The 230,686-nt window shown below is 35.7% G+C and carries 211 protein-coding genes, 3 tRNA genes and 2 pseudogenes (2 of these 216 only partly in view); 93 read left to right on the forward strand and 123 right to left on the reverse strand.

All coding sequences use genetic code 11. From position 1 onward, the window contains the following. Together AACZ49_RS01795 and AACZ49_RS01800 are read right to left on the reverse strand one after the other, a co-directional pair. A protein-coding gene (locus AACZ49_RS01795) for an ADP-ribosylglycohydrolase family protein (protein WP_339650969.1) crosses the window boundary here: on the reverse strand, positions 1-278 show its 5' portion. Its footprint begins 1,000 nt before the window's first position; 278 of the gene's 1,278 nt are visible here — the first part of the coding sequence; it begins with the start codon at positions 276-278; its stop codon lies beyond the left edge, outside the window. Continuing rightward, positions 275-1,246 carry a phosphotransferase gene (locus AACZ49_RS01800; RefSeq protein ID WP_339650971.1) on the reverse strand — a complete coding sequence of 324 codons (972 nt, stop codon included), beginning with the start codon at positions 1,244-1,246 and terminating at the stop codon, positions 275-277. The genes AACZ49_RS01795 and AACZ49_RS01800 overlap by 4 nt, the downstream gene beginning before the upstream one ends. Before the next feature lie 292 nt (positions 1,247-1,538). Between AACZ49_RS01800 and AACZ49_RS01805 the strand changes: the two genes are divergently transcribed. From AACZ49_RS01805 to AACZ49_RS01835, 7 genes are all read left to right on the forward strand, one after another. Further along, on the forward strand, positions 1,539-2,870 hold the full coding sequence (locus AACZ49_RS01805; RefSeq protein ID WP_339650973.1) for a site-specific integrase: 1,332 nt from the start codon (positions 1,539-1,541) through the stop codon (positions 2,868-2,870). A 7-nt stretch (positions 2,871-2,877) separates the two neighbouring features. After that, positions 2,878-3,222: a hypothetical protein gene (locus tag AACZ49_RS01810; RefSeq protein ID WP_339650974.1), complete on the forward strand. Its 345-nt coding sequence runs from the start codon at positions 2,878-2,880 to the stop codon at positions 3,220-3,222. A gap of 61 nt (positions 3,223-3,283) precedes the next feature. Beyond that, positions 3,284-3,967, forward strand: a complete 684-nt coding sequence (locus tag AACZ49_RS01815) for a hypothetical protein (RefSeq protein WP_339650977.1) — start codon at positions 3,284-3,286, stop codon at positions 3,965-3,967. Positions 3,968-4,070: 103 nt separating this feature from the next. Next, on the forward strand, positions 4,071-4,352 hold the full coding sequence (locus AACZ49_RS01820; RefSeq protein WP_339650980.1) for a helix-turn-helix domain-containing protein: 282 nt from the start codon (positions 4,071-4,073) through the stop codon (positions 4,350-4,352). 3 nt (positions 4,353-4,355) lie between these two features. Next, positions 4,356-4,820 carry a hypothetical protein gene (locus AACZ49_RS01825; protein ID WP_339650981.1) on the forward strand — a complete coding sequence of 155 codons (465 nt, stop codon included), beginning with the start codon at positions 4,356-4,358 and terminating at the stop codon, positions 4,818-4,820. Positions 4,821-4,870: 50 nt separating this feature from the next. Continuing rightward, positions 4,871-5,494, forward strand: coding sequence for a hypothetical protein (locus AACZ49_RS01830; RefSeq protein WP_339650983.1), 624 nt, complete (start codon positions 4,871-4,873; stop codon positions 5,492-5,494). 286 nt (positions 5,495-5,780) lie between these two features. Further along, a complete protein-coding gene (locus AACZ49_RS01835) occupies positions 5,781-6,062 on the forward strand; it encodes a hypothetical protein (protein ID WP_339650985.1) in 282 nt (93 codons plus the stop codon). Positions 6,063-6,161: 99 nt separating this feature from the next. Here AACZ49_RS01835 and AACZ49_RS01840 read toward each other — a convergent pair. Continuing rightward, positions 6,162-6,234, reverse strand: a tRNA-Phe gene (locus AACZ49_RS01840). A gap of 100 nt (positions 6,235-6,334) precedes the next feature. Between AACZ49_RS01840 and AACZ49_RS01845 the strand changes: the two genes are divergently transcribed. The 7 genes from AACZ49_RS01845 (at position 6,335) to AACZ49_RS01875 (ending at position 14,084) form a co-directional block, all read left to right on the forward strand. Beyond that, positions 6,335-7,063, forward strand: coding sequence for a type III pantothenate kinase (locus AACZ49_RS01845; RefSeq protein ID WP_339650988.1), 729 nt, complete (start codon positions 6,335-6,337; stop codon positions 7,061-7,063). Continuing rightward, on the forward strand, positions 7,064-8,350 hold the full coding sequence (locus AACZ49_RS01850) for a hypothetical protein (protein WP_339650991.1): 1,287 nt from the start codon (positions 7,064-7,066) through the stop codon (positions 8,348-8,350). 39 nt (positions 8,351-8,389) lie between these two features. Continuing rightward, positions 8,390-9,763: a hypothetical protein gene (locus AACZ49_RS01855; RefSeq protein WP_339650993.1), complete on the forward strand. Its 1,374-nt coding sequence runs from the start codon at positions 8,390-8,392 to the stop codon at positions 9,761-9,763. 5 nt (positions 9,764-9,768) lie between these two features. Continuing rightward, the gene (gene lptC, locus AACZ49_RS01860) at positions 9,769-10,371 is read left to right on the forward strand and encodes an LPS export ABC transporter periplasmic protein LptC (protein WP_339650995.1); all 603 of its coding nucleotides are present in this window, start codon (positions 9,769-9,771) and stop codon (positions 10,369-10,371) included. Beyond that, complete coding sequence (locus tag AACZ49_RS01865) at positions 10,364-10,570, forward strand: hypothetical protein (RefSeq protein WP_339650998.1); 207 nt, start codon at positions 10,364-10,366, stop codon at positions 10,568-10,570. Before lptC ends, AACZ49_RS01865 begins: the two co-directional genes overlap by 8 nt. Beyond that, complete coding sequence (locus tag AACZ49_RS01870) at positions 10,570-11,856, forward strand: hemolysin family protein (protein WP_339651000.1); 1,287 nt, start codon at positions 10,570-10,572, stop codon at positions 11,854-11,856. Before AACZ49_RS01865 ends, AACZ49_RS01870 begins: the two co-directional genes overlap by 1 nt. 110 nt (positions 11,857-11,966) lie before the next feature. After that, complete coding sequence (locus tag AACZ49_RS01875) at positions 11,967-14,084, forward strand: peptidylprolyl isomerase (protein WP_339651003.1); 2,118 nt, start codon at positions 11,967-11,969, stop codon at positions 14,082-14,084. Positions 14,085-14,136: 52 nt separating this feature from the next. Here the strand turns inward: AACZ49_RS01875 and AACZ49_RS01880 are convergent, their stop codons facing one another. Together AACZ49_RS01880 and AACZ49_RS01885 are read right to left on the reverse strand one after the other, a co-directional pair. Next, complete coding sequence (locus AACZ49_RS01880) at positions 14,137-15,048, reverse strand: GYDIA family GHMP kinase (RefSeq protein ID WP_339651006.1); 912 nt, start codon at positions 15,046-15,048, stop codon at positions 14,137-14,139. A gap of 10 nt (positions 15,049-15,058) precedes the next feature. Beyond that, positions 15,059-16,375 (reverse strand): hydroxymethylglutaryl-CoA reductase, degradative, encoded by a 1,317-nt coding sequence (locus AACZ49_RS01885; protein ID WP_339651008.1) that lies wholly within the window; start codon positions 16,373-16,375, stop codon positions 15,059-15,061. Positions 16,376-16,584: 209 nt separating this feature from the next. Here AACZ49_RS01885 and AACZ49_RS01890 point away from each other — a divergent pair, with 209 nt between their 5' ends. Together AACZ49_RS01890 and AACZ49_RS01895 are read left to right on the forward strand one after the other, a co-directional pair. Then, positions 16,585-18,750 (forward strand): S9 family peptidase, encoded by a 2,166-nt coding sequence (locus AACZ49_RS01890; RefSeq protein ID WP_339651010.1) that lies wholly within the window; start codon positions 16,585-16,587, stop codon positions 18,748-18,750. Between the two features lie 16 nt (positions 18,751-18,766). Beyond that, entirely contained in the window at positions 18,767-20,299 is a 1,533-nt protein-coding gene (locus AACZ49_RS01895; RefSeq protein WP_339651011.1) for an oligopeptide:H+ symporter, read from the forward strand. Positions 20,300-20,310: 11 nt separating this feature from the next. Here the strand turns inward: AACZ49_RS01895 and AACZ49_RS01900 are convergent, their stop codons facing one another. From AACZ49_RS01900 to surE, 5 genes are all read right to left on the reverse strand, one after another. Then, the gene (locus AACZ49_RS01900) at positions 20,311-22,326 is read right to left on the reverse strand and encodes a ComEC/Rec2 family competence protein (protein ID WP_339651014.1); all 2,016 of its coding nucleotides are present in this window, start codon (positions 22,324-22,326) and stop codon (positions 20,311-20,313) included. Position 22,327: 1 nt separating this feature from the next. Continuing rightward, positions 22,328-22,894 carry a C40 family peptidase gene (locus tag AACZ49_RS01905; RefSeq protein ID WP_339651016.1) on the reverse strand — a complete coding sequence of 189 codons (567 nt, stop codon included), beginning with the start codon at positions 22,892-22,894 and terminating at the stop codon, positions 22,328-22,330. 68 nt (positions 22,895-22,962) lie between these two features. Continuing rightward, positions 22,963-24,084 (reverse strand): lipid-A-disaccharide synthase, encoded by a 1,122-nt coding sequence (gene lpxB / locus AACZ49_RS01910; RefSeq protein WP_339651018.1) that lies wholly within the window; start codon positions 24,082-24,084, stop codon positions 22,963-22,965. Between the two features lies 1 nt (position 24,085). Beyond that, complete coding sequence (locus AACZ49_RS01915; protein ID WP_339651019.1) at positions 24,086-24,370, reverse strand: hypothetical protein; 285 nt, start codon at positions 24,368-24,370, stop codon at positions 24,086-24,088. Between the two features lie 35 nt (positions 24,371-24,405). Beyond that, on the reverse strand, positions 24,406-25,179 hold the full coding sequence (gene surE, locus AACZ49_RS01920; RefSeq protein ID WP_339651020.1) for a 5'/3'-nucleotidase SurE: 774 nt from the start codon (positions 25,177-25,179) through the stop codon (positions 24,406-24,408). 189 nt (positions 25,180-25,368) lie between these two features. Between surE and AACZ49_RS01925 the strand changes: the two genes are divergently transcribed. Continuing rightward, positions 25,369-27,558, forward strand: coding sequence for a carboxy terminal-processing peptidase (locus tag AACZ49_RS01925; RefSeq protein ID WP_339651022.1), 2,190 nt, complete (start codon positions 25,369-25,371; stop codon positions 27,556-27,558). A gap of 463 nt (positions 27,559-28,021) precedes the next feature. Here AACZ49_RS01925 and msrA read toward each other — a convergent pair whose 3' ends face one another. Continuing rightward, positions 28,022-28,564 (reverse strand): peptide-methionine (S)-S-oxide reductase MsrA, encoded by a 543-nt coding sequence (gene msrA / locus AACZ49_RS01930; protein ID WP_339651024.1) that lies wholly within the window; start codon positions 28,562-28,564, stop codon positions 28,022-28,024. Further along, positions 28,557-29,015, reverse strand: a complete 459-nt coding sequence (msrB, locus tag AACZ49_RS01935; protein WP_339651436.1) for a peptide-methionine (R)-S-oxide reductase MsrB — start codon at positions 29,013-29,015, stop codon at positions 28,557-28,559. The genes msrA and msrB overlap by 8 nt, the downstream gene beginning before the upstream one ends. A gap of 90 nt (positions 29,016-29,105) precedes the next feature. Between msrB and AACZ49_RS01940 the strand changes: the two genes are divergently transcribed. After that, entirely contained in the window at positions 29,106-29,918 is an 813-nt protein-coding gene (locus AACZ49_RS01940; protein WP_339651027.1) for a DNA/RNA non-specific endonuclease, read from the forward strand. On the opposite strand, the gene rodA is transcribed toward AACZ49_RS01940, so the two are convergent. The 8 genes from rodA to AACZ49_RS01980 form a co-directional block, all read right to left on the reverse strand. Further along, positions 29,915-31,198: a rod shape-determining protein RodA gene (rodA, locus tag AACZ49_RS01945; protein ID WP_339651028.1), complete on the reverse strand. Its 1,284-nt coding sequence runs from the start codon at positions 31,196-31,198 to the stop codon at positions 29,915-29,917. The two genes, AACZ49_RS01940 and rodA, sit on opposite strands and share 4 nt — an antisense overlap. After that, a complete protein-coding gene (gene mrdA, locus AACZ49_RS01950; RefSeq protein WP_339651029.1) occupies positions 31,188-33,062 on the reverse strand; it encodes a penicillin-binding protein 2 in 1,875 nt (624 codons plus the stop codon). Before mrdA ends, rodA begins: the two co-directional genes overlap by 11 nt. Then, entirely contained in the window at positions 33,059-33,568 is a 510-nt protein-coding gene (mreD, locus tag AACZ49_RS01955; protein WP_339651031.1) for a rod shape-determining protein MreD, read from the reverse strand. The genes mrdA and mreD overlap by 4 nt, the downstream gene beginning before the upstream one ends. Further along, the gene (gene mreC, locus AACZ49_RS01960; protein ID WP_339651033.1) at positions 33,558-34,382 is read right to left on the reverse strand and encodes a rod shape-determining protein MreC; all 825 of its coding nucleotides are present in this window, start codon (positions 34,380-34,382) and stop codon (positions 33,558-33,560) included. The genes mreD and mreC overlap by 11 nt, the downstream gene beginning before the upstream one ends. Before the next feature lie 150 nt (positions 34,383-34,532). Beyond that, positions 34,533-35,561, reverse strand: a complete 1,029-nt coding sequence (locus tag AACZ49_RS01965; RefSeq protein ID WP_339651035.1) for a rod shape-determining protein — start codon at positions 35,559-35,561, stop codon at positions 34,533-34,535. 57 nt (positions 35,562-35,618) lie between these two features. Continuing rightward, positions 35,619-37,151, reverse strand: coding sequence for a bifunctional phosphoribosylaminoimidazolecarboxamide formyltransferase/IMP cyclohydrolase (purH, locus tag AACZ49_RS01970; protein ID WP_339651037.1), 1,533 nt, complete (start codon positions 37,149-37,151; stop codon positions 35,619-35,621). Positions 37,152-37,243: 92 nt separating this feature from the next. Further along, the gene (locus AACZ49_RS01975) at positions 37,244-37,693 is read right to left on the reverse strand and encodes a GAF domain-containing protein (RefSeq protein ID WP_339651039.1); all 450 of its coding nucleotides are present in this window, start codon (positions 37,691-37,693) and stop codon (positions 37,244-37,246) included. Positions 37,694-38,429: 736 nt separating this feature from the next. Next, positions 38,430-38,627: a hypothetical protein gene (locus AACZ49_RS01980; protein WP_339651040.1), complete on the reverse strand. Its 198-nt coding sequence runs from the start codon at positions 38,625-38,627 to the stop codon at positions 38,430-38,432. 467 nt (positions 38,628-39,094) lie between these two features. On the opposite strand from AACZ49_RS01980, the gene AACZ49_RS01985 reads away from it, so the two are divergent. From AACZ49_RS01985 to AACZ49_RS02025, 9 genes are all read left to right on the forward strand, one after another. Further along, positions 39,095-39,454 carry a transposase family protein gene (locus AACZ49_RS01985; RefSeq protein ID WP_339651043.1) on the forward strand — a complete coding sequence of 120 codons (360 nt, stop codon included), beginning with the start codon at positions 39,095-39,097 and terminating at the stop codon, positions 39,452-39,454. A gap of 13 nt (positions 39,455-39,467) precedes the next feature. Further along, complete coding sequence (locus tag AACZ49_RS01990; protein WP_031442441.1) at positions 39,468-40,421, forward strand: transposase; 954 nt, start codon at positions 39,468-39,470, stop codon at positions 40,419-40,421. Between the two features lie 74 nt (positions 40,422-40,495). Next, complete coding sequence (locus tag AACZ49_RS01995; RefSeq protein WP_339651045.1) at positions 40,496-40,816, forward strand: hypothetical protein; 321 nt, start codon at positions 40,496-40,498, stop codon at positions 40,814-40,816. Between the two features lie 63 nt (positions 40,817-40,879). After that, positions 40,880-41,650 carry a hypothetical protein gene (locus tag AACZ49_RS02000; protein ID WP_339651047.1) on the forward strand — a complete coding sequence of 257 codons (771 nt, stop codon included), beginning with the start codon at positions 40,880-40,882 and terminating at the stop codon, positions 41,648-41,650. A gap of 22 nt (positions 41,651-41,672) precedes the next feature. Next, a complete protein-coding gene (locus AACZ49_RS02005) occupies positions 41,673-42,299 on the forward strand; it encodes a heavy-metal-associated domain-containing protein (RefSeq protein WP_339651049.1) in 627 nt (208 codons plus the stop codon). A 2-nt stretch (positions 42,300-42,301) separates the two neighbouring features. Beyond that, positions 42,302-43,135, forward strand: a complete 834-nt coding sequence (locus AACZ49_RS02010) for an NHL repeat-containing protein (RefSeq protein ID WP_339651051.1) — start codon at positions 42,302-42,304, stop codon at positions 43,133-43,135. Positions 43,136-43,213: 78 nt separating this feature from the next. Beyond that, on the forward strand, positions 43,214-45,706 hold the full coding sequence (locus AACZ49_RS02015) for a heavy metal translocating P-type ATPase (RefSeq protein WP_339651054.1): 2,493 nt from the start codon (positions 43,214-43,216) through the stop codon (positions 45,704-45,706). A gap of 20 nt (positions 45,707-45,726) precedes the next feature. After that, entirely contained in the window at positions 45,727-47,967 is a 2,241-nt protein-coding gene (locus tag AACZ49_RS02020) for a TonB-dependent receptor (RefSeq protein ID WP_339651056.1), read from the forward strand. Positions 47,968-47,985: 18 nt separating this feature from the next. Beyond that, a complete protein-coding gene (locus AACZ49_RS02025; protein WP_339651057.1) occupies positions 47,986-48,348 on the forward strand; it encodes a heavy-metal-associated domain-containing protein in 363 nt (120 codons plus the stop codon). Positions 48,349-48,456: 108 nt separating this feature from the next. On the opposite strand, the gene AACZ49_RS02030 is transcribed toward AACZ49_RS02025, so the two are convergent. The 8 genes from AACZ49_RS02030 to miaB form a co-directional block, all read right to left on the reverse strand. Further along, a complete protein-coding gene (locus AACZ49_RS02030; RefSeq protein ID WP_339651059.1) occupies positions 48,457-48,627 on the reverse strand; it encodes a hypothetical protein in 171 nt (56 codons plus the stop codon). A 141-nt stretch (positions 48,628-48,768) separates the two neighbouring features. Further along, positions 48,769-50,397 carry a chaperonin GroEL gene (gene groL, locus AACZ49_RS02035; protein ID WP_091620466.1) on the reverse strand — a complete coding sequence of 543 codons (1,629 nt, stop codon included), beginning with the start codon at positions 50,395-50,397 and terminating at the stop codon, positions 48,769-48,771. A gap of 118 nt (positions 50,398-50,515) precedes the next feature. Further along, positions 50,516-50,794: a co-chaperone GroES gene (locus AACZ49_RS02040; RefSeq protein ID WP_079514159.1), complete on the reverse strand. Its 279-nt coding sequence runs from the start codon at positions 50,792-50,794 to the stop codon at positions 50,516-50,518. A gap of 142 nt (positions 50,795-50,936) precedes the next feature. Further along, on the reverse strand, positions 50,937-51,296 hold the full coding sequence (secG, locus tag AACZ49_RS02045; protein ID WP_091620463.1) for a preprotein translocase subunit SecG: 360 nt from the start codon (positions 51,294-51,296) through the stop codon (positions 50,937-50,939). A gap of 6 nt (positions 51,297-51,302) precedes the next feature. Then, a complete protein-coding gene (locus tag AACZ49_RS02050; RefSeq protein ID WP_339651061.1) occupies positions 51,303-52,247 on the reverse strand; it encodes a hypothetical protein in 945 nt (314 codons plus the stop codon). A gap of 4 nt (positions 52,248-52,251) precedes the next feature. Beyond that, positions 52,252-52,773 (reverse strand): LptE family protein, encoded by a 522-nt coding sequence (locus AACZ49_RS02055; RefSeq protein ID WP_339651064.1) that lies wholly within the window; start codon positions 52,771-52,773, stop codon positions 52,252-52,254. A gap of 20 nt (positions 52,774-52,793) precedes the next feature. Continuing rightward, positions 52,794-54,080 (reverse strand): sigma-54 dependent transcriptional regulator, encoded by a 1,287-nt coding sequence (locus AACZ49_RS02060; protein WP_339651066.1) that lies wholly within the window; start codon positions 54,078-54,080, stop codon positions 52,794-52,796. A 19-nt stretch (positions 54,081-54,099) separates the two neighbouring features. Continuing rightward, entirely contained in the window at positions 54,100-55,545 is a 1,446-nt protein-coding gene (gene miaB / locus AACZ49_RS02065; protein ID WP_339651067.1) for a tRNA (N6-isopentenyl adenosine(37)-C2)-methylthiotransferase MiaB, read from the reverse strand. A 150-nt stretch (positions 55,546-55,695) separates the two neighbouring features. Here miaB and AACZ49_RS02070 point away from each other — a divergent pair, with 150 nt between their 5' ends. From AACZ49_RS02070 to AACZ49_RS02110, 9 genes are all read left to right on the forward strand, one after another. Beyond that, positions 55,696-56,424, forward strand: coding sequence for a hypothetical protein (locus tag AACZ49_RS02070; protein WP_339651069.1), 729 nt, complete (start codon positions 55,696-55,698; stop codon positions 56,422-56,424). A 74-nt stretch (positions 56,425-56,498) separates the two neighbouring features. Further along, positions 56,499-57,770, forward strand: coding sequence for a hypothetical protein (locus AACZ49_RS02075; protein WP_339651070.1), 1,272 nt, complete (start codon positions 56,499-56,501; stop codon positions 57,768-57,770). Positions 57,771-58,188: 418 nt separating this feature from the next. Next, positions 58,189-60,678, forward strand: a complete 2,490-nt coding sequence (gene topA, locus AACZ49_RS02080; RefSeq protein ID WP_339651072.1) for a type I DNA topoisomerase — start codon at positions 58,189-58,191, stop codon at positions 60,676-60,678. Positions 60,679-60,736: 58 nt separating this feature from the next. Beyond that, the gene (locus AACZ49_RS02085) at positions 60,737-61,894 is read left to right on the forward strand and encodes a formimidoylglutamase (RefSeq protein WP_339651074.1); all 1,158 of its coding nucleotides are present in this window, start codon (positions 60,737-60,739) and stop codon (positions 61,892-61,894) included. Positions 61,895-62,014: 120 nt separating this feature from the next. Continuing rightward, positions 62,015-63,379, forward strand: coding sequence for a gliding motility lipoprotein GldK (gldK, locus tag AACZ49_RS02090; RefSeq protein ID WP_339651077.1), 1,365 nt, complete (start codon positions 62,015-62,017; stop codon positions 63,377-63,379). A gap of 83 nt (positions 63,380-63,462) precedes the next feature. Then, on the forward strand, positions 63,463-64,119 hold the full coding sequence (gldL, locus tag AACZ49_RS02095; RefSeq protein ID WP_339651078.1) for a gliding motility protein GldL: 657 nt from the start codon (positions 63,463-63,465) through the stop codon (positions 64,117-64,119). Positions 64,120-64,176: 57 nt separating this feature from the next. Then, positions 64,177-65,736, forward strand: coding sequence for a gliding motility protein GldM (gene gldM, locus AACZ49_RS02100; RefSeq protein ID WP_339651080.1), 1,560 nt, complete (start codon positions 64,177-64,179; stop codon positions 65,734-65,736). 64 nt (positions 65,737-65,800) lie between these two features. Continuing rightward, positions 65,801-66,688 carry a gliding motility protein GldN gene (gene gldN, locus AACZ49_RS02105; RefSeq protein WP_339651082.1) on the forward strand — a complete coding sequence of 296 codons (888 nt, stop codon included), beginning with the start codon at positions 65,801-65,803 and terminating at the stop codon, positions 66,686-66,688. Between the two features lie 111 nt (positions 66,689-66,799). Further along, on the forward strand, positions 66,800-67,825 hold the full coding sequence (locus tag AACZ49_RS02110) for an FAD-binding oxidoreductase (protein WP_339651084.1): 1,026 nt from the start codon (positions 66,800-66,802) through the stop codon (positions 67,823-67,825). Positions 67,826-67,827: 2 nt separating this feature from the next. Here AACZ49_RS02110 and AACZ49_RS02115 read toward each other — a convergent pair whose 3' ends face one another. Further along, positions 67,828-68,217, reverse strand: a complete 390-nt coding sequence (locus tag AACZ49_RS02115; RefSeq protein WP_339651087.1) for a DUF983 domain-containing protein — start codon at positions 68,215-68,217, stop codon at positions 67,828-67,830. A gap of 135 nt (positions 68,218-68,352) precedes the next feature. On the opposite strand from AACZ49_RS02115, the gene AACZ49_RS02120 reads away from it, so the two are divergent. From AACZ49_RS02120 to AACZ49_RS02155, 8 genes are all read left to right on the forward strand, one after another. After that, entirely contained in the window at positions 68,353-70,263 is a 1,911-nt protein-coding gene (locus tag AACZ49_RS02120; RefSeq protein ID WP_339651442.1) for an ABC-F family ATP-binding cassette domain-containing protein, read from the forward strand. A 161-nt stretch (positions 70,264-70,424) separates the two neighbouring features. Further along, positions 70,425-71,300, forward strand: coding sequence for a hypothetical protein (locus AACZ49_RS02125; protein ID WP_339651089.1), 876 nt, complete (start codon positions 70,425-70,427; stop codon positions 71,298-71,300). Between the two features lie 214 nt (positions 71,301-71,514). Beyond that, positions 71,515-72,399, forward strand: coding sequence for a hypothetical protein (locus AACZ49_RS02130; protein WP_339651092.1), 885 nt, complete (start codon positions 71,515-71,517; stop codon positions 72,397-72,399). A gap of 435 nt (positions 72,400-72,834) precedes the next feature. Beyond that, positions 72,835-73,965 carry an HlyD family efflux transporter periplasmic adaptor subunit gene (locus tag AACZ49_RS02135; RefSeq protein WP_339651093.1) on the forward strand — a complete coding sequence of 377 codons (1,131 nt, stop codon included), beginning with the start codon at positions 72,835-72,837 and terminating at the stop codon, positions 73,963-73,965. Next, entirely contained in the window at positions 73,965-77,234 is a 3,270-nt protein-coding gene (locus AACZ49_RS02140) for an efflux RND transporter permease subunit (RefSeq protein ID WP_339651096.1), read from the forward strand. Before AACZ49_RS02135 ends, AACZ49_RS02140 begins: the two co-directional genes overlap by 1 nt. A gap of 19 nt (positions 77,235-77,253) precedes the next feature. Further along, positions 77,254-78,573, forward strand: coding sequence for a TolC family protein (locus tag AACZ49_RS02145; protein ID WP_339651099.1), 1,320 nt, complete (start codon positions 77,254-77,256; stop codon positions 78,571-78,573). 22 nt (positions 78,574-78,595) lie between these two features. Beyond that, positions 78,596-79,273 carry a hypothetical protein gene (locus tag AACZ49_RS02150; protein ID WP_339651102.1) on the forward strand — a complete coding sequence of 226 codons (678 nt, stop codon included), beginning with the start codon at positions 78,596-78,598 and terminating at the stop codon, positions 79,271-79,273. Positions 79,274-79,278: 5 nt separating this feature from the next. Then, on the forward strand, positions 79,279-79,461 hold the full coding sequence (locus tag AACZ49_RS02155) for a CPXCG motif-containing cysteine-rich protein (RefSeq protein WP_339651105.1): 183 nt from the start codon (positions 79,279-79,281) through the stop codon (positions 79,459-79,461). Here AACZ49_RS02155 and AACZ49_RS02160 read toward each other — a convergent pair whose 3' ends face one another. After that, positions 79,462-80,142, reverse strand: a complete 681-nt coding sequence (locus AACZ49_RS02160) for a head GIN domain-containing protein (RefSeq protein ID WP_339651107.1) — start codon at positions 80,140-80,142, stop codon at positions 79,462-79,464. Positions 80,143-80,315: 173 nt separating this feature from the next. On the opposite strand from AACZ49_RS02160, the gene AACZ49_RS02165 reads away from it, so the two are divergent. After that, a complete protein-coding gene (locus AACZ49_RS02165) occupies positions 80,316-82,631 on the forward strand; it encodes a hypothetical protein (protein WP_339651109.1) in 2,316 nt (771 codons plus the stop codon). A 23-nt stretch (positions 82,632-82,654) separates the two neighbouring features. On the opposite strand, the gene AACZ49_RS02170 is transcribed toward AACZ49_RS02165, so the two are convergent. Beyond that, a complete protein-coding gene (locus AACZ49_RS02170) occupies positions 82,655-83,149 on the reverse strand; it encodes a heme-binding domain-containing protein (protein WP_339651111.1) in 495 nt (164 codons plus the stop codon). Between the two features lie 216 nt (positions 83,150-83,365). Here AACZ49_RS02170 and AACZ49_RS02175 point away from each other — a divergent pair, with 216 nt between their 5' ends. From AACZ49_RS02175 to AACZ49_RS02185, 3 genes are all read left to right on the forward strand, one after another. Continuing rightward, positions 83,366-83,749 carry a hypothetical protein gene (locus AACZ49_RS02175; protein ID WP_339651113.1) on the forward strand — a complete coding sequence of 128 codons (384 nt, stop codon included), beginning with the start codon at positions 83,366-83,368 and terminating at the stop codon, positions 83,747-83,749. A 123-nt stretch (positions 83,750-83,872) separates the two neighbouring features. Then, complete coding sequence (locus AACZ49_RS02180) at positions 83,873-84,907, forward strand: histidine kinase (RefSeq protein WP_339651114.1); 1,035 nt, start codon at positions 83,873-83,875, stop codon at positions 84,905-84,907. After that, on the forward strand, positions 84,904-85,665 hold the full coding sequence (locus AACZ49_RS02185) for a LytTR family DNA-binding domain-containing protein (protein ID WP_339651117.1): 762 nt from the start codon (positions 84,904-84,906) through the stop codon (positions 85,663-85,665). The genes AACZ49_RS02180 and AACZ49_RS02185 overlap by 4 nt, the downstream gene beginning before the upstream one ends. Positions 85,666-85,875: 210 nt before the next feature. Here AACZ49_RS02185 and AACZ49_RS02190 read toward each other — a convergent pair whose 3' ends face one another. The 5 genes from AACZ49_RS02190 to AACZ49_RS02210 all read right to left on the reverse strand — a co-directional run bounded on the left by AACZ49_RS02190 (position 85,876) and on the right by AACZ49_RS02210 (position 89,749). Next, entirely contained in the window at positions 85,876-86,202 is a 327-nt protein-coding gene (locus AACZ49_RS02190) for a hypothetical protein (RefSeq protein ID WP_339651118.1), read from the reverse strand. A 247-nt stretch (positions 86,203-86,449) separates the two neighbouring features. Then, positions 86,450-86,827 carry a hypothetical protein gene (locus tag AACZ49_RS02195; protein WP_339651121.1) on the reverse strand — a complete coding sequence of 126 codons (378 nt, stop codon included), beginning with the start codon at positions 86,825-86,827 and terminating at the stop codon, positions 86,450-86,452. 256 nt (positions 86,828-87,083) lie between these two features. Further along, a complete protein-coding gene (locus tag AACZ49_RS02200; RefSeq protein WP_339651124.1) occupies positions 87,084-87,668 on the reverse strand; it encodes a hypothetical protein in 585 nt (194 codons plus the stop codon). Between the two features lie 43 nt (positions 87,669-87,711). Further along, the gene (locus tag AACZ49_RS02205; RefSeq protein WP_339651127.1) at positions 87,712-88,248 is read right to left on the reverse strand and encodes a hypothetical protein; all 537 of its coding nucleotides are present in this window, start codon (positions 88,246-88,248) and stop codon (positions 87,712-87,714) included. A gap of 262 nt (positions 88,249-88,510) precedes the next feature. Beyond that, positions 88,511-89,749: a DUF2130 domain-containing protein gene (locus tag AACZ49_RS02210; protein WP_339651129.1), complete on the reverse strand. Its 1,239-nt coding sequence runs from the start codon at positions 89,747-89,749 to the stop codon at positions 88,511-88,513. Between the two features lie 233 nt (positions 89,750-89,982). Here AACZ49_RS02210 and AACZ49_RS02215 point away from each other — a divergent pair, with 233 nt between their 5' ends. Next, a complete protein-coding gene (locus AACZ49_RS02215) occupies positions 89,983-90,117 on the forward strand; it encodes a hypothetical protein (protein WP_339651131.1) in 135 nt (44 codons plus the stop codon). 216 nt (positions 90,118-90,333) lie between these two features. On the opposite strand, the gene AACZ49_RS02220 is transcribed toward AACZ49_RS02215, so the two are convergent. The 8 genes from AACZ49_RS02220 to AACZ49_RS02255 form a co-directional block, all read right to left on the reverse strand. After that, on the reverse strand, positions 90,334-90,699 hold the full coding sequence (locus tag AACZ49_RS02220) for a DUF2200 domain-containing protein (protein ID WP_339651132.1): 366 nt from the start codon (positions 90,697-90,699) through the stop codon (positions 90,334-90,336). 25 nt (positions 90,700-90,724) lie between these two features. Continuing rightward, complete coding sequence (locus AACZ49_RS02225) at positions 90,725-91,009, reverse strand: hypothetical protein (protein ID WP_339651135.1); 285 nt, start codon at positions 91,007-91,009, stop codon at positions 90,725-90,727. A gap of 417 nt (positions 91,010-91,426) precedes the next feature. Continuing rightward, positions 91,427-92,215 carry a DUF1080 domain-containing protein gene (locus tag AACZ49_RS02230; protein ID WP_339651136.1) on the reverse strand — a complete coding sequence of 263 codons (789 nt, stop codon included), beginning with the start codon at positions 92,213-92,215 and terminating at the stop codon, positions 91,427-91,429. 324 nt (positions 92,216-92,539) lie between these two features. Next, entirely contained in the window at positions 92,540-94,834 is a 2,295-nt protein-coding gene (locus AACZ49_RS02235) for a glycoside hydrolase family 3 N-terminal domain-containing protein (RefSeq protein ID WP_339651138.1), read from the reverse strand. A gap of 10 nt (positions 94,835-94,844) precedes the next feature. Beyond that, a complete protein-coding gene (locus tag AACZ49_RS02240; protein WP_339651142.1) occupies positions 94,845-96,464 on the reverse strand; it encodes a carboxylesterase family protein in 1,620 nt (539 codons plus the stop codon). A 15-nt stretch (positions 96,465-96,479) separates the two neighbouring features. Continuing rightward, entirely contained in the window at positions 96,480-97,853 is a 1,374-nt protein-coding gene (locus AACZ49_RS02245) for a D-arabinono-1,4-lactone oxidase (RefSeq protein WP_339651145.1), read from the reverse strand. Between the two features lie 49 nt (positions 97,854-97,902). After that, complete coding sequence (locus tag AACZ49_RS02250; protein ID WP_339651445.1) at positions 97,903-98,727, reverse strand: sugar phosphate isomerase/epimerase; 825 nt, start codon at positions 98,725-98,727, stop codon at positions 97,903-97,905. A gap of 92 nt (positions 98,728-98,819) precedes the next feature. Continuing rightward, on the reverse strand, positions 98,820-99,518 hold the full coding sequence (locus AACZ49_RS02255; protein ID WP_339651148.1) for an NUDIX domain-containing protein: 699 nt from the start codon (positions 99,516-99,518) through the stop codon (positions 98,820-98,822). 840 nt (positions 99,519-100,358) lie between these two features. Between AACZ49_RS02255 and AACZ49_RS02260 the strand changes: the two genes are divergently transcribed. From AACZ49_RS02260 to AACZ49_RS02285, 6 genes are all read left to right on the forward strand, one after another. Further along, complete coding sequence (locus tag AACZ49_RS02260) at positions 100,359-101,645, forward strand: site-specific integrase (RefSeq protein WP_339651150.1); 1,287 nt, start codon at positions 100,359-100,361, stop codon at positions 101,643-101,645. A gap of 7 nt (positions 101,646-101,652) precedes the next feature. Beyond that, positions 101,653-102,420, forward strand: a complete 768-nt coding sequence (locus tag AACZ49_RS02265) for a hypothetical protein (protein WP_339651152.1) — start codon at positions 101,653-101,655, stop codon at positions 102,418-102,420. Positions 102,421-102,496: 76 nt separating this feature from the next. Next, positions 102,497-102,955 carry a helix-turn-helix domain-containing protein gene (locus tag AACZ49_RS02270; protein WP_339651155.1) on the forward strand — a complete coding sequence of 153 codons (459 nt, stop codon included), beginning with the start codon at positions 102,497-102,499 and terminating at the stop codon, positions 102,953-102,955. Beyond that, positions 102,955-104,085, forward strand: coding sequence for an AAA family ATPase (locus AACZ49_RS02275; RefSeq protein ID WP_339651158.1), 1,131 nt, complete (start codon positions 102,955-102,957; stop codon positions 104,083-104,085). Before AACZ49_RS02270 ends, AACZ49_RS02275 begins: the two co-directional genes overlap by 1 nt. Before the next feature lie 223 nt (positions 104,086-104,308). Beyond that, complete coding sequence (locus AACZ49_RS02280) at positions 104,309-105,628, forward strand: DUF6371 domain-containing protein (RefSeq protein ID WP_339651161.1); 1,320 nt, start codon at positions 104,309-104,311, stop codon at positions 105,626-105,628. 108 nt (positions 105,629-105,736) lie between these two features. Next, the gene (locus AACZ49_RS02285) at positions 105,737-105,997 is read left to right on the forward strand and encodes a hypothetical protein (protein ID WP_339651164.1); all 261 of its coding nucleotides are present in this window, start codon (positions 105,737-105,739) and stop codon (positions 105,995-105,997) included. A gap of 65 nt (positions 105,998-106,062) precedes the next feature. Here the strand turns inward: AACZ49_RS02285 and AACZ49_RS02290 are convergent, their stop codons facing one another. The 3 genes from AACZ49_RS02290 to AACZ49_RS02300 all read right to left on the reverse strand — a co-directional run bounded on the left by AACZ49_RS02290 (position 106,063) and on the right by AACZ49_RS02300 (position 107,120). After that, positions 106,063-106,365 (reverse strand): hypothetical protein, encoded by a 303-nt coding sequence (locus tag AACZ49_RS02290; protein ID WP_339651166.1) that lies wholly within the window; start codon positions 106,363-106,365, stop codon positions 106,063-106,065. A gap of 129 nt (positions 106,366-106,494) precedes the next feature. Continuing rightward, a tRNA-Arg gene (locus tag AACZ49_RS02295) sits at positions 106,495-106,568 on the reverse strand. Between the two features lie 105 nt (positions 106,569-106,673). Next, the gene (locus tag AACZ49_RS02300) at positions 106,674-107,120 is read right to left on the reverse strand and encodes a MarR family winged helix-turn-helix transcriptional regulator (RefSeq protein WP_339651168.1); all 447 of its coding nucleotides are present in this window, start codon (positions 107,118-107,120) and stop codon (positions 106,674-106,676) included. Between the two features lie 119 nt (positions 107,121-107,239). Here AACZ49_RS02300 and AACZ49_RS02305 point away from each other — a divergent pair, with 119 nt between their 5' ends. The 5 genes from AACZ49_RS02305 (at position 107,240) to AACZ49_RS02325 (ending at position 113,026) form a co-directional block, all read left to right on the forward strand. Further along, on the forward strand, positions 107,240-108,346 hold the full coding sequence (locus tag AACZ49_RS02305; protein ID WP_339651170.1) for a histidinol-phosphate transaminase: 1,107 nt from the start codon (positions 107,240-107,242) through the stop codon (positions 108,344-108,346). Between the two features lie 64 nt (positions 108,347-108,410). Next, a complete protein-coding gene (hppD, locus tag AACZ49_RS02310) occupies positions 108,411-109,541 on the forward strand; it encodes a 4-hydroxyphenylpyruvate dioxygenase (RefSeq protein WP_339651172.1) in 1,131 nt (376 codons plus the stop codon). 169 nt (positions 109,542-109,710) lie between these two features. Beyond that, entirely contained in the window at positions 109,711-110,865 is a 1,155-nt protein-coding gene (locus AACZ49_RS02315; RefSeq protein ID WP_339651174.1) for a homogentisate 1,2-dioxygenase, read from the forward strand. A 17-nt stretch (positions 110,866-110,882) separates the two neighbouring features. Next, positions 110,883-112,118 carry a fumarylacetoacetase gene (gene fahA, locus AACZ49_RS02320; RefSeq protein ID WP_339651176.1) on the forward strand — a complete coding sequence of 412 codons (1,236 nt, stop codon included), beginning with the start codon at positions 110,883-110,885 and terminating at the stop codon, positions 112,116-112,118. A 17-nt stretch (positions 112,119-112,135) separates the two neighbouring features. Beyond that, a complete protein-coding gene (locus AACZ49_RS02325; RefSeq protein WP_339651177.1) occupies positions 112,136-113,026 on the forward strand; it encodes a flavin reductase family protein in 891 nt (296 codons plus the stop codon). 52 nt (positions 113,027-113,078) lie between these two features. Here AACZ49_RS02325 and AACZ49_RS02330 read toward each other — a convergent pair whose 3' ends face one another. Together AACZ49_RS02330 and AACZ49_RS02335 are read right to left on the reverse strand one after the other, a co-directional pair. Further along, on the reverse strand, positions 113,079-113,951 hold the full coding sequence (locus tag AACZ49_RS02330; RefSeq protein ID WP_339651179.1) for a cation diffusion facilitator family transporter: 873 nt from the start codon (positions 113,949-113,951) through the stop codon (positions 113,079-113,081). Between the two features lie 80 nt (positions 113,952-114,031). Further along, complete coding sequence (locus tag AACZ49_RS02335; RefSeq protein ID WP_339651181.1) at positions 114,032-114,574, reverse strand: DUF4287 domain-containing protein; 543 nt, start codon at positions 114,572-114,574, stop codon at positions 114,032-114,034. Between the two features lie 269 nt (positions 114,575-114,843). Between AACZ49_RS02335 and AACZ49_RS02340 the strand changes: the two genes are divergently transcribed. The 3 genes from AACZ49_RS02340 to AACZ49_RS02350 are packed head-to-tail and all read left to right on the forward strand — an operon-like array spanning position 114,844 to position 121,634. After that, positions 114,844-118,167 carry a transglutaminase family protein gene (locus AACZ49_RS02340; protein WP_339651182.1) on the forward strand — a complete coding sequence of 1,108 codons (3,324 nt, stop codon included), beginning with the start codon at positions 114,844-114,846 and terminating at the stop codon, positions 118,165-118,167. Positions 118,168-118,179: 12 nt separating this feature from the next. Further along, positions 118,180-120,741 carry a circularly permuted type 2 ATP-grasp protein gene (locus AACZ49_RS02345; protein ID WP_339651183.1) on the forward strand — a complete coding sequence of 854 codons (2,562 nt, stop codon included), beginning with the start codon at positions 118,180-118,182 and terminating at the stop codon, positions 120,739-120,741. Positions 120,742-120,743: 2 nt separating this feature from the next. Continuing rightward, positions 120,744-121,634 carry a transglutaminase family protein gene (locus AACZ49_RS02350; protein WP_339651184.1) on the forward strand — a complete coding sequence of 297 codons (891 nt, stop codon included), beginning with the start codon at positions 120,744-120,746 and terminating at the stop codon, positions 121,632-121,634. 31 nt (positions 121,635-121,665) lie between these two features. Here the strand turns inward: AACZ49_RS02350 and madM are convergent, their stop codons facing one another. The 5 genes from madM to AACZ49_RS02375 all read right to left on the reverse strand — a co-directional run bounded on the left by madM (position 121,666) and on the right by AACZ49_RS02375 (position 126,255). Further along, entirely contained in the window at positions 121,666-122,412 is a 747-nt protein-coding gene (madM, locus tag AACZ49_RS02355) for a malonate transporter subunit MadM (protein WP_339651185.1), read from the reverse strand. Positions 122,413-122,414: 2 nt separating this feature from the next. Beyond that, complete coding sequence (madL, locus tag AACZ49_RS02360; RefSeq protein ID WP_339651187.1) at positions 122,415-122,789, reverse strand: malonate transporter subunit MadL; 375 nt, start codon at positions 122,787-122,789, stop codon at positions 122,415-122,417. 12 nt (positions 122,790-122,801) lie between these two features. Beyond that, the gene (locus tag AACZ49_RS02365) at positions 122,802-124,280 is read right to left on the reverse strand and encodes an acyl-CoA synthetase (protein ID WP_339651188.1); all 1,479 of its coding nucleotides are present in this window, start codon (positions 124,278-124,280) and stop codon (positions 122,802-122,804) included. A 144-nt stretch (positions 124,281-124,424) separates the two neighbouring features. Next, positions 124,425-125,093: a bifunctional 4-hydroxy-2-oxoglutarate aldolase/2-dehydro-3-deoxy-phosphogluconate aldolase gene (locus tag AACZ49_RS02370; protein WP_339651189.1), complete on the reverse strand. Its 669-nt coding sequence runs from the start codon at positions 125,091-125,093 to the stop codon at positions 124,425-124,427. A gap of 115 nt (positions 125,094-125,208) precedes the next feature. Then, entirely contained in the window at positions 125,209-126,255 is a 1,047-nt protein-coding gene (locus tag AACZ49_RS02375) for a sugar kinase (RefSeq protein ID WP_339651190.1), read from the reverse strand. Between the two features lie 150 nt (positions 126,256-126,405). Here AACZ49_RS02375 and AACZ49_RS02380 point away from each other — a divergent pair, with 150 nt between their 5' ends. From AACZ49_RS02380 to AACZ49_RS02390, 3 genes are all read left to right on the forward strand, one after another. Then, entirely contained in the window at positions 126,406-127,422 is a 1,017-nt protein-coding gene (locus tag AACZ49_RS02380; RefSeq protein WP_339651191.1) for a LacI family DNA-binding transcriptional regulator, read from the forward strand. 212 nt (positions 127,423-127,634) lie between these two features. After that, complete coding sequence (locus AACZ49_RS02385) at positions 127,635-129,437, forward strand: hypothetical protein (RefSeq protein WP_339651193.1); 1,803 nt, start codon at positions 127,635-127,637, stop codon at positions 129,435-129,437. A gap of 204 nt (positions 129,438-129,641) precedes the next feature. After that, the gene (locus tag AACZ49_RS02390; protein WP_339651195.1) at positions 129,642-129,803 is read left to right on the forward strand and encodes a hypothetical protein; all 162 of its coding nucleotides are present in this window, start codon (positions 129,642-129,644) and stop codon (positions 129,801-129,803) included. Between the two features lie 237 nt (positions 129,804-130,040). Here the strand turns inward: AACZ49_RS02390 and AACZ49_RS02395 are convergent, their stop codons facing one another. From AACZ49_RS02395 to AACZ49_RS02405, 3 genes are all read right to left on the reverse strand, one after another. Further along, a complete protein-coding gene (locus tag AACZ49_RS02395; RefSeq protein WP_339651197.1) occupies positions 130,041-131,582 on the reverse strand; it encodes a vanadium-dependent haloperoxidase in 1,542 nt (513 codons plus the stop codon). Beyond that, a complete protein-coding gene (locus tag AACZ49_RS02400; protein WP_339651199.1) occupies positions 131,572-132,564 on the reverse strand; it encodes a transporter in 993 nt (330 codons plus the stop codon). Before AACZ49_RS02400 ends, AACZ49_RS02395 begins: the two co-directional genes overlap by 11 nt. Positions 132,565-133,397: 833 nt before the next feature. After that, a complete protein-coding gene (locus AACZ49_RS02405; RefSeq protein WP_339651201.1) occupies positions 133,398-134,984 on the reverse strand; it encodes a choice-of-anchor I family protein in 1,587 nt (528 codons plus the stop codon). A 490-nt stretch (positions 134,985-135,474) separates the two neighbouring features. Between AACZ49_RS02405 and AACZ49_RS02410 the strand changes: the two are divergent. The 6 genes and pseudogenes from AACZ49_RS02410 (at position 135,475) to AACZ49_RS02435 (ending at position 141,387) form a co-directional block, all read left to right on the forward strand. Beyond that, a pseudogene (locus AACZ49_RS02410) lies at positions 135,475-136,711 on the forward strand (IS3 family transposase). A 309-nt stretch (positions 136,712-137,020) separates the two neighbouring features. Then, the gene (locus AACZ49_RS02415) at positions 137,021-138,355 is read left to right on the forward strand and encodes a phage integrase SAM-like domain-containing protein (protein ID WP_339651203.1); all 1,335 of its coding nucleotides are present in this window, start codon (positions 137,021-137,023) and stop codon (positions 138,353-138,355) included. Between the two features lie 188 nt (positions 138,356-138,543). Then, entirely contained in the window at positions 138,544-139,380 is an 837-nt protein-coding gene (locus AACZ49_RS02420) for an RteC domain-containing protein (protein WP_339651204.1), read from the forward strand. 320 nt (positions 139,381-139,700) lie between these two features. Next, entirely contained in the window at positions 139,701-139,985 is a 285-nt protein-coding gene (locus AACZ49_RS02425) for a helix-turn-helix domain-containing protein (RefSeq protein ID WP_339651205.1), read from the forward strand. A gap of 3 nt (positions 139,986-139,988) precedes the next feature. Next, positions 139,989-140,741, forward strand: coding sequence for a hypothetical protein (locus tag AACZ49_RS02430; RefSeq protein ID WP_339651206.1), 753 nt, complete (start codon positions 139,989-139,991; stop codon positions 140,739-140,741). Then, on the forward strand, positions 140,725-141,387 hold the full coding sequence (locus AACZ49_RS02435) for an ATPase (protein WP_339651208.1): 663 nt from the start codon (positions 140,725-140,727) through the stop codon (positions 141,385-141,387). The genes AACZ49_RS02430 and AACZ49_RS02435 overlap by 17 nt, the downstream gene beginning before the upstream one ends. Positions 141,388-141,451: 64 nt before the next feature. Here the strand turns inward: AACZ49_RS02435 and AACZ49_RS02440 are convergent, their stop codons facing one another. From AACZ49_RS02440 to AACZ49_RS02480, 9 genes are all read right to left on the reverse strand, one after another. Continuing rightward, complete coding sequence (locus AACZ49_RS02440) at positions 141,452-141,667, reverse strand: GDCCVxC domain-containing (seleno)protein (RefSeq protein WP_339651448.1); 216 nt, start codon at positions 141,665-141,667, stop codon at positions 141,452-141,454. Positions 141,668-141,672: 5 nt separating this feature from the next. After that, a complete protein-coding gene (locus tag AACZ49_RS02445) occupies positions 141,673-143,019 on the reverse strand; it encodes an NAD(P)/FAD-dependent oxidoreductase (protein WP_339651210.1) in 1,347 nt (448 codons plus the stop codon). Between the two features lie 28 nt (positions 143,020-143,047). Continuing rightward, complete coding sequence (gene merA / locus AACZ49_RS02450; RefSeq protein ID WP_339651212.1) at positions 143,048-144,751, reverse strand: mercury(II) reductase; 1,704 nt, start codon at positions 144,749-144,751, stop codon at positions 143,048-143,050. Between the two features lie 16 nt (positions 144,752-144,767). Next, entirely contained in the window at positions 144,768-145,142 is a 375-nt protein-coding gene (locus tag AACZ49_RS02455) for a YHS domain-containing protein (RefSeq protein WP_339651215.1), read from the reverse strand. A gap of 54 nt (positions 145,143-145,196) precedes the next feature. After that, positions 145,197-145,538 (reverse strand): heavy-metal-associated domain-containing protein, encoded by a 342-nt coding sequence (locus AACZ49_RS02460; RefSeq protein WP_339651217.1) that lies wholly within the window; start codon positions 145,536-145,538, stop codon positions 145,197-145,199. Positions 145,539-145,555: 17 nt separating this feature from the next. Beyond that, positions 145,556-146,533 carry a YncE family protein gene (locus tag AACZ49_RS02465; RefSeq protein ID WP_339651220.1) on the reverse strand — a complete coding sequence of 326 codons (978 nt, stop codon included), beginning with the start codon at positions 146,531-146,533 and terminating at the stop codon, positions 145,556-145,558. Positions 146,534-146,544: 11 nt separating this feature from the next. Further along, positions 146,545-147,141, reverse strand: a complete 597-nt coding sequence (gene merTP, locus AACZ49_RS02470; RefSeq protein ID WP_339651223.1) for a mercuric transport protein MerTP — start codon at positions 147,139-147,141, stop codon at positions 146,545-146,547. 11 nt (positions 147,142-147,152) lie between these two features. After that, positions 147,153-147,524, reverse strand: a complete 372-nt coding sequence (locus tag AACZ49_RS02475) for a metalloregulator ArsR/SmtB family transcription factor (RefSeq protein WP_047418859.1) — start codon at positions 147,522-147,524, stop codon at positions 147,153-147,155. A gap of 237 nt (positions 147,525-147,761) precedes the next feature. Then, a complete protein-coding gene (locus AACZ49_RS02480) occupies positions 147,762-148,391 on the reverse strand; it encodes an N-acetylmuramoyl-L-alanine amidase (RefSeq protein WP_339651450.1) in 630 nt (209 codons plus the stop codon). Positions 148,392-148,580: 189 nt separating this feature from the next. Between AACZ49_RS02480 and AACZ49_RS02485 the strand changes: the two genes are divergently transcribed. The 9 genes from AACZ49_RS02485 to AACZ49_RS02525 are packed head-to-tail and all read left to right on the forward strand — an operon-like array spanning position 148,581 to position 155,733. After that, the gene (locus tag AACZ49_RS02485; protein ID WP_008610937.1) at positions 148,581-148,868 is read left to right on the forward strand and encodes a hypothetical protein; all 288 of its coding nucleotides are present in this window, start codon (positions 148,581-148,583) and stop codon (positions 148,866-148,868) included. Next, complete coding sequence (locus tag AACZ49_RS02490; RefSeq protein ID WP_339651228.1) at positions 148,869-149,153, forward strand: hypothetical protein; 285 nt, start codon at positions 148,869-148,871, stop codon at positions 149,151-149,153. Beyond that, complete coding sequence (locus AACZ49_RS02495) at positions 149,140-151,542, forward strand: TraG family conjugative transposon ATPase (RefSeq protein WP_339651231.1); 2,403 nt, start codon at positions 149,140-149,142, stop codon at positions 151,540-151,542. The genes AACZ49_RS02490 and AACZ49_RS02495 overlap by 14 nt, the downstream gene beginning before the upstream one ends. 31 nt (positions 151,543-151,573) lie before the next feature. After that, the gene (locus AACZ49_RS02500) at positions 151,574-152,128 is read left to right on the forward strand and encodes a conjugal transfer protein (RefSeq protein ID WP_339651234.1); all 555 of its coding nucleotides are present in this window, start codon (positions 151,574-151,576) and stop codon (positions 152,126-152,128) included. Positions 152,129-152,130: 2 nt separating this feature from the next. Continuing rightward, positions 152,131-152,973, forward strand: a complete 843-nt coding sequence (locus AACZ49_RS02505) for a hypothetical protein (protein WP_339651237.1) — start codon at positions 152,131-152,133, stop codon at positions 152,971-152,973. Positions 152,974-152,993: 20 nt separating this feature from the next. Further along, positions 152,994-153,608 carry a conjugal transfer protein TraK gene (locus AACZ49_RS02510; protein ID WP_339651239.1) on the forward strand — a complete coding sequence of 205 codons (615 nt, stop codon included), beginning with the start codon at positions 152,994-152,996 and terminating at the stop codon, positions 153,606-153,608. Then, positions 153,598-154,527 carry a conjugative transposon protein TraM gene (gene traM, locus AACZ49_RS02515; protein ID WP_339651452.1) on the forward strand — a complete coding sequence of 310 codons (930 nt, stop codon included), beginning with the start codon at positions 153,598-153,600 and terminating at the stop codon, positions 154,525-154,527. The genes AACZ49_RS02510 and traM overlap by 11 nt, the downstream gene beginning before the upstream one ends. Continuing rightward, positions 154,524-155,354: a DUF4138 domain-containing protein gene (locus tag AACZ49_RS02520; RefSeq protein ID WP_339651242.1), complete on the forward strand. Its 831-nt coding sequence runs from the start codon at positions 154,524-154,526 to the stop codon at positions 155,352-155,354. Before traM ends, AACZ49_RS02520 begins: the two co-directional genes overlap by 4 nt. Positions 155,355-155,361: 7 nt before the next feature. Beyond that, complete coding sequence (locus AACZ49_RS02525; protein WP_034260987.1) at positions 155,362-155,733, forward strand: hypothetical protein; 372 nt, start codon at positions 155,362-155,364, stop codon at positions 155,731-155,733. Positions 155,734-155,740: 7 nt separating this feature from the next. On the opposite strand, the gene qatD is transcribed toward AACZ49_RS02525, so the two are convergent. The 46 genes and pseudogenes from qatD to AACZ49_RS02755 form a co-directional block, all read right to left on the reverse strand. Next, complete coding sequence (qatD, locus tag AACZ49_RS02530; protein WP_121666339.1) at positions 155,741-156,469, reverse strand: Qat anti-phage system TatD family nuclease QatD; 729 nt, start codon at positions 156,467-156,469, stop codon at positions 155,741-155,743. Next, entirely contained in the window at positions 156,466-157,839 is a 1,374-nt protein-coding gene (qatC, locus tag AACZ49_RS02535; protein WP_339651249.1) for a Qat anti-phage system QueC-like protein QatC, read from the reverse strand. Before qatC ends, qatD begins: the two co-directional genes overlap by 4 nt. Continuing rightward, positions 157,829-158,575 carry a hypothetical protein gene (locus tag AACZ49_RS02540; protein ID WP_339651250.1) on the reverse strand — a complete coding sequence of 249 codons (747 nt, stop codon included), beginning with the start codon at positions 158,573-158,575 and terminating at the stop codon, positions 157,829-157,831. Before AACZ49_RS02540 ends, qatC begins: the two co-directional genes overlap by 11 nt. Positions 158,576-158,577: 2 nt before the next feature. Further along, positions 158,578-160,443 (reverse strand): P-loop NTPase fold protein, encoded by a 1,866-nt coding sequence (locus AACZ49_RS02545; RefSeq protein WP_339651253.1) that lies wholly within the window; start codon positions 160,441-160,443, stop codon positions 158,578-158,580. A gap of 120 nt (positions 160,444-160,563) precedes the next feature. Next, positions 160,564-160,797: a winged helix-turn-helix transcriptional regulator gene (locus AACZ49_RS02550; RefSeq protein WP_339651256.1), complete on the reverse strand. Its 234-nt coding sequence runs from the start codon at positions 160,795-160,797 to the stop codon at positions 160,564-160,566. 75 nt (positions 160,798-160,872) lie between these two features. Then, entirely contained in the window at positions 160,873-162,957 is a 2,085-nt protein-coding gene (locus AACZ49_RS02555) for a DUF87 domain-containing protein (RefSeq protein WP_339651258.1), read from the reverse strand. Next, positions 162,957-164,228 (reverse strand): SIR2 family protein, encoded by a 1,272-nt coding sequence (locus AACZ49_RS02560; RefSeq protein WP_339651263.1) that lies wholly within the window; start codon positions 164,226-164,228, stop codon positions 162,957-162,959. The genes AACZ49_RS02555 and AACZ49_RS02560 overlap by 1 nt, the downstream gene beginning before the upstream one ends. A 57-nt stretch (positions 164,229-164,285) precedes the next feature. After that, positions 164,286-165,896: a class I SAM-dependent methyltransferase gene (locus tag AACZ49_RS02565; RefSeq protein ID WP_339651265.1), complete on the reverse strand. Its 1,611-nt coding sequence runs from the start codon at positions 165,894-165,896 to the stop codon at positions 164,286-164,288. Continuing rightward, positions 165,883-168,861, reverse strand: coding sequence for an N-6 DNA methylase (locus AACZ49_RS02570; protein ID WP_339651266.1), 2,979 nt, complete (start codon positions 168,859-168,861; stop codon positions 165,883-165,885). Before AACZ49_RS02570 ends, AACZ49_RS02565 begins: the two co-directional genes overlap by 14 nt. A 2-nt stretch (positions 168,862-168,863) precedes the next feature. Continuing rightward, positions 168,864-169,199 (reverse strand): helix-turn-helix transcriptional regulator, encoded by a 336-nt coding sequence (locus AACZ49_RS02575; protein ID WP_121666347.1) that lies wholly within the window; start codon positions 169,197-169,199, stop codon positions 168,864-168,866. Between the two features lie 280 nt (positions 169,200-169,479). After that, positions 169,480-171,060 (reverse strand): type IV secretory system conjugative DNA transfer family protein, encoded by a 1,581-nt coding sequence (locus AACZ49_RS02580; RefSeq protein ID WP_339651273.1) that lies wholly within the window; start codon positions 171,058-171,060, stop codon positions 169,480-169,482. A 2-nt stretch (positions 171,061-171,062) separates the two neighbouring features. Then, positions 171,063-172,094, reverse strand: coding sequence for a MobB family relaxase (gene mobB, locus AACZ49_RS02585; protein WP_339651275.1), 1,032 nt, complete (start codon positions 172,092-172,094; stop codon positions 171,063-171,065). 11 nt (positions 172,095-172,105) lie between these two features. Then, complete coding sequence (locus AACZ49_RS02590) at positions 172,106-172,486, reverse strand: BfmA/BtgA family mobilization protein (RefSeq protein ID WP_339651277.1); 381 nt, start codon at positions 172,484-172,486, stop codon at positions 172,106-172,108. A 430-nt stretch (positions 172,487-172,916) separates the two neighbouring features. Further along, on the reverse strand, positions 172,917-173,114 hold the full coding sequence (locus AACZ49_RS02595; protein WP_339651279.1) for a hypothetical protein: 198 nt from the start codon (positions 173,112-173,114) through the stop codon (positions 172,917-172,919). Positions 173,115-173,126: 12 nt separating this feature from the next. Then, positions 173,127-173,507: a DUF6876 family protein gene (locus tag AACZ49_RS02600; RefSeq protein WP_339651280.1), complete on the reverse strand. Its 381-nt coding sequence runs from the start codon at positions 173,505-173,507 to the stop codon at positions 173,127-173,129. A gap of 78 nt (positions 173,508-173,585) precedes the next feature. Beyond that, a complete protein-coding gene (gene ssb / locus AACZ49_RS02605) occupies positions 173,586-173,930 on the reverse strand; it encodes a single-stranded DNA-binding protein (protein ID WP_339651282.1) in 345 nt (114 codons plus the stop codon). Between the two features lie 955 nt (positions 173,931-174,885). Continuing rightward, on the reverse strand, positions 174,886-175,380 hold the full coding sequence (locus AACZ49_RS02610) for a VOC family protein (protein ID WP_339651283.1): 495 nt from the start codon (positions 175,378-175,380) through the stop codon (positions 174,886-174,888). A gap of 75 nt (positions 175,381-175,455) precedes the next feature. Beyond that, positions 175,456-176,271, reverse strand: a complete 816-nt coding sequence (locus AACZ49_RS02615; protein WP_339651284.1) for a helix-turn-helix domain-containing protein — start codon at positions 176,269-176,271, stop codon at positions 175,456-175,458. A gap of 604 nt (positions 176,272-176,875) precedes the next feature. After that, positions 176,876-177,124, reverse strand: a complete 249-nt coding sequence (locus AACZ49_RS02620; RefSeq protein ID WP_339651285.1) for a (2Fe-2S) ferredoxin domain-containing protein — start codon at positions 177,122-177,124, stop codon at positions 176,876-176,878. Positions 177,125-177,128: 4 nt separating this feature from the next. Continuing rightward, positions 177,129-178,361: an MFS transporter gene (locus AACZ49_RS02625; RefSeq protein WP_339651287.1), complete on the reverse strand. Its 1,233-nt coding sequence runs from the start codon at positions 178,359-178,361 to the stop codon at positions 177,129-177,131. A gap of 106 nt (positions 178,362-178,467) precedes the next feature. Further along, positions 178,468-179,100: a hypothetical protein gene (locus tag AACZ49_RS02630; protein ID WP_339651288.1), complete on the reverse strand. Its 633-nt coding sequence runs from the start codon at positions 179,098-179,100 to the stop codon at positions 178,468-178,470. 10 nt (positions 179,101-179,110) lie between these two features. Next, positions 179,111-179,800 (reverse strand): HupE/UreJ family protein, encoded by a 690-nt coding sequence (locus tag AACZ49_RS02635; RefSeq protein WP_339651289.1) that lies wholly within the window; start codon positions 179,798-179,800, stop codon positions 179,111-179,113. A gap of 53 nt (positions 179,801-179,853) precedes the next feature. After that, a complete protein-coding gene (locus tag AACZ49_RS02640; RefSeq protein WP_339651291.1) occupies positions 179,854-180,069 on the reverse strand; it encodes a hypothetical protein in 216 nt (71 codons plus the stop codon). A gap of 32 nt (positions 180,070-180,101) precedes the next feature. After that, positions 180,102-181,301: an efflux RND transporter periplasmic adaptor subunit gene (locus AACZ49_RS02645; RefSeq protein ID WP_339651293.1), complete on the reverse strand. Its 1,200-nt coding sequence runs from the start codon at positions 181,299-181,301 to the stop codon at positions 180,102-180,104. Positions 181,302-181,335: 34 nt separating this feature from the next. Beyond that, complete coding sequence (locus tag AACZ49_RS02650; protein WP_339651295.1) at positions 181,336-185,736, reverse strand: CusA/CzcA family heavy metal efflux RND transporter; 4,401 nt, start codon at positions 185,734-185,736, stop codon at positions 181,336-181,338. Positions 185,737-185,945: 209 nt separating this feature from the next. Continuing rightward, complete coding sequence (locus tag AACZ49_RS02655) at positions 185,946-186,383, reverse strand: hypothetical protein (RefSeq protein WP_339651297.1); 438 nt, start codon at positions 186,381-186,383, stop codon at positions 185,946-185,948. 126 nt (positions 186,384-186,509) lie between these two features. Beyond that, complete coding sequence (locus AACZ49_RS02660; protein ID WP_339651299.1) at positions 186,510-187,346, reverse strand: DUF932 domain-containing protein; 837 nt, start codon at positions 187,344-187,346, stop codon at positions 186,510-186,512. Between the two features lie 263 nt (positions 187,347-187,609). Next, positions 187,610-189,406 carry a ParB/RepB/Spo0J family partition protein gene (locus AACZ49_RS02665; RefSeq protein ID WP_339651302.1) on the reverse strand — a complete coding sequence of 599 codons (1,797 nt, stop codon included), beginning with the start codon at positions 189,404-189,406 and terminating at the stop codon, positions 187,610-187,612. Positions 189,407-190,138: 732 nt separating this feature from the next. Next, positions 190,139-192,097: a heavy metal translocating P-type ATPase gene (locus AACZ49_RS02670; protein WP_339651303.1), complete on the reverse strand. Its 1,959-nt coding sequence runs from the start codon at positions 192,095-192,097 to the stop codon at positions 190,139-190,141. A gap of 32 nt (positions 192,098-192,129) precedes the next feature. Then, a complete protein-coding gene (locus tag AACZ49_RS02675; RefSeq protein ID WP_339651306.1) occupies positions 192,130-192,672 on the reverse strand; it encodes a hypothetical protein in 543 nt (180 codons plus the stop codon). A 171-nt stretch (positions 192,673-192,843) separates the two neighbouring features. Continuing rightward, positions 192,844-193,110, reverse strand: a complete 267-nt coding sequence (locus AACZ49_RS02680; protein WP_339651308.1) for a hypothetical protein — start codon at positions 193,108-193,110, stop codon at positions 192,844-192,846. A 24-nt stretch (positions 193,111-193,134) separates the two neighbouring features. Further along, positions 193,135-193,494, reverse strand: coding sequence for an STAS/SEC14 domain-containing protein (locus AACZ49_RS02685; RefSeq protein WP_339651311.1), 360 nt, complete (start codon positions 193,492-193,494; stop codon positions 193,135-193,137). 23 nt (positions 193,495-193,517) lie between these two features. Further along, entirely contained in the window at positions 193,518-193,694 is a 177-nt protein-coding gene (locus AACZ49_RS02690) for a hypothetical protein (protein ID WP_339651314.1), read from the reverse strand. A 10-nt stretch (positions 193,695-193,704) separates the two neighbouring features. Then, entirely contained in the window at positions 193,705-195,021 is a 1,317-nt protein-coding gene (locus AACZ49_RS02695) for an amino acid permease (protein ID WP_339651317.1), read from the reverse strand. A gap of 84 nt (positions 195,022-195,105) precedes the next feature. Next, positions 195,106-195,540, reverse strand: coding sequence for a transcriptional repressor (locus AACZ49_RS02700; protein ID WP_339651319.1), 435 nt, complete (start codon positions 195,538-195,540; stop codon positions 195,106-195,108). A 45-nt stretch (positions 195,541-195,585) separates the two neighbouring features. Beyond that, positions 195,586-198,117 carry a heavy metal translocating P-type ATPase gene (locus AACZ49_RS02705; protein WP_339651321.1) on the reverse strand — a complete coding sequence of 844 codons (2,532 nt, stop codon included), beginning with the start codon at positions 198,115-198,117 and terminating at the stop codon, positions 195,586-195,588. After that, entirely contained in the window at positions 198,114-198,476 is a 363-nt protein-coding gene (locus AACZ49_RS02710; RefSeq protein WP_339651323.1) for an STAS/SEC14 domain-containing protein, read from the reverse strand. Before AACZ49_RS02710 ends, AACZ49_RS02705 begins: the two co-directional genes overlap by 4 nt. A 44-nt stretch (positions 198,477-198,520) precedes the next feature. Continuing rightward, on the reverse strand, positions 198,521-198,943 hold the full coding sequence (locus AACZ49_RS02715; protein WP_008992770.1) for a transcriptional repressor: 423 nt from the start codon (positions 198,941-198,943) through the stop codon (positions 198,521-198,523). A 144-nt stretch (positions 198,944-199,087) separates the two neighbouring features. Further along, the gene (locus AACZ49_RS02720) at positions 199,088-199,519 is read right to left on the reverse strand and encodes a DoxX family protein (protein WP_339651327.1); all 432 of its coding nucleotides are present in this window, start codon (positions 199,517-199,519) and stop codon (positions 199,088-199,090) included. A gap of 59 nt (positions 199,520-199,578) precedes the next feature. After that, positions 199,579-199,917 carry a P-II family nitrogen regulator gene (locus AACZ49_RS02725; protein ID WP_026753618.1) on the reverse strand — a complete coding sequence of 113 codons (339 nt, stop codon included), beginning with the start codon at positions 199,915-199,917 and terminating at the stop codon, positions 199,579-199,581. Between the two features lie 115 nt (positions 199,918-200,032). Continuing rightward, a complete protein-coding gene (locus tag AACZ49_RS02730; RefSeq protein WP_339651333.1) occupies positions 200,033-201,343 on the reverse strand; it encodes an efflux RND transporter periplasmic adaptor subunit in 1,311 nt (436 codons plus the stop codon). Continuing rightward, positions 201,312-205,712 (reverse strand): CusA/CzcA family heavy metal efflux RND transporter, encoded by a 4,401-nt coding sequence (locus tag AACZ49_RS02735; protein ID WP_339651335.1) that lies wholly within the window; start codon positions 205,710-205,712, stop codon positions 201,312-201,314. The genes AACZ49_RS02730 and AACZ49_RS02735 overlap by 32 nt, the downstream gene beginning before the upstream one ends. 117 nt (positions 205,713-205,829) lie before the next feature. After that, positions 205,830-206,225 carry a hypothetical protein gene (locus tag AACZ49_RS02740; RefSeq protein ID WP_339651337.1) on the reverse strand — a complete coding sequence of 132 codons (396 nt, stop codon included), beginning with the start codon at positions 206,223-206,225 and terminating at the stop codon, positions 205,830-205,832. 319 nt (positions 206,226-206,544) lie between these two features. Beyond that, positions 206,545-208,776, reverse strand: coding sequence for a TonB-dependent receptor (locus tag AACZ49_RS02745; RefSeq protein ID WP_339651340.1), 2,232 nt, complete (start codon positions 208,774-208,776; stop codon positions 206,545-206,547). A gap of 182 nt (positions 208,777-208,958) precedes the next feature. Further along, a pseudogene (locus AACZ49_RS02750) lies at positions 208,959-209,346 on the reverse strand (type IV secretory system conjugative DNA transfer family protein); the annotation flags it as partial. Between the two features lie 467 nt (positions 209,347-209,813). Further along, positions 209,814-209,886: transfer RNA gene (locus tag AACZ49_RS02755), tRNA-Met, on the reverse strand. Positions 209,887-210,080: 194 nt separating this feature from the next. On the opposite strand from AACZ49_RS02755, the gene AACZ49_RS02760 reads away from it, so the two are divergent. The 3 genes from AACZ49_RS02760 (at position 210,081) to der (ending at position 213,704) form a co-directional block, all read left to right on the forward strand. Further along, on the forward strand, positions 210,081-211,445 hold the full coding sequence (locus AACZ49_RS02760) for an alanine/glycine:cation symporter family protein (RefSeq protein ID WP_339651342.1): 1,365 nt from the start codon (positions 210,081-210,083) through the stop codon (positions 211,443-211,445). Beyond that, the gene (era, locus tag AACZ49_RS02765; RefSeq protein WP_339651344.1) at positions 211,432-212,316 is read left to right on the forward strand and encodes a GTPase Era; all 885 of its coding nucleotides are present in this window, start codon (positions 211,432-211,434) and stop codon (positions 212,314-212,316) included. The genes AACZ49_RS02760 and era overlap by 14 nt, the downstream gene beginning before the upstream one ends. An 83-nt stretch (positions 212,317-212,399) precedes the next feature. Further along, positions 212,400-213,704: a ribosome biogenesis GTPase Der gene (gene der / locus AACZ49_RS02770; protein ID WP_339651347.1), complete on the forward strand. Its 1,305-nt coding sequence runs from the start codon at positions 212,400-212,402 to the stop codon at positions 213,702-213,704. Positions 213,705-213,778: 74 nt separating this feature from the next. Here der and AACZ49_RS02775 read toward each other — a convergent pair whose 3' ends face one another. The 5 genes from AACZ49_RS02775 to AACZ49_RS02795 are packed head-to-tail and all read right to left on the reverse strand — an operon-like array spanning position 213,779 to position 216,912. Continuing rightward, a complete protein-coding gene (locus AACZ49_RS02775; RefSeq protein ID WP_339651349.1) occupies positions 213,779-214,570 on the reverse strand; it encodes a TPM domain-containing protein in 792 nt (263 codons plus the stop codon). After that, entirely contained in the window at positions 214,551-214,988 is a 438-nt protein-coding gene (locus AACZ49_RS02780; RefSeq protein ID WP_339651351.1) for a TPM domain-containing protein, read from the reverse strand. The genes AACZ49_RS02775 and AACZ49_RS02780 overlap by 20 nt, the downstream gene beginning before the upstream one ends. Before the next feature lie 7 nt (positions 214,989-214,995). Then, positions 214,996-215,595: a LemA family protein gene (locus AACZ49_RS02785; RefSeq protein WP_339651353.1), complete on the reverse strand. Its 600-nt coding sequence runs from the start codon at positions 215,593-215,595 to the stop codon at positions 214,996-214,998. 10 nt (positions 215,596-215,605) lie between these two features. Then, positions 215,606-215,935, reverse strand: a complete 330-nt coding sequence (locus AACZ49_RS02790; RefSeq protein ID WP_339651355.1) for a MerR family transcriptional regulator — start codon at positions 215,933-215,935, stop codon at positions 215,606-215,608. Continuing rightward, complete coding sequence (locus AACZ49_RS02795; RefSeq protein WP_339651357.1) at positions 215,935-216,912, reverse strand: M23 family metallopeptidase; 978 nt, start codon at positions 216,910-216,912, stop codon at positions 215,935-215,937. Before AACZ49_RS02795 ends, AACZ49_RS02790 begins: the two co-directional genes overlap by 1 nt. A 104-nt stretch (positions 216,913-217,016) precedes the next feature. On the opposite strand from AACZ49_RS02795, the gene alaS reads away from it, so the two are divergent. The 4 genes from alaS to AACZ49_RS02815 all read left to right on the forward strand — a co-directional run bounded on the left by alaS (position 217,017) and on the right by AACZ49_RS02815 (position 222,186). Next, complete coding sequence (gene alaS / locus AACZ49_RS02800) at positions 217,017-219,629, forward strand: alanine--tRNA ligase (RefSeq protein ID WP_339651360.1); 2,613 nt, start codon at positions 217,017-217,019, stop codon at positions 219,627-219,629. Positions 219,630-219,773: 144 nt separating this feature from the next. Next, complete coding sequence (locus AACZ49_RS02805) at positions 219,774-220,619, forward strand: tetratricopeptide repeat protein (RefSeq protein ID WP_339651362.1); 846 nt, start codon at positions 219,774-219,776, stop codon at positions 220,617-220,619. Next, a complete protein-coding gene (locus AACZ49_RS02810) occupies positions 220,616-221,575 on the forward strand; it encodes a GSCFA domain-containing protein (RefSeq protein WP_339651365.1) in 960 nt (319 codons plus the stop codon). The genes AACZ49_RS02805 and AACZ49_RS02810 overlap by 4 nt, the downstream gene beginning before the upstream one ends. Beyond that, the gene (locus AACZ49_RS02815) at positions 221,572-222,186 is read left to right on the forward strand and encodes a DUF4230 domain-containing protein (RefSeq protein WP_339651367.1); all 615 of its coding nucleotides are present in this window, start codon (positions 221,572-221,574) and stop codon (positions 222,184-222,186) included. The genes AACZ49_RS02810 and AACZ49_RS02815 overlap by 4 nt, the downstream gene beginning before the upstream one ends. Here AACZ49_RS02815 and AACZ49_RS02820 read toward each other — a convergent pair. Continuing rightward, a complete protein-coding gene (locus tag AACZ49_RS02820) occupies positions 222,176-223,939 on the reverse strand; it encodes an aromatic amino acid hydroxylase (protein WP_339651369.1) in 1,764 nt (587 codons plus the stop codon). The genes AACZ49_RS02815 and AACZ49_RS02820 overlap by 11 nt on opposite strands. Positions 223,940-223,952: 13 nt before the next feature. After that, positions 223,953-224,408 carry a DUF3291 domain-containing protein gene (locus AACZ49_RS02825; protein WP_339651372.1) on the reverse strand — a complete coding sequence of 152 codons (456 nt, stop codon included), beginning with the start codon at positions 224,406-224,408 and terminating at the stop codon, positions 223,953-223,955. A 147-nt stretch (positions 224,409-224,555) separates the two neighbouring features. Between AACZ49_RS02825 and AACZ49_RS02830 the strand changes: the two genes are divergently transcribed. Then, the gene (locus AACZ49_RS02830) at positions 224,556-225,023 is read left to right on the forward strand and encodes an Lrp/AsnC family transcriptional regulator (RefSeq protein ID WP_339651374.1); all 468 of its coding nucleotides are present in this window, start codon (positions 224,556-224,558) and stop codon (positions 225,021-225,023) included. 63 nt (positions 225,024-225,086) lie between these two features. On the opposite strand, the gene AACZ49_RS02835 is transcribed toward AACZ49_RS02830, so the two are convergent. Together AACZ49_RS02835 and AACZ49_RS02840 are read right to left on the reverse strand one after the other, a co-directional pair. After that, positions 225,087-225,656, reverse strand: coding sequence for a DUF4136 domain-containing protein (locus AACZ49_RS02835; RefSeq protein WP_339651375.1), 570 nt, complete (start codon positions 225,654-225,656; stop codon positions 225,087-225,089). Between the two features lie 77 nt (positions 225,657-225,733). After that, entirely contained in the window at positions 225,734-225,892 is a 159-nt protein-coding gene (locus AACZ49_RS02840) for a DUF5522 domain-containing protein (protein ID WP_339651377.1), read from the reverse strand. 195 nt (positions 225,893-226,087) lie between these two features. On the opposite strand from AACZ49_RS02840, the gene AACZ49_RS02845 reads away from it, so the two are divergent. Genes AACZ49_RS02845 through hemL form a run of 4 tightly spaced genes read left to right on the forward strand, consistent with a single transcriptional unit; the run spans position 226,088 to position 229,454 of the window. After that, complete coding sequence (locus AACZ49_RS02845; RefSeq protein WP_339651379.1) at positions 226,088-226,417, forward strand: hypothetical protein; 330 nt, start codon at positions 226,088-226,090, stop codon at positions 226,415-226,417. Between the two features lie 12 nt (positions 226,418-226,429). Next, positions 226,430-227,335, forward strand: coding sequence for a pyridoxal-phosphate dependent enzyme (locus AACZ49_RS02850; protein WP_339651381.1), 906 nt, complete (start codon positions 226,430-226,432; stop codon positions 227,333-227,335). Continuing rightward, entirely contained in the window at positions 227,332-228,168 is an 837-nt protein-coding gene (locus AACZ49_RS02855; RefSeq protein WP_339651383.1) for a glucosaminidase domain-containing protein, read from the forward strand. Before AACZ49_RS02850 ends, AACZ49_RS02855 begins: the two co-directional genes overlap by 4 nt. Before the next feature lie 5 nt (positions 228,169-228,173). Further along, entirely contained in the window at positions 228,174-229,454 is a 1,281-nt protein-coding gene (gene hemL / locus AACZ49_RS02860; RefSeq protein WP_339651386.1) for a glutamate-1-semialdehyde 2,1-aminomutase, read from the forward strand. Here hemL and AACZ49_RS02865 read toward each other — a convergent pair. Both AACZ49_RS02865 and AACZ49_RS02870 read right to left on the reverse strand, forming a co-directional pair. Next, a complete protein-coding gene (locus AACZ49_RS02865; RefSeq protein ID WP_339651388.1) occupies positions 229,451-229,825 on the reverse strand; it encodes a MauE/DoxX family redox-associated membrane protein in 375 nt (124 codons plus the stop codon). The genes hemL and AACZ49_RS02865 overlap by 4 nt on opposite strands. Before the next feature lie 44 nt (positions 229,826-229,869). Next, a protein-coding gene (locus AACZ49_RS02870; protein WP_339651390.1) for a vanadium-dependent haloperoxidase crosses the window boundary here: on the reverse strand, positions 229,870-230,686 show its 3' portion. 644 nt of this gene lie beyond the right edge of the window; only the last 817 of its 1,461 coding nucleotides appear in the window; its start codon lies off the right edge, out of view; its stop codon occupies positions 229,870-229,872.

Genomic DNA, 230,686 nt, shown 5'->3' on the forward strand with positions numbered 1-230,686 from the left:
TCGGGAGATTGTTCTCGTAGAGCAGGTGTTAATCTATTAATATATCCATAATTAAGCTGAATGTCCTTTCTGTGCCACATTTCTGTGGAAGCTCCCATGGCATCACCAATTGCCGAACCTACCAGAGCGCCTAAAACTTTGTTGTAATAAACAGAATCTTCTAATTGCAATTTATCATTTGCAAATGTGCTGATGGTAGGCGAAGGAATATCAAATTGGTCATTTTTATTTTTGCAGCCAACAATACAAATTAATATAAGTAGATATACATATTTCATGATAGTATCATGTTTTTACTCATGAGTAATAATTGTTCTTTTTCAGCAAGGGTTCTGCTTAATGGTAATTGGGCTAAACCTATTAATCTCCGCATAATTTCAATTCCGGAAATTTTTTTTAAAAGTTCTATATCTATGGATTTAGGATATATTTTTTGAATTTTTTCGATGTAAGTAGGGTCATGAGTGGCTATTATTAGATGTGCGGCCATAACTCCAATATCAAATTCTGCAAAACCCACGAATCCAAATTCAGGGTCGATTACATATATTTGATTTTCATCTGTCATCCAACTTCCAGGATAATAATCCCCATGCAATAAGGTATTACCCTTGGATAAATATTTTTCTCCAATAATTGATATTTGATTTTTCAATTGTTCATCCTGTTTATAGGATATTGAAAGTTCCTGTAATCCTTGTTGAATATTATCAAGGGAAAATCCATTGTCTTCCATAAACGGCAATGTAAAAATATGTTGATGGTTTAGTTTTCGCATCTCCATATTGTCGGGAAAATCTTTTGTAGCGGGTGTTTCATGTATTTCAGAGAGTAACGACACAAGCATTTCTAAGGTTTGATTTTCAATTTTTCCGTTGGAATACAAAAGACTCATATCCTTACAATTCCCTAGATCTTCTAAAACTAAAAGATGATTTTGGCTGTCAAAGAATATAATTGAAGGAATATTAGCATCGATGTTTCTATTTCGAATAGCAGTGTAAAATTGATGTTCAACTAAAATCCGATTCATTGGAGCTGGAATATCTTGATATTTTTGAACAAAAGGTCTGGATTGTTTTAAGATAATGGAACGCTGGTTTGTGGTAATACGAAGCACGACATTCATGTTGCCTTCCCCCGCTTTCTCAATTCGGTTGACTTGCTCTTTTTGCAGGAGAAGCCCCAAGGAATCAAGGTAGTATTGAGTCGTTTCCAAGGAAATATGTTCGTTAATCTGAATCAAAACCTATACTTTAGTATTATTTGAAAGATAGGTATTAAAAACAAAAAAATCCTTACTGTTAAGTAAGGATTTATTGTGGTGCCTCCAGAAACCAAACCCATCTAATTTTTTAAACTCATTTTTCTCCCTAAAATATGAAAAATTACCGTGTTTAAGTACTGTATTTATGGAATTTAATAAACACCTCTAGTAATTTAGAGTTAGTAGTAATTCAAAGAAATACGTAAAATGTCGGCACCATGTCGGCACTATTTATTTTTTTTATTAAATTTGATTGTTCAAAAGTTTCAATATGCCATCTTTAAAGTACTTCACTAAAGGGGAAAGTAACCCTACTACTATTTATATGCGTTTTGTGCATGGTAGAAAATACGATTTCAAAAAGTCCACTTCTTTACTGGTTAACCCTAAGTATTGGAATAATGATAAGGGTAAGGTTAAACACCTATCAGAGTTTACTGATAAACTAAACTTACAAAACAGCTTAGACGGTTTACGCTCTGAAATACTAGGTAGTTTCAACACTTCGTATGCCAATGGAGGTATAATCGATTCTGATTGGCTAAGTAGTGCGATTTATGCTTTTTTTGACCAAAACACCAATACAGATTTAAAATACCTAACGGATTACACAAATCATTTTATAGCCCGATTGCCCTATCGCATTCAAAAAAACGGAACAACGGGTGTTTCCATAGCCACGGCAAAACAGTACCAAACCACTCTAAATAAAATATTATCTTTTGAAAAGATAAAAGGGAAACGTTTCAAAATTGATGAGGTTAATTTAAAATTCCACAATGATTTTATTCAGTTTCTAAACAAAGGTCAGAAATTGAACCTCAACACCATAGGCAAATACTTAAAATGCCTTAAAACTATTTTAAAGAGCGCAAAACAATATGGAATAAAGACTAACCCTGAGTCTGAAAAGGATGGTTTTAGAAGTACCAACGAAAAAACCTATTTCGTAACGCTCAACGAAATTGAAATTGAAACTATTTTCAATCTCGACCTATCCAATAGACCATATTTAGATAATGCCCGTAATTGGTTGATTATTGGTGTTTGGACTGGTGCCCGTGTTAGTGATTTGTTGAATTTTACCATAGCGACTATAAACAACGGATTTATAGAGTACACCGCCCAAAAGACAAAGCAAAAAATAATGCTGCCTGTACATTGGCAGGTACAAAATATTATTGATTGCAATGATGGGAAATTACCACATAAGATATCAAACCAACGTTATAATGATTGGATAAAGGAGGTTTGCCAATTGGCCGGAATAGACCAAATGGAAAAGGGCTCTATTTACATTACCGATAAAAAGGAGAAAACCAAAAAAGTAAAAACACCTCAACGAAAAGTCGTAGGCGAATACCCTAAATGGAAGATGGTAAGTACTCACACCGCAAGGCGTTCTTTTGCAACCAATCATTATGGCAAACTGCCAACGCCTGTAATTATGTCTGCCACAGGCCATACTACAGAAAAAATGCTTCTTGCGTACATTGGTAAGACGGCCAAAGATAATGCCTTAGTCCTGCAGGATTTTTGGAAAAAAGAAAGTTTAAAATCTAGGAATGATGCTAGTATGAAATTAATAAAGAACGCTAAATAAATAATTTATGAATTTACTAGAAAAAATTCAGCTATTTCAAGAATTAAAGGAATTTTATAGCATTGAAGAACGTGCCATTATTATTAAAAGTTTTATAAATGATGCTAATGAAAATATAAATAAGCAAAAAAACGGACAAGTAGATTTTCTACAAAAAAACTCTTTGGCAACCGGTTGGAGCTTTTTTAAAGAATATTTCAAAGAACTGGGAAGGAAAGAGAACGGCATCCCTGTACATCGCAATAATCACGAATGCTTTAACTATCTAAATCAAAAATATTTTAAACTATTCGGAAAAGAAAAATATACAAATTATGATAGTTTTAGAAAATCGTACAATGGCAATTTTTAAAAAGTAAGTAGATGAAAAGACTAAAGACCTAACACTGTAAACACTTATTTTATTATCTACAATGATTAAGAAGTACACATTTCACGAATTACGGGAAATTGTCGATGAGGTAATTAGGATACCTGAGCGATTGGATGAAATGACAGTTGTTGAATTAAAAGAACTTCATTCTCATTTAGAACAAAGGAGATTTGATTTGTTGAAATTGGCTATTGAAATACTAAACGCAAATCCAGATTATAACTACCCAAACAATTGTGATTCTTTAGATTTTTGGAAGGCCCATACAACTCAATTTGGTCTTAGCGTGTCAGATTTGGAATACTGGGGGGCAATATTTCTTAAGAAAATTAATAAAGATTCTCAACCTATTAAATTCAATGCTGAGATATTTAAAAATGCGCCTAGTGAGCAATTCTTTAAATCCCTTTTTGATGATTGGTTAGTTGATAAAAAAACACCCCTTGTTGCAATTCATTATGTTTATCGTAGGATGTCAAATAAGAACCATGAAGACATTGATTCTAAGGACGGGAAATTGTCCGGCTTTACCATCCATTGTAATCAAACTAAATTTGCTGAATATTGGAATGATACTTATCGAAATAAACATCCTGAAAAAATTGGATTTAGTTTTAAAGAAAATGGAACTACAAGTATCAAAACATTTTCAGAAATAGCTAATGCCTCAAAAGATATTTTTAGTACTAAAATGAATGGCATTTTAATTGGATTCCAATACTAAGGGGCTAAATACCATTAAACACCCTAAAAACACCTTTTTTACCCCTCGTTAACAACTGCAGTTGCTCATAATCTTTGTCCTGAATTTAAAAACAGTTCAAAAGATGGATGCAATTACACAATTACACGGTACAACGCCCGAACAGCTAACCGAAACAATATTCAAGGGTATCGATGAGCGTTTAGAGGGGCTTAAAAAAGATTTTCAACCAAAGCAGCCTGAGGAATTTCTTAGTAGGAAAGAAACCGCAGCACTTTTAAAGATTAGCCTCGTTTGTTTGCATGATTGGTGCAACAAAAAATTATTAAAACCTCGAAAGTTTGGCAATCGAACCTATTTTCTTAGGTCTGAGATTAATCAAACAATGCTAAATTCTAACATCTAGGATATGGCAGGGTATAATAAAAACTATTCTAGGCACATCTATGTAATAGAAGATGAGAAAACGTCTTACAAGGGCTATAAATTAGAAAATATCTTTTTGCAAAATGTTGTTGATAAAAGCAATGCAATAGTACTGCCTGTATTTATCCGGATTGAGGTCAATAGGGGTTATAATAATTCTCGCAGTTGCGATAAATGGCTAAGGATACGTGATAATGAAACATGGGAAAACTCAACCCTAGTTACCGGATTGAGGAAAACTTGCGCAACTGAAATTTTTGAGGGTAATATTCCAAGGGTTGAAAACGGACAATATATTCCAGAGAGCCTAATTTTATTTCAATTTGCCAATAATAACAGAAACCTTGTGATTGATGTTTTTAAAGATTTCTATCTACATGATGCCTTTAAAAAACGGCAATTAATAAGAGCACATGAATATTATTACAGCAAAAAGGCAGCCGTTTAGAGCTGCCTTTATTTGTTCAAAAGTTTGACCACTAACGAAATAATGACCGTATGCAAGATAATAAAGTAATACCTATCAACGAAAGATACCGATACAATCTTTTCATTAATCAAAAGGCCATTTGGGATTTTCTGGTTAAGAATAAAACTCAACATCTTATCACTAAAGCAAGTCAAACACATTTACTTGGTTTTCTGGTGGCAATTTCCAAAGAGCGAAACGGAATTAAAACTTTGACCCATGAAAACGGATTTGAATATTTTCTAGTACAGGATAAAATTATTCTAGATAATCTGAAATTTTTAGGTGTTGGAACCAGGCAGTTAAAAAACCTTATTCGGAATTTGGAATTATCAAAGACAATAGATCGATGGAAAGTAAATGACAATTTACGTTACGTCCGTGTAAATCCTGAACTTATGGAGTTATGGCATATTAAAAACTGGTCAATGAATGCAAGTGGCTATATGTACAAACACCGGCCTACGTTATGGGAGGGGATAGTTAATGAATGGGAACCTATCCACGGCTCAGAAACTTTCAAAGAGATAATTGACCGGTGTAATAATGAAATCGATATGCAGCAAATTAAATACAATGATTATGATTCTATTTTTAAACTATTCCGTAACTACTTGAACAAATGGAAAAGTAAACCGCCAAAGTTTGGGTAAGATTAAACCGTAACGGTATGCAATGAATTACATAGGGGTGTGCAATGAATTACATAGGAGGTATGAAATATATTGCATTCAATAATATAAATAATTAAATAATAGAGAAAGAACAGCGAGATAATAAAAGTATCGCTCGTTTTTAATTTCAATTTCATTAAAAAACGAATAGGGGTATATGGTGTCTAATCACGAATAGTTAAACAATCGAAACATCGCCATCTAGTAAGGATTTTACTCGTAGTTGAATTTAGAGGGGGGGTATGTAATTGATTACACGGGTATTATGAAGAAAAAGAAATTTGAAAAAGTAGAATTTTGGAGGGAGCAACCTGATTGCTTTATCATTCCAAGTATTGATTATTCCCTTATTTGCGCCCAATTTGCGGAAATTGTTCTTGCTGCGAATGGTTATTATTTATCTGACGATATTTATCTATGTAGCAAGTCAAAATTGGTATTGGTTACTGAAACCATAAAAGATGAATCTAGTGTTGAGGTTAAAGATAGGATAATGCTTTTTTTACCAATCGAGATAATATCAAAATATCTATCCGAAAAAGGATAAGAACAGGCTGAAATTTTTTGTTGTCGGCACCATGTCGGCACAAACGTAAAACGCTCTAATCTACGTTGTTGTAAATTAGAGCGTTATAAAAATTACTTGTGGTGCCTCCAGGAATCGAACCAGGGACACATGGATTTTCAGTCCATTGCTCTACCAACTGAGCTAAGGCACCATGTCGCTATAAGCGGCTGCAAATATAATTTCAATTTTATGATTTACAAACTAAATCATAAAAAAAGCGAATTGTTTTTTTAATTTATAATCTTTGTGACATGAATTTGATCATTGATGCTGGCAATACAAGTGTAAAGTTGGCCATATTTAAAAAGTCGGAAATCATTCATTTAGAGTCTGTTGCTGCGCATGATTTTGTGGCGGCCGTAAAGATAATTTTCAAAAATTATCCGAATATTCAATCCGGAATAATTTCTAGTGTTGGGGCGCTTTCTAAGGAACAAATGAACGTTCTTGCTATTTTTTGTGAGGTGCATGAGGTTTCGAATGCCTCAAAAGTACCATTTAAGAACTCTTATGCCTCTCCTCAAACACTTGGAGTTGATCGTTTGGCTCTTGCAACAGCCGCTTTTTATTTTAATCCGCACAAGAATAATTTAATAATAGATGCAGGAACATGTATCACCTATGATATGTTGAATGATTTTGATGAATATTTGGGTGGTGCCATATCTCCCGGTGTGCAAATGAGATATAATGCTATGCATGATCAAACGGCCAAGTTGCCTATGTTGGAGAAAGAAGAACTCTTAGATTATATTGGAAATACTACTGAAAATTGTATGCACAGTGGGGTCGTAAATGGTGTAACTCTCGAAATTGACGGTGTCATTGACCTATATAAGAGACGTTTTGAAGATTTAACAATTATTTTAACAGGCGGTGATGCACTATTTTTGTCTAAACGATTAAAAAATACCATATTTGCGGATTCTAAATTTCTCCTGAAAGGGCTTAATTATTTGCTAGAATACAACAAGCACTAAATGATCAGAAAAATTGTAATTGCAATTGTATACATATCCACTATTGGTATGTACGCTCAAAATGGTACTGTTTCTCCCTATTCTTTTTTTGGAATCGGTGATTTAAAGAACGCCGGTACGGTAGAAAATCAAATGATGGGAGGTATAGGCATGTATGCCGATAGTATCCATCTTAACTTAAATAACCCTGCTGCTTACGGTAAATTAGGTTTAGAGGTAATGGATAAAGAGGGTCTTGTGACCTATACTGCCGGAGTTTCCAATAAACAATACCGACTAAAAAGCTATACGGAGGAAGAGAAAAGTTCTATAACCAGTTTAGATTATTTGGCTTTGGGCTTTAGTCTTGGTAAGGGTTTAGGAATGGGGTTTGGTATTATGCCGTATTCTTCTGTTGGGTATAATCTTATAAACGAACAAACGAATACGAGTGGTTCACTCACAAATGTTTACTCTGGCCAAGGCGGTTTAAACCGAGTTTTTTATTCCGTTGGTTATGAGGTTTTAAAAGATGTAAGTATTGGTGCTACAGTTAATTTTAACTATGGTAATTTAGAAAACGAGCGCTTACAACAAATAGATGGTATTCAATTTGGAACATTCGATAGACGAAGTTCTAGGGTAAATGGTTTCGATTTCAACTATGCCTTAAATTATACACCTACATTAAAAGGTAGATATAGGCTACATTCATCTATACGAGTAAACACTCAGGGTAATTTGGTGTCTACAAACGATAGGCAAATAGGCTCGTTTTCTGTGGCAACAGGAGGTAATATTGAAGAGATAGAAGTGAATTTACACTCCCAAAATTTAAAAAATACAGAATTAAAAATACCTACCACCTCTACTTTAGGTCTTGGTTATGGTGAAGATTATAAATGGTTTGTAGGTGCTGAGTATAGTTTTCAAGAAATGAGTTCTTTTGAAAATGTTTTTCTGGGGGCAGATAGTATACGTTATAATGATGCAAGTTCTATTGCACTTGGCGCATTTATTACTCCTGATCATGATTCATTTACAAGTTATTTAAAACGAGTGACTTACAGGGCAGGTTTGCGTTTAGATAAGACCGGAATGATAGTAAATGATGTTGATGTCAATAATTTTGGCATAACTTTTGGACTAGGCTTACCACTGGGTAGAAGTTTCTCTAATCTTAATTTAGGATTTGAATTGGGAAGAAGAGGAACAACTAGGGCGAATCTAATAGAAGAGAGCTATTTTAAATTTAATGTAGGGCTTTCATTAAACGATCGTTGGTTCCAGAAGAGAAAAATAAATTAATAAAAATTTAGTACATTAACCACTTTAAAAAGAGAAAAAATGAAATCGAAACTTTACTTCACGGCAATAATGTTCCTTGGGATGATGGGGGTAAGTAATGCACAGGCTCAGAACCCTGAATGTATGACGAATCTGTCTATCTTTTCTGAACATGCGAAAGTTAAAAATTATGATGCTGCTTATGAGCCATGGAAAATGGTTTATGAAACATGTCCTCAATTAAATAATGCAATTTATGTATATGGAGAACGTATCCTAAATAATAAATTGGAGAAAGCTTCAGGGGCTGATAAGGAGAAATTCGCTAATGACTTGATGGGTCTTTATGATAATAAAATGAAACATTTTGCTTCAAAGACTAGTATGGCTGAAACCATGGTCGATAAAGCATTGGTGAAGTATGATAATAAAATGGCTGATGATGCAGAGATGTATAATATGATGAGCGAGGCTTTTACGAAGGATCAAGAAAATTTCACAAATCCGAAAGCATTATACATCTATTTTTCTAGTTTGGTTGATGAGCATAAAGCTGGTAGAAGAGATTTACAAGAAGTTTTTGATGTATATGATGCGGTTACAGAGAAAATCGAATTAGAAAACGAAAAAATAACTGGTAAGATTTCTAAGTTATTGCCTAAAGAAGAAGCTGGCACACTTACATCTAAAGAGAAATCTCGTTTAAAGTCTTATAACTCTTATTCTGAGGTTTACGGGAAAATTGCTGGTAGTATCGATTCTAAATTAGGTCCTTTAGCAGATTGTAGTAACTTGATTCCGTTATATGAAAAGAGTTTCGAAGAAAAAAAGGGTGATGTTGTTTGGGTGAAAAGAGCTGTAGGCCTTATGTTTAATAAAGAATGTACTGATGATCCAATGTTTCAAAAATTATTTGAAGCTCAGTTAAAGCTAGATCCATCTGCTGATGCATATGTATATGGTGGTACTTTAAAAATGAAGAATGGTGATACTTCAGGTGCACTGGCTGATTTTGATAAAGCTTTATCTTTAGAGACCAACAATGATAAGAAATCTAAGATAGCGTATAAAGTTGCTGTGATAAATAAAAGAAAGGGTAGTAAGTCTACAGCACGCAGCTACGCTCAGAAAGCTATTGATGCCAATCCATCTAATGGTCGTGCTTATCTATTGATTGCTAACTTGTATGCTACTAGTGCAAATGATTGCGGTAGTACAACTTTCGAGAAAAGAGCGATCTATTGGAAAGCTGCAGATATGGCAAGACAAGCAGGTAGAGTGGATCCATCTTTAAGTGGTTCTGCAAGTCAAGCGGCAAATAGTTATCAGGCTAAGGCGCCAACTAAAGAAATGATCTTTAGTTCTGGTATGGCTGGTAAAACTGTGACCTTCTCTTGTTGGGCAGGTGGTAGTGTAAAGGTTCCATCGTTATAGTAAAAATGATTCAAATTTTCAATTATAGAAGCATTGCTATGGTATGTACCATGGCAATGCTTTTTTTATCTTGTACGGATAATTATAAAAGAGTGGGTGATGAGGCCGCTAAAAAAATCTATCCTAGAGGTATCGTTGAAGATTTTGTACTTACATATACTGAGTCTCCTGAAAAATTAGACTCTGAAGACGTAGGTACATCTAAGGTTCTTTCAATTTTATCGGGTCCGGTCCGTAATGATTTCGACCAGCTTTCATTTCCATATCAAACCTTTCCAGAGGGTTTGTTAGTGGAAATATTTAATGAAAAAAATGAAAAAACAACAATAGAAGCAGATTACGGAGTGTTGTATTCTGCAACTTCTATTGTAGATTTGCGTGGGAATGTGCAAATAAAAGGCGATGATGGTAAACGGCTAGAGACCTCTCAATTGTATTATGACCGTGCAAATGAATGGGCATTTACGCAAGAGAAGTTTACCTTTACAAATCCAGATGATGGTACGGTGATGGATGGTGAAGGTATGGATATTCAAAAAGACCTTCAGTTTTTGAATGCGCATAAAACCTATGGTCTAATGTTGATAAAAGAAGAAAAGGATGATTAATATTTTAAGGTATACCGAATACCTATATATTTTAGTAGCGGGTTTTTCAATATTTAGAATTTTCAACGATTGGAATTCGGATCGAAGTATGGCATATTTGTTCATATTTTTTGCTGTAGTTTCTATTGGTATGTTTTTGTTTAGAAGAAGCTACAGAAAAAAGTTTGAACAGCGTAAGCGAGATAATAATAAAGAATAGTGGGGACAGCTAGTATTATCATTGTTCTTTCGCTAGTTTTTTCTGCATTTTTCTCAGGTATGGAGATTGCTTTTATTTCTGCAAACAAGATACATATCGAAATTGAGAAAAAGCAAGGTGGTTTTTTGGCTATGGTACTTACACGGTTAACAAAAAAACCATCGAAGTTTATTGCAACTATGCTAATTGGTAACAATATAGCCCTAGTTATTTATGGTCTTTTTATGGGAGAAATTCTCATGAATTGGTTTACAGGCATGACCCCTGAAAATGCTGTTTTAAAGATTTTTATTACAGATTTTAGCCTTTTGACACAAACCTTGATTTCCACTTTTATAATTTTGATAACGGCAGAGTTTTTGCCGAAGGTGATGTTTCAGATTTACGCTAATAGCTTATTGAAATTATTGGCGATACCTGCGTTTATATTTTACGTGTTATTTTCATTTATTTCAGATTTCATAATCTGGATTTCAGATTTAATCTTAAAACATATTTTTCGCACTTCGGGAGATGAAGTGCAATTGGCCTTTAGTAAGTTAGAGTTAGGGGATTATATTACAGAGCAAATGGAAACGGTAGAGGCTGAAGATGAAATAGATACCGAGATACAGATTTTTCAAAATGCCCTAGAATTTGCAGCGGTTAAGGCTCGTGAGGTAATGGTTCCTAGAACTGAGATTGTAGCCGTTGAAATGCATGAAACTCCTAAAAATCTAGCTAAAATTTTTACAGAAACGGGATATTCTAAAATATTGATTTATAATGATACGGTAGATAATGTTATAGGTTATGTGCATTCTTATGAGCTTTTTAAAAAGCCTAAGACATTAAAAAGTATTTTACTTCCTGTGGAGTTTGTACCAGAAACAATGCTTATTCAAGATATACTAAATACATTAATGAAGAAGCGAAAAAGTATAGCAGTAGTCTTAGATGAATATGGTGGTACCTCTGGCTTAGTTACCGTTGAAGATATTGTCGAGGAGCTTTTCGGGGAAATTGAAGATGAACATGATACTACGGATTTGCGTGAAGAGCGCGTAGATGAGCGTCATTTTCTTTTTTCGGCTCGTTTAGAGGTAGATTATATAAATGAAAATTATAAGTTAGAGCTTCCGGTTTCAGATGAATTTGAAACGTTAGGAGGTCTTTTGGTACATACATTAGGGGAAATACCAGAAAAGGAAGTAGAGTTAACCATAGAACCTTATAAATTTATTGTTTTAGAGGTTTCGAACACAAAAATTGATTTAATATCCATAGAACTTTTAGAAGAACATTAACAGCACATCGACCAATAAATTAGGTGTCTTTTTAGTTTTTATTATTTCAATTAAAAATGGTAGTTTTGCCTCCCAATAACCACAAACGATTATTTTAAACCTTAATTAGAATGGCAGTATTAGAAAATATAAGGAAACGTACAACAGTGTTGATCTTGATTATAGGTTTGGCACTTTTTGCATTTGTTATTTCAGGTGTTTTTACCAGTAGCAATTTTGGAGGTGAAAAAGTAGGTTCGTCCATAGCCGAGATTAATGGTGAGGATATATCTATAGATGATTTTAGACAGGAGGTAGAGACAGCTTCTAGAAGAGTTGGGCCAACTGCTTCATCTATGCAGGTTGTTAACCAAGTTTGGGAGAACACCATTAGAAAAAATGTTTTAGGTGAGCAATTCGAAGATTTAGGTATCGGTATTGAGCAGGATCAGATTGTTGATTTTCTTCGTACTACTGGATATGCTCAAAATCCTGAATTTCAAAACCAAAATGGTCAGTTCGACCCTAATATCTTTAAGCAAACAGTAGCAGATTGGAAAGTTAATAACCCTGCACAATATGAAGCTTGGTTACAAACGGAGAATGAAATAATTCAATTGGCTAAAGAGCAGACTTACTTTAATATGGTAAAGGCTGGTGTTGGTGCAACGCTAAAAGAAGGGGAGCTAGACTATAAGTTGGCAAACGAGAAAATGGATATTAAATATGTAAGAATACCTTACTCTTCAATTCCAGATAGTACAATAACGGTAACTAAAAGTGAGATTGCTGATTATGTCAATGATCACAAAGAGGAATATAAGCAAGATCCAGCTAGAGATTTACAATATGTGTACTTTGAAGAAAAGCCATCTGAGACAGATGAGAATGAGATAAAAGGGGCTATTTCAAAACTTTTAGATGATACTATAGAGTATAACTCTCAAACAGATCGTAACGATACTATTAGAGGATTTAGAAATACTGAAGATGTATCTGTTTTTTTGGATAGAAATTCAGATACGAAGTTCGATACTATCTATAAGGCTAAGAAAAATTTACCTGCAAGTGTTGCGGATACTTTAATGAGCTTGAATGTGGGTCAAATTTATGGGCCTTATAAAGACGGTGGTTCATACAAGATTTCAAAGATGATAGGTAGAAGGTCTAACGGTTCCGTAAAAGCTAGTCATATTCTTTTGCAATATGCTGGTGCTACTAGAGCTAATCCTGATGTAACAAGAACAAAAGAAGAGGCGGAAGCTAAAGCAAAAGAATTACTAAAGGAAGCTAAAAAATCTGGAGTTGTATTTTCAGAATTGGCTAGAGATAATTCAGATGGTCCTTCAGCACCTCAAGGAGGTGATTTAGGGTATTTCCAAAGAGGGGTAATGGTTCCTGAATTCAACGATTTTGCATTTGATAATAATATAGGTACTATCGGTTTGGTAGAGACAGATTTCGGATTTCATGTTATTAAAATTGATGATAAGGAAGACGTGGTTCAGATAGCTACTGTTTCTAGAGAAATTGTTGCATCAGAACAAACAATAAACACTTTGTTTACTAAGGCGACAAAATTTGAAATGGAAACTACTGATGATGAAAGTTCTTTTTCGGCAATAGCTAAAAAAGAAGAATTTGTTGTTCGGCCAGTAAACAAAATCAAAGCTTTAGATGAAAACCTTCCTGGTTTAACGAATCAGAGAAATATTGTCCAGTGGGCTTTTAATGCAGATACTGAAGTTGGAGACGTAAAACGTTTCAATATCAATAATGGTTATGCAGTTGTTCAATTGACAGGTAGCTATGAAGAAGGTGTTATGAGTGCGGAAGATGCTTCGGTATTGGTTTTGCCTATTATTAGAAAAGAGCGTAAAGCAGCTAAGATTATTGCAGCAAATAAAGGGAAAGACATGAGTACTATGGCTTCAGATAATAGTGTTTCTATTTCCAATGCATCGGCACTAACGGTGAAGTCACCAACTATTCCTGGCGCAGGTAGCGAGCCGGTTGTTGTAGGTACAGCATATGGTATGGCTCAAGGAGCGACTTCAGGATTGATTGAAGGAAATACAGGGGTTTTTAAAATCGAAATTATTAAGAAGACAGAAGCTCCAAAACTAGATAATTACAGTGTTTATGCAAATCAATTAAAGACAAGTGCTGCAAGTCGTGTAAATACTTCGGTATATGACGCATTAAAAGATGCTGCGAAAATTGAAGATAAGAGAGCTACTTTTTACTAGTAGAAAACTATAAGTAGGTATAAAAAAGAGCATCCATTTTGGGTGCTCTTTTTTATAGTATCATTTCTTTGTAGGGCAGAATAGTTGAATACCCTTTGTTTTTGAAGTAAGTCATTTCAGATGCTGTTCCTGTAACTAAAACAAAGTCCCCTCCCCATGCTCCTAGGCTTTTAATGCTGCCCGAGTAATCTGAAAATAAGGTTTCTTTTACAGTAGGTATTTTTAGAGTTTCCGATATTGTTGCTTCATGTTTTGTTAAGAGTGCAGCAAATTTATTTAAATCATTACAATTTATAATTTTGTTTGTAATGGCATCAATTTTTGAGACTAAATCAGTTTTATCAAAATTTAGATTTCTGTAAGCAGCTATAGCATCTCTACTATTTTTCTTTTGGTTGAGATAAACAAAAAATAGGTGGTTAGTAAAATTGGGGTAAAAATGAATTTCACTCACAAATGGCGTATATTCATTTCTTCGAAATAGAATAGGTGTATTGTGGCGGGCACACGCAATATCATAACCACTGCCGCCAAATGTAGCAGCTAATAAACGGTAAGGATCCACGTTTGCCCATTGTGCAATATTGGCGATTAAGGTAGATGAGGAGCCAAGGCCCCAATCTCTAGGGAAAGTTAACTTTGCTTCTATTGAATTATAATCGGTTTTACTTGATAAGAAGGAGGGGTTTAACTGTTTTGCTTTCAATAAAATTTCTGCTAATCTTTTAGAGATTTCAGTATTTGAAGTGTGTATTGTTTTTAGTTCAATTATTGAAAATTGCGCACTAAACCAAATAGTACCGTTTTCATCTAAACTCTTCCAAGATAATATTTCAGAGTTTGATGTTTCTAATTTTAAATACTGTCCGAATTTGGTGGGTAAGGCCAACCCTTTAGCACCATCTAAAATGGCATACTCTGCAGTGAGTAGTAATTTTCCATTGCTATAGAGTTCCTTAGTCATTTTACAATACTTATTTCCTTAGTAAGTTTAGCTGTAGTTCAACTTCGTGATGAGTTATGGTATTCGTTTTAAAATGAGTAACTAATTTCCCTTTTTCAAGGTCTGAAGCTCCAAGCTGATTTAAGATGTTTAAGAGGTGCATTTTCATATGACCTTTTTGAATACCTGTTGTTATCAATGAGCTAACTGCTGCAAAATTCTGTGCAAGACCAGCAACGGCAATAATTTGCATAAGTTCTTCTGCAGAAGGATTTCGAAGTATTTCTAAATTTAACTTAACCAATGGGTGTAAGTTGGTTAATCCGCCAACAGTACCCAATGCCAATGGTAATTCAATCCAAAATTTGAAAATACCATCTTCTATTTCGGCATACGTTAGGCTGCTATATCGTCCATTTCTACATGCATAGGCATGAACACCTGCCTCAACAGCCCTAAAGTCATTACCGGTCGCTAAAACCACTGCATCGATTCCGTTCATGATGCCCTTGTTGTGTGTAACCGCACGGTAAGGTTCAATCTGGGCTATTTTAATGGCTTGTATTATTTTTTCTGCCGTATGTAGTGGAGATAAATCAGTGCTTAATTTTAGCTCTTCAACAGGGCAGCTAACCTGAGCACGTACCGTGCAATTAGGCACATAATTGGATAATATACTCATGATTACTTCAATGTTCTTTTCCTCGTCAGAAAATCCATTATAAGAAGTAGCTTCATTTTTCAAAGTTGAAGCAAATTGTTCTAAACAACTATTTATGAAATTTGCCCCCATAGCATCCTTGGTTTGAAAGGTAGCATGTAGTTGGTAATAGTTCTCTAGCTCAGTTGTCTTGTTTTTTAAGACGATATCACTGATACCACCACCTCTTTTTTGCATGCTAGTAGTTAGTGAGACACTTTCAGCAAGTAATTTCGGTTTTAAATAGGTAAAAAAACTACTAAGCTTTTCAAAATTTCCTTTAAATAAAAAGTGTACTTGACCTACTTTTTCGGTACCCAAAACTTCAGTTTTGAAACCACCTCTTTTTAGCCAAAACTTTGCTGCTTTGCTAGCTGCGGCAATAACAGAACTTTCCTCAATCGCCATAGGTATAGCATAAAGGTTGTCATTAATTAAGAAATTTGGAGCAATTCCTAATGGCAGGTACAAATTGGTGATCGTATTTTCTATAAATTCATCATGCAATTGCTGAATATTGGAATTCTGGTTCCAATACGTTTGCAGAATTTTTATTGATTGTTCTTTATTTTGTGTGTAATGCGAGGTTACCCAATCTATTTTATCTTCTTTCGTAAGTTTGGAAAAACCACTAATTGGCTCAGTCATTTAGGTATAACTTTCTTCTAAAGGTTGATATAACTTTACGGCATTTATATAAAAGGCCTTGTGTTTTTTTTGGAAGTAAATATAAGCATATTGGCACGAACCTTTATATGTGGATGAATGCGTTAAAAGCAGTTTCTTTTTCGATGTAAATTGTGGTTTTTTAAGGAAATTGTGGTAAACTTGAGAGATTTAACAAAATTCTAATTTTTATGCGAAAAACACACTTATTTACATTGATTGTAATTGCTTTCAACGTATTTACTTGGGCACAGGAGAAACAAATTGAGGTAACGGATATTTATCAAGGTACTTTTAGTACCGAAGGAATGGATGCTTTGCGCTCCATGAATAATGGCAAACAGTATACAGTTCTTAACATAAATAGAATAAATCAATCTTCAATGATTGATAAATACGACTATAAGACCTTAAACAAGGTTTCTACTATAGTATCATCTTCGGATTTAAACGATATTCCTAATTTTTCAGCATATAGTTTTAGTGCCGATGAAAAAAAGATATTATTGTCAACGGAGGTAGAACCTATATTTAGACGATCAACTTTAGGTGTTTTTTATGTGTATGATGTAGACACTAAAAAGGCAGTACGAATAAGCAATACTAAAATACAGGAGCCAACGCTTTCACCAGACGGAAAGCAGGTAGCCTATGTTAAGGATAATAACATTTACCTATTTAATATTGGAACTGGTGAGACCGAACAAGTGACCACGGACGGAGAAAAGAATAAAATAATAAATGGTGTTACCGATTGGGTTTATGAGGAAGAATTTGCATTTGTTCGTGCTTTTGAGTGGAATGCTGATGGAAGCAAAATAGCTTTTCTTCGTTTTGATGAAACCAATGTTCCAGAATTTTCTATGGATGTATATGGCACAGGATTATACCAACAGCCACATGTTTTTAAATATCCAAAAGCAGGAGAGAATAATTCTTTGGTGTCTTTACATCTGTTAGATATAGCTAGTGGTGAAATAGCTTCGGTGGACTTAAACGATGCTTATTATGTGCCTCGAATAAAGTGGAAGAATAATAAAGATATGTTGAGCGTGCAGACTTTGAACAGACATCAAAACCATTTAACCATGTATACGGTTAATGCTAAAACGAATAAAGTTTCGATTTTATTAGAAGAGAAAGATCAGGCCTATTTAGATATCACGGACAATTTAACTTTTTTAGAGGATGATAGTTTCATCTGGTCAAGTGAAAAAGATGGGTGGAATCATATTTATTTGTATAATGAAGATGGTAAATTGATGAACCAAATTACCAAAGGTGACTGGGAAGTGACCAATTATTATGGGTATGATCAGAATGAAGATAAGATTTACTATCAATCTACCGAAAATGGTTCTATAAACCGTGGCGTTTATAACATAAGCAGTGGTGGCGATGACAAGAAATCATTGGCAGTAACCAAAGGAACGAACAATGCTTCGTTCAGTACCGATTTTACGTATTTCATTAATACCTATTCCAGCGCAGAAATGCCTCCGATGTATACGTTACATCAAGCAATAAATGGAAAGAAGGTAAAAGATATTAAAGACAATAGTCAGTTATTACAGATATTAAATGGCTACGTCGTGAGTCCAAAAGAGTTCTCTACAATTTCCATAAATGACAATAATCTTAATATGTATATGATTAAGCCGAAAGATTTTGACCCATCAATGAAATACCCACTTTTAATGTATCAATATAGTGGTCCGGGCTCTCAGAATGTTTCCAATAGTTGGATGGGAACTAACGATTACTGGCACCAAATGTTAGTATCAGAAGGGTATGTTATTGCTTGTGTCGATGGTAGGGGAACTGGTTTTAAAGGGAGTGATTTTAAGAAGGTTACTTATATGAACCTAGTGAAGTATGAGACGGAAGACCAAATAGCGGCAGCAAAAAAGTTAAGCGAGTTAGCGTATATTGATGAAGATCGAACTGGTATTTGGGGATGGAGTTTTGGGGGCCACATGGCAACCAATTGTATTTTAAAGGGGAATGATGTTTTTGAAACTGCCATTGCAGTAGCACCAGTTACTTCTTGGCGTTTTTATGATACAATTTACACCGAACGATTTATGCGTACGCCAGCCGAAAACCCAAGTGGTTATGATGATAATTCTCCATTTAATTATCCTGAATTGTTAGAAGGTAATTACTTATTGATTCACGGTTCAGGTGATGATAATGTACATGTTCAAAATTCTATGCGTATGATAGAAGCATTGATTCAGGCAAACAAGCAATTCGATTGGGGAATCTATCCAGATAAAAACCATGGGATTTATGGTGGAAATACAAGAATTCACCTATTCAACAAAATGACCAATTTTATAAAAGAAAAATTATAATCAAACTAATTGAACTATGACTGAAAGCACTGAATTTTCAGGCCAAAAGCAGATTTTTGGGCACCCACAGGGTTTATTTTATTTATTTTTTGCAGAATTATGGGAGCGTTTTAGCTTCTACGGAATGCGTGCGCTGCTCACGCTTTACATGATAGATGTAATATTTCAGGCATTGGCAGAGAGAGATTATGCTACGGCTGCTGTTTATTCATCTTACGGTTCTTTAGTATATGCTTCTACAGTTATTGGAGGAAAATTATCGGATAAGATACTAGGGATGCGGAATTCTATTTTTTTAGGGGGTATACTAATGTCCATAGGTCATTTTGTTTTGGCAATTGAAGATGATATGGCCTTTTTTCTTGCCCTATCCTTAATCATAGTTGGTAATGGTTTTTTTAAACCAAATATTTCAACTTTCGTAGGAACATTATATGAAAAAGGGGATCCTAAAAAAGATTCTGGATTCACTATTTTTTACATGGGTATAAATATTGGTGGTTGGGTCGCACCTCTTTTGTGTGGCTGGTTAGCCGCTACATATGGTTGGCATTATGGATTTGGACTAGCGGGAATAGGTATGTTAACAGGATTGATTTTCTTTTGGAGCGGCATTAAGAAAAACGTATTTGGTAACAGAGGTTTACCTCCTAATGAGCATGTGTTGAACAAGAAGGTATTAGGTGTAAAACAGGGGGTTCTTGTGCCTGTACTTGCAGTACTTGCGGTTCCATTGATTGCATTGTTATTGGCCTCTTATAAAGCCATAGCTACAGACGGTATGTTTGCAGACCAAAATATTGTGAATGTAATTTTCACAGGTATTGGCATTGCTGTACTAGCGTACTTAGCTTATGAAATGTTCAAAGCAAACGTGACGGAGAGAAAAGAGCTTTTTGTAGCTGTATTACTTACTTTTTTTATGACGATATTTTGGGGGTTTCATGAATTATCTGGTAGCGTAATTACCTTGTTCGCAGCTCGTAATATTGATTTAGATGGCATAATGTCCGCCGCACAAACTAATTCATTGAACTCGATGTTCATTATTATATTGGCAATTCCAATTTCAATGATGTGGACTTGGTTGAGCAAAAAGAATTGGAATCCAAGAACACCGTATAAGTTTGGACTAGGTTTACTTTTTGCAGGTATTAGTTTTTATGTGCTTGCATTAAGTGGTGGTAGTGCAAATGAAAGCGGATTTGTTCCTTTTGCCTATCTATTATTAATGTATTTTTTATTGTCGGTAGGGGAGTTGTTTATGTCTCCAGTAGGTTTGTCTAAAATGACCGATTTAGCGCCTTTAAGGTTAATAGCTTTTATAATGGGAGTTTGGTTTTTGTCGTCGGCATTTGCTTTTCAAATAGTTGGTTTTATAGGTAAGCAACTAGCAATTGAGAGTACGGATAAAAACGTTGGTGGTTTTGAGACGTTAACCGTATACACAGATGGTTTTATGTTAATCGCCAAATACGCTTTAGGTGCAGGGGCAGTTGTTCTTTTGGCTTCTCCATTAATTAAGAAATTAATGGGTAAAGTTCACTAATAAATATATTTTTATTCAAAATAATAAGCTCCCTTTTCGCCAGTATAGTGAAAAGGGATTTTGCTTTTTAAACAGGTCATTCTCCAGCGGTCGATATAACTTCTGTAATTACTGCCATCAGCAATAATTTCTTTAGGGTTAATGCTATCTATGAGTCTCTCTAGATTAATTTTTGGTGATTGGGTCAATAGAATTTTCTCCTTTGATTCAATTTTAAAATAAATACCTGTACTATCTAAAACCAGTAGTGTTTCATTTTTCAAGGAGTAGCTATTCTTTAATGAATCGAATTGTGTTGATTCTATTCGTTCAGCTGTTTGATAATCTGAAATCAGATTGTTGGCCATTTCCGCCGAATTAGATAAGATGGATAAGTGTTTGCCGCTTCTATTGATTAAGATACTGTTTTTGGTTTGATGTAGAACAATGGCTTCCGTTGTTTTAGATGCTTCAACTTTTTTAAAAGAAGTATAGCTTTGAAAACAAAGTAAGCTAATCAAAAATAAAGCAATGCGTTTGTAGGTTACAAATTTGCAGGCCTCAATAAACAAAACAATCGTTATTAAGGACAAAATAAGTTGCCCGAAATCAAACGAAATAGAACTGAAAATAAAACTTTCTTGTTTCGCTATCCAGCCGATTAAATTATTCATTGCGTTTATTATTACATTGTAAAACCAAGCAAGTGGCGAGGGAAGCCAATTCAATAATGAAAGGAAAATCACTAAGATTCCCATACCTAAAATAATGCCTAAAGCAGGAACTATTATTAAATTGGAAATAAAGAATAATCCAGGAAATTGGTGAAAATAATAAAGACTTATTGGTAATACGCCCAATTGAGCAGCTATACTTACACAGAGAAGTTGCCAAAAATATCTTACGATCTTATTTTTTGGGAACCATAATTTTTTGAGCATTGGAAAAATCCATAGAATAGCGAATACGGCCGCGTAACTCATTTGAAAGCCAACCTGAAATAAAAAATTAGGGTTTATGAAAAGTAAAATGAATAATACCGATAAGGCTAGTATATTAAAGGAGTTGCTAGGTCTGTTTAAGTATAAGGCAAAGGCGACGAATGTGAACATTGTGGTGGCACGAATAATACTAGCGGATAAACCTGCAAGGAAAGCGAAGCCCCAAAGAAATACAACCGAAAATATTAAAATGATTGTTCTACCCTTTGGAATATGTTTCATCGGACTTAGCAAGAATTGAATTAAAAGCAATAGAACACCAATATGGAGGCCTGAAACGGCTAATATGTGTACAGCGCCTGCTTTTTGATAATTGATGTAAGTTTCCTCTGAAATATCTGAGCGCTGACCTAATAATAAAGCCTGTATAACGCCAAGTTCATCAGTACCGAAATTCTCTTTTTTAAGTTTATCAATAATATGATTTCTAGCTTTTGAAGCAATTCCAATAAATGTTGGTCTTGGGTTTTCTAAGGGTATAAATTGATTTGAACTAATTCTTAGCTGATGATAAATACCTAATCTTTCTAAATATTCTTTATAGTTAAACTGACGTGGATTTAAAGGGTCATTGATGGGTTGAACCTTCGAGAAGGTCAATAATTCATCATCAACTTGTAATGAGGTGAAAGTAGAATCGTTAGGTATGGTAATTAAAAGAATTCCGGTAACTTTTTTATTACCAATACTCTTGACCGTTGCAAAATAGCGATATGAATATTGATTGGATTTTAGTACTTCGTTGATTTTTAAAGTCCAAGCACCACCTTTTTGTGAAGTTATTTTGCTGTAATGGTTAGCACGATTTCTAGGTTGTGATGACGTGTATGAGTAGATGCCTAAGGAAATGAAGGCTAAGCCAGCAATAATGCCAAATAGTTTTCTGTTGGTTTTCTTTTCTAATATAAATACTACGGAAAGTAAAATAAAAAGGAAAATAGTAGCTGTAAGCAAATAAACCGGATTGAAAGAGAAAAAGTGACCTATTAAAATTCCAAGGATGAGGAGCAGCGTTAATTTTATAGGAATAAACGCTAAAAGTTTCATGCTATAAAATTCTTGTTGCCTTTACAAAAGCTTGGTTCCAGAATCCATCTCTCAAAGATGATACAGTTACTCCTCGAGAAGTAGATGCATGTATAAAGGTTATTTCATCATTATTAGTTCCGACGACCATACCAACATGGTTAATTCGTTTAGAGCCTCTACTTGTTTTGAAGAATAAAAGATCACCTTTTTCTACATTTTTCACAGTAACCCGATGACCTTCTTCGGCCATATGAAAAGAAGTTCTTGGTAGTTGAACATCGTGTTCGCCAAAAGACACGTATAATAAGCCGGAGCAATCCATGCCTTTTGTGGTAGTACCGCCAAACTTATAACGAACCCCAGAGAATGAGAGTGCTGTGTTAATGATTTGGTCCGCTTTGTTTAAGTTGTGATTTGTAACAGTTCTAGGTTCTAATAGTGTTTTTGGTTCTGTAACATTGCCTATTCTTTCATCATTGGCTGCAGCTACAGAAATTTTTCGTTCATTACTAGAACTACTAGTTATTTTGCTCGATCCGCAACTCGCTAAAAAACAGACTATAAAAAAGTATGGTAGTATACGCATAAATAGAAGGAGTAACCTTTTAGTACATGAACTATAAAATTATATAATTATTTTATATAATAGGAATGCTAATTAGTTTTAGTGTTTTCAATGATTAATGTAGCGGCTATTGCACTTGCTCCAGAACCACCCAATTTGGTAATAAGTTCATCGTAGGAAGCCAATTGTTCAACTCTTGTTTCTCCATCAAGAATTGAAGTTAATTCCTTTTTTAAATTCTTCTTCGTAAAATCATCTTGAATCAATTCTTTTACTACCTCTTTCCTCATTATTAAATTTACCAAAGAAATATATTCTAACGTAATGATACGTTTCGCGATTTGATAAGAAATCCAATTGGCTTTATAGCAAACTACTTGCGGTACTTTAAATAAGGCTGTTTCCAATGTGGCCGTACCACTAGTAACTAATGCGGCGGTTGAAATGGAAAGCAAATCATAAGTTTTATTTTGAATAAACTTAACATTGGCATCCCTTAGAAACGTAGTATAAAATTCTTTGTCTAAACTGGGTGCGCCGGCGATTACAAATTCATATTCCGAAAAATCACTAGTTAACGAAAGCATCGATGATAGCATTTTTTGAACTTCTTGCTTGCGGCTACCAGGTAAAAGTGCAATAATTGGTTTGTTTGAATCTATATTATTGGTCGAGCGAAAGGTGGCTTCATTTAATTCGGGTCTGTTCGATATAGCATCAAGTAAAGGGTGTCCAACGAAATTGACGGGAAAATTATGTTTCGTCTCATAAAACTCTTTCTCGAAAGGAAGAATAACATACATGTGATCTATCGTCGATTTTATTTTCTCGATTCTACCTTCGCGAGATGCCCATATTTGAGGAGAGATATAATAATTTGTACGGAAATTATGTTCTTTGGCCCATTTTGCGATTCTTAAATTAAATCCAGAATAATCAATAAATATAATAGCGTCCGGTTGAAAGGTTGCAATATCTTGTTTGCAGAATTTTATATTCTTAAAAATAGCGTTAAGGTTTAAAATCACTTCTAAAAAACCCATAAAGGCCAATTCTTTGTAGTGTTTAACCAAACTTCCGCCAGCTTGTTGCATTAGGTCGCCGCCCCAACATCGTATATCTGCATACTTATCTTTTTCTTTTAATGCTTTTATTAAATTAGATCCATGTAAGTCACCCGAAGCTTCTCCAGCAATGATGTAATACTTCATTTTAAAAGACTTTGTAGTAAAGAATTATAAAAGCGGTAATTATAGTGGCCAACAATACTCCTTTTGCTCTATTGTCTCTTTTTATTCGTAAAAATCCAAAGAAAGCGATTAGGTTTAAAACGGCTCCTAAGGCTAAAAGACTGCCAACATGTTCTTGTTCAACTGCAGCCTTATACGTTTCAGAGATGCTTAATTCTGAAAATAAGAGTATGTATAGCAAAGTACCTAGGGTGTTGGCTATAATGCCTACCAAGAGACCGATTAGAATTTCTTTTTTCGTGTTCATGTATGAATTTTAAACTTAAAAATTTAAGTTATGTATTATAGTTTCCAAGTATTCAGTTCTGAAATAACATGATGGGCGGTTAAATCGAAATGAGTGGGAACAACAGATATGTAGCCATTTGCTAATGCCCATTCATCGGTGTCTTCGCCTTTATCCAATAATTCAAATTCACCTGTTAACCAGTAATAATCTTTACCCATTGGGTTTGTTCGTTTATCGAATTTCTCTTTCCAATTTGCCTTCGCCTGTCTGCAAATTTTAATGCCTTTTATCTTATTTTTCTTAAGTTTAGGGATATTGACGTTTAAAACAGTGCCTTTAGGAATACCATTTTTTAAAGCTTCGGTTACAATAGTAAAAATGAAGTTTTGTGCTTGTGAAAAATCTGCTTCCCAAGTATAATCGCAAAGCGAAAAACCGATGGCAGGTATACCCTCAATACCAGCCTCTATCGCCGCACTCATGGTGCCTGAATAAATGACGTTTATTGAAGAATTAGAACCGTGATTTATGCCGCTAACGCATATATTTGGATTTTTGGGTAGTAGTTCTTGTAATGCTAATTTTACGCAGTCTGCTGGTGTGCCGCTACAGCTATATTCGTCAATACCTTCGCTATCTAAATCGATAGTTAGTTTTTTTGAGTATAGCGTACTGTCTAAGGTTATGGCATGGCCCATACCAGATTGCGGACTATCAGGGGCAACAACTACAACTTCTCCAATTGTTTTCATTATTGAAACTAGCATACGTAGTCCTGGAGCTGTAATTCCGTCATCGTTTGTAACTAAGATCAATGGTTTTCCCATAACATATACTTTCTACAGTAAAAATACGTTTTTATAAGTGATATGGCCGAAGCGTCGTTTAACAAAAAATTAATTCCTAGCTCCATTATTGGCATGGTTTTTTCTTTATCTTAGTTGTTTATGTAGTTTTATCGCTACAAATAATTCCTAAATTGAGAGATATTGAAGAAGAAGGTAAAAGATAATTTTATGAAGAGAAATTTAGCTTATGTACTGCTTTTAATGCTCGTTGCTGTTGCTTCGTGCAGTTTTACAAATAAGACGTTTGAAAACGATGATAAAGACAAATTGTTATTGGATTTAATTACGTATGTTTTAGAAAAAGGACATTACGAGCCAAAAGCACTCAATGATCAGTTTTCGGTAAATGTATTCGAAGATTTTATTGATGTGATTGACCCAACAAAAAGATATTTCATAGCATCTGATATTGCTGAATTTGAGAAGTATAAGTATCAAATTGATGATGAAATAAAAAATACGGATATCACTTTCTTCAATGTTGTGTATGAAAGATTGATGCAACGTATGGGTGATGCGAAGGAAATTTATAAAGATGTTTTAGCATCACCTTTTGATTATTCTGAAAACGAAAGTATCAGTATAAAATATGATGAAGAACCGTTTGCTGCGAATAGAGATGAGCTTAAAGAACGATGGAGAAAGCAATTGAAGTATGCTACTTTAGGAACATATGATTCTAAAATTGTTCATATGGAGAAAGAAGTGGTCGCAACCAAAAAGCATGAAAATGGCGAAACGGTTACGGAATTAAGTAATGTGAAATTAGATGATGGTCATGATCATAGTGCGCATACTCCTGAAGAAGCTGAAATAGAATCGAGAAAATCTACCGAAACTACATTAGATGAGTTTTTCGATTTTGTTAATGATTTGGAGCGTAAAGATTGGTTCGTGCAATATATTAATACTATTGTAGACGAATTTGACCCACACACATTTTATTTAGCACCAGAAGAAAAAGAAAAATTTGACACTAGTATGTCAGGTAAATTTGAGGGTATTGGAGCAAGACTTCAAAAGAAGTCAGAAGGAGCAAAAATTGTAGAGATTATTTCTGGTGGTCCTGTTTGGAGAGATCAACGACTAGAAGTTGGTGATGAAATTATAAAAGTAGGTCAAAACGGTCAAGAGCCTATTAATATTGTAGGTATGCGTTTAGACGATGCCATCAAATTGATAAAAGGTGCTCAAGGTACTATTGTAGATTTAACTGTTAGAAAAGTAGATGGTTCTTTAGATGTAGTTTCATTAACCAGAGATGTGGTTGAACTTGAAGAATCTTATGCTAAATCTGCCACCATTATTAGAGATAAAGAGAAATTCGGAATCATTAATCTACCTAAATTCTACGTTGATTTCAATGATTATAGTGAAAGAAATGCAGCTACTGATGTAGCTAAAGAAGTAGAGCGATTAAAAGAAGAGGGTGTTGAAGGTCTTATTTTAGATTTACGTGATAACGGTGGGGGATCATTGAAAACCGTTGTTGAAATGGCTGGGCTTTTCATAAAAGATGGGCCAATTGTTCAGGTTCAGTCTAAGGATAAGGGTAAAGATGTATATGATGATAAGGATGAAAGAATACAATGGGATGGTCCATTGGTAATTTTGGTCAACGAATTATCTGCATCGGCTTCTGAAATTTTAGCGGCTGCAATGCAAGATTACAAGAGAGCCATTGTTATTGGTAGCAAGCAGACTTTTGGTAAAGGAACCGTTCAAAATGTTATTCCATTAAATAATATGTTACGTAGTAATGAGCATGGAGATTTAGGAGCGATTAAAATTACTACGCAAAAGTTTTATAGAATTAATGGAGGTTCTACGCAATTAGAAGGTGTTAAAAGTGATATTGTAGTTCCAGACAAATATAGCTATATAGATTTAGGAGAAAGAGATCAATCTAATCCATTAGGATGGGATAAGATTTCTCCAGCCGATTATAAGCCATGGGATGGTTACATTAACTATGAGAAGACTATAGCTGATAGTGAGAAAAGAATGCAAACCAGTCAGCAAATTAAGTTGATTGAAGAAAATGCTAAGTGGTTAAAGGCTGAGCAAGATGAAACTGAAATCTCGCTTAATTTTGAAACCTATAAGGAAGAAAAAGAAAAAGATAAGGAACAATCTGATTACTTTAATACGCTCACAGATTATGATTCTAAATTAACTTTTAAATCTTTAGGTTATGAAGAGCAATTGTTTACTAAAGATTCGGTATTACGGGAAAAGAGAAACAGATGGCATAAAAATTTAGCAAAAGATGTTTATGTTGAAGAGGCTGTTAATGTATTAGAAGATTTGAAAATTAATAATATAAAGCAGGGAAAGCTAGCTAGTGTAAAGAATTAATTACACAATTATTATCATAAAAAAACCGCTTGTACATAGTACAAGCGGTTTTTTTTTATGTTTCTTCTTTTTAAAGGTATTTTGGTTTTGCGAATTGGGACAATTGATTATTTAATTCTCTTATTTTTATACTTTGAATTTAGGGGGCTAATAAAAGAATTATACAAATAACGGCAGGTGCAGCGTTGCCATCTTTTATAACTAAGTGCGAAATAGCTCCTAAAGAGTAATTCATAAAGAAACCGGCAAATGCCTATTCAAGTGACCAATTGGAATTATTGAACCATATTAGTAATAAGCCGATTGTTTGAAATAGACCTAATAATTGAATTAAGTAAATAGGATAGCCTAGTTTCAAAAAGGTCATTGAAACTGCTTCATAGTTTATAATTGAATTCAATATTGTCCCTAATACAGCTGTAGTCGAATCGATATTTTCGTTCTTTTAAATATAAAATGAAACTTAATTTAAAAGTTTATCGGCATGTAGCTTTCTAAGTTTTGCCAATTTAGGGTTGATTACAACCTGACAATAACCTTGTTGAGAATTATTCTTGTAATAATCTTGATGATATTCTTCAGCATCATAAAATACTCCATGAGGGCTTAATTCGGTGACTATAGATTTTTCATAAATAGCTGACATTTTTTTTAATACCATCTTAGCCTTTCTCTCTTGAATATTATTATAATAATATATAACAGAACGATACTGTGTACCTGCATCGGCTCCTTGTCGGTTTAAAGTAGTAGGGTCATGTGTTGTCATGAAAATAATTAGGATATCTTCATAAGAAATGATTGCAGGATCAAAAGTAATCTGTACCACTTCGGCATGTCCTGTAAGGCCAGAACAAATTTCTCTATATGTTGGTCTACCAGGTACATTGCCACCCGTATAACCAGAAACAACTTTTAGAATACCTTTCACTTCTTGAAAGACCGCTTCTGTACACCAAAAACATCCACCGCCTACAGTGGCAATTTCTAAATTAGTTTTAGCCATGTGATTCCTCTTTTTCTAATTGCATAGATTCAGAATTAATGCAGTAGCGCAACCCACTAGGTTCAGGTCCGTCTGGGAAAACATGGCCTAAATGGGCATCACAAGAATTGCACATAACCTCAACTCGTACCATTCCATAAGACACATCTTTATGGTATTTAATGGCGTTCTCTTTAATAGGTTGGGTAAAGCTTGGCCAACCAGTGCCAGATTCGAACTTTATGGTAGAATCAAATAAAGAAGTGCCACAACATACACATTCATATTTACCCGCCTCGTGGGCGCTACAAAGCGCACCGGAATGTGGAGCTTCGGTTCCTTTTTTACGAGTTATTCTAAACTGTTCGGGCGTTAAAATTTCTTTCCATTCCTGTTCGGTTTTTTCAACTCGCTTATCAGTTACGGGGTTACCGTTCACTGAAAAATGAATCACATCTTTCCAAGTTAGCATCATAATTTTCCTTTCGTTTATACTTTTTACACTCGGGTTATTGGTCGAGAAATTCCTTTATATATTACAAAATTACGGTAATTTTGGCGTATGGCATATCGTAGAAGAAATGGAGCTGTTTACAGTGTTTTAATTCTTGTTTGCGTAGTAGGTTTTTGGCTATTCGAGAATTTTTATACGCCTGCTACTTATTCAAATAATGATGATAGCTCGCGTGCAAATGAATTTCCAAAAGAACTTTTGCCATCATCAACTACAGGTGAAATTATTGACCATTTATATTTTTCATTATCCTATAATGAGCCTTTTGAACAGGCAGAATGGGTAGCATATGTGCTCGATAAAAAACACCTTACTTACGATGATAGAAAACGCCCATATTTTATAGAAGACCCTTTTGTTAAATCTAAATCTGCTGATTATATAAATTACAAAGGCTCGGGTTATGATCGTGGCCATTTGGTGCCTGCAGGAGACCGAAGGTTCTCTTTACAGGCATATAATGAAACATTTTATACAAGCAACATAAGTCCGCAGGATAGAGAGTTTAATGCAGGTATATGGAACGATTTAGAACAGCAAGCAAGGCGATGGGCAAAGAAGTATAGTCCATTGTATGTGATTACTGGTGGAGTGTTAGAAGAGGGCTTAGAGGAAATTGGGCAGGAAGATGTAGATGTACCTGACGTTTTTTATAAAATTATAGCCCGTAAAAATGGAAATCAAATAGAAACCATCTCTTTTTTAATACCTAATAAACCCCAATTTTCACCTCTTCGTAATTTCATTGTTTCGATTGATGATATAGAAAAAGAAACAGGAATTGACTTTTTTGCTGAATTGCCAGAAAATCAACAAGGTACTTTTGAAGATAGTAACAACACGACTGGATGGAAATTCTAAAAACTCTCCTTTAATCGATTCGTATCTAGTCTTAAGAAGATAAAGAGTAAAATCGTAAAGAACAATAATCCTGATCCTCCATAACTAAAAAAAGGTAGTGGAATACCTATAGTAGGTAATATGCCTATTACCATTCCTATATTAATAAAGTAGTGTATTAAAAGAATGGAAATAACGCCATAACCGTACATTCGGGCAAAAGCGTTCTTCTGTCGTTCTGCTAGAGAGATTAATCGTAAAAAGAGTACCGAAAATAGTATAATTACGGTAGAAGTTCCTAAAAAGCCCCATTCCTCTCCAACAGTACTAAAGATATAATCAGTATGTTGTTCGGGTACGAAATCACCTTTAGTTCTCGTTCCTTCTAAAAAACCTTTGCCAAAAAATCCGCCAGATTCTATTGCTTTTTCGGATTGGTAGGTATTGTATCCTATTGATTTTCTGATCTGTTCTAATTTGTCCGGGTCTTTTTCTAGTCGCAACCATAATCCAAAACGATCCCTGTGACGTTGTTCAAAAACATTATTAAAAACAAAATTCACGGATAAAGAAAAGAGAATAACAGCTATGGTTATTAAAGTTAAGGGTATAACCGGAATTTTAAGTGTTTTTCGCTTAAACCCAAATAATAGAATAATTAATAGTGCCAAGCCAATAATAAGCCAAATGGTACCGAACATTAAGGTAATGATGAAAATAAGAATAAGACTCACTACAATTGCCAAATAGAATAGGGGTAGACCTTCTCTGAATATGACAAAAATGAGTGCAAAAAATACAAGGGCACTACCAGGGTCAGGCTGTGGAATAATAAGTATAGCAGGGATAAGGATGATTAAGAGCGCGTAAAGCTGGTCTTTTCTTCTTTTAATATCGGTCTGTATGTCACTTAAATATTTGGCAAGCGCCAATGCAGTGGCAACTTTTGCTAATTCAGAGGGTTGTAAGTTGAAAAAGCCCAGATCATACCATGAGGTAGCGCCGGCTATCGTTTTGCCAAATACAAAAAGGCCCAATAGGGAGGCCATAGAAAGTAAGTATAATACACTAGAAAATCGTTCGTAAAAATTAACTTCAAGTGCAAGTATAATAACTATAGTGACCAGACTAACTCCAATAAAAAACAGTTGTTTGCCATAAAGAGTTCCGAAATCAAAAATAGAGCTGTGTTCGTTAGTAAATGTACTGGAGTATATGTTAATCCAACCAATAAGAACAAGTGCGAAATAAATAAAAACACTTAGCCAGTCAATACGTTTAAGGATATTTCTACCAGACACGCTCGTTTATTTTAAACTCTTCTCCACTGTAGGGTTTGGCATATTCTGCTTCCAACGTTTTTTCTAGCATTCTTTTTTCTAAATCTTTTCTAGTAATTTCGCCTTTCAAATATTTTTCAATCATTAGAGTTGCAATATGGCCAGCATATCTAGAACCGAAATAACCATTTTCGATATATACGGCTATAGCTATTTTAGGGTTATCTACCGGTGCAAAGGCCACGAAAACAGAATGATCTGTTAATTGCGTTCGTACACCATTTATTTTGGTAAAATTTTCAGCAGTACCTGTTTTTCCTGCAATTTCGATATCCGGTATTTGAAGCCAATATGCAGTACCTCCTTTTTTTCTATATACATCTGCCATACCTTGAACAACAGGTTCAAAGTGCTTAGGGTCTATAGTGGTATGTTTAGCTTCTGTAAATTTTGGTTCGGTAATATCTATATCTTCTATCTTCTTCAAGATATGAGGGGTAAAATAATGTCCTCTGTTTGCGATAGCTGCAGTCATATTAGCTAATTGAACGGGAGTAGCTAAAATTTCACCCTGACCAATAGAATTCGATATAATGTAAGAAGAACTCCAACTATTATCTCCATACCATTTGTCATAATATTCTTTACTTGGAATACGACCTTTTTGCCCGAATGGTAAATCGTAACCCAAATAATCACCTAAGCCAAAGCTTCGCATATGCTTTTCCCAAACATCCATAGCTTCATCCGTAGTGTCAAAATGTTCAAATATTTTACGAAAAGTACCTGCAAAATACGCGTTACATGACATGTAAATACCTTTATTCATATCTCGCATGCCACCACCGCAGTGACAACCTCTTTTTGTCTTACCAACATAAAATCCATGAAAACATTGAATAGTGCTTGATTCATCCATTACTCCTTCTTGTAATGCAATAAGTGCATTAAGGGTCTTGAAAGGTGATCCTGGGGGTTGTTGAGCGTGTATTGAGCGATCCCAAGTAGGGTTGGCTATGGTGTCATGGTATAGTTTCGTGTAATTCCTAGAACGTTCTCTGCCAACTAAAAGAGCAGGATCATATGTAGGTCCTGAAATCATAGAGAGAATTTCACCAGTAGAAGGCTCTAAGGCGACTATGCCACCTCTTTTTCCATTCATTAGTAGTTCACCATACTCTTGTAATGTTTTGTCGATAGTGATGCTAATTTGCTTTCCTTGTTCAGGTAAAGTGTCTATTGTTCCTTCTTTGTATGGACCAATATCTCTATTGAATCTATCTTTTTGAATGTACTGAACACCTTTTCTGCCTCTTAGCAAATCTTCATAATAGCGCTCAACTCCGGTTCTACCTTTTAATTCGCCTTGTACATAGTATTTATTCACCGCTAAATCACCTTCGTTTACTTCACTGATGTAGCCAAGAACATTAGCGGCACTATGGGTGTCGTAATAACGTAAAGACCTTTTTTGAATATAAAAACCCTTGTATTTGCGCATCTTCTCCTGTAGCATGGCATAATCTTGCTTAGAGAGTTGAGGTACTAGAACAGAAGGTAATCTTGGGGAATAAACTCTTGCTTTTCTGAGTTTATCAATGAATTCTTCTTTATCAATCCCTAATAGGCCACAAAATTCAAGAGTATCCAATGGTTTTACTTCTCTAGGAATAACCATTACATCATATGCAGGGTCATTACCAACTAATAGCTTGCCATTTCTATCATAAATATATCCACGTTCAGGATAATCATAAATTGCTTTTATAGCGGGATCCTCTAAAACGTGATCAGTAGAAAAGCTGAAAATTTGCAAATAGGATAGCCTTCCCAAAAACGTAATTGCGATAACAATGATAATAGATGATAAAAGAATTTTCCTCATTCTTTTTTACTGCTGAATAACGTGCTGAACAATATACATAATATCAACGTGGAGATACCGACCGTAAACGTTTTCTGTAAAATCAACAAGCTATTTGAAAAGCTGAAAATTTCTAACGAAAAGTATACCAAGTGATGTATTATAATCAATAACGCTAAAAATGTAAATTGTTGTGCCTTAGCGCTATTGTTTAATTTAAAACTTTGAAATTCATAGTTGACACCAAAAACAAAACGCATAATGGTTGGCCGTAAATAAGCTATAGTTGCTGTAGCAGCTGCATTTATGGCAAGTGTGTCAGAAAATATATCTACAAATAGTCCTAAGAGGAAGCAAAGTATTATAAAGGTAGTTCTATTTTGCTTTATTGGGTACCAATATAAAAATAGAATATATACTAGTGGATTTATATAGCCAAAGAAATTCAAATTGTTAAATACGAGTACCTGTACTAGAACCAATAGTATAAATCGGAGTACGTTGAAAAAGAAAGTACTATTGATCATTGGCTTTTGTTTCTGCTTCTAATTGCAACACTTCTTTACGGTTCAAATTCTTTATGATGTATATATTACCAATATTGGTCATGTCATTAAATAATTCTACATCGATAAAATAGAAGCTTTTAGAGTTGTCTAAGTCAAATCTTTTAATGGTTCCTATAGGAATGTTCTCTGGAAAAATACTACTCATCGCTCCAGTAACTATGGTATCGCCAATTGTTAAAGGTACAAGTCTAGGTATGTCAATAAGTTGAACTACATTGTAGTTTTGTGTATTGTCCCAAACCAGTGAGCCAAAATGATTCGAATTTTTGATTTTAGCATTGATATTCGATTTCTCGCTTAATATACTTTGTACGGTAGAAAAATTAGCTGAGGTGTTTTCAACAATTCCCAAGATTCCTTTATCGGTAATCACGCCCATATCTTGAAAAATGCTATCATTTTTACCTTTGTTAATGGTCACGTAATTGCGTTGGTCTGCATAGCTGTTGTTGATTACTCTGCCTCTAATTACTTCATAGTCAGCAGAAGCGGTGTCAATAGTTATGCCCGAAAGTTGAACGCTATTAAAAAGTTTATCTCTAAGTTTTTTATTTTCTTCTACTAGGCTGTTATTTTCTTCTCTTAAATTGAAGTACGATGTAATATTATCAGAAAATGAATAGATACTTCCAGTTATGTAATTGGAAGAATTTAAAAATTTGGACTGATGATAAGAATGTGATTGAAAGGTAAAAATAAGGGAAATCAATAACAGAAAGAGATATAGCAGGAAGGTTTTATATCTTATTAGAAAATTTATAATCTGTTGCATTCACCCCTAAATTTTTACTCGATAATCGAGATTTAAATGCTCCGAGGCTTGCCTCGAAATTCTATCGTTATTCTTTAATAATGGCTCTTGAACTTTCTCCTAGGTTGTTTACAATCATTTAATTAAGCTGTTCTTTAGAACGAACTTAAATTATTTAATCAATATGCTCTTATAGCGTTCTAGATTTTTCAATGCTATACCAGTACCTCGTACCACGGCACGTAATGGGTCTTCGGCAATATATACAGGCAAGTCTGTTTTTTGCGATAATCTTCTATCTAGACCACGTAACATAGAACCACCACCTGCAAGGTAAATACCCGTATTATAAATATCAGCAGCTAATTCTGGAGGTGTCTGGGATAATGTTTCCATTACAGCATCTTCAACTCGTAAAATAGATTTATCTAAAGCCTTTGCTATTTCTCTATAGGAGATTTGAACTTGTTTAGGCTTCCCTGTCAATAAATCACGTCCTTGAACTGATTTATCATCTGGTGGAGATTGTAATTCTTCGGTAGCAGAACCTATTTCAATTTTAATTGCTTCTGCGGTACTTTCACCAACATATAGGTTGTGTTGTGTACGCATGTAATAAATGATATCATTGGTGAATACATCACCCGCGATTTTTACCGATTTATCACAAACAATACCACCTAGAGCGATAACTGCAATTTCGGTAGTACCACCACCTATATCAACAATCATATTTCCTTTAGGCTGCATAATATCTAACCCAATACCGATAGCTGCGGCCATAGGCTCGTGAATAAGATACACTTCTTTACCGTTCACACGCTCTGCCGATTCTTTAACCGCGCGCATTTCTACTTCGGTAATACCAGAAGGTATACAGATAACCAATCTTAATGCAGGTGGAAACCATTTCTTCTTTAAAGCCGGGATGTTTTTAATAAACATCATCAACATTTTTTCAGAAGCATCAAAATCTGCAATTACACCATCTTTCAATGGCCTGATTGTCTTTATGTTTTCATGGGTTTTACCTTGCATCATGTTGGCTTCTTTACCAACGGCAATAATTTTTCCACTAATTCTATCTCTGGCAACTATGGATGGACTGTCTACAACCACTTTGTCATTATGAATAATAAGGGTGTTCGCTGTACCTAAATCTATAGCTATTTCCTCGGTCAAGAAGTCAAAAAATCCCATATGTGCTGTTTATATTTTAGATAAAAAGGGTGTATTTCATCGACAAAAGTAATGAATTTAATGCTTGAAATGACGCGTTCCAGTCATCACCATCGAAATTTTGTGTTCATTGCAATAATCAATACTTAATTGGTCTTTAATTGAGCCACCTGGTTGAATTACACTAGTAATGCCAGCTTTGTCCGCAATCTCTACACAATCTGGAAAAGGGAAGAAAGCATCACTTGCCATAACGGCACCTTTTAGGTCGAAATTAAAGGTTTGTGCCTTGTGAATAGCTTGGTTTAAAGCATCAACTCTACTGGTCTGGCCAGTGCCGCTAGCGCAAAGTTGTTTGTTCTTTGCAAGAACAATGGTATTTGATTTAGTATGCTTGCATAGTTTGGATGCAAATATTAAATCTTCAATTTCTTGTTCTGTGGGCTTAGTGGTTGTTGCCTTTATAAGGTCTGCAATGGTGTCGGTTTTATGATCCTTTTCTTGAAGAAGCATACCGTTTAAGCAAGTTCTTACTTGCATTTCTGGCATTTCAACATCATTCTGAATTAGAATAATTCTATTTTTCTTCCCTTTTAGAATTTCTAAAGCCTCAGTAGTATAACTTGGAGCGATTACTACTTCACAGAAAAGTTTATGTATTTCTTCAGCGGTAGCTTTATCAATTTCTTTGTTGCTTATAAGAACACCGCCAAATGCAGAAACAGGGTCGCCAGCCAAGGCATCTACGTAAGCTTGATGCAAGCTTTCTCTTTGAGCAAGACCACAAGCATTGTTATGTTTAAGTATTGCAAAAGTTGGTGCATCGTTTTTGAATTCTAACATTAGGTTGACTGCGGCATCAACATCTAGTAAGTTGTTATATGATAATTCCTTCCCATGTAATTTAGAGAACATGGCATCAAAATCTCCAAAAAAGAATCCTTTTTGATGAGGATTTTCACCGTATCGTAAAACCTTTCCCGTAATCTCACTTATTTTAAGGGAAGCTAGGTCGTGGTTTTGATTAAAGTAGTTGAAAATTGCAGTATCATAATGAGAAGAAACATTGAAAGATTTAGCGGCAAAACGCTTTCTGTCTTCTAAGCTGATATTTCCACTGTCAGCAGAAATAACTTCTAAGAAATCTGCATAATCTTCCATAGAAGAAACACAGGTGACATCTTTAAAGTTTTTGGCAGCAGCACGGATCAATGAAATTCCACCAATATCAATTTTTTCAATAATATCTTGTTCAGAAGCACCACTTGCCACCGTTTTTTCGAATGGATACAAATCAACGATAACGATATCTATTTGTGGAATTTCGAATTCAACCAATTGTGCAACATCACTTTCATTGTCCTGTCTGTTCAAAATACCACCAAATACTTTTGGGTGTAATGTCTTTACTCTTCCTCCAAGAATGGATGGGTAGCTCGTTACATCTTCTACTGGAACAACATCGATTCCTAAATCATTGATAAATTTTTCCGTACCACCGGTAGAATAAATAGTAATTCCTAATTCTTGAAATTTCTTTACGATAGGCTCTAACCCATCTTTATGAAATACTGAAATTAGGGCCGAAGATGCTTTTTTTACACTGCTCATTGTATGACGCTTAAATGTTTTTAATAAGCAAGCAAAAGTAATTTTTTTACTGCTATTAAATGAGCTAGTTTATCAACAAAAAGCTTAAAGTTTTAAAGAATTTTGGCAACTTCAAAATTTACAAATTCTAAAAAGCGCTCATCTGCCTTAGTAAATGGGTTTGGAGTGTTAGAATCTATATCGATTTGACCAATGTTTTCGCCATTTACAAATAATGGAACCACTATTTCGGCTTTCACTGATATGCTGCAAGCTATGTAGTTGTCTTGTGCCTGAACATCAGGTACAACAAAATTATGGTTGCTTTCGGCAACTTGACCACAAATGCCTTTTCCGTAAGGGATGATTGTATGGTCGGTTGGTGCGCCAGCGTATGAACCTAATTTTAATTCGCGTTTATCACCATTTTTAAAATAAAATCCTACCCAGTCATAATGTGGAACATGGACTTTTAAAAGCTCGCAGATATCTTGCATTTTGGCATCTGCGGTATTATTAGAATCAATTATAGATTTTATTTGTGGTCGTAGTGCGCTGAACATAATTTTTTTTTACAAAAATAAGCATTGTTGTTATTGCTTCATAAAAGCAAAAAAAACTAAACAAATAAAAAGGGGTGTCATTTAGACATCCCTTATAGAATGCAATTATATTTATTATAGTTGAATCTTAACATCAAATACGATAAAATCTAAATCGCCAGATAGTGAAATAGAATCGAATGTGGTAGCATCTAAGCTTGAAGAAGTAAAAAATATTTGGTTCAATGTTTCGGTATCTGAGTTTTCTTCATCTGCACTAGGCTGAAGACCTTCTATTGAAAAACTGAAAGATTCGTCATATTGTTTCGTAAAAGCGAATAAAACATTATCATCTGCTAAAACACCAGAAGCACCATAGTAATATCAGTTATCCCAAACGCTCTAAATTTACGTTCTAAGTTAACCTTTTAAACTGTTTCGTTTAGTAACGAAAAGAAAGTTTCTATGTTTCCATTTACATCAGGGTCGAACAATTTCACACTTGTGAAATCTCTAACTTCTCCTGCAGGGTTAGTGCCTGTTCCAACGGTTACGGTAATTTGACTTACTCCAAGAACTAGTCTTTTCGTAGTATTTTTAAAACCACCTTTCCCAGTTGTAGTTCAAAAGATATACACAATTTCACCGTTATCGATATTCGGCACAGGGAGTGAAAAGGTGAAGTCAATTGCCTTTTTTTATTGCTCCATCTAAATCAATAGAACCATCCGCTTTTAAAACTTTACTTAAATCATCACTAACCAAAATTAAAGGCGATAAAAGGAATTTCCCATTGTCCAAAAACATTTTGTGTAAAATACATTCTACATTGGGTAGTTGCGTCTGAAGTGAAAATAACTCTACCCGGAAAACTTGTGGCTACATCTCCGTTAGCTGAAGCTGTTGTTTGGTTACTTGAAGGATTGGCATCGCCAAATACCAGGGTTGCTACCACTAGTTCTTCGGTATCGCCTGTATTATTTGGAATATGGGTGTCAATAACGGAGCCATCATCTGATTTACAGCTGCTTACGACTAGGGCTATAGTGCATACTGGAAATTTGTTTTTTTAAGCTTAATTTTTTTTGTCATAATTATTTATTTGAGTACGATAGTTAAAAGTCGTTTGTAACTCATTCGTTTACCTTCAAATTGATTTTTTTTAACTTAAAAAAATTCAATATCGAATACTTGAAGGCCTGTTTCTTTAAATGAGATAGAATCAATAGATATGATGTATGTCAATATTTCGTTAAAGAAATGATCTATTGGATTTTGAATACTGATTATTCCGTAAATTTGTCTTGATGAAAAATTTGCTTCTTAAATTATTTTCTGTTTCAATGGCGTTGCTATGGATCAATCCCAAAAGTTGTGTGTGAATTGAAAATAGAATAAGATCTTTGCGGAAAAACGATCGCATTGGAATTATCATTGGACCTATTAAAGTTTATACTGCCAGAAGTATTAACGACCCATTTTGACCTAGTCTCCCATAATATGCAAGAGGTTGCGCTTCATTTATATTTTGAAGAAAAAAAAGATACCCCGAAAGAGGAAAAGCATCGCACTTTAATAGCCCATGGTTTTCACAAAGAGATCGTCGTCCAGGATTTTCCGTTAAGGGGAAAGTCAGTTTATCTCCATATTAAGCGCCGCCGTTGGCTGGACAAGGCCACTGGCCAAGCCGTGCAAAGAGATTGGGATCTAGTGGCACAGGGGACTCGTATGACCGTTGAGTTCGCTGCTTTTTTAAAAGTACTTGGTCAGTACCAAAGCTAATGACTGCCATACCATTGGCGGATTTTATGGGGTCAACGGCAAAAAACTACAGCGACAGTTTCGGGATTATTTAAGCGAGTTCAAACAATGGGAGGAGAGACCACATGCCAAGGAGTGGCTCATATTCCCAGAGAATATAGGACCTTATCTGTCCATTGACGAAACGGCACTCTCCAAGGGGGAACTCTACACCATAATTACCAACAAAAAGGCCAAGGGCAAAAAAGGTTCCATAGTGGCCATATTCGCCGGCACCAAGGTGGGACCGATCATTGAGCAGCTGCTAAAGATATCGGCCAAAAAAAGGGCCAAGGTCAAGGAAATTACCCTGGATATGGCCAACTCCATGAAGACCATCGCCAAACAATGCTTCCCAAAAGCAATACAGGTAACGGACAGGTTCCATGTACAGAAGCTGGCACTGGAGGCCCTTCAGGACATCCGCATCAAACATAGGTGGGACGCCATAGACCGGGAGAACCAACAGATAAAGCAGGCAAGGGCAAAGAACGGGACATTCGTCCCAAAAGAATTTAGCAATGGGGACACTAGAAAACAGCTCTTGGCCAGAAGTAGGTATCTCCTTTATAAATCGCCCAACAATTGGACACAAAACCAATCCGAAAGGAGCAAAATATTGTTCGCCCAATATCCGGATATAAAGGTGGCCTTCGACCTGGTACAGGGGCTCAGGAACATATTCAATACGGCAACTTCTATACAAACAGCATATACAAAGCTGGCACATTGGTACAAAGACGTAGAGAACACAGGCTTTAGGGCCTTCAATACTATTGCCAATACGATATCGCTCAATTATAGGTCGATCCTGAACTATTTTATAAACAGGAGTACAAATGCATCGGCGGAATCATTCAATGCAAAAATAAAAGCTTTTAGAGCGCAATTCAGAGGAGTCAAAAACGTAGAATTCTTCCTTTATAGATTGACCACAATATTTGCATAAACACAACAATTGTTCTTGATCCGTTGCTATTGTTGCTGTCCACAATTTCATGGACGGTTGAAAAGCATTTGTGCATGGGGCGAGTTATGGATATTGCTTTATTTGATCATGCGGAAGATTGTGGTATGGAAGCTGGTTTGGCTCTGTTGGATGAATCCTCTCAAATTACAAAACATTGTTGTGATAATGAATCTGTTACCATGCAAGGTCAAGATACTTTAAATCTTGATATTTTTCATTTTGATTTCTCTCATCAAGTATTTTTAATTTCATTCACAACCTCTTATCTAGGTTTATTTCAAGAAACGCCAGATAGGAATATAGCTTTTGATTTTTATCCGCCGCCTATTTTGGCAAAGGATTTGAACATTCTTCACCAGGTTTTCTTGATTTGATTTAAAACGTGTTTTACGCCGCTTTTTTGCGTTCATACATTTTGTAATCAAATCTAATTTTCAATGAAAAATAATATTTGGCTTTTAGCCGTTATCCTTTTAGGGATGCAATTTACAGAGGCCCAAGGACCTCCGATTACTGCCGATAAACCAATTATGTTGGGTGGTGGTAGTTTTACTGCAAAAACTTTAACAGAGATAAGACATACCGAAAGAGGTGATTTCACCTATGTTCCTCTAATGCTGCATTACCTGCCCACCTCTAATTCGTTGGTAGCGGTTCATTTACCGTATATAAACTATGATATCGAAAATGGACCAAGCGGTAGCAGTTTGGCAGATATTAAAATCATGGGGAAATATCAGTTCTTTAGGAAAGATGGTACTGGTAAGACCTTTAGAATGGTTGCCAAAACAGTACAGACGCTTCCTACAGGTAAGGAGTTGGATGTGATGGATTTAAGTACAGGTAAATATGCAGGATATTATGGTGTTGTTGCAGGTTACGAATCATTGAAATACGGTATTTCTAATGAACTTGGGTACAATTGGGTGCCCGATGGTGGTTTAGATGCATTGATACATAAAGTAGGTTTTGGGCTTCCGTTATTAAAACCACAGTATCCTAATAACCAAATTAATCTTTATTTTGAATATACCAACTTATGGTTGGTAGAGCGCGATTGGTATCAATTATTGTACGCACAAGGTATACAGTACGCACGAAAGAATGTAACGTTCGATCTTGCAGTACAAGTGCCTTTAGTAAATGATATGGATGCAGACCGTAAATTAAAGTATAGCCTGTTCTTAGGCTCGAGATATTCTTTTTAATAAAATTTTAAAATATATAATCATGAAAAAATCAATAATAGTATCGGCATTATTAATGCTAATGGTAGTTTTTAGTGCGGTGGCACAAGAAGGGAAAGATAAGTTTATGGTGCAAGTAGATGGATTAGGTTGTCCGTTTTGTGCATACGGACTTGAGAAGAAATTCAAGGAATTTAAAGGGATAAAAAATGTTAAGATTGATATCGAAACAGGTGACTTTAGTTTTTCCTATCCATCGGAAAAATCATTAACCCTTGCAGATGTTGAGAAGCAAGTTGAAAAGGCTGGATATACACCAATAACGGCAAAAGTAGAACGTGCCAATGGTAAGGTTGAAGAATCTTCAGCTATGACAATGATGAAAAAAACAGAAGGTACCGTGAGTAAGAATGTTATGGTAGCTGGAAACTGTGCAATGTGTGAAGCTAGAATTACCAAAGCTGCAGAATCTGTTAAAGGTGTTTCTGCCGTTTCTTGGGATAAGGATACTAAAATCATGAAGGTTTCATTCGATGCAGGTTTAACGTCTCTCGAGAAAATAGAAAAGGAAATAGCGGTTGCTGGTCATGACACTAAAAATCATCAAGCACATACCAATGATTATGGAAATTTACCTGCTTGTTGTAAGTACGAACGTTTAAGCTACTAATAATGAGAAAAAGTATTTTTTTAATAGTCGTTTTAGTTTTTGCATCGGCCTGTAAAGAAAAGGTAGCCGTTCCTAAAGAATGGGTGTTGTCTAAAACTATTCAGTTAGAAGGGGTGAATCCCATTGGTATAACCCAGGTAAATGGTTCAATATGGCTTTCGGATGGTGATCACAACCGTTTGGTGAAAATTGATGAAGAAGGTAAGATTAACGAAACAATAGATTCTCTAGACAGGCCAATGCATATTGATGCTATAAAGGAAACTATTTTTATTCCTGAATACGGAAAAGATGCCATTGAAACTGTTGATAAAAAAGGAAGGTTCATAATGCAGGTTTCTGATTCGTTAGATGCGCCAGCAGGAGTCTCCGTATTCGAAAATGAAAGAGCTATTGCGGATTTCTACAATAATCGTATTCTATATTTTGATGGTGTGAATTGGATTTCTTTCGGTAACGAAGGGAAGGCTGAAGGAGAGTTTTATTACCCTACAGATGTTCAAATTACAAAAGATAAAATTTGGGTAGCAGATGCCTATAACAATCGAGTACAAGCTTTTGATAAAAGTGGAGCATTCCTTCAAATAATCGGACAGGATCAAAAGATGAATGCTGCAACAGGAATTTTTGTTTCTGAAAATGAAGTGTTTGTAACTGATTTTGAAAATAATCGTGTTTTGGTTTTTGATAGGTCTGGTGTGCTGTTACAAGTTTTAAAGGACCAAATAGAAAAGCCTACTGATATGATGATAAAAGATGATATGCTGTATGTAATAAATTACAGGAATGGCAAACTCAATCTTTTTGATAAACAGCCGATAGTAGGAAAGGAGTAATAGCGGAAAATAAAATAATAGGTCTATCTGAATGTCTAATTAGGTGTCCAGATTTATATTCTAATTATAATGCGGCGTATGAAACATACATATACTATAGCTGGTATGACCTGTAATGGATGCAGAGCCCATGTTGAGAAAACATTAGCGAATGTTGAAGGTGTAACTAATGCTTCTGTAGATTTAGCTAAAGCTGAGGCTATTTTAGAAATGGATAAACATATTCCATTAAAATCGTTGCAAACCGCAATGCAGAAAGATGGTGGGCATTATTCTATACATGAATTAGGGTCGCATCATCATAAAGAGGTCAAGTCCAATAAAGTGGAAAGCGGAAATGGTGTTTTCTATTGTCCGATGCATTGCGAAGGTGATAAAACCTATTCCGGGCCCGGCGATTGCCCTATCTGTGGTATGGATTTGGTGGAAGAGGCGAGTGCCACTAGCCATAAAGGTCATGAGTATACATGTCCCATGCACCCAGAAGTGTTGCGAGATGAGGCTGGTGCTTGTCCTATTTGTGGTATGGATTTAGTGCCTAAACAAGCTGATGTTTCTACCGAGGAAAAAAGCTATTTTAAGCTTTTGAAAAAGTTTAAAATAACGGTCGCTTTTACCTTTCCTATATTCATTATTGCGATGTCTGAGATGATACCGAACAATCCACTTCAAAATATTCTGAGTTTAAAGTATTGGAACTGGGTACAGTTTGCACTTTCAATTCCAGTAGTATTTTATACGACTTGGATGTTTTTTGAGCGTGCTTACCGTTCCATAAAAACATGGAATTTAAACATGTTTACGTTGATTGGTATTGGGGCAGGAGTAGCTTGGTTTTTTAGTGTTTTCGCGATTTTGGTGCCCGATTTTTTTCCACCACAATTTAAAACTGATCAGGGCACGGTGCATGTGTATTTTGAAGCAGTTACGGTAATTTTAACCTTAGTTTTATTAGGGCAGTTATTAGAGGCTCGTGCACACAGCAAAACCAATTCAGCCGTAAAGGAGCTTTTGAAACTAGCTCCTAATAAAGCGATCCGTATTGTAAACGGAAATGAAGAAACGATTGCAATCGATAATATTTCAAAAGGCGACTTGTTACGTGTGAAACCAGGAGACAAGATTCCGGTTGACGGGGTTTTGACCGATGGTGAAAGTACGGTCGATGAATCTATGATTACGGGTGAACCAGTTCCGGTACAAAAGGTTGTTGGTGATAATGTGAGTTCAGGCACTATAAATGGCAAACGTTCTTTTGTAATGAAAGCAGAGAAGGTTGGGGCCGATACATTGCTCTCGCAAATTATTGATATGGTGAACAAGGCAAGTCGTAGTCAGGCACCCATTCAAAAATTGGCGGATAAAATCTCTAGCTACTTTGTTCCTGCAGTTGTCTTTATTTCTGTAATCACGTTTATTGTTTGGGTTGTTTTCGGTCCAGATCCTGCTTATGTATTTGCGTTGGTTAATGCCATTGCAGTGCTTATAATCGCTTGTCCGTGTGCTTTAGGGTTGGCTACCCCAATGTCGGTAATGGTGGGTGTAGGTAAAGGTGCGCAATCAGGAGTGTTGATTAAAAATGCCGAAGCTTTGGAGCGCATGGATAAAATCGATACACTAATTATAGATAAAACAGGAACCATTACCGAAGGAAAACCATCTGTAGAAAAAATAGGTAGTATTGCTGATTATGGCTCGAAAAAAGTGCTTCAATATATTGTATCCTTAAATCAATTTAGTGAACATCCTTTGGCAGATGCAACTGTAAAATATGGTAAAGCAGAAAAGGTTGCTATTTTGAAAGTTGATGATTTTGATTCGGTTACCGGTATGGGCGTCAAAGGAAAGATAAATGGAGGTTCCATTGCTTTGGGTAACGAAAAAATGATGTCAGAAGAGAATGCAACTGTTCCAAATGACCTGAAGTCTCAAGTAATATTTCATCAAGAACTGGGCAAAACAGTTTCTTATTTGGCAGTCGATAAAAATGTGGTGGGTTTTGTAGCGATCGGTGACAAAATTAAGCAGACCAGTAAAAAAGCAATTGAAGAACTTCAAAAAGCAGGTATAACGGTTGTCATGTTAACGGGTGATAATTACAATACAGCTAAAGCGGTAGCGAAAGAATTGAATTTAGCAGATTTTAAGGCAGGTATGCTACCACAAGATAAGCTGGCGGAAGTTGAGCGTTTACAGGCACAAGGTAAGAAAGTGGCTGTTGCCGGCGATGGTATTAACGATGCGCCGGCCTTGGCTAAAAGTGATGTTGGTATTGCGATGGGTACTGGTACTGATGTGGCAATCGAGAGTGCTTCAATAACGTTGGTGAAAGGCGATTTACATGGCATCGTAAAAGCCTATAAGCTTAGTCATGACGTAATGAAGAATATCAAACAAAATTTATTTTTCGCATTAATCTATAATACGGTAGGTATCCCCATTGCGACAGGAGTGTTGTTTCCATTTTTTGGGGTACTACTTTCTCCAATGATTGCAGCGCTGGCAATGAGCTTTAGTTCTGTATCGGTGATTGCTAACGCATTACGATTGCGAGCGGCTAAAATTGATTAATCAAATTGAGAAGTATTTAAATGAATAAATATATAGTAATATTAATTGTGGGTATGTTGCCGTTGCTTGGATTTTCACAAGGGAAAGTTGAAGGGGTAATTCTTGATGCTGAAGGTACTGATGCGTTAGGCCTTTCGGGGGCAAATGTCTATTGGCAAGATTCTCAAACGGGAGTAGTGACAGATTTTGATGGTAAATTTTCCATCCCATATCTAAAGGAATTCAATAGATTAATTATTAGTTATGTTGGGTTTGAGTCGGATACGCTGACTATAGATGAACCTAAAACTATACGTGTTAGCCTAAAATCATCAAATGAATTAGATGAGGTCGTGGTTCGACAAAAAAGAGATGACATACAGAAAACCTATTTTAGTCCGCAAAATGTAATAACGGTCAATAGTGCCGAACTATTAAAGGCAGCATGTTGTAATCTGGCAGAAAGTTTTGAGACGAATCCAGCGATAGATGTTAATCTCTCCGATGGTTTAACGGGTACAAAGCAAATTCAAATGCTGGGGTTAACTAGTCCGTATTTATTGATTACTCAAGAAAATATTCCAATGGTTCGTGGAGCATCTCAAGCCTATGGTCTAACCTTTACTCCTGGTACTTGGATAGAGAGTATTCAAATCACCAAAGGGGCAGGTAGTGTCGTCAATGGTTATGAGAGTATTTCGGGGCAGATAAATACCGAATTGGTAAAGCCATTAACCGATAATGCTGTTTTTGTAAATGGGTATGCTAATGAAAATGGGCGTTATGAAATGAATACTCATTTTAATAGAAAGCTCTCGGATAAGTTGAGCACCGGACTTTATATACACGGAAATATGCGAGCACAGAAAGAAGATAATAATGAAGACGGGTTTTTAGATGCTCCATTGGGTGATCAAATAAATGTGATGAACCGTTGGCAATATCAAGATGCTGAAAAAGGATGGGTGAGTTTTTTTAATGTTCGATTCTTGAACGATGAAAAACAAGTAGGGCAAGTAGATTTTGAACCTGTAACAGATAGGTTGACAAATAACTCATGGGGTAGTGAAATTAATACGCGCCGGTTCGATACTTCATTAAAACTGGGCTATGTTTTTCCAGAACTTCCTTTTCAAAGTTTTGGATTTCAAACTGCATATAGTCTACATAAGCAAGATTCTTATTTCGGGTTTAGAACATACGATATCAATCACGAAAGTATTTTTACGAGCCTACTTTTTAATTCTATAATCGGAGACACAAGAAATAAGTTTAAAACCGGAATTTCATTTGCATATGACGGGTATGATGAGGTAGTGACCACTACAGATTATTCACGAGAAGATACTTCGGTTGGTGCATTTATCGAATATAGCTATGAAAATCTAGAGAAGGTTAGCTTAACAGCTGGTCTTCGAGTAGATAACCATAATCGACTAGGAACTTTTGTGACGCCAAGATTTCATATACGTTACACGCCTTGGGAAATGGGAAGTTTACGGGGTTCTTTCGGTAGGGGTAAAAGAGCTGCCAATATTTTTGCCGAGAATCAGCAATTATTTGCATCTGCTAGAGAAATTAGTATATTGAATTTGGGTGGTAGTGTTTATGGTTTAGAACCTGAGGATGCTTGGAACTACGGGGTAAGTTTTTTACAGGGGTTTAATTTTCTTCATAAAAAGGGAGATGTATCTCTAGATTATTACGTGACCGATTTTAAAAATCAGATTGTAGTGGATTGGGAAAATCCGCAAGAAGTTTCGTTTTATAACTTAGATGGAGATAGCAGTGCTAAAAGTTTTCAGATAGAAATAAATTACGAGTTACTGCCTCGTTTGAGTTTTAGAACCGCATATAAATTCTATGATGTTTTGACAGATTATAAAGGTGGAAACTTGCAAAAACCATTACAAGCACAACATCGTTTTTTCGTTAATTTAGGATACGAAACTGAAGCTAAAGAAAATGGGTCTCAATGGAAATTCGATTATACCTTACATACTTTAGGAGAAATGAGATTGCCAGATACGAGCTCTAATTCAGCGCAATACCAATTAGGTGAGTATTCATCGCCATATAATCTCATGAATGCTCAAATAACAAAAGTATTTTCTAATACGTTTGAAGTGTATGTAGGAGGAGAAAACTTAACTGGAGAACAACAAAATAACCCAGTTTTAGGCGCAGATAACCCATTTGCTCCTAATTTTGATACTACCATTGTATATGCGCCAATAATGGGAAGAATGTTTTATGGCGGCTTTAGATTTAAAATTTTATAACACGTTAATTTTATAATTATGAAAACAATTATTTTGTCAATTGCGATGACGTTGATTGCTGTGGTAACCTATGCGCAAGATAAAAACAAAAAAATGACTTTTGATGTAAACGGTAAATGCGCAATGTGTAAACATCGTATTGAAGAGGCAGCATTAAATGTGAAGGGTGTTAAGTATGCAAATTGGGATATTCCTACTCATCAATTAGCTGTTATTATGGATGAGCGCAAAACAAATGCCATGAAAATTAAAACAGCCATTGTAGCCGTTGGTCATGATACCAAAGAATTGAAGGCGACAGATGAAGCTTATAATAGTGTACACCCATGTTGTTTGTATAGAGAAGACAATTCTGATGATGGGGAACATCATAAAATGTAGTCAAGATACCTGTGTTTATTGAGGTCATTTTAGCTGTAGTAAATTGACTAAAAATTTTTAGTTAATTTTTTGCCAACGAAATTATCACGAATCAAAATCTGAAATACATTAGCATAGATTTATCTTAAATTCTATACTAATGGCACAAGCAAAATCAGCAGGGAAACCAGCTGCAAAGCCTTCTCCAGCAAAAGCTGGTAAAAAGGCCGCTCCAAAGGCTGCTCCTAAGAAGAAGTAGTTGGGTATAAGCCTACGGGGTAGGCTTACCACTTTGGACATAAAAACCACCTTTTGTAAAAAGAAGGTGGTTTTTTTGTTGCTGGTATTAAGTACAAAAAAACCGCTCTTGAATGTTCAAGAGCGGTTTTAAATATGATTGATTTGGCAATCAAACCAATAATTGTCTAACCGAGCTACGGTTTACATCATTCCTGGCATACCGCCACCCATTGGTGGGCCAGCAGGGCTATCTTCTTTAATGTCTGTCAAAGCACATTCAGTAGTTAAGATCATACCAGCAACAGAAGCTGCATTTTCCAATGCGACTCTCGTTACTTTAGCAGGATCAATAATACCAGCTTTCATCATATCAACATATTTTTCAGATTTAGCATCATAACCATAATCGCCTTTACCTTCAAGTATTTTTGCGATTACTACAGAACCTTCGCCACCAGCGTTAGAAACAATAGTTCTTAAAGGAGCTTCGATTGCACGGGCAACAATTTGTAAACCAGTAGCTTCATCTTCGTTTTCGGTAGCGACTTTAGAAAGAACTGATTTTGCTCTAACCAATGCAACACCACCACCAGCAACAATACCTTCTTCAACTGCAGCTCTCGTTGCATGTAAAGCATCATCAACCCGGTCTTTTTTCTCTTTCATTTCAACTTCAGAGGCAGCACCAACATAAAGTACGGCAACACCACCAGCTAATTTAGCTAAACGCTCTTGAAGTTTTTCTTTATCATAATCAGATGTAGTAGTCTCAATTTGAGATTTAATCTGGTTAACTCTTGTTTTGATATCTTTTGCAACACCACCACCGTTTACAATTGTCGTGTTGTCTTTATCGATTTGTACTTTTTCACAAGTACCTAACATATCAAGCGTAGTATTGTCTAGCGAGAACCCTCTTTCTTCAGAGATAACGGTACCTCCAGTTAAGATGGCAATATCTTCTAACATTGCTTTTCTACGGTCACCAAAACCTGGAGCCTTAACAGCAGCAATTTTTAAGGAACCTCTTAATTTGTTTACTACCAAAGTTGCTAATGCTTCACCATCAACATCTTCAGCAATAATTAAAAGTGGTTTTCCTGATTGAGCAACAGGCTCTAATACAGGAAGCAAATCTTTCATTGAAGAAATCTTCTTGTCGAACAATAAGATGTAAGGGTTTTCTAATTGTGCTACCATCTTTTCTGAATCGGTAACAAAATATGGAGAAAGGTAGCCTCTGTCGAATTGCATACCTTCTACAACATCAACATACGTATCAGTTCCTTTAGCTTCTTCTACGGTAATTACACCTTCTTTACCAACTTTACCGAATGCTTGAGCGATTAATTCACCAATTGTTTCGTCATTGTTAGCTGAAATAGAAGCAACTTGCTTAATTTTTTCAGAAGAATCACCTACTTTTTTAGCTTGTTTTGCCAAATCTTTAACAATTGCTTCTACAGCCTTATCGATACCTCTTTTTAAGTCCATTGGGTTTGCACCTGCAGCAACGTTTTTCAAACCTTCTTTAACGATTGCTTGTGCTAGAACAGTTGCAGTAGTTGTACCGTCACCTGCCAAATCATTGGTTTTAGAGGCAACTTCTTTTACCATTTGTGCGCCCATGTTTTCTAATGGATCAGCTAATTCAATTTCTTTAGCAACGGTAACACCATCTTTAGTTACTTGTGGAGCACCAAATGATTTGCTGATAATTACGTTTCTACCCTTTGGGCCTAATGTTACTTTTACAGCATTTGCCAATGCATCAACGCCTCTTTTAAGACCGTCTCTTGCATCGATATCAAATCTTATATCTTTTGCCATTTTTAATTTAGTTTAGATTTTTGACCTTGAGCTATTCGCCTTGGTCAAGAAAATTATTAATTATTTTTTAGTGGTTTTGAACTTCGCAAATGGCTAAATGCCATAAGCTAAAGGCTATTTAGATAATAGCAAGGATATCACTTTCTCTCATCATTAAGTAATCTGAACCTTCTAGTTTCAATTCAGTTCCAGCATATTTACCATAAAGAACAGTATCGCCAACCTTAACGGTAACTTTGTCATCTTTTGTACCAGGACCTACCGCTACAACTTTACCTTTCTGTGGTTTCTCTTTTGCAGTATCAGGAATGTAAAGTCCGGACGCAGTTTTAGTTTCAGCTGCCATTGGCTCTATAAGAACTCGGTCTGCCAATGGTTTGATATTAACTTTAGCCATAATTATTAATTTTTAAATTGATTTTTAGTTTCGTGGGTATACAGATGCAGAAATTATGCCATTGCCTATTTCATGACAGATTGCAAACAAAAAATGCCAGCTTGTCATAAGCTGGCATTTGTGTAAGTTATGTTAAAATATTTTATAAACTATCTGAAGGTGTTGCTTCATTAGTTACGGGAGGTGTAACTTCTTCTGGTAAGGTCTCTGGAACCGTAGTTTCAATGTCATCACCTTGTAATAATTTAGAATCTGCATCACCAAAATTACCTTTAAGGGCGATGTTAGAAGCTAGAATTAAAACTATTAATAAGCCAGCTAAGGTCCATGTGCTCTTATCTAAAAAGTCACCTGTTTTTTTAACTCCACCTGCAACTTGCGTTCCTCCGCCACCAAAAGAAGAAGAAAGTCCGCCGCCTTTTGGATTTTGCACCATGATTACTAAAACTAATAATAAGCAAACGACGATGATAAGTATCAAGAATATTGAAAATGTACTCATTCTATATTATTTATTGTCTTTTTGAATTTTTTCTACTGCCCTAATTCGGTCTGCAAAGAAACTACTTTTTTCCGGATATTTCAAACTTAAAATTTTGAATGCTTGAATGGCCTTTTTATACTGTTTTTGCTCTAAATATACCCTGGCCAAAGTTTCGGTCATCAATTCATTTTTATTAATTTTCGACGAGCTCGAAATATCGATACTTGTATTTTTCTCTTCTGTAGGTACTATTTTAGGATTGTTGGCTATAAACCTATCGATTCGGTCAAATTTCTTTTTTTTAATTGCCTCTTCTTTTGGTGAGATCGTCCTTTTATTTTTTACGACTGTTTTCTTTTCTTCTGTTTTTTCAAGGATTTTTTCTTTTGGTATACTAGAAGCTAAATTCAACCATTCTGAAAAAGAATATTTTTCTTTGGCGTTAAAAGCCAATGGCTTTCCGATATCTAATGTTTCTTCCTCTTTAGAGACTTCTGGTTTTTTTGATTGAAAAAGTTCGGGATCTAAAATATGCTCAGCGTCGTTCTCATCTTGGGGTAGCGGCTTATCTTCAGATGCTACTATTAAAGCGGCAGGCTCCTCTTTTTTTTCTTGGGGTAGAGGTTTGTTCTCTAACCCTTCAATTACTGAAACCGATTCAACTTCTAAAACTTCCTCTTCTTCTAAAATCGCTGTGTCAGTTTTTTCATTTGAAGAATTATATTGTAAAAAATCTTTTGAGGTGATGAAATCAAATAGCACATCCCTATCTGTGGTAAAGGCTGCAGTGGTTTTAAGCGCCTTGTTGTATTTGTAGCTATTTAGATTTTTTAGACCTTTTAGGTGTAAAGCTCTAGCTGCCTGAAAATAGGGGTATTCAACTATAATGTCTTCTAGATGTTTGGTGTGAATGGGGTCTACCACTTTGGTAGGGTGTTCTAGAAAATATGTAAACTCCTTAACGTTCATTTGATTACCAATCTGCCAATGAGGCGTTGAAAATATCTTGTGTAAGTCTTTCGAATATTATTTCATGAGCCTCACTTTTAATAGAGGCCAACTGAGTGTCTGCAGGATAATCATAAAAGAATGAAAAACTCTGATCAAATGCTGCATCTTCCTTTAATCGATTGTAAAATCTAACTTTTACACGCATAGATAATCTGTTTTGGGCAGCAGTTTGATTTGCCGTTGCGGACATTGGTGAAATTTTATATTCAGTTATCTCACCTTCATACAGTAAGTCTGGATTGCCAGAGGTTACAAGGTCTAAGCTTGTTTGATTCAAAATTCTATCCTGCAATGCCAGTGTGAAATCTCGATCAACACCAGGTTCGAATGTTGAACCCGGACTTTGGGTAGCGTAATTCTGGAAATAATTAACCTGAAAAGTTTTGGCATCGCCAACATTGCCACCGGTAAAATTATAAACACCACAACCCATAAACATGATTATAGGTAGTATGAAAATTAATATTTTTTTAACGTATCCCATTGAAATGGAGTTCATTTTTGTTAAAGATCGTATTGTTTTATTTTACGGTAAAGTGTTCTTTCGGAAATCCCTAATTCTGAAGCAGCCGCTTTTCTTTTACCGCGATTACGCTCAAGTGATTTTTTTATCAGTTCCACTTCTTTCTCCTGTAAAGATAGGGTTTCTTCTTCTTGAATTTCTTCAGCAAAATGGTACTTATCCTCGTAAGAATCTTGAATGTATGATGCATCTTCCTGTTTAGATTCTGGTAAATGCAACAGTTTCATGTTAGACTCTTCTTGAGTTTCTTGTTCCATTTCAATATCTTCTTCATCTTCGTTTCCATAAATTTTACGAATTAGGTTTTCATTGTCTTTTTGAACTTTTTGTGAGTCATTGTTCTTCAAGAGTTCCATCGTTAATTTTTTGAGGTCGTTGAGGTCGCCCTTCATATCGAATAACACCTTGTAAAGAATCTCTCTTTCATTACTAAAATCACTATCGGATTTAGAATTCGATACTACTGCCGGCAAATTACTAGTTGTGTTATTTGGGAGGTAACCATTAAGCGTTGCTGCAGTTATTGCTCTGTTTTCCTCAAGTACAGAAATTTGCTCTGCTATATTTCGCAACTGACGGATGTTACCTGGCCATCTGTATTTTTTTAAAAGGGAGACAGCTTGGTCATCTAATCGAATCGTCGGCATTTTGTATTTCTGACTAAAATCGGAAGCAAATTTTCTAAAAAGTAAGTGAATATCCTCAGAACGCTCCCTCAATGGTGGAATATTAATTTCTACCGTACTTAAACGATAATATAGGTCTTCACGAAAACGTTCTTTTTTAATGGCCTCGAACATATTTACATTGGTAGCTGCCACAATACGCACATCTGTTTTTTGAACTTGAGAAGAGCCAACTTTTAAAAATTCACCATTTTCTAAAACCCTCAATAGTCGAACTTGTGTAGTTAAGGGTAATTCACCTACTTCATCTAAAAAAATGGTGCCACCATCAGCAACTTCAAAATAACCGCTTCTAGTTTGGGTAGCACCAGTAAATGCTCCTTTTTCATGACCAAAAAGCTCGCTGTCTATTGTGCCTTCTGGTATAGCACCGCAGTTTACGGCAATATATTTAGCATGCTTTCTATGGGATAAGGAATGGATAATTTTAGGTATGGCTTCTTTACCAACGCCACTTTCACCCGTTACCAAAACCGAAATATCGGTAGGAGCCACCTGCATGGCTTTTTCCAAAGCTCGATTAAGTTTTGGATCTTGTCCTATAATTTCAAAACGCTGTTTTATGTTTTGTATGCTTTCCATATTAAATGGTGCTATAAAATTAATTATTGTCTGAATATCCTAGGGCGATACCTTTTAAGGTTGCCGAAGTACAATCGTTTATTTGAACATTTACAAAATCACCAACTTTGTAATTTTCTTTAGGAAATACTACAACCGTGCTTTGAGAGTTTCTTCCCATCCATTCGTCTTCAGATTTTTTAGATGTTCCTTCGATTAAAACCTCTTGAACCTTTCCAACGTGCTTTTCTGTTCTAAACTGGCAGTGTTGGCGTTGTAAAGCTATGATTTCTGATAAACGTCTCTTCTTGGTTTTTTCAGGAACATCATCATCCATCTTTCTTCCGGCCAAGGTGCCCGGTCTTTCAGAATAAGCATACATATAGCCAAAATCATACTTCACATATTCCAATGCTTTTAAAGTAGCGGCATGGTCTTCTTCGGTCTCTGTTGGAAAACCACTGATGATATCTTGAGAGATGGAACAATCAGGAAGAATCTGTCTAATATTATCAATCAGTTCAAAATATTCTTCAATGGTATGTAGTCTGTTCATTTCCTTTAAAATGCGATTACTACCACTTTGTACGGGTAAATGAATATGGTTGCAGATATTTTTATGGTTGGCCATTGTTTCAATTACATCTAAAGTCATGTCTTGAGGATTAGATGTGGAAAACCTGATTCGCATTTTTGGATGCGCTAACGCAACCGTTTCTAGAAGTTTTGAAAAACTGGTAGCTGTAGCTTTCTGCATTTCAGATGCATTCTCATAATTTTTCTTGAGTCCGCCGCCATACCATAAATAGCTGTCTACATTTTGTCCTAGAAGTGTAATTTCTTTAAATCCTTTTCTCTCAAGTTCATTTACTTCTTTTAAAATTGACTGTGGGTCTCTGCTTCGTTCGCGACCTCTAGTAAATGGAACTACACAAAAGGTACACATGTTATCGCAACCTCTAGTAATTGAAACAAAGGCGGTAACGCCGTTTGTGTTTAGTCTTACAGGAGCAATATCTCCATAGGTTTCATCTTTAGATAAAATAACATTAACGGCATCTCTACCAGAATCGACTTCTTTAATTAGGTTGGGCAAATCTTTATAGGCATCTGGACCAACGACCATATCTACAATTTTTTCCTCGTCTAAGAGTTTGTCTTTCAAACGTTCTGCCATACAGCCCAATACTCCTACCTTTAAATGTGGTCTAGATTTTTTTACCTTATTATATTCGGTTAGCCGTTTTCGTATCGTCTGTTCGGCTTTATCTCTAATAGAGCATGTGTTTACAAGAATTAAATCGGCATCCTCTAAAGTTTGGGTTGTGTTAAAACCTTCGGTTGCTAATATGGATGCAACAATTTCACTATCTGCGAAATTCATGGCGCAGCCATAGCTCTCTATATATAAATTACGTTTGTTAGTCTCTTTTCCTTCAACCGCCAAAGTGGTGCCCTGCACATTTTCGTCTATGGTTTTCTCCATTTTGTGTAATACGTTGCAATAAAATATTTGGTTGGCAAAGATACTACTATAATCAAATATATGACAAGATGACATGATTTTTTAGGTAATGTTTGGGCTTTACCAGTAAATATTATTTAGTTTTATATTAAAATATAACCACCCTTAGTTATGAATTTAGAAACCATTACAGAACGTATAAAATCAAATGTAGATTTATCTTTTGGAGATATATTCAGTAAATCGTTTGATTTGTTTAAAAAAGTATGGCTGCAAGGCTTCATAATATTGTTGCTGACCTTCGTTACTATTCTGCCATTTTATATCATTCTTTATATACCAATGATAGCTGCTGGTATAACGGATCCAGAGGCTATTCAAAATAATGAGTTGCCGCTGATGGTCACTATGGCAATAGGTATTCTTACACCAGTAATTGCAATCGGTGTCTCAACCTTTGCTTTGGCTTTAAATGCAGCATTCTTAAAGATTTGTAGACAAAAAGATTTAGGTGAAGAATCGGGTGACGATTATTTCTATTTTTTTAAAGAAGGGCGTTTAGGGAAGGTTTTTATACTAGCACTGTATACCTTCGGATTAGCCATTCTCGGACTTCTTGCTTGTGGTATTGGTCTCATTTATGTAATGGTTCCTCTTTCATTAATACCAGCTTTCTTGGCTTTTTCAGAAGAACTTTCGCCATTAGAAATGGTAAAGGCAAGTTTTACGCTTGGAAATAAAAATTGGCTTGTTATTTTCGGATTGGTCTTGGTGACAGGTGTCGTGGCTGAATTAGGCTTTCTGTTATGCTGTGTAGGGGTGCTTTTTACCGCTATGCTAAGTAAAGTGCCTACCTATTATATGTATAAAGATGGTGTGGGTTTCAATGAGATGGAGTAGGTTTTATAAACAAGCCTACGCAACTAAAAGTTTTATTTCTCATCTATTGATCATAACCAGTTAAATTGCAAACCATGAGAAAGAATGTTTTTTTGTTGTTAAATATATTAGTATCAACCTTTATTTCCTGCGATGATGATGGGCCGTATGAAGACTATTTGGTAGCGCGACCTATTTTGCAAGATGCTATTTCGTTTAAGGCTGAAGCAGTAGATATCGTTGATCCTATACCAATTGTTTCATCTGGTAAAATTTACACTTATCAGAATTATATTTTTATAAATGATGTAAATCTAGGTTTTCACGTAATCAACAATCAAAATCCATCATCGCCTGAAAGTATTGCATTTATTAAGCTTGAGGGTAATTATGATGTTTCTATAAAAGACGATAAGTTATATGCTGATAGTTATGGTGACTTGGTTATTTTTGATATTTCAGATATAAATAATATTACACTATCAAATCGAATAGTTAATGCTATATATAACAATGATGTTTGGCTTTCAAATATCGAGTACCCTCAGGCTGATTTTTACGAATATGATGATATCGATTATGATAAGGATATTGTTGTTGGATGGGAAGTGAAAACAGAACGAAGGGCGGTTGCTGATTATGAAAAACGGTTTGACTGCATGGCATGTGATTTTGCATTTAATTCAATAGAAAGTGATAGCGGATCGCCACAACCCTCAACAGGGCAGGGTGGTTCCTTGGCTCGTTTTAAAATAATCGGTAATTATTTATATGTGGTAGACTACAGCGATATCAATATTTTTGATATTTCTAATCTAGAGGAACCCATAGTTTTAGATGATGTGCAAGTAGCTTGGGATATTGAAACCATATACAATCAAGGTGATATTCTATTTATAGGTGGTTCGCAAGGTATGTATATCTATGATATAAAAAATCCTGAAAAGCCTGAATTCATTTCAGAATTTAGACATGGTACGGCTTGCGATCCCGTGGTGGTTGATGGTAATTATGCTTATGTCACTCTAAAAGGTGGCGGATTTTGTGGAAATACAGAAAGTGGATTGTACGTGATAGATATTTCTAATTTGAAAAATCCGGAGTTAAAAGTTATTTATCCGATGAATGGCCCAAATGGTTTAGGAATTAAAGGCGATACACTTTTTATATGTGACGGTGAGGCGGGTTTAAAAGTATATAATAAGAGCGATGCGCCTAATATTTCTTTAATAAATACTTTTGAAGATATTATTGCATATGATGTAATACCGTTGACATCATCACTTCTAATGATCGGAGACAGAATCTTATATCAGTACGAATATATAGATAATGATATTCGACTCTTGAGTACTTTTGAATTATAAAGTTATAAGATGATTTAATAAAAAAGGAAGCTAATTTTAGCTTCCTTTTTTATTTGAGATTACGTTACTTAAGATTGTAAAATTTCATTCTAATAGATATAGATAAGGACACACTTTATGCGAAAATTTTCTATTCTTATTTTTAGGCTATTGTAATGATTGAAGAATGGGATTTGCAATTGCAGCTGCAATTGAATTTGAGAAGTAGTGTTTCAAAGTAAGAAGGGACTGTAAGTGACCATTACAATACAATCAAATAAATAAATAATCTGTATTTGAAACTAACTTAAGTGATTTTTTAAATTGTGGTGAAATAATGATTTGAAGTGCTTTCTTCTAATAAATTACAGGAAGAAATAGATGTTTCAAATTTTAAAGTTTAATTTTTAGTATACATTTGTAAGCATAAACAAGGTTGATGGCGAAAAATTTAGTAATTGTTGAGTCCCCTGCAAAGGCCAAAACTATAGAGAAGTTTTTGGGAAAAGATTTTAAGGTTGAATCGAGCTTTGGTCACATTGCTGATCTGCCTTCAAATGAGTTGGGAGTAGATGTCGAGAACGATTTCACCCCAAAGTATATAGTTGACAAGGATAAGCAGGTTCTGGTCAAAAAACTAAAGACGCTAGCTGATAAAGCGGAGACTATCTGGCTCGCGAGTGATGAGGATCGAGAGGGGGAAGCAATTTCTTGGCACTTGGCAGAAGAACTAGGTTTAAATAAGAAGAAGACAAAGCGTATAGTCTTTAACTCCGTTACAAAGGCAGCCATTCAAAAAGCAATTGAAAACCCTAGGGAAATCAATTTCAATTTGGTAAATGCCCAACAAGCAAGACGTGTTCTTGATCGTTTGGTTGGGTATCAACTATCTCCTGTTTTATGGAAAAAAATTAAGCCAGGTCTTTCTGCTGGGCGTGTTCAATCTGTAGCAGTTCGCCTTATTGTTGAGCGTGAACGAGATATTGAAAGTTTTGAGCCACAAGCATCTTTTAAGATTGCCGCTGAATTTCAAACTGAGGAAGGAAGTGTTTTTTCGGCCAAGTTGAATAAAACTTTCGATACGGAAAAAGAAGCCAAAGCCTTTTTAGAGAAAAATATATCTGCTGAGTTTTCAGTAAGTAAATTAGATAAAAAACCGGCTAAAAAGTCACCATCTGCACCATTTACAACCTCTACACTGCAACAAGAGGCTTCAAGAAAATTATATTTTTCTGTAGGTAGAACCATGCAAGTGGCACAACGATTATATGAAGCTGGTTTAATCACCTATATGAGAACGGATAGTGTAAACTTATCCAATGAAGCTTTGACGGCTGCAAAAGAGGCTATTGTTAAGAATTATGGTGAAAAATATAGTCATACTAGAAATTTCACAGGTAAATCTAAAGGAGCTCAAGAGGCGCATGAAGCTATTAGGCCTACTGAGATGACCAATCAATCTCCTTCGTTAGAGCGAGATCAATCTAAATTGTACGATTTAATTTGGAAACGTACAGTTGCATCGCAAATGAGCGATGCCCAACTAGAGCGTACCAATGTAAAAATTAAAACGAATAAGCATAAAGAAGAATTTACTGCAAACGGTGAGGTAATAAAATTTGATGGTTTCTTAAAAGTTTACATGGAAGGTGTAGATGATGAAGATGTGGCAGAAGAGCAAGAAGGAATGTTGCCTGCAATGAAAGAAGGAGAGTCTTTATTGAATAACTATATTTCAGCTACCGAGCGTTTTACCAGACCTCCTTACCGATTTACAGAAGCATCTTTGGTTAAAAAATTAGAAGAGTTAGGTATTGGTAGACCATCGACATATGCGCCTACTATTTCTACTATTCTTAATAGAGGTTATGTTGAAAAAGGTACTATTGAAGGTACTGAGCGTAAGTATCAACAATTAATCTTAGAATCAAATAAAATTAAGGAAAAGAATCTAACAGAAAATGTAGGTTCAGACAAAGGTAAAATGGTGCCTACTGATATTGGAATGATCGTTACCGATTTCTTGGTGACTAATTTCGCTAATATTTTAGACTATAACTTTACAGCTCAGGTTGAAGAGGATTTTGACGAAATAGCTTCCGGTGATGAAGATTGGAAGAAAATGATGAAAAATTTTTATAAGGATTTTCATCCAAATGTAGTAGATGTAGAAGAAAATGCGGATCGAGCCAGCGGGGAAAGAGTATTAGGGGTAGATCCTAAAAGTGGAAAGCAGGTCTCGGTACGTTTGGGAAGATTCGGTCCTATGGTACAAGTCGGAACTGTTGATGATGAAGAGAAACCAACTTTTGCAAGTTTGTTGCCAGAGCAGTCATTGAATACCATTACCTATGAAGAGGCTATGGACCTGTTTAAGTTACCAAGAAAACTGGGGGTTTATGAAGGAGAAGAGATTTTAGCGAATGTCGGTAGATTTGGACCTTACGTAAAATTTGGAGAAAAATTTATTTCAATGGATAAAGGGGAAAGTGCCTTTGAAATTGAAATGGATAGGGCAATTGAGTTAATTGTTGCAAAGCAGAAGGCCGATGCACCTGTTGCAATGTATGAAGAAAAAGAAGTGACTAAAGGAGTCGGTAGATTTGGGCCGTTCATTAAATGGAACGGAATGTTCATTAATGTCAATAAAAAGTATGACTATGATAATCTATCAAATGAGGATATCATTGAACTTATCGAAACCAAGAAACAAAAGGAAATAGATAAGGTCGTTCAAAACTGGGAAGAAGAAGGTATACGTATCGAAAAAGCACGATGGGGACGCCATAATATTCTAAAAGGCAAGATTAAGGTAGAATTGGCAAAGACTGTCGATGTAACCAAAATGTCATTGGAAGAAGCTCAGAAGTTGATAGAGAAAAAAACACCAAAGAAAAAGGTAAAAGCTAAACCTAAATCAAAAAAGTAATATATTTTTAGGTCGAAAGACCAGTATAATATGTTCATGATACCTAAACCACGTATAAATGGCCTTTGATTTTTTAGTTCCAGTGTCGGACAAAGTATTGGCCCATAATGAGTTACTGCCTAGTCAGTCTATTGGTAAAAACACCTATATCCATACTGAAAAGGACGGGTTGCCTGTTTTAGCCAATGCCACTGTGGCTCTTTTAGGTGTTAAGGAGTCTAGAAATGCCTATGAAAAAAAGCATGAGAAGTTAGATGTCTCTGGTATTCGATTACAATTCTACAAGCTGTTAATCGGTAATTGGAACGGTACCATAATAGATTTAGGTGATATAGAAGAAGGTGCTACGGTAGATGATACCTATTTTGTCGTAAAAGAAATAGTTGCAGGTTTGTTAGAGGAGAATATTGTCCCAATTATACTTGGTGCTACCCAGGATCTTACGTACCCTGCCTATAGAGCTTTTGATGGTATTAAGGATATGATCAATCTTGTTGCTGTAGATAGTCGATTCGATTTTGGTATCGAAGATGAAATTGTATCTTCTCATTCTTATATGAGTAAGATTATTACCGATAAACCCAATAATCTTTTTAATTTTTCAAATATTGGTTATCAAAGCTATTTCAACGCTCAAGAAGAAATAGATTTAATGGAGCGTTTATTTTTTGATGCATATCGACTTGGTGAAGTTGCGAATGATATTTCTTTGGCCGAACCTGTACTAAGAAATGCGCATATGGTAAGTTTAGATTTACGGTCTGTTAAAGCAAGTGAAATGTCATTTTCAGGCAATTTTTCGCCCAATGGTTTTGACGGTCGCGAAATATGTGCCATTGCGAGATATGCCGGTATAAGCGATAAGGTTTCTGTTTTTGGCTTGTATGAGATGGAAAACACCGCGCAGTCCCAGCAATTAATAGCACAAATAATATGGTATTTTATAGAAGGTATCAATTACAGAATTCAAGAATCTCCATACGCTAAAACTGAAGACTTTGTAAAGTACAATGTGCCTAGCGAAGATGAAGAATTAGTGTTCTACAAAAGTTTATTAACAGAAAGATGGTGGGTAGAAGTCCCATCAATTTTTACTTCACATACTAAAGGCCATACACCTGCGTTATTACCTTGCACCGAGAAGGATTATTTAGATGCCTGTAATCAAAGCATTCCTGAAAGGTGGTTTAAGGCTTATAAGAAAGGCTTTAATTAACAAGAATAATTTTAAAGCATTAAAGGCTTTTATACAATATTTTATATAAAACATAGTTTTAGATGTTAGAATAAATCATTGTATTCTGAGTTTAACCATAATCGAAATTTAACCTAAAGTATGAAGAAGCTATTGTTATCCTCTATAGCGTTTGTTTTTTTACTCACCAGTTGTGGGTCAAAGACTAAAGGAGAGCTAACCGGTGTCCAGGGAAAAAAGTGGTACCCGGAAAAACCATATGGAATGGAACTTATCCCAAGAGGTTCTTTCATTATGGGTAAGAGTGAAGAAGACCAGGCAAAATTATTGAACGCACCGACCAAAACGGTTACTGTACGTTCTTTTTACATGGACGACACAGAAATCACAAATAGTGAGTATCGTCAATTTGTAGAATGGGTAAAGGATTCTATCGTAAGAACCAATTTGGCAAGATTAGCAGATGATTTGGGTATTGGCCCTGAAGAAGGCGGTATTGGTGATTATGCATTTAAAGATGCAGATACCACTAGAGCATCTGTTTATGATAAGTATATGCTAGATAATTATTCTGGAATGGGCGAAACCGGTTACGAAGGTAGAGCTTTGAGTAAGGATGAGGAATTGGTCTGGAATACATCAGACTATCCAGATGAGTATTATACTGAAATAATGGATTCTATCTATTTGTCTGAAGAGGAATCTTATAACGGTCAACGCACTATAGATGTTAAGAAATTAAAGTTCAAGTACAATTGGATGGATATTGAAGCAGCAGCACGCGCTTCTACAAAGGGTAATAAAAGCCGTAAGGAGTTTATTCGCACAGAAGAAGTGGAAATTTATCCAGATACAACTGTATGGATCAGAGATTTCTCTTATTCGTATAACGAGCCAATGCACAACGACTATTTCTGGCACGATGCATACAGTGAATATCCTGTAGTAGGTATCACTTGGCAACAAGCAAAAGCATTTTGTAATTGGAGAACTAAGTACAAGAATGATGATAACAAAAGTAGAGGTAAGCAGTTCGTTAATCAATTTAGACTTCCTACCGAAGCAGAATGGGAATATGCCGCTAGAGGTGGTATTGAAGGTGGAACATACCCTTGGGGTGGACCTTACGTAATCAGTGATACAGGTTGTTTTATGGCTAATTTTAAACCACAACGTGGTGATTATGCCGCAGATGCCGCACTATATACGGTAGAAGCGAAATCTTATGAGCCAAATGACTTTAATATGTATAATATGGCCGGTAATGTTTCTGAATGGACAAATTCAAGTTATGATCCAAGCGCATATGATTATGTATCAACTATGAACCCTAATGGCGGTGATCAATCGAACACTAGAAAAGTTATTAGAGGTGGTTCTTGGAAAGATGTAGCTTACTTCTTACAAGTAAGTACTAGAGATTACGAATACGCAGATTCTGCTCGTAGTTACATAGGATTCAGAACAGTTCAAGATTATATGGGCGAGGAAGATTCTACACAATAAATAATAGTATAATCAGTTTTATAATAAGTTGAAATTAAATTTTAACCAAATCTTTTTTATTAAACCTTAATTAAATTAAAATCATGGCACAGTCAAAATCCACAAAAAAATTATTTAACATGGCCTACGGTCTAGGAGCATCAGTTGTAATTATTGGTGCATTATTCAAAATTCTTCACTGGGAGTTAGGACCTTTAAACGGAGGTATTCTTCTAGCGATAGGTCTTATTACAGAGGCTCTTATATTTGCGATCAGTGCATTCGAACCAGTAGATGAAGATTTAGATTGGTCATTAGTTTACCCAGAATTAGCTGGCGCTGAAGGAAAATCTGCTCCTAAAAAAGGACAAGCTGCTGAAATAAAAGAAGCAGAAGCATCTTTATCCAAGAAATTAGACGATTTGTTAAAAGAAGCTGGTGTGGATGCAAGTCTTATGGAGAGTTTAGGTTCTAGCATTAAAAACTTTGAAGGTGCCGCTAAAGGTATCGCTCCAACAGTAGATGCAATGGAATCTACTAAGAAGTATTCAAATGAAATGGTTCAAGCTGCCAATCAAATGGAGTCTTTGAACAGTCTTTATAAAGTACAATTGGAAAGTGCTAGCAGACAAGCTTCTGTAAACGAAGAAGTAGTGCAAAATGCAAGTGCTCTTAAAGATCAAATGGCATCATTGTCAACTAACCTTTCTTCATTGAATGGTGTTTATGGCGGTATGTTGTCTGCAATGAGTAAAAACTAAATTGGATTTTAATAAAACCCAAGTCAATTATTAATTAAAATCTAAAAAAATAAATCCATGGCAGGAGGAAAAAATTCACCACGGCAGAAGATGGTCAACTTAATGTATTTGATCTTCATCGCAATGCTGGCATTAAACATGAGTAAAGAAGTATTAGCTGCATTCGGTATAATGAATGAAAAGTTAGAGACTTCAAACGCAATGACAACCGCAAGTAACGAAGCGTTCTTAGGTAGTCTGGAAACTAAAGCATCCGAGGATGCAGCTAAATATGAAAAGCTGTACAAGAATGCTCAACAGATTAAAGCAATGTCTCAAGAATATTATGATTATTTAGAGTCGCTTAAAACTGGAATGACTGAAGGTCTTGAAAATCCTAAGGATTATGCAAGAATGGATATGTCAGATTTCTTAGATCAAAAGTTCTTTCAAGGTGATAATCTTTCTGAAGGCGGAAAGGAATTCATGAAAAGACTTACGGAGTATAGAGATCAAGTAGCTGCAATTGTACCAGCTTCTTTGAAAGCTTCTGTTGTAAATCGTTTTCAAACAGGAAATGAAGAAGGTAAAGTGGACAAGACAGATGGTACAAAGCAAGATTGGATCAACTATCATTATGAAGGGTATCCTTTAGTAGCATCATTGGCAAAGTTAACTGCGCTTCAAGCAGATGTAAAAGTTACGGAAGAAGCGGCTTTGAAATCTATGTTAGAAGGTGAATTAACAAGTCAGGTTTCTTTAAAGAATTTTGCGACATCACTTACAGCGACTAAATCTGCTTACTATACAGGTGAGAAGTACGATGGTAAGATTATCATAAGTAAAACCGATAATTCTTCTACACCAGTAAGAGCTGAATTAACGTTAGACGGCAGAAAACTTTCAGAAGGTTCTGATTATAAATTAGAAGCTGGAGGAGTTAAAATGCTAATTGGTTCTGGTGCTGCCGGTGATCATGAAGTAAAAGGTACTATCTACTTTAAGCAAGATGGTGAAGAAATTCCTGTAGAGGTTAACAATTCATTCGCAACTATATCTAAGCCAGGTGGCGCTTTAATCGCAGCTGATAAGATGAATGTTGTTTACCGTGGGGTATCAAATCCAATGTCGATTTCTATACCAGGTATTGCAAATAATAAAGTAAATGCTTCTGCACCAGGTTTAAAGTCAATAGGTGGTAGTAAGTATGTTATGAACCCGGGTACTGGTAGAACAGTGACTATTAAGGCTTCGGGTACATTACCAGATGGTGAGCCGGTTGGGTCATCATTAGAATTCAGAATTAAAGATATTCCAAGACCAGAAGGTAGTATCAGTAAGCAAACAGGTAGTTTGAAACTTCCAAAAAGGAATGTTGAAATAGCTACTATAGGTGCTGGTTTAGAAGATTTCGATTTTGATTTGAATCTTGAAGTAAGCGGTTTCAAATTCAAAGTACCAGGTCAACCAACTGTTTCTGTAAGAGGAAATAAAATGGATGGTAAAGCTAAAGCAGCTTTGGATCGTGCTAAAAGAGGAGATGTCGTTCAAATATTTGATATAGAAGCTTATATCACAAATAATAAAAGTTACAAGTTGAAGAAAGTATCTCCTGTAGTTGTGGAGATTACAAACTAAAATAAATGGAATTCTACCGGGTAAGCCATTGGTCTTGCCCGGTTAATTTTAAAGTGAATCAAACATGAATTGGAAAAATGTTTTAGTAATGGGGGCGGTAACTATGTTGCCAATATCAATAATGGCCCAAGCAAATGTATTGAATGCTAAAAAACCCGATGAGGTAGGTGTGCGTACAGAAGCTCAGAAAGCTGTCGATAATGATGCTCCGTTAGAATACGGTTATGTAGATGATAGGGATATCCTTTGGTCTAAAACTTTATGGGAGACCATAGATTTAGACGAGAGAGTTAATTTCCCATTATATTATCCAACAGATACTATGGATATTGGACCAGATAGAAGGTCTTTATATAACGTTCTAATTAAAAATTTAAAGAGTGGAAAATTAGAAACGTATACGGATTCTTATTTCACTAAAAAAAGGTCTTTCGGCGATTTAAAAGATGCTTTACAGATGGTTGATACTCTTGATTATGGGTATGAGCAAATGAATGCTGGTGAAACTGTTTCAGAAGAATATATTACTCGTAGAAATATATCTGCAGCAGATATAGAAGAATATCATATTAAAGGAATATGGTATTTTGATAAAAGACAAGGTGAATTAAAATACCGTCTTTTAGGTATTGCACCAGTAGCGCCAGATGTAAATTTTATGGATGATGATAATCCTGATATGGTTGAACTTTTCTGGGTTTGGTATCCAGATGCACGTGAAATACTTCATGAAGCAAAGGTTTTTAACCAACAAAATTCAGCTCAGCCTATCTCTTTCGATATGTTATTGAATGCACGAAGGTTTGATGCAGTTATCTACAAAGAAGATAATGTTCAAGGTGATAGGAATATAGATGATTATATTTCAGATAATGCTTTGTTCCAATTATTAGAAGCTAAACGTATCAAAGAAACTATTCGAGATAAAGAACAGGATATGTGGTCTTATTAAGCTTAAAAGAACATCCAATTCATATAAGAAAAACCCAATCGATAGATTGGGTTTTTTGTTTTTGTAAATAAATGTATTTTTTGTCATTATCTTTGCGCAATGGTAGATTACATGGTAGTAGGACTAGGATTGGCAGGCACTGCGTTTTGTGAAACACTGCGTAGAAATAACAAAACTTTTGTTGTTTTTAATGATAAGTCGCAAACATCTTCAAGAGTTGCAGGTGGACTTTATAACCCTATTATCTTAAAACGTTTTACTTTATCATGGAGGGCAGATGAACAACTGGCTGTGGCGGTTGATTTTTATAAGCAACTTGAGAAATTTTTGAATATTCAATTTGATGAAAAGTTGAATGTATTACGAAAATTCGCATCTATTGAAGAACAGAATTTATGGTTTGAAGCAACGGATAAAAAAAGCTTGAAACCCTATTTAGATACGCGATTGGTTTCAAATAAAAATTCAGGATTGAAGATTCCTTTCGAATTCGGCAAGGTTTTAGAAACGGGTAAATTAGACACCAAAGTTCTCTTCGATGGATTTACGAATTGGTTACAAAAAGAGAAAAAAATATTCGTAGATACTTTTGATTATAACGAGCTAGAAGTTCTACCGAATTCAGTTGGTTATAAAGATGTTAAAGCTAAAAATATAGTTTTTGCTGAAGGTTATGGTATGATGCAAAATCCGTATTTTAAGTATTTGCCGATGCAAGGCTCAAAGGGAGAGTACTTGGTTGTAGAAGCAAAGGGTCTTCAAGAAAGGAACATTATAAAATCGTCAATTTTTTTAATTCCGTTAGGAGATGATTTATATAAGGTTGGGGCAACTTACAATAGAGACCAAAAAGATAACGGCATCACTGAAGATGCCAAAGAAGAATTGCAAAGAAAATTAGACGGGCTATTAGGTTGTACTTATCAAGTAATTGATCAAGAGGCCGGCGTTAGGCCAACGGTAAAGGATAGAAGACCTTTAGTGGGAAAACACCCCAAGTATAATAATCTATGGGTATTAAATGGTTTTGGTTCACATGGTATTATGATTGCCCCTTGGGCGTCTAAAGCATTATATGAGCGAATAGAAAAAGAAGTCCCACTTCTAGATGAAATGGATATTGCAAGGTTTAATTGAAATTAGGAGTTCTTAAGTTTGATCTTTGAATTATATTTTACAAAAATGTTGATCCAAATATTCCTTGACAATCTCATAATTACAGGCATAAAAACAATCATGGTAATTACAATGGCAATAAATGTTTGAATGAGGTTAGCACCGATGATTAATTTTGCAGTCACAAAAGCAGCAACAGCAAAGGCAATTCCTACTCCATAACTCACATACATAGCTCCATAAAAAAAAGATGGTTCAATTTTATATTTAAGGTCGCAATGGCGACATCGTTCATGCATTTTAAAGATTTTGCCTAAATGATATGGATTTTTGTCCAAATACATGCTTTCTTGGTGACATCTTGGACAACTTCCTGTTAAAATGCTGTAGAGTTTGTTTCCTTTTTTTAACATTTGCAAAACTTTACACAAAGGTACAATTTTAAGGCTCTTTTCATTTAATTGAGAAGCCATTAAACACAAATATTGCTTAAGAATAATTATTATATAAGTGATGTTTTTAAGAATAAACCAGAAGAAATATTATTTATGTTAAACGTTCACAACCTATCAGTATCCTTTGGCGGAGAATACCTTTTTGAAGAAATCTCTTTTCGATTAAATGGAGGAAATAGGGTAGGTCTTGTAGGGAAGAATGGTGCAGGAAAATCAACTTTATTAAAAATGCTTAATAAAGATATGGCTTTAGATACCGGAGTTATTGCGGTGGAGAAGGATATTAAAATAGGTTTTCTAAGGCAAGATATAGATTTCGTACAAGGTAGATCGGTTTTGGAAGAAGCTTACCAAGCTTTTGAGGAAATTAAGGACTTAGAGCTAAAGTTAGATGAAATTAACCATCAACTGGCAGAGCGCACAGATTATGAAACCGATTCGTATAGTCAGCTTATTGTAGATTTAAATGATGTATCCCATCATTATGAAATATTAGGAGGATACAACTATCAAGGTGAAACTGAAAAAATTCTTCAAGGGTTAGGTTTTCGACGAGAAGATTTTGAAAAAAAGACCGAAACTTTCTCTGGTGGTTGGCGTATGCGAATTGAGCTAGCTAAGTTGTTATTGCAAAGTAACGATGTGCTGTTACTCGATGAGCCTACAAACCACTTAGATATCGAATCTATTATTTGGTTCGAACAATTCTTGAATAATTATACAGGAGCAGTTGTAATTGTTTCGCACGATAAAATGTTCTTAGATAATGTTACCAACAGAACTATAGAAATATCATTGGGCCGTATTTATGATTACAATAAGCCATATACGCAATACTTGGTTTTGAGAAACGAAATCAAACAACAACAGGTAAACGCACAAAAGAACCAAGAAAAAGAAATTCAACAAGCAGAACGGCTAATTGAAAAGTTTAGGGCAAAATCAACCAAAGCTTCCATGGCGCAATCCTTAATTAAAAAATTGGATAAAATTGAGCGTATAGAGGTTGATGAAGATGATAATAGTGTCATGAGCCTACGTTTTCCAATATCTGTTACTCCAGGTAGAGTCGTGGTGGAAATTGAAGGGCTTTCAAAGGCATATGGTAGCAACCATGTGCTTGATGATATTAATCTTTTAATAGAACGTGATAGTAAAACTGCATTTGTAGGTCAGAACGGTCAAGGTAAATCAACTTTAGCCAAAATTATTGTTGGAGATTTAGAGCATAAAGGTCATTTAAAACTAGGACATAATGTTCAGATAGGATATTTTGCTCAAAACCAAGCGGAGTATTTAGATGGTAATAAAACCATTTTAGATACGATGATAGATGCTGCCAATGAAAAGAATAGAAGTAAGGTGCGGGATATTTTAGGCTCTTTTCTATTTAGGGGTGATGAAGTTGAAAAATATGTAAAAGTTTTATCGGGTGGAGAAAGAAACCGACTAGCCTTAGCGAAAATGTTGTTACAACCGTTTAATGTATTGGTAATGGATGAACCTACCAACCACCTCGATATAAAATCGAAAAATGTATTAAAACAAGCTTGTTTAAACTTTGAGGGTACATTGATTTTGGTTTCTCACGACAGAGATTTTCTGCAAGGCTTGACTAATAAGGTTTATGAGTTTAAGGACCAAAAAATTAAGGAATATCTTGGCGATGTGGAGTACTACCTAGAACAGCGTAAGGTAGAGAACTTTAGAGCTATTGAAAAAAAGCAGGTAGTTGCCGTTGAAAAGGAGAAGCCAAAGGAATCCAACTCTTTTCAAGACCAGAAGAAATTAAAAACTTTAAAAAACCAATTAAGCTCTATAGAAAGTAAGATTGCAAATCTTGAAAAAGAAATTAAAGCGATAGACCATAACCTATTGGTAGATTACGATAAAGCTATTGCTAAATCTAACTTCTTTGAGTCTTACCAAGCAAAGAAGAATAAATTAGAAAAGCTAATGCAAGATTGGGAGGATCTTACATTAGATATAGAATCTTTAGTGTAATCAAATTTCATAGACAAAGCTTTTTGTGGGTTACGCAACATAAATGGGCGCTTTTACAACAAATTCGGGTTAGTCAACGATAAAATTTCAGTTTTATCCGTTATTAGTTCAAATTTGTAGGATAATTCTTTACTTTAAGAAAGTTTTTAAAACGCCGACATATGAAAAAACTATACTATTTAAGTTTTAGCTTATTTTTTCTAACAACAGTATGTTTTGCAGAAATATCGAAAAAGGAGAAGAAAGCCTTAGTGGATTTGTATGCTTCTACTAATGGTAATCATTGGGTAAAGAAATGGGATTTAAATACTCCGGTTTCTCAATGGTACGGTGTAAAAATCGAAGACAATAAAGTAGTTGAAATTAATTTGTTCCACAATAATCTTATGGGACCAATATCATCCGAGATTGGTAAACTAGAACATCTCAAAGTATTAAATCTTGCTTTTAATTCTTTAACTGGTGTACTTCCTGTTGAAATAGTTAACCTGTCTAATTTAAAAGTATTGAAATTAGAGATGAATAGGCTCAATGGTGAGATTCCAAATGAAATTGGAAATTTAAACCAGTTAGTGGAGCTTTCCGCTTATAATAATTTTCTAACAGGTAAAATTCCTGTTACAGTAGGGAACTTAAAAAGTTTAAAAATTTTAAATCTTTCAAGTAATGATTTTTATGGTGATATACCTGCATCTATAGGGCAGTTGTCGCAATTGGAAACATTAGGTTTGTTTGAAAACAAATTAGAAGGTGCTATTCCAAAAGATATGGGTATGCTAAGTAATTTGAAAGAGTTGGTTTTAGCGAATAATAGACTTGGCGGTGAAATTCCTAATGAATTTTCTCAATTGGCAAGTTTAGAGGTTTTTCAAATTCAAAATAATAATTTCAGTTCTTTTAAAGCCTTAGAGTTTTTAGAAACAAAAGAATACTTAGTTTTTGATTATGATAAAGATGATAGAAAACTTGAATTTAAAGATATCAACTTAAGTAAGACCAGAATGGCCGAAACGAAGTTTGAAGATATAGAAGAGTAAGAGTAGTTTACACTTTTAGTTGGTTTGGTGAAAGAAAGAGATGTTGAACAGCATCTCTTTCTTGGTTAAAATACTTTAACATTTTCTGAGTATCATAAATGTATTTTTTGAACATTATATAGTAGGTGCTTTTTAGTCTGCCCCCTTTTTTTTAAAAGGGCTAACAAGTGTTTCAAGTTAGAAAGATTACCTACGGTCAAATAATTTTCTCATTATGAAAAGCATTCTAAAATATAGCTTCATACTTCTCTTTATCGCGAGCGGTTGTATGGTTAATGCACAAATTCCTAAAAGTGAAAAACAATATTTAATAGAGTTCTTCAAAGGTACTATTGGTGAGCAATGGCAGAACACCTGGAATTTAAAAGCGGATCCTTCTTCTTGGTATGGTGTTGAAATAAATGATGGTCATGTTGTTGGTTTAAAACTATACCGTAATAATCTTAGCGGAAAAATTCCCAGTGGTATTGCCGTACTTAAGAATTTAAAGAGTTTGAATCTTTCATTCAATACCTTAGCGGGCAACTTGCCTAAAGATATATTTGAATTAGGGACGTTAAAATCACTTCGGCTTGAAATGAATAAATTAAGTGGTGCATTGCCTCAAGATTACTCTAAAATGAAAAACCTTGAAGACCTATCTCTCTTTAATAATTTATTTCAGGGTGCTATACCAAGCGGAATAGGAGAATTAGAAAATTTAAAAGCTTTGAATCTTTCAAGTAATTATTTGGAAGGTCGTTTACCAAAGTCAATAGAAAAACTAGCTAATTTAGAAAGGTTAGAACTTTTTGGTAATAAGTTGACTGGTCCTATAGAGGTTGATTTAGGTAAGTTGATAAATTTAAGAGAGCTTATACTTTCCTATAATGAATTTGAAGGTGATTTACCAAGTAGTATGGCTACTTTAAGTAATCTTGAATTTGTACAATTACAAGGCAATGACTTTAGGTCTTTGAATTCATTATTAAGAATGCAAAGTCAAAATTTAACTATTTTTGATTGTGACGACGAATTTTTAAATATGAAATTCGGTAATCATGAAGCGATTAAGCCTTGCTTGGTAGATACGAAGTTGGAGGATGTAAAGAGAAATTAAAAATTCTTCAAGTATATAAAAAGGGATTTGTTAGCATCCCTTTTTTTGTTTTCATCTTAAGGATAATCACGCATACTTTATGATTACTTTAACCATATAAATGTTAAAAGCCATATACGTTTTTTTGTAGTTTCGCTTTTTATTAACTTTTTTCAAAAGTTTTAAGGTTCGTCAATTTAAAATTCACAATTCAGTTTTAAAATCCATTAGGTTGTATTTAATTTAAACAGAATAATGGTATGTCTTAATGGTAATTTAAAATGGATTTTAGAAAATGTAACGCTTAATTAGGTAGAGGGTAGATATGCTTTAATAGGATAGCAGTCGTTTCATCTTTGAATTTGGTCGTTTCAATTAATTAAATAGAGTCTTAAGGATCTGAAAAAGTATATTTGATCTTGTGTTTTTTGAAATACGCTTATAAATTATATTAAAATGCGAAAAATTATTTTTACCGTACTGGGTATTTTACTAATTGTAGTATCCTTCTTTTTGTCTAAGGTTATTATTGATAGTAAAAAAACATTCAAACCAAAATCTGATAAAGTGGTTAAAACTGTTTTTACGGAGGTAGTTGAAAATGGTACAGTGCCTATTATTGTTTCTGCAAACGGCAATTTAACAGCAAAGCAACGTGTAGAATTATATGCTGAAGTTCAAGGTGTATTTAAAAGAGGAAGTAAGCTTTTTAAAGAAGGGCAGGCTTTTCTCCAGGGTGAAACAGTAATAAGTATAGATGCTAATGAATATGCGGCAAGTGTTCAATCTTCGAAAAGCAACCTCTTTAATCAACTTACGGCGGTTATGCCAGATTTACGTTTAGATTATCCAGATATCTATTCGAAGTGGCAAGATTACTTGACGAACTTTGATATGTCTAAAAGTACCCCTGCGCTTCCAGAATTGAATACGGAGAAAGAGAAATTCTTTATTTCCGGTAGAGGTATTTTAACAAGTTATTATAATGTTAAGAATTTAGAACAACGACTTTCTAAATACCGTATTGCTGCTCCTTTTTCTGGAGTACTTACCGAAGCCTTGGTTACAGAAGGTACTTTAGTTCGGTCAGGTCAAAAATTAGGAGAGTTTATAAATCCGGAGATATATGAGCTTGAAGTTTCAATCAGTAAGCGTTATACAGACCTTATAAAAGTAGGTGAATCGGTAGAGCTTACCAATTTAGATGACAATACGAAGTATAAGGGTAAAGTCACTAGAATTAACGGCAATATTGATCAAGCAACACAAACAGTTAAAGCATATATCGAGGTAGATAATAAGAATTTACGTGAAGGCATGTACTTAGAGGCCAATTTAGATGCCAGAAAAGAGGAGAATGCTATTGAGGTGGATCGAAGTTTGCTTTTAGAAGGAAACAAAATATTTGTAGTACGTGATTCGGTTTTGGATATTATAGATGTGAACCCTGTTTATTTTTCAGATAAACGTGTAGTACTAAAAGATGTGCCCAATGGGGTTACCATAATGTCTAAGCCGCTAAGTGGAGCTTATATAGGTATGGCAGTGAAAATTTACTCTGAACAACCGGAAAATACAAAAGAATAATGCGTAAACTGATAGAATACTTTATTCGGTATCATGTTGCCGTTAATGTTGTAGTAATTTCTTTTGCCCTATTTGGAATAGTAGGAGCAAAGTCTTTAAAATCATCTTTTTTTCCTTTAACGGATTCTAAGAATATTTCAATCACCATTACTTACCCAGGAGCTTCACCGCAAGAAGTTGAAGAAGGTATTGTACTAAAGATAGAAGATAATCTTAAAGGTCTTCAAGGTGTTGACCGTGTTACCTCTACTTCTAGGGAGAATAGTGGTACCATTAATGTTGAAATAGAAAAAGGAGAGAATATCGACTTTATGCTATTGGAAGTTAAGAATGCGGTAGATAGGGTGCCAACATTCCCAACCGGTATGGAGCCTTTAATAGTTTCAAAACTAGAGGCCGTTCGTCAAACTATTGCTTTTGCTATTAGTGGTGAAAATATTCCTTTAGCTACATTAAAGAGTGTAGGTCGACAAATTGAGAATGACCTGAGAGCAATGCAGGGTATTTCTCAAATAGAAATTTCGGGTTTTCCAGCAGAGGAAATTGAAATTGCGGTTAATGAAAATAACCTTTTGGCTTATGGTATTTCATTTACTGAGGTTGCAAATGCTGTAAGCAATGCCAATATTCTTGTAACGGGGGGTAATATAAAGACCGATGCAGAGGAATATTTAATACGAGCTAATAATCGTGCGTATTATGGTGATGAGCTAAACAATTTAGTTGTTAAGGCAGACCCATCAGGTACAGTTATTCGATTAAAAGATGTGGCTATAGTTAAAGACCGTTTTGCCGAATCGCCGAATGCAACTTATTTTGATGGTAATTTATCGGTAAGCACTACTATTACAAGTACCAATAATGAAGATTTAATATCTGCTGCAGATCAGGTAAAAGAATATATAGAAGATTTTAATGAAAAGTACAACAACGTCAAGTTAGACATTGTATCTGATCAGTCGACAACCCTTGTTCAACGTACTCAATTATTGACGGAAAATGCAATAATGGGTATGGTATTAGTGCTTATTTTCTTGTCCTTGTTCTTAAACACAAGATTGGCATTTTGGGTAGCCTTCGGTTTACCGGTGGCATTCTTAGGTATGTTTGTTTTTGCTGGATTCTTTGATGTAACCATCAACGTTCTGTCTTTATTCGGTATGATAATCGTAATAGGTATCTTGGTAGATGATGGTATAGTTATAGCCGAAAATATTTATCAGCATTATGAGAAAGGAAAGTCTCCTGTACAGGCTGCTGTAGATGGTACTATGGAGGTGTTGCCTCCAATTATTTCTGCGATTATTACCACTATTTTAGCCTTCTCAATATTCCTATTTTTAGATAGTAGAATAGGTGAGTTCTTTGGTGAGGTTTCTGTAATCGTTATTCTAACATTGGTCGTTTCATTGGTAGAAGCATTAATTATTCTACCTGCTCACTTGGCACACTCTAAAGCATTGCAACCTTTAAATGATAAGCCAAAAACTGGATTAGGAAATGCATTTGCCAAACTGCGTGTTATAAATGAGTTTGGTGATAGAATGATGACGTGGATGCGCGATAAAATGTATTCACCTGCATTACATTTTGCAATGAACTATAAAATTTTCGTTTTTAGTCTTTTCCTCGGTGCACTTATATTAACATTTGGTTCTGTGGGTGGTGGAGTAATTAGAACAGCATTTTTTCCAAGGGTAGCTAGTGACAGGGTAGGTATAGAATTAGAAATGCCTAATGGTACAAACGAGAAAATCACCGATTCTATTATTTCCATGATAGAGGAAAAAGCAGAAATTGTAAATCAGGAATTGACGGAAAAATATCTAAAGGGCACTAATAAAAAGCTTTTTGAGAATGTGATTAGACGTTTGGGTCCTGGTTCATCAACAGCACAATTAAATATTAACCTTTTGCCAGGTGAGGAAAGACCCGATGAGATTTCTTCAGATATGGTAACCAATAGACTGGAAGAGCTTGTTGGGCCGGTTATTGGAGTAGAAAGTTTAATATATGGTTCAGGTGGAAACTTTGGTGGTTCTCCTGTATCCGTTTCGCTCTTAGGTAACAATATTGAAGAGCTTAAAGCGGCAAAGGTTGAATTAAAGAACATTTTGTTGAATAACTCCAGGTTAAAAGATATTTCTGATAATGATCCAGCTGGTATTAAGGAAATTCGATTGACCTTAAAAGAGAATGCGTATTTGTTAGGTCTGGACCTTCGTGCGGTAATGGCACAGGTGCGATCAGGATTTTTCGGAGTGCAGGCACAGCGTTTTCAACGATCGCAAGATGAAATTAGAGTTTGGGTAAGATATGAAAAAGATGAGCGTTCATCGATTACCAATTTAGATGATATGCGAATTGTTACGCCTACTGGTGAACGTGTTCCGTTGAGTGAAATAGCAGATTACACTATTGAGCGTGGTGATGTTGCAATTAATAGATTAGAGGGCAGGCGCGAAATTCAGGTATCTGCAGACATGAAAGATATAAAGGATAGTCCTACGGATATCATGACAGAAATACAGAATGTCATCATGCCCGAAATACACTCCAAGTATCCAACGGTTAATGCTTCCTATGAAGGGCAGAATAGAGAGTTGGGTAAATTAACAGGCTCTTTGAAGTTGGTAGGGTTCACCGTTTTACTTTTAATATACATCACTATTGCTTTTACGTTTAGAAGCTTTAGTCAGCCCTTAATGTTATTGCTTTTAGTGCCTTTCAGTTTTACGGCAGTAGCATGGGGACACTGGATTCACGATTTTCCTATCAACGTACTATCGATTTTAGGAATCATTGCCTTAATTGGTATTATGGTGAACGACGGCTTGGTGCTAATTGGTAAGTTCAATTCTAACTTACGTGAAGGTATGACCTTTGACAATGCTATTTTCGAAGCAGGTAAATCTAGGTTCAGGGCAATTTTCCTTACCTCGATTACAACTATTGCAGGTTTGGCTCCACTAATGTTAGAGACTAGTAGACAAGCGCAATTCTTAAAACCGATGGCGATTTCTATTGCCTATGGTATTGGTATTGCCACCATATTAACGTTATTGATGTTGCCACTATTTCTATCGTTTAGTAATAATCTAAAAGCTGGTAATAAAATGTTGGCTTCTGGTCATAAGATTACAAAAGAAGAAGTAGAAAGAGCCATTACGGAGCGTAAGGAAGCTGCACATCTAGAAGGTCAAAAGAATCATTCAATCGAGGATGAGAGTCATCAAGATCACGCAGAAGTTAGTTCAAATATTCATTAGAAATTAGAAGTATAGTATAATGATTAGATTACGATTCATCCATTTATTGTTGTTAATTCCATTTTGTAGTGTATTCGCACAAGAGAATACACTCTCAAAAGAAGACGCGATAGCACTTGCCTTAAAAAATAATTTTGGGGTAATCATTGCTAAAAACAATTTAAAAATAGCCGATAATAATAAGAACATTTTAAATTCTGGCTACTTGCCAAGTTTAACAGGTAATGCTGGTGGGTCATTTGATCAAAGCAATCAAGAAGCTACTTTTCAAGATGGTAGCGTTAGGGCAATTGATGGTGCCGAAACTACACGTTACAATGCTTCTTTAAATTTAAATTACACCTTATTTGATGGTCTAGGCCGTTGGTATGATTATAAAAGACTTAAGGAGGAATATGGTTTAAGTGAACTTGAAACTAGAGAAACCATAGAAACAACGATGATACAGTTATATACTGTATATTTTGAAGTGGCAAGACTTACTGAGAATATTAAGGTTTTAGAAGACACATTTTCGAATACACAAAAGCGCTTACAACGTTCTGAATATAGTTTTGAGTATGGTCAGACAAATAAGTTAGATGTTTTAAATGCACAAGTAGATTTGGTAAACGATAGTATCAATCTTATGAATACAAGACAAACATTTAGGAATACAAAACGAGATTTAAATCTATTGTTGAATCGAGATCTTGCAAGCTCTTTTGAGGTCGATACTGTTATCGCCTTTGTAAACCCTATAAGTTTAGAAGAATTTTTAGATAAAGGTATTGCGAATAATGTAAGCGTATTACAGACCGAAAAAAATATCAAAATAAACGATTACGCTTATAAATCTAGTAAGTCTGTTTTTTTACCAACCGTTGGCCTTACTGGATCATATGGTTGGAACGAAGGTAATTTTCCTGCAACTAACTTTTTAGCTTCAAGTGTTTCAACAGGAATATCTGCCGGTTTGAATCTTACTTGGAACCTCTTTGATGGTGGTAATGGTATTACACAGATAAAGAATGCGAAAATAGTTCTGGATAACCAAGAAACTATTAAAGACCAAATAGAGCAACAGGTTTTAAGAGATGTGCAAAACGCCAAGGAAAACTACCTGAATAGATTGCAGGTTTTTAGCTTGCAAGAACAGAATGTCGTGACCAATCAGAATAACTTTGAACGCTCTAACGAACAATTTCAATTAGGTAGTATTACATCTATTGAATTTAGACAGGCTCAAATAAATTTATTGAATGCGCAGACGAACAAAAATTTAGCAAAGTACGATGCTAAGTTGGCAGAGCTTCAATTACTGCAACTTACGGGACAATTATTAAATATTGAACTGTAACAGTTACTTAATAAGGTAAGGTATGGACATGTATATCAAAAGAACAAATAGCGAGCTAATAGAGATACTGTATCAGCAGTCACTTCTTACGTTTGAATCTCAGTTAAGTTTAAGAGATGAAATACAGAAACGTGATATTCAAATAGATTTTAGCCCATTAGAAATTTCTATTTCAAATAAACTGACTCAAATAAAAAATCTAGAATATTTGAAGGATTTCGGTTTTATAGCAGAAAATAGTGCTGAAGGTATTCGAGTTACAAGAACTAAAAAGGCTATGGTTAACGATATCACGGCCATTATTTTAGGAGTAATCGTTTTCTTGATTGGGGTGTATGGTTGTATAAACCTAGTGTTTACCTTCATTAATGGAGACGAGCTAGATGTGTTTTCATTAGCCTATAAATTTGCTATTGCTGGCTGCATATTCATAGGTATTGGGTTTTTTAGTGGTTTAAAACGGATATTTGATTATACCGGTTTTGAACTTACAAATTTCAATGGCTTAATTACCTTAAAGAAACGATTCGATATTAAGTTAGACGAGATTAAAGCAAATGCATCTGAAATAGCTATAGAGACCGATGAAGACAAGTTGTTTTTGAAATTAGGTGACCTGGCCATTTTTACTTCCAATGCCGATAACTTAGTACAGACCCTTACATTAAAAGAATTGGCTAAAAAATTGAAAGGGGCATAAACACTATGTACGAGCATTTTTTTCAATGTCCATATTGTTGGGAAGAAGTTTCTATGCTTCTAGACCCATCTATTATCCAACAGACCTATGTAGAAGATTGCGAAGTGTGTTGTAACCCAATAGAGTTAACACCACGTTTTGAAGATAACGAACTAATAGCGTTCGATGCTCAAAGTATAGAGCAGTAGTTAGTTGTTGAATTCTATTCTACCACCAAACCTATCATCCTTATCAATAGTTTTCGGATTTCCGAAAACTTGTATAGAGCCACCCGCTTTTACTTTGACAATTACCTTTTCACTTGCATAGACTTCGGCTATACCACCTCCTAAAACGATAACTGAAGTAGTTTTCGACTTTAAGTCCTTATTGTATAGTTTGCCGCCGGTATTTATATTGGCATCTTGGTAATTAGTAGTGCCAGTAAGTTTTAATTCACTTCCACTAGTGCTTTTCGCATTAACCGTTTCTACATCAATATTTAAAGTAATTAAGGCGGCTTCTTGCGACCTAATTTCTATTGTCGAACTCTTGATAATTCCACTGGAAACGATTCTAGCATTTTCGTTGGCATCGATTACCTTTAATTCTTCTGTGAAGTATAGTTTAGCATTTACTTCGTTGCCAGATAAAAACTCATTAATAGCCATTTTCACTTTTAAAAGTCCGTTGTTTTCGGTTATACTAACGTCATCTTTATCGACACCACTCAATACAAGTTTATTCTCTTGACCTTTAATGAGAGTTACGGTAATACGATCGTAAACCTTAAGCGCGTTAAATTTATGTAAAGGAATAGTCGAAATACTCTGTGCAAAACAAGAAAATGTTGAACAGATAAAAATGGCAATGATGATGATTGGTTTCATGAAATATTGGTAATATGTACTTCAAAGTTACACTTCATTTCTGATTTATTCGCAAAACTTGGTTTTCCATGTTTTTTAAGGGGTTTGTTTGTAAAAGTTAAATAATGGTAAGGTTTTCGCTCACGTTTTGCAGTTTTACTATCTTAAACAGATAAATGTATTCATTGCAGTGTATGAAAAAGAAATATGTATTACTAGCTTTGATTGTAGCGTTAGGTATCGTTGGTTATGCTGGAGTGGAATATTTCCCGAAAACCGAAATTAAAGTGGTATCTGAAACGTTAGATTCCATACCTACAAGGCGAGAACTCCGACGTAGTTTTTTTGAAAAAAGAGAAATACTGGTCATTTATGCAGCAAAGGATAGTGTGCTAAGCAATAAATATGAACAGATACTCAAAGAGCTTTCGTTGCTAGAACCTACCGATTCGTGGCGCAGTGCCAAAATTCTGTATAAACTCGCAGATGAGGTTACGGAAGAAAATCTAAGGGAGAACGTTGTTTTTCTATTGGGTGCCATTCAAGAGAATAAGGTACTAAAAAGATTTATAGACCAAACTCCTTTTCAGATGAATACGAAAGAGATTGAGATAGGTTCAAATAAAATACCGAATAAGAATTCTGTTTTATCAGTGAGTTTTTATCCTAATCCTTTAATGCACAAAATGCCATTTAGTTTTATGACAGGAACAAATGCGCAACAGGTATTCGCTTTCTTTGCCGAAAAGGTCATAGAAAACGGAAGGTCTTTTTACTGGCAGAATCTAAATTATGAACTCTACAATGATAATCAACGTGTGGTCATGGGAGATTTTAATGAACAATGGAAAACCGATATCAGTACCTTTTTTGATTTCTCTAAGGGTAATAAGGTGCTGCTGAATGCAGAGAAGTATCAGTTCGTAAATCACAAGAATGCTTTAAAACCATCTGAGGTAAAAAGTATTGAGGAGCAAATAAAACGAAATACCTCAAAGGTCTTCGCCTTTTTGGACAATGATAATTTTCCGAAAATCACGTATAATTTTTATAACAATACAGAAGAAAAAGGCTTAATTACCGGTAATACGAGCCAAGCGCATTTCGATACGTTGAATAATTCTGTACACATCATTGCCAATAAAATATATAAGAACAACAACATTGGAAAGGATAATGAATTGCTGTTACGCCATCTATTAGGGGTTTCTAATAAAGATATTCTTACCTATGGAATGCCCATTTTTTTTACTGATAAATGGCAAATGAAAGGGTATAAGTACTGGTCTGCACGATTGGCCGAATCAGATAATACCTTACCAGTTTCAGAACTACTCGATAATTCTTTTCTAGAAATGGAATCATCTTTAATACGAGATTGCATGGCAGGGTCTTTTGTAGATTTTTTAATGCAAACATGGGGTAAAAAAACTTTTTTATCCCACTATAAAAATGTAGTACTATCTACCCAAGAAATAAAAGACTTAGAAGCAAAGTGGCAGTTATATTTAAAAAACCTTTCGAAAACCTATCCGAAGGAAGAAATGGTTAAGAAAGAGCTCCCCTATTTAAAAGGGTTCAATTTTGCTCATGAAGGTTACAGTATTTATAATGGCTATGGTTCTAAAAAGGCCACAGAATCGTTGTTGAAGCAAAAGTCTATGGGCAGTAATGCTATGGCCATTGTTCCCTATACCGGTATTGACAATATAAATGAAGCTACACCCCTTCATTTTAGTAATAGTGCCGGAAGTGAAAATGATGAGGCCGTGGTTCATGCGTTAACGACTGCACATGATATGGGTATGTACACTATGTTAAAACCTCAAATTTATGTAGGTGGTAGTTGGCCAGGAGGTATTGAAATGCCTAGTGACGAAGAATGGGATTTGTTTCATGATCATTATTATCGATGGATTCGCCATTATGCCTTTTTAGCTGAAATATATGGTATAGATGCGCTTTGTATAGGAGTTGAGTTTACAAAAGCAACGTTGTCGAAACCTGATACTTGGCGCAATATGATTAAGAAAACAAGAGGCCTGTTTTCAGGTCATCTTACCTATGCTGCTAATTGGGGAGAAGAATTTGAAAATATTGAATTTTGGGATGATTTGGACTATATCGGCCTCAATTGCTATTACCCGTTGAGTAAGAACGATAATCCTACCGATCAGGAGATGAGTGGAAATTTCGATTTGGTAAAAAAGAAGATTGAAAAGGTATACGATCGTTTCGAAAAACCTATCGTTTTTACCGAAATCGGATTTAGAAGTGTAGACGCCCCATGGAAGAATCCGCATGCAGAGGCCGATGAAAGCATAAATGAAGAAATGCAAGCACGTTGCTACGAAATCATTTTTAAGGGTATAGAGAACGAACCATGGTGCAAAGGCATACTATGGTGGAAGTTTCCAAGCTTTTTAGAGTACCGTGGTGAAGACAATAGTGCATTTACGCCCAATAACAAATTGGCAGAAGAAACTGTGCGTAAATGGTTTACTAAATAATACAACCACTACATATATAAAAACTAATTCCTTTTCGGGAACGCCAAACTATCTGCCGGGTAGGTTTGTTCTAGGTAATTCATCTGAGAATCTGCCCAATCAATAATTTTCTGCCGTTGTGCATCGGTAAGATTGGCTTCTGGGTGAAGTCCAAAATAGGTGTAGGAAGGTAGTGGCATCTCTTTTTCTTCTACCATCTCTTTGGTTTCCTCTAGCTTATGGTTTTGTACAAAGAGCGGCATATTGGTGAATTCAGAAAAATTCAAATGTTTTTTACCATCATTAACATGATCTGCTAAAAACCAAGCTGCTGGCTGCACATTTGAATACCAAGGATATTCAGTAGTGTTGCTATGGCAGTCATAACATGAAACTTGTAATATGTTTTCTACATCATTCGGTATGTTGTACTTAGTTTGTATCGCGTAGGTTTCATTTCCTGAAATATTTTTTTCTGGTCGTATAAATTGAATGACTACCAAAATGATTGCTAGGGCAATTACTATTTTTTTCCACATGGTGCTAATGCTTTAAGGTTCAAGTTGTGTGTATTAAAATTAAACAATTTTACTTATTTAGGCACTTCATTTTCAAAGTATTAAAACTTCATTTCGCACTAAGGTTGTTTTAGGTGGCAAAAAAGTCGGTTCGCTTATTAATACCATTTAGCAATTGAAATCATAGATATCTTTGGTGTATACTTAAAAAAAGTCAAATCTTAAAATATAAAAATCATGAAAAATTTTAAAATCGTTGCAACTTTATTAGTACTGGCCGCAGCCTTCTTATCCTTTAGAGGTATACACCATCACAAACAAGCAGAACAGGCAGAAATGGCATCATTGTTCTCAGATTATATTGCTTCTTTTGAAACGCAACTTGCCAACAATGTAAATCTGATTATGATAAACCCAAATGACATTACCGTAGTTGAGGTAGTAGAAGAGGTAAATTTAGGTTTCGATACTTTTGAATACTTACCTATTGAATTCGATGCTTACTCAGGTATGAACTTGACCGATAAAGATTTTGAAATATTTGAAAGTGAAGAAATAGTAGACTTAGGTTTTGATACTGCAGCATATTTACCTGCTAATTTCAATGCCTATGCACTTTAAGAAGTTAGTTTAAATTCATTCAGTTTGGTCTTCACTTAGGTGAAGACCATTGTGTTTGTAATAAGGTAAATGAAATACGTTAATTAATGTACATTTGAAACATTCCAATTAAAAATAGATTACATGGCAATTACTAAAGTAAAACAAGGTGAAATTATAAAGACATCTCTACTGTTAGGTGTTTTAGTATCCCTACCAAAAACCATCTATCTGTATAATGGTATTATGGATGGCAACCTCGATTTCTCTATTACTTGGGTTGTAGATTTTTTGTACCGATTTTTTTTCTTTTTCTGCTTCGCTTGGTCAGTTATACAACTGAATGCCAATATCGATTATGAAGGGTTCAAATGGCCCGCTCTATTAAAGTGGATGGTTATTGCCACTGTAAATTTAGCGTTATTGTTCATGGTAATTTTTTTAATCAAAACCTTTTATCCCTTCATAAATGGTAGACCTTTAGAGCAACGTGAAGAAGGTTGGATTGATTTTACATTTATCAATCTTTCTATAGTGCTCTTTTTTATTGCTAGGTTACTTCGGGTAAGCGCCGATAAACAAGATAGTAGAATTGAAAATGAACAGCTAAAGCAACAAAATTTAGAGAATGAACTATCCGCATTAAAAAATCAAATAGACCCTCATTTCTTGTTCAATTCCCTAAACTCGCTTACCTCGTTAATTAGAGAAAATGAAAAAGCGACCCAGTTCGTAAAAAAGCTTTCTTATATGTACCGTTATATTTTGCAGAGTAGCGATACGAATCTGGTTCAGGTAAAAGAAGAATTAAAGTTTTTAGAAAGTTATTCGTTCTTAATGGAAACACGTTACCGCGACCGTTTAAATATTCAGATAGATATTGATGCCTCGTTGCTCGAGCGTGAGTTGCCACCGTTGGCATTACAGTCATTGGTAGAGAATTCGGTAAAGCATAATGAAATATCCTCTACAAACCCGTTGACTGTAAAAGTGTATTCTAAAGGAGAATCTATCTTTATAGAAAACCCCATTCGTAGCCGAAGTACTTTGGCAGAAGGCACTGGAACAGGATTAATGAATCTTAAAAAACGATATGCACTTTTATTGAAACATGAGATAAAAGTCAGCACCGATAATGATATCTTTAAAGTAGAGCTACCACTAAACCATAAGGTATGAAGGTAATTATTGTAGAAGACGAGCTTGCCGCCAGTGATAACCTTTCGTATTTGCTTGCCAAAATTAATCCAAACATTGAGGTAATTGCAATTTTGGATACGGTTACAGCTACAGTTGATTATTTCTCAAAACCGCATAATGGCGTGTTGGTATTTATGGATATTCATTTGGCGGACGGTATTTCGTTCGAGATTTTCGACCAGGTAGAAATCAATATACCCATTATATTTACTACTGCCTATGACCAATATGCATTAAAGGCCTTTAAGGTAAATAGCATTGATTATTTGTTGAAACCAATAGATGAAGAAGAACTGTCAGATGCTATAGACCAGTTTAATGAACAAAATAAACAAAAGGGAATCGATAACCTGCAAATAGAAAATCTATTACAGTTAATTCAAACTAAACCCTCCAATTTTAAGCAGACCTTTTTAGTGGGGCAGGGCGACCAATTACTACCTGTTAAAACAAGCGATATTGCTTATTTCTTTATTGATACGGGAGTGGTAAAAGCAGTTACGGACCATAACAAGTCATACACCTTAGATGTAAAATTAGAGGAAATTGAGGAAGCTTTGGATCCTGCGATATTTTTTAGGGCGAACCGCCAGTTTATTGTGCGTAGAGATGCTATTGCAAGCATCAAATTCCATTTCAACAGTAAATTACTAGTGGAAGTACAACCACCCTGCAGCGAGCGTATTGTGGTAAGTAAGGCAAAAGCATCGGAGTTTAAAAACTGGGTGGGTTCATAATAAACCAGTAATAATTTTTGGTATTCTGCTTAGTTGGTCTGTTTGCGTATTTAGGAATATAGATATGTATCAACCTTTAACAGCCTTGTTGATCATAGCTATAATTGTATCGTTTGGTATAATATCTATGGTTAGGTCAATTCGGTCGGTGGCCCCATTATTGATTACACGGTGCGGATCTGTTAATCGTAAATAGCAACATTCACCCATTTACATAGGTGCCAGAGTATCATTCAAGATAAACGATACACCTTCATTGGTATCTATGGGTATCGTAAGTCGGATCATCGATTTTTCTTCCTCTATGGCCAAAGTGGGGTCTGTATGTTCTTTAATTACTGAATTTGGCGCTAAAAATAATAGTCTGACCAAATTTACCGTGGTGTATTGGAGAAACGTATCGACTATACTTTTTAGATAGGGCGATTTTTCTAAAAATGAGGTATTCATCCAATCGGTCCAAGTACCGTCTGCAGAATCGTTTGCCGGTGGCGGATAAGGTAATGATCTATCTACCAGATGGGCCGGTGCACGCAAAGCTAGTACCCTGTAATATTCGTACTGGTCATTTTGTTAGGCCTGTGCCTCGGCGCATCTTATCTACATCGAAGGTAAAAGGTAATTGTATGCTATCTCTGAACTGTTTCTTAGGTTCCATGTATTGTTTGCGATTTTAGGTCACTGGTGCGTAGTAGTCTATTTTGTTTTTACTTTTTTTAACGTCATTGCGAATAGGGTCAACCCTTGTTTTACAATTAAGTTGTCTTTAATGTAGACAACGGCATTACCGTAACCATTTGTTCATCTTTGGAAATTCTTCTTTGGTGCACAGCGACATCCATTCTAATAGCGGTAACCCAATATAATTTTTACTGCTGAATTGTTCAATGAGCCATTCGGAGCCATCTTTATAACCACCGGGATAAAAGACAATATCCAAGTTTAACTGCAAATGGGTTCCCGCTGCATACGACCATAGAATGGCGGCTATTTCATCGCCGTCGGTTTGCCAATCGGCCGTTATCTGCGGTGTGCCTATTAATAGTCTTCTCGTTTCTTCGTTTGTTGCAATATGCCCTGCCTCATGTAAGAGGTTTCCCGGATATTTCAACTGTTTCAAATCCATTAAAATGGTACCGCCCTCAATTCTCAGTCCAGGCAAAAAGGTGTCATTAGGTAAACTTTTCTCGACTATCGATATTTGTATCGAGTTAAGAAAATTTACAATGCGTGCTAGTAGTTGTGGTTCGGTAGGCACTGTTCTAAAGCTGCGAATTTATTTTATTGGCTATGGCCTTTGGTACACTATGCTTATATTATTGATTTACCGTAGATGTTAACGTTACTATGATCGGATATCGAACTTAGGAATATTTTTTGTGGTCTCGTTTTGTACTTTGGCCAATGTTTTTAGCCATTTAAAGTATTTCTTCAACATAAGGTACTGGTTGTAGATTGTCAAGATGAACCCATGTCAGAATTGAAATTATTAAAGGTATGCACAATACAAGATACTGTATGGTTTTAGTAATGAATTTAAATAGAATAATAAATGAAGCAAATGTAAACGCAGTCGTATTTGAAGCATCAGGTTGAAATGATAGTACTATTGTAACCCCCAATATTAGAAGTGCCGTAGACCACCAGTTATGAAAGCTTAGATTTTTACCTAATTCAATTATTAAGATTGGTAATACTATACTACTTATATGCACATTGATTGGATCAATTGATATCCACCTATGCACACTACTTGATCCACTATCAAAAAATGTCAAAACTAAGAGTATTGAGCATACCGCAATGGGTACATTACTATTAGCTTTTGGTACTTTTATTCTTTGCAGAATAATAAATGAGATAATACTTGAAATTAGAAATATTACAATATTTTGCATCCATATTATTGAAGGAATAGTACTGTAATACAGCATAATAGCACCTAAAGATATAGGAAGTGTCATAAAAATCATAGGTAAAGCCGCTCGAAGAATCCCTTTCATATGCTACTTTCTGGTGTTTTTTTTTTCGATCAATAAGATAGCTCTAATTAAAATTATATTGAAACACTACATTAAACGAATAGGTATCCGCAATGGAATTGAAGTTGGCATTCGGGTTTATGCCTAGTGCAAAGCTACCGATAGGGTAGTACAGCAGTTTTGCCCGTAGTGGAAAACCTATGGTATTATCGGGTATATTGACAAAAAACGGATTAGGACCTCTTTCCACATTATAAACAAATAGACCTACTCCTACATGACCTTCTAAAACTAGTTTTGTGTCAAAAGACCATATTCTACCGTAGGTAACATTAAACTCATAGAAATCTTCATTGGCGCCGATGTCGGTTAAATTGAGTCCGGAGTTGAGATATAAAGAGATAATATGGTCGTTTACAATAGCCGAGAAGTCTAGGTTAATGCCAAGACCTCTATTAGTATGATTGGTATCGGCCGTGGCGATACCTGCTCCAAAACTAAGAGCATGTACTTTTAGTTTTTTGTCTTGCGCAAAAAGGGTAGTGCTGGTAATGAATATAAAGAAGAGGAGCACTACTAATCTAAGGGGTCGTGATTTCATAGCTTCTAATTTTAGGAAAGTAAATACCAGTTTATCAATAAAACCTAAGGTACGATACCTGCGAAAGCAGTGCATGCATCTTCACGAAAATAACATTACCATATACGTTTAAAACAGCGCCGAAATTTGACTTCTCCCTACAATTTAATTCAAATTTTCTAGAATCCCAAAAAGCACCAATATAAATAAGTGTGCTGAATATCAGCCCGTAAGATTTTTAAAGAGGACTAAATTAGGTGTAAAAACCTATTTTTTTTAAGTGTTACTCATCAATTTCAGCATCTGGTAATTCTAAAATGGTGGATGTCGATAAGGCATTGCCCGCAATACCTTTAATAGACCCGAAAAGTACGTTTATATTTTCTTGTACGCCCCAAATCTGCTTTTCACGAACGGCAAAATTCTTGAACGCCGCTTTCTTTTCATAGTTCAATTGCTTGATCATAGAATCGTAGTTCTCGATAATTCTATTAATGTTCTGCACGAACTCGTTACTGGTTAGGTATGAGTACAAAAGTTCCATTTTATCGCCCTTGTTCTCGTCAGATGATTTTATCGATTGTGTTTTCAGCAATAACTCCCGTAATACGAGCGACACACTTTTTACCTCGTTAAATCCGCAGATCCAAACACCGTTCTTTTCACCGAAGCGGTCCATGTCTGGCGGAAAGGTCTCGGTAACAATTACGGCAATATCTGCCTTGCAATTAATTTGGTCTTGCTTCAGTTTATTGATCCAATCGTTACTGAAATTCTTGGTGCGTTTGCTTTCGTAAACAATAGAACCACAGGTTTGTTGTAACGAATTTATAACCGTTTGTATGCAATCTGCGCCACGAATACCTTTACCGATTTCATCGATTTCATCGAAAGGGTACGTTGCCCTTAAAAGCTCTTCAAGTGCCAATTCTTGTACCTCACCTTGCATTTGCATAGAACCTTGTTCGGCCTTACGCTTCATTTCATCGATTAGCTTTCTTTGGTCGTCCAGTTGCTTTTGGTATTCCTTCTCTTTCAGCGCCATCGACTCCCGTTCTTTGGCCTTGGCTTTTTCTTCTATTTCGGTCTGTTTTTCGAGCAATTCTTTTTGTACGTTTAGTTTAAGGTCCTCGGCCTTTTCCTTTAGTTCGTTCTCACGTTTTAGCAAATCGATTTCTTGCGAACGTAAGACCCGGTTTTCCTCTTTCTTTTTCTCGTTCTCTTGCTGTAGGGCTTTTAATTGTTGCTCAAAAGTCTCGTTGGTCAGTTTTTGTATTTTCTCCGATTCTTTGGCAAGGCGTTGTTCAAGCTTTTCTTTGAACAGTTCGTTCTCTTTTTCCTTTTTCTTCTCGAACTCCTCTTTTTCAAGTGCGAGTTTACCACGTTCTTTATTGAAAATTGCAGCCTGCTCAGCAACTTTACGCTCGTATTCGGCTTTAAAATGCGCTTGCATTTTACCCGAAAGTGCTTCTTCTACATCAAATTCGTGCCCACAATTCGGACATTTTATTTTATCTACCATGTTGTTTAAATACGTTTGCGTTGTGGGTACCTCAGTCGTTCGCGTATGAAATAAGACCAGTGTATAAAGATATAAACCTATATACGGTTAAGCAATAGTTAGTGCTATAGTTTTCAACACTTCGCTAAGAAGATACCAAATGCACGGTGCTATATATTTTTGGAATACTGACAAATGTCATATGTTGCCTTGTCATGGAATAATAAATTTGTTCGAATTTAAATCACCGACCTATGATTTTACAGATGATACCTCTTGTTAACTGGAGCTATGGCGTTATTCTCATTGCCATTTTCGGAGCCGTATGTTTAGGGCTTGTACTTATCGTACTTAGTTTAATGAAGAACGACAAGAAAAAGGAGGAGTAACTGCTTGGTTTTTTTTCATGTGTTCAGTTAAATATAATAAGTCCACCTCCAAAATTCACTCGAAGTGACAAGCTGACTTAATATAAAATGGCTCACAGGAGCTGAACAAAGAACGGTCTGTCAGTTCGAGTATTTTCTATAAGAAAATGTATCGAGAACAGGTTTGGAACACGCATAGGTTTCTTTATACCCTCTTCAATGGCAAACAGGCTCAATTTATGAAACGCGTAAAATTTTCTCCATCTTGCGGCCCTTTGCTAACTCATCTACCAGCTTGTCTAAGTATCTTACTTTTTGGGTTAAAGGGTTTTCAATTTCCTCGATCCTATAACCACAAATAACACCGGTAATGTATTGGGCATTCAAATTTAATGTGGCATGCTCAAAAAAAGATTCAAAAGTTGCTTTTTCATCTATTAGCGCTTGTAATCTGTTTTCATTAAACCCTGTAAGCCATTCAATTACATGGTTCAATTCTTCTTTGGTTCTACCTTTTTTCTCAACCTTTGCAACGTAATGTGGATACACCGAAGCAAATATCATTTTTGCAATACGTTCATCGTGATGGCTTGTTGATTTCATGAAGAAAAGTTTTAGGTTCTTATATTTAATTACCACTAAATGGAGTGCCGAATATTCCCACTGCGAGTTCCATCCAAATAAGTATTAAAACACTAAAAATAGCTACTAGTAAAACCAGTTTGTAGGCCTTATACTTTATTTTTCTCGTTACAATTTCGATAGCGAAACCAGCTGCGAATAAAAGACCTCCGGCGATTATGAAATCGGTTATGGTCCAATGTACTTCATTGGTGAACTGCATGGCTATTAAAGGTACTAGTAATATAACCAATGGAAAAAGTACAATAGGTATACGTCTATTCTTTTGCATAATCTTAGAATATAGCATTATAGAAAGTCATAGTATTGTTCAACACGTACATATTCTGTTTTTTAAACACCCAAATGGTAAGGGAGCGTACGTTGCTTGTTTTACTGCAAGTTAAAAAAAATGTTCAAAATTTTCTTATATCATTGAAATTCAAGGAAGAGTGTTTCGTTTTTGTTTGGAAAAATAGTTTTGGTGTTTCGACTGCGCTTACATGCTAGATAGCTATCAAGAACTGGATTGTTATACCAAAGCAAAACTATATTCAAGGTGATAAACTTCATTTTGTCTGTTAGGATATCGAGCTATTATGTTCAAATAGGAGTTTATACAAAACTATAAGATTCCGGTTTACATTTAAAAGTTCTAAAAGTTCTTTGCAATCTATAATAGGTTTATAAGATAATTAGGATTGAACAATTATTCATCGAGTTTCATTAGCGCTATATTTTTGAATTCTATAGGATGACCCTCTGCCTGAAGTGCGATAAAACCTTCGCTTATAATTTTTGGGTGACCATTTTTCATGAGTTCTCTAGCAAATTCATCAGTGTCATCATATTGTGGTTTAGAGTATTCTAGAACTACTTGACCATTGATCTTGTGTATTATTTTTTCGCTGCCATGAACTTCAATTTCCATCTTTACCCAACTACTATCGTTTATAGCCGGATAGCTAGAATTTGTACAATGTTGTGTAATTAAACTGTCATGCATTACCATATGAGTGCCTGCTGTGCATACATTGCCGGTAAAGCGCTCTGTTTTACCATCACCTCCAAGTATTTGGGCTTCAACGGCAACTAACAATTTTTGGTCTAGTGGCAGTTCGGATGGATGTGGAGAATGGTATTTGATACCACTATTTTTAAAGGCCCAATTGGGCGAACCAGGAACGGACTTTCCTAAAAAGCGATATTCTAACCGCAACCTATAATGTGAGAGCTTTTCCTTATAAAAAATATGTCCAAAATTGTCGTCAAAATTGTTGTAGTCATCATAAGAGACAATCAACTTACCATTTTTTGCTTGGAAAGTATTCAGATAGTTTTTTCCATATGCTTCACCCGTGAATTTGGGCGACCATCCCTTTAGGTCTTTACCGTTAAAAATAGATATCCATTCACTATCCTTTTTCTGTGTACAAGAACTGGTTAAAATACAAACAACAAGTATAATCGTGTAAGAGAGCTTTTTTGTTTTGATCATTTTAAATATTCCAATTAACAATTAATAATGTTCTTATTTCAGAGTTCATTTTTTAACCTATTGCCAAAAAGGACCTACTTGCTAATGGTATAAAATTCGTTCCTTTTCAGTACTTCCTAAGCTTTGTTTTCTTTGAGGATTTTCTTTGACATGGCCTGCCCATTAAATTTACAGGTTTGCCTCGGTATTTTAGTAAACTTTCCATAAATAAAGGGTTTTATGTTATTTTGAGTTTATGTCGTTGTAGCGAATTTTTAAGGGTACAGGAATAAAAAAGCCCCAGAAGAATAGGTCTACTGAGGCTTTAGCTTGAATGTTGAGTAATTATTTGTATTTTTTTACGCGAACATCGTCAATAACACCGTTCCAGTTTAATCCGTATGCAAAATCATACGAATTGCCATCGGCATCAGTGTAAGGTTTCATATCTCTTGGTACATCTTCAAATTGTGCTTCTACGGTCAACATATCTGCAGGCATTTGAAAAGGGAGTAGGGCAGAGGGTTCGGCAGCTCCTGTAATAATTTCCATTAATGCTTGATCTTGTACACCCATGTGTACCAATATAGCCGCGGCACTATTTTCGATTTCAGAGAATATCATTGGTTTGCCAGCTTTAACCGATACAATTACAGGTTTATCGTCCATTTTTGCCTTAGTGTCGTTTACCAAGTCCATATCGGTCGTATTAATGGTGTTTACAGATTTACCTTTATAAGTTCGGTTCGTAAAACCTTCTAACGGGCTTCCTCCTGCTAAACTTACTTCGCGAGCCGTATCTGCTGTATAGCTACCATATTGTAAGCTAATAGGTACATACCCGTTGCCACCATTTTCTAAATCGGTACGGTTGTAACCAACCCCACCATCTGGACTATAAATACCGACTAAGGCAAAATCTGCTTCTTCTGGTGTTTCAACAACATCAAAATATTTGGCAACGACTTCCATATTAAAAGCGTCTACAGTTTTTGGTTCAGATGTAATTCCCCACCAATTTGTGCTTGGTGCAATATAGCGTTGAGGTACATATACCTTCTTTTTATTTTGAATAGGTAAAATTTTGTTATGGTTCTTCAACATCACAATCGATTTTAATTGTGCTTCGTAACCTGCTTTCATAAATTCACTATTACCAACAATTTTTTCGGTTTCGGCAACATTCAAATAAGGGTTTTCGAAAAGTCCTACCCTAAATATATTTGTAAGTAAACGAACTGCAGATGCTTCGAATCGTGTTCGCATTGCCTCTTCGCCATGTTCTTTAACACCCATTTTATAAGCCTCTAAAACAGGCCCCATATCATTATTGCCGCCAAATTGGTCCATACCGGCAGCTATTGCCTTGTAATGACGTTCAGCTTCTGTAATCGTTTCCACCCCCCAAGGTTTGCCTTCAAATTTATCAACTGCAGATACATCGCGGGTTATTCCCCAATCGGTACAAAGAACACCATCATAGCCATATTCGCCCCGTAATATATCAGTAATTAAATACTTATTATACCCGTTGGCAACATTTTCGCCTTCACCATCAGAAATAGTATAGTAGGGCATAACAGCAGCGGCTTTTTTAGTTGGGCCATTCAATTTAAAAGCACCCTCTGTAAAAGGTTGCATATGGTCTTTAATATTCTTTCCAGGATATACGGCATATGCACCATAGCCAAAATGACCATCGCGGCCACCTTCTTCCGGTCCTCCACCAGGCCAATGTTTTACCATGGCATTTACGCTTTGCATACCCCAATCGCCACCCTCGGTAGATTGAAATCCGTCAACATAGGCACGAGCCATATCGGTAGCTAAATTCGGGTCTTCTCCCATGGTACCATCAAAACGGCTCCATCTCGGTTCTGTCGCCAAATCGATTTGTGGAGATAGTGCCGTAGCAATACCTAATGCTCTGTATTCTTTTGAACCTATCTCGCCGAATTGTTTCATTATTTCGGGGTCGAAAGAAGCAGCAATACCTAACGTACCTGGCCACATAGAAATAGCGCCGCCTGCACCTGCATTAAATTCTGCATAAGAATCGCTACCATGGCGAGGGTCTGAGCTCGTGTTGACAGGTATGCCTAAATATAGGCCTTCAGCAAAAGCTTGTGCGTTATTGTTCCATTGTGCCGAAACAGCCGGACTCTCAACCGAAGTTATCAAGACATGACGTAAATGGTCGTCATTAAGAAATTTCTTTTGCTCGTCAGATAAGTCACTGGCCACGGCACCGCTTTCTGGGAAGGCCTTGCCGTTATACATGGAAGATCCGAAACCACGACTACTACCTGGTAAAGACTGGTGTGAGCTGTACAGCATAAGACCTGCAATATCTTCAAGGCTCATTTGGCGCGCTAAGTCTTTTGCTCTTTCATCTACGGGTAAACGCCAATCTTCATAAGCGTCCAACGTACCATTTTTATTCAAATCTTTAAAGGCATAGCGGTCTTGGGCTATGATCTTAACACCCGATGCATTAGAATATCCTAAGGTTGCACCCTCAGTATTCGATACTAGAGTTACCCCGTCTTTAATTTCGGATGTATATTTTTCGCCACAGCTGGTTAAGAGTGCTCCTCCGATGAACGCTGTTAGCAAACCAATATTCATTCTATTTTTCATTATTCTAATTTTAATTGTTAGCTACGATTTCAAAAAGTTCCTTGTCTAGCTGAGGTTTAACATCACACGTAACATCGAAATGCATGGTGGCCGTATTGCTACTATTATATTTAGGCCATTCTGGAAGGTTCATATAATTTGGATTTCCTGTTTTTGCAAAATTGATCCATGCGCCGCTCATTTTATCAGCTAGAACATGAGCCTCTTCACCACCACCGGTCATTTGATTGGCATGGTTGATATTATCGAAAACAAAAGGTAGTTCCATACAGTGAAGCGCTTTATACTTTCCATCAAAAACTGGAGATTGCCATGTAAATATGTACATGTATACTGGGGCTCCACCTTCTATTGCAGCCTTCTCATTGGCTTGAACTACTGCACCAGGTCTAAACATAGTGTCAATATCTAAGAGGTCTTTAGGATCTGTGTCATTTGGATATGCCTTTTTGGCCGCTTGGATATAAGCGTCTGCTTTATCTTTATAGGTATCCTTAATATGTTTTAAAATAGTTTCTTCGGATGCACCTGTAAAACGCATATTTGCAAATGGTGCAAATTCATTTTTTGCAGTACCGATCATCAACGGAATATCTTTTGATAAGGCTAAAGCTTCTTTGCTGTTTGGTTGAAATGGTAAGTCATTACCATCTCTGCTTGGGCCCCAACTTAAGCCAAAACCGATTACAGGTTTTCCTTCGGCTTTCATTTTTTCAGCGACAACACCAAGTGCTTTGGAGCTTGCATCGGCCAATATCTCAAAAGGGATGTTTTGAATACTATCTACACTATTAGCATTTAACCCAAGAATAGCAATGGTTTCTTCTGAAATACGTTGGGTATCTTCTTTTTCTAACATGGCGCTTCTAAATGCACCACTTTGGTTAATGGCTTTATGGAACAACCCTTTTGCCTTTGGCATTGCCATAAGCGTATTCACTTTGGCACCACCGCCAGATTGACCAAATATCGTTACATTATTAGGATCACCGCCAAAATTGGCAATATTGTTCTTCACCCATTCTAGGGCCTTTACCATATCTAAAATACTATTGTTGGCAGAATGTTGGTACTTTTCACCATATGCTGATAGGTCAAGGAAGCCTAAAACATTCAAACGATGATTGATGGAAACAACTACCACATCTCCTTTTTTTGCCAAGTTTCCACCATCGTAGGAAGGAAGTTCATGACTTGATCCTGCTGTAAAACCGCCACCATGAATCCAGAAAAGAACTGGTCTTTTTTTTGCGTTAGACGCTTCGGGCGTCCAAACATTCAAGCTTAGGCAATCTTCATTTGGGAATCCCCAATCATGGTCGAATACAAATTCAGACTCATCCTGAATGGAAGTGGTAGGATTTAGTAATGGTGCCACTGGCCCGTACATGGTCGTACTTTTTACGCCTTCCCATTTTGTTGGACTTTCTGCCGCTTCGAACCTTTTTGCCTGTGCGTATGGTATACCTTTGTAGGTAGTGATTTCGTTATGAACATAGCCTCGAACTTGGCCGAATTCTGTTGTAGTTGCCGGAACTTGTGATCCTGTAAGTACCACGTCTTGAGCAGAAATTATCGAACTCAATAACGTAACGACCATTAAGGCCTTTAATTGCATATAGTTTTTCATTTGGTTGTATGTTAATTAAGAGTTGTAAATATTTTGATTTAGATAATCATTTTTGAATTTTCCCATAGGGTCAAACTGCTTTGCTAACCCAATAAATTCGGAATACTTTGAATATCGAGAATGTAAATTAGCTGGGTCTATACTAAATATTTTCCCCCAATGTGGGCGAAAATCAAATGGTTCAAGTTCTTTTTCAATGATTTTTATTAATTCGCCAACCTCTTTTGGGTTTTGCTCCCAGGTAAAATGTATGGCCAAACAATCTTGTTTATAGCAAGGGCTCATCCAAAGCTCATCTGCTGCTATAGTCCGTATTTCGGTAATCATTAATTGAGGTTTGAACTGTTCTCCTATTTTTTCTAAAGCTAGAATAGCGTCTAGTGCTTTTTCACGTGGAATAAAGAATTCAGATTGTAACTCTTTACCACTACTTGGTGTGAAACCCATTTTAAAATGTGGTAAGCGATCAAACCATGGCCCGGGTACGCCCATTTGTTCTGTACAATTTTCGGCAGATAGTTCTGTGATTGGATGTAAATTTCTTGTTGCTGCTGTAGCACCATAATAATCGGAGCCTAAGTTTTTTATTTCTTGGTCTACTCTTCTTTTTACCCAAACTTGACTTATATTCTGGTCTTGCCAATCTGTAAAAAGACTAACGCTATACCCACCCGAGAGTATAGCGTTAAAATTGTCTTTTAAAGATTCTAAGGGAAGGTTTTGAAACACATCTTGCCTAACATTAAAGGTTTTTTCAATCTCCAATGTCATTTTTGTAATGATACCTAAGGCACCCAAACTAACTACACAGGCATTGAGAAGTTCATTATTTTTCGTTTTGCGAATTTGAACTATTTCCCCTTTTCCATTAACCAATTCAATGGCGACTACTTTGGTGGCCAAATTGCCATTGGTGACCCCAGATCCATGTGTTGCAGTTGCACAAGCGCCTGCTACTGAAATATGAGGCAAAGATGCAAGGTTATGTAAAGCATACCCCTTATCATGAAGTTCTGTAGCAAAATCACCATATTTAGCTCCGGCACCTACTGTCACGGTCATGGCCATTTCATCTAAGTCAATAATTCCTTTAAGGTTTTTCGTTGAAATCTGGTTTAAAGGACTATCAGCAATGTTATTAAAACAATGACAAGAACCTAAGGCCTTTTGAGAATCTAGTTTCTTGACCAATGCTTGTACTTCTTCAACGGTTGATGGTTCAAAAAGATTATCTGCAGTATAAGTATAGTTTCCAGCCCAATTTTTTCTTACTAGGGCAGTAGCTTCTTCAGCAATTGTTTTCTTTTCATCCCTACAAGAAATCATAGGGAAAAGTGCAGTACCTGCTGCGAAAGTGGCCGATGACTTTATAAAATCTTTTCTTTTCATCTTATTTAAATTTATGTGCGATTAAAAAGAAAAAGCACAGCTGAAACTTTTATTTGAAACCTATTTCTTTAAGTCCGTCATGGCTAATTTTAATAGCTTCCAAAGGTTTTAATCCATCAAAAGTCATATCTTGTTCTACCATGTAATATTTCATACCTGATAGTTTTTTGTTATCCAAAATATTCTTGAAGTTTATTGAACCTTTACCTACAGGGGCAAATCTACCTTGATCATCCATATCCTTTACGTGCCAAATTTTGAAACGTCCTGGGTATTTGTTAAAATATGCAATAGGATTTGCTCCTGCTTTAGTAACCCAATATAAATCCATTTGAAAGTTCAATAATTTAGGATCTACATTCTCCAATAAGTAATCGATTGGAACTATACCATCGTTATTCTTCTTGAATTCAAAATCGTGGTTATGGTACAATAATTTTAATCCTGCGTTATTGGCTTTTTCACCTAGGGTAGTTAAAATCTTGGCCAAATCTTCTATGGATCCTTTCATGCCCATGCTCATTTTTTCTCTATTGAACTCGAACATACCCATTGGTGGTACAGGAATTACGAAATATTTGAAACCTGCAGCTTTTACATCGGCCATCATCTGGTCTGCATTCTCTAGGGTAACAGAACCTTGGTGTGTACTAATTGGCTTAAGCTTCAAAGAAGTTAGTAATTCTTTGAACTCTGCGGGACTCATATTGTAAAACTTACCATCTGCATATCCTGCAGCCTCAATATTTTTGAATCCGGCATCGGCAACAGCTTGTAATGTCGCTTTTGCATTGGTGCCCATGTCGTCTCTAACGGTGTATAGCGCTAGTCCGCCAAATTTCTTTTGTGCGTAGGTCGTTATCGTACCGCACATGAATATTGCGATTAGCGTACATTTTAAAATGTTGTTAAGTGTTGGTTTTTTCATCGTTGTTTTTTTAAGTGTTAGGATTAAGATTTTACTATTTATTTAAAGCTATATTGGTAAGGGGCTTTATGGGCCTTACCTTGAAAAAGTTTTTCGTGTCGTTCTAAAATGTCTAGTGATAGCATTTTTCTTTGAAATGTGGTACGTCTTAATTTCTGATCAAGAACAGCCTCGAAAACCATTTGTAATTGTTTCATGGTAAATTTTGATGGCAGAAGGTTCATACCAATCAACTTTTCGCTTAGATTGCTTCGAAGTACCTGCAAGGCTTTTTCCACAATATTATTATGATCCATCATTAATTTTGGAAGTTCATCTATTGCATACCAACCTATACTGTCTGAATACTCATCTGGTGTAGGACTTACTTCCTCGTAATTTATTAGTGCGTAGTACCCTACGGTATTAAAACGCTCTAACATCCAACTATTCTCTTTGGTATTATCATTATTTGCCGTTAGAATGCGTTTCATATGATCTGGGTCTGCACGTTCTACATTACCAAATATATAGAACTGGTCTAAGTAGACATTATCTAGACCGGTACGTTCCTTAACTCCTTGTTTTGCGGCATCATCTATGCTTTGGTCAATTTCTATGAAACCACCAGGTAGGGCGTATACCCCTGTGTTTTGGTATTCAAGAATGAGAATTTTAAGCAATTTGCCGTTAAAGCCAAAAATCACACAGTCAAAGGAAAGGTTTGGTATGAAATTCTTATTTTTTAATCCTTTCATTGGTTGATTTGCTAAATTATTAATAGCTATTTCAAATAAAGCATAAATAATAATGCAAACAAAGGATTATTGTCATAAAATGAGACAATAAGCAAATAGGGTGTATTTTGAATTGGAAAAGATTCATAATTAGCTATTAGCAACTAAATTTTCCTATAAAATCAGTTGCAGTTTTAGTATTGATTGATCAATAAGAACAATGTTAAAATTATACGCGAAAAGATTTGTCCGTTTTGTATTTGGTAATTAATAAATTCACACTTTATGCTTTAAATTTCCAGTCCTCGAGGGTTAATTGTATTGATATACTCACTGCTAAAAAGCCTAGTGTTATACTTTTAAAGAAAAAGTTTAATATTTACACTATTTCTTTAAGATTTATGAGTTGTTTTTGGGTTAATAAGGTTTTTTTAACTCTAAATTGCTATTTCTGAAAATTGCTAACTGTTCAGCTAACTTCAGAATGTTGTGGGTCTTGCTATAAAATTCGATGTCCATATAAGGTTTGAATAAAGAAAATTAAAATTGAGGTAAGTAATAAAAAATGGTTTTTAAAACATTATCAGTATATTTATGGGACTAATGCGAAAGATATAAAAACAGAAAAGCCCCTAAAAGGGGCTTCAAAGTGATCGCAGGAGGATTCGAACCTCCGACCGTCTGCTTAGAAGTTATATTTTTATAATTCATTAGGGTTAATAATATTTTATCAAAGTACTGTTTTATAGTACTTTGCAAATATAGTACTTAATTCTATTTCACAAAACTTCATTATTTTTCTGCACATTTTCTGCAAATTTTCTGTACACTTTGTATTTTTGATAAAGTAAAGAACAAAGAATGAGCAAAGAATATACACTTTCATTTTACTTTGATAGTAGAAGAAAGAAGGGTAAAAATACTTTTCCTTTAAAATTAAGGCTATACCACCCACCTAGTACCAAAGAAAAATTGTTTAGAACTGGTTACTATTTTACTGAAGCTGAATATAATCAAGCTGTAAAGCTTCAAATAAATAAAGGGGAAAAGAAGGCATCTAAAGAGCGAAAAGGGGAAATAGTAGAAATACTTCATGTTTTAAAAAGTAAAGCAAATACTATACTCAAGGACTTACCAGAATTTTCTTTTGAAGCTTTTGAAAGAAGGTATTATAATAAATCATCAAAATTAGACGTCTGTAATTATTATGAAGATTACATAAAACAATTAGAAACTAATAAAAAAGTTAGAACCGCTGAAGTTTACCGCCTTTCACTTCTAAGGCTTAAAACTTATTTAGAGTATAAGGGCAAACCAACAACCGAAATATCTTTTGAAACGGTTAACCCTAAATTTTTAGAGGGCTTTAAAAATTACTATTCAGATTTAGGGCGTACTAATGCAACAATAGGCATATATCTAAGACCTTTACGAACAATATTTAATCAAGCAATTAATGACCCAAATTCTGGGGTTAAAAAATCGCTTTATCCTTTTGGTAAAAAAACGGCAAAGAAATTTCAAATACCTTCTGGGTACAAAAAGAAAAAGGCACTTACCAAAGAACAATTAAAAATCTTATTTGAAGCTAAACCAGAAAACGAATATCAGAAAAGGGCAAAAGCATTTTGGTTCTTTAGTTACTTAGCTAATGGAATGAACTTAAAAGATATTGCCTTGTTAACCTATGGTGATTTAAACGGTAATGAAATAAGTTTTGAAAGGGCTAAGACCAGAACAGAACAAAGTACCGCTAAAGATGAGATTAAGGTAGTTTTACCGCCATTTGCAATGAAGGTCATTAAAGAATATGGCATAAGAAAGAATAAAAAAGAAAATTATATTTTTCCTATTCTTTCTAAAACTGATACACCTTTAGAGCAGTCTAATAAAATTAAAAATTTCAATCGTTTTGTAGGTCAACATATTAAGAAGTTGGCTATTGCAAATGGTTTACCCTCTGATATTTCAAGCTATTGGGCTAGACATAGTTTTGCAACCTTTGCCATTAATCACGGTGGTGCAAGTATGGAACTGGTTCAAGAAAGTTTAGGACATAAAAATATAAAGACTACCCAGAATTATTTTGCTGGTTTTACAACCGACGTAAAGAAGAAACTAAGTGAAAGTTTATTGAATTTTAATTGATGAGGTTATGAATGAAAAAATACTTTCCGATGAAGAAGTAAAAACCTTATTTGATGAGGTCATTGAACACCCTTTGTTTGTTTTGGAATTATCCGAATATGAAAAAAGTAAAATATTAGATATTGCCTTTAATGAAAAAAATCGAATAAGAATTCAAGCGACTACATTTTTAAATAATCCTTTAGATACCTCAATATTAAATAAAATGGAAGTCCTTAGGTTAAATTTGATATATGAATCTGATTTAATTGATAATCTAAAAGAGGTGCCAAAAGAAAATTGGTTGTATTATTTTTTAACTGAAATTAGTGAAAATGCAATTCCTTTAAAAGTTCTTTTTCAAAATCTAGGCTATAATTGGAATTTACAAAATGGACAAGTTAAATCAATTGAAGAACCTCAACCGGAATTTGAAGATTTAGAAATTGATATTGAAATTAATGATAATTGGAAAAAATTTATACAAGAAGGCAATAAGTTAAGCATAAGACAAATTGCTTTACTATGTGTTTATGAAGATATATTTCCAAGTTTAGATAAAGAAGGAACTGCAACTAAAATTGTGAAATTTCACGGCTTTAACTCTCCGACTTCTGGACAACAATTAAATCAACATTATAATAAAGTGAGAAAATCTAATGATAGAATTTTTGTGGCTGGTCAAAAAGCAATGAAAAATGATATTCAAAGAATCTTACCATTAATTTCAGATTTGAAAAAGTACTTAGCTTCAAATGATATTAGTGAATTAGAAAAAATAATGAATAAGGAATAAATATTTCAACCCCTTATCAACCCCTTACCACCTTCACTATTGACAAATATTTGTGTGTAATTAAAAATATACACAAATGGAAAACAATCCTTTTAAAACTATTAATGATAAGCTGGATATGCTTCAGTATTCATTTAACGAACTTCAAAATAATTCTGATGTATTGCCATTAGAAACCGATTTGCTAGATGTAAAACAAGCTTCTAAATTTTTGAAGCAGTCTGAAGGCACACTTTACAATAATGCTTTAAAAGGTACTATTCCAAGTTATAAGAAATTTGGTAAAAGGTATTTTTTAAAAAGTGAGTTGCTAGAATGGATTAAGAACGGCAAACATAAGACCAGGGGGCAAATTGCAGAAGATGTCAATAATGTTTTAAGCGGTCAAAAGAAGGTAACTAAAACAGAAAGGCAGATTGAGCAAATAAACCAGCACAATAAAAAAAAGGGGCAAAGAAATAAAGAACCTCTTAACGCCCCCAGTAAAGAACAGGGCAAAGATACCGATTTTTCGAATATTGAAAACGGTAAATAATGAACCCGAAATTCAATAATGAAATTTTAAAAAAAGGGTTAAAGACCAGTAAAGGACTTACCACGGCTGAAGTAACTGCACAACTAAAGGCAGATGCTGAAAAGGCAAAATCTAAAAAGGGGCTTTTTGTAGTTAAAAAGGCTTCACAATGGATTGATGAAGCTAAGAACCGCCCAACACCTAAGATGTTGTTTAGTGAGTTTTGGCATGAAGGGGAACTATGTATTCTTTTTGCAGATACTAACGTTGGCAAAAGTATTTTGGCGGTACAGATCGGCAATAGTATTGCTCTGGGGCAACCTATGCAAGGTTTCAAAATGGAAGCTGAAAGGCAAAAGATTCTTTATTTGGATTTTGAACTTTCAGACAAACAATTCGAGGTTAGATATTCTGTAAATTATAAAAATCACTATCAATTCATTGATAATTTTCTAAGGGCTGAAATAGATTCAGATACTGAAGGAACTAACGGCAAATTTGAAGAATTTCTTCACGCTTCATTAGATGCTATGTTAAATGAAGAACGGGCAAAAATTCTGATAGTAGATAATATTACCTATTTGTCTAGTGAAACCGAAAAGGCTAAAGATGCTTTACCATTAATGAAGCAATTGAAAAAGCTTAAAACAAAATACAACCTTTCAATTCTCGCTTTGGCGCATACCCCCAAAAGAGACCAGCACAAACCAATTACTAAAAATGATTTACAAGGTTCTAAGATGCTAATAAACTTTTGTGATTCATCTTTTGCAATTGGCGAATGTGAAACCGAAAAAGGTGGTAGGTATTTAAAGCAGATTAAGGCTAGAAATACGGAGTTCATTTTTGATTCAAATAATGTAGCAGTTTGCCAAATAGCGAAACCTAATAACTTTTTAATGTTTCAATTTCAGTACTACAATAACGAATTTGATTTACTAATGAACCGTGATAACTCTTTTGAAGATAAAAAGGTGTTGGCTAGGCAGATGAAAGAAGAAGGTCATACTATTTACGCTATTGCTGAAAAATTACAAGTTTCAAAAAGCTTTGTAAGTGATAGCACAAAAGACATAACTCATAAAAAAGGGCGGAACAGGGCAATAAAAAAAGATGACAACGATAACAGTTCAACCCTTAATCTTATTTGATAAGTCCGCCATAAGTCCGCCTTCATGGACAAAATAAATAGGGTATAAGCAATTGATAACCAATTATTTAAAAGATTATTTTTTTGCTAAGTCCATAGTCCATGAACTAACTAAAGTTTAAGGCTAAGTTTTTAAATATAAAACTCATGGACAATGGACTTGTTAAAGACTTAACCATTTAAGTAATTGAAAATCAATAAGATATAACTAATAAATATTGTCCATGCTCATGGACTTACACGGACAAATGAACAATGATTTCAGATATATTTTAGAACCGTACAAAGGTAATGCTACAAGGCATATTTGCCCCCAATGCCAAAAGAATAAACAGTTTACACTATACATTGACCAGCAAACGGGGCAACCACTTTCTAAGCTTGTAGGGTTGTGTAATAGGGCGGTAAATTGTGGGTATCACTACACCCCAAAACAGTTTTTTCAAGACAACGAAGAACTTAACCCAGATAATAAAAGCAATAAACTAAAGGTATCTACTAAGCTAGTTAAACCTAAAAAGCAAAAACCTATTTCATTGATACAGTTTAATATATTGGAACGGACTTTAAAGGCATATGAACAAAACCATTTTGCACAATTTTTAATAGAGAGGTTAGGCAAAACAATTGCTGAAGAAGTTGCTGGGCTATACTATTTGGGAACTTCTAAACATTGGAAAGGGGCAAATGTATTTTGGCAGATTGATATTGAAGGGCGTATAAGAACTGGAAAAGTAATGCTTTACAATTCTAGTACTGGTAAAAGGGTAAAAGAACCTTTTCCACATATCAATTGGATTCATAAAATTTTAAAGTATAAAGATTACAACCTCAACCAATGCCTATTTGGTGAACATCTTTTAAGTATGTACCCAGATAAACAAATTGCAATTGTCGAAAGTGAAAAGACTGCAATGTTATGCGCTGGGCATATGCCAAATATAAATTGGTTGGCTTCTGGAAACCTCAACAATTTAAGTGCTAAAAGATTACAATGTTTAAAAGGTAGAAAAGTAATGCTTTACCCAGATGCTGGGGCGTTTAATATTTGGAATGATAAGGCTAAGACCCTAAATGATATTGCAACCTTCACGGTATCAGATTTAATTGAAACCAGAGCGACCCCCGAACAATTAAAACAGGGTTATGATATGGCAGACTATCTAACTAGTAAACCTTTAAAGTCCATAGGGCGCAAAGAATGCGGACATAACCTAACACCTTCAAAAGAAGATTCATTAGAAGTAGGTCAGAGGGCAATCAATGAAGATGAGGTTAACGATACCTTCTTTGATGAACTTCAGCAAGATAAGAACCCAATAAAAATAGCGGTCTGGGCTATTGATGAATTAGAAGTTTTCTTTAAAAATGTTTCACTACCAGAAGAACCAATTAAGCTTGATTGTATTGGTGTTATTAAAGATTTGCAAAAGTTTATTGAAAGTCATTTAAGTATAGTAAAACTTCACAACGGTATAGAAATATATAAACCGTACTACGATAGGTTGATACAACTAAAGAAATATCTGTATAGAAATGACTAAGGGGTATATGGGGGCAAAACACAAAAGCATCAAGCAGTTATACATCGCCACCTAGTAACAATTATACTCTTTTAAATTTTTAGAGGGGGGGGGTTAAAAGATTAGTTTATGAATATTGATAAAATAAAACGTTTATCATTCTGGGAAAATTACCCAGATGTAATTTTATTAAGGTTGCAAGAAGGTTGGTATTTACAAGCTTATGAAGCTGAAATTGTTTTGAGTGAATTCAATTTTAAATTTTCAGACAAAATATATAAGTCTGATAAAACAAAATTAATATCAACTGTCATATCTAATGGTAAAAGCAAAGAAGATACTTATACCTTATTTCTTCCTTTAGATTGTTTGGTATCATTCATAATTTAGTTAGAAGAAAACAAACCGCCTTTAAAGGGCGGTTTTTGCTTTACTTAAATTAATAGACCGTAATACTAAGAAATTGCCAAAGGTTCGCTAAACGGTTTTATATAAGATTCATAAGCTATTTTAAAACTGTTATAGTTACAGTATTTATATACTTTAAATAAATCAAAGTGTTTTTGATTGATATGGTTAAAACATTCTTCAGTATTTCCATACTTTGGCTTTCCATTTTCTTTTGACCCCAATTCTTTAAAATATAGCTTTATAAATCCTGAAGGACTTGCTAATGTGCGCATAATGTCTACCCGTTGGCGCATTTTTTGAATGCTGGCTTTACTGTTTAACTGCTTTTTTGATTTTGAATTTTTCATTTGTTATGTATTAAAGGTTTAAAATGTATTCAATGACTGGAAACCAAAAAACATAACTTTTTCTGCAAATTTTCTGCACAAACAAAAAAGGGTTACACGTTAAAAACGTATAACCCCTTTGTTTATATGTGATCGCAGGAGGATTCGAACCTCCGACCGTCTGCTTAGAAGGCAGATGCTCTATCCAGCTGAGCTATGCGACCGACACCATTTTTTCAAATGTGGGTGCAAACTTAGTGAAATTTATAGACTGGTAAAACCAAAATCAATTAAAATTTTTATTATTTCGTGAATGCGCTAAAATATGGCTACGACCTGCCATCATATTGGTCGAAATTCTCCCATAATTGATCTAAGACTTTATAGAATATTTCAAATTCTTCTTCTGTGATACCCAGGGTACTAGCCTTTCTTAAATCTTTAATAAAAGGCATAACCTCTTTCATAAGATTAGAGCCTTCTTCGGTCATTACCAATTTAAAACGTTTTTGATCATCCCTAAATCTAGACTTTCTTAAGAGTCCTTTTTTACATAAACCGCTAATAACTCTAGATGTTGTTGCGCGATTTCTAAAATTAGATTTAGCAATATCTGCTTGCGAAGCATCTTTGCCTTCTAGGTGTACGCGTTGTAAAATAACCCATTGCTCAATAGTTAAATCGATACTGTTTTCTGCAAATACCTGTAAAAAAGTACTTTGTACTTTTTTTAGGGTGCGGTCAATGTAAACGCCGAATCCCTCAGTCCTATCCATAATTTTCGTGCTTATTCTCCCAAAAGTAACGGAGTTTACCGTTAATTTTGTTGTTAATGCAACAAAATTAAAAAATAATTGTAATTTTACTTCTGCTAAGAAGGTCTAAAATCGGAGTCATGCAATTAGGTTTTAAGAATTATATTTTAGAAGATAGCACCTATAAAGGTGGAGGTAAAAAAATGATAATGCCAGATGGCGTTACGGTGCACAAACTATCTTCCAATGAAAATCCGTTAGGGTATTCACCCAAAGTGAAGCAGGCGCTCGTAAATACTTTAGACGATTTAAGTTTGTATCCTGATAATACTGATATTCGATTAAGAAAAGCATTGGTTACTGATTTCGACGGTGTTTTGGGTGCAGATAATTTTATAACCGCAAATAGCGGTTCTGAAATTATTGATATGATTTCAAAAGCTTTTTTAAGTGAAAATGATGAGGTAATAGTTAGTCAGCCTTGTTTTCTGCCTTATACAGCTTTTACACGATGGATGGGAGCAAAGGCGATCAATGTGTCCATGACCGAAGATTATAATTACAACCTAGATGGTATTCTTAATGCTATTACAGATAAAACAAAACTAGTATTTCTTGCCTCCCCAAATAATCCATCAGGAAATTATATTCCAATGGTTGACTTGCAAAAGTTTATTGATAGGTTACCTGAACACGTAGTTTTGGTATTAGATGAAGTATACAGACATTTTGCGGAAGCAGAAGATTACACGTCGGGTATTCCATTTGTTGTAGATGGTAAAAATGTAATTGCCATAAACAGTTTTTCAAAGACATATGGTTTGGCTGGTCTACGAGTAGGTTATTGCTATGCGCCATTAGAAATCAGCAATTATATGAGAAAAATATGTAAACCGTTCTTGCTTTCTTCATTGGCTTTGGAAGGTGCAATTGCAGCATTGGAAGATGTTGATTTTGTAAATAAAACGGTAGACCTGGTAAAAGAGGAACGCAAGTTTGTTTTGAACGGACTTACTGCTTTGGGGGTGAAATATTGGCCAACACAGGGTAATTTTGTGCTAATCGATCCGCCAGTATCAGATACGGAGTTCACAGCTTTTTTAGAGCAAAGGGGAATTATGGTACGCCCAGTAGGTAATTTTGGTGCCCCGGGTAAAGTGCGAATTTCATTTGGTATTAGAGAGGCCAATACGGCATTTTTGGATGCTTTAGAAATTTTAATGAAAACCCAAACTACAATAGCCTAATATTTTTTAACACACATGTTGCATAAGCAACAATAAACAAGATAAAAATTTAAATTCATAGACTATGTCAACGTCAACAGCGGTAGAAAACAAACACAAAGAGGCACAAGATTTTATGCCGATCAATGGTACAGATTATTTAGAGCTGTACGTAAGCAACTCAAAACAAGCTGCACATTATTATAAAACTGCATTCGGTTTCAAGTCTTTAGCATATAGAGGTTTAGAGACTGGTAGTAGAGAGTTTGAGTCCTATGTGATAGAGCAAGACAAAATTAGATTAGTATTGACCTCTCCATTAAAAAGTGGAACAGATGTAGGTAGACATATCGACAAACATGGCGACGGTGTAAAAGTAACGGCTCTTTGGGTAGATGATGCTACATATGCATATGAAGAGGCAGTGAGAAGAGGGGCTAAAAGTTATATGGAGCCAGTAGCGGAAGAGGATGAGCATGGAAAGGTAGTTCGTTCCGGAATCTATTCTTACGGTGAAGTGGTTCATATTTTTGTAGAGCGAAAAGATTATAAGGGTACTTTTCTTCCTGGTTATAAAAAATGGGAAAGTGACTACCAGCCTCCTTCAACAGGTTTAAAGTTTGTAGACCATATGGTAGGTAATGTGAATGAGGGTCAAATGAATTATTGGGTAGATTTCTATGCCAATGTAATGGGCTTTAAGCAGATAATGTCCTTTGATGATAAAGACATTTCAACAGAATTTACTGCATTAATGAGCAAGGTAATGAGTAACGGAAACGGTCGTATCAAGTTTCCTATCAATGAACCGGCACCAGGAATGAAAAAATCTCAAGTAGATGAATATTTAGAATTCTACGAAGGTGAAGGCGTACAACATATTGCTGTAGCTACAGATGATATTGTAAAAACGGTTTCTGACTTAAAAAGTAGGGGGATAGAGTTTCTTACCATACCAACAACGTATTACGATGTTCTGACGGAAAGAGTTGGTGAAATTGATGAGGATATAGAGTCTTTACGTAAGTTAGGTATTTTAGTTGACCGTGATGATGAAGGGTATTTGCTTCAAATATTCACTAAAACCGTTCAAGCAAGACCAACAATGTTTTTTGAAATTATTCAGAGAAAAGGAGCTACTTCTTTTGGGAAAGGAAATTTCAAGGCATTATTTGAGGCTATTGAGCGTGAGCAAGAATTAAGAGGAACTTTATAGGTTAAACAGATTTCTTGAGCAACCAAGAATAGTGTATTTTTAAAAGAAGGATCAAGAATTCTTAAACTACCTCGCGGCAAGTTCGTAAGGTGTTCTTAAGAATCAACTTTAGAATTTCGAGGTAAGCCTCGTAGTATTTAATCTCGATAATCGAGTAAAACGAACGTATATGCCTATATATCATAAACAAGGAGCATTACCTCCTAAGCGACATACGCAGTTTAGAAAACCAAATGATGAGTTGTATTCAGAGCAATTGTTCGGTACAATTGGGTTCGATGGTATGTCTTCTATATTATATCACCATAATAGACCTACTATGGTCAAGGAGATTTTAAAGAGTACCAACGTCTCTCCTAAAATTGCCTTGGAGAAGAATATACGTTCGTTAAAACTGGTAAGTTTTAACGCTCCTGCTAAAGATGATTTTTTAGAAGCTCGTGAACCTTTATTAGTAAATAGTGATATTATTATAGGGGTTGCAGCACCAAGAAAATCGCTACGAGAGTATTTTTATAAGAATACCGATGCCGATGAAATGTTGTTCATTCATAAGGGTACTGGTACTTTAAGAACCATTTTCGGACAAATACCCTTTGTATATGGAGATTATTTAATAATTCCCCGAGGAACAATTTATCAGATAGATTTCGATAGTGAAGATAATCGCATATTGTATGCTGAATCGTTTTCACCAATTTATACACCAAAGCGTTATCGTAATTGGTTTGGTCAGTTATTGGAACATTCCCCATTTTGTGAGCGAGATTATAAATTGCCACAGAACCTAGAAACGTTCACCGATACCAATGAGCATTTAATAAAGGTGAAGAAGCAAGGTGTTATACATGAAATGGTCTATATAGGGCATCCTTTTGATGTTGTGGGATGGGATGGTTATAATTTCCCTTACGGATTTTCCATTCATAATTTTGAGCCTATTACAGGGCGAATTCATCAACCACCTCCGGTGCATCAGACTTTTGAGACGAATGCCTTTGTCATATGTTCTTTTGTGCCTCGTTTGTACGATTATCATCCGCTTTCTATACCAGCTCCTTATAATCATTCGAATATAGATTCTGATGAGATGTTGTACTATGTAGATGGTGATTTTATGAGTAGAAACGGCGTACAACCAGGTAATATATCATTGCATCCGGCAGGTATACCTCATGGTCCGCACCCTGGTGCTGCAGAACGTAGTATAGGTCAAAAAGGTTCTGAGGAATTAGCGGTAATGATAGATACGTTTAAACCTTTAATGGTCACCGAAAATGCATTAAAATTAGATGACGGCGACTATTATCAATCTTGGTTATAACAGAAATAAGGAAACACTTGGCAAAACTAAAAACATGGGTGTCTATACCTAAAAATTCAGATTTTTCAATCTATAATCTTCCCTTTGGAATCTTCTCATTAAAAGGTGATCGGCCAAGGGCAGGTATTGCTATTGGAGAACAGATAGTTGATTTATCCGTTTTGGCAAATTTAGGCTTGTTAGAAGTTAATGCTTCCTATTTTAAGAATTCCGCTTTAAACGATTTCATTTCTTTAGGAAAGAAAATCACTAATAAGGTACGTTTAGATGTACAACGATTGTTGACCATTGAAAACTCTCCGCTAAAAATTCATTCAGCAGCTTTTATTTTTCAGAAGGATGTAAAAATGCATTTGCCAATACATGTCGGCGATTATACCGATTTCTATTCAAGTATAGAACATGCTACCAATGTGGGAAAAATGTTTCGTGACCCAGAGAATGCATTGTTACCGAACTGGAGACATATACCGATAGGGTATCATGGTCGTGCTTCTTCGATAGTGATAAGCGGTACAAATATTCATAGACCCATGGGGCAAGTGAAGACCAATGATATGAAAGTACCAGTTTTTAAAGCATCCGGTAATCTAGATTTCGAATTGGAAATGGGCTTTATAGTCGGTAAAGGCACCAATTTAGGAGAGCGTATTTCAACCAAAAATGCCGCTGAACATATTTTCGGTTTAGTTTTATTCAATGACTGGTCTGCACGCGATATCCAGAAATGGGAATATGTACCATTGGGTCCATTTTTAGGTAAAAGCTTTGCGTCATCTATGTCTCCATGGATTGTAACTCTTGAGGCATTAGCACCTTTTAAAGTTCAAGGTCCGTTGCAAAAACCTGAGGTGTTATCTTATTTGCAATATGAAGGGGAAAATAATTATGATATAAAATTAGAAGTGTCGATGTCTTCGCAATCTTCTGGTGATACTGTAATCAGTACATCTAATTTTAAATTCATGTATTGGAATATGATGCAGCAATTAGCGCACCATACAGTTAATGGGTGTAATGTAAATGTAGGCGATGTAATGGCTTCTGGAACAATATCAGGAAAAGATGAAAGTTCTTTTGGCTCACTTTTAGAAATTTCATGGGGCGGTAAAAAACCTTTTAAATTGAAAGATGGGAGTGAACGCACTTTTATTGAAGATAACGATACCGTAACTATGCGTGGTTTCGCTGAAAAAGAGGGAAAGCGAGTAGGTTTTGGAGAAGTATCGGGAACTATATTACCAAGTAAATAAATTAGAACACTAAAGCAATGTCAAATAAGGAGGAAATAAATTCTATAGATCCAAACAGTATTTCACAACAAGAGTTACATGGCTATTTATTGTCTGCCGTGGCGCCAAGACCAATCTGTTTTGCTAGTACGATAGATAAGGATGGAAATGTAAATTTGAGTCCTTTTAGCTATTTTAATCTTTTTAGTGTGAATCCGCCAATCATGATATTCTCTCCTTCTCGAAGAGGCCGTGATAATACAACCAAACATACATTAGAAAATGTTCTAGAAGTAAAAGAGACAGTCATCAATATTGTAAATTATGATATGGTAGAACAAATGTCTTTATCAAGTACCGAATATCACAAAGGCGAAAATGAATTCGTAAAAGCAGGCTTTACACAAGTACCAAGTGATAAAGTACAACCACCAAGAGTAGGGGAAGCTCCTGTTGCTTTTGAATGTGTGGTCGATAAGGTAATAGCACTGGGCGATGGTCCAGGGGCAGGTAACTTGGTACTGGCAAAAGTGGTACAGATTCATATAAAGAAAGCTTATCTCGATGCGGAAGGAAATTTAGACACTCCGAAGTTAGATTTAGTGGCGCGAATGGGGGGTAATTGGTACTGCAGAGCAAATGGTGATGCCTTATTTGAAATACCTAAACCAATACGAACAAAAGGAATCGGAGTAGATAGGTTGCCTGAAGCTGTTCGTAATAGCTCAGTTTTAACGGGTAATAATTTAGGTCGATTAGGAAATTTAGAAGAATTGCCTACAAAAGAATCTATTAGCCGAATTGCAGAACATCACGAAGTAAAATCCATTTTAAAAGGAGGTATAAAAGTTTCTGAAATTCATAAGCTAGCCCAAAAATGGTTAGAAGAAGGTAAGACGGAAGATGCTTTGGCATTACTACATCTTTAAAATTTTCAGGTATTTATTGAAATTCCTTATATGGGTAGTTTTCTATGCTAAACTAAAGGTTATCTGGTTCTATATGAATTAATACATGACAGAGATTAGGAATCTCGGCCTTTAAATGGTCTTGAAGCAAGTGGGCGATATCGTGCCCTTTGGTTACTGAAATATCACCATCTACCATAGCATGTAAATCTACATGAAACTGCATACCGGCTTTACGAATAAAGCATTTTTCTGTTCCTGATACTCCCGGGACTTCTAATGATTTTATACGTATGATCTCTAAAAGGTCATCGTAACGTTGTTCATCCATAATCTCACCAAGGGCAGGTCTCAAAATTAAATAGCTATTATAAAGAATAAAGCCCGATGCAAGTAATGCAGCCCAATCGTCTGCAGTTTCGTAGCCTTTGCCAAAAATAACAGCAATAGAAATTCCAATAAAAGCCATAACAGAAGTAATTGCATCGCTTCTATGGTGCCAAGCATCTGCTTTTAAAGAGGTGCTATTGGTTTCCTCACTTTTCTTGATGACGATTCGATATGAGATTTCTTTCCACACAATTATTAAACCTAGCACGATTAATGTCCATTTTTTTGGAACTTTATGTGGAGTCTGAATATTCTCTATACTTTCATAGGCAATAACCGTTGCAGAAATCACCAAAAATGCTACTACTAAAAATGTAATAATCGGTTCTATTTTTCCGTGTCCGTATGGGTGATTTTCATCTGCTGGGCGTTCTGCGTATTTGAATCCCAAGAGCACTAAAATGGAAGAAAAAATATCGGTAGTAGATTCAATAGCATCTGCTATAAGTGCATAGGAATTACCAAAAAAACCAGCAAACCCTTTAATTAATGCCAAGGCAATGCTTCCGATAATACTAAAATAAGTGGTCTTGATAGCAGTTTGTTCGATACTCATGAAGCAAAGGTAATGGTCTCAGAAATCACAGAATATTTTTAAGTGAATTTAATCTCATTTTTAAATAAAATATACCGTTGTTAATTTGCCTTTTCGTATGCTTCTTTTAACCATCCAATTAATTCATTGTCGACTTGCGCGGCATCGGTGAGTTGAACTCTATGAGTGCACATGGTGCCAAAAGGGCCAGAAGATTCTAACCGGTCGTTTTTAGGTTTATCTTTTATTTTAAGTCCGAGGTCAATTCGGGTTTTAGTGGCAGGGTTTATAAGAGCGAATTGCCTTTTTCGTATCAAACTAACAGTGGTTTTTTTAGGGGTAATAGTAATGTCGTTGCCAAATCTTCTTATTACTTTTAAAAGGGCATTGTAGATAGGGATTAAACTCTCTTTTCCTTTGTACTGTTGTTCAACAAGATTGGCTGGACTACTGCTTTCTTCCTTGGATAAAGTGACTATTGTATTAGCAAAACCGTGGGTGACACCATGTTCTTTTTTTAGGAAATTAACGCCTTCAGAATGTTTGGTGAAAGACTTTGATTTTAGAACTGATTTCCATTCGTTTAAAGACTTACCAGTTTTTTCGGGCATATTGTCAATCATGGTTAGTAGCGCCTTGTCCATTTTGATGTTGATTTGAAATTTAATTTACGAAAATTAATATTGATTTTATTTTTTATCTACACAGATTAGTTTCTCCAATATATTTTAAATACTTGATTTTTAAGTGCTTTGTTCATAGAAAAAATACAAAATCAATCACAAGATTATCAATCTAGCAATAAAAAACGGCACAGTTATTTTATGAATAAAAATAAGACGATTAACTTATTTACATATACACTTACAATTATTAGTGCTTATATTAGGTAAGACAGAAATACGACGAACACATGGCATTAAAAGTTGCAATTAAACATAAGACAAAATATATCTACGATAGAAGCATAAATCTATCTCCACACATATTTAGATTGCGACCTGCACCACATAGTAGAACCCCTATTGAAGCCTACTCCATAAAAATAAAACCAGAAAATCATTTCTTTAATTGGCAGCAAGATCCGTTCGGTAATTATTTGGCCCGAATTGTATTTCCAGATAAGACTACCGAACTTTCTATAGATGTCGAAATAATTGCTGATTTAAAAACAATTAATCCGTTCGATTTCTTTGTTGAGGAAACAGTAGAAGAGTTTCCATTTACCTATTCTGAAGAGTTGAAAAAAGAGCTTTTACCTTATTTGGAGAAGGTAGAAAGTGGTCCACTTTTAAAAGATTGGTTGGCAAAAATTGATATGACACCTAAACGTAGTATCGATTTTTTAATTGGATTGAACAGCAATTTGTACAATTATTTGAACTATACCTTGCGTATGGATCCTGGGGTGCAAACGTGTGAAGAAACTTTAAGCAGTAAACTAGGTTCTTGTAGGGATTATGCTTGGTTGTTAGTACAAACATTACGTCATTTAGGCTTAGCTTCACGTTTTGTTTCTGGGTATTTAGTTCAATTGAAGTCCGACGAAAAATCTATAGATGGCCCATCGGGTCCTGAAGAAGATTTTACGGATTTACATGCGTGGGCCGAAGTGTATTTACCTGGTGCGGGATGGATCGGCTTAGACGCCACATCTGGTCTATTGGCTGGTGAAGGTCATATTCCTTTAGCATGTACACCTTCTTATGAAAGTGCAGCACCTGTTAGCGGATTTGCTGATTTTGCCGAAACTACCTTTGAATTCGAAAATTCAGTTACCCGTATTTTCGAATCTCCCCGAGTTACCAAACCTTACACTGAAGAGCAATGGAAAGCCATTTATGATTTAGGCTTTGTGGTCGAAGATGAATTACAGGCGAATGACGTTCGATTAACCATGGGTGGTGAACCAACTTTTGTTTCTGTAGATGATATGGAGTCAGGGGAATGGAATACCGAGGCTGATGGTGATCACAAACGCAAGCTGGCAAGTAAATTGTCTTTAAGATTAATGGATGTGTTCGGTACAGGAGGAGTCTTACATCATGCGCAAGGAAAATGGTATCCTGGTGAACCTTTACCACGGTGGTTAATTGGTATCCATTGGCGTAAAGATGGATACCCTATTTGGAGAGAACCGAAATTATTGGCCTCCTTTGCAGAAAGTTATAAATTACCCGTAAATATTACGGAGGCATTCTTAAAAACATTGTCCAAATTTTTAGGGACTGACGATGAATCTGTTACCCCTGCATACGAAGATGCTTTTTACTTTTTATGGGAAGAAGGTAAATTACCTATAGATGTAGATCCTAAAAAGTACAATAAAAACGATACACATTTACGACGGAAGTTGGGTGATATTTTAGAGCAAGGTATCGGTAAGGCCGTAGGTCATGTTTTCCCATTGGTAAAGAAAAATGGTAGATGGATTACCAATCGATGGGAGTTTAGAGGAAAGCATTTATTATTGACACCTGGTAATTCATCTATAGGGTTGCGATTACCATTAGACTCTTTGCCAAAAAATCCAGAGATTCCATCAGAGCCAACTGCAGAGCCAGAACTTTTTGAGAAACGCCCTGAATTACCTGCTTATGGTATCGATTTAAAGCGAAGAAAAAGAAGTAAATCGCAAAAGAGAGATAAAAATCAACCTTTTGTTCGAACAGCAATTTGTGCTGAGGTTCGAGAAGATAAATTATACTTGTACTTACCACCTTTAGATAGCGCAGAAGACTTTCTAGATTTAGTGGCGAGTATAGAGGCAACCGCTAAAAAATTAAATGCTCCGATAATTTTAGAAGGCTATGAGCCGCCACGCGATAACCGTTTGGAGGTATTGAAAGTTACACCTGATCCGGGTGTTATCGAAATAAATGTTCATCCAGCAAATAACTGGCAAGAACTAACGGATAATACGTTGACGCTTTATACTGAGGCTAAAAAAGCGCGTTTAGGCACAGAGAAATTTATGCTCGACGGTAAGCATACCGGTACTGGAGGGGGAAATCACGTTACCTTGGGTGGGGTTACCCCAGCGGATAGTCCACTACTTCGAAATCCACAATTATTGAGAAGTTTATTGACGTTCTGGCAACATCATCCGGGACTTTCTTATCTGTTTTCTGGAGCGTTTATAGGGCCAACGAGTCAAGCACCGCGAGTTGATGAGACTAGATTAGAAAACTTGTATGAGCTAGAGATTGCATTTTCGCAAATACCCGAAGATAAAGAAGTGCCATTTTGGTTGACCGACCGTTTGTTTCGTCATTTATTGACCGATATTACAGGAAACACCCATAGGGCAGAATTTTGTATCGATAAATTATATTCCCCAGATTCTTCTTCAGGCAGGTTGGGCATATTGGAACTTCGTGCCTTTGATATGCCACCGCATGCACAAATGAGCTTAATGCAGATGTTATTGGTGCGTACATTGGTATCTTGGTTTTGGAAAAAACCATATAAGCATAAATTGGTTCGTTGGGGTTCTGAACTTCATGACAAATTTTTGTTAGAGCATTATGTGAAAGAAGATATAAAAGATATCGTTGAGCAATTAAACAATGCGGGCTATCCGTTTAGGTTAGATTGGTTCGACCCTTTTTTCGAGTTCCGTTTTCCTTTGTATGGCATGGTAGAAATAAATGCGATGCAATTAGAACTTCGAATGGCCATAGAACCTTGGAATGTATTGGGCGAAGAAATGACTGGGCGTGGTACTTCCCGTTATGTCGATTCTTCCTTAGAACGTATACAGGTAAAACTAAATAACTTCACGATAGAAAGGTATACGTTAACGTGTAATGGAATAAAAGTAGACCTTAGTCCTACAGGAACAAAAGGCGAGTATGTGGCAGGTGTTCGCTTTAAGGCGTGGGATCCTTGGTCTGCCTTACACCCAACTATTGGTGTAGATACACCCTTGGTATTTGATATTGTAGATGATTGGAACCAAAAATCTATTGGCGGTTGTACTTATTTTGTGGCACACCCTGGCGGACTCTCCTATGATAATTACCCTATAAATAGTCTTGAGGCCGAATCTCGAAGAATAAATAGGTTTTGGGATATTGGCTTAACCCAAGATGAAGAGACACCTAAAGAATTGATCGCTACAACAAATTTTACCGGTAGAATGGTAGAACCTAAATCAGGTTCAAATACATTTGTATATAAGGAGATGCCGGTAAATCCTGAGTATCCACATGTAACCGATTTACGTAAAAAGTAATTGAAAAAGGTAATGCCAACAACAAAGACCAGCTGGTTAAATAGCTACAAAACCTATCAGAGCAATGATGAAATGTATTCATTGAACGATGGGTTAAAACCATATTGGGATAAATTATTTAAGAGATTTGATGAGCTAGGAGTCAATGGATTAAAGGCCCGCCAGAAAGATATTGATTGGTTATTGTCTGAGAACGGCGTAACCTATAATGTTTATAATGACCCAAAAGGAATGCATAGGCCTTGGAGCTTAAATGTGGTGCCTTTTGTTTTGCATATAGAAGAATGGAAAAAGGTAGAAGTGGGTTTAAAACAACGTTCCGAACTACTTAATTTGGTTTTAAAGGATGTTTACGGCGAGCGAAAACTGATTAAAGATGGTATTGTTCCTTATGAGGTCATTTATGGACATCGTGGTTTTTTAAGACAATGCTCGGGTATGGAGCTTAATCTAGAAAAGTATTTATCCATATATGCAGCAGATTTATGTCGCGGCACCGATGGTCGTTTGTGGGTGGTTAATGATCGTACAGAAGCACCATCAGGAATGGGTTATGCCTTAGAGAATAGATCTACGAGCAGTAGAATTCTTCCTGAAATGTTTGCAAAAATGCACGTTAAACGGTTGTCTGGTTTCTTTCAAAAATTCAATCAGATGCTTATTGATGCGGCCCCAGGTAAAAAAGAGAATCCGAATATCGTAATTCTAACTCCAGGTTCACATAATGAAACGTATTTTGAACATGCCTACATGGCTTCCTTTTTAGGATATCCATTAGTTCAAGGCAATGATTTGGTAGTTCGCGATGGTTATCTTTGGATGAAATCATTGCAAGGTTTAAAACAGATAGATGTAGTATTGCGCAGAGTAGATGACGCATTTACAGATCCATTGGAATTACGTGAAGATTCACATTTAGGCGTCGCAGGATTATTAGATGTGGTGAGAAGAAAAAATGTATCGGTCATTAATCCAGTAGGAAGTGGGGTTATTGAAAATCCTGGTTTAATTCCTTTTATGCCAGCGATTGCTAAATATTTTTTGAAAGAAGAGTTGTTATTGCCTCAAATAGCTTCTTGGTGGTGCGGACAAGAAAAAGAAAAAAATTACGTACTAGAAAACTTATCGAAATTAGTAGTAAAAAGGATAGATCGTACCAATAGGGAAAGTATCTATTTTGGAGAGCAGATGAGTGTCAAAGAGCTAGATGCACTTAAAAAGGTGATTATAGAACGACCATATCGCTTTGTCGCTCAAGAACACATCCATTTTTCTACAGCTCCGAATCTTACAAATGAGAGCTTAGAACCAAGAAATGTAGTCGCACGTGCATTTTGTATTGCCTCAAAAGACCAATATTCGGTAATGCCGGGTGGTTTGGTTAGGGTTGCATCAGACAGCGAAACAGTTAGGGTTTCTAATCAGCGAGGTGGTACAAGTAAAGATTTATGGATATTGGATGAGACCGCCTCAAAAGAAGATAAAAGTAGGCAATGGCAACAGAAATCATCGGTTGCAATTTCAGGATTAAATGACTTGCCAAGTCTAACGGCAGAAAATTTATATTGGGCAGGGCGTTATGTTGGGCGTACTTTAGTTAACGCTCGCTTTTTACGTACCGTAATGCGCCAAATGGCTATAGTACAAAATAGGGATGAAAAGCCCGATTCAGAAAAGCTAAAAGTATTGTTCAGAGCGGTTACCCAATTGACAGGTACCTACCCAGGTTTTATTGAGAAGGATAAGAATGGAAAACTGGCAATGGATAATCCTTACGAAGAAATGCTATCTGTTATTTTAGATAAAAATAGAGTTGGTAGTTTGGCCCACACCATAGGTATGTTCAGTAATTCATACTATTCTATTCGTAATTTATGGTCATCGGATATGTGGCGTGTATTTGAAAATATCCAAAAATTATGGAATTCTTTAGTAGATGGTGAGGATCATTCCATCAACCGAATTTTAAAAGTATTGAATCAATTAATTACCCGCTTAATTGCTTTTATGGGGTTGATTGAGGAAAGTATTATGGTGCAACAAGGTTTGTTGCTTTATTTTATTGGATTGCAATTAGAGCAAAGCTCGTTGACTATTACTAAATGTCGTGCCTTACTAACCATTAAATATGACGAGCAGGTAGAATATGATTTGTTGGAGTATTTACTGACAAGCCATGAAAGTTTAAATATTTATCGATACAGTTATCGTTCGCATATAGAGTTAGAACATGTGCTTGATTTAGTAGTTCTAGATCTAGATTATGCGCGTTCTTTAACATTTATGATTAATCGTTTACAGAAAGATATTTCTCGTTTGCCACATTCGAAACAAGACCATCAATTAAGTAATTATCAGAAATTTGTATTCGAGGCCTTTTCAAAATTGAGGTTAGCAGAATCATCAAAACTAGCCAAGACAAAATCTGAAAAAGATTACAGGCGGGAAGAATTGGATATCCTTATGAAAGAACTGTCAAATCTGTTACATCAAACATCGCAATCTATATCGAATACTTATTTTAATCATACAAACAAGCAAAATCAATTGTTTACACAGTCTTTCCCTATTTGAGTATGATATTTAATGTAACACATATTACCAAGTACGAATATAATGCCCCAGTAAGTTATTGCCATAACATAGCTACGCTTAAACCAAGGGAATCGAAGGGGCAAGAGCTTTTAGATTATAAAATACAGATAACTCCAGAACCCGCTGAAATATCGGAACGTATAGATTTTTTCGGAAATTATATTACCCGTTTTTCCGTACAAACAGAACATAAAATACTGAAAGTTACAACGAAGAGTAAAATTAGTAGGGACTATGTGAAGTTTCACGAATCTTTTAAAAGTACGGCATGTAATAAAATCACGATGAACGATGCATTGGTGGCTTTACAAGGAATTGATCCAGAAGTGCTTGAAGCAAAACAATATATACTTGAATCAATATTTATACGACGCACGGATAAAGAAATACGTGAGTATGCCGAATTATCTTTTAATGGAAATCGTTCGGTTTTTGATGCGGCTTATGAATTAATGCAACGTATTTATACCGATTTTGATTTTGATGCAGAGTTTTCTACAATTTCAACACCCATCGAAGAAGTGATGAGGGAAAAGAAAGGCGTATGTCAAGATTTCGCACAGATTGCCATAGCCTGTATTCGTTCCGTTGGATTGCCCGCACGTTACATAAGTGGTTATATTGAAACCTTACCACCACCAGGCAAGGTGAAATTGGTTGGTGCCGATGCGTCGCATGCATGGTTTGCGATATTTATACCAGGTTTTGGCTGGGTAGATTTTGACCCCACCAATAATATGATTCCCAAAGATCAACATATTGTGGTTGGTTGGGGAAGGGATTATTACGATGTGCCACCATTAAAAGGAGTGGTGTATGGTAGTGGTCAAAGTACGTTAAAAGTATCGGTTGATATTGCTTCGGTTATTTAGCTAAAAGTAATTTAGCTTCTTATTTATTAATTTAGAAACCGAAAAATTTCAATAGTAGATAAAAAACTGAAGGGCATAAAAGACAGCCAACTCCCGTATAAAATGTGGCTGTTAATGCTCCGTAAGGCACTAGTTTTTCATCAGTAGCTGCTAAACCTGCAACGACACCACTTGTAGTGCCTATTAATCCACCAAACACAACGGCAGCATGTGGATTATCCAATTTTATTCTTTTTGCGATAACGGGTGTAATTATGGTTGTAAAAATTGTTTTGATAACACCAGTCGCCACACTAATGGCTATAACGTCTGAGCTTGCCCCTAGGGCACTACCTGTGACCGGACCAACGATATATGTGCAAGCGCCTGCAGCAATGGTGGTCATGCTAATAGCATCGGTATAGCCCATAAAATAAGCAATAAAAACACCTAAAAAAAAGGTCACTGTCACTCCTATGAAAAGTGAAATTATTCCTGCAAGTCCGGCTTGTTTTATTTTAGAAATGTCGGCACTCATTGCAGTGGCAACAACTGCAAAGTCTCGGAACATCGAGCCCCCTAAAATTGCCATTCCAGCAAATATGGGAATATCGGACATACCTTTTTTATCTCCTAAAAATGCTAACGCTAGTCCAATGAGTATCGCAATTGCTACTCCTGGTATTTTATTTCTTAGTAGTTTTTTTGAAACCAAAAATGAAAATAACATAACAAAACCAACGAATAGAAATGCGAATACCAATCCGTTTTTGGCAATGATTTTTTCAATAATCTCCATGCTTAGTTTTTAGGGCTATAATCGTTCTTGCCAATTTTTGATAGTACGGGTACAAGCATCATACAGGCAAAGGTGGTCACTATTCCGGCTACAACAGCAACAAATCCGCCTGAGATGGCAGCTTTTACATTTAGCGTCGCCGCCATTGCTACAATGATAGGGATATACATCGAACTCCAGAATAAAATACCTTTTTCGGTCTCAGGAATAAGCCATCCTTTTTTTCTCAGGTAAATACTTGATCCAATCAAAAGGATCATGGCAAAACCGACTCCACCAATATCATTGTTAATGTTTATTAATTTCCCTAAAAGATTCCCTAGAAATTTACCGACTAAAAAACAAGCAGCCAGTAATGCTACCCCATATATTTTCATAGGTCTTTCAATTTATATGAATAATTTTTTGATATCATTCTTTGTTACTTTTCCCATTACGTTTCTTGGTAAATCTTCTTGAAAAATATATTTTCTTGGTGTTTTATATGCGGGTAATTTTTCTTGAATCCATGATGTTAAATCTTCTATCGATAATTCGCCGGACTTTAAAATGATACTTGCACCGATAATTTCTCCCCATTCTAAATCGGGAATACCAACTACACCACAGTCTTTTATCTTTGGATGTGTTCGAAGAACTTCTTCAATTTCTAAAGCGGATATTTTAAAGCCGCCAGATTTTATTATATCTACTGAATTTCTACCTAAGATTTGGTAGCTATCTACATCGAATATGGCTATATCACCAGATTTAAACCAACCATCATTAGTAAAAGCTTCTGAAGTAGCCTCTGGTTTTCCCCAATATTCTTTAAAAACATTAGGTCCTTTGATTTGAATTTCCCCTGGCTCACCAGCTGTAACAATTTGGTTATTCTCATCAGCAAGTCTAATAGATACACCGTGAAGCGGTTGACCGATATGGCCTGGCCTACGTGTGCCATTATATGGATTGCTAATGGCCATTCCCATTTCGGTCATGCCATAACGTTCTAGCAAGGTATGTCCGCTAATTTCTTTCCATTCTTCTAAAACACTAACAGGAAGGGCTGCGGAACCGGAAACCATTAATCGGAATTTGGATAAATGTTCTGAAATATTCCCTTTTTCTGAGTTAGAAAGTTCGTTGAAATAAGTAATTAATTTAAAATATATGGTTGGTACGGCCATAAATACATTAACCTTATCTTTTAGGAAAATATCGAATATAGCTTTTGGGCTAAACTTTGGAAGGAACTCGCAACAGGCACCACTCCATAAGGCACAGCTTAACATATTTATAATGCCATGTACATGGTGAAGTGGTAAAACATTTAGCACGTGGTCATTTTCATTCCATTCCCAAGAAGTCGTTAGGGCCGTTATTTGTGCTTCAATATTAGCATGAGTAGTGACAACTCCTTTTGGTAAGCCGGTAGTGCCACTTGTATAAAGTATAAGTGCACTTCGGTCTAAAGTTATTTTTGGTAATTCACATTTTTTGGGAGTAATATCAACGTATTTGAGAAATCGGATATTACTACTTTTGAATAGAGGCGAAAGTAATTCCTCGAAAGCCTCCGTATAAATTACCGTAGTAGCTTCGGTATCTTCCAATACATATTGTATAGAGGGTAGCGGATGTTTTTCGCAAAGAGGAACAGCAATGCCACCAGCTCTCCATACGCCCCACTGAACAGCAGCATAAGAAAAACTAGCTGGGACTAAAAAAGCGATTCTTGCCTGGTTTAAATCTTTTTTATCTTGTAGTAAATGCGCAGAAACATGTTCTGACTGGGCTAATAGTTGACGGTATGTGTAGTTTTTACCATCGCTATTGATGGCAACTCTTTCTATGAACAAAGAGGCTCTTTCAATTAATGTTATCATTTAATAGTGATGCTTAATTAATGTGTTAGCTAAACAAGGTAAGCACCAATACTGGAAATGCCAAAAAATATAAATAATTCTATGAAGGCGATTTTATAATTAATGATTTAGGAAAAGTTGTTAATCTTTTAATTTGAAACTAGTTTAGGCTCTAATATTTTTGATTTTAGTCAAGGTTTCTTTTACCAATGCTTCTAACCCTGCGTAATCTTTATTGGCCAAAATATCTTTGCTTATTAATTTTGACCCCATACCAACACAAGTAACACCAGCATCGAACCAAGCTTTTAAATTAGCTTCATCGGTACTAACACCACCAGTTGGCATAACGCTAGTCCAAGGTTGTGGGCCTTTAATTGCTTTCACAAAACCAGGGCCGTAAAGGTCTCCAGGGAATAATTTTACGATTTCACAGCCCAATTCCTCAGCTTTGTTGATTTCGGTTAATGAGCCACAACCAGGTGACCATAAAACTTTTCTTCGGTTACAAACAATTGCAATATCTTCTCTAAAAGATGGGGTTACGATAAAATTAGCCCCTATTTGCATATAGTAGGAAGCCGCTGCAGCATCGGTGATAGAACCTACGCCCATAATCATACCAGGTAGATTTTTTATTGCGAATTTGTTCAGTTCGGTAAATACTTCGAAAGCGAAATCGCCACGTGCGGTAAATTCCATTAATCGTGCACCACCATGATAACAGGCTTGCAAAATATTTTTGCCTAATTCGATGTCTGGGTGATAGAATAAAGGAACCATACCAGACTCCTTCATGACTCTTGCTACTTCTATTCTTGAATATTGTGCCATTTTTATGTTTTTTATTTCTTTAATAAAGTTTTATTGAAATCGAATTTTCTGGATTATCAATTTTTTTTAGACATTGATTGTAGTATCAAAAGTCTTACAGGAGATTCCCGCAGTATTATCTAGCAACTCTACCAGAGGCATCACCACCCATAAGTTTGTTGACTTCGTCTACAGTAACCAAGTTGGCATCTCCCTTAATCGTATGTTTTAAACAAGATGCCGCAACTGCAAAGTTTAGTGCATTTTGGTCATCTTCTGGGTATTTCAATAATCCGTAGATCAAACCTCCCATAAAAGAATCTCCACCACCAACGCGATCTACGATATCGGTAATTTGATATTGGCGTGTTTCAAACATGTTTTTACCATCATATAATACACCTGCCCATGTGTTGTGTGATGCAGAAATAGACCCCCTTAAAGTGGTAATCACCTTTTTTGCTCTAGGGAATTTTCCCATCATTTGCTTACAAACCGATAAGAAAGCTTCAGCTTTAACATCGTGCCCATGTTTATGCACATCCAAACCTTCAGGATGAATTCCAAAATGCTTTTCTGCATCTTCTTCATTTCCTAAGATAATATCGCAATACGAAGTTAAATCGGACATTACTTTTTCTCTATGTACATTATCGCAATACGTCCAAAGTTTAGCTCTATAATTTAAATCTGTCGAAATGGTGATTCCCATTTCACTAGCTACTTTAACGGCTTCAAAACAAGCATCTGCAGCACCTTGCGAAATAGCGGGAGTAATACCTGTCCAATGAAACCAACCAGCACCGTCAAAAACTTTTTTCCAATCAACCATACCAGGTTTAATTTCGCTAATTGCAGAATGTGAGCGGTCGTAAACAACTTTACTGCCACGGCTAACAGCACCAGTCTCTAAAAAGTATATACCCAAACGATCACCACCAAAAATGATGTTTTGAGTGTTTACACCTCTTTTACGCATTTCCATTAATGCACATTCACCAATATCATTTTTTGGCAAACGTGTTACAAAATCGACAGGTATACCATAATTAGCTAAAGAAACGGCTACGTTAGATTCTCCTCCTCCGTAAACTACATCAAAATTATTGGCTTGTGAAAATCTTAAAAATCCTTGTGGTGCTAAACGAAGCATGATTTCACCGAATGTTACTACTTTTTTCATGTTGATTATTAAGTTTGAACTGTAATAAAATATTGTGATTTAATCGATTAACCAATTATCATAAAAAATAACCAAAAAAAGGCATTTTTTGATTACGATAATTAAAGCCTTACTTTTGGTTAATCGATTAACCAAATATATATAAAGAAGTTGAATAAAAAAAGAACAACTTTAAAAGACATTGCCAGTGTTTTAAGTATTTCAACGGCAGCGGTTTCCAAAGCTCTGAACGATGACATGCGCATAAGCGTAAAAACAAGAAAAGCGGTTAAGCAAGTGGCCAAGGAATTGAACTATCAGCCTAATCATTTGGCAAGTGCGCTTAGAAAAGGGAAAAGTAATTTAGTAGGGGTGATTGTACCTAGAACTAATAGTAGTTTTTTTTCTTCTGTAGTTGAAAACATGGAAGAGGTACTTAATAAAGCTGGGTATAATATTATTATTACCCAATCTAATGAGTCCTTTGAAAAGGAATGTAAGAATATTGATACGCTGTTATATACACAAGTGGATGGCATTATAGCTTCAATGGCCAATGAAACGGTAGATTTATCTTACTATGAAAAAATAAAATCCAATGGTATTCCTTTAATTATGTTTGATAGGGGAGAGAACGATTTAAATGTCGATTATGTAGGTATTAATGACTATGATAGCAGCCATATGATTATAGAGCATTTAGTAGCAAAAGGATGTAAACGTATTGCACATATTGGTGGCTATAGAAGAACAAGAATTTTTAACAATAGAATACGTGGATATATAGATGCGATAAAGAAATACGATTTGCCTCATGATGATGAGTTGTTGATTGAAAGTAGTCTGACTTTAGAAGATGGAAGGTGTCAAATGGAAAAATTATTGGCATTGAAAAATAGACCCGATGCTGTTTATGCGGCAAGTGACTATGCTGCTTTGGGAGCACTTCAAATTTTAAATGAAAAAGGAATTAAGGTGCCGGAAGAAATTAAATTGGTAGGTTTTGGCAATGAGCCGTTTACTTCACTGGTTACTCCTTCTATTACTAGTGTTAGCCAACATAGCGAGCAAATTGGAAGGCTAGCGGCGGAAACTTTTTTAGGCTATGTAGAAATAGATGATGTTGATCAATCTTTGAATAAAATAATTTTAGATTCAGAACTAATCATAAGAACTTCATCTAAATAAAAAGTGTTGATTGTAAAAACACAAAACGATTAATTGGTACCGTTTTAAAAAAATATTCGGCTTAGTTATACCATTGCATAAGTTTTTAATGGATACTCTTTTTTTAAAGATTTCCAAAATCAGTACTGATATAATGACCACACTTTATGACATTTATCAGATTTTTTCTAGAAAAGTAAGACCACATTTGTAGCATATTTAATCTAGAAACAATGCTTACATCTAAATCAATACACACTTTTCATATTCCTGTAATGGGATTGGCGTATACCATAGACAGCCCAATTCGGGTGGCTCATTATGGAATTTCATCCGTAATTTCTATAATAGATGATGAACTAATGGAAAAAATGAATTCGTATTATAGCAAAAAATTCAGCCTTCCCTATAAAGAAATATCAAAAAAAGTACAAGACTACCGTGCCGAACGCATTACCTCTTATCTGAATTTAGTGGATAGTATCGTCAAGAAGAAATTTACCGAATTTAAAACAGAACTATTAGAAAGTAAATTGGCACTAGAAAATTTTCTAGCAACCTTACCAAATACATCTTCTATAAAAGAAGGGCTTTCTAATTTAATGAATGAAAGAACGGGATATAAAGAGAGTTTAGAAAATTTTTTGGAAATGTATTTAAAAGTTGGTGATATCGATGTGAATATTATGACAAAGGTGGATAAGGACAATTTCACTAAAAATGAACAATTACCTATCGAATTTAATGATGCACATGCATCGCTTCGTGGTTTTGCCAATAGTAATTTAAATTCTTCAGTCGTGCTCTCGGCAGGGATGAATCCCAGATTGTATAGTTACTTTGCGAATTTTAAGGATTTCTTTCCAGATAAAAACAACCAGTTGAAAAAAAGGATTATTCTTAAGGTCAGCGATTATCGTTCGGCAATTATACAAGGTAAATTTTTAGCAAAAAAAGGGCTTTGGGTTTCAGAATACAGAATTGAATCTGGTTTAAATTGTGGCGGTCATGCCTTTGCGACAGATGGCATATTATTAGGACCTATTTTAGAAGAGTTTAAAATCAAAAAAGCGGAATTACTACAAGATACTCACGATGTATTTGTAAAAGGATTAACACAGAAAGGTTTAACTGCGCCTGAGCAACCACTAGATTTGAAACTTACCGTGCAAGGTGGGGTTGGTACAGCAGATGAACACAAATTTTTACTTGAAAATTATCTAGTAGATTCTGTTGGTTGGGGTAGTCCATTTTTATTGGTTCCAGAAGCTACTTCTGTAGATACAAATACCAGAACTTTGTTGGCAAACGCTATTGAGAAAGATTTTTATTTAAGTGATATTTCACCTTTAGGTATTCCTTTCAATACCATAAAGGGAACCACAAATGAGTATCATAAGCAAAAAAGAATCGAAAACAATAAAGCCGGTAGTTCTTGTCCTAAAAAATATCTGGCATTAAGTAAAGAATTAGGTCCAGAAGGTATTTGTACCGCTTCAAAAAAATATCAAGATATAAAATTACAAGAATTAGAAACTCAAAGGTTAGAGATATCTCAAGATATATATGAGAATAAAAAGAATAAAATAAATGAAAAAGCATGTCTCTGTGTGGGTTTGGCGAATGCATCTTTTTTGGAAAATAATATTAAGATTAAAGGTCAAGAGCAAGGTGTAGTTATCTGTCCAGGACCTAATATGGCTTATTTTAACACAGAAGTGTCACTATTTAAAATGATGCGACATATTTATGGGAGTGACTCTGTTCTTTCGAATATATATCGCCCCAATATGTTTATTAAAGAATTGAAAATGTACATTGATTATTTGAAAAAAGAAATTGAAACTTTTTCAGAAAATGTAACGAATAAACAAAGTAAGAAGTGGGAAGTTTTTAAAAGTAATCTGTTTGATGGAATCGTTTATTACCAGAACTTATTTCCAACCTCTGGTAAAGAAGAAAATGTAATTATACAAAAGGAACTTAAATTTTATAAAGAAGAACTAATAACTGTTTCCTTACCAGTATTGGTATAGATTATAATCAACACTTAAAATACCAATAAGTTGGACATTTGAATTATTAATAAATTTTCATGAAGTTTGATCTGGTAATAGTAGATGATTCTCTTTGACTGTCTGTGTCAGAAAGATTGGCGAAATTAAATCTCTAACGTAGAATATGTATTTAAATTTGGTGATGCTTGGGAATTTTTACAAGTGAACAAATCTGCCTTATTAATGATGGATATTGAGATGCCTTGGATGAATGAGCATTCTTTTCGATATATGTTCAGCGAAAAACTTTACGTAATTTCTACCTCTACTAAAATGAGTTATATATTACATGCTATCGAACTGGGTAGTGTAGATTTTCTATCTAAGCCTTTTTCTAAGCATTAATTTAATTGTGCTTTAACAGATATTCATGAAAGAATTGCACTCTAAAAGTATTGAATGAATTTAATACTAGGTTCTACCCAATTAGATACCAATATTGAAAAAGCTAACATCCAAATGTATCAAATGAAAAGTCCATTCAATTAATTTTTTTATTTCTTTTTAAGATAATGCTTGTTGGATTTTCACTTTTAATCATTTACTTCTCTCCTTAACAATTTTCAAAGATTTTCAATTTCACTAATTAGCTCCGTCCAATTTTGCTACATCAATGGTAAATTTGGCTACCTTTCGACCCTGATCTGTTCCTACTGTTGCATCAAACGTCCAGTGAATTCCACCATAAACCCTAGAAATGGCTGCTTCCTCGGCCCAACCTCTCACTAAGGTCGCTTTTTCTGGAAATATATATGCAAGTACTTCAGATGCCGCTGCAGAGAAAACACTGTGGCCAGATGTGTAGCTTGGGAAATTTGGGGTGCCAGCAATGGTCTTAAAACCATCAATCAGTTGTATGGGTCTAGGATAGTGGTAATAATATTTGGCATCCCAGCAACTGATACCCGCATCCATTATGGCCATATTTAAATAGGCCATGGTTCTAGCTGATCTTAATGGATTCATTTTGTTTTCTACCATAAATTCATTCGCAAAACGGTTCCAATGTCCCGGAGGAGTGTAAGTGCCCAATCCATCTTGCCAAAAATTGGCAATTCTTCTTTTCTCTTCGGTCATAGTGTCGGCATGGTACTTTAATATGGCAACGTCTTTAGTGAAGGCATCAGAATCAAGTGACGGTGGAGGAACTGGACGTACATCTTCGACATTGGCAACATTCCACATACTAACTTTTCCGAACAATGGCGTAAGTCCCACAGGTCTTATGGGTAACTCAAGATTATCCCATTGCCAACCAAAACGTTCAAAGGCCGCGGCCTTTATAGAGTCGGAAACGGCTTTAGGAGTTTGTGCATTTTTCATACCATCATTGGCAGCCCTTGTCAAGGCAATTGCTGAGATTTCGTCGCCTATTTTTGTACCTGAGGCAATATCACTAGAAACATTTCCACCAGAAAGTAAAAGGCTTTGTAAATGCTCATCTTCCATTTTTTGTAAATATTCACTTTCTAAAGGAAACATAGCTAAAAGTACTTTTTTGGAAACCCTTGCTAAAACAGCACCGTCGGATGGATAGGAAGGAATATCGTTTGGTTCATATGCGAAGTTGATAGAATTGTCTTGATGGTACGGTGCGGGCCTGTTGTATAAATATTTATGGTGCCAAGCTGAAATCAACCCATCGAACTGTGCTACGGAAAGATATGCCAAGGCCCTAGAGGCATAAGGTGGATGTGCAAAAGGAAAACCAGGAGGTCCGTTAGGATTGCTTGGATTCGGCAATGTATACGTTCCATCATCATTCGGTCCGGGAATCAGGTTATATTTTGCAATAAGTTCCAAGGCTATTTCATTCCATCTCACAATGGCATTATTTCCCCAGTAAGCCAAGGCCTTTTTTTGAGAAGTATTTATATCATTCATGGACACCTTTAATGCAGAAATTTCCGCTTTATAGGTGTCCGAAGAAATGTCTTCTGGTGCGCCTATATTTATTTCAGCACCTTCATCAATTAATATGGGGTTCCAAGTACCGCCATTTTCATCGGTACTTGAATAGGAGTAGTCCTTATATTCTAGATATGTGGGCAAATCCTTTTCGCATGAAACGAATGCAACCATGCCACAAATGATAATAAATAATGAAGTTGATTTATTGCGCATTTTGTTCGTTGTTTGTGTTTTTGATGAAATTAAATTGATAGGTTAAGCCTAGGCCTAAATTGCTGATCTTTGCTGTATTTAAACCATTCACGACATTAGTATAATAACCTACTACACCCAGACCATTAAGCGAAGTTGGGTAATATTGAAGGGAAACGCCAAGCCTGTCATATTTCACTTTATTTGTGGGTTGTGCCGAATTGTAAGCTCTAATATTGTCTCCACTTGTAGATTTAAGACCAGTATAATTCAGTTCTAACTTTAATACATTGTTCATAAACCATTTACCGAGAACCGCCTCTAAATTCCATGCATTAGGAACATCCATAAGGGAAGTGTAATAACTACCATTATTGTAATAATAGTCGCGTTCAGCCTCGGTATAGCCACGCCATAAATGACCTACCATACTCCGTATATAAAAACCAGTGTTAAGTTGATATTGCGCGATACCACGTAATGATAACTCTGGCGCACCAAAACCCAAGCTATAAGGCATATAGTCTGATAAATAATTGGTGGACGGTGTTGAATACCCTACTGTGGTTAAAAGTGATAATCGATCGGAACCCAATGATTTTTCTAGAGCTTTGTATTTTAGAGCAACCATAAAATTTTGAAAATCATTTGCCCCTTCAAATTTGCCGCCATTTGGTTCAGATGATTTTGTTTTAACATAAGGAAGCCCAATATAAAAGTTTAGATCATCGAGTATACCTACGGCTGCCATTGGTAATATTGTTGTACGGTTTACAGAAGCAATGGTTTCGTTAGACCTTAAATTATTGCCTTCCCAATACTGGTCAAAATGGCCATAATCATAACTTAAAAGAATACATATATTCTTTGATGGCATCATTAAGGCATCAGTAGGGGTTTGTCCACTAGAAATGGCAACCGTAGTTACTAAGACAGTCAGGATATTAAAATCTATCTGTGTCTTTCGCTTATACCGAAAGAGTGAAAGTAGTAGTGCGGTCATTTTATAATTGGTTTTTAGGTCGATTGTTTAAAGTAAGTTACCGGCCAAAGTAGGCCGGTCATTTACCATTTATTATTGGTATTTTTTTTACCAACATTGTAACAAACTCAACTTAAAAACAAATGTAGTTGCATTATAACTAAGCAGTGATTAATGAAAAATCAAAAAAGATTAATGAAAGATCAATTACTTTAATCAAATAATAAAAGAAAATCGTAACCCTCTATATAGTTCGTATTTTGATTTTTATATAAACAGTAGTTATCGTTTTTGATTAAGAAAAAGTAGGTTCTGTAGAACAAAATCTAGATTTGTAATTAGATACTTTTTTTAAATAAGGTGCAAAAAACGGTCAAAGTGAACCACTGAAAACGGAACTCTTTGAGCCATCAAAAAACCATTTCAGACTATGCTATAAAAGGGTTTACAATAATTATTGCTATGCTCACTTTAATCCGGATCGGGTGGTATACAATGACCGTCCTATCCAAGTAAGTTCACTTATTTCAAATTACTGACATTCTGGAAAAATTTGGAAGTTATTAAGAACTTTACTGGACCGTATTTTGAAAAGGCGGTATCCTATAAGAAGGACGTGAAATATTTAGTTGATTTCCCAGGAATCGTAATGCATTACGAAGTCTTTTCGGAATAAACCTAACTTCCAATTGAGCAGCTTGTGCAAAATAGTCTTGAAATTAAAATTTATTAAAATGGCTCTTGGTTTAGAAAAAAATCTATTGGTATTTTCTAAACCAAGAGCCAATTGTAAATCCTTTTTTGATTAATTAATTTTTGAATAACTAAAAAATTAATTAATCAAAACATATAACTTATTTTAGTTCGTATATCGCGATTGTACTTGACACCTCATGAGTGGCGATCATTAAATAATTTCCAGTTGGACTATCCGCTTTATCAACAACGATCAGCCCTTCAGGTGAAATATCATCGTTATCATACAACCAAGTTACAAAAGTAGGGTTTAAGGGGTTAGTTATATTATACGCCAATATTCCGCTTGTTCTTTCCAATCCCACAAACAATAGAGTCTCCTCGCCAACTTTTAGAGTCTTTACCGATTCCGGCTCAGCTCCTTTATCGTCCGATCTGCCGTCTGCTTCGCCTTCGTCCTGATTAAATATCGATGGTGCCAAAGCTAAAGTTCTGTTCGCAATTTCCGAACCTGAATCATAGACCAATTGTCCATTGGTATTCCAAATTGAAAAAGATCGAGTGCCATATGAGTAAATTTGCTCATAAAGTCCATCGTTATTCTCATCGCCATTGGCAGTTGTCGTTTTTAAACGACCTAAATTCCGATCTAATTGTAAATCTGCCGCATCGGGGTAAACGCTTGTGTCGAGCACCAAATCCTTTACCCTTACCTCTTCGGAATAACCACTGTAATCCCTAGAATCGCCCTCGTTCGCGGAAACGATATAACCGGTTCCGTTTGCCGTAAAATAATCAATGGCATCTGGCATGTAAAATCCCAATATATTCCAGTTATTTAAATTTCCCGCTAAACCATCCCTATCGGACACGTCCAATTCGTTGCCGGATAAATTCCAATTTTTTGTACCTAAACCAACTAGTGCAGTAATATTTTTAGATTCTAAATCTATGATGGCCATTCCATTATTTTCCTGCAAACCAATATAGGCTGTTTTAGAATCATCTGAAATGGTTACATATTCAGGTTCAATATCCTGTAATAAGGTTGATACACCATTATTACCGAAAATTCTAAACCCATTGCCAGGATTCGCCTGCCCGGTAAAACTAACTTGAAATACAGTTTCAGTAGCTACTTCAACTATTGTTACCGAGCCTTCCGGATCAATTGTATAATCATCGCTTGGCTCCCCTTCGTTCGCAGAAACAATATAATTACCATCGGGAGTAAATGTTACCATATCCGGCAAAGCGCCAGCAGAGTAGGATTTTATGAGTTCTTGGGAATCTGTATCGTAGGTTTCAATGGTGCCGTTTATTTGTTTGTTGATGTTCTCGACAGCGACCGCTAAGATTCCATTATGTACCGCAACCGAATTGGGACTGCCAGTCAAAGAAATTGAAGCACCTTTTAACGGATTGGTGGCATCAGTTAGGTCCAAAACTGAAATTTCATTCTGTTCTGGGTTCACGATGAATAATTTTTTGGTAATAGGGTCAAAGGCAGAAATTTCGGCGAACGCTTCTCCGTTACCATTGGTGAAAGAACCTATTTTGGAAAAACTTAATTGATCTATGCTGGTAAAATCCATTCCGTCCGCACCATCGATACCATCGATACCATCGGTACCATTTGTACCATCAACGCCATTGTTTCCGTCAATTCCATCCTTCGCACAAGAATTGAATAAAATAGAAATTCCAAGAATTCCTATACAAAAGGGCTTTACTAAATTTTTCATCTCTTAATTGTTTGGTTTGAACGCCAAAAATCGACTGTTAATGTTAAATTGTGGTTATGCGGGAGCTAAAAAATAATTACGATAAGGTTAAGGAAAAACTTATGGCAAATTGTATCAAATTTTTGTTCAGCACCATATAGGTTTATAGAAGAAAGATATGTTTTGGTATTTTATTTCGAAAAATCGCAGGCATTTTATTTCCAATTTAAAATATCCGATTAGGTGTAATGGAAGTTGAATTTATAAGCCTAAACCTAGCCAGTCAACTTGTGATAACTATTAAATCTAAAAACAAATCACCGAAATTAGTATAACCATTTAAATGTGCTAATTATACCTTTGAGTAAAATTTAAATCTACTGTTCAATAGAATACAGCCTTACCCATTTTACGACAATACTAAATTTAAAAACATTTTGTTCTTGGACTTACTATATATAACTAGACGGTAAGATAAGAGTGTGTTGGCTGTTTAAATTAACTTTGAAACATGTCAAGTGAAAAAAGGAATTACAGTGTAGCGTTTAAAGAAAAAGCCGTGGAACTGAGCTATGCCCGTGGCAGTGTTGTGGAGATATGTAGGGAACTGGACGTACCCACTTCGGTACCGGGCCGATGGCGAAGGGAATCCCAGGATTATGGGAAAAACAGTTTTCCGGGAAAGGGAAACCCAAAATTGACCGATGAACAGAAGGAGATCGCGGAGTTGAAGAAAAAATTAAGGGATACCGAGATTGAACGCGATATCCTAAAAAAGGTATTGCCCTTGCATCGGCTGGCCCCTCGCTAAAAAGGTATGCAATACCTTTTCTTAACACGCCGTCCTCTCCTAGGGCGACAGGAAAAATATAGGTTCATAAAACACCATAAATTCAAATTTCCAGTTGGGAGGATGTGCAAAATGTTCAATGTAAGTAAAAGCGGGTATTATAATTGGTCGGTCAGGGGGCCATCCAAGAGGTGGTACGAGAACGAGGACATATCATTGGCCATCCGTGATATTTTCAAAGATAGCTTCGGGGGGTTATGGGGCGCCCAGGATCAAAGTGGAACTGCTGAAAAAAGGGCATCGTGTCTCCAGGCCTAGGGTGGCCAGGATAATGAGGACCAATAACCTAATTGCCAGAAGAAAGCGCAAGTTCAGGTTTACGACAGATTCGGCCCATGATTGTCCAATAGCCCCTAATATCCTAAACCAGGACTTTACGGTATCCCGAGAGAACCAGGTTTGGGTGTCCGATATGACCTATATACGGACCAAACAAGGCTGGATGTACTTAACTGTAATAATCGACCTGTTCAACAGAAAGGTTGTAGGATGGTCGATGAGCGATGACCTAAGTACGGACAGCACCATTAATCCAGCTTGGAACATGGCGGTCAAGCAAAGGTCCATTACGAAAGAACTCATATTCCATTCGGACAGGGGGTCACAATATGCCAGTTATAGATTCACCAATATCATTAAAAGTTATGATGGGACCGTAAGACAAAGTATGGGTAGGAAGGGTAATTGTTGGGACAATGCAGTGGCCGAAAGTTTCTTTAAGAGCTTGAAAGTGGAATGGGTGTACAAACACAGCTATGACAACAGATCTGAAGCCGAACTTTCCATCTTTCAATGGATCGAGACCTGGTACAACAGAAGAAGGATACACTCGCTTTTGGGGTATAAAACAATAGAAGAATTTGAAACCGAAATGTCTAATCAAAAAATAGCCGCATGACTCTTATCTAATTGTCCACTTTTTTGTTGCAAGTCCAATGTTTTACCTTAGCGGTTTTTTGTGCATTAAAAAAGGCTTCCAATAATCTGGAAGCCTTTTTATTCTAGTAGCGGGGACTGGACTCGAACCAGCGACCTTCGGGTTATGAGCTTAGTCCGTACAGTAACTAACAAAACTTAAAACTACTTAAAATCAATGATTTACATAATTTTAATAAAATTTATCATCAATTATAGGCATCCGATACCAAATTATTCTGTACTTATTCTGTACTAGTTTTTGTATCTTTATCATTGCAAAAAGTAAGTTATGGCTAATATAAAAATTGTTCTTCGTAAAAATATGATTAAAAAGGATGGTACAATTCCATTGGCCATAAGAATAAGTGCAAATTATAAGACTAATTATAAGTGGCTTGGTCAATACGTTCTTGCAAAGGATTGGGATAAAGTTGCTGGACAAGCAAAAAGAAGTCATCCAAATTATAAAATGCTAAATAATTTTTTACTTAAAAAATTAACAGAAGCCAACGATGTTTATTTAAATAACCAAGATGAAAATATTACTCCAAAACAGGTCAAACAAAAACTGAAAGGTCCAGGCGGCTCTAAATCGTTTTTTGCAGTTGCTGCTCAACGGATAAAAACAAAATATGACCGTAAAGTTTTTTCAGTAGCCAAATCAGAGCTTTCTATTTTATACAACATTGAAGAGTTTTTAAATCTCAAAACTTCCTTAACTAAAAAAGATGTTATCGAAGGTATTGCAAAACGAAGAAGAGATAGAGTTGGCAAGGCTAGAAAGTCGGAATATTCCTTTATTGATGGAATTGAACATTTCCAAAAGAAAAAAGATTTGAAGTTTCAAGATATTAATCAGGCTTTTCTAGAACGCTATAAAACCTTTTGTTCCGCTTATCTTAATCAGAAAACTAGAACAATTTCAAATCAATTAATTTTTATCAGAACACTATTCAATGTTGCCATTAAAGATGGTGTTGTTTCTGCAAAGTATTACCCTTTTGCTGGTGACAAAGAAAAAATCAGATTAGGAACTAGTAATAAGATAGGTCTAACTATCGAAGAGGTCGAAAAAATTGAATCATTGAAATTAGAACCTTATTCTTCGATTTGGCATACGCATAATGTATGGTTGATTTCCTTTTATTTTGCTGGTATTCGTATTTCAGATGTTGTAAAATTAAAATGGTCTGATTTTAAGGATGATAGGCTGTATTACGTTATGAATAAGAACGAGAAGCCTTTAAGCCTTAAAGTTCCCGAAAAAGCGAAAGCTATTCTAGATTTTTACAAAATGAACAGAAAGAATAATGGTGGATATATCTTTCCTTTTTTAAATGAAGTCCGGCCAAATGATGATGAAGATTTTTTTACTAAGACTAGAAATGCCACTAAACTCTTCAATAAATATTTAATTAGAATCGCTGCCCAATGTGATATTGACAAAAGCTTATCTAATCATATTGCGCGTCACACTTTTGGAAATATTGCAGGGGATAAAATCCACCCATTAATGTTACAGAAGCTTTACAGACATAGCGACTTAAAAACTACTTTAAACTATCAAGCAAACTTTATTCATAGAGATGCTGATGATGCTTTGGATAGTGTAATTAGTTTTTAATCTGAGTTTTACCATTTACAGAACACTTCGCAAGTACCAACTTTTAAGAAATTTTAAGAAAGGCATAATTTTTGCAGCTTTCCAGTAAAAAACTGTCTATAGAACGTCAACTACATAATTCTTTGTAATTACCTTATCTAATATCGACCCTACTATTAACAGTTACTAACTCTGTAATTAGGTATGGTATGAAATTACATTTACTCGCACAAAATCTAGAAAAACAATTATTAGAAATTGAAGAAAATTCAGAGACAATTATGCAACGCTCAAAGCATTCTATAATAGTCTGCACGAAACTTTTAGGTCAATTTAAAAAGGAAATTATTAACAAAGGTTTCGCCTCTATCTCGGATGAGATTTATTTTTTTAAGCACACAAAACAAATCCCATTAAGACATCTTATCTATTTTTCTGAAATTCGTTCCTTTGAAATTCAATTCCCCAAAACAGACAAAGAATCACAACGCAAATTTATTAGAAGAAAGATGCAGAAAGTCAATCGTTTCTTTAGCTACAATTTGGACTTCACGCAATATGCTGATTCAAAACATACTCATTTTGATAAAGAATATTATACACGAGAATATTTGGGATCTTACATTATAGCTACATCTAAATTCTATTTCCAAGACCCTGAATTTTGTACACCAAGAGATATGCTTCTTGGTAAATACAGAGCCTATGATTCGCTAGCAACTTATTTAGATGAGAAAAAATTTAAAATTCGCAACGGTTTAAATGGTAAACTTAAATCCATTAAACCGATTGAAAAAATACATTGGCCATTTTCAAATACAGAATACGTTGAACTTTTATATGCACTCTGTGCAAAAGGATTGGGAAAACAAGATAACCAAAGCATAATGCAAATTTCCAGAAAATTGCAACAGCTATTTGATCTTGAACCAAAAGACATCTACAAAACCTATCACGACATCAAAAACAGGAAGAATAGCCGAACGCTTTTTCTTGACGAACTCTCTACATCTCTACTCATAGAAATGGATAAAAGTGAAGAATAAAACCATTATTTATCTATTCGATTCCTAATTCTCAAGCTTTTAAAAAAAGACCGTACTACGGTTGACCTACGGTAATTAATTTTTGCACCAGTTTTTTATAAAATTTAATGTGATTTGAACTTGTGGATTTGCAAAAAACATCATCAAAATCTATCAAAACAAAGCAAATTTCAAGATGTTAAATTTTGACCGTACTACGGTCGTACTAGGGAATAAAATCCAATAAACCTATTCAAATTTGTAGAACGAAAGTCAAATCAAGTCAGGGGCTATCAAATTAATTGTAAATCAATAGTCCCTTTCTTTAAAACCGTTTTATTATGCCAGCAACTATTATTACTTCAGACGACCTTCGAGAATTCAAAATGGAATTACTCGATGATATCAAAAATCTCTTATCCAAACAGGGAAATGGAAAACTTAAAAAATATCTCAAATCTTCTGAGGTTATGGACTTACTTCAAGTAAGTCCTGGAACACTTCAAAATCTTCGCATCAACGGAACGCTACCATATACTAAAGTTGGCGGAATCATTTATTATGATACCGAAGAAATACAAAATGTAATGACAGCTAACCGTGTACATCACGGTTTAAATTCTTAGGCAATGAACTATATAAAGCTACTAAACGCGGCTTTTGAAAAGTTCTATTTTGATGACCGCCTAAACCCTACCCATATCAGTTTGTATATGGCCTTGTTCCAAGAATGGAACAGCAGCCGCTTTGCAAATGAATTCTATGTTAATCGTAGAGATTTGATGCTCGCATCAAAAATAGGTTCAAAATCTACTTATCACAGGTGTGTTACCGATCTAGACTCTTGGGGTTACCTTTTCTACTTTCCTTCCAATAATCCTTACAAGGGTAGTAAAATCAAGATGTCCATTATCGGCACAAATGATGAACCTGATATGGGACGGTACAGTCCCATATTAGAACAGGTTGCGGAACAGTACCGTCCCAATAGTGTACCGATAATGGGACAGCACCATCCCATATCTGGACAAGTTGTGGCCTTGCACCGTCCCATAGGTGGACAAGCATTGGTATCTACTATAAACAATAACAAACAAGAAAACAATATAAAACAACCAAAGGGCTGGCAGGCCGTTATTGATTTTTTTATTGAAAAAAGTTTTAATGCTGATGAAGGAAAAAAATTCTTCGAGCATTATGAAACTCGAAATTGGCAAACTAGCGATGGAAAAGAAATTCGAGATTGGCGAGCCTTAGCTTTGAACTGGATGGATAGAAGCGAGCTTTTCAATGAAGAAAACAAACCAAACATAAAACAGGCGTCCCAAATCAAGGACAACTTGCGAACCACTAAAAACAAGGATTATGGACAACCCCTCTAAAATTATCGAAGGTGACGTGGAATATTCGCTGGGAAAATTTGACGGCAAAAGCGTTCTCTACGACTTTCCGAAAATTTTGATTTATCTGAATGCCAAAGGCAAACTATTGTTTGGCGAGAGGTTCAAAATTTACAACGAGGATAAAGATATTTTACTGAAGCTTTGTTCATATTTCATCAAGGATAAAGAAAATTGCAAAACCTATGGAATTGATATTGATAAAGGCATCCTACTTTCTGGACCGGTAGGGTGTGGAAAGACCAGCCTAATGAAATTGCTACGTCATTTAGTTCCCTTGCAGCGTCCTTACGAAATGATTCCTTGCCGGAATGTAGCGTTTAGTTTTAATCATCTTGGTTTTAAAACAATCGAAGAATACGGAAATACCAAGTTTTTCTGTTTCGATGATTTAGGTGTAGAACCTTCTGGACGATTTTATGGTAAGGACTTAAACGTGATGGGCGAAGTACTATTATCTCGCTATGAACTGTATCTCGATACCAAACACAAAATCAAAACCCACGCGACCACCAATCTGAATGCTGAAGAATTAGAAGAACGCTATGGAAATCGTGTCCGAAGCAGAATGCGAGAACTTTTTAATTTGATTGCTTTTGATACAAAAGCTGGGGATAAGCGGAAATGAATTTGAAAATACTGTATTTCAAAGTGAAACTTGTTTAATGTATGGTCATTTAAATCCTATTTACTTAACAACAGCTTTTGTTTTCTTGAATTGGTGAACAAGCAACAGTCCCATAAGAGCAATAAACACAACAATCTCCTTCGTTTGGTTTCAAAACCGTTTTACAATTCTCGCATTCGTAGAAAAACTGCAAAGCGTTTGTTGGCATATCTTCTACTTTTTTATGTCCGCAGTTTGGACAGGTGATTTCTGATTTTAATATAGTTAGTTTCCATTCAATTTTTATTAAAGCATATGTGGTATGTCGGAAGCCAATGTTGGATATGAAAAAATCATTGTTCTAATATCATTAACCTTCATTTTTGTTTTTATGGCCATTGCGAAGAGATTTATGGTTTCTTCTGTATGTGGTCCGATTAAATGCGCTCCCAAAATTGTTTGGGTTTCTACGTCAATTATAGTTTTGAACGCATATTCTTCAACGTTTAAACGTTTGGCATTGAACCAATCGCCGACCTCTTTATAATTTATCCGAATATGGTAGTTCAGCTCTTTGGCTTTCGATTCAGAATAACCAACAGAAGCCATTGTAGGCAAAGTAAAAACTACCGTTGGCATTGGCGGATAACTTATTTCTTTAGAATTGCCTTTGATGATATTTGAAGCAACCGTATGACCTTCCAAAACTGCAACTGGCGTTAAGGGCAAACCTTCTGAATCTGCGGCATCGCCTGCTGCATAAATATGAGGGTTTGAAGTACTTTGAAGGTATTTGTCTACCGTAACACCTTTTTTAGTAAAGGCTATGTTGGCTTTGTCTAAATTTAAATCAAATATTGCTGGTGGACGGCCGGCAGAATTAAAAACAGCTTCGGCTTTGAAATATTCTGTTTTCTTTGTGGATTTACCTTTCACTCGATACTGGTTGTCCACTTTTTCAATGGCCATTACCTCTGTATTAAGAATGAGTTTTATATCTAATTTTTTGGTGGCAGAAACAAGATGTTTTACAATATCCTGTTCAAAATTTTCCAAGGGATTTTCTCCACGATGAACAATAGTTACCTCTGCTCCACATCGAGCCGCTATATGTGCAAACTCAAAAGCAATATATCCGCCACCAATGAACAATAAGGATTTAGGCAATTCTGCCAAATTCAAGAAATCGGTACTGGATTTGGCGAAATGTCCACCTTCAAATTCTAAAACCCTTGGCTTGGATCCCGATGCGATTACAATTTTTTTAGCTCTTACTTTGTCGTTTCCAACTTGCAATGTGTTTTCTGATAGAAATTTTGCTGAACTATGGAAGGTATCTATTCCGTTCTTCTTATATCCTTTTTCAATTTTTGGCGGCATTTCATCCACAAAGGTTTGTTTAAAAGCCATTATATCCTTCCAATTGACTTTAGGTATGGTATCAATGCCATTACCTTTAAGTCTTTTGGCAAAGTCTCGTACTTCCGTAGCGCCTATAATCACTTTTTTTGGGTCACAACCTCTCAATGCACAAGTGCCACCATAAGGTAATTCATCCGTTATTCCGACTTTCAGGCCTTTTGAGGCGCATTTATTGGCGATGGTCATTCCTGCCATACCCGAACCAATGATGAATACATCGTAATTTTTCATATAAAATTATTTTTCTTCTTTAGCTAAACTAACTTGCACAACAACTTAATTTAGAAACATCTTTGCCAAAAGTAATCGCTGCTAATTTAATACCTTCTCCTAATGTTAAATAGGGGTAAAAACTTTCAGCTAAATCTTTTACTGTAATGCCAAACTTAATTGCCATACTTAATTGTTGAATAAGTTCGCCACCTTCTGGTGCAATGACTCTAGCACCTATTAACTTATCGGTTTCAGTATTACGAATCAATTTAATGAAGCCTCTTATGTCTTGTGCGGCCAATGCTCTAGGAACGTGCTTTAAGTCTAATTTACTCACTTCAAAAGGAATACCTTTTGCTTCTGCTTCTATTTCATCCATTCCTGCACCAGCAATTTGAGGGTCAGTAAATACTACCCAAGGTAATGATGTATAATCCACACTCTTCTTCGACAATGAAAATGCATTGTTTACTGCTGTATTGCCTTCGGTGGCAGCTGTATAAACAAATGGTGGTGTATTTGTTACATCTCCAGTTGCATAAAGGTTAGATACATTGGTTTCCATTTTTTTATTAACTATAATTTGTCCACTTTTGGTTAAGTTTATACCAATATTTTCAAGACCTAATTTAGATGTGTTTGGTTTTGTTCCGGTGGCTACAACAATATGTCCTTTCTCAATGATTTGAGTTGTCGAACCATCAGGGCAGTTGCAATGAATGATAGTATCATTACCTCGTTTTTCGAATTTAATGGCTCTGAAATTTGGTAAGATTTCAATACCCTCACTTTTCATTTGCTCTACCAAAACATCTGTAATATCACTGGTTTGGCTACGTAATGGTCTATCCGTAAATTCTATAATACGTACTTTTACACCCAATCGGCTATAAGCTTGTGCTATTTCTAATCCAATATATCCAGCTCCCATAATGGTTAAGCTTTCAGGTTTTTCTTCTAAATCAAATAAAGAAACATTAGTTAAGTAGCCTACTTCATTTAATCCTTCAATGTTTGGAATGTTTGTTGTCGCTCCGGTTGCTATAACAATGTTCGTTGCACTGTATTTATCTTTTCCATCTACAACAATGGTTTTATTATCTACAAATTCAGCCCACCCCTTTAGCATTGTTAGATTTTCAAAATCTCTTACAACATCCATATATTTTTGTTGCTGTAATGCCGAAACCAACTCTTTTTTATCTTTAATAATTTGTTTAAAATCAATATCTACACCTCTTGGTTTAATACCCTTAAAATTAGAATGTGTAGCGTGATATGCAGTTTCGGCAGCTCTAATTAAGTTTTTTGACGGAACGCATCCAACATTTACACAAGTACCCCCAAAATCTAATCCACCATTTACCATTAGTGTCGTAAGCCCTAAACCTTCAGCTTCAATTGCTGCTGAAAATGAAGCAGAACCACCACCAATAACAATTAAATCAAATTGATTTTTATTTTTATTGGATTCTTTAGAGATTGTAGTATCAGAAGTTGAAGAGAAAGAATCCTCTTTTTCAATACCATTTATAACAGAATAATTACCAATGTCATTTACTGCATTGATTAATTCTTCTTTACCCATTTTACTTGTATTAAAAGTAAATTCTCCTTTTCCAGTTTCGTGATTTACATTGCTATTTATAATACCATTGGTCTTATTCATATCTTTTTCGATATGCGAAGAACAACCGCTACAGGTCATCCCGTTTATTTCTAATGTGATTTTTTCTATATTTTGTGACATATTTTTTTCATTTTTATTAGCAACACAAATTATTGAATAGTCCCTCATATTCAATTTTACCCATCAACCTATCCAAATAGTATTCAGGCTTTTCCTCAAAGGTGGAAATACAATGTGGGCATCTGCAAAAAGGTATTACAGTATTTTTGTACTTCACTCCTGTAGTATGAGCTATGTTTTTTTCAGCAAGACATACTGGGCAAACAGTTACATTTTTGATTTCCTCTATATACTTACTGGGATTTTTATTAAAAATTTCTGCGCATCCTGAACAGCAAAAAGAATAAGATTCATCTTTATATGTTGATTTTGTTGCGGATTTCTCTTTTATACCTAACCTTACTAACGAACATCCACAAGTAGGGCAAACCTTTGATTTAATTTTTTTCATTTCTATAAAGGGTTACTTAATTAAAAATTTATAAGACATATTGAAAGCCTCTATCTATACTTTATCTTTTAGTAATTCTACTTTATACCCTTTCTTCTCTATAACAGCTTTTAAGGCTTCCATACTCGTCTTTGTTTTATCGAATTGTATAACCGCAATGTCGCCTGGGTATTCAACAGAATGCTCCGTAACACCATCAACTGCTTTAACTGCTTTATAAATACCGTTAGAACAACCGGCACAGGTTATTCCAGTTATTTTGAAGTGAACAGTTGTCAAATTTTGTTCGTCAACAGACGTTTCGACTTTTTGTGCTTCCAAGTTTTTGTTTTGTGCGGTGGCTTCAACAGAAAACAGAACTAAAGCTAGAACGGGAATTAAAATAATATTTTTCATAACTAAATATTTTAAGATTATTTATTGATTATTGATATTGAATTATCTCCATAATTAGAAACATATAATTTGTTTCCAACAGGCATTACACCAATGGGCTTATTACCTGTTTCATAAGAAATTGATTTCTTTTCGAGTGTAACCGCATCATACACGTAAACTTCTGACAAATCAAAACTTACAACGTATAATATATTTTCATCTTCGGATAAGATTGCTTCTTCGGGGGTTTTTATGTTTTCTATTTCCTTTACAATTTCTCCGTTTTCGGTATCTATAATATGAATTTTGTTTCCAAAGAAATTACTTATATATAATAGTGAATGGTCTTTGTTGCTGTGTATGAGTTCTGGTTTTCCTCCTGTTTTAAGGATGGATTGTTTTCCTGTTTCTATATCAATCACAGAAATGCTTCCATCTTCTGTATTGGTAACAAACAGCTTTGAATCGTTCCCCGAGATGCCTATTCCATCCGGTCCTTTTCCTGTAGGGAATGTTTTTAATATATTGAGAGTAGTAGCGTCCAATTGCAACACTTTATTGTCATCTATTGCTATTACATAGATTAAATCTCCTTTTTTATTTGCAGTAATTCCACCTAAATGAGTTTCAAATAGTTTCTCTTTTAGAATGGTATGATTGTCAAAATCAATGATAACTACTTGCTTATCGTAACCACTAACCGCAACCAAATTACTCTCTGCTAACTGAACAAAACCCCACGGATACCTTATGCCTTCTATGTTTCTTAATACTTTATCTGTCTGGGTATCAATAACTGAAATTAATGTGTCCTCCACATTTGCAACATATAAAAAGGACTTGTCGGGTGCTAAAAATAGCGCATCAGGACCTTTGCCAACAGATACAACCGAAGAATTGGTATTATTCTTAAGAGTATTACTTTCAATAATGGTCGTAACATTTTCCTTTTGCTTTTCCTTACAAGAAGCCAGTAATGCGGTCACTATAAGTATGTAGAAAAACTTTCTCATCAATCAAACATTTATTTGTTTATTACTTTATATCCCGTTGAGTTTATTGCTTTCTCTATATCCTCTATAGTAGTTTTCGAATTATCAAATTCTACTTTGGCGTTAGCTTTTTCAAAAGATGCCGCTACATTAACAATGCCTTCTAATTCATTAACTGCGTGCGTAACGTGTTGTTCACAAGAAGCACAAGTCATACCTTCAACCTCAAAATTCACAGTTTGAATGTTAGATTGATTCACGATAACAACTTCTTTCTTATTATCAGGATAAAAAATGTGAGAGTAATATGGAAAGCTCATTGAGATAGCCGCAAATAGTGTAATTCCTATTAAAAATCCTTTAGTTTGAAACCACTTTGGTTTTGCATCTACTTCGCAACAATCATCAGCTTTTTTGGTCTTTAAATAACTGTACCAAGCATAACCGATGGCCAACACTGCCAATCCTATAAGATAAGGTCTAAAGGGTTCCATCCAAGATAAAGTGGAAGCGCCACCGCCTACGCCAGCGATTAGTGCAATAACTGGTGGAATACAACAGGATGATGCTGCTACAGCTGCAAACAAACCTGTATAGGCTACATTTTTTGAGGTTTTTTCTGTGTTCATTGTAATAAAATTTATGCTATTTTTCTTTCTAATTTGATTGACTTAAAAATACTATTCAGAATATCCGTCTCATCCTTATTCAATGAATAATATAATGTTTGGCCTTCTCTCCTTGAGCTTATAATACCTGCATCTTTCATTTTTCGTATATGCTGTGAAACTGCTGGCACGCTCATACCTAAAATATCAGATAAATCGCAAGGACATAGTTCATTTTCCATATTTAATAAGAATAGGATTTTTAAGCGCACCTCATTACCTGAAATGGATAGTAGTTTCGATATTTTATCGAAACCATTAGCCATACCGTCAATGGTAGTTCTACAGTTTAGTAACTGCTTATGGTCAGCCTCAGCTCTTGTACAGGATATTTCTAGTTTCATATTAATGCTTTAGACGAGCAAAGGTACAGTTAATTACTTATTTAAGCAAATACTTAAATATAAATTCTATTCTACTCTAACTTTTTAGTTGGTTGTCTTAAATAAGTTAGCGGGTGTTATGCGGAAATAATCTATTTTTTGAAAGACTTATATAAGAAAATCACTTCAGAAATAAATTGGATTACAATCGCTTTTAAACTCTTTGTTAATTCTAAAAATAGGTCTTTCATAATAGTATTAGTTTTGTATAGATAACAAAATGGCTGTGGCAATCAATTGGATATTGTTAGAATTTGAAATATACTTGCCTTCATCTTTATTACTCAAAAAACCTAATTCTATAAGCACAGAAGTGCAAACATCAACCGTTTCTCGAAGCACCTGAAAATTTGCAAACTTCACACCTCTACTCTCATATCCTATCTCTTTGCAAAGCGTCTTTTCAATTTGATAGCCGACAAAAACAGATTCAATAGAATATTCCGCTTGCTTTTTTGAAGCATAAACTTCAATTCCTCTTGCATCTGGATTATCAGAATGGTTACAATGTAAGGACACAAACAAATCAGCTTTTAGAACTTTGGACAGCTTGGTTCTATCCGATAGCGAAATGAGCGTATCACTATACCTGGTTAAATAAATATCGAGTGGTTTTTCCAAGTCGTTATTTAACCTTAAAATCTCATTTGCAATACTCATCACTACATCCTTTTCTTGGATACCATTTATGCCAATAGCACCAGCATCTTTTCCACCGTGTCCAACGTCAATCACGATTCGTTTTTGAGTACCCGATTCTTGTCCAAAAATGAAGCACATTTTTAGAAGTAAAATCACAAAACTGACGTTTTTGAGCACTTTTTTCACTTTTAATTTTCGGGTTATCAACAACTTCACTTCAAAATTCCATAGAATTTGATGCCAAATAATAACAATGGAATTCAATCAACATCAAATAATATTTTATTCACAAATATTTGATTTTCAGGTATTTATGTTCAAATATATGTAAATTTCCAATAACGAAAATGAACTAAAAATTTAAACTTTTCCGTTATGAAAAAATCACACTATTTAGCATCCATTCTTTCGCTCTTATCCACTTCGCTTTTTGCTCAAATTGGTGGCATTGAAGATTCAGTTAATGATGTTGGCGACACTATCCGAACTATTTTTCCAATACTACTCGGTGTAATCTTCCTTGTAGGTTTCCTGTTCAACGCAGGACATTTTTTTGGGGAAAATGCAGATTTAAAAAAGGGGATTACCCGAGTTTTAGTATTTGTATTGATTGCTGGCGCAGTTGTCGGCATCTTCACATACTTAATAGGAATCGTAGTATAAATGAAACGCTTCGAGGTCTATAAAAACATTCGGAAAAGGGCAGTCATTTTTGGGCTGCCCATTTCCCTGTTTGCCTTAATGATGGTTTCCGTTTTGGCCTCTTTGCTTATCATCATTTTCTCTTTCAGCTTTGGGATAATAATAGGTGTGTTGGTGTTCAATGCTTCCCTTTATGTGGCGCTGACACGGATAGCCCACAATCCACAGCTTTTCCAAATGGCAAAGGCATTTCCGCAAATCATTAGTAACAAAAGAAACTCTGGCTTCGATTATGAACAAAATTAATCTTTCGGGATATCAACCTATTGTAGATATTCAGGACAATATTGTGTTTGCCAATAATGGCAATGTGGTCCTGTGCTATAAAGGTAATCTACCAGAAATCTATTCCTTATCGGAAAAGGATTTTGAGGATATGCACGGTGCTTGGTTTCAGGCATTAAAGTCATTGCCAGTTGGTACTGTGGTTCATAAACAGGATGTCTATCTCAAGAAATCATATACTTCAGAAAAGCTTCCGAATACAACCTTTCTGGAAAAGGCTACGCACGAGCTTTTTAAAGGTCGTGCTCATATTGAACACAGCTGCTATTTGTTCTTCATCTTGACCAAGAATAAGGCCCTCAATAATCCTAAATACGTCAACCCGTTCCGAAAAGTTTCAAAAGGAATTGTACAGGAACTGGATGACAATATTAAAAGCTTTGTAAACTCGGTTAGCGATTCGGTTTCCTTTATAAACAATAGCCGAAAAATGGATTTTATTTCGCTTAAAGCGGAAGAAATTCAGCAACTAACTAACGCTTATTTCAACGGCTTTAATGAAGGCTTCGATACCGACATTCTATTAGATAAGAAAAGCGTCAATATTGGCGAAAACCATTTTGATGCCCTTGCCATCAATAGCGAACTGTGCTTTGGCGAAAGTGTACAGAGTAGCAAAACCAATGAGAAATTCACTTCTGACGATTTTGTGTTTCATCAAGGGTTTATTGATGGCTTAGGGCTTACGCTTAACGAAAACCACATTGTCAATCAGATTTTATATCTCGACGACAAACAGAAGTGGCGCAAGCTGCTCGACAAGAAAGTCGAGGAACTTAACAAGAGTTCCAATTTCGGTTCACAGAACAACGTGGTTTTGGGGAAAATCCAACATATTCTTGACCAAATCAATGCCGATGACAATGCACGGATTATTCGTGGTCATCTCAATATTGTGTATTGGTCTAAAGAAGCCAAAGACCTAGACAAAATAACTTCAAAAATTAAAACTGAATTTAAGGAACTGGATATTATTCCATACTATCCGAGAGGCGAAGAGCGCAAGAATTATATATTAAACAGTTACTGCTGTTTTTCGTCCAATTTCTCGAACAACGATTTATATGTTACCGATTTAAAACACGCATTATGCCTATTCATCAATAATACCAATTACAAATCTGATACTACCGGAATCATCTTCAATGATAGAGAGCATAATATTCCTGTTCTAAAAGATGTTTGGGACGAGCAAAAAAAACGTATCAAGGCTCGGAATTTTGCCATTTTCGCACCAACGGGCGAGGGAAAATCCTTTTTAGCCAATAATATTTTACGCCAATACTTTGAAAGTGGTGTTCGTCTGGTCATTATCGACTTGGGTGGCTCGTACACTAAATTTGCCAAACTATATCCTGAAAAATATACGGTACTTCGGTACGAAAGTGGAAAAAATCTTGGCATCAATCCTTTTTATATAAGTGATACAAATGATCTGACACCTGAACGATTGGAAGATTTGTCTGTTTTCCTTTTTGAGCTGTTCGCTTCAGATTTAAAGGTTACTAAAGCACAGTCGGTTTCAGTCAAAAAAATATTGCGTCATTATTACAATAGCATTTCAGAAAATCATTCGCTCGAAGGATTTTACAATTTTATAGAAAGGAATCAAGAGGATCTTCTTGACACCCTAAAAATCCATCCCGACTACTTCAACGTTACCAGCTTTTTGCACGTAATGTCCGAATACGTCGGCGATGGTCTATATAGTTTCCTATTTGAAGTGAGCGAAGACCAGACCTATAAAATCGAAGATAAACGCCTGATTGTTTTTGAACTGGATGAAGTGAAGGACAATAAGGAAATCCTGTCCGTAATGTTGAAGCTGATAAAATCAGCAATTCAAAGAACTATTTGGAAAAACCGTGCTGAAAAAGGTATCATCCTTTTCGACGAGTTTGCCAAGCAACTGAAGTTTGAAAACGTACTGGAAAGTGTGGAATTCTACTACCAAGCAATTCGTAAACAAAATGGTGCAATTGGTATTATTCTACAATCTATTAATCAGCTTCCGGACAATTCTACTTCCGCAAGCATACTTGAAAACACGCAAGTCATATATAGTCTGAACAATGAAAAAGGCTATGATGAACTGGTCAAAAGGCTCAACCTATCCAGTCACGATTTAAACCAATTAAAGTCCATCAAAAACAACCTTTCCGGACCACGGAAGTACACCGAAATGTTTATTAAAATCGGTAGGGAAAGTAACATATTCCGTCTTGAAGTTCCGAAGGAAGTCTATGCAGCTTACTTAACCGATGGTCAGGAAAACGAAGAAATAATGAAGCTCTACAACGAGCATAACGATATGGAAAAAGCAATAATTCAATTCACATCTAAAACATAATATTATGAAGACAAAAATCAAAATTTTAGTAATGACCGTAGCCCTGACCTTGTTTATGTCAGGTAATGCTACCGCCCAGGGAATGCCAACTTATGATAACACCAATTTTATCAGTTTGGTAAAACAGCTTTTGGAATCTGGGAAACAGACCGCTCAAATGATAAAGTCTGTAAAATTTCTGAAAGATGCTAAAGAAGCCATCGAGCAAGTATCAAGCGTAGTTCAACAACTCAACGCTGTCCAAGAAATTGCAGACAATAATCAGCGTCTTATCAATGTAATGCAAAATGATTTACAGGACATTTTAAACTCGCCCTACATCAAACCCGATGAAGTTTCAAGAGTTATGGAATCATTCGATGCAATAGTCCAAAACTCATTGGACACGGTAGATTTTATTGATGAAGTTCTGTCAAGCGACTACCTAAAAATGAGTGATGCAGAGCGTGCCGCAATTTTGAAAGAAAAAGAACTGGAATCCAAGCAAATGGTTTCTACCATCACTACGAAAACGAAACGCTATCGTGATATCATTTCTTTCAGAAAAATGCAGGATAAGGTAAATAACCGCGAAACAGGATATTAAAAATGACCGCAACCATACTTTTAGGGATTGGATTGGAATACATCGATACGGTGTTCCAGACCATACAGAACAGCAACTTCTCGCAATACACTATTGCCGGAATGAAAACGCTCGCTGTCCTATTTTTTCTGGTTAACATCCTGAAAAAGTACAATGAAGGTGTTGCGGACAAAGACGGGTACACTTGGGGATTGAGTCCTGGTGAACTGGCAAAGAATTTTGCTATTGTTATTCTGGTCATATTCTCAACGCAGGTATTAGGGTTTTTCGATGGAATTTTAGTGGCCATCGAAAGTCAATATCGAGGGACTGCACCTGCATTATTGCCATTACAGATGCAGGATATTCCGTTAGAGGAAGACGTAAGTCTTTTTGATGCTGCGAGCTCAGCAATGACCCTTTTATACGAAGCTTTAGTAACACCATTGTATGGGTTTAAGATATTGGCATTTATTCTAAGCACTATACTTTGGATTCTTGACCTATTCATTTATCCGTTGTTTTTGGCAGAGCGTTTTTTCCTTTTGGGGATAATGCAAGCGTTCTTCCCTTTGGTCATTAGCCTTGCAGTATTTGAAAAATTCCGTTCACTTGCTTATACATTCTTCAAGTTGTATGCTGCTGTATATATGTTAGTGCCGGCATTCTTTTTAGTCAATGTATTTGTTAACGCTATTTATACGGAAATCAACACCAATTTTTGGGTCAATTTATTTGGAACTGATACAGGTCAAGGCTTTTTTGCGCCTGTTGTTCAATTAGGTTCTGTTGCATTTATTGTTTTCCTGAAATTCAAATTGTACAAACGAGCAACGTCCTTTACGCTCAGATTGTTTACTGCCTAAGGCAGATTAAAAATAAGAATATGAAAACACCATACAAGAGTATTTATAACGTCCTAAAATTGAATCGGTTTATCGTTTTGGCAGTTGTTGTCTGTGCCTTAATGTCCAGTACCTTTTCAGTTTGGATGGTATTCAATACAAATCAAAAAGCGCTCAATAGTGCTTTTGCAATCAATACAGATGGCAGTATAATTCCCTTGAAGCTCGTAACTCAAAAAGAGAATTTTAGAGTCGAAGCTCTGGCACATTTGGATCTGTTCCACAACTACTTCTATAACATCGATGCCAGTAACTATGAAAGGAATTTGGAAAGAGCACTTTGGTTAGGCAATAGTTCAGTGGACAATCTTTACCGTCAGAAGAAAGCTGATGGCGTTTATAACCGATTGCTTCAGTATTCATTGATTCAAAAAGTATTGAGTATTGACTCAAGGATAAACGAAAATAATGGCTCATATAGTTTTACAACCACCACCATTTTTGAAATTAACAGAGGTTCAATAATTGACACCTACGAATTGGTTTCAACAGGAAACCTGATTATGGTTGACCGAAACTTTCCCAACAATCCGCACGGACTTCTAATTACAAATTACTTCGAGAACACTTTAAAAAAACTAAATGATGAAAGTTGAAAAGAATAAAATAGTATTCGCTGCCGTATTGGCTGTGATTTTCATATTCCTGATTTCCTATTCTGTAATGGTATTGGGCGATGATGATGATGATACTGAAAACCTAAAACAGACCTTAGTGCCTGATTTAGAGGAAAACCAAAAAGAATACGACTCTAAACTGGATGCTATAAATGACTTAAAGAAAGTTCGTGAAAATAACGCACCCAGCATTTATGATGAAAAACTCATTGATTCCTTGGGATTCTACGATCCAGATTTGCCCGAACGTGAAAAAGAACGCATTGTAGATAGCATCTATGAAGCTGGCAAAATTCAATATTCATCGAAACGATACCAAAACTTAGGACAGAAAAGAACTGTTCGCAAAGCGGTATCAAAAATTGATTCTACTGAAGTAAAAAGAGAACAAAAAATTGAAGCCAAAGAATTAGGCTTAGAACATCAATTGTTTTTTGCCGCATCTCCAAAACCCAACGAGTTTTCAATCATTGGTAATACTGATGAAACAATTTACGTAGTAGTAGATGGCGACCAAATAGTCAAAGCGAATACCAGATTACGAATGCGCCTTACCAAAACAGCTACCATTAATGGTAAGCTGATGCCAAAGAACACCCCTATTTTCGGTTTTATAAGCTTTCAACCTAATCGTGCGCTCATTGAAATTGAAAACATAAAGCATCATCCTACAAAACTCAAAGCTTTTGATTTGTCAGATGGTAGTGAGGGCATTTATGTCGAGAACAATTTTCGGGCAGAAGCCACCACCGAAGTCTTGGACGATATTATTGGCGATATCAACATTCCTACCGTACCACAAGTTGGTGGTATATCCAAAGTACTCAGACGTAACAACCGAAACGTAAAAGTTACGGTATTGAATAATTATAAATTAATTCTAAAACCTAAATTATGAGAGCAACAATTTTAATATTTGCGATACTGATTTCCGCTTTCGCGAAAGCGCAAACAACTACAGTTCTCGATACCATATATGCCAACGACACCAAAAACGTTGCATTATTCTTCCCTGAACCTATTCGACAAGGTATAACTGGTTCAGATAATTTTGTTTTTACCTACAACCGTGAAAAAGAACAGTATTTTGGACTTCTTCAAGCAAAGCCTGGCAAAGAAAGTAATCTACTGGTAGTCAATAGAAATGGTTCAATTTTTTCGTATATTGTAAGATATAAAAAACAGCTATCTAAGCTCAATTATTTCATTCCGCTATCCAATAGTATCGGAAATGAGAAACCAATTAAGGTCGATTCGATTCTTGCTGAATCTTCTGAAGAACGTGTAGATAATAGAACGTATTACTATCAAAAATTCTGCTCGTATCTTCTTAACAGAAACCAGCGTATAGGTCGAATTAAAAAGCGAAATGAAGGTATCGTTTTGAGTGTTGAGAATATTGTTTTTGATAAGGAAGAACTCTACTTCGTTATCCAGATTGAGAATAATTCTACTTTGGATTACGATTTGAATTTCTTAAACCTTTCGATTGAAACAAGACAAAAAGGGAAAAGAAAATCGTTGCAACGCCTGTATCAAGAACCAACTTACAAACACAATCTGCCTTCAAAAATTGCAGAAAGTGAAACTGTTCGCTTCGTTTATGTATTGCCCAAATTTTCATTATCTAATGACCGTAGGGCGATTTTAGAATTGAATGAAAAGGATGGCGAACGAAACATTGAACTGAAAATATCACATAGATATATCAATAACCCAAATTAAGAATATTATGAAAAAAATTGTCGTTTTCTCGCTCGTACTGCTGTTCCTTTCTTGTGCCGATTCTGATACTAAAATTTCGGGACCAAGTGCCACAGCCCAAATCGTCATCGAAAGCTTTTATGAAAAAGATGAGGAAGCTTTAAAAGCCAACTCAACACCACAGGCATATTCTAATTATATGAATACTATAAATATGTTCAATGCGACGGTAAAGGATGATTCAAACTTTACAGTTTTGCAGGATACGATTATGGGTGACGTGGCTTGGGTAAAATATACTACAGCCTATGATAAGACACCGGGCCTTTTTAAACTGGTTAAGCAAAATGGCAAATGGTTGGCGGATGCGAGAGGCTCAAAGGATAAATCGCCTTTTTAGCTTATAACTATCTTATACTAGATAGTAAAACGTTAAAATTATTATTTATGATTTCATCTGTTTTGGAATAGGAACAATTCCAGATTTGAGATAGGTAAATAATTATTTCCTTGACATCACTAGATTTAACAGGCTTGCCTTTGATTTCTATAAAAGGCCCATCAGTCTCGGTCAAAATTTTATTTTGAGGAATTTTAGAAATTCTAGCTTGACCAGCTTTACTTTTAATCATTGCATTATTTATAGAGAAGAAAAAACCAGCATTGGCGATTTCTACTATAAGTTTAATTGGACCTGAATACCAGTGGAATATTGCTCCTTTTGCGTGAAAATCAATTAAACAATTAAGTACTTCTCGTTCAGCCTTTCTTGAATGAATACTAAGTATTTTCTTCTTGCCTTGAAGCGCTTTTAAAATTCTGCGAAAACTGATAACCTGAATATCTTTAGTCGAAAGCCCTTCTTTGGAAAAGTCCAAACCAACTTCGCCAATGTAACTTGTTACATCAATCAATCTTAAAAATGCAGAAAATTCTTCGGAATGGTTTTCTGCATATAGTGGATGCATTCCTAATGCCAACCTTATCTTCTTTAAAGATTTGAAATGTGGTAATCCCATCTCGAAATGACTTGGAAGATTAGTTACTGAGATTACGGTAATTCCCTGTTTATCCAGTTCTCTGAGAAGTTTTTCAGGATTTGGGTATAAATCAATATGACAATGAGCATCAATCATTGGATTTTAAGTATTTTTTTCAATTGGTCATTACCTTTATCACGAATCCAATTTAAAATTTCGACCCTTGAATTATGTACTAAATTTGCATATGCATCCAGATTCGAAATCTCAATGCTACCATTTACAAGCAGATTCCGTTTAATTTCTTTTAGACTGATAGATGTTCCAAGGTAATCAAATAAAGCTTTTACATCAGGCTTAGCCTTGTTCATATCTGTTAACGTTAATAGGTCATTTCCGTAAGTGTCCGTATCCCAATTGTTTTTGTGTAATGCTGCCCTTCTATAAATACAAGGCATACAAATTCCACATTGTTTGGCATTACGATTTTCCCAATGGACTTTGTGCCCTCTTTTACCGCAAGAAACTGATAGTGGATATGTTTTCTGAAGTATAGTTGTATTATCACAATCAACAACCATCTTCCCTTTAGTGTCCAATTTGAAGGGGTTAATTAAAGAAATATTTAAATTTGCAATTGCTAATGATTCTTGTAATTTTCTAAAAAAATATGGGTGCGTCGTTCTTGTGCTCAATGAACTTGTCCTTGATTTAGTCAAAGGATGATTCAAAGAAATAGTACCATTCTCTGGAATTAAAATTGTATTTGAGGATGGTACTTTGTTCAAAAGATAAGCCGCTATTCCAATGAATAGAATTGACCTACTCCTCTGATTAGTATCTCTTGTAATATCATCGCCATCAGTATATCTTTGGGAAAGACCAACAGTAGCTCTTATATGCTTGTATCTGTTAACAAAACTTTTATGAAATTCATCCAGTATGAGATTTTGGTCATTTTTAGGACCATTATACGCAGGGTCAAAATGAGATACCAACAATCCTATTTTACCATTATCTAGACTATTCAATTTATTGATAACCCCTATCAATGAGTCGAGACCGCCAGAAAATAGGCTGACGAACTCGATATTGGGATAATTATATTTTGGAATTATACTCTTCCGACGGTTCTTTCTCGGTAAATAAAGTACTTCTACCTCCAATTGTCTGAATTTAATGGACCATACATCTCCTGTTAAAAAGCCGAGTGTTTCTTCGAGTTCAGTTACGGCAAGTCTCCAATAATCTATATTCTTTACCGGAAATTCAATTTCAATTTCTCTAGTCCAACCATTATACGAGTAAAGTTTTCTTGCAAGTAAATCGTCCGTGCCATATACGATTGCAGCGATAAGGAAAAAATCAAATCCTACGGATGATGTCTCCTTTGTAAAATCATACAAATTATGAAAATGAGCAATATTCAATTGTACTTTTTTCTGCACCCCGTCTATTTCCTGGCATAAGAATGTCTCCGAAAATTGCCCATCTTTTGCGGGATTTACTTCTATTTTAATTCTCATCTTCAAATACTTTTAAAACATCCTCTTGTATGTTTTTTATTACCCTATCTCCATCATCGCCACCCCAATCTATTTTGTCTAAGGAATTCGTTTTATTCATTTCAGCTAAGCTAGAATTTATAAAGTCTTTAATCTGCTTAAAAAGACTTGAACATTCTGTTTTACCTTTACTTTCTACAAGCTTTTCATAAAACATTATTGACAGATGTTCTAAAACATAATAGCTAAAATATTTAATTATTACTTCTTCCAGAGACTCACTATCAAGGGTAGATTTTAACGATGTTTCTAAATCCTCTGCGGTTTCAGTCCCTGCGCTTAATTCTTCCAATAATCTTCGCGTGGCTTCTTTGGCAGCACTATCGTCAATAGTAGATGCGGGACCACTACAGTATTCTATGAGATGGTTAATAATATCTTCAGCTGACTTACTTTTTAAATCCGTAAGACCAATCGCTTTTAGGGCTTCTGAAAGATTACCACCATTAGATGAAAAACTACCTAAAAATCTTCCGATATTTTTGGCATTTCTAATACCGCTTCGACCTGCAATTCGAGAATTACCTCTTCCTGCTCGTTTTGAACCGCCAACCACTCGGACAAATTTCCCTGTTATATTTCTAAGGTTGTCCGTTGGTATCTTCGCTGTTGTGCAATTTCGTGTAACCTCACTACTAAGTTCGCCCCATTGGGGTTGACCTTTGACCGAAGCTGAATATGATTTGGATGTACCCATACTTATTTATTAAATGCCTTTGCTACCTTAGATTTAGATGTTGATAATAATTCTGAAAGAAAGTCTCCCAAAACTGGATTATCTTTAAAACTTCTCAAATCAACGCCAATGGCAGGTGGTATTTTTGCTAAATCTACTAGGTTAAGTAAATATTTATATGACTCATCAGAACCGCTAACACCTTCTTCTATCATAAATTGAAAAAGCTTATACGAAAGGGGACTTTCTTGATTTCTTTGCGCCATTGCTACAGAGAACTCAAGGAACTGATTTAATTCCGATTCGTTTAGCAACATAACATCTTTCTTGATTATTGCCTTTGTTGCTTTAACTGGTAGCCCTTCTTGATTCAGCTTATTATATGTGGATTTGATAATTGGCGGAATTAGGCTTGCGCCAGCAATAGTAGACGAGATATTATCTCTGGAAATCCAAAAATAATCACGTAAGTCTATTTCTGATAAAGCAGGTTCTACTTTTAACCATTTAACTACTTTATCTTTATTCCAATTGCTATAATCACTTTTGCCCAAATACTCTTTGAAATCCGCTTCAGACGATTTGGAACACTCGGTTTCCAACTCTAAAATTTGATTCGGTCTACCGTCTTTGGTAGATTGCCATTCATATAACTTGACGAACAAAGCAAGTTCCGTATATTCAAGAATCATTAATTTCGCCAAAATAGATTCATCAAATCCAGATATGTTTGCGACTTTGGCCAGTCTATTCCTTAAAATAAAAGTGTTTAAAAATCTCTTAATTTGCCTTGGATTGCCATATAAACTTTGTGTTATGATTGATGATAGGGCGGGAAGTGAGCCCAGACTCTTCGATAGTTTTTCAAATTCATCTGTCCCGATTACGCCCTTAATATTTGCTAGTCCAAAAACACTATATCTATCATTTTCTCGATAAGCGTAGAATGTTTCCAGTACGGTATGAAATGTTTCGGCAGTTAGTTCTCGTTTGCAAATAAGTAAAGAAATATAAGTTTCTACCTCAGAGTCTGATAACTTGGGTAAATTATAAGGTACTTGAATTAGCTTTTCTAAATAATCACTAACAATTCTATTTCCTGTCCCTGGCTCAACATCCCTAACTTTAAATCTATGGGAAATTGCATCTCTTACTATTCTTGGGTCTGCACCTATTATGAAAGCAGTATTCTCCACATTGAGAAAAAGCTTAATTGCTTCAAGATTTTCAATAATCCTATCTGGTTGGCATCGGTCTAAGTCATCTATGATTATGACAAGCTTACTTATTTTAGATTCCTTTATTAATTCCTTAAAGTTTTCTCTAAATTCTCGAACTAACATAGACGGGTCTTCCTCTGGCAAATCTTTTACCAAAGATTTCAAAAATCCTTCCGCTTCGTCTCCTTTAAGTTTATCGATTATATCAGAACTATCAATTTTGGAAAGCTTTCCCGCTAAAAAAGGCAATATTGATACTCCTCCAGTTAAATAGGCACTTGCAACTGGTAATGCAATATTCTTAAAACCCAAACCTAAAATACGCATCCAATTAACTGACTTAATTAGCTTCTTGGCCTTTTGTTTTACTTCAGGGGCAAATCTTTTGTTTTCTTCGAACTCTTTAATAATAGATTCTAAGAGTGCGGCTTTAGCATCATCATAACCTTCAAAAAGCCAACCATTAAAGTAGAGTACAAATGTCCCATCCTCCTCTTCTTTTAATTGTTCGCTTAAGATTTTTAGTATACTGGATTTACCGCTACCCCAATCGCCGAAAACACCCATTGTTATAGGCAATAAGTCAGAATCATTTATTACCTCGGCAATCAAATCCGCGTGTACCTTAAACCCTAAAAGGTCTTCAGTTGTTTCATTATCAGACCACATATATTGTCATTATTTATTCAAACGACAATATAGTAAGAATGTTAAAGTTTTTAACAAAAAATCAATTTATTGTTTTAGGGTTCAATATATCTGAATTTCTGAAGAAAACAATTCGTAAGGTTAATTATTAGACTTTACCTCCCAATAACCCTGTGTGCCACCGTGGCGTTTTAAAAACCCTTTGGTTTTGAGCGCATTTATATGTTTGCCCATAGGGGATTCATTGATGCCTAAAGCTTCAGCTATTTCAGTATAAGTAATAGTAGTATTGGTTGCAATGAGTTTAAGTACTGCTTTTTGTCTTTTAGTAAGTGCATCTATAGCATCTATTGCACCACCTGTTACACCACCCATTGCACCACCTTTTTGACCATCTACTCGACCACCTTAATTTTATCTGAAAATCGACTTTGATGTAGCGTTGGCTCTTTATTCTTCCTCATCTGACATTTCGACGTTTTCTGTTAATGAAAATCCTTTTTGTCTAAACCAATTTTCACTTATTCTATTATTATCACTTTTCGGTAACGGTTTTGCTTCGTGAACCTTAAAAGTTGTCGGAAGATTTACCGAATGACCAAAAATCAAAGCGTGTTGAGTCGGAATAGATGGCATTCTCCTCAAAATTGTTTCGGAAATATGCGGTGTAATTTGTCGAATATGTGCAAGGTCTTCTGGATTTTGTATTCTGTGGACTATAAAATTACTGCATTGAGATAATACTGTTTTAGATAATTCACTTGGTCTTTGTGATGAAACTAAAAGTAACAGTCCAAATTTTCTCCCTTCTTTAGCAATTGAGTCAAAAATCTTATTTGCTTTAAGGAATGTTCCCATTGGATTACGTGAAATATATCTATGAGCTTCTTCCAAAATTAGATTTACTGGATATGAATTTCGAGGATTTATGTCCTTAACACTTTCATAAATAATACGAGATATAACACAAGATATTACTTCCACAATTTCATCTTCTACTGCACTTATGTCAATAATAATTATTTGACTAGTTTTTAATTTTTGAGCTTCTACTTCATTTAATCCAATCAAACTGTTTTTATACTCACTTATATTGCCATCATCTTTTTTTAGAAAATTGAAATCCGTTCTGTCCTTGATACTTTTTACCCTTGTAATTAACGAAGAACAATAATCTCTAATATGTCTATTTCCGTGTGCTTCTTCATATAATAGAGCTAAATCGAGAGCATCTTCTATAATGTCAAATGTGAATTTTTGGTACTTTTCATAAGAAGGCATTTGAAATTTTTCTTGAATAAAAAGTGATAAACCATCTCCGTTAGTTTGCTCAAGGAAATAGTGTAATTGTTCAGTCCCTACAATTACTCCAAAATGAACATATAAGCAGTTTCTTAAATTAAGTCTAACGTTTTGATTCCCAATACGTACAGAATTATGTTCTGTACCATCTTGGTCTATAAAAGTGAATTCTGTTGTTAATGATATTTCAGCTGTATTGAATTTTTGAAGTATCGATAATATCCTATCGGACTTTGATGGACTGCTAGTTTCATCTCTTAAAATCTCACTTATACACGTTGCTAAAATATGATTTTTGAGTTCATTGACATTTTCTCCAATAGAAAAAACAGATGCTAAACCTAGTGCATTTCTTAATATTGGTATTTGAGTTTTTTCTGTTGCTTGAAGAAGTAAAGCCCATTCATCAATAGTCAAAAACCAATGAGGTAGTGTAAATTCTTTTACATCCTCGTCTGAACTCCCTATACAGAAATTTTGCACTTCAATATCTGTGTTTTCAGATATCTCACTAAAAGCCTGTTTGTATTCGCCATTTACATCAAACACAATGAATGTACTTCCTACAGCACTATGATTTGATAGCTTATAAATAGACTGAAGAATTGAAGAAATTGTACAAGATTTACCACTTCCTGTATTTCCTAAAACAGCAGAATGACCAGCAAAGAATTTATCTATGTCAATTTTAACTTCATAATCTGGGAATATAGTGGAAGTACCAATTGAAAGCGTTTTATATCTTCTCTTTTCACAATCACATTTTTCTTTGTGTTCGCTAGGTTTTTCACAAACTATCTCAATTTGTTCCTTAACATTAAAAATGGCATCAAGCTCTTTTTCTTTTATGTAAAGAACGTCTGTATATAATGCAGGATAAACGCTAACTCCAAATTCAAATTTATAATAATCTGGATTTTCATCAACTGGTTTTAGTGTGCCAATAGGAAGTATTTCTAGATATTTACCAGTAGTGCTTTTACTTAAAATTTGTTCTTTAGGATTACTAAAAGGTACATTTAGCTCTTTTTCTCGAACTCCAGATACTTCCGATACTATAAAGTAATTTTGATAGGGTAGAACAACGTAGCTGTTAAGTTGAGCAAAATAATGGATATCATCAAATCCACTAATGTTAAAATTATCAATTCCACTTAATAGTTCAACAGTAAATCTATCTGAATTTATTGCTACTACTTTACCAATAACTCTTTGTTTATCTTCTCTATTCATTATCTTGGAAATAGAGTTTTTATAGCATTATCGATTTTGTCATCAATTTCGTCATTACTTAAGTCCGGTAATATTTGCTCAATAAAACCTTTGAAATAATGTAGACTTTCTCCGTTTTCTAACTTACCACCTACAATCCAGATTCTTGGGTCATTTAGTGATTTTAGTTTTTTGATTTCTTCACTTTTAGCAAAATCTCCAAACACGATTAATCGGAAAGACGGTATTGTAAATGCTTGATAAATAAGATTGTTTATATGCTCATCACTAAAGCTATATCCAAGAGAAATAAGTATGTTGTTATTTCTCATTAGTCTTTTCTGAAACTCTCTAAACAAATCTGAATATGGACTTCCCATACTTGCATTTTGTTTTAGAGGTGTAGGATGTATCATTATAACATCCTTTTTTTTGAGGTTTTCTAAACTTGTTTCTTGAATTTCTCTTACTCTAAAAAGTTTTGTTTGTTCCTCGTCCTGAACCCAGTTTATAGAACCGTGTATTTTGTATAGGTAAATGAAATTATCAATAACACTCCATTTACCTTGTGATAAATCCATTTTTTCAGCTAGTGCATAATTAAAAATGGTCGGATTAAAATATTTTTTTATGCCACCTGAAAATCCATTTACGTAATGTATTCCCAAACTGTCAAGTGCGATTTCAGAGTATAAATCATAATTTGTTGTAAATATGCTTGGTTTTGGAAGATTTGCATTTCTGTACAACAGTTTGCGATAAAACATTTTATAAAGATTTACTAAATCTATGTCGTCTTCATTACTACGTTTAGTCTCATTCAGACATTGTTCTAAAAGGAAATTTCTTGCTTTATCTATAATCCCTTTGACCTTATTAAATTCGTCCGTTCCATTTTGATTGGTGGTTTCATAAAAATATATAAGACTGTGAAGCGTACCTAAAAAAGTTTCTAAATTGTTTTGAAATGTGGTTGACGCAATATCAAGTTTTACATCGTTTTTCAACCAATTTCGTTCATCTTCTATCAGAATGTTAGCATAAAAATTTGTAGCAAGAGGTGCCATTGTTGGTATACCTATTTCTTCCCATTCTTCATCTTTATTCTGAATTTGATAAGAGGAACAGCCAGAACCCAGAAGAAAGGACAGGTTTTTTCCATCAAGAACTTTATTGAAAGAATCTTGTATTTTATTTAGAAGAGCCGATTCACTTTTTTCGTCTGATTTGTCTTTTATTTTCTTTAGAACTTCTTCGTTTCCTTTGTAAAAATATAATTCAGATTCTGCCATTAATAATTTTTGTTTTAGTTTTTCAATTCATTTAAAAAATTTTCAATTTGGCATTGGCTATTTTTTCCCTCTGTTCAATCTTCGGTTAGATAGCTTTTTCCATATACCATCCGCCAATTCAATTTCTTCATTAGTCAAGCCGTAATTTTCCTTTAATATTTTTTCATTCGTAATTTTCAATAATTCCGAAATATCTTTCTTTTCACGAATCATTTTGTCAATAATTGGCAACAATTCCGCATTCTTTTCATTGTAAGGCAAGAGTATTCTTCCCACTTCGTTCGGCATTAACTCCAATACTCCGCCACCGTGACTTCTCCCACAAATCTCAGCAAACGCAAAAGAGAGTGAATTATAATAACTAGCTGTCAAAGCTTTTATGTTCGTTTTCTCTTTTACAGTTACTCTGTGCATTGTATCTGTTGTAAAAGCCTCTGCTTCGTTGATTATGAGTTTTGGATACTTATTATTCCTCCTAATAAACAATGCATCAGATATTCTTTGTGATGGCACAATTTGCCATTCATCACGAATCCTGCATTTATAACCTTTGTGAATTTTCTTTTCTACTCCCCAAGCAATATATTCTCTAGCTCCAACAGAACCATTTAGTTCGTCCATTTTTGGAAATGATAAAAAGTGCGTTCTTGCTTCTGAATTTCTGTTTTTAATCCAGTCTTTTTCTGTGAAAATTGCACTTGGAACCTGAACGCTTCTGCCGACTAATGGTTTTGCATACTTTTCAAGATTGTAAAATTGCACAATAGAAAGCGGAACTGTGAAAAATGGATTTGAACCTGTTGTGATTCCAACTTCTACTTTTGCATATTCTTTAAGTCTTGGAATTATTTTGTCGTTTTGAAGTTTTTCTAAAAAGTCGATTTCGTTTTGTTCCAAGAAGTAAAAAGTCCATTTGTTTGATTTGAAATCAATTTTCTTTTTTGGACTTTTTAGTTTTGATACATCTAGTTTTTCTAGTTCTTCTGCATCTTTCAATTCTAAATGTTCAATCAAATGTGTTTTAGAATTGTTTTTCTCACACAACAATAGGACTACTTCTTGTTGTATGTCTGGAAATACTAACTTTTCAAAAGAAACAATATTTATTTTGTTGTAAAAATGAGCCAAGAACTCTCGTAAGGGTTGAGCATACGAAACTTGAAGTATTTCGGCAGGTAACACGAATCCAATTTTGCCTTCTTCTTTTAAAAGTAGGGAAGAGCCAACAACAAACGAAACCCAAGCATTGGTTAGTTTAGAATACTTTAGTTTGGCTTTGTCAAAAATTTGTGAAGCAAACTCTTGTTGCTCTCTGTCAAAATATTGGTAACGAATGTAAGGCGGATTTCCGACTACCAAATCAAACTTTTGTTTGGTATTAATACAGAAGTCGTGAAAATCCGAATTAATAACGTTGGTCTTGCCCAAGCCAATTTTTTTAGACTTTTCAGCTTCAACTTCATCAAATTCTATTGCAGTTACAGAATTGTATTCGTAACCTCCTTTTTGTATTTCTTCAAGGAATACACCATCTCCACAACTTGGTTCTAAAATATCAAGTTGTTTATTACCATTTAATGCCCATTTTAAAACAAATGATGCAATTGGTTCAGGTGTATAGAATCCACCCCTTAATTTTTCTTTTGATGCTTCTTTAATTAGTTGCATAAATTTCAGAAATTAAAGGGATATTGCTATCAGCTTCTCCCAAGTTATACAAATTTTTTAGTGTCTCGTCTAATTCAGTTTTTAGATTGTCGAATTGTCGTTGTAAAGGAATTAGTAACCTTTTATTTCCGTTGCTTTTATCTATTTTTCCTTGAATATCAATTAATCTTTTTTGAATTTTTGCTATTTTATCGTGAATATCTTTCTCTGATTTATTCTTAAAATCAATAAGCTTGATAGGTAGTTTTTTGAGCACTTTTGTTCCTCGTGCTATATAACCACCTCTGAAGACTTCTCCAATTAGTGCAGAAAACCACTCCAAATATTTAGAGTTCAATAAAGCTTGAATATAGTAGATTGAATAAGGAAAGTTATCAGGTAAAGTAATCATACAATAACCTGCTGTACCACCAGAAGATATTAAAGTTCCAAAGTAGTCAATTGCGTATTTGTTGCCCTGTGCTAAAACTCCAACAATAATTTTCGCAGGTACATCACATTTATCTAGACTTTGATGTCTGCCATATCTGTACCATTCGTTTTTTGTTTCAGGTTCAGGTTTAATGTCTCGTTTATCATTATCAAGTTTGTCCTTGTAATGATTTAAAAAATTATATGTTTCAGGATAGTTTGCCTTTAAGTCATCAATTTCTACAAACTCAATTCCCTTTTTGGTTTTTAGATAAGGATAAATAACAAATGAATTTGGCAAAAATGGGCGATAGGTGTACAGATTATCGTCTCCACTTGAAGTCTTAAAATATGGTCTTGTTAAAGTTTCTTCAACTTTCCATTGAATACCGTCTTTTGTGAAATAAAGAAAGTCTTTATCTTTTTTTTCTATCGAATGAATATAAACGTTATTGGCACTTGTTTGAATACCATTGTATATATTTTCAGAACCAATAAGCTCCTCTAATGTATTCGATTGTGAAACAATAGATGTATAAATTGGTTTTAAAATACTTGGATAAAGGACCCAACCATCTACTTCTAAAGAATCTATATTAAATTCGTCAAAATTTTCTGAACCAATATTTCTTGTTTTCCAATTTTTGAGTGAATTTACTTCAAGATATTTGACTTGTTCTAGTTTTTCTTTTTTGAGAATTAAGAGACAAGTATAAGTAGTTTTGTTTTGAAAAACTTGATTTGCCCCAAAGGATATTATTTGCTGTATTGCTTTGTTGTCAACAAGTAATTCTCTCAACTTCTTACCAGCTCCAACCTTCGCAAACTTACTTGGAACTATATAACCAAAATATCCACCTTCCTTTAAGAGTTCTAGACCTCTTTCAATAAAAAGAAAGTATTTGTCAAACTGTTTGTATGATGAATTGAATTTTGATTTGTAAATGGGTAATTCAAGAGGTGTAAACTCTTTCATATGCTCTGTAGCCAAATATGGCGGATTGCCAACAACAACATCGAAACGAGTTTTACCAAAATCAAAAGGGTTTATTTCATTTTGATTTTTTTTATTTGTTTCTGATGTCTCAATTAGGCTGTTTCCAAACTGAATATTTTGGTCAAGAGTTGGTAATGCAGGTGTTGTTATTGTTGCATTGTCTTCATTTTCTAGAAGTTTTAATAGCAAACCAAATTTACAGGCTTGAACAGCATTGTAATCTTTGTCAATACCAAAAATGCAACTTTCTAACACTTTCCTTTTGATGGCAAAAGGCAATTTAAATGTATTTATTGCTGTCTGAATTAATCTTTTGTGGTCGTTTAACAAATAGAAATCGACAAGTGTATCTTGCAATAATTGATAAGTTTCCAGCAAAAATGCACCTGAACCACAAGCAATATCTGCAAATGATGAGCTTAAGATTTCTTTGTCAGTTTTGTTTTTACAATGCTCTACAACTGTTTGCCTTAGAATATCTTGAATGATAAAAGTTGGTGTAGTTACAATATCTCTGTCAACATTTTCAGGTTTCTTTTTTAAGAGAATTTGCCCGTTTTCTATAGCTAGTTGTTCTCCAAGAAATATTTCATAGATGTTTCCTAGAATGTCCGAAGCAAAAACTGAAAAGGAATAAGTACTTTCAGGGAAATATAAATCTTTGATGATTTCCCAAAATGCAGAAGAGCTATCAGAAACTACTTTTTCCGTTAACTGTTGATTAAATAAACCTGCGTTATATTTTTTGTCTGCTTCTTTGAATTTTTTGATGAGCGAAGCGAAATCATTATTTTCTGCAAAGTTTAAAAGCGTTTTATAGGTTTCTAAATTTCGGTCCTCACAAACTCTTAAAAATATGATACTATTGATATAAGATTGAACAATATCGTTTAATTCTTCAATGCTTAGTTCAGGTTTATGCGAGTAAATTTCTTTACCTAAAACGATTCGCCATTCGTTAATATGGGAAAGGAATAAATCATCTACACTTGAAAGTTTTAACTGTTCTTCAATTTCTTTCCAAGTTTCATCAAATTCTCCAGAATAAACAGCTTGGTTGCTTAGTTGTTTTTTGATTTCCTCAAAAGCTGATTCATATTCTGTATAGTGATAAAGATTGATTCTAGATTTCGTTACTGCATCATCTTTTCCAACTTTTTGTGAGCAATCATAGATTGCCAAATATTCAAAATTTGATAGAACTGAAATTTTAAGTTTTGCGGTAAAACCATATCTACGTATTTGCTTTGCAGGTTCGTTATCGTTTTCAATTTTTACATTCGGTTTTTTGGCTTCTAAAAAGAATTTTCGCTCTGAAAATAGTCGAAAAGTATAATCAGGCTTTTTTGTGTTAGAACTAGCATCTGCTTTTAGTCCTTCTTCAACTAAGACTTCACGTTCGTTAGTTGGCTTTCCAGTCGAGTTTTTAATATCCCAACCAAGCATTTCAAATAATGGGTCAAGAAAATCAGTCCTAAGCTGAGTTTCGTTGTAGTCCGCTTTTAGGTATGCGTCTCTATTCGAATGATATTTTTTAATAAGGTCTTTAATGTTCATATTTATTTCAAGTCCAATGAACCTTGTTTAAGATTCTTATTTTTTAAATATTTAATTTTTTCTTCTGCCACTTTCAGGATTTCGTTGGTATTTTCTTCTTCAATAATCTGATAAGCTACTTTGTCGCTAAAAAGAATAAGTCCAAGAGTTTTTTCCTCAATTCCGAACAATTCCGCCAACACTGGAAGCATTTCTTTATTAGCACTTCTTTCTCCACGTTCAATTTTCCCCAATGTTGATGGGTCAATGTCAAGTTTTGATGCAACTTTTCTTATCGGAAGATTTTGGTCTTCCCTCAATTTCCGCAAGTACTCTCCAAACGATTGTTTCGTATTCATTTCCTTATATTTTTCCTGAAAATATATTCAGGACAATAATTGTCCAAATGTAGTTATTTTTTTTGGGTTCCAGTGAGAAGAGCGGTGGGAAACTTAAGCTCTAATGCTTTTTTGAGCGTTGGATTTAGCGTTGGCTAAAAACAAATGTGCTTGAATATGCGGTTGGCTTTTCAGCTTGCAGGTATAGTTATATCGCCACTAAATATACTCATATCACGTAAATTTTTAGGGATAAAAAAGCTTATTAAGATATTCCGCTTTGAAGATTTATACTTCTCCATCACTTAAAAATCGACTTCGCCTCATCATAAACCCGCTCAAAATTAGCCGCTAAATCAGTCTGAGAATATTGCTTTGATTCCTGTGGTAGTTCCCTTTTAATGTCGGCTAATTTAAATTGTATTTTTTTATCCTTTCCATCAGCATAGGTAATAAATTCGCCTTGCTTTAACCTAAAGAAAACATCTGCCCTAATCTTGGGGATTTCCTTTTCGCCCGTGGTAATGCGTGTATCAAAATCGAGATTATGTCCACGACTAATACTTTTAGTAGGGTCTTTGATGATTTCAAAAAAGCGTTCGTAGTACTTAGCGGTGTCCGGGTCATTGACCTTTCCGAAAAACTGGTAAGATAGATTGCTCAATATCGCTTTGCTCGCCTTGTCGCCATACATCATATCGTTCTGAATTTTGTCTTGCATCACGTAAATGGTTGAGATGTTATAACTACGTAATGTTGCCGGAATGCGGTGCATATTCAAAAGTCGTATGGTTGGCGCTTCTTCCATTAATAGAAATGACGGTTTAGAATTCCGAACGCTCATTTGCTTCGTAATGGTGTGTATAATTGTAGCTATTACTGGCGAATAAGAAGTTTCAAATTTTGGGTTGTTGACTATCGAAATTACCGCTGGATTTTCTTCGCTATTTATATCGAGTGGCACTTCATCTGCGGACAATGCCATAAAAATACGTTGTGTACTAATTCGTTTGAGCGCATTGGCCAAGGTGCTTTTTACACCAGCAGTCTGTCTTTCAGAATCTTTGCCACTAATAAAAGCATCTGCCATCGCCCTTGAGGTGGTGTTGGTTTCCAGAAACTGGATTAGGCTTTTTGTATCAAGAAATTGATAAACAGCTATTAAATGGGGTAACGTACAGTATTTTGGATATTCCGTTTTCAGTTTCCAAATCAATCCACCAATCAACCCTTCCGCAGCATCGTTAAAGAATTTTGTAGTTCCTGTTGTTCCGCTTTCTCTTTGTTCTAATAGATTTTCGATTAACACCCTTGACACCTCATTTACGCTTTCCTCATTCTCTAAATAACGTGGCGCAATAGGATTTACCCTATGGATGATTTTATCGAAGGAAATGATCTTAAAAGGGATATTGCTATCCTTGAAAAGGGGATAAGCCATTTCGGTCAATTCAAAATCTTTGTAGTCGTGAATTATTCCGCAGAACTCTTCTTTTTCAAAATGTTTCAGAAATCCATAGACAACACTTTCCGTTTTACCACTTCCGGCAGAACCGATAATAGATGCACCCCTTTTAATGTTATCTAATTCGAATTTTCCTTTGGTAGTTGCAAAGTTTACTTGGTATTTGCTATCGCCATTTTTCAGACTTTCGGTTTTATGTAGAAAAACATACAGTCCTGTATTAATTAGCATTAGCGGACAAACCAAATAGAGCAAAATAGGCGCCAGTTCATTGCCTTCGTAAATATAGAATACGATGATTGATAGCAGTATGATATTCAGAACAAATGCATATCTACTTACACGGAAAACTGCATAGAAAATGGTACTGGTCAAGCCAATAATTGAAAGTATCGTTATGAGATTGTTTATTTCCATACTTAGATTCCTATTGAACTTGATTTGATGGCCACTTCCGCACCACGTCTTAACCGTTTGAAAACTCGAAGTGCTATTTGTGCCTGACTAATAGGGATACTCGGCACTATAGGTAATCCTGATTTGCTTATCATTTTAAAAGCCAATGCTTTTTCATTGGCAGGTAATTTCATCAAAGCGGAAAAATATAGGTTTGGGTTCTTTACAAAGGTCTTTTTAGCTTTGTAGGTCTCTGCATAATTACGCTTATATCCAAAAGTTTTGTCAAAGGTTTTTTCCGCTTTCGCGAAAAATGTATCTCTGTCAAAACCACGCTTCACTTTTTTTCCGTGCATCTCTACTTCGGATGCTTTGTGCTTACTTCCTGGGGAAAGGCTTATAGAATTTGAAGCATCCTTACGGCTCACAATAATATGGATATGACTTTGGTTTCCCGCTTTGGGCATTCCCTGGACTATTCGTTTTCCGTTTTGTTGATGTGGTGCTTGGCGTTCCAGTTTGGCAATTTCCTTTTTCATCTTGTTGATATTCCCTTCGGCTCGTCCATCTTGAATATTTCGGATATCCGTTTTGAGCTGAAGTATTTTTGTGGCGAAAGGTTGGTTCTCTTTTATCTGAAAGTCCGTTCCCTTGAAAGTTCTTTGATGTTCAATTTTGGCGTAGTATTTTATGTCGTCTATCGTAATTGGTCGTCCATTGATTTCCCGATTGAAGCTGGCAACATAATCTTTCATCAGCTCACGAGTGTAAGTTTTTAAATCTTGACTACTGTCCTGAAGTTTTCGCAATTCATATTTTGAAGGACTAACCGTAATCGAATAAAACTTGGGTTCTTTCTTTTTCAATTTTGCGGTATTTCCATCAATTTCTTTGACCACTTCTTCAGCGGAAATCTCGTCGCCATATTGGTTGAAAAAGTGTTCCATATCTCGTTGTTCCAAACCTTCATTTTCTTTCTCTAAATAGCCTACAAAATCGGCTGAACTTTGGCTATAATTACCACCCATTTTTTGAGCTGTGATTGTGATATACATAGTTCAAATATTTATAGCTGATTACTCGAATTTTGCTTTTCGCGAAAGCGGACTTCCTTCTTTTCTTCGGCATATTTCTTTTCAACAATCAAAGGTTTTTTTACAGGTTCTTCCATTTCAAAAAGGGATTGAATCATCGCCACCGTGGGTTTGGTTTGTGTCTTTTCCACGTCTCTCATTATGGCAATTACTGCATTGATTCTTTTTAAGAGTTTCGCTTCGATGGTTCGCCCTGTTGGTCCTAATTTTTCCTTTGGCGATATTTCGTTGTAGAAGAAAAAATCGAGCATCGTAGCCATCGCCTCGGTGTGCGATTTGAAGTAAGTACGTGAGAAAGTTTGGAAACGCTTTGCAGTTTCCTTTTTAAATCTGATTCCGATAAATGAGTCCATATTTCGCCAATTTGTCGCAAAATCTTCCCTAAAAATGGGCGTTTCCAGCCCGTTTGTCGCAAATCGTTGATTGTCAAGAAATTATAATATATTCAATTCGCTGACTATCAGCTATTTGAAAACGAAAAGGAATCCGAAACATCGCGCAGCGTGTTACCCTCTTGCTATTCCTTTTCGTCCCGCTCGCGGGACAAAAATCCATACAATCTGGCTAAAAAGCCAATTGCCATTTTCAGGGAAAATGATTTTCCGATATGTTATTTTCGATGTGTAAGATTATCGGCGAAAGTCGAAAAGTGGATAACCTTACTTTAATTTGAATGCTGAATTTCAGCGACATAAAGATACGTTTTTTTTATTGACTTGAAATTAATTGCATACAAAAACACCTCTAAATTTTTAGAGGTATTTTATGCTCTAATCAATCGTGCTAAATATTGAAAACGAAATTATATGAGTATAAGTTTTTAATCATTTCCTCATCAATCAAGTTTTCATAATTTGCACCAGTTTCTTCCACATATTTTTTTATGGATTCCCCATAAAGATGTGTTACGTGTTCTCTCGAAACCTGTAAAAGTTCCTCTTGTTTTTCCTCGCTCAAATCTTGAAATTTTATATAAATCATAGCTTCAAAATTTTAATATTCGCTTGGTAACATCAGCGTATTATTTACAAAAAATAATCGCAGTTCATCGAGCGGAAAATCGGTTGCTCTGTACCCTTGCTTTTCCAAAACATTGTCATTGCCATCGCTGTAAATTATCTCGGCTTCATATCCCGAATAATCTTGTTTCTCTTCGGGCAATCTTTTAAAATCGATTGTGATAAATTCGCTTCGGTTCATCAGACTTTTTGCAATTACAGAAGTGTCCGTAATGAGCCAAAAACATTCAGCGACTTCTGATAAATATTTCAATCCGTCCGTAAATCGGGTTCTTAATAATGGGATTTGGTAGAACATTTCTGTTCCTGTAAAATATTGCAACCGCTCTTTTATTTCGTTAACTTGTGCTTTCATTGTTATCTAATTTTAATTAATGGATAATGAAAAAGAGGGCGCAACTTTCGAGAGGAACGCCCTCTTTAATTTTAAAGATTACTTATCGCTTTTGCTTCCAAGTAATAGGATTTCATCGGCTACCACTTCGGTAACGTAGCGTTGTTCGTCTGCATCAGTTGTGTAGCTTCGGGTCTTTAGTTTCCCTGTTACCCCAACTTCTTTGCCTTTTACAACATACTTCTCTACAATTTCGGCAGACTTGCCCCAAGCAACAATTGTATGCCAATTCGTATCTGTTTGTTTTTCGCCTTTGGCATCTTTGTAATACTCATTGGTGGCGAGTGAAAAGCGTGCTACTTTCTTTCCGCTTTCAAGGTTCGTAATGGTTGGTTCTTGTCCAACGTTTCCAATTAACTGTACGTGATTTTTAATAGTACTCATAATAAAATATTTAAGTGATTTTTATTTCCCCTATTGATTTAAAACAGATTAAATTTTAAGGGGTGTTTGTTCTTTTCTTCTGTGTGTAACACAATTGATAGAGTGGGTTTTGTCAAGACTTTTAGGGAATAAATCAGGTGTGTTTGCGACGTAGTAAAATCCTTGGATTTTCAAGGAAGTAGAAACCTTATTTTTCACTAAAACTTGTATAGTCTTGACAAGTTCCATAAGGGCATTAGCAATTCTTTTAAACGCAGTTGCGTTTGAGCGTACCGACAGTTAAGCGAGATAAGTAGCTGTGTTTACATTAGAATTGGTTATGTCGTGCCTGTTTTTCGACGACCCGAAAAACAACAAAGGCTTTATCCATTATAAACCCCTTAAAATGTGTAAGACAGCGGTTTGGTTTTTAAGGATTTTCGAGTGAGGGCTCAAGAAGACCGCGCCGAAAATCCTGTTAAGAAAACCGAAGTGATGACTTTCCGATGAAAAGCGGACTTAATTCACAATTTTGGCAAAGGAATGAAGTGTTCCATCCCAGAGCATCGGGAAGGGTTAACGGAATGGAAAGCTAAAATTGGGGATTGTGTCCAAGATATGTATAGGGAAGCTCTTTTCCCGAAATGTAGCTTTTTGGGGAATGTAGGGGAATGTGCTGAACGGATTATGAAAATGAATTTTCCTTTTCCGTTGGATTTAAAGCGGACTTAATTTAAAAGATGTAGATTGGGAATGAAGTGTTTCCCGCTTTTGGTCGGGTTTAGCGTAGTGGAAATCGTAATCTTTGACATTGTGTCCAAGACTCTGTAAGGAAGCTCCTTTCCCGAAATGAAATGGTAAGTCTGCATTTTCAGCAGACAATCGTAAAATGTAGGGGAATGTGCTGAGTGGGTTTTAAAACGGAATTAGTAATTATTTAATTTTAGGTGTTTTGGGTTTGTTCATCTTACCGTATTCAATTTAGGGAATGCAGACCGATTTTATTTCCTTCCGAGTCAAGAAATAGAGCGTAATAACCACTTTCATCTGCGTGAAGTGATTTTTTAACAATTATTTCGCCACCATTTTTCTCAACTTTATCAAGAATAATTTGAAGATTATCTCCACCATTTAAGTATATGGTTACGCCATTGGCCGAAGGTTTATATCCTTCTGCTCTAATGATAACTCCTGTAACCATTTGTTCTTCATAAGGGAATATTCCCATTTCCATTTCGGGCATTTCCATTTTCTCAATGTTAATGTCTAAAATTGCTTGATAAAAATTTACTGCTCTTGAAACATCCGTTGCTGGAATTTCAAAGATTGAAATATGACTTTTCATTTCTTTTGTTTTTTGATTAATATTAGATTCAACCGAAATAGTTTCGGTTTTAGATTTGTTTTGGTTGTTACAAGCTGTAATACTAAAGCAAAGAATTATGGCTGTACAAAGAATTGATTTTTTCATTTCGTCCTGTTTGATTTGACAAGACAAATTTAGATTACGTGCAAATAAAAAAATTGTAAAAATGCGACACGCTGACTATTTGTAGAAAAGGGTAGAAAGTGCCATATTTTCATTGCCTAAAAATTCCTTCGGATTAATTCCGGTAAACTCTTTAAAGTCTTTTGTAAAATGTGCTTGGTCAAAGTATTCACTTTCGTAAGCAATGTCGGTCAGGTTTTCTGACTTTTTATTAAGAAGTATTTTTAGTGCAGTTTGCAGTCGGATTACTTTACCCAACTGTTTTGGGCTAACGCCAATTTGTTTTTTAAAATTTCGTTCAAGTTGTCTACGTTTTGATAAATCTTCTTTAAGAATTCTGCTTATTGAAGAACTTCCTTTTGTTGCTAAAAGTGCATCAATCGTAGTTTTTACAATACTGTCAACTGTAGTTTTTTTGTTTAACTTATCTAAAAGAAAGTTTTCAATAATTTCTATTCGTTCAACACTATTTGTTGCCTCAATTATTTTTCGCTCCAATTCATTAGCGGTTTTTTCTCCGAACAATAGGCTAATAGGTGTTTCCTTATTTGCCAAATTCTTAATTGGAATATTTACAAAATTTGCAAAACCGTAAGGGTAAAAACGAATTGCAAAAGTGTTTACAAATCCTGTTGGTTCAATGTAAAAGGGTTCAATTGTCTGTCCGAGGACCATTGCACGAGGTTGTATAATGAATTCATCTTCCGAAGTGTATCTTTTAATGTCGTCTCCAAGTATAAAAGCCATTTCAATTGTGCCATCAGGAATAATTCGTTGTTTTTGCACATCAGGTTCAGCAGGAACTTCTAAAGTCCAATAGCAACTGACAAGCGATTCCAAATCAGAATTTGGTTGAAATGTTTGATAGTTCATTTATAATTTGATGTTTTTTTTGAATGACGCACAACTTGCCTTATAATTTTTAAATATAATGTTATTCCCATTATTGGATTAGTAAACATAATTTTTTATCTCTAAATTTATTTAAACTCCAGATAAGTGGATTATATTCAGTTTTTGGCTTGGAAATCAAGTCTCCTTACTAGTCCCGATATTAATACGGGCTGAAAGGGTAAACACAATGGAAAGCTAAAAATTGGGGGTTCTGCCCAAGACGATTATTGTAAAGCTCTTTTCCCAAAATGTAGCTTTTGGCGAAATGCAGGGGAATGTACTGAACGGATTAAGAAAACTATTAATTCTCATTATTTAGGATTTAAAGCGGACTTGGCTTTAAAGGTGTAGTTTGGAATGCAGTTTGACCGATTACCAATATTTCTCTGGAATGAGCGGACAAGTGGAATGGAAAACGGAAGCTTTAAAGTTGTGTCCAAGACTTTCAGTAGTGAAGCGCTTTTCCCGAAATGAAGTTTTTTACGCAATGTAGGGGAATGTGCTGATTGGGATTATAAATGTAATAGCATAAAAAAACCTCCCTACAAAGTAAGAAGGTATATTTATTGCCAATTTAAACCGATTATTTATTTAAAATATGTCTTTTAACGATTGTTCCTAAATCTTTCTCCGAAAACCATATATCCTCTGGATGCAGGTGCATAACGGGTGCTTGTTCGCACTTGTTGTTGCAGTCCATATCGTCGACTTCTATTTTATCTTTCAGTTTATATTTCTTAATATAATAATCTAAAAGCTTTCCTTTTTTCTTTCGGCATTTTACACCGTCACATCGATAAATTACTGGCTTATTATTTTTAGAATCTTCCATAATATTATTTTTTTAACGAATGATTTTTAGGTCTTAAAAAAGTTACCACCAGTACCAAAATTACTAATGTAATAATGCCTCCATAAAGGAAACTTTGATTAGGAAACGTAGTTCCCAAAAACCCCGCCAATGGATAAGCAAATGCCCACCAAAGATGTGAAAACGCAAAATGAGAACCATAGACTTTACCCTGTTCTTCAATGGGAACTGTTTCTCCGATAAGTGTTTCGGATGGAATCTCCGCAAGGCTTTGGCCAAGTCCGGCAACAATCCATACAATGAATAGCATTGAAAAATCGAGATAATTGGCGAAACTTATGGCAACTCCTAAAATCAGAGCTCCAACGATAAGCGAGATGCGCCTTGATTTGGATTTATCAATTGCTCCAGAAACAAATGCAGCTACCATTGCGCCAATAGCGAAAGCTGCCATTATGATTCCATAGTCCTTATCTGTAAGTTCCAATCCACCTTTGACCAATACGATGGTATTGACCAAAATAAGTGCACCGGCAACCGCAGAAACGAATTCAATGGATAACGCAAAGCGCACGTATTGATTGGAAAATAGTAATTTAATGCCTTTTAAAACATCTTGCCAAGTGGTTGGTTTTATTTTACCTTCGACTTCATCAGGAACAACATCCAACTTACTTTTCGGAAGGCTTAACAATAAAATACCTGCGATAACAAATGTAGCAGCATCGACAAAAAATATTTCCCTTGCACCCAGCCAGATGGCTAAAATCCCTGCCAATCCGGGACCCAGCACACCTAAAAGCTGATACGTGGCTGCCGATAGACCTATGGCTTGACGGTATATGGATTTATCTACAATCTGAGGAATAATAGCTCGATAGGTCGGACTAAAAAATGCGTTGAAAACATTCATAAGAAAAATGAGAACGTAAATTTGCCATTCTTCAGTTACAAAAGGCAAACAACCTACTATAACCATTCTGACAAAATGTGTGGTGTAGAGTATTTTCTTTCGGCTAATCCTATCTGCCAAGACTCCTGCAAAAGGCGAAAATATAATGAAGGTTGTAACTCGTAAAGTAAGAGCTGTTGCCAATATGACCGCAGCCCTTTCTTCGCCAAACTGATATGCCAAAAGAGCCAATCCAACCCACGTAAAGGCATCGCCCAATAAACTTATGGTCTGTGCCAAATAAAGTTTTGCGAATAAACGATTACGTAAAGCTTGGAATGGCTCTAATAGTTTTGACAGTTTCATTTATTCTCTAAATATTAATTGAGTTCAAAATTTTAATTTGTGCCTGCTGAATGAAAGGGTATTTCAATTGGGCGTAGAAATTGACCTTCCATTGCAGGACTTTAGGTTATAATGTATACTGACCTTTGAGCCTCAAGTTTACTGTTACATCTTCATTACTGGTATTTCTGAAAAACCAACCGTGTTTTCCTTCATAAGGGGCTAAAAAAGTACCAACCATATTATGGGAATTTGAAATCGTATAACTTTCAAAATAGACCTCTTTTACTTCTTCTTTTTGTTTTACCTCACCGTGAAAATCAAAGTAAAGTACTTCATTGTTTGCGGTTGTCCATTCATATTTCATTGTTCCGTATTTGAGCATATTTATTTTAAATTCTATGCCTTTTCCTGCGGGAACTACCACTTTGGTTTCATCCTCGCGAGTTGCTAATTGTTCTTCGGGTGCGGGATTATCTGCTTCTACGGGTCGAGCGACATCGGGTCCCGACCCAGCTTTTTCGAGTTTTATTAATGGAAGATTTGATGTTGAGACCATCATTCCCAAATCATCAGTTTGATTGCTTTCAGGCACATAGAGTTTGCTAAACCCTAAAAGTTTACCTGCTCCTGTTGGGTCTATCCCATATTCCGCAGGTAATACTGCTACAACTAATAGAAGTGCTCCAACAACTAATGCTATGATGGTTGCCTTTATAATTTTACTTTTTTCCAAAATTGGATGTTTCATTTCTGACATAATTTTTTTTTTAAGATGTAAAATAGCCTGTTAATTGGAAGCCAAGCAATAAAAACCCTGCTGCCATAAGTGCTGTATTTGTAATTGTTGAAAATTTCATAAAACTGGGTTGCCTTCTCCAAATTGTTATAAGGATTAACACAACTGCTAAAGCAATAAACTGTCCTATTTCCACTCCAATATTGAAACCAATTAGGTTGGTAAAAAGGCCTTCTTTATCAAATTTGAATTCTTGCAGTTTACTGGCAAGTCCAAAACCGTGGAACAGACCGAATATCAGAACTGCTGCTTTTGTGTTAGGTTGTTTCCCAAAGAAACGTTTGAAACCGCCCAAATTGTCGAATCCCTTATATACAATTGAGAGCGCAATGATAGCATCTATCAAGTATGCATTAATATTAATATCGGCTAAAACACCTAATAACAAAGTGGTACTATGACCAATTGTAAAAAAGCTGACATATAAGAGTACTTCTTTTGGTTTATACAGAAAGAAAATAACGCCGACCAAAAATAGCAGATGGTCATAACCCGTAATCATATGTTTCGCTCCTATATAAAGAAAGGGGCCGAATGCCACGCCGCTGTTTCCTAATAAAAATGTTTGTGTGTCTTCATCTACTCCGTGAGCATACGCCATTGAACCAAATGCTCCGTATAGAAACAGAATGAGGAAGACGTATATATTTTTGATTTTCATAATAAAATTGTTTAAGTCCCATTGCACATCGCAGTGCAATGGAACTATGATTATTAATGGGCGTGCCCGTGGGATTTAACTTGTTGTATGCTATCCAATCTTCTATTTTCTTCTCTTACTATTTCCAAGCTATCTTCCCTTTGGCTCATTTCTTCTGGGCTTAAAATTGTTTCAGTATTTTGAGTTTCTACGCTTTCATCTTTTTTAGTTTCTCTACAAGATGCTAATAACGTTAAGCTAATGGTTGCGATAAAAAGTACTTTTTTCATAATGTTTAATTTTATTGTTATTGATTTTTAAATTATTCTTCTTCTTCAGAATTTCTTAATGCAGACAAGATGGAATAAGCGTTTTTAACAACAGGTTTAAAATTTTGAACAGTAGCACCATCAGCAAATGTTATGGCTGTATATCCTTCCTGCTCAATTCCTTTTTTAACCTGTTCTAACTTGAATGTATAGCCATTTTCCGTTTCTTCGGTTTGAAGAACTACAAAATCTTTTCCTTCATATTGAACTAAAGCTTCTGAAGGGATTGCATTTTGCTTATTTGTGCCGCTTTCTACCCAAGCCTTTACGTACATTCCTGGTAATAATCCTTTTTTGTCTTCTTTGTTTAAATGGCTATAAACTGGCGTCATACGGTCACTACCAGTCGCTTTTCCAATTAAGAAAACCTCGGCAGTACGATTGAAGGTATTGTCATCAGAAAGTGAAAATTTAACGGTTTGACCAATCTCCAACTTTCCCAAATCTTTTTCAAAGGCATTCAATGCCAAATGAATATCGTTTAAATCGACAATTTCAAATAGAACATCCTGTGGTGATACATAATCCCCAATATTTACATTGCTGGCTTTTATAAAACCTGAAATTGGCGCATAAAGATTTGCGGTTCGTGTTATATTGCCATTTTGGACAGAACTTCTACTTATTCCCGCAAGGGCAAGCTGCTGTTCGTATGCCTTCACTCTTCCTTGTGTTATTTTATAATCAGAAGAAACCTGTTGAAATGTTTTTGCTGAATTGATGTCCTCCTCTCTCAATTTCTTTTGTCGATTAAATTCTTCTTCAAGAAATTGAAGTCTGCTTAAACTTTCCAAATAGCCCTGTTGGATTTGGATAAATTCAGGATTTTCAATGGTTGCCAAGATTTGCCCTTTTTTAATTGCTTCACCGGGCAATCTGCCAGCCGTTTTTAAATAACCTCCTAAAGGTGCAGATACAGAAGCCATACTTTCAGGCTCAACATCTATGGTTCCATTTAGTTTTATTATGTTACTTAAATTTCTCATTTCAATCGCACCGGTTTCAATTCCGGCAAGATTGTATTGGTCTTTGGTAAAAGTGATTTGTTTGGTTCCAGTTGCAACTGGTTGTTCATCTTTCATCGAAGATTTTTCGGAACCTTCCACTTTTTCAGAATCCTTATTGCCACAAGCCACCATAAATAGGGTGGATAAAATGAGTAGCGAAATTTTTGTATTGAATTTAATTTTCATCTTTTTTATGTTTTAATGTGATATCACAAGATTTTTACAAGCCCAATAAGGCTTCGATTACTATGATGGACTGGTTATATTGATATAGTGTGTTTAGATACTCTGTTTGAATACTGTTCGCCAAAGTGAGGTTTTGCAAGTATTGCGTATAGGAAACATCCCCGCTTTTAAAGCTCTTTTCCGAATTATCAATGATAAGTTCCGCTTGTGGCAGAGCTTCATTTTGATAATAATCTAAAGTGCCTTGAAGTTTGTAATATTCTTGCAATAAATTTTGTAGTTCCCCTTGTAGTTGCGTCTTATTTAACTCGATTTGAGACTGGACGATGACTTCTTCGATTTTGGCCGTTTGAATTTTGGCACGATGTCCACCAGGAAAAATGGGAATTGCAACACCTACTTGAAAGAATGAAAATCGGTCATTGTCACTAAAATTTTGGTTTGCTATACCGCTATTTTGAGCCCCAATAAATGTTTGGCTATTATAACCGAACATAATATCGGGTAACACTTTATTCCTTTCTACATTGGTCTCCCTTTTCCTTACTTCTAACTGTTGTTTTAAATAAACGTAAAACGGGCTTTGCTCCACAGACTGGTTTTCAATATCTAAATCTATCTCACGCCGAACCAGTTCACTACCTGTAATACTAATGTCATCATTTGTGTTTAAAACTACCTGAAGCTGTCTTTTGGCGATACGCATATCGGCTTCGTTTTGTTGAAGCTTGTTTTTTATTTGCATCGATTGCGTTGCCGAGGTTACACTTTCCAATTTTGTGGATTCGCCAGATTCATAACGCATCGAACTTGAACGGTTGAGATTGCCATATAGACTATCTTGACGCTGCAATAATTGTTTATTCTGCATTAAAAACACAACTCTGGAATAGGCTGTTTTTACATCCGCAATCAGGTCATTTTCTTCTATAACCTTTAGTTGTTCACTGCTACTAACTCTTGCTTTTGCGAGTTTAAACTGACTGGTATAAACTGTTGGAAAATTAATACGCTGTGTAACTCCGTATTGGTTATCCTTTACCGTAGGCGTATTAAATTCGCCATTTTGATATGAAAATTCTGTTCTGGGAATAGTTATAGCACCGTATTTTCCTTTTACTTCAACCTCGATTTCATATTGAGCGATTTTAATACGGTTATTGTTCTGAAGTGCCATTTCAATAGCCTGCTGCAATGTAATTTCACGTTCTTGCACCATACTTGTTTCTTGTGCTTGAAGTTGCATTGCTGGAAAGAATAGACCGCCAATCACGATTAAAGTAGTGGCTATTTTTTTTCTTCCTAAATTCAATTTTACTTTTCCTTCCGTAAAATAGATATACAAGACTGGCAAGACAATAAGGGTTAATGCAGTCGCCGTAATCAATCCTCCAATAACAACGGTAGCCAATGGGCGCTGTACTTCCGCACCTGATGAATTTGATAACGCCATAGGTAAAAAACCTAAAGCAGCTACAGTTGCCGTCATTAATACAGGTCTCAATCTCACACGAGTTCCTTTAATGACGCGTTCATAAATATCGGTCACACCTTCTTTATCCAGCCTATTGAATTCTGCTACGAGTACGATTCCATTTAAAACCGCCACACCAAATAGGGCAATAAATCCAATTCCAGCTGAAATACTGAAAGGTAGGTCTCTTATGATTAGTGCAAAAACACCACCAATGGCAGATAAAGGTATCGCCGTAAAAATGAGCAAGCTTTGTTTCATTGAACCAAAAGTAAAAAAAAGAAGTACTAAAATAAGTAACAAAGCTACTGGCAAAGCAATCATTAACCGCTGATTAGCCTCTTGCAAGTTCTGAAATTGACCGCCATAGGTTACATAATAACCTGCTGGCATATCAACTTTCGAATTCATAATTTGCTTAATGTCCTCAATTATACTTTGTACATCCCTGTCACGTACATTGAAGCCAACAATAATCCGACGTTTTGCATTGTCACGTTGAATCTGTACAGGTCCTGGTTCAAATGAAATGTTGGCCACCTGACTTAACGGAATTTGATTTCCCTGTGGTGTGCTAACATATAAGTTCTGCACATCTGTAATATCGGTTCGGAAATTTTTGTCCAATCTCACAACAAGGTCAAATCGACGTTCCCCTTCATAAACAAGTCCTGCCGAAGTACCCGCAAAGGCAGTTTCGATAGCATTATTTATGTCCTCGATGTTCATTCCATATTGAGAAATCTTATCGCGGTTCATTTGAATATTAATCTGTGGTAATCCGGTCACTTCTTCCACATACAAATCTTCAACACCCTCAACCGACTTTATTTTGCTACCCACGTTACTTGCCAAGTCTGAAAGAATATTGAGGTCTTCGCCATAAATTTTTATTACAACATCCTGTTTTGCACCTGTTAAAAGTTCGTTGAAACGCATTTGTATGGGTTGTTGAAAACTAAAAGTAGCATTCGGGATAATGGACAGGGATTCTTTCATCACTGCTGCCAGTTCTTCTCTTCCGCCAGCTTTTGTCCATTCCGCTTTTGGACTTAAAATAACCATCATATCACCTGCTTCAATGGGCATCGGGTCTGTTGGAATTTCCCCTGAACCAATCTTGTTTACAACTTGCTTCACTTCATCTGGATATTCACGTAATAATATGGTCTGCGCCTTTTGAGAAACATCAATCATCTGGTCGATGGAACTTCCAACAGGCACTCGGGTTTCAACCGCAAAATCTCCTTCGTCCAATTGGGGAATAAACTCACCACCCATATTTGCAAAAACTATCAGCGTTATAATAAATAATCCTACTGCCAATCCAAGTACCAATAGTTTAGCGTGCAGGGCAGCTTCTAAAATAGGTTGGTACATACGCTGAAAGAAATCCATCATTTTATCGGAAAAATTCCGTTTATGTTCCGTCTTGCGACCCAGTGCGAGGGCAGACATCATTGGAACATAGGTAAGTGATAAAATTAATGCTCCAAGAATAGCGAACATTACCGTTTGAGCCATTGGATGAAACATTTTTCCTGCAACTCCGCTCAAAGCCAAAATAGGCACGTAAACGATTAATATTATGATTTGTCCAAAGGCAGCGGAATTCATCATTTTCCCAGCAGATAATTTTACCTCGGAATCCATTTGTTCGGACGATAGCTTTTCAACTCCAGAATACTTCTTTTTACTGGTATGAATTCCGAACATTACGGATTCAACTACAATTACTGCCCCATCTACGATAAGACCAAAATCTATGGCGCCCAAACTCATTAAGTTTCCGGAAACCTTAAAGAGGTTCATCATCGCGATTGCAAAAAGCATTGAGAGCGGAATGACCGAAGCCACTATCAAACCACCTCTTAAATTTCCAAGAAAGAGGATTAGTACAAAAATTACTATCAAAGCACCTTCCGTAAGATTAGTTGTTACAGTCCCTATTGCACGGTCCACCAAACCTTTCCTATCCAGATAGGGCTCAATGGTTACGCCTTCGGGTAAAGTTTCTTTAATCTGTTCAATTTTAGCTTTTACATCATTGATAACTGCGGAAGAGTTTGCTCCCTTTAGCATCATTACAATTCCTGTAACAACTTCGCCTTCTCCATTTCGCGTAGCCGCTCCATAGCGCACGCCGTGACCAAATTGTACTTTGGCAACATCCCTTACAAGTACTGGTGTTCCGTTATTAACTTTAACAGCTATTTTTTCCAATTCTTGTAAATTGTTCACAAGTCCTTCGCTCCGAATAAAATAGGCATTAGGACCTTTATCTATATAAGCGCCACCCGTGTTTTGATTGTTTTTTTCCAGAGCGGTAAAAATATCTTCAATAGTAACATTCATACTTTGAAGTTTATCTGGGTCTATGGCAATTTCATATTGTTTGACTAAACCACCAAAACCACTCACTTCTGCAACACCAGGTGTTCCTAATAGTTGTCTTTTGATAATCCAATCCTGTATAGTTCTTAATTCGGTGGCATCATATTTATCTTCATATCCTCTTTCGGTATGAATTACATATTGATAAATTTCACCCAACCCTGTAGTTACGGGTCCCATTTCAGGTTTTCCGATGCCTTCAGGAATATCTTTGGCTGCTATTGACAAGCGTTCTTGAACTTGCTGCCTTGCCCAATATAAGTCTACACTTTCCTCAAAAACAATAGTTACAATGGAAAGTCCGAAACGAGAAAAGGAACGCATCTCCTTAATCCCAGGAATACTAACCATTGTTTGTTCTACTGGAAACGTAACTAATTGTTCTACTTCTTGTGCCGCTAAAGTGGGTGATATGGTAATAACCATAACTTGATTGTCTGTGATGTCTGGAACTGCATCTATGGGTAGCTGTGTTAGCGAATATGAGCCCCATCCAATTAGAGCCAGCGTAAATAATCCGATAACAAGTTTATTGTTTATCGAAAATGCGATGATTTTGTCTAACATTATGTTTAAAATATTTTAAGTCGTAAATAATAAAAATGAAAATACCATACAGGTTATCTATGGATTTGAGTTATACAAAACCAATGATTAATTCTTAAAAAATAAATATGGTAAAATGGTAATTAAAGCGAAGATTGCTATTACCAAAGCTTAATAAATTTGCAGATACTATGAATGTATCCGTCTAATTTTATTAAACTAAAGAGAAATTAACAGGTAGGTGGGCCTCGTGAGTCGAGGGATGAGAGATAAGAATTGAAATAATTTTTGGGTGGATGATAAATAGGCGGTTTACTATTTTGCCTATATTCAACTGAAAAAATTCCTTTAGTTTCAACAACACTCTTTAGAACATCCTTGTCAACAACGGTCTTTTTCTCGATTGTATTTCTTTCAAGTAAGACTATATCGCTGGACACAGTGGAATGGGTATGCATATCCATAACGAAACCAAAAAACCCGTAAGAGGAATCTTCTTTCTCTTGGGAACTATCATCGTGATGACTGTCCTCGCCAGTATGGGCAATATCTAAATGGGAATGAGAATCCTCGTGCTGATGGTGTAAATGCGGAAAAACCTGATGCAGCATCATTAGGCTAAACAAGCCTAGAAAGAAAAATGCCGCTATTTTATTTGTTTTTTGCATTAATCACAAAGATACTAATATTTTTTATTTGTGAAAATTAGCGCTCAACTAACTTAATTAATAATTCAGACCACTTTAGACAAAAGAAAAAAATCCAGTTTAAGGTACTGGATAAACCTGTTGGCTTTAAGCCATTTCATATACTTCATTGAATAGTTTTTTATCCAATCGTTCTTGTTGCCCAAAACTCTTCTTTAATGTATTGTGCAAAACTGCATTGAAGGCGTTGTAACCTAACCACAGGTTGGGTTTTTCATTAAGCAACAGGGCTTCATAATTTAAAATTTCAATGACTTCACGAGATTTTTTTGAAGGGTCGCTATTCTTGTCGCTACATTCATACCTGAAGAGTTTTGTCTTGTCGAGAATTGCTTTCACAAATTCTTTAGTGTCAATAATCTTAACATTTTTCATAGTATCGAATTTCTGAACTATGGTGTAAAACTCGTTGTCCAAAAACTTGTAGAACAGATTGTTCAGTCTTGGCATTATCAGGTCTGTATTGTTCTTACTATGCTTGATGGAAAACTCAATTTCAGCTTGTGAAACGTGCAAACCATTGGAACATACTTTTCGATAAAACCCAAAGTGCCCAGAAGTCTTTTCACTACCGTCATAAGAGTTTTTGAACCGAAGCATCGGCAGTATTAAGTCTTTATGGTTCTTGACAGTAAACTGGCTTTTGTCATCGATGATGAAGTCTGTAATGAATGACCTATCATTTTTGTTTATGGTGCGTTTGTGGAAGTTCAGTTGTGCATCGGATAGCATTTCTTCAGCTTTTTTGAAGAATAACTGATTTGGAATGTGTCCATAGCTGTTCGAGACCACATTGACAATTTTGCCATTTGAAATGATGACGTTTTCAAGCCCTCGTCGGGATTCCATCTGGGTCAGGGTTTTTAAGGATTTCATTTCTGTTGAAACAAAGATTTCATCCTGCTGTAAATTTTGTAAATACATAGCTTTTGAATTTAGATTAAACAATATTTGAGCTTAACCCAAACGGAAGCTAAAATCTCGGCTCAAAAGGAAACGGAATAAATAAGCGTTGGGGCAGTGCGTTGGCTTTATGCCGTAGTCTTTTGATGGGTGTATTTTACGAGTTTAAATTGCGGTTATATTGATTGATTATTTTTTACTTTTTAGTAACCTATCCCATTAAAAATTATCTAAAAAAAAGAAGAGCCAGCACGAATGCTGACCCTTCCTTCCGACAACAAAAGCTACTCTTTCAATTCCTGAATTTCTTTTTCAAGAATTGCTATTCGCTCTTTCAAACGTTCTTCACGGGTATCCTTTTTTTCGGAATATTCCTTTTCGATATCAGCAATCTTGGTTTTAAAATATCCTTGCATTGCCTTATAAAATGAAACATTTGTCAAATTATTGGTATGATTACTTTCGCCAAAATGCACTTGTTTAGTAAGCATATACCGTATCAGCTTATGAAAGATTTCTTTTTTGAACTTCTTTTTGAAATTCTCAACCATCTCAATTCTGGTCATTTTAGAAGTATCTCCCAACAATCCTGAAAAGTATTTTTGTTGGCTCATATAATCCACATTGTTTTCGAAAAGCGATATAGAGAAAGCCACCATTTCATCTACCGAAAGCGTTTTCTTTGTTTCGATGTATTTGGTCTCTCTAATCATTTCAACAACTTCTTCAAATTGTCTATTATTCTCGATTTGCTGCTTCCGGATTTCCCTTTCGCTGATTTTGATGATTTGTTCTTCAGGTGTGCAATCTGCCATTTTTCTGTTTTCCAAAGTTGCTGAATACGTTGTCAATTCATTTTTGGACTGTTCAACAATCTTCATAAAGACTTCTTTGTGTCTGTATGTTTCAGGATGGAACACAATACCTTTTACAAATTCATTTTCTTTAGCGGAATTGTATTTTTCCAATTCTTCTTCGTAGTGCTGTAAGGCTTCATCCAGCTCTGCTTTGAATTCATCTTCGGAATAATCGTAATGTTGGTATTCTTTCTTAATTGCCTCTATTGTAGGTTTTGTAGGTTTTTCGATTATTTCTACATCATCCAAAAGATAAACTTTCAATCCACCATTTTCCAATTGTGAAATAATCAGCTGATTGTTTTCCTCGTCTGCCCAATACTGTCGTATTTCAGGAATTAACAGTATGTTCTCTTGTTTCGATTTTTCAATCAAATTCAAGAACGACTTGCTTTTCTTCGTTTCATAACAAGCTGATTTTGTACAGACCATTTTACCATCGCCGAACAGATTGCCTTGATTTGCAGCATTGAATGGACATTCTACACAAGAGCCAGCTTTCAAAACCAATTTTTTATCAGCTACCTCAAAAGGTGCTTTCTCTAAATCATAGGTCTGGTCTTTTATCATCCTGTTTATCTGATGGGCACTAAAATCTTCGCCCATCGTTTCCAACATCATCTGCTGTTCTTCCGGTTCAAAAAGTGCAACACCCACACCTAACGAAATCGTCATTTCGCCATTACGGACGAAGTGTTTGAAACCTTCAATCAAACCAGCCAGCTTTAATCGTTGTCTGATAAAGTTATCCGTTCTTCCCAATCGCTTTGCAATTTCTGTAGGCGCATATTTTTCGCTTAAGTAAGCAATCGCCTCAGCTTCTTCGGTAGGTTCAACATCCTGCCTTTGCAAATTTTCGATGATTTGAATTTCAAGAACATCGTTGTTCTTATATTCCCTGACAATACACGGAATAGTTTTCTTGTTGGCCAGCTTACTTGCTCGATACCTACGTTCGCCCATCACGATGATAAATTCGTTTCCAGATTTTCGGACTGTAATAGGCTGTAGAACTCCGTGCTTTTTGACGCTTTCGGAAAGTTGTTGCAGATGTGCTTCATTAAAAGTCTTTCTTGGCTGCATCGGGTCTGGAATGACCTTTGTAATTGATAGGTTCTCAATCTGAAGCCCAATCGCTTTTTGTGTCAATTTTTCTTTGACTTCTTTCTTGGCGGTGGTAATTTTTTTACCGCTCCTTCTTGTGGTACTCGCTTTTGTTGTCATAATACTCAAATTTTTGATTAAACAATATTTGAGCAGAAACCAAACGGAAGATAAAATCTTGGCTCAAAAGGAAACGGAATAAATAAGTGTAGGAAGAAGCGATGGCTTTATGCCGTAGTCTTTTGATGGAAGTATTTTACGAGTTTAAATTGCGGGTATATTGTATGATAATAAACTCCCCTTACTGGCACGCCAAATCGTATAAAATGTCGGGTTATTATGCTGAAGTTAGGGACGAGCGTATTCGTAATCGAGAGTAATAGATTTTTTTGTTTCACTACGAACGGACCATTATGAACAATATATTCTATCCAACAGTCAATGTTTATGAATATTCCCTTTTAGCACAAAATAGTACAATAACACGGCGGATATTACCACAAAAATTATTGCAAGAATTCCATTGAACTTGTCTTTTTTTGTGATTTGATTATTCGATTTACCAACTTTCTTATTTCTTTTATTTCTCTGTTTTTGATACATCCATTTTAGTTATTTCTATATAATCTTCTATAACATCGTTGCATCTAAATAGATATAAACGCATTTAAAAATTGTAATAACAACAAAAAAAGGGTTAACAAAACAATTACTATTATAATGCCAACCCAAATTATTTTATCTCTATTAGAACCATCATTATTTTTGGGTTCAATCTTATTGCGCTTATTAAAACGTTTTATTCTCCGATTTTCTGACATCAAAGTGCCGATTTGATTGATATTTGGTCTATTACTTCCATTTCATCTTCTGCAATCTAACAGCATTTAAAATCGCCAACAAAGCCACTCCCACATCCGCAAATACAGCTTCCCACATTGTTGCCAGACCGCCTGCACCCAAAACAAGTACAACAGCTTTTACTCCAAAAGCAAGCGTAATATTTTGATATACAATACGTCTGGTTGAACGACCTATTTTAATAGCTTTTGCAATTTTGCTCGGTTGGTCTGTTTGGATAATGACATCTGCGGTCTCAATGGCGACATCGCTACCTAAACCACCCATTGCAATACCTACATCACTTACTGCCAAAACTGGCGCATCGTTTATGCCATCGCCAATGAACGCAACTTTGTTATCGTTTTCGGACATTAGTTTTTCGACTTCCTTCAATTTATCTTCTGGAAGCAAACCGCCTTTTGCCCAATCTACACCCATTTCTTTTGCGACTTGTTGCGTAATGGAATCCTTATCGCCCGAAAGCATTATGATTTTTGAAATACCAGATTCCCGAATTTGTTTGATGGCATCGTGTGCATCATCCTTTAACTCATCTGCAATAATTGCATAGCCTGCAAATTTGTCTTCAATGGAAACCATCACGATAGATTCTACAATGTTGTCGGTTTCAGATGGAACTTCGATATTGTTTGAAATCATCAATGCTTTATTCCCAACCAATACGGTTTTGCCGTTTACTGTTCCTTTTAAGCCTTTTCCTGCTATTTCAGTTACTTCGGAAGCTTGAAAATCTTCGCCATCGGCTTTATATTCCATAATGGCCTTGGCAATGGGATGAGTGGATTGTTCTTCCATCGCCATTAGGTATTTCATAAATTCAGGTTCTTTCCAACCAATGGCTTTTATTTCTTTGATTTTAAAAACACCTTTGGTTACCGTTCCTGTTTTGTCCATAACAACGGTATTAACCTTTGTCATTTCATCCAAATACGATGCTCCTTTAAACAGAATGCCATTTTTTGAAGCTGCTCCCAATCCCCCGAAATAACCCAACGGAATTGAAATGACTAAAGCACACGGACAGGAAATGACCAAGAAAATCAATGCTCTGTACAACCAATCGCTAAAGACATAATCGTCCACAAAAAAGTAGGGTATAAACGTTAATCCAATCGCGAGAAAGACAACGATTGGTGTATAGATTCTTGCGAACTTTCTAATGAACAATTCGGTTTTTGATTTCCGTGCGGTGGCGTTTTGCACCATATCAAGAATTCTTGCAATAGAACTATCCTTAAATTCTTTGGTCGTTTCAATTTCAATAACGCCATCCAGATTGATGCTTCCTGCAAATACTTTTTCTCCTTTTGCAATGGTGTCAGGTTTGCTTTCGCCTGTTAATGCTGCGGTATTGAACGAGCCTTTTTCGGACAATAAAATACCATCCAAAGGGATTTTTTCGCCCACACGGACTTGCACTTTTTCGCCAATAGCAACGATTTCGGGATTTACAGAAACATAATTGTTGTTCCTATAGACCAAGGCTTCATTAGGTCTTACATCCAGTAATGCCTTGATGCTTCTCTTGGCTCTTTTAACGGCGGCACTTTGGAACAATTCGCCTACCGCATAAAATAACATTACTGCCACACCTTCGGGATATTCGCCAATGGCGAATGCACCTATGGTTGCGATGGACATCAATAAAAACTCGGTAAAGAAATCGCCATTTTTGATGCTGTTCCAACCTTCCTTTATCACAGGAAAACCTACTGGAAGATATGCGACTGCATACCAGACAATACGTATCCAATCTTTAAAAAAAGCTACGTCAAAATAATCCATCGCAATACCAATAATCAGCATTACAAAGCTGAAAATTGCTGGTACATAAATTTTAAAATTCCCTATACTTTCCGGACTGCTATGGTTGTGACCATCATTACGCTTGTGATTGTCGGATGAAGTTTTATTTAAATCTCTTAAATTCAGTTTCTTTTTTTTCATAAATTCGATTGTAATTTTATTTGAATTTACAGTTATTCCAATCTCAACACCAATTGGGCAAATTGCACTTCTAAAGTTTTATCCAAACCTTGTATCAATTTGTCCAATCCTGTATCCGAAACCAAAACCTGCCCTTTAGCACTTATCAAACAAGAAATGGTTGTACCTTGGTCAAAATGGGTAAGGGTCGTTTTAAAGACTGATTTATAGGTTTTGTCTTTGTATGTAACAGATACCAACCAATTAAATAAAATTGGGTCGTGTTGTTTTGAGAGAAAATCTTCAGATGGAATAGTCCCTGTAAAGCGCAGCATAAGAGGTTCTTCTTCCTCTTGTAAAATGGTATTGATTTCTGGAATATCCGTAGATAAGGTTTTTAGGTCAAGTACACCATTAACCACTTTGGAATCATAATCAAGATATAAGGCCAATTTATGGCTTTCTGCCTTGACGGGTTTATCATCAACCAAAGTCATCATCATAATATGACCTTCTTCAGTTGTATAAACTTTTTGGGCGTTTACCTTATAATAACTAACCAACAAGATTATTAAAATACAATGTTTAACATTCATAATATCCATCTTTAATTTTATAACTAAAAAAAAAAGCAGCTTCTACTTTTGCTTTTAATGCTATTAATCATTTTGCTTTAAGAAGCATCATAAAAGCTGCCTGCTATTAATTAAGTTTTCACTTAACTTATTTAAATAAAAAATTTCACTCTTTCACATAACGATTTACCCCTACTTGTTATCTATATCCTTTTCTCTGTTACCGAAATAATACATCAGCGCAACACTGGCACCTAATAATCCAAACAGAATATTCTCAAAAATTTGATTCCCATTGATATTCAAAATTTCAATGAAATTATTTATTAAATATTGCCACCAATTAATTTCATAATTCTGTCTGCTAAACGTGAAAATTGTTATTCCCAAAGGTTGAATGATAAAAACACCTATGGCAAACCCAATTAGTATGGTAATAAAAATATTCTTTTTATTCATCGTCTATTTTTTACGGAAATAAGGTTACTGGCTCTCAATCCAATTTTTGGCATCTTCCTTTTGGTCTATATTGAAATACTTAATTTCGGCGTTCGTAAAAGGCTTCATAAATTGGGTTATCCATTCCTGCCATTTTTTATCTCCTACCATTGCTATTTTTTCATAGTCCTTGGCGTGGGCCGTATCCATTTTGAGGTCTTCCCATAAACCAGGTAAATCCCAACCCGTAAAGTTGTCCATCTCAAAATACCAGCGGACTTTCATTCCCTTGTCCAGTATAGCGTGGATAAGTGGATGGATTTTTTCTATGTCTTCTTTTCTCAATTTGCCCGAAGCTTTTGTTGCAACAATATTTTTTTCTTTTAACTCGATTATTTGTAACATTTTATATGGTTTTTAATTAATAATCATCCTTCTAAATCGTAAAACCATTCTTCAGCCATTACAACTGCTTTTTTGATGGCCTCTGTTTTTGAAAAGTCTTCCTTTTCGATTAATTCTTTCGCAATTTCGATTGCCTTTTTCCTTACCGATGGATTAAGGGCGTCAAGCTCTGTTCTAAATTCTTCAAATGTCCAGTCCATAAAAAATGTATTAGTGGTTAAACAATTCGTTTTCTTCTTTACCATCTATCTCTTTTCTTGGTCTTTTATCCAAAAAATAATCGAGTATTATTCCCACTATTATCGCTCCTACAAAGGCAGCGTAAACCAATCCATCATACTGAATAATTAGAGTTAGGCTAACCAATATGGCCAAAATGGGCAGTATTGGAACTTTGCCAATAGACAATGGCACTCTGAAAGGTCTGTTCTGTGTTGGTTCTTTAAAACGTAAAACAATGAGTGCAATATTTACGGCTACAAACACAAGCAGTGCGCCTAAAGAAGACATACCTGCTACAATTTTAATATCGCCCAATAGCAAAAAACAAGCGACCGCAGCCATAACCACAAATGTGGTTACCCAAGGTACTTTTTGTGCATTTATTTTAGTCATAAATTTTGGAAGTTCGCCCACGCTTGCCATTCCGAACAATAACCTACTTATGGAAATGATACCGCTAAATGCAGCATTAGCCGTGGCAAATAAGGCTGCAACTGCCAAAACTACTGGTAGCCAAGAGTTAAGATTCGATGCCGCCAAAGACAAGGGCGAATCCACCTTTGATATTGCAATTGGGTCAGCAATATTGAGTACAGTAAATGAGATAAGCAAATAGAAGATGGTGGTAATTACCATTGTCAATAAAAAGGCACGAGGAATCGTCTTTCCTGGATTTTTAACTTCTGAACCCAAAGATGCCATATGCTCAAAACCTGTATAGACAAAAAACAAAGTCGCCGTGGCCGCAAGTGTTCCAGAGAATGACTTTATTTGAAAAATTTCAGCTTTTGGTAGGCCTGTTTCTTTAAGACCTATAAAGATAAGAATGAGCAACCCCAACAATTGAATACTGACCATTATGATATTGGCTGTTGATGATTTCTTTATACCTGTAATACTTATCAAAGAAAGCAATAACAATACACCATAGCTTATCAATAATCCCGGTACTTCAAAAAAGGTATTGAAATATCCCGAAAATGCCAATAGTACAGCGGCAATTGTCGCCGAACTATGGAAGGCAACCGTCCAACCCGTAAGAAAGGAAGGAATATCAATTTTTGGAAATGCTTTCCTTACAAATATAAATTCCGCACCAGCATTTGGGTAGGTAGATGATAATTCGGCATAGGACATTGCAGAAATACTGGCGGCAATGGCCGCAAAAATAAAGCTCAACCAAATATCGGTTCCTGCCTGTCCGGCTGCCGCGCCAATCACAGTATAGATTCCAGCACCCACAATGGTACCAACGCCATAAAAAGTAAGACGAAGCGTACCCAAGGATTTTTTTAGTTCTGCCATTATATTTTTTAAGTTAAAGAAGGTGGAAGAAACCTGAACCTGACCATTGGGCGCAAGGGTTCAGAGTTCTGGAACTCCCACCTGTTATTTTTGCCTGCATTTTTCACATATTCCCTTTAATATCAGATTCACATCGCTCACTTCATAATCGTCTGGCAAGCTTTCTTCCGATATCTTATTCGGTAAACAGATTGTTTTCCTACAATCGGTGCAATGAAAGTGCATATGTAAATCTATACCATATTTAACTTTGGCGTTTTCATCAGAAATCGCATATTTTGACACTCCGACCCCATCATTAATCTGATGAATTAGACTTTTATCCTCAAAAATTTTGAGGTTGCGATAAAAGGTAGTTCTGTTTGCTGTTTTATTGGTTTCGCTCTTTTGAACAAAAGCCTTTTTCAAATCGGAAAAGGACACGGCACTTTGTTTCCTTTTCAGGAACTTGTATATCTTCGACCTCATTTTAGTAGGCCGAATCCCTTTAGCCAATAATGTTTTTTCCGTCTTTGTCATTTAATATTCTTTCAAAAAACCAGGTCCTTCTATGTCCCAATTTTTCTAATCTTTTTTATAAGCCAAAAGGCGCAGAGCATTGGCCACGACTACCAAGGTAGACCCCTCGTGAAACGCAACGGCAACCCCTATATTTGCCCAACTCAAAATGGTAGCCGGTATCAGAAGTGCCACAACCCCAAGGCTTACCCAAAGGTTCTGCTTGATTATGGCCTTTGCTTTCCTACTTAAGCCAATGGCAAAGGGCAGGGTTTCCAACTTATCGGCCATTAAGGCAACATCCGCCGTTTCCAAGGCCACATCACTTCCCGCCGCACCCATTGCGATACCTACGGTGCTGTTTGCCATTGCAGGGGCATCGTTCACTCCGTCGCCTACCATTGCGACTTTGGATTCCTGTTCTTTTAATTTTTTAATGGCATCAACCTTTTCCTCCGGCAACAGGCTTCCCCAGGCATCGGTCAACCCAATTTCTTTAGCAACGGCATCGGCAACTTTTTGATTATCCCCGGTTAGCATTATCATCCGCTTGATACCGATTTCCTTTAATTTTTTAAGTGTTTCCTTGGCCGCTTCCCGTGGGGTGTCCATCAGGGCGATGATACCGATATATTCTTTGTTCCTTCTTATAAGCATCGTCGTGTTTCCGCCGCTTTCAAGTTCTTTTACTTTATTCGATATTTCTTCGGATGGTTTTGCTTCATCGAGGTCTTCGTACAAGTCAAGGTTTCCAATATAGATTTTATCCTTGCCCAAGGACGCTTTGATACCTTTTCCGAGAACCGCTTCCAAATCTGACGCATCGGTAATATCAGTACCTTTCAGACGCTCTTTCCCATCCCTTACGACTGCTTTGGCCAAAGGGTGGTCGCTCAAGTTTTCAACAGCAACAGCTATCTTTAACAGTTCATTTTCTTCAATATCCCCTAATGGTACTACTTCGGTAAGTTTGGGCTTGCCTTCTGTAAGGGTACCCGTTTTATCAAAAGCCAAAGCCGTAATGACGCCTAAATCCTCAAGCGGTCGCCCACCTTTGATAAGTACCCCGCCACGAGCCGCTCTTGCAACCCCGCTTAATACAGCACTTGGTGTTGAAATGGCCAGTGCACAGGGACTTGCAGCTACCAATACCGCCATTGCACGATAAAAGCTGGCACTAAACGGTTCATCAATGACCAGAAAGGCAAAGAGCAGGATGCCAACCAGTATCAGTACGGATGGCACAAAATATCTTTCAAATTTATCGGTCAACAGTTGGGTAGGGGACTTCTGGGTCTGCGCCTCGTTGACCAGTTTGACGAGTCGGGACAGCGTAGAGTCTTTGGCTTCTTTGATTACCTTTATTTCCAGAGTATTATTACCGTTGATAGTTCCAGCGAATACCCGATTTTCGTCCTTGATATCATCGTCTGCCGAATAGTCCCTGCTCGTATCTTCCACGGGAATTTTGTCCACGGGTACACTTTCCCCGGTAATAGGTGCCTGGTTGACGCTGCTTTTTCCATTGACCACGACGCCATCTGCGGATATTTTACTATTGGGCTTGACCACTATAATATCGCCAATGCCCAATTTTTCAATTCCAACTTCTTCTGTCTTACCATCTTTTTTAAGCAATGCTGTTTTTGGCGCAAGGTCTGCCAGTGCCGCAATGGACTTTCGAGCCTTTTCCATTGCATAATGTTCAAGGGCGTGCCCCAAACTAAACAGGAACAGCAACAAGGCACCTTCTGCCCATTCGCCCAGAGCAGCGGCACCGATGGCGGCAACCAACATCAAGAAGTCGATTTCAAAACCACCTTTGGCCACGGTCTGTATGGCCTCTTTCGCCGTAAAGTACCCTCCAAAAAAGTAAGCACCGATGTATAAAGAAAGACTGACCCAATCTGGGATGGATTCTACATAGGAAAGGCCGAAACCTATTCCGAGAAGTGCCCCACAGATAATGGAAAAAATGAGCTCCGTATTTTTACCGAAAATACCACCGTGGGCGTGCTCTTCTCCTTCCTCATGGGTCTCGCCTTCTTTGTGCTCGTGTCCCTCTGTGGAAGTTTGCTCTTTAGTCTCTTCCTTCTTTGAACGCTCCTGTTTTTTTCTGGATGCTTTGGTGTAATCATTTTCGTTTGAAGAACTCCGCTGAATCTGAAGGTCTTCTTTTTCAATTTGTTTGCTTATTTCATCAAAATTTGTTTGCTTTTTATCAAATTCAAGTCGTATCATTCCAGAGCCTGAAACGGAAGCTTCCAAGACCCCATTGATTGCCAAAAGGCTTTTCTCTATGGAACGAGCCTGCCTTGTGTGTCTGATTCCTTTAACTTCTATGAGCAAATGCCCGTATTTTTCGGTAATCTCGGCACCAGTACTTTCGGCGAGGGATTGAATGCGGTCGATGGAAATGATATCGGGGTCATAATGAAAACAGAGCTGTGGCAAATCATCTCCGTTTGCATCGGCCACGTGCACTTTTTCGATGCCCTCTTTGGCCTGTAATTCTTTTATAAGCCGCTCAACACAAGTATCTTTTTCGTTTGGAACTTGCGGAAGTATGACTGGGATTTTTAGTTGTATTTTTTTCATTTTTTACTATATTTTTTTATCCATTCTTTGGCATTGTCTTTTTCTTCTGGCTTATAAAATTTTATATGAGCTTTTGAAAAAGGAAGCAATGCCTCGGTAAATTGCTCCTGCCATTTAACGCTACCCACTAAAGCAACACGCTTTAAATGCGTTTCATTCGGAAGATTTAATTCAATTCCCTTCCAATATGCGTTTGCCGTCCAGCCTTTAAAATTTTTAATTTCAATGTACCAGGAAACTTCCTGATATGCAGTTATATGTTCTGTTAAGACCGGTATCAAGTTTTCATAATCCTTGGCATCCAGCTTATTCTCTGCTACCATATATACAGTAGCCTCTTTTTTATAGATTGTTATCATTGCTCATTATTTATAAATGATAATTGAATTTAAAAACCAAACGTTTAATCCAAATTGCCACTGCATTTTTCGCAGATGCCCTTTACCACCAAGTTAATGTCCTCCGTGATATAGCCATCAGGCAGGTTGATATGAGGGATTTTATGTTCTGTTAAACAAACCGTTTCATTACAATTGTTGCAATGAAAGTGCAAATGAAGGTCGTTGCCGACCTCACATTCACAATTTTCTTCGCAAAGGGCGTATTTTATAATTCCGGTCCCATCCTCGATTTGATGCACAATACCTTTTTCTTCAAACGCTTTCATAGTCCTAAATAGGGTACTTCTTTCACTGACCTTAAAATCTTTTTCCAAGTCGCCAAGGCTGATGGCCACATTCAACTCTGCCAACCGCTTATAGGTCATAAGGCGCATAGCCGTAGGTCGTATTCCTTTGCTTTCTAAAAATTGAACTATTTTTTCCATTTGTATATCAGGTTTATGAAAGAATAGTTGCGTGTTTTAGCAATAAACTTCGCAAGTCCAGAATCAACTGGAAAATCCGCAAGGATTTTCCGAATAGGCAAGGACAAGCAATTATTTTTATACGGTGTCATTTTTATTTTTCGTTCAGTTTTTCGGTTTAGAAATCAGATTGTCCAATTCCAAATATTTCTCTTTCATAAGACTCAAAGCAAAAGCTCCGGCAGAAGCACTAAAAACAGAAAAGTCAAACGCTCCTTTTATTCCGGTTGAAAAAGTCATTGACAAAGCAAATACTAACAATAGAAATCCGCTTAATTTTGCGAACAGTTCCGTTTTAAATCCTATTATCAAGAAAAATGCAAAAACAATTTCGGCTGCGGTTGCTAAAATTCCGATTGTTGGGATTAGTGAATTGGGAATCCAAGGATTTATCACTTGGGTATAACTCAAGAAATTATCCCAATTCCCCCAAACAGAAACTTCTTTGCTCCAAATTCCAAATCTGTCGGCGACCGCCGATAAAAAACCGATTGAAATTGCTAATCGCAAAAAGACTTTAATAAACTTGGCATTCATATTTTTTATTTTTCGTTTCTAATTTCCGTAGCGTTCGGTTAAATGCACCACAGCTGGTTTTATAAGTCATACCTCTTGAGAGATTCCCCGGTTTTAATCTGAAAGGCATCCTCGATATTTGCTATATAGATAATGCCGTCTCCAGGTTCTTCCGTTTTGCCATTTTTTAAAATTATTTCAATGGCAGCTTGGGCTTCCTCATTTTGACAGACCAATTCCAGCTTAACCACAGGACTATCGGTAATACGAAAATCCAACGAAGGTCTTGCACCTTTTGCCTTGAATGCGCCAGTGCCTTCTGCTTGTGAAAGGGTCATACTTTCAAATCCATTATCTGATAGTGCTTCAATGACTCTTTGGATTCGGTTCGGTTTTACAAATGCTTTTATTTCTTTCATCTTAAAAATATTTTTATGTTTTAATCGATTTTGAACCGAGCTTGTTTTCTAATTTTTAACTAACTAATTAAGACGATAAACAAACTCGGAATCAAAATCTTTGATTATTATTGAATTAATGTCCGTGTTCCAGTTCGCCTTTAACCATTTCCGAAGACAGGTTATAAGCTCCGTTTATCACGACTTTGGCATCCTTTGAAACTTCGGCAGGAAGATTGACTTCAACAAAGCCTAAATCAGTAATACCGACCGTTACGGGTATCATTTTAAATTTCATTTTGTTCGCTTCTATTTCTTCATCTTCATCCAAAATGAAAATGAAAGATTGCTCGCCTTCTTTTATAATGGCAGCTTCCGGAACGGCGAAACCCTTTTTCTCGCCCTGCACTATGCGTCCTTCCACGTACATACCTGGCAGTAGGTTTTTATCCTTGTTTTCAATATCTGCCAGAACTTCCAAAGCTTTTGGGTCTGTATTGAAGGTTTTACCAACAGACCGAACGGTTGCTTTAAGCAGTTCATCTGGACGAGAGGCCGTGGAAAAATATATCTGTTGCCCTTGCTTGATTTGCTTTATGTCCTTCTCATATACTTTGAAGTTGACATAAATTTTTGAGTTGTCGCTTATCGAGAACATTTTGGATTGTTGTGCCACGTAATCGCCAAGGCTAATCATTACTTCATCCACATACCCACTTATAGGCGAGGTAATGGGAACAGCGGAATATATCTGTCCTTCCGCCACTTTGTCCGGGTTAATGCTCAACAGTCTCAATTGGGACCGCAAACCATTGACGCTGGATGTAGTGGAACGAAATTTTGACTGTGCCATTTGAAATTCCTTGCCAGAAGAAACACCTTTATCATAAAGGGTCTGCTTGCGTTCAAAATCCTGTTTCAAAAAGACCAGTTCGTCATTTTTTTCCTGATAATCCTGTTGCATAGCAATGATATCTGGGTGTTCTATATATGCCAACACCTGACCTTTCTTTACGTTATCTCCAGGGATTACTTTTATGGAACTCACATTTCCACCAACAAAAGGACTTATGTTCGCCTTGTCCTGTGGGAAAAGTTCCAGCGTTCCTGTTACTTTAATGTTGTTCCCTAAATTGCGTTCCTCCAAAGGTTTCATTTCCAAACCTATGGTTTCGGCCTGTTGCTTTGTGAGTTCCACAACGCCTTCTTCCTCGCTGTGACCACCTTCTTCCTCTTCTCCTTCAACGTGGCCTTCTTCGCCGTGTGCATCTTCTCCAACTTCATTGGTTTTTGATACGCCTTCAGCTTCGTTATGCCCAAGTTCAGATTTTTGGGCATCGTTACAGCTCATAAACATAAGTGTAAATAATACGGTACTTACTAATAGTATATTTTTCATTTCTCTTTTTTTAAGGTTATAAATTGCCCAATTGATATTGTAGCTCAATAGCTTGTTGGTTATACTGATTTATAAATTGTAAATGACTCTGCTTTATACGAATGGCACTGTTCAGGATCGTGATATAATTCACATAATCTATTTCACCTTCTTTTGAAGCAAGTTCAGCTGTCGAAATCTGTTCTTCGGCCAATAGTAAAGCTCCTTCTTGATAATAATCAAGGGTCTTTTGGGTTTTTTCTAAAGATTTTAAAAGTTGGGAAACCCTACTTTCAGTTATTGCCTTCTGTTCCAAATACTGGTTTTCGACTACCATTGCATCTGCCTTGGCAGCTTTAACCCTTGATTTTTGAGGAAAGAACCAAAGCGGAATGCTGATACCTGCTTGATATGCGCTAAAGCCAGACACATCATTGTATTTCAGTTTATCATAACTTATGCTGAATTTTGGTAGGAACTGTGCTTTCTCCACACCGATATTCGCTTTGCTTACTTCCGCATTCTGCATCGAATACTGCAATATTGGGTTGTTGGCCATCGAAGTTGAATCCAAAACACTCATAAAATTAATTGTGCCGTAGGGCAGTCCGACCGTTTCAATTTCTTGGTCGATGCCCAAATACTGCTTCAGTGCCCTTTTGGCGATTTCTATATCGTCATAGGCTTGCTGTCGTAATACCTGAATCTGCTGATATTCGGAAGAGGCGGCGATAAATTCCAGCTTGCCCGTTTCCCCTGTATCATAACGCAATTCGGCAGCCGTCCTAAAGTTGGCATAAACACTGTCCAACTGTTCCGCAAAACGCAATTGTCCCTTGTTATAATTGATAAGGTCATACGCCTGCATCACATTACGAATCAATTGCTGCTCATTGACAGCATAGAATTTTTCGCCCAATTTAACCCGTTCTTTGTAGAACTTGTTTTTTGAAAAACCCGAAAGCAAATCAATATTGCCCTGTTGTACGCCATAGGTACGCAATATTCCTTGTTGCACCCCTTGGTCTTCTCTACCGGTATATAAAGAGGTACTTCCTAAATCAAAACTTGTTCCTTTCAGAGCCTGTTCTCTTTCGATTAAAGCTTGACTTTCCTTTAGGGAAGGATAATTTTCCTTGGCCATAGATATGGCTTCTTCCAAAGTAATTGTTTGAGCCATCTGGCTATTCTGCGCAGTAGCGGAATTTGAGGTTAAAAAGCCTCCCAAACTCAATAATACAATAATAACCGTTGTACTTTTCTTAACGTAACTTACATATCCACCATTGTCCTTCTTTTCTTTTCGGGATTCAAGCCAATAGTATAATACGGGGAGAACCACAAGCGTTAAAAACGTCGCTGTAAGTAATCCACCAATAACCACCGTTGCCAATGGTCGCTGCACTTCTGCCCCGCCAGAGGTAGAAATAGCCATTGGGATAAAGCCCATAATGGCCGCCGTTGCCGTAAGCAAAATGGGACGTAAGCGTTCGTGCGTTGCTTCGTATATTCGTTTTTTTAAATCTGTCATTCCACTTTCTTTTAATTCGTTGAATTTGTTTATCAGTACCAGTCCGTTTAAAACCGCAACTCCAAAGAGTACAATAAAACCAACCCCTGCCGATATACTAAAAGGCATTCCTCGTATCAATAGTGCAAAGACTCCTCCAATGGCAGCCAAAGGCACTGCCATATAAATCATTAGGGATTGTGAGAACGAACTCAAGGCAAAATAGAGCAGTATGAATATTAGGAAAAGCGCGATAGGCACTACAATCATCAATCTGTCTGAAGCACGTTGAAGGTTTTCGAAAGAACCTCCGTAGGTTACAAAATAACCAGGTGGCAGTTTCACTTCCGTTTCCAATTTTTGCTGAATTTCCTCGACCATCGATTTTACATCGCGCCCACGAACATTGACCCCAACCGAAATACGACGGGAGGTATTGTCCCTTGAAATCTGCATCGGCCCGGGCTTATAGCTGATATCTGCTACCTCCTTTAAAGGCACTTGCGCTCCGTTTGGCAGGTCTATATAAAGATTTTTAAGGCTATTGATGTCCTGTCTAAACTCCTTTGCCAATCGGATGACCACATCGAACCGTTTTTCGCCCTCAAAAATCACACTCGCCTGTTCTCCAGAAAATGAAGCACTCACATAATCGTTCAGCTTGTCAACGGTTACACCGTATTGTGCCATTTTTGCCCGGTTATACACCACCGTCATTTGTGGCAAACCGCTTGTAGCTTCCACATTGAGGTCTGCCGCTCCGGGAACGGTTCTGATGACCGCTGCGATTTCCTGTACCTTGTCTGCCAAAACGCCCAAATCTTCCCCATATAGTTTAATGGCAACATCTTCTCGGACACCCGTCAATAATTCATTAAAACGAAGTTCTACAGGTTGGGTAAATACGAAGTTTACGCCGGGAACGACTGAAATTTTTTCTTGAATTTTTTCTATAAGTTCTTCTTTACTATCTGCGGAAATCCATTTACTCTTATCTTTTTCAAGAATAATATAACTATCCGCAATGTCCATAGGCATCGGGTCTGTCGGTATTTCGGCCACACCAATTCTTGAAATTACCGTTTTTACTTCTGGAAATTCATTGATTAAATTTTGAAGTTTTTTTGAAGCCTCAATGGATTCTGTAAGACTGCTTCCCGGTTTTATCAACGCTTGAAACGCAATATCGCCCTCATCAAATTTTGGGATAAATTCGCCACCCATATTACTAAAAATAAATCCCGCAATCATAAGCAAGGCAACAGCGCCTATAACGACTCCAGCTCGAAAACGAAGTGCAAAATTCAGCAATGGCACATACCCTCTGTTTAAACCGGACATTATTTTATCACTGAACCTATCAATCTTGTTTTCAAATTTGGCAAACCAACTATTCTGATTTTTAGCAGGTTTTAGAAACATCGCCGAAACCATCGGAACATACGTAAGACAAAGAATAATCGCTCCTAAAACGGCAAATCCGAACGTAAACGCCATAGGACGGAACATTTTTCCTTCAACGCCTGTTAAGAACAAAATGGGAGTAAATACAATAAGTATAATAAGCTGTCCAAAGAATGCGGAATTCATCATCGTACTTGCCGATTCATACGCTATTTCATCCATTTCAGACTGGTCAATGGCGGTTGTGGTTTTTTTCATCCGTTGATGAATGTGAAATACCATTCCTTCCACAATGATTACCGCACCATCCACGATGATACCAAAATCGATCGCACCCAAGGACATTAAATTCGCCCATACTCCAAATTGTTTCATCAAAATAAATGCGAAGAGCAATGATAAAGGGATCACCGAAGCGGTAATTAATCCGCCACGGAAACTTCCCAAAAGCAAGACAAGCACAAAAATCACAATCAATGAACCTTCAATAAGGTTTTTTTCAACGGTACTTGTGGTTCTTCCAATGAGTTCACTTCGGCTTAGAAATGTATCTATGTAAACGCCTTCAGGTAAGGATTTCTGTATTTCTACAATGCGCTTCTCCACATTTTCGACTACGTTGCCTGGGCTTTCGCCTTTCAGCATTAAAATTTGTCCACCAACAGTTTCGTGTCCATCTTGGGTAAACGCACCATAACGCACTTGATTACCATAGCCTACTTTTTCGGCGACATCCCGTATTAGAACAGGGCTTCCGTTTTGTGTGGTTACAACTGTATTTTCCAAATCTTCAATACTACGTGCCAAACCTTCTCCACGGATAAAATTAGCTTGGTGGTTTTTTTCTATATATGCACCACCAGTATTGGCATTATTTACCTTCAATGCTTCAAAAACCTGATTCATTGTAATACCGAAACTTTTTAGTTTATCAGGGTTAATGGCAACTTCATACTGCTTTACATAACCACCAAATGCATTTACCTCGACCACTCCGGGGACTAATGCCATTTGCCGTTTTACAATCCAATCCTGAATGGTACGAAGCTCCATTGCATCGTATTTATCTTCGTAGCCCTCTTTTAATTTTAAGGTGTATTGGTAGATTTCGCCCAGACCTGTAGTTATTGGTGCCATAAATGGCGTGCCGAAGCCTTCGGGGATTTCTCCAGCAACTTCGGTTAATTTCTCTTGTACCAATTGCCGGGGAAGATAAGTGCCTGCCTCGTCCTTAAATACAATGGTAACCACGGACAGCCCAAAACGGGATACGGAACGCAGCTCGATAACATCAGGAAGGTTTGCCATTGCCAATTCTACCGGATAGGTAACAAATTGCTCAATATCTTCAGTACCTAAATTTGGGGCAACTGTAATAACCTGTACTTGGTTGTTGGTAATATCGGGTACAGAACCTAGGTTTATTGTGGCCATAGACCAAATGCCCGTACCTACAAGTGCCACTATAAAGAGCCCAATAATAAACTTGTTATTAATGGAAAATGAAATGATTTTGTTAATCATAGAAAAAGTATTAATTCAGTTTAAACCTCGCAATGCAATTAGATGCAATGCGTTTATAATGCGATGCTTACTTTGAAAAGCATCACGTAAGGATATAGCTATCCTTAAAAAACTGAATTATACTTTAGGGGGTTGGAAAAGGGATTCCAGATATCTGGAATTGAAGTTTACATTATGTAAGTTAAACTGTTTTTTCTCTTCAAACTTTAGTCGATTGGTTAAAGCCGAATTGTTATTCGCAATAATTAATACTAAAGGATGACAACATTGATTATGGGGATGAACTGGTGTATTCTCCTTAACTGGGTTATTATGATGCCCTTCATTTTTTGCATCATTGTCAATGTAATCTTCAACTACATATTCAAGGAAAGAGTCGCCATAAACTTTATGGTCTTGATAATGGGTAATAATACTTGAAATTTCTTTAATTGGCCCACAAAAGTCCATATCTATGCTAATTCCTTGAAAAAAGAATAATAACGACATTGATATGGAAACAAGTATTTTCATAAAGTTTTACAAATATACGAATTAATCGATGCACAGGTTGTGCAAAAACTTGAAGCGGGATAAAAAATAAGATTTAACTTATCAAAATATTAGAGCCATCTGCGTATTTTGCTCTAAAATCAACTAATAAGCCCCAATTATCGACGTATTGGTAATTAAAAGTTAAATAAATGCTACAAAAGTAACTAATATCACACCCATACCTCCCTTAAGAGTACTCGATTAAGTGGTTTATTAAGGGGTAAGTAAGTGAACCTAATCCATACAAAATTTGGCAAGGTTCTATTTTTTAAAAATTGAGTAATTTCTTTTCAAGAATTTAAAATCCGTACGCGACAGAAAAATTAATCCCAAATGGATGTCCAGGACGTAAACCTGCTGGAACCCTCGATACTGCATAGGTTGTATTAAAGAGATTTATAATATTAGATGACAAGGTAAAATTGGCATCAATAAAATAACGGGCAGACAAATCCACTATAAAATTTGAATCTACTTTAAAGTTTTCTGGGATTGTTCCAGCACCTGCTTTTGTTCTGAAAGCGCTTGTGTATCGTGAATTGAGGTTTACTTCAAACTTACTGTGCTGAAACCCCAAAGATGCGTTTAATTGATTTTTTGCAATATAGGGTATCTCGTCCCCTACGGTGACTATGCCGTAAATATCCTCATTACTGTCAAAACTGGTTAAAAATTCAGTATCGGTAAGTGTGTATGAGACAGATAAGGGAAGCTTAAATCTACTACTTTGTTTATACAACAGGTTGTAATTTAGTAAAAACTCGATACCACTTACACGAACTTCGCCTGCGTTAAATTGGTCAAGGCTTCCTGTACCGCCAGTTGCAGCTAAATCACTTCCAAGTAGGTTTTGGTAGTCATTGTAAAAGCCAACAATTTCGCCGTTGAAACCTTTAACGCTAAATCGGGAACCCAATTCATAATTAATGCTTTCTTCAGGATTTTGCCCCGGCGTATTACTTGGTGGCGAAAAACCTTTATGCACACCACCGAATATTGATATGTTGTTACTGAACCTATAATTAACCCCTATTCCAGGAATCCAGACATCCACTTCGTTTTCTCTGATTGATAGGTCTTGACCCGTTCGGGAAGGATCGTCAGTACCATAATCTGTTCGGGTCAAAGTGATGTTTTCATAGCGCAACCCTGGGGTCAAGGTTAAACTTTCAATTTTTACCGTGTATAGTAAATGTGCTGCCAGTGCTTTTGCACTGCTTATACGGTTGGCATCTGTACCTTTTTTACCAACTGTAGTCTGTATTAACTCTTGGTTTTGAAACGCATATCTATCCACCCATTGAAACCTATCCTCGTCATCTTCGTGATAGCGTATTCCTGCTTCTAAGCGCTGTACCCATCGGTTACCCCAATTTAGAGTTGCTACAGATTGAATTCCGTTTGAGGTATAAGCTCTGTTGTTGGCCTTTATACCTAATGCATTTGTTTGGGTGTCTTCGTTGCCCAAGAGGGTTTGATATTCTGAAGGAAAATTTTCTGGTGAAGACAAAATGTTGTTAATACTTACGCGTTCGCCCAAATTCACGTCATCCAATTTATACCAATTTCGTTTAAATCTATTGAGATAGCCTGTTGTCCTTATATCAAGGGATGGTGACAAACGGATAAAATGGGTAAGCTGGTATTGTTGATGTTCGGCGTTCATCACATCCTCTGAAGAAGCTCTGTATCTTCTAAAGGGACTTTCCTCAAAATCTGCATCTGTCAGTCCCAAATAGGTCTCGTTGGCCTCTTCTTCTGAATATTGGATTTTAAACAATAGCGACTGATAGATTTTGGCATCCAAATCTGTATTTACTCTAAATTTGGCCAAATAATCTGTTTTGTCGAAACCCGTGTTGCCACCACCGTCTAAATCCTTAAAACCATCGGAACTGTAGTTGTAATAATCCGTCATAAACCCAAAGTTCTTAAAACTATTGCCTAAGACCAATTGGGTGTTTCTTGAATCATAGTTTCCGGCAGCAATCGATGCTTTTCCAGAAAATTTTTCCGGTATACGAGAGGATATCATATTTATGGCACCACCTGTGGTGTTGGGGCCGTACTGTATTTGGCTGCTTCCTTTTAACACCTCTATGGCTTCCATTCTGCCAATAGTAGGAAAATAGTAGGCAGCTGGTGCACTGTAAGGGGCGGGTGCAATCAACACACCATCTTCCATTAAATTAATTTTTGCGCTGCGCTCAGGCGAAGTACCTCTTAAACTAATGTTTGGGCGTAATCCAAAACCATCTTCTTCATAGATGTTGATGCCTGGAACCGTGCGTAAAATTCTGTTGATATTGGTGAAAGAGAACTTTTTCAAGTCTTCTTTTGAGATATAAGTTGCAGAACCCGTTTTGTTTTGTGCCTCAAATTTACTTCCCAATAATACATTTCCCGTAACGATGACTTCCTTAAGTTGTTCGGTTTGTTGCTTAATTGAATCTTTTTGTTGTGGGTTGGTCTGTGCCAATCCCGTGATGTAAAATAGCAAGGTAGTTGCTGTGAAGGATAGAATTTTCATTTGCAATTTTATTTAGAATGATTATAAATAGGTCGCAAATATAATATCCTCTTTTGTATTGTCCAAATTATTTAGAATAATTCTTAATAGTATTTTTTACTATCAGGTTTTGAGATAATTTTAAGTTAAAGCAATAAGCTAAACCCATTATTATGGATTTTTTAAATCTTTATTAGCTAATTTTAGTTAACCTTAAATATAGATTTTGCCTCTCTATAAATCCGTTCAAAATTGAGCTTTAATTCATCAGTTGTGAAATGTTGATGAGGATATGGTATTTCCCTTTTAATCGCTTGTAGTTTAAATTGAACTCTTTTATACTCGCCATCAGCAAAAGTTATAAACTCGCCTTGTTTCAAACGAAAGAAAACATCTGCCCTGCGTTTGGAAACTTCTTTTTCGCCTGTGGTAATCCGTGTATCAAAATTCAGATTATGACCACGGTTGATACTTGTGGTTTCTTTACGGACAATCTCAAAAAAACGTTCATAGTATTTTGCAGTATCTGGGTCATTTACTTTGCAAAAAAAACTGATAGGAAAGGTTGCTCAAAATAGCCTTACTCGCTTTTTGTGTCAATTTTTCTTTGACTTCTTTCTTAGCAGCCGTAATTTTTTTACCGCTCTTTCTTGTGATACTCGCTTTTGTTGTCATAATACTCAAATTTTTGATTAAACAATATTTGAGCAGAAACCAAACGGAAGATAAAATCTTGGCTCAAAAGGAAACGGAATAAATAAGCGTTGGAAAGAGCATTGGCTTTATGCCGTAGTCTTTTGATGGAAGTATTTTACGAGTTTAAATTGCGTGTATATTGTATGATAATAAACTTCCCTTACGAAGAACCGAGGTTGCGGCATAGTAAAATTTATTATTCTTCCCTAAAATCCATATTGATTATAGACAAAAGGAAACATTTGATATCAAAAGCTATTGACGTCTGAGATTGATGTTATTCTGTACTTATTCTGTACTTATTCTGTACTATGAGGAATAAAAAAAGCCTTCACATTTCTGTGAAGGCTTGATTTTACTAGTAGCGGGAACTGGACTCGAACCAGTGACCTTCGGGTTATGAGCCCGACGAGCTACCTACTGCTCTACCCCGCGATATGGGTTTTTTATCTCACTTGTTTTCCAACTTCAGCTCATTACACTGACAAGATAAAGGAACGCTACTATTTGTAACGGGCTGCAAATATACAACCATATTATTATAATTTCAAAACTTATTTAAATAATCTTTTTAGCGCCAGTATCTTTTAAAAAACTTAAAATCCATAACTTCGGATTTTTACTACTTTATGGATACAATCAATGATTTTATTGCGGGCGCACTACCGTATACAGAATGGCCAATGTTTTTGTTGCTTATTGGAGGTGGACTCTTCCTCGTTTTCTATTCTAAGTTAATGCCTTATCGCTTTTTTGGGCATGCTATTGCCATTACAGCAGGTAAATATGATAATAAAAATTCAAAAGGAGATGTGAGTTCTTTTCAGGCATTGTCCGCCGCAGTTGCGGCAACAGTGGGTCTGGGAAATATTTCAGGGGTTGCCATTGCAATACATGATGGTGGTCCTGGGGTAGTGTTCTGGATTTGGATGACGGCATTAATAGGAATGTGTATAAAATTCTATTCCTGTAGTTTGGCGATTATGTATCGGGGCACAGATTCCGACGGTAAAATGCAAGGAGGGCCAATGTATTATATTACTAAAGGCTTAGGTGAAAAAGCTCGTCCGCTGGCAACTTTTTTCGCAGTATGTGGCATATTTGGTTTTTTAGGGGTTTTTACTGCGAATCAATTTACCGAAACATTTATGAGTGTGGTTGAACCAAGTTCAACAATAATTGAGATGAGTGATGAAAATTGGAAATGGACTATTGGCCTTGTTTTGGCAGTTATCACTTCATTTGTAATATTTGGGGGGTTAACAAAAATAGCCAAGGTGGCATCTGCCATCGTACCTTTTATGGTTGCGGTGTATTTGGTGGCGGTAATAGTGGTAATGGTATTGAATTCAGGGCAAATTCTACCTTCTTTAAAAATGATTATTACAGAGGCGTGGAACTTTAAATCTCTGGCAACGGGTGGTTTTTGGGGCCTAGTCATTATTGGTGTTCGTAGAGCTATGTTCTCTAATGAAGCTGGTTTGGGTAGTGCGCCTATGTATCATGGGCAATCAAAGAACGACGAGCCAATAAGAGAAGGTCTGGTTGCTATGTTAGGTCCATTTATAGATACGATTTTGGTTTGCACGTTTACTGCAATCGTAATTATTTTAAGCGGTGCTTATCTAGAAGATTCAAGCGGTATTGTAATGACGCTTTCTGCATTTGAAACTACATTGTTTGGCTGGGGCGATGTTTTGTTAATGGTCATTGTAACTGCTTTTGCCTTGTCTACTTTGTTTACCTATTCTTATTACGGTGTAAAATCACTTTCATTTTTGACCAATGCCAAAATAGGGGAATATTATAACTGGTATTTTGTAATTATGATTGTATTTGCCGCTGTTGCCTCATTAGAGCTTGTGAAAAATTTAATCGATTTGTCATATGCACTTATGGTAATACCGAATATGATTGCCGTACTTTTGTTGGCTCCAAAGGTAAATGTGGAATTGAAGAAATATATAATTAAGTATAAGGATGGTAGATCATAAGGCAGGCTTCGTAAATATTATAGGAAACCCAAATGTGGGTAAATCTACTTTAATGAATGCATTTGTGGGTGAAAAATTATCCATAATTACATCTAAGGCACAAACAACCAGGCACCGTATATTAGGTATTGTAAATGGGGATGATTTTCAAATGATTCTGTCGGATACGCCAGGCATTATTAAACCAGCATACGAGCTTCAAAGTAGTATGATGGATTTTGTTAAATCTGCTTTCGAAGATGCAGATGTGTTGCTCTATATGGTTGAAATAGGGGAGAAGGCATTAAAAGATGAAGCTTTTTTCGAAAAAATAAAGAACTGTAAAATTCCTGTTCTGTTATTATTGAATAAGGTTGATACCGCTACTCAAGAGTTATTGGAGGAGCAAGTTCAATATTGGCAAGAATTGTTACCTAGTGTCGAAATACATCCAATTTCTGCATTATCGAATTTTAATGTAAAAGGAGTATTTGAACGTATTATAGAGTTGTTGCCAAATTCTCCAGCGTATTATCCAAAAGACCAGTTGACCGATAAGCCAGAACGTTTTTTTGTCAATGAAACCATCCGTGAGAAAATTCTATTGAATTATAAAAAGGAAATTCCGTATGCCGTAGAAATCGAAACGGAGGAATTTTTTGAGGACGAAGATATTATTAGAATGCGTTCTGTGATAATGGTAGAGCGTGATTCTCAAAAGGGAATTATTATTGGTCATAAAGGAGCAGCTTTAAAACGAGTGGGCATAGAAGCAAGAAAAGATTTAGAGAAGTTTTTTGGTAAACAAGTGCATATTGAATTATATGTCAAAGTCAATAAAAACTGGCGAAGTGATTCTAGGCAATTAAAACGATTTGGATATAATAAATAATACAATTCTTCAATTTTTCATATACCTAAGGTAATCAGGTAACTATTGTTGGGATTATACTACCTTTGCGGCAAATTTAAGCTATGAGTGCTATTGTTGCCATTGTGGGGAGACCAAATGTAGGAAAATCTACTTTTTTTAATCGATTGATTCAGAGACGTGAAGCAATTGTTGATGCCGTTAGTGGTGTTACACGTGATCGTCATTACGGAAAGAGTGATTGGAACGGCAAAGAATTTTCTGTTATTGATACAGGCGGGTACGTTGTTGGTAGTGATGATGTTTTCGAAAAGGAGATTGATAAACAAGTTGAGTTGGCTATTGAAGAAGCCGATGCCATTATTTTTATGGTTGATGTAGAAACCGGTGTAACCGGTATGGACGAAGACGTTGCGAAATTACTACGGAGAGTTAAAAAACCTGTTTTCTTAGCAATAAACAAAGTTGATAATGCAAAACGTGCAGAGGATGCTGTTGAGTTTTATTCATTAGGACTTGGTGAATATTACACATTGTCAAGTATTAATGGTGGCGGTACAGGTGATTTATTGGATGCTCTTGTAAAAGAGTTGCCAGATGTTGAAGAGGAGAAAAGCGAATTGCCAAGATTTGCTGTAGTCGGTAGGCCAAATGCAGGTAAATCTTCATTTATAAATGCATTGATCGGTGAGGAAAGATATATTGTTACTGATATTGCGGGTACCACTAGAGATAGTATTGATACTAAATACAACCGTTTTGGATTCGAATTTAATTTAGTTGATACTGCGGGTATACGTCGTAAGGCGAAAGTGAAAGAAGATTTAGAATTCTATTCTGTAATGCGTTCTGTTAGGGCTATCGAGCATTGCGATGTTTGTATATTGTTGTTAGATGCCACTAGAGGTTTTGACGGTCAGGTAGAGAATATATTTTGGCTTGCGCAGCGTAACCATAAAGGAATTGTTATTCTTGTGAATAAGTGGGATTTGGTAGAGGATAAAGAAACCAATACCATAAAGCACTATACCCAAAAAATTAAAAAAGCGATTGAGCCATTTACCGATGTGCCCATTCTTTTTATTTCTGTACTCACAAAGCAGCGTATTTTTAAAGCAATTGAAACTGCGGTCGAGGTATATAACAATAGAAACAAGAAAATTATTACTCGTAAGTTTAATGAGACGATGTTGCCGATTATTGAAAACTATCCGCCACCGGCATATAAAGGTAAATTCGTTAAGATAAAATTCTGTACTCAGTTGCCGACACCTTATCCGCAATTTGCATTTTTCTGTAACCTTCCTCAGTACGTGCGTGAACCATACAAAAGATATTTGGAGAATAAAATTAGGGAAGAATATGATTTTACAGGAGTGCCTATCACGGTATTTATGAGGAAGAAATAAATTTTGGAAATTAAAGGTTTTAAAATAGTCAAGTAATTTTTTTAAGAAATTACTTGATTTTTTTTAACCAAAATCTACCACCCTCCTGAGGCACCGCCGCCACCGAAACCACCGCCACCAAAACCTCCGCCGAATCCGCCACCGCCAAAGCTTCCGCCTCCGCTGCTACCGCTGAATCCGCCAGAACCGTTTGAGCGCCCCATGTTGCTTAGTATAATCATCTCCCAGGGACTTAGGCCTCTGCGTCTTCCTCCGCGACCATTATTGTTATCGTTCTTTCTGCTCCAAAGTATAAATAAAATGACAATAAAAATGATGAAAGGTAAGATGGACGAGAACGGGAAACCATCATTGTCTCCAAAGGTTCGCTCTTCTTGAAACTCACCATTCAGGACTTGAAAAATAACATCGGCTCCTTTGTCTAAGCCACCGTAAAAATTACCTGTTCTAAACTCGGGCAATATAATATTTTCGATAATTCTTTTCGAAAGCGCGTCGGTTAATGAACCTTCAACTCCATAGCCTGTATTTATTGCAATTTTTCTGTCATTTTGTGCTAATATGATTAATATGCCATTATCTTTTCCTTTTTGACCAATACCCCATTTTTGGCCCCAGTTAGCACCGAGATAATTAATGTCCTCGCCTTTAGTAGTGGCGATTATCGTAATCACTATTTGTGTAGAAGTGCTGTCTGAATATCTTACCAACTTCTGGCTTAACTGCTTTTTTTGTTGGTCAGTCAGTAAGTTGGTGTAGTCATAAACACTTGTTTGTAGTGCTGGCTTATCAGGAATTTCAAATTGACTCCAAACAGGTTTGCACCAAAGAAAAAGTAGTATAAGGCTAACCTTTAGATATCTCATTGCTTAATTCGTTGGTGTCCTCTGAATGCCATGGAAAATGGATGTTCAATTCTGAACCGGCTTTTAAAATACCAGATATAATACCCTCTTTGTAAGCTCCTTTAATAAAATGGCTTTGAATGGTGTCTTTAGTAGTTTGCCAGAAATCTGCAGGCACTACTTTGTCAATTCCCTTATCGCCACAAATAACAAATTTTCTGTCATTTACTGCTACATATATAAGAACACCGTTTTCTTGTTTGGTATTATCCATCTTTAGTAGGTGGAATACTTCTTGAGCGCGTTTGTAATGGTCTTTTTGGGTATGTGCTTCTATGTGCACCCTAATTTCACCAGATGTGTTTTTTTCGGCCCTTAAAATAGCGTTAACTATTTCTTGTTCTTCGGTAACGGTCAAAAAATCTTCTACTTTGGACATCGGCGAATCAATCAAATTCAAAATTCACATCTGGTGCATTTTCAGAACCTGCATCGGCTTTGTAATAGGCCAATTCATTAAAGTTTAAGAAACCTGCCAATATCGAATTCGGGAATTTTTTAATGTGTAAGTTGTACGGCTCAACGGTTGCATTAAATCTATCTCTAGCGACATTTATACGATTTTCTGTGCCTTCTAATTGAGACTGAAGCTCAAGAAAGTTCTGATTAGCTTTTAAATCAGGGTAACGTTCTACGGTCACCAATAATCTGCTTAGGGCACTGCTAAGTCCGCTTTGTGCCTGGTTGAACTGTGCCAATTGCTCTGGCGTTATATTTGCCGGGTCAATACTTACAGATGTGGCTTTGGCTCTTGCTTCGATGACATCGGTCAATGTTCCTCTTTCAAAATCAGCGGCACCTTGCACAGTTTTTACTAAGTTGCCAATTAGGTCGTTTCTACGTTGATAGACGCTTTCAACATTTGCCCAAGTTTTGGTAGAGGTTTCTTTTAAAGCAACGGCAGTATTATTAAAGCCTACGCCCCATTGGTATAGTCCAAACGTAATGACGACAATTGCGATTAACGCAATAATTCCTTTTTTCATAATGGTAGTGTTATAATTGGTCTTTTATTTTGTTCAGTTCTGCCTTTACCCGTTCCAGCTTTTGGATAATGTCAAAATTTGAAAGCGTTTTCTGTTTTTCTTCTTTAAGGTGTGTTTTAGCGCCATCAAGGGTAAATCCCCGTTCTTTGACCAAATGGTAGATCAGCTGAAGGTTTTTTATATCTTGAGGTGTAAATTTTCTATTGCCCTTAGCATTTTTTTTAGGCTGAAGCACATCGAATTCTTTCTCCCAAAACCGAATTAATGAGGCATTGACCTTAAAGGCCTTGGCCACTTCGCCAATTCCGTAATATCTTTTTTCTGGGAGTTCTATTTGCATTAATCCAATGATTGGTTTTCTTGATTAGCGAATTTCAACATGTTCTCAAATTCTTCTGGAGATAAACTACCATAGTAGAAATTGATAGGGTTGATCCTATCGTTTTCTTTCCAGACCTCATAATGTAAATGAGGTGCTTCTGATCGGCCTGTACTACCTACAAAACCTATTAAATCGCCGCGTTTCACTTTTTGACCGGACTTAACGTTGTATTGACTTAAATGAGCATAAAGGCTTAAGTAGCCATAACCATGCTCAATACGTATATGTTTTCCATATCCTGATGAATTGTTATCGGCCCGAGTAATTTTTCCGTCACCAGCAGCATAAATAGGTGTGCCTTTCGGTGCTGTGAAGTCCATGCCGTAATGCATTTTTCTAGCTTTAGTGAAAGGATCCGATCGCCAACCGTAACCAGAAGCCATACGTGTAAGGTCCTCATTATTTATAGGTTGTATTGCTGGAATGGACATCAATAATTTTTCTTTCTCTTCGGCCAATTTGGTAATCTCGTCCAATGATTTAGATTGTATGGCCATTTGTTTTTTTATAATGTCCAACCTTTTTGTGGTAGACACTATCATTTCTGAATTGTTGAAACCTTCTAATGATTTGTAACGATTAATACCTCCAAAACCTGCTTTGCGTTGCTCGTCCGGTATAGGGTTTGCTTCAAAATATAGTCGGTAGATATTGTTATCGCGTTCTTCAATATTTCCTAGTACCTCTTCGATTTGGGCCATTTTTTTGTTCAATAGTTCATATTGAAGCTCGTAATTTTTCACTTCACGAGATAAGGAAAGTTCCCTAGGGGTATTAACGAGGTTAGTATTTAAAAGAAGAATAAGGGCTAAAAATCCAAAAAGGAATGATCCCAAAATAAACAAAGTTATATTTCTATAACGCTTAGATTTTTTGGGTTCTATTTTACGGTACGACAGGGTGTCCGGGTCGTAATAGTATTTTACCTTAGACATGAATGTTATTTATCCTATTTTTGTTATTTAATTTTAACGGAACAAACAAATATAAAAATAGTTTTATATAAAGCGTTAAAATTTGTAAAAGCTTAGCATTTTAGATGAATTCCAAGGATACAAGAACAGCATTTCTTAATTTTTTCAAAGGTAAGGGTCACAAAATTGTGGCTTCTGCCCCAATGGTCATAAAAGATGATCCAACCCTGCTATTTACTAATGCAGGTATGAACCAATTTAAAGAATATTTTTTAGGTATAAGTCAGTCTAAAAACTCTAGGGTGGTCGATACACAGAAATGTTTACGGGTTAGTGGCAAGCACAATGATCTTGAAGAGGTGGGTAAAGATACCTACCACCATACGATGTTTGAGATGCTCGGCAACTGGAGTTTTGGTGATTACTTTAAAGAAGAAGCGATTACTTGGGCATGGGAGCTATTGACGGAAGTTTTAAAAGTAGATAAAGAAAGTCTTTATGTGTCTGTCTTTGAAGGAAGTGAAGATGCCGATAAATTAGAAAAAGACCATGAAGCATATGCTTTATGGAAGAAAATTGTTCCTACAGATAGAATTATCATGGGGAGTAAGAAGGATAATTTCTGGGAAATGGGAGATCAAGGTCCGTGTGGGCCATGTTCCGAAATCCATGTAGATATTCGTTCAAAAGAAGAGAAGGCTAAAGTTTCTGGTGCCAGTTTAGTAAATCAAGACCATCCTCAAGTTGTAGAGATTTGGAACTTGGTATTTATGCAGTATAATCGAAAAGCTAATGGCTCTTTAGAAAGTTTACCTGCAAAACATGTAGATACGGGTATGGGGTTCGAGCGACTTTGTATGGTTTTACAGGGAGTGCAATCTAATTACGATACCGATATATTTACACCATTAATTCGTGAAATTGAAACCATAACCAATTCTGATTATGGTAAAAATGAAGAGGTAGATATTGCAATACGCGTTATCAGCGACCATATACGTGCAGTTTCATTTTCTATTGCCGACGGTCAATTACCTAGTAATACTGGTGCGGGTTATGTGATACGAAGAATTCTCAGAAGAGCGGTTCGTTACGGATTCACGTTTTTGAATACGAAAGAGCCATTTATGTATCGTTTAGTGAATGTACTTACCGATTCTTTAGGCGATGCCTATCCTGAATTGAAAGAACAAAAGCAGTTGATTGAAAACGTAATAAAAGAAGAAGAGTTTTCTTTCCTGAAGACTCTTGATCAAGGATTGGTTTTACTAGACACCATAATAACAAATACTAAGGGGAAAACTGTTGACGGTAGTAAAGCATTTGAATTATATGATACATTCGGATTTCCTATAGATTTGACTGCATTGATTTTAAGCGAAAAAGGCTATGAATTGGATGAAGCTGGTTTTGAAAAGGCTATGCAGCAACAAAAGAATAGGTCTAAATCTGCCTCGGTTGTTTCTAAACAGGATTGGGAAATTTTAGTAGATGACAACGAGCAAGAATTTGTTGGATATGATTTACTTGATGTTGAGGTTAAGATTACAAAGTATCGTAAAATAGTCTCAAAGAAAGATGGGACTCAGTTTCAGATGGTGTTTAATCTAACCCCATTTTATGCTGAAGGTGGTGGTCAAGTTGGGGATAAGGGCTATTTAGAAGATACACATGGAGATGTTGTATATATTATCGATACCAAAAAGGAGAATAACGAAATCATTCATTTTGCTAAGAACTTACCTAAACATTTAGGCGAAAGTTTTAAAGCTGTAGTGGATAAAAAGCAACGTAGTAGAACAGAGTCGAATCATACGGCAACACATTTGCTGCATCAAGCATTACGTGAAATTTTAGGTAAACATGTTGAGCAAAAGGGCTCTTCGGTGCACTCTAAATATTTGCGTTTCGATTTCTCTCACTTTGCCAAACTTACAAATGAAGAGCTACGCGATGTTGAAAATTTTGTGAATGCACGAATTGATGGTCATTTACAAGTGCAAGAGCAGAGAAATGTGCCTATGAAAGACGCTGTAGAAGCAGGTGCAATGGCTTTGTTTGGTGAGAAATATGGTGATGCCGTTCGTACGATAAGATTTGGACAGTCTATCGAATTATGTGGAGGAACCCATGTGAAAAATACAGGCGATATCTGGCAATTTAAAATTAAATCAGAAGGTGCGGTTGCAGCTGGTATTAGAAGAATTGAAGCTATAACAGGCGATGCGGTAAAGGATTTTCATGTAGATAATGATAAACTTTTGTCCAAGATTAAGGATGTATTAGGAAATTCTCAGGACCCTGTAAAAAGTGTGGTTGGTTTGCAAGATGAAAATAGCAATCTTAAAAAGCAAGTTGCCGAATTATTGAAAGACAAGGCAAAGAACCTTAAAGGAGAATTGTTGCAGGAGCTTCAAGAAGTAAACGGAGTGCAGTTTCTTACCAAACGTATAGATTTAGATGCAGGTGGCGTAAAAGACCTTTGTTTTGAAATGGGTAATAATAAGGATAACCTTTTTCTTCTTTTTGGAACGGAACAAAATGGTAAAGCTTTATTGTCTTGCTATGTGTCAAAAGAACTAGTGGCTTCTAAAGGATTAAATGCTGGAACTATAGTAAGAGAGTTGGGTAAATATATTCAAGGTGGTGGCGGTGGCCAACCTTTCTTTGCGACGGCTGGCGGTAAGAATCCTGACGGTATTAGTGAGGCCCTGGATAAAGCCAAGGAATATCTATAATAAAATTTATTTGTTCAGATGTTTTATGTAGGCGAAGATTGGTTCATGTGTGGTAATCCTATTAAATAAAAATTTAAGACTATCTTCAAAATGTAGATAGAAACACTTCATTATTTTGAAGAGGCTATATAACTGGGTGGTTTTATGAAAAAATATTTAATCATTTTACTGAGTGTTGTCTCTTGTAATTTGGCAACGAAAGACCAAAATAACACAGATGATTCTGAAGTTAAGGCACTTACTTCAGTCGATTCAATGCGGATTAAAGGTTTTATTCAAAAAGCGTTCAGCACACCTTTACATTCTTTAGAACATCAACAATTTTTAGATTCAGCGCTTTCGATTCAACCAGATAACGGTTGGCTTTGGCAGCAAAAAGCTATGCCTTTATATAAGGCAAGAAAGTATCAGCTGGGTAAGCCATTTTTAGAGAAAGCTGTTGAGCATGATCCTAAGAAATGGTTGGATTACAGCGGATTTATGAGATGTATATTTTCTAAGGATTATATGAATTCTATATCCGAATTTATGAGAGCCAAAAAAGAGTATGGAGATGGTTATGTCATGGACCATACCTATAATTTTTACATCGGGTTAGATTACCTTCAATTAAATGAATTTCCTAAGGCTAAAGAGTTTTTACTGTTAAGTAAAGAACAGCAATTTAAAGATTTTCCTAAAGATCTACCACAAGAGGCCTGTCATTATTTAGATTGGTATTATTTGGGTATTGCAGATTTTGAGCTTGGTAATTATGAAGAGGCAATTGAATCTTTTAATATGTCTTTAATGGTTTATGAAAATTTTGCTGATGCGCTTTACTTTAAAGGTAGGAGTATGACTAAATTAGGTAATGTGGAAGAAGGTGTTGAGTGGGAGAAGTTGGCATTTGAAAATGGGGGTAACACGATTAATGAGGATAATGTTATTTATGAAATTTATCCATATCAAGTTTTCCATAAGCTAAACGAAAGTGTACGACCAAAATGAAACTTTTAACCCAAATTCCACTTTCAAAAGCAAAATCTACAATCGATTATTCAAGTCAATTATTGCTTTTGGGTTCTTGTTTTTCTGAAAATATAGGAGCTAAATTTGAGTACTATAAGTTTCGGGAGTTGCAGAATCCGTTTGGGATTTTATTTCATCCTTTGGCAATTGAAAAATTGATTCAAAAGGCAGTTCAACAAGATATTTATGGTGAAAATGATGTTTTTGATTCAAATGAACAATGGCATTGTTTTGATGCGCATTCAGAGCTAAGTAATTCGTCCAAAGAAAAATTAATATCAGATTTGAATTTTGCTGTTGAACATACATTGGTTCAATTGAAAAAGGCAAGTCATGTCATCATTACTTTTGGTACTGCCTGGGTGTATCGATATAGTTCTAGCAAGCAGTTGGTTGCAAATTGTCATAAAATGCCACAGTCCAATTTTACGAAAGAATTATTGGGTGTTGAAGATGTAAAAGAGAGTTTAATGCGAACTATCGCGTTGGTTCGTTCAGTAAATCCGACAGTTCAATTTATTTTCACGGTATCTCCGGTAAGGCATTTAAAAGATGGTTTCGTTCAGAATCAATTGAGCAAGGCACATTTAATTTCGGCTATTCATCAAGTAGTTAAGACCGATAGGATTTGTTATTTCCCAAGTTATGAGCTAATGATGGACGAGTTGCGAGATTATCGTTTTTATGCCAAAGACATGCTACATCCTAATGAAATGGCAATTGACTATATCTGGGAAAAATTTTGGGAGGTTTGGATTGATGATAATGTTGGTTATGATATGACTAAGATTGATGAGATACAACGAGGGTTGAAGCATCGGGCTTTTAATCCGGATGGTATGGCGCATCAAAAATTTCTAACATCGCTACAGGGTAAGATTGCGGATATAAAACAAACCTATCCGTTTATGGATTTCAAATTTCCCGAACCATGAGAAAATTTATAGCTGGCGTTATAATTACCTTGGCAATAGTTTTTGTAATTCGTTCTTGTAATGAAGATAAGGAAGATAAGTCTATTCTGCAGGAAAATTCCATGCTTATTCAGCAAGAAATATCCAATGTTTCTAAATTGATAGTTACTGAAGGTCATTTTGCTGAGGTGTATAATTATAAAGATTCAAAAGCACTTTTTGGTCAGCTATTGCGTGCCGAAAAAAAAGCGTTAGTAATTGTGAATGCAGATGTTACGGTTGCCTACGATTTAAGACTTATAGATTTTGAAATTGATGAAGCCACTAAAACAGTTAAAATAAATAGTATGCCAGAGGCTGAAATTAAGTTGAATCCAGATTTTGAATACTATGATGTAACCGCAGACTATTTGAACCAATTCGATGCTGCCGACTATAATAAAATTAAAAAAACGGTAAACGCTTCATTGATGAAAAAGGTGAAAGCCTCATCGTTAAGAACCAATGCTGAAAACAGATTGATAAGTGAATTGCAGAAGTTCTATATTCTTACAAATTCTATGGGTTGGCGTTTAACCTACCAAGAGCGAACTATTGAATCTTTAGAAGGTTTACAAGTCATTAAGCCATAGTTTTAGTTTCTGTGGCAGCTAATTCTAAGCCATCATCTATCAACTGCCCTAAGTTGGGCTGGTTTTTCTTAATGGTTTCAAGATGAATTTTTATACTGTCAGTTAATGCCTTGTCTCCACTTTTCACGGCCAATTCATATATTTCTATAGGTAATAACCAATCTGACGGATATTTCTGTTGTATTTCTTGAAACACTTTAGTTCTAGAGATAATGGTATTCTTTCCTTCTCTAAAATCACGAATTAATTTATAATATGATTCCAGTTCACTTATGTTGGTGTTATCATTATTTATCGAACCCGTACTTAACGTATGGTCTAATAAATCAAAGCTTTTTAGATCTGCTGGTCCATGGTAAGCAGAAACGATTTCTTCGCCAATAGCCATATTGTATAATTCGTTGTTCGATTCGAATAGAATTTTGCCATTATGGGTGACTTTACAGTTTTCGAAGGTGATTAATATGATACGCCCTTGCAGATTACGTGTGCCTGTGATTATTTTACCTGTAACATTTATACCGCCTGTGAAATCTAACGAAACAACTTCACCTTCATAAATTTTATAGGCTTTAAGGTCTCGTGGACTCATTTCTTCAATAGGTATGTTTATGCCTTTTAATCTACCAATTGGTGATCCAAAGCCGGTTTCATGTTGGTTAATGTCTTGGCCTACTAATTCTTTTTCTCTATAGGCAAGCGCAGATTTTCCTTTGGTTTGAAAATAGATTGGTTTACCGTCATGTTCAATTAATGTTTCAAAGTTTCCAGAAACTTGTAAACCCGTACTTAATTCAATAGTTCCTAGTTCTTTAGAATTGATCAGTTTTTGTAAACCACTAAGACCACCCGTTCTTAGCGCCATCGTGTTAGCGAAATCTTCTAAAACCTGACTTAAAAAAGCAAAATCTGGAGTTACGAAAAGTTGAGGTTGAGGTTTTGTAATATCGAACGTAGTTTTAGCTGCCTCAATAGAATAAGGTAGTTTTTTAACCTTATCGGTCATGCACCATTGACTTTCACCAATAGAAGATAAAAGTCCTGCTCCGTATATTTTAGGGTCATCAAGGGTGCCAATGAGTCCGTATTCAACGGTCCACCAATGAAGATTGCGAATAAGCGCCATCTCGCTCGGGTCGCCCATATTTTCTTGCAAAAATCCAATATGTTTTTCAGCTTTTTCAATTTCTTCTAAAGCTGTTCCTTTAGCTTCTTTAATTATAGAAAGATGGCGAACCGCTTCATACAATTCAAAATCTTTCGCACTAGAGATGGCTTTACTGCCGATTTCGCCAAATCGCCTCAAGTATGCTGAATATTCTGAATTTCCAATAATGGGGGCATGACCAGCACCTTCATGAATAATATCTGGTGCAGGGGTGTAAGTTATGTTTTCTAGCTGACGAATATCAGAAGCGATAACCAAAACATTATATGCCTGAAACTCCATAAAAGCTGCTGGTGGAATAAATCCGTCTACCGCCACAGCTGCCCAACCTAAATTTTTAAGAATACGGTTCATGCCGTACATGTTAGGGATGTTGTCAATGGAAATACCGGTTTTTCTTAATCCTTCTAAATATGATTTATGAGCCACCTTACTTAGGTACACAACATTTTTCCGCATTACATAACGCCATACCGCTTGGTTAATGGGTGTATAAGTCTCGTAGTTTTGAGGCTTAATGTACTGTATAAGATGTTTTGGGAGTTTGTCTAAAATAGGATTGCTCTCGTAGCCATTGCCGTTCATTTGCTTTATCTTTTTATACAGTTACCTTGTGTGTTGAACATTTTTTTATTGAAAATACACTAGGGGAATCACCATGTTTTTCGTGGTGAAGTGGTTTTTCTTTAACCATTTCTATTGTAGGGGTTTCACCAACCGGAATCCACCACATAATGAATTGAGAGGGCCTGCCTAAAACAAACCATTTCTTCTTATTGCGTAGAACGTAACTATGCACTGAACTATAAACAAAAGCAGAGAGAGCATCGAAATCTTTCCAAACACTAACATTGATTGTCGTTAATTCATTTTTAAATGGAGACGCTATGTATGATGCCGACTTGCCATCGGTATCAGTTAATCTCCTTATAAATCTTTTACTTTCTTCCGCTAACTTATTTACTGGCTCTAAAAAATCTGTGAATTCTTTCATTACAGGGTTATCCAATGATGCCTTAAAATGTGCAATGTTGGCTTGTACTAAGTAGTGCATTCATTGGATATTTCTAATAAATTTACTAAAACAGGATTTAATATTTATTAATTATCAAATTTTTGGTAAAAAAAACTATATTAATATAATAAATCAGGAATTAGTAATAGCTATTGACCGAATTATTACAATAAACAGGAAGAAATTATGGCTGATAAATTAGATGATATTGATAGAGCGATTTTAAAGATTTTGCAGAAGGATGCCAAAACAGTGGCTGTAGCAATTGCAGAAGAACTAGGACTTACAAAAACTCCCGTTTATGAACGTATAAAACGTTTAGAGAAAGAAGGTTTTATTAAGAAATATGTCGCCATTTTGGATAAAGATAAAATTGGAGAAAGTATTACAGTCTTTAGTTTTGTGAAATTGGAAACACAGAAAGGAGCTATGATGGACGAATTTTTTGAAGATGTCAAAAGTTATTCTGAAGTGGTAGAATGTTTTGTGGTGGGGGGTGAATTCGATTTTCTATTGAAAGTAGTGGTCAAAAATCTAGATGCGTATTACGATTTTGCGAAGTTTAAGATAGCCTCATTGCCCAGTATTGGTAGCGTGAAAAGTGCGTTCGTATTAAATGAGGTAAAGAATGATACGACTTTTCCGTTGGTATAAAAAAGCGGTAGTCAATAATAACTTTATTGACTACCGCTTATATTAATAAATAATAGATGTGTATTATTTTAAAGCAACTGTATTTGGAGGATATTGCTCTAGTATTTGAGAAACAAATTCCTTAATTCGAGCTTCTTTCTTAGCTACATTACTAGTGCTTTGAAGTGTTCCTTCTCCTTTACCTTGCCAAACTAGTTCATTTGTCTTATTATCTATTAGGTCGATATATAAAGAACCCTGTGTGCTTGCGCTAACTGTGCTTCCGCCCCAGCCAAAACCAGGTCCCCATGCCCATGGGTTATAACCCCATCCCCAAGCGCCACCCCAACCATAGTTATTGGTGTAAACATCTACTCTTTCTTGTTCTTTGGTAAAAATACTGACCAATAAATCTGGGTTCTCCGATTTTACAAAACCTCGTGAACTCATTTCTGCTTCAATCGCTCTTAGAATACGTTTTTTATCTAGATCAGATATTTGAGCTTTATCTATTCCTGTTTTGTAAAAAGCGTACGAAGTATACCCATTAAAATCTGCTTTCTGGTCATAATCGGACAAAACTCTAACCGATGAGCATGAAGTAATTAAAACTAGAAGAAGTAATGGTAAACCAAGGAGTTTAATTTTTTTCATAACCTTATAATTTTTTAAATGATAAATTCTCTTATTAAAATAATCACAATAATCATGCCGAATGATAGGAAATACGGTTACTGCGTGTTGGTTTTTGGGTCGTAACCATAGGGGCAATGCCTACAGCCACTTTCACAGCAGTAACCACGTTTATGGTGGTATTGTGCTGTAAAAACCCGAAAGCCATTAATAGACCAATAAAAATCACCTTCCTCAATCGGAATTATCTCTTTCATTTACAGTTGCGTTTTTAATAATATAAAGTTACCTTATTAAATTGATAACCTAAACTACCTTCTGTTGTTATCAGATGAAATATAGGTTAGCAAGGATTTTAATGTTTTATTGGTATTGTTGGCAACAAAAACCAGTAATTTTCTTGCAAAGAATTTTTGGCTTTATCTTTGTAATGCAATATCCAATGTAAATTTATGATTTTAGTTTTCAGACATTTCTTCTATAAAAATTATGTGGGGTTGTCACTATGGCCCTTTATATTTTTAAAAAATAGAAGTTTAAAAAATGACTGGGTGCTAATTAATCATGAAAAAATTCATTTACAACAGCAAAAAGAATTGTTAATTATTCCATTTTATATTCTCTACTTATTAGAATGGAGTGTGCGTACTGTTTGTTATTTAGACTCGTATAAAGCCTATCAAAATCTAAGTTTTGAGCGCGAGGCTTATTTACATGAAAAAAACTTAGACTATTTGTCGAACAGAAAATCCTTCAGCTTTATTAAATATCTTTGGCGTTAAATTTTGACGCGTTTGCAAATAGAGAATCAAGTTGTTCAAATACCGTTATTTGTAGAAAAGCAAGTGACATTGGCCATTAAACGGGAAGATTTACTACACCCATTTATTTCAGGTAACAAGTATCGAAAATTGAAATACAATTTGTTTGAGGCAAAGAAAAAGGGGGCGCATACCATTTTGACTTTTGGTGGCGCATTTTCAAACCACATCGCAGCGACCGCTTATGCAGCTAAAGAAAAGGGATTTAATTCAATTGGAATCATTCGTGGTGAAGAGTTGAAGGATTCATGGCGTCAAAATACGACCTTGCATAAAGCCCATGAGGATGGAATGATATTTAAATTCGTAAGTAGAGAGGATTATAGAAGAAAAGAAGAATCAGAATTTTTAACTTATTTAAGAAAAGAATTTGGTGATTTTTACCTTATACCTGAAGGCGGAACAAATGAAATGGCTATTATGGGTTGTGAAGAAATTTTAGTAAAAGGGGATGAGCAATTTGATTTTATTTGTACTAGTGTGGGAACTGGAGGTACAGCATCAGGATTAATAAATTCATCATTTCCACATCAGAAAGTCCTAGGGTTTTCATCTTTAAAAGGTAATTTTTTAAAAGAGGATATTGTTGAAATTACTAAAAATAACCGCTGGGAGTTAATTTCAGAATATCATTTTGGAGGGTATGCTAAAATTTCTCCAGAGTTGATTCACTTTATAAACGATTTTAAAAAACAGACCAATATACCACTAGATCCAATTTACACAGGAAAAATGATGTTTGGGTTGTTCGATATGGTATTGCGTGATACTTTTGCAAAAGGGACTAAAATTTTGGCTGTACACACAGGCGGTCTACAAGGTATTGCTGGCATGAATAGTGTACTGAAAAAGAAAAAATTACCTTTGCTGCATATATGAACAAGAAAATAGTATTACTGTTAATTATTGGAATCGGTTTTTCTTCCTGTAAATCTAAAAAAGCATACTCTGATCAGTTGCGTACTAAAAATGTACTCAATGCACGAAATAAGTCGGGTGATGTAAAGCATGGTAAAGACCGTGAGATCTTGTTACCTAAAGAACCGTCTAAATTTATTCCATTTAGAATTGAATCTCCTTCAGAATATATAGAAACTTTTGCCGAAACAGCTCAGTTAGAGATGATGGGGTATGGTATACCAGCAAGTATTACCTTGGCTCAAGGTCTTTTAGAGAGTGGTTTTGGTAAGGGTGAGCTTGCAATGAAAACAAACAATCATTTTGGCATAAAGTGCCATAAAGGTTGGGAGGGTGATTATGACTTTCATGATGATGATGAAAAGGGCGAATGTTTTAGAAAATATAATCACCCTATGTATTCGTTTCGAGACCATAGTATATTTTTGACTACGAGGTCTAGGTATGCTTTTCTATTCAATTTAAAGTACAACGATTATAAAGGTTGGGCCAAAGGGTTGCGAAAAGCAGGGTATGCTACGGATCCAAAATATCCACAAAAACTTATATACTTAATAGAGAAACACGGTCTGCACAAATATGATAAGCAGATTAAGAGTGCTGGTTATGATAACACTACTATAGTCGCAATCGAATCTGATAAAATGCATACCGTTGAAAAAGGAGATACATTGTATTCAATATCTAGGAAATATTATATGAGTGTTGATGAAATAATGCAATTGAATAATTTAAGAAGCTCCGATTTGTCTATAGGGCAGCGAATTAAGGTGAAACTCAGCAAAATCAATTAAGAGAAATGATCTATCAAAGAAGTAGCGCCTTATTTGCAGAGGCTAAAAAATATATACCAGGCGGGGTAAATTCTCCCGTTAGGGCTTTTAAAGCTGTAGGAGGGGATCCTATTTTTGTAAAGAAGGCAAAAGGAGCTTATTTGTATGATGAGGATGGTAATAAACTAATAGATTACATAGCATCATGGGGACCATTAATTTTAGGTCATGCGCACGAACCAGTTATTAATGCTGTAATCGAAAAGGCAAAAAATGGAACTTCATTTGGTATGCCGACCGAGATTGAAACAGAGCTCGCTAAATTAGCGATTTCTATGGTGCCTAATATGGATAAAATTAGATTTGTTAATAGTGGTACCGAGGCTTGTATGAGTGCGGTTCGCTTAGCTAGAGGGTATACAGGTAAGGATAAGATTATAAAATTTGCAGGATGCTATCATGGCCATTCAGATTCGTTTTTAATTCAAGCCGGTAGTGGTGCGGTTACATTCGGTAGTCCTAATAGCCCTGGGGTAACACAAGGTACCGCTAAAGATACTTTGTTGGCGGCTTACAATGATTTAGACGGAGTAAGAGCGCTGGTGAAAGCAAATAAAGGAGAGTTAGCTGCAATCATCATTGAACCGATTGCGGGTAATATGGGGTGCATTGTGCCGACAGATTCTTTTATGAAGGGCTTACGAGAAATTTGTACCCAAGAAAATATTCTGTTGATTTTTGATGAGGTGATGACGGGCTTTCGCTTGGCAAGAGGTGGTGCACAAGAGGTTTTAAATATAAAAGCAGATATCGTTACCTATGGGAAGGTAATCGGCGGAGGTTTACCAGTAGGTGCCTTTGCTGCCAAATCGGAGATTATGGATTTTTTAGCGCCAGATGGTCCTGTTTATCAAGCGGGAACATTAAGTGGTAATCCATTAGCAATGAGCGCAGGTTTGGCAATGTTGACCGAACTGAACAATAAGCCAGCAGTATTTCAAAGTCTAGCTGACAAAACAGAATACTTACATAAAGGTATAGCTAAAGTTTTAAGGGTAAAAGGTATAGACCACCAAATTAATCGATTTGGTAGCATGATTTCAGTTCATTTTACAGATGAGCCTGTAGTTGATTTCGCTTCTTCTGCGAAGGGTAATAATGAGACTTTTAAAGCCTATTTTCATGGTATGTTAGAAAGTGGCATTTACTTGCCACCGAGTGCATTTGAAAGCTATTTTTTAAATGATGCCTTAACCTATGCTGATTTAGATGATACGATTAAAGCTTTAGAGGGGATACAACTTTAAGATTTTGTTCGATACTTTTTATATATCCACCAACCTGATGCCATAAATAAAAATTGAACAGCAATACGGATAATCGCTGCAACTTTAGACCCTATTGCTGGCGCATCTTTAGTTAAGTCCCATATATGAATTGGTAAGAAAGCTATCATCAGTAGAAAAAAACCAAGACCGCCCCATTTTCTGTATTTCGGAACTAAAAGAGCTATTCCTATAGCCGCTTCAGCAATAGCCGATAAAATATGGGCAAGAGTTTCAGAAAAAAAATCAGGAATAAATTCTTTGTAAGTTTCTGGAGCGTAAAGATGATTAAAAGCTCCTGCGAGCATTAAAAAAGCTAGAATAAGAATCACTATAAATTGAAATATTTTCATGTTGCTTGGTTGTTTACATTCTAAGATAGTATTAAAAAAATAAACTATTCTCCAATGTGTTTTTTATAAAAACTCCATGTCTCCTTAGCTACATTTCTACCCAATTCTAAGCCAGCAATATTATCAGATTGAATATGGTACCCGCCTAATACCCTTGATGTGCCGGCCATTTCTGCTGCCGCTGTAAATGTTGGGAATATTAAAGTTATTGTATCTCCCAGGTTATCAGGTTCTGTCATGGCACCGGCAACCAATTCTGCTGTTGAGCCAAATTCGTCACTTCCTGTCCATAGTTTTAATGCTTCTCCGCAGCCACCACTAAAAGTACTATGCCCTGATACATAACTTGGAAAAGGGGGGCACAAAAATATTTCTGGAGAGTAAGGTCGCCATTCACTTCCGTCAATCTCCATCATTCCTTTTCCTTCGCCGCCCCAAGCTTTTATTTTTTGATTTCTGTAATATTCGTGTACCAAGGCATAGGGTCTTGCATAATCGTAGAACATTTTTGAATCCCATGCAGCAATAAAAGAATCCATAGCAACTATTTGATTATAGAAATACATTTTCACGTCTTGATCTAGGGTATGATTATCTCTACGGGAAACATCTTGTGCAAATTTTAACCAATGTCCTGCTTGTTGAACAGACTGTGGCCCGTCTCGCATAAATTCAACTAAGGCTTTTTGATAATCGGTAAGGTTGGCCTGTATTTCTATAACTTCTTTTACCTCTAATTCTAATTGTTTAGAACCTATCATTGGCGGTGGACCCGGGCGAAATTGGTCTCCCGATTTTAGTGCAATAGGGGTAACTTTGTCCCAATAGGGAGTTAAACAACCTGGAGCAAAACGACCACCA

This window comes from uncultured Maribacter sp. (assembly GCF_963975365.1).
In the GTDB taxonomy this organism is placed as follows: Bacteria; Bacteroidota; Bacteroidia; order Flavobacteriales; family Flavobacteriaceae; genus Maribacter.

Bases quoted from the DNA above. Each gene is read 5' to 3' on its own strand.
- AACZ49_RS01805 (WP_339650973.1), top strand. From the start codon at position 1,539: ATGCCATCTTTAAAGTACTTCACTAAAGGGGAAAGTAACCCTACTACT.
- AACZ49_RS01810 (WP_339650974.1), top strand. From the start codon at position 2,878: ATGAATTTACTAGAAAAAATTCAGCTATTTCAAGAATTAAAGGAATTT.
- AACZ49_RS01815 (WP_339650977.1), top strand. From the start codon at position 3,284: ATGATTAAGAAGTACACATTTCACGAATTACGGGAAATTGTCGATGAG.
- AACZ49_RS01820 (WP_339650980.1), top strand. From the start codon at position 4,071: ATGGATGCAATTACACAATTACACGGTACAACGCCCGAACAGCTAACC.
- AACZ49_RS01825 (WP_339650981.1), top strand. From the start codon at position 4,356: ATGGCAGGGTATAATAAAAACTATTCTAGGCACATCTATGTAATAGAA.
- AACZ49_RS01830 (WP_339650983.1), top strand. From the start codon at position 4,871: ATGCAAGATAATAAAGTAATACCTATCAACGAAAGATACCGATACAAT.
- AACZ49_RS01835 (WP_339650985.1), top strand. From the start codon at position 5,781: ATGAAGAAAAAGAAATTTGAAAAAGTAGAATTTTGGAGGGAGCAACCT.
- AACZ49_RS01845 (WP_339650988.1), top strand. From the start codon at position 6,335: ATGAATTTGATCATTGATGCTGGCAATACAAGTGTAAAGTTGGCCATA.
- AACZ49_RS01850 (WP_339650991.1), top strand. From the start codon at position 7,064: ATGATCAGAAAAATTGTAATTGCAATTGTATACATATCCACTATTGGT.
- AACZ49_RS01855 (WP_339650993.1), top strand. From the start codon at position 8,390: ATGAAATCGAAACTTTACTTCACGGCAATAATGTTCCTTGGGATGATG.
- lptC (WP_339650995.1), top strand. From the start codon at position 9,769: ATGATTCAAATTTTCAATTATAGAAGCATTGCTATGGTATGTACCATG.
- AACZ49_RS01865 (WP_339650998.1), top strand. From the start codon at position 10,364: ATGATTAATATTTTAAGGTATACCGAATACCTATATATTTTAGTAGCG.
- AACZ49_RS01875 (WP_339651003.1), top strand. From the start codon at position 11,967: ATGGCAGTATTAGAAAATATAAGGAAACGTACAACAGTGTTGATCTTG.
- AACZ49_RS01880 (WP_339651006.1), bottom strand. From the start codon at position 15,048: ATGACTAAGGAACTCTATAGCAATGGAAAATTACTACTCACTGCAGAG.
- AACZ49_RS01885 (WP_339651008.1), bottom strand. From the start codon at position 16,375: ATGACTGAGCCAATTAGTGGTTTTTCCAAACTTACGAAAGAAGATAAA.
- AACZ49_RS01890 (WP_339651010.1), top strand. From the start codon at position 16,585: ATGCGAAAAACACACTTATTTACATTGATTGTAATTGCTTTCAACGTA.
- AACZ49_RS01895 (WP_339651011.1), top strand. From the start codon at position 18,767: ATGACTGAAAGCACTGAATTTTCAGGCCAAAAGCAGATTTTTGGGCAC.
- AACZ49_RS01900 (WP_339651014.1), bottom strand. From the start codon at position 22,326: ATGAAACTTTTAGCGTTTATTCCTATAAAATTAACGCTGCTCCTCATC.
- AACZ49_RS01905 (WP_339651016.1), bottom strand. From the start codon at position 22,894: ATGCGTATACTACCATACTTTTTTATAGTCTGTTTTTTAGCGAGTTGC.
- lpxB (WP_339651018.1), bottom strand. From the start codon at position 24,084: ATGAAGTATTACATCATTGCTGGAGAAGCTTCGGGTGACTTACATGGA.
- AACZ49_RS01915 (WP_339651019.1), bottom strand. From the start codon at position 24,370: ATGAACACGAAAAAAGAAATTCTAATCGGTCTCTTGGTAGGCATTATA.
- surE (WP_339651020.1), bottom strand. From the start codon at position 25,179: ATGGGAAAACCATTGATCTTAGTTACAAACGATGACGGAATTACAGCT.
- AACZ49_RS01925 (WP_339651022.1), top strand. From the start codon at position 25,369: ATGAAGAGAAATTTAGCTTATGTACTGCTTTTAATGCTCGTTGCTGTT.
- msrA (WP_339651024.1), bottom strand. From the start codon at position 28,564: ATGGCTAAAACTAATTTAGAAATTGCCACTGTAGGCGGTGGATGTTTT.
- msrB (WP_339651436.1), bottom strand. From the start codon at position 29,015: ATGCTAACTTGGAAAGATGTGATTCATTTTTCAGTGAACGGTAACCCC.
- AACZ49_RS01940 (WP_339651027.1), top strand. From the start codon at position 29,106: ATGGCATATCGTAGAAGAAATGGAGCTGTTTACAGTGTTTTAATTCTT.
- mrdA (WP_339651029.1), bottom strand. From the start codon at position 33,062: ATGAGGAAAATTCTTTTATCATCTATTATCATTGTTATCGCAATTACG.
- mreD (WP_339651031.1), bottom strand. From the start codon at position 33,568: ATGATCAATAGTACTTTCTTTTTCAACGTACTCCGATTTATACTATTG.
- mreC (WP_339651033.1), bottom strand. From the start codon at position 34,382: ATGCAACAGATTATAAATTTTCTAATAAGATATAAAACCTTCCTGCTA.
- AACZ49_RS01965 (WP_339651035.1), bottom strand. From the start codon at position 35,561: ATGGGATTTTTTGACTTCTTGACCGAGGAAATAGCTATAGATTTAGGT.
- purH (WP_339651037.1), bottom strand. From the start codon at position 37,151: ATGAGCAGTGTAAAAAAAGCATCTTCGGCCCTAATTTCAGTATTTCAT.
- AACZ49_RS01975 (WP_339651039.1), bottom strand. From the start codon at position 37,693: ATGTTCAGCGCACTACGACCACAAATAAAATCTATAATTGATTCTAAT.
- AACZ49_RS01995 (WP_339651045.1), top strand. From the start codon at position 40,496: ATGGGGCGAGTTATGGATATTGCTTTATTTGATCATGCGGAAGATTGT.
- AACZ49_RS02000 (WP_339651047.1), top strand. From the start codon at position 40,880: ATGAAAAATAATATTTGGCTTTTAGCCGTTATCCTTTTAGGGATGCAA.
- AACZ49_RS02005 (WP_339651049.1), top strand. From the start codon at position 41,673: ATGAAAAAATCAATAATAGTATCGGCATTATTAATGCTAATGGTAGTT.
- AACZ49_RS02010 (WP_339651051.1), top strand. From the start codon at position 42,302: ATGAGAAAAAGTATTTTTTTAATAGTCGTTTTAGTTTTTGCATCGGCC.
- AACZ49_RS02015 (WP_339651054.1), top strand. From the start codon at position 43,214: ATGAAACATACATATACTATAGCTGGTATGACCTGTAATGGATGCAGA.
- AACZ49_RS02020 (WP_339651056.1), top strand. From the start codon at position 45,727: ATGAATAAATATATAGTAATATTAATTGTGGGTATGTTGCCGTTGCTT.
- AACZ49_RS02025 (WP_339651057.1), top strand. From the start codon at position 47,986: ATGAAAACAATTATTTTGTCAATTGCGATGACGTTGATTGCTGTGGTA.
- AACZ49_RS02030 (WP_339651059.1), bottom strand. From the start codon at position 48,627: ATGTCCAAAGTGGTAAGCCTACCCCGTAGGCTTATACCCAACTACTTC.
- groL (WP_091620466.1), bottom strand. From the start codon at position 50,397: ATGGCAAAAGATATAAGATTTGATATCGATGCAAGAGACGGTCTTAAA.
- AACZ49_RS02040 (WP_079514159.1), bottom strand. From the start codon at position 50,794: ATGGCTAAAGTTAATATCAAACCATTGGCAGACCGAGTTCTTATAGAG.
- secG (WP_091620463.1), bottom strand. From the start codon at position 51,296: ATGAGTACATTTTCAATATTCTTGATACTTATCATCGTCGTTTGCTTA.
- AACZ49_RS02050 (WP_339651061.1), bottom strand. From the start codon at position 52,247: ATGAACGTTAAGGAGTTTACATATTTTCTAGAACACCCTACCAAAGTG.
- AACZ49_RS02055 (WP_339651064.1), bottom strand. From the start codon at position 52,773: ATGGGATACGTTAAAAAAATATTAATTTTCATACTACCTATAATCATG.
- AACZ49_RS02060 (WP_339651066.1), bottom strand. From the start codon at position 54,080: ATGGAAAGCATACAAAACATAAAACAGCGTTTTGAAATTATAGGACAA.
- miaB (WP_339651067.1), bottom strand. From the start codon at position 55,545: ATGGAGAAAACCATAGACGAAAATGTGCAGGGCACCACTTTGGCGGTT.
- AACZ49_RS02070 (WP_339651069.1), top strand. From the start codon at position 55,696: ATGAATTTAGAAACCATTACAGAACGTATAAAATCAAATGTAGATTTA.
- AACZ49_RS02075 (WP_339651070.1), top strand. From the start codon at position 56,499: ATGAGAAAGAATGTTTTTTTGTTGTTAAATATATTAGTATCAACCTTT.
- topA (WP_339651072.1), top strand. From the start codon at position 58,189: ATGGCGAAAAATTTAGTAATTGTTGAGTCCCCTGCAAAGGCCAAAACT.
- AACZ49_RS02085 (WP_339651074.1), top strand. From the start codon at position 60,737: ATGGCCTTTGATTTTTTAGTTCCAGTGTCGGACAAAGTATTGGCCCAT.
- gldK (WP_339651077.1), top strand. From the start codon at position 62,015: ATGAAGAAGCTATTGTTATCCTCTATAGCGTTTGTTTTTTTACTCACC.
- gldL (WP_339651078.1), top strand. From the start codon at position 63,463: ATGGCACAGTCAAAATCCACAAAAAAATTATTTAACATGGCCTACGGT.
- gldM (WP_339651080.1), top strand. From the start codon at position 64,177: ATGGCAGGAGGAAAAAATTCACCACGGCAGAAGATGGTCAACTTAATG.
- gldN (WP_339651082.1), top strand. From the start codon at position 65,801: ATGAATTGGAAAAATGTTTTAGTAATGGGGGCGGTAACTATGTTGCCA.
- AACZ49_RS02110 (WP_339651084.1), top strand. From the start codon at position 66,800: ATGGTAGTAGGACTAGGATTGGCAGGCACTGCGTTTTGTGAAACACTG.
- AACZ49_RS02115 (WP_339651087.1), bottom strand. From the start codon at position 68,217: ATGTTAAAAAAAGGAAACAAACTCTACAGCATTTTAACAGGAAGTTGT.
- AACZ49_RS02120 (WP_339651442.1), top strand. From the start codon at position 68,353: ATGTTAAACGTTCACAACCTATCAGTATCCTTTGGCGGAGAATACCTT.
- AACZ49_RS02125 (WP_339651089.1), top strand. From the start codon at position 70,425: ATGAAAAAACTATACTATTTAAGTTTTAGCTTATTTTTTCTAACAACA.
- AACZ49_RS02130 (WP_339651092.1), top strand. From the start codon at position 71,515: ATGAAAAGCATTCTAAAATATAGCTTCATACTTCTCTTTATCGCGAGC.
- AACZ49_RS02135 (WP_339651093.1), top strand. From the start codon at position 72,835: ATGCGAAAAATTATTTTTACCGTACTGGGTATTTTACTAATTGTAGTA.
- AACZ49_RS02140 (WP_339651096.1), top strand. From the start codon at position 73,965: ATGCGTAAACTGATAGAATACTTTATTCGGTATCATGTTGCCGTTAAT.
- AACZ49_RS02145 (WP_339651099.1), top strand. From the start codon at position 77,254: ATGATTAGATTACGATTCATCCATTTATTGTTGTTAATTCCATTTTGT.
- AACZ49_RS02150 (WP_339651102.1), top strand. From the start codon at position 78,596: ATGGACATGTATATCAAAAGAACAAATAGCGAGCTAATAGAGATACTG.
- AACZ49_RS02155 (WP_339651105.1), top strand. From the start codon at position 79,279: ATGTACGAGCATTTTTTTCAATGTCCATATTGTTGGGAAGAAGTTTCT.
- AACZ49_RS02160 (WP_339651107.1), bottom strand. From the start codon at position 80,142: ATGAAACCAATCATCATCATTGCCATTTTTATCTGTTCAACATTTTCT.
- AACZ49_RS02165 (WP_339651109.1), top strand. From the start codon at position 80,316: ATGAAAAAGAAATATGTATTACTAGCTTTGATTGTAGCGTTAGGTATC.
- AACZ49_RS02170 (WP_339651111.1), bottom strand. From the start codon at position 83,149: ATGTGGAAAAAAATAGTAATTGCCCTAGCAATCATTTTGGTAGTCATT.
- AACZ49_RS02175 (WP_339651113.1), top strand. From the start codon at position 83,366: ATGAAAAATTTTAAAATCGTTGCAACTTTATTAGTACTGGCCGCAGCC.
- AACZ49_RS02180 (WP_339651114.1), top strand. From the start codon at position 83,873: ATGGCAATTACTAAAGTAAAACAAGGTGAAATTATAAAGACATCTCTA.
- AACZ49_RS02185 (WP_339651117.1), top strand. From the start codon at position 84,904: ATGAAGGTAATTATTGTAGAAGACGAGCTTGCCGCCAGTGATAACCTT.
- AACZ49_RS02200 (WP_339651124.1), bottom strand. From the start codon at position 87,668: ATGAAAGGGATTCTTCGAGCGGCTTTACCTATGATTTTTATGACACTT.
- AACZ49_RS02205 (WP_339651127.1), bottom strand. From the start codon at position 88,248: ATGAAATCACGACCCCTTAGATTAGTAGTGCTCCTCTTCTTTATATTC.
- AACZ49_RS02210 (WP_339651129.1), bottom strand. From the start codon at position 89,749: ATGGTAGATAAAATAAAATGTCCGAATTGTGGGCACGAATTTGATGTA.
- AACZ49_RS02215 (WP_339651131.1), top strand. From the start codon at position 89,983: ATGATTTTACAGATGATACCTCTTGTTAACTGGAGCTATGGCGTTATT.
- AACZ49_RS02220 (WP_339651132.1), bottom strand. From the start codon at position 90,699: ATGAAATCAACAAGCCATCACGATGAACGTATTGCAAAAATGATATTT.
- AACZ49_RS02225 (WP_339651135.1), bottom strand. From the start codon at position 91,009: ATGCAAAAGAATAGACGTATACCTATTGTACTTTTTCCATTGGTTATA.
- AACZ49_RS02230 (WP_339651136.1), bottom strand. From the start codon at position 92,215: ATGATCAAAACAAAAAAGCTCTCTTACACGATTATACTTGTTGTTTGT.
- AACZ49_RS02235 (WP_339651138.1), bottom strand. From the start codon at position 94,834: ATGAAAAATAGAATGAATATTGGTTTGCTAACAGCGTTCATCGGAGGA.
- AACZ49_RS02240 (WP_339651142.1), bottom strand. From the start codon at position 96,464: ATGAAAAACTATATGCAATTAAAGGCCTTAATGGTCGTTACGTTATTG.
- AACZ49_RS02245 (WP_339651145.1), bottom strand. From the start codon at position 97,853: ATGAAAAGAAAAGATTTTATAAAGTCATCGGCCACTTTCGCAGCAGGT.
- AACZ49_RS02250 (WP_339651445.1), bottom strand. From the start codon at position 98,727: ATGTGCGGTACGATAACGACCTACGCACAAAAGAAATTTGGCGGACTA.
- AACZ49_RS02255 (WP_339651148.1), bottom strand. From the start codon at position 99,518: ATGAAAGGATTAAAAAATAAGAATTTCATACCAAACCTTTCCTTTGAC.
- AACZ49_RS02260 (WP_339651150.1), top strand. From the start codon at position 100,359: ATGAGCAAAGAATATACACTTTCATTTTACTTTGATAGTAGAAGAAAG.
- AACZ49_RS02265 (WP_339651152.1), top strand. From the start codon at position 101,653: ATGAATGAAAAAATACTTTCCGATGAAGAAGTAAAAACCTTATTTGAT.
- AACZ49_RS02270 (WP_339651155.1), top strand. From the start codon at position 102,497: ATGGAAAACAATCCTTTTAAAACTATTAATGATAAGCTGGATATGCTT.
- AACZ49_RS02275 (WP_339651158.1), top strand. From the start codon at position 102,955: ATGAACCCGAAATTCAATAATGAAATTTTAAAAAAAGGGTTAAAGACC.
- AACZ49_RS02280 (WP_339651161.1), top strand. From the start codon at position 104,309: ATGCTCATGGACTTACACGGACAAATGAACAATGATTTCAGATATATT.
- AACZ49_RS02285 (WP_339651164.1), top strand. From the start codon at position 105,737: ATGAATATTGATAAAATAAAACGTTTATCATTCTGGGAAAATTACCCA.
- AACZ49_RS02290 (WP_339651166.1), bottom strand. From the start codon at position 106,365: ATGAAAAATTCAAAATCAAAAAAGCAGTTAAACAGTAAAGCCAGCATT.
- AACZ49_RS02300 (WP_339651168.1), bottom strand. From the start codon at position 107,120: ATGGATAGGACTGAGGGATTCGGCGTTTACATTGACCGCACCCTAAAA.
- AACZ49_RS02305 (WP_339651170.1), top strand. From the start codon at position 107,240: ATGCAATTAGGTTTTAAGAATTATATTTTAGAAGATAGCACCTATAAA.
- hppD (WP_339651172.1), top strand. From the start codon at position 108,411: ATGTCAACGTCAACAGCGGTAGAAAACAAACACAAAGAGGCACAAGAT.
- AACZ49_RS02315 (WP_339651174.1), top strand. From the start codon at position 109,711: ATGCCTATATATCATAAACAAGGAGCATTACCTCCTAAGCGACATACG.
- AACZ49_RS02325 (WP_339651177.1), top strand. From the start codon at position 112,136: ATGTCAAATAAGGAGGAAATAAATTCTATAGATCCAAACAGTATTTCA.
- AACZ49_RS02330 (WP_339651179.1), bottom strand. From the start codon at position 113,951: ATGAGTATCGAACAAACTGCTATCAAGACCACTTATTTTAGTATTATC.
- AACZ49_RS02335 (WP_339651181.1), bottom strand. From the start codon at position 114,574: ATGGACAAGGCGCTACTAACCATGATTGACAATATGCCCGAAAAAACT.
- AACZ49_RS02340 (WP_339651182.1), top strand. From the start codon at position 114,844: ATGGCATTAAAAGTTGCAATTAAACATAAGACAAAATATATCTACGAT.
- AACZ49_RS02345 (WP_339651183.1), top strand. From the start codon at position 118,180: ATGCCAACAACAAAGACCAGCTGGTTAAATAGCTACAAAACCTATCAG.
- AACZ49_RS02350 (WP_339651184.1), top strand. From the start codon at position 120,744: ATGATATTTAATGTAACACATATTACCAAGTACGAATATAATGCCCCA.
- madM (WP_339651185.1), bottom strand. From the start codon at position 122,412: ATGGAGATTATTGAAAAAATCATTGCCAAAAACGGATTGGTATTCGCA.
- madL (WP_339651187.1), bottom strand. From the start codon at position 122,789: ATGAAAATATATGGGGTAGCATTACTGGCTGCTTGTTTTTTAGTCGGT.
- AACZ49_RS02365 (WP_339651188.1), bottom strand. From the start codon at position 124,280: ATGATAACATTAATTGAAAGAGCCTCTTTGTTCATAGAAAGAGTTGCC.
- AACZ49_RS02370 (WP_339651189.1), bottom strand. From the start codon at position 125,093: ATGGCACAATATTCAAGAATAGAAGTAGCAAGAGTCATGAAGGAGTCT.
- AACZ49_RS02375 (WP_339651190.1), bottom strand. From the start codon at position 126,255: ATGAAAAAAGTAGTAACATTCGGTGAAATCATGCTTCGTTTAGCACCA.
- AACZ49_RS02385 (WP_339651193.1), top strand. From the start codon at position 127,635: ATGCTTACATCTAAATCAATACACACTTTTCATATTCCTGTAATGGGA.
- AACZ49_RS02390 (WP_339651195.1), top strand. From the start codon at position 129,642: ATGATGGATATTGAGATGCCTTGGATGAATGAGCATTCTTTTCGATAT.
- AACZ49_RS02395 (WP_339651197.1), bottom strand. From the start codon at position 131,582: ATGCGCAATAAATCAACTTCATTATTTATTATCATTTGTGGCATGGTT.
- AACZ49_RS02400 (WP_339651199.1), bottom strand. From the start codon at position 132,564: ATGACCGCACTACTACTTTCACTCTTTCGGTATAAGCGAAAGACACAG.
- AACZ49_RS02405 (WP_339651201.1), bottom strand. From the start codon at position 134,984: ATGAAAAATTTAGTAAAGCCCTTTTGTATAGGAATTCTTGGAATTTCT.
- AACZ49_RS02415 (WP_339651203.1), top strand. From the start codon at position 137,021: ATGGCTAATATAAAAATTGTTCTTCGTAAAAATATGATTAAAAAGGAT.
- AACZ49_RS02420 (WP_339651204.1), top strand. From the start codon at position 138,544: ATGAAATTACATTTACTCGCACAAAATCTAGAAAAACAATTATTAGAA.
- AACZ49_RS02425 (WP_339651205.1), top strand. From the start codon at position 139,701: ATGCCAGCAACTATTATTACTTCAGACGACCTTCGAGAATTCAAAATG.
- AACZ49_RS02430 (WP_339651206.1), top strand. From the start codon at position 139,989: ATGAACTATATAAAGCTACTAAACGCGGCTTTTGAAAAGTTCTATTTT.
- AACZ49_RS02435 (WP_339651208.1), top strand. From the start codon at position 140,725: ATGGACAACCCCTCTAAAATTATCGAAGGTGACGTGGAATATTCGCTG.
- AACZ49_RS02445 (WP_339651210.1), bottom strand. From the start codon at position 143,019: ATGAAAAATTACGATGTATTCATCATTGGTTCGGGTATGGCAGGAATG.
- merA (WP_339651212.1), bottom strand. From the start codon at position 144,751: ATGTCACAAAATATAGAAAAAATCACATTAGAAATAAACGGGATGACC.
- AACZ49_RS02455 (WP_339651215.1), bottom strand. From the start codon at position 145,142: ATGAAAAAAATTAAATCAAAGGTTTGCCCTACTTGTGGATGTTCGTTA.
- AACZ49_RS02460 (WP_339651217.1), bottom strand. From the start codon at position 145,538: ATGAAAAATATTATTTTAATTCCCGTTCTAGCTTTAGTTCTGTTTTCT.
- AACZ49_RS02465 (WP_339651220.1), bottom strand. From the start codon at position 146,533: ATGAGAAAGTTTTTCTACATACTTATAGTGACCGCATTACTGGCTTCT.
- merTP (WP_339651223.1), bottom strand. From the start codon at position 147,141: ATGAACACAGAAAAAACCTCAAAAAATGTAGCCTATACAGGTTTGTTT.
- AACZ49_RS02475 (WP_047418859.1), bottom strand. From the start codon at position 147,524: ATGAAACTAGAAATATCCTGTACAAGAGCTGAGGCTGACCATAAGCAG.
- AACZ49_RS02485 (WP_008610937.1), top strand. From the start codon at position 148,581: ATGAAAAAATCACACTATTTAGCATCCATTCTTTCGCTCTTATCCACT.
- AACZ49_RS02490 (WP_339651228.1), top strand. From the start codon at position 148,869: ATGAAACGCTTCGAGGTCTATAAAAACATTCGGAAAAGGGCAGTCATT.
- AACZ49_RS02495 (WP_339651231.1), top strand. From the start codon at position 149,140: ATGAACAAAATTAATCTTTCGGGATATCAACCTATTGTAGATATTCAG.
- AACZ49_RS02500 (WP_339651234.1), top strand. From the start codon at position 151,574: ATGACCGTAGCCCTGACCTTGTTTATGTCAGGTAATGCTACCGCCCAG.
- AACZ49_RS02505 (WP_339651237.1), top strand. From the start codon at position 152,131: ATGACCGCAACCATACTTTTAGGGATTGGATTGGAATACATCGATACG.
- AACZ49_RS02510 (WP_339651239.1), top strand. From the start codon at position 152,994: ATGAAAACACCATACAAGAGTATTTATAACGTCCTAAAATTGAATCGG.
- traM (WP_339651452.1), top strand. From the start codon at position 153,598: ATGAAAGTTGAAAAGAATAAAATAGTATTCGCTGCCGTATTGGCTGTG.
- AACZ49_RS02520 (WP_339651242.1), top strand. From the start codon at position 154,524: ATGAGAGCAACAATTTTAATATTTGCGATACTGATTTCCGCTTTCGCG.
- AACZ49_RS02525 (WP_034260987.1), top strand. From the start codon at position 155,362: ATGAAAAAAATTGTCGTTTTCTCGCTCGTACTGCTGTTCCTTTCTTGT.
- qatD (WP_121666339.1), bottom strand. From the start codon at position 156,469: ATGATTGATGCTCATTGTCATATTGATTTATACCCAAATCCTGAAAAA.
- qatC (WP_339651249.1), bottom strand. From the start codon at position 157,839: ATGAGAATTAAAATAGAAGTAAATCCCGCAAAAGATGGGCAATTTTCG.
- AACZ49_RS02540 (WP_339651250.1), bottom strand. From the start codon at position 158,575: ATGGGTACATCCAAATCATATTCAGCTTCGGTCAAAGGTCAACCCCAA.
- AACZ49_RS02545 (WP_339651253.1), bottom strand. From the start codon at position 160,443: ATGTGGTCTGATAATGAAACAACTGAAGACCTTTTAGGGTTTAAGGTA.
- AACZ49_RS02550 (WP_339651256.1), bottom strand. From the start codon at position 160,797: ATGGGTGGTGTAACAGGTGGTGCAATAGATGCTATAGATGCACTTACT.
- AACZ49_RS02555 (WP_339651258.1), bottom strand. From the start codon at position 162,957: ATGAATAGAGAAGATAAACAAAGAGTTATTGGTAAAGTAGTAGCAATA.
- AACZ49_RS02560 (WP_339651263.1), bottom strand. From the start codon at position 164,228: ATGGCAGAATCTGAATTATATTTTTACAAAGGAAACGAAGAAGTTCTA.
- AACZ49_RS02565 (WP_339651265.1), bottom strand. From the start codon at position 165,896: ATGCAACTAATTAAAGAAGCATCAAAAGAAAAATTAAGGGGTGGATTC.
- AACZ49_RS02570 (WP_339651266.1), bottom strand. From the start codon at position 168,861: ATGAACATTAAAGACCTTATTAAAAAATATCATTCGAATAGAGACGCA.
- AACZ49_RS02575 (WP_121666347.1), bottom strand. From the start codon at position 169,199: ATGAATACGAAACAATCGTTTGGAGAGTACTTGCGGAAATTGAGGGAA.
- AACZ49_RS02580 (WP_339651273.1), bottom strand. From the start codon at position 171,060: ATGGAAATAAACAATCTCATAACGATACTTTCAATTATTGGCTTGACC.
- mobB (WP_339651275.1), bottom strand. From the start codon at position 172,094: ATGTATATCACAATCACAGCTCAAAAAATGGGTGGTAATTATAGCCAA.
- AACZ49_RS02590 (WP_339651277.1), bottom strand. From the start codon at position 172,486: ATGGACTCATTTATCGGAATCAGATTTAAAAAGGAAACTGCAAAGCGT.
- AACZ49_RS02595 (WP_339651279.1), bottom strand. From the start codon at position 173,114: ATGATTTATATAAAATTTCAAGATTTGAGCGAGGAAAAACAAGAGGAA.
- AACZ49_RS02600 (WP_339651280.1), bottom strand. From the start codon at position 173,507: ATGAAAGCACAAGTTAACGAAATAAAAGAGCGGTTGCAATATTTTACA.
- ssb (WP_339651282.1), bottom strand. From the start codon at position 173,930: ATGAGTACTATTAAAAATCACGTACAGTTAATTGGAAACGTTGGACAA.
- AACZ49_RS02610 (WP_339651283.1), bottom strand. From the start codon at position 175,380: ATGAAAAAATCAATTCTTTGTACAGCCATAATTCTTTGCTTTAGTATT.
- AACZ49_RS02615 (WP_339651284.1), bottom strand. From the start codon at position 176,271: ATGAACTATCAAACATTTCAACCAAATTCTGATTTGGAATCGCTTGTC.
- AACZ49_RS02620 (WP_339651285.1), bottom strand. From the start codon at position 177,124: ATGGAAGATTCTAAAAATAATAAGCCAGTAATTTATCGATGTGACGGT.
- AACZ49_RS02625 (WP_339651287.1), bottom strand. From the start codon at position 178,361: ATGAAACTGTCAAAACTATTAGAGCCATTCCAAGCTTTACGTAATCGT.
- AACZ49_RS02630 (WP_339651288.1), bottom strand. From the start codon at position 179,100: ATGTCAGAAATGAAACATCCAATTTTGGAAAAAAGTAAAATTATAAAG.
- AACZ49_RS02635 (WP_339651289.1), bottom strand. From the start codon at position 179,800: ATGAAAATCAAAAATATATACGTCTTCCTCATTCTGTTTCTATACGGA.
- AACZ49_RS02640 (WP_339651291.1), bottom strand. From the start codon at position 180,069: ATGAAAAAAGTACTTTTTATCGCAACCATTAGCTTAACGTTATTAGCA.
- AACZ49_RS02645 (WP_339651293.1), bottom strand. From the start codon at position 181,301: ATGAAAATTAAATTCAATACAAAAATTTCGCTACTCATTTTATCCACC.
- AACZ49_RS02650 (WP_339651295.1), bottom strand. From the start codon at position 185,736: ATGTTAGACAAAATCATCGCATTTTCGATAAACAATAAACTTGTTATC.
- AACZ49_RS02655 (WP_339651297.1), bottom strand. From the start codon at position 186,383: ATGCAAAAAACAAATAAAATAGCGGCATTTTTCTTTCTAGGCTTGTTT.
- AACZ49_RS02660 (WP_339651299.1), bottom strand. From the start codon at position 187,346: ATGTATTTACAAAATTTACAGCAGGATGAAATCTTTGTTTCAACAGAA.
- AACZ49_RS02665 (WP_339651302.1), bottom strand. From the start codon at position 189,406: ATGACAACAAAAGCGAGTACCACAAGAAGGAGCGGTAAAAAAATTACC.
- AACZ49_RS02670 (WP_339651303.1), bottom strand. From the start codon at position 192,097: ATGAAAAAAAAGAAACTGAATTTAAGAGATTTAAATAAAACTTCATCC.
- AACZ49_RS02675 (WP_339651306.1), bottom strand. From the start codon at position 192,672: ATGAATGTTAAACATTGTATTTTAATAATCTTGTTGGTTAGTTATTAT.
- AACZ49_RS02680 (WP_339651308.1), bottom strand. From the start codon at position 193,110: ATGAATAAAAAGAATATTTTTATTACCATACTAATTGGGTTTGCCATA.
- AACZ49_RS02685 (WP_339651311.1), bottom strand. From the start codon at position 193,494: ATGTTACAAATAATCGAGTTAAAAGAAAAAAATATTGTTGCAACAAAA.
- AACZ49_RS02690 (WP_339651314.1), bottom strand. From the start codon at position 193,694: ATGGACTGGACATTTGAAGAATTTAGAACAGAGCTTGACGCCCTTAAT.
- AACZ49_RS02695 (WP_339651317.1), bottom strand. From the start codon at position 195,021: ATGGCAGAACTAAAAAAATCCTTGGGTACGCTTCGTCTTACTTTTTAT.
- AACZ49_RS02700 (WP_339651319.1), bottom strand. From the start codon at position 195,540: ATGACAAAGACGGAAAAAACATTATTGGCTAAAGGGATTCGGCCTACT.
- AACZ49_RS02705 (WP_339651321.1), bottom strand. From the start codon at position 198,117: ATGAAAAAAATACAACTAAAAATCCCAGTCATACTTCCGCAAGTTCCA.
- AACZ49_RS02710 (WP_339651323.1), bottom strand. From the start codon at position 198,476: ATGATAACAATCTATAAAAAAGAGGCTACTGTATATATGGTAGCAGAG.
- AACZ49_RS02715 (WP_008992770.1), bottom strand. From the start codon at position 198,943: ATGGAAAAAATAGTTCAATTTTTAGAAAGCAAAGGAATACGACCTACG.
- AACZ49_RS02720 (WP_339651327.1), bottom strand. From the start codon at position 199,519: ATGAATGCCAAGTTTATTAAAGTCTTTTTGCGATTAGCAATTTCAATC.
- AACZ49_RS02725 (WP_026753618.1), bottom strand. From the start codon at position 199,917: ATGAAAGAAATAAAAGCATTTGTAAAACCGAACCGAATCCAAAGAGTC.
- AACZ49_RS02735 (WP_339651335.1), bottom strand. From the start codon at position 205,712: ATGATTAACAAAATCATTTCATTTTCCATTAATAACAAGTTTATTATT.
- AACZ49_RS02740 (WP_339651337.1), bottom strand. From the start codon at position 206,225: ATGAAAATACTTGTTTCCATATCAATGTCGTTATTATTCTTTTTTCAA.
- AACZ49_RS02745 (WP_339651340.1), bottom strand. From the start codon at position 208,776: ATGAAAATTCTATCCTTCACAGCAACTACCTTGCTATTTTACATCACG.
- AACZ49_RS02760 (WP_339651342.1), top strand. From the start codon at position 210,081: ATGGATACAATCAATGATTTTATTGCGGGCGCACTACCGTATACAGAA.
- era (WP_339651344.1), top strand. From the start codon at position 211,432: ATGGTAGATCATAAGGCAGGCTTCGTAAATATTATAGGAAACCCAAAT.
- der (WP_339651347.1), top strand. From the start codon at position 212,400: ATGAGTGCTATTGTTGCCATTGTGGGGAGACCAAATGTAGGAAAATCT.
- AACZ49_RS02775 (WP_339651349.1), bottom strand. From the start codon at position 214,570: ATGAGATATCTAAAGGTTAGCCTTATACTACTTTTTCTTTGGTGCAAA.
- AACZ49_RS02780 (WP_339651351.1), bottom strand. From the start codon at position 214,988: ATGTCCAAAGTAGAAGATTTTTTGACCGTTACCGAAGAACAAGAAATA.
- AACZ49_RS02785 (WP_339651353.1), bottom strand. From the start codon at position 215,595: ATGAAAAAAGGAATTATTGCGTTAATCGCAATTGTCGTCATTACGTTT.
- AACZ49_RS02790 (WP_339651355.1), bottom strand. From the start codon at position 215,935: ATGCAAATAGAACTCCCAGAAAAAAGATATTACGGAATTGGCGAAGTG.
- AACZ49_RS02795 (WP_339651357.1), bottom strand. From the start codon at position 216,912: ATGTCTAAGGTAAAATACTATTACGACCCGGACACCCTGTCGTACCGT.
- alaS (WP_339651360.1), top strand. From the start codon at position 217,017: ATGAATTCCAAGGATACAAGAACAGCATTTCTTAATTTTTTCAAAGGT.
- AACZ49_RS02805 (WP_339651362.1), top strand. From the start codon at position 219,774: ATGAAAAAATATTTAATCATTTTACTGAGTGTTGTCTCTTGTAATTTG.
- AACZ49_RS02810 (WP_339651365.1), top strand. From the start codon at position 220,616: ATGAAACTTTTAACCCAAATTCCACTTTCAAAAGCAAAATCTACAATC.
- AACZ49_RS02815 (WP_339651367.1), top strand. From the start codon at position 221,572: ATGAGAAAATTTATAGCTGGCGTTATAATTACCTTGGCAATAGTTTTT.
- AACZ49_RS02820 (WP_339651369.1), bottom strand. From the start codon at position 223,939: ATGAACGGCAATGGCTACGAGAGCAATCCTATTTTAGACAAACTCCCA.
- AACZ49_RS02825 (WP_339651372.1), bottom strand. From the start codon at position 224,408: ATGCACTACTTAGTACAAGCCAACATTGCACATTTTAAGGCATCATTG.
- AACZ49_RS02830 (WP_339651374.1), top strand. From the start codon at position 224,556: ATGGCTGATAAATTAGATGATATTGATAGAGCGATTTTAAAGATTTTG.
- AACZ49_RS02835 (WP_339651375.1), bottom strand. From the start codon at position 225,656: ATGAAAAAAATTAAACTCCTTGGTTTACCATTACTTCTTCTAGTTTTA.
- AACZ49_RS02840 (WP_339651377.1), bottom strand. From the start codon at position 225,892: ATGAAAGAGATAATTCCGATTGAGGAAGGTGATTTTTATTGGTCTATT.
- AACZ49_RS02845 (WP_339651379.1), top strand. From the start codon at position 226,088: ATGATTTTAGTTTTCAGACATTTCTTCTATAAAAATTATGTGGGGTTG.
- AACZ49_RS02855 (WP_339651383.1), top strand. From the start codon at position 227,332: ATGAACAAGAAAATAGTATTACTGTTAATTATTGGAATCGGTTTTTCT.
- hemL (WP_339651386.1), top strand. From the start codon at position 228,174: ATGATCTATCAAAGAAGTAGCGCCTTATTTGCAGAGGCTAAAAAATAT.
- AACZ49_RS02865 (WP_339651388.1), bottom strand. From the start codon at position 229,825: ATGAAAATATTTCAATTTATAGTGATTCTTATTCTAGCTTTTTTAATG.